The organism is Fuerstiella sp., assembly GCA_022447225.1.
Lineage (GTDB): Bacteria > Planctomycetota > Planctomycetia > Planctomycetales > Planctomycetaceae > S139-18.
Genome location: JAKVAZ010000001.1, coordinates 173,014 through 403,699 on the forward strand (window position 1 = coordinate 173,014; position 230,686 = coordinate 403,699).

General features: G+C 53.5%; 170 protein-coding genes and 3 pseudogenes (1 of these 173 cut by a window edge). 73 read left to right on the forward strand and 100 right to left on the reverse strand.

Annotation, left to right across the window (positions count from 1 at the left end; all coding sequences use genetic code 11):
• Positions 1-43 precede the first annotated feature (43 nt).
• The gene (locus tag MK110_00620) at positions 44-2,812 is read right to left on the reverse strand and encodes a VCBS repeat-containing protein (GenBank protein ID MCH2209776.1); all 2,769 of its coding nucleotides are present in this window, start codon (positions 2,810-2,812) and stop codon (positions 44-46) included.
• Between the two features lie 225 nt (positions 2,813-3,037).
• Between MK110_00620 and MK110_00625 the strand changes: the two genes are divergently transcribed.
• Positions 3,038-4,420: a DUF1501 domain-containing protein gene (locus MK110_00625; GenBank protein ID MCH2209777.1), complete on the forward strand. Its 1,383-nt coding sequence runs from the start codon at positions 3,038-3,040 to the stop codon at positions 4,418-4,420.
• A 148-nt stretch (positions 4,421-4,568) separates the two neighbouring features.
• Here MK110_00625 and MK110_00630 read toward each other — a convergent pair whose 3' ends face one another.
• Positions 4,569-6,233 carry an arylsulfatase gene (locus tag MK110_00630; protein MCH2209778.1) on the reverse strand — a complete coding sequence of 555 codons (1,665 nt, stop codon included), beginning with the start codon at positions 6,231-6,233 and terminating at the stop codon, positions 4,569-4,571.
• Between the two features lie 179 nt (positions 6,234-6,412).
• Positions 6,413-7,387 (reverse strand): nitronate monooxygenase family protein, encoded by a 975-nt coding sequence (locus tag MK110_00635; GenBank protein ID MCH2209779.1) that lies wholly within the window; start codon positions 7,385-7,387, stop codon positions 6,413-6,415.
• A gap of 172 nt (positions 7,388-7,559) precedes the next feature.
• On the opposite strand from MK110_00635, the gene MK110_00640 reads away from it, so the two are divergent.
• Positions 7,560-9,242 carry a PQQ-like beta-propeller repeat protein gene (locus tag MK110_00640; GenBank protein ID MCH2209780.1) on the forward strand — a complete coding sequence of 561 codons (1,683 nt, stop codon included), beginning with the start codon at positions 7,560-7,562 and terminating at the stop codon, positions 9,240-9,242.
• A gap of 688 nt (positions 9,243-9,930) precedes the next feature.
• Here MK110_00640 and MK110_00645 read toward each other — a convergent pair.
• The 5 genes from MK110_00645 to MK110_00665 all read right to left on the reverse strand — a co-directional run bounded on the left by MK110_00645 (position 9,931) and on the right by MK110_00665 (position 15,154).
• A complete protein-coding gene (locus MK110_00645) occupies positions 9,931-11,415 on the reverse strand; it encodes a rhamnulokinase (GenBank protein ID MCH2209781.1) in 1,485 nt (494 codons plus the stop codon).
• 547 nt (positions 11,416-11,962) lie between these two features.
• A complete protein-coding gene (locus MK110_00650) occupies positions 11,963-12,682 on the reverse strand; it encodes a PrsW family glutamic-type intramembrane protease (GenBank protein MCH2209782.1) in 720 nt (239 codons plus the stop codon).
• A 116-nt stretch (positions 12,683-12,798) separates the two neighbouring features.
• Positions 12,799-13,275 (reverse strand): YbjQ family protein, encoded by a 477-nt coding sequence (locus tag MK110_00655; protein ID MCH2209783.1) that lies wholly within the window; start codon positions 13,273-13,275, stop codon positions 12,799-12,801.
• 117 nt (positions 13,276-13,392) lie between these two features.
• The gene (locus tag MK110_00660) at positions 13,393-13,728 is read right to left on the reverse strand and encodes a heavy metal-binding domain-containing protein (protein MCH2209784.1); all 336 of its coding nucleotides are present in this window, start codon (positions 13,726-13,728) and stop codon (positions 13,393-13,395) included.
• A gap of 151 nt (positions 13,729-13,879) precedes the next feature.
• Positions 13,880-15,154, reverse strand: a complete 1,275-nt coding sequence (locus MK110_00665; protein MCH2209785.1) for a GDSL-type esterase/lipase family protein — start codon at positions 15,152-15,154, stop codon at positions 13,880-13,882.
• Between the two features lie 523 nt (positions 15,155-15,677).
• Between MK110_00665 and MK110_00670 the strand changes: the two genes are divergently transcribed.
• The gene (locus MK110_00670) at positions 15,678-15,965 is read left to right on the forward strand and encodes a (2Fe-2S)-binding protein (GenBank protein MCH2209786.1); all 288 of its coding nucleotides are present in this window, start codon (positions 15,678-15,680) and stop codon (positions 15,963-15,965) included.
• Between the two features lie 123 nt (positions 15,966-16,088).
• Here MK110_00670 and bfr read toward each other — a convergent pair whose 3' ends face one another.
• From bfr to thiC, 4 genes are all read right to left on the reverse strand, one after another.
• Entirely contained in the window at positions 16,089-16,574 is a 486-nt protein-coding gene (gene bfr / locus MK110_00675) for a bacterioferritin (protein MCH2209787.1), read from the reverse strand.
• A gap of 204 nt (positions 16,575-16,778) precedes the next feature.
• Entirely contained in the window at positions 16,779-18,986 is a 2,208-nt protein-coding gene (locus tag MK110_00680) for a sodium:solute symporter family protein (protein ID MCH2209788.1), read from the reverse strand.
• Positions 18,987-19,446: 460 nt separating this feature from the next.
• Positions 19,447-20,661 carry a beta-lactamase family protein gene (locus tag MK110_00685; protein ID MCH2209789.1) on the reverse strand — a complete coding sequence of 405 codons (1,215 nt, stop codon included), beginning with the start codon at positions 20,659-20,661 and terminating at the stop codon, positions 19,447-19,449.
• A 319-nt stretch (positions 20,662-20,980) separates the two neighbouring features.
• Positions 20,981-22,789, reverse strand: coding sequence for a phosphomethylpyrimidine synthase ThiC (gene thiC / locus MK110_00690; GenBank protein MCH2209790.1), 1,809 nt, complete (start codon positions 22,787-22,789; stop codon positions 20,981-20,983).
• 120 nt (positions 22,790-22,909) lie between these two features.
• Here thiC and MK110_00695 point away from each other — a divergent pair, with 120 nt between their 5' ends.
• Together MK110_00695 and MK110_00700 are read left to right on the forward strand one after the other, a co-directional pair.
• The gene (locus MK110_00695) at positions 22,910-24,007 is read left to right on the forward strand and encodes an adenosine kinase (protein ID MCH2209791.1); all 1,098 of its coding nucleotides are present in this window, start codon (positions 22,910-22,912) and stop codon (positions 24,005-24,007) included.
• 56 nt (positions 24,008-24,063) lie between these two features.
• The gene (locus MK110_00700) at positions 24,064-24,933 is read left to right on the forward strand and encodes a hypothetical protein (protein ID MCH2209792.1); all 870 of its coding nucleotides are present in this window, start codon (positions 24,064-24,066) and stop codon (positions 24,931-24,933) included.
• A 43-nt stretch (positions 24,934-24,976) separates the two neighbouring features.
• Here the strand turns inward: MK110_00700 and MK110_00705 are convergent, their stop codons facing one another.
• The 6 genes from MK110_00705 to MK110_00730 form a co-directional block, all read right to left on the reverse strand.
• Positions 24,977-26,467, reverse strand: coding sequence for a hypothetical protein (locus MK110_00705; GenBank protein ID MCH2209793.1), 1,491 nt, complete (start codon positions 26,465-26,467; stop codon positions 24,977-24,979).
• Between the two features lie 286 nt (positions 26,468-26,753).
• Positions 26,754-27,512 carry a UMP kinase gene (gene pyrH / locus MK110_00710; protein MCH2209794.1) on the reverse strand — a complete coding sequence of 253 codons (759 nt, stop codon included), beginning with the start codon at positions 27,510-27,512 and terminating at the stop codon, positions 26,754-26,756.
• A 132-nt stretch (positions 27,513-27,644) separates the two neighbouring features.
• A complete protein-coding gene (gene tsf, locus MK110_00715; protein MCH2209795.1) occupies positions 27,645-28,484 on the reverse strand; it encodes a translation elongation factor Ts in 840 nt (279 codons plus the stop codon).
• Between the two features lie 209 nt (positions 28,485-28,693).
• A complete protein-coding gene (rpsB, locus tag MK110_00720) occupies positions 28,694-29,440 on the reverse strand; it encodes a 30S ribosomal protein S2 (protein MCH2209796.1) in 747 nt (248 codons plus the stop codon).
• A gap of 576 nt (positions 29,441-30,016) precedes the next feature.
• The gene (gene tsaE, locus MK110_00725) at positions 30,017-30,562 is read right to left on the reverse strand and encodes a tRNA (adenosine(37)-N6)-threonylcarbamoyltransferase complex ATPase subunit type 1 TsaE (GenBank protein ID MCH2209797.1); all 546 of its coding nucleotides are present in this window, start codon (positions 30,560-30,562) and stop codon (positions 30,017-30,019) included.
• Between the two features lie 134 nt (positions 30,563-30,696).
• Positions 30,697-31,662, reverse strand: a complete 966-nt coding sequence (locus tag MK110_00730; GenBank protein MCH2209798.1) for a MoxR family ATPase — start codon at positions 31,660-31,662, stop codon at positions 30,697-30,699.
• Positions 31,663-31,982: 320 nt separating this feature from the next.
• Here MK110_00730 and MK110_00735 point away from each other — a divergent pair, with 320 nt between their 5' ends.
• A complete protein-coding gene (locus MK110_00735) occupies positions 31,983-32,978 on the forward strand; it encodes a sugar phosphate isomerase/epimerase (protein ID MCH2209799.1) in 996 nt (331 codons plus the stop codon).
• 81 nt (positions 32,979-33,059) lie between these two features.
• On the forward strand, positions 33,060-34,142 hold the full coding sequence (locus MK110_00740) for a hypothetical protein (protein MCH2209800.1): 1,083 nt from the start codon (positions 33,060-33,062) through the stop codon (positions 34,140-34,142).
• Here the strand turns inward: MK110_00740 and cmoA are convergent.
• The gene (gene cmoA / locus MK110_00745) at positions 34,135-34,860 is read right to left on the reverse strand and encodes a carboxy-S-adenosyl-L-methionine synthase CmoA (GenBank protein ID MCH2209801.1); all 726 of its coding nucleotides are present in this window, start codon (positions 34,858-34,860) and stop codon (positions 34,135-34,137) included. The two genes, MK110_00740 and cmoA, sit on opposite strands and share 8 nt — an antisense overlap.
• Before the next feature lie 840 nt (positions 34,861-35,700).
• On the opposite strand from cmoA, the gene MK110_00750 reads away from it, so the two are divergent.
• Entirely contained in the window at positions 35,701-37,176 is a 1,476-nt protein-coding gene (locus MK110_00750) for a GGDEF domain-containing protein (protein MCH2209802.1), read from the forward strand.
• A gap of 230 nt (positions 37,177-37,406) precedes the next feature.
• Here MK110_00750 and mazG read toward each other — a convergent pair whose 3' ends face one another.
• From mazG to MK110_00790, 8 genes are all read right to left on the reverse strand, one after another.
• Positions 37,407-38,309, reverse strand: coding sequence for a nucleoside triphosphate pyrophosphohydrolase (mazG, locus tag MK110_00755; GenBank protein MCH2209803.1), 903 nt, complete (start codon positions 38,307-38,309; stop codon positions 37,407-37,409).
• Positions 38,306-38,692, reverse strand: coding sequence for an NUDIX domain-containing protein (locus MK110_00760; protein ID MCH2209804.1), 387 nt, complete (start codon positions 38,690-38,692; stop codon positions 38,306-38,308). Before MK110_00760 ends, mazG begins: the two co-directional genes overlap by 4 nt.
• A gap of 174 nt (positions 38,693-38,866) precedes the next feature.
• Positions 38,867-39,454, reverse strand: a complete 588-nt coding sequence (locus MK110_00765) for an NUDIX hydrolase (GenBank protein ID MCH2209805.1) — start codon at positions 39,452-39,454, stop codon at positions 38,867-38,869.
• A gap of 120 nt (positions 39,455-39,574) precedes the next feature.
• Positions 39,575-40,375, reverse strand: a complete 801-nt coding sequence (locus MK110_00770; protein MCH2209806.1) for a polyphosphate kinase 2 family protein — start codon at positions 40,373-40,375, stop codon at positions 39,575-39,577.
• A gap of 29 nt (positions 40,376-40,404) precedes the next feature.
• Complete coding sequence (locus MK110_00775) at positions 40,405-41,337, reverse strand: hypothetical protein (protein ID MCH2209807.1); 933 nt, start codon at positions 41,335-41,337, stop codon at positions 40,405-40,407.
• 10 nt (positions 41,338-41,347) lie between these two features.
• Positions 41,348-43,273 (reverse strand): hypothetical protein, encoded by a 1,926-nt coding sequence (locus MK110_00780; GenBank protein MCH2209808.1) that lies wholly within the window; start codon positions 43,271-43,273, stop codon positions 41,348-41,350.
• A gap of 65 nt (positions 43,274-43,338) precedes the next feature.
• Positions 43,339-44,688: an excinuclease ABC subunit UvrC gene (locus tag MK110_00785; GenBank protein MCH2209809.1), complete on the reverse strand. Its 1,350-nt coding sequence runs from the start codon at positions 44,686-44,688 to the stop codon at positions 43,339-43,341.
• 551 nt (positions 44,689-45,239) lie between these two features.
• The gene (locus tag MK110_00790; protein MCH2209810.1) at positions 45,240-46,436 is read right to left on the reverse strand and encodes a DEAD/DEAH box helicase; all 1,197 of its coding nucleotides are present in this window, start codon (positions 46,434-46,436) and stop codon (positions 45,240-45,242) included.
• Between the two features lie 229 nt (positions 46,437-46,665).
• On the opposite strand from MK110_00790, the gene MK110_00795 reads away from it, so the two are divergent.
• Both MK110_00795 and MK110_00800 read left to right on the forward strand, forming a co-directional pair.
• Positions 46,666-46,899, forward strand: coding sequence for a hypothetical protein (locus MK110_00795; protein MCH2209811.1), 234 nt, complete (start codon positions 46,666-46,668; stop codon positions 46,897-46,899).
• A 248-nt stretch (positions 46,900-47,147) separates the two neighbouring features.
• Positions 47,148-48,503: a radical SAM protein gene (locus MK110_00800; GenBank protein MCH2209812.1), complete on the forward strand. Its 1,356-nt coding sequence runs from the start codon at positions 47,148-47,150 to the stop codon at positions 48,501-48,503.
• A 56-nt stretch (positions 48,504-48,559) separates the two neighbouring features.
• On the opposite strand, the gene MK110_00805 is transcribed toward MK110_00800, so the two are convergent.
• Together MK110_00805 and pdxA are read right to left on the reverse strand one after the other, a co-directional pair.
• Positions 48,560-50,011: a tetratricopeptide repeat protein gene (locus MK110_00805; protein MCH2209813.1), complete on the reverse strand. Its 1,452-nt coding sequence runs from the start codon at positions 50,009-50,011 to the stop codon at positions 48,560-48,562.
• Positions 50,012-50,203: 192 nt separating this feature from the next.
• Complete coding sequence (pdxA, locus tag MK110_00810; GenBank protein ID MCH2209814.1) at positions 50,204-51,355, reverse strand: 4-hydroxythreonine-4-phosphate dehydrogenase PdxA; 1,152 nt, start codon at positions 51,353-51,355, stop codon at positions 50,204-50,206.
• Positions 51,356-51,728: 373 nt separating this feature from the next.
• Between pdxA and dnaG the strand changes: the two genes are divergently transcribed.
• The 4 genes and pseudogenes from dnaG (at position 51,729) to MK110_00830 (ending at position 56,231) form a co-directional block, all read left to right on the forward strand.
• Positions 51,729-53,624: a DNA primase gene (gene dnaG, locus MK110_00815; protein MCH2209815.1), complete on the forward strand. Its 1,896-nt coding sequence runs from the start codon at positions 51,729-51,731 to the stop codon at positions 53,622-53,624.
• Positions 53,625-53,644: 20 nt separating this feature from the next.
• Positions 53,645-53,946: pseudogene (locus tag MK110_00820) on the forward strand (RNA polymerase subunit sigma-70).
• A gap of 541 nt (positions 53,947-54,487) precedes the next feature.
• A pseudogene (rpoD, locus tag MK110_00825) lies at positions 54,488-55,282 on the forward strand (RNA polymerase sigma factor RpoD).
• A 241-nt stretch (positions 55,283-55,523) separates the two neighbouring features.
• On the forward strand, positions 55,524-56,231 hold the full coding sequence (locus tag MK110_00830; GenBank protein ID MCH2209816.1) for a hypothetical protein: 708 nt from the start codon (positions 55,524-55,526) through the stop codon (positions 56,229-56,231).
• A gap of 193 nt (positions 56,232-56,424) precedes the next feature.
• On the opposite strand, the gene gcvP is transcribed toward MK110_00830, so the two are convergent.
• The 9 genes from gcvP to MK110_00875 form a co-directional block, all read right to left on the reverse strand.
• On the reverse strand, positions 56,425-59,280 hold the full coding sequence (gene gcvP, locus MK110_00835; GenBank protein ID MCH2209817.1) for an aminomethyl-transferring glycine dehydrogenase: 2,856 nt from the start codon (positions 59,278-59,280) through the stop codon (positions 56,425-56,427).
• Between the two features lie 76 nt (positions 59,281-59,356).
• Entirely contained in the window at positions 59,357-59,740 is a 384-nt protein-coding gene (gene gcvH, locus MK110_00840) for a glycine cleavage system protein GcvH (protein ID MCH2209818.1), read from the reverse strand.
• Between the two features lie 175 nt (positions 59,741-59,915).
• Positions 59,916-61,013, reverse strand: coding sequence for a glycine cleavage system aminomethyltransferase GcvT (gene gcvT / locus MK110_00845; protein MCH2209819.1), 1,098 nt, complete (start codon positions 61,011-61,013; stop codon positions 59,916-59,918).
• Positions 61,014-61,754: 741 nt separating this feature from the next.
• A complete protein-coding gene (locus MK110_00850; GenBank protein ID MCH2209820.1) occupies positions 61,755-62,399 on the reverse strand; it encodes a MerC domain-containing protein in 645 nt (214 codons plus the stop codon).
• 142 nt (positions 62,400-62,541) lie between these two features.
• Positions 62,542-62,859 carry a hypothetical protein gene (locus MK110_00855; protein ID MCH2209821.1) on the reverse strand — a complete coding sequence of 106 codons (318 nt, stop codon included), beginning with the start codon at positions 62,857-62,859 and terminating at the stop codon, positions 62,542-62,544.
• Between the two features lie 179 nt (positions 62,860-63,038).
• Complete coding sequence (locus MK110_00860) at positions 63,039-65,225, reverse strand: ABC transporter permease subunit (GenBank protein MCH2209822.1); 2,187 nt, start codon at positions 65,223-65,225, stop codon at positions 63,039-63,041.
• A complete protein-coding gene (locus MK110_00865; protein ID MCH2209823.1) occupies positions 65,218-65,982 on the reverse strand; it encodes an ATP-binding cassette domain-containing protein in 765 nt (254 codons plus the stop codon). The genes MK110_00860 and MK110_00865 overlap by 8 nt, the downstream gene beginning before the upstream one ends.
• 34 nt (positions 65,983-66,016) lie before the next feature.
• Positions 66,017-66,553: a hypothetical protein gene (locus MK110_00870; protein MCH2209824.1), complete on the reverse strand. Its 537-nt coding sequence runs from the start codon at positions 66,551-66,553 to the stop codon at positions 66,017-66,019.
• Between the two features lie 567 nt (positions 66,554-67,120).
• Positions 67,121-67,405 carry a hypothetical protein gene (locus MK110_00875; protein MCH2209825.1) on the reverse strand — a complete coding sequence of 95 codons (285 nt, stop codon included), beginning with the start codon at positions 67,403-67,405 and terminating at the stop codon, positions 67,121-67,123.
• A 471-nt stretch (positions 67,406-67,876) separates the two neighbouring features.
• Between MK110_00875 and MK110_00880 the strand changes: the two genes are divergently transcribed.
• The 5 genes from MK110_00880 to MK110_00900 all read left to right on the forward strand — a co-directional run bounded on the left by MK110_00880 (position 67,877) and on the right by MK110_00900 (position 75,192).
• Positions 67,877-68,821 carry a DUF1559 domain-containing protein gene (locus MK110_00880; GenBank protein MCH2209826.1) on the forward strand — a complete coding sequence of 315 codons (945 nt, stop codon included), beginning with the start codon at positions 67,877-67,879 and terminating at the stop codon, positions 68,819-68,821.
• Positions 68,822-69,166: 345 nt separating this feature from the next.
• Positions 69,167-69,865 carry a sulfite exporter TauE/SafE family protein gene (locus MK110_00885; GenBank protein MCH2209827.1) on the forward strand — a complete coding sequence of 233 codons (699 nt, stop codon included), beginning with the start codon at positions 69,167-69,169 and terminating at the stop codon, positions 69,863-69,865.
• Positions 69,866-70,164: 299 nt separating this feature from the next.
• The gene (locus tag MK110_00890) at positions 70,165-70,638 is read left to right on the forward strand and encodes a transcriptional repressor (GenBank protein MCH2209828.1); all 474 of its coding nucleotides are present in this window, start codon (positions 70,165-70,167) and stop codon (positions 70,636-70,638) included.
• Between the two features lie 369 nt (positions 70,639-71,007).
• Positions 71,008-72,783 (forward strand): aspartate--tRNA ligase, encoded by a 1,776-nt coding sequence (gene aspS, locus MK110_00895; protein ID MCH2209829.1) that lies wholly within the window; start codon positions 71,008-71,010, stop codon positions 72,781-72,783.
• A gap of 141 nt (positions 72,784-72,924) precedes the next feature.
• Entirely contained in the window at positions 72,925-75,192 is a 2,268-nt protein-coding gene (locus tag MK110_00900) for a UvrD-helicase domain-containing protein (GenBank protein MCH2209830.1), read from the forward strand.
• 79 nt (positions 75,193-75,271) lie between these two features.
• Here the strand turns inward: MK110_00900 and MK110_00905 are convergent, their stop codons facing one another.
• From MK110_00905 to nadD, 3 genes are all read right to left on the reverse strand, one after another.
• On the reverse strand, positions 75,272-76,399 hold the full coding sequence (locus MK110_00905; protein MCH2209831.1) for a metal ABC transporter substrate-binding protein: 1,128 nt from the start codon (positions 76,397-76,399) through the stop codon (positions 75,272-75,274).
• Positions 76,392-77,399 carry an aspartate-semialdehyde dehydrogenase gene (locus MK110_00910; protein ID MCH2209832.1) on the reverse strand — a complete coding sequence of 336 codons (1,008 nt, stop codon included), beginning with the start codon at positions 77,397-77,399 and terminating at the stop codon, positions 76,392-76,394. Before MK110_00910 ends, MK110_00905 begins: the two co-directional genes overlap by 8 nt.
• A 156-nt stretch (positions 77,400-77,555) precedes the next feature.
• The gene (gene nadD / locus MK110_00915) at positions 77,556-78,161 is read right to left on the reverse strand and encodes a nicotinate-nucleotide adenylyltransferase (GenBank protein MCH2209833.1); all 606 of its coding nucleotides are present in this window, start codon (positions 78,159-78,161) and stop codon (positions 77,556-77,558) included.
• 191 nt (positions 78,162-78,352) lie between these two features.
• On the opposite strand from nadD, the gene uvrB reads away from it, so the two are divergent.
• From uvrB to MK110_00935, 4 genes are all read left to right on the forward strand, one after another.
• Positions 78,353-80,419: an excinuclease ABC subunit UvrB gene (gene uvrB, locus MK110_00920; protein ID MCH2209834.1), complete on the forward strand. Its 2,067-nt coding sequence runs from the start codon at positions 78,353-78,355 to the stop codon at positions 80,417-80,419.
• A 683-nt stretch (positions 80,420-81,102) separates the two neighbouring features.
• Complete coding sequence (locus MK110_00925) at positions 81,103-83,130, forward strand: hypothetical protein (protein MCH2209835.1); 2,028 nt, start codon at positions 81,103-81,105, stop codon at positions 83,128-83,130.
• A gap of 147 nt (positions 83,131-83,277) precedes the next feature.
• Positions 83,278-84,093, forward strand: coding sequence for an aldolase/citrate lyase family protein (locus tag MK110_00930; GenBank protein MCH2209836.1), 816 nt, complete (start codon positions 83,278-83,280; stop codon positions 84,091-84,093).
• A gap of 278 nt (positions 84,094-84,371) precedes the next feature.
• Positions 84,372-84,584 carry a hypothetical protein gene (locus MK110_00935; GenBank protein ID MCH2209837.1) on the forward strand — a complete coding sequence of 71 codons (213 nt, stop codon included), beginning with the start codon at positions 84,372-84,374 and terminating at the stop codon, positions 84,582-84,584.
• 48 nt (positions 84,585-84,632) lie between these two features.
• On the opposite strand, the gene MK110_00940 is transcribed toward MK110_00935, so the two are convergent.
• The 3 genes from MK110_00940 to MK110_00950 form a co-directional block, all read right to left on the reverse strand.
• Entirely contained in the window at positions 84,633-84,986 is a 354-nt protein-coding gene (locus MK110_00940) for a hypothetical protein (GenBank protein MCH2209838.1), read from the reverse strand.
• Between the two features lie 469 nt (positions 84,987-85,455).
• A complete protein-coding gene (locus MK110_00945) occupies positions 85,456-86,895 on the reverse strand; it encodes a DUF1501 domain-containing protein (GenBank protein MCH2209839.1) in 1,440 nt (479 codons plus the stop codon).
• 176 nt (positions 86,896-87,071) lie between these two features.
• Complete coding sequence (locus MK110_00950; protein ID MCH2209840.1) at positions 87,072-89,567, reverse strand: PSD1 and planctomycete cytochrome C domain-containing protein; 2,496 nt, start codon at positions 89,565-89,567, stop codon at positions 87,072-87,074.
• Between the two features lie 328 nt (positions 89,568-89,895).
• On the opposite strand from MK110_00950, the gene MK110_00955 reads away from it, so the two are divergent.
• The 4 genes from MK110_00955 to MK110_00970 all read left to right on the forward strand — a co-directional run bounded on the left by MK110_00955 (position 89,896) and on the right by MK110_00970 (position 92,867).
• Positions 89,896-90,279: a VOC family protein gene (locus MK110_00955; GenBank protein MCH2209841.1), complete on the forward strand. Its 384-nt coding sequence runs from the start codon at positions 89,896-89,898 to the stop codon at positions 90,277-90,279.
• 127 nt (positions 90,280-90,406) lie between these two features.
• Entirely contained in the window at positions 90,407-91,360 is a 954-nt protein-coding gene (locus tag MK110_00960) for a dihydroorotate dehydrogenase electron transfer subunit (protein MCH2209842.1), read from the forward strand.
• A gap of 290 nt (positions 91,361-91,650) precedes the next feature.
• A complete protein-coding gene (locus MK110_00965; protein MCH2209843.1) occupies positions 91,651-91,842 on the forward strand; it encodes a hypothetical protein in 192 nt (63 codons plus the stop codon).
• Between the two features lie 233 nt (positions 91,843-92,075).
• Positions 92,076-92,867 (forward strand): fumarylacetoacetate hydrolase family protein, encoded by a 792-nt coding sequence (locus MK110_00970; protein ID MCH2209844.1) that lies wholly within the window; start codon positions 92,076-92,078, stop codon positions 92,865-92,867.
• A gap of 331 nt (positions 92,868-93,198) precedes the next feature.
• On the opposite strand, the gene MK110_00975 is transcribed toward MK110_00970, so the two are convergent.
• The 10 genes from MK110_00975 to MK110_01020 form a co-directional block, all read right to left on the reverse strand.
• Positions 93,199-94,158: a GDP-L-fucose synthase gene (locus tag MK110_00975; protein ID MCH2209845.1), complete on the reverse strand. Its 960-nt coding sequence runs from the start codon at positions 94,156-94,158 to the stop codon at positions 93,199-93,201.
• A 490-nt stretch (positions 94,159-94,648) separates the two neighbouring features.
• The gene (locus tag MK110_00980; protein MCH2209846.1) at positions 94,649-95,605 is read right to left on the reverse strand and encodes a class I SAM-dependent methyltransferase; all 957 of its coding nucleotides are present in this window, start codon (positions 95,603-95,605) and stop codon (positions 94,649-94,651) included.
• Between the two features lie 35 nt (positions 95,606-95,640).
• Positions 95,641-97,635 carry an ABC transporter ATP-binding protein/permease gene (locus tag MK110_00985; protein MCH2209847.1) on the reverse strand — a complete coding sequence of 665 codons (1,995 nt, stop codon included), beginning with the start codon at positions 97,633-97,635 and terminating at the stop codon, positions 95,641-95,643.
• 266 nt (positions 97,636-97,901) lie between these two features.
• Positions 97,902-99,116: a LegC family aminotransferase gene (locus tag MK110_00990; protein ID MCH2209848.1), complete on the reverse strand. Its 1,215-nt coding sequence runs from the start codon at positions 99,114-99,116 to the stop codon at positions 97,902-97,904.
• Positions 99,100-100,089, reverse strand: coding sequence for an SDR family NAD(P)-dependent oxidoreductase (locus MK110_00995; GenBank protein ID MCH2209849.1), 990 nt, complete (start codon positions 100,087-100,089; stop codon positions 99,100-99,102). Before MK110_00995 ends, MK110_00990 begins: the two co-directional genes overlap by 17 nt.
• Entirely contained in the window at positions 100,086-101,144 is a 1,059-nt protein-coding gene (locus MK110_01000) for a nucleotidyltransferase family protein (protein ID MCH2209850.1), read from the reverse strand. The genes MK110_00995 and MK110_01000 overlap by 4 nt, the downstream gene beginning before the upstream one ends.
• Positions 101,137-101,796: an acetyltransferase gene (locus MK110_01005; GenBank protein MCH2209851.1), complete on the reverse strand. Its 660-nt coding sequence runs from the start codon at positions 101,794-101,796 to the stop codon at positions 101,137-101,139. Before MK110_01005 ends, MK110_01000 begins: the two co-directional genes overlap by 8 nt.
• A 3-nt stretch (positions 101,797-101,799) precedes the next feature.
• Positions 101,800-102,981, reverse strand: coding sequence for a UDP-N-acetylglucosamine 2-epimerase (gene neuC / locus MK110_01010; GenBank protein ID MCH2209852.1), 1,182 nt, complete (start codon positions 102,979-102,981; stop codon positions 101,800-101,802).
• Positions 102,978-104,039, reverse strand: a complete 1,062-nt coding sequence (gene neuB, locus MK110_01015) for an N-acetylneuraminate synthase (protein MCH2209853.1) — start codon at positions 104,037-104,039, stop codon at positions 102,978-102,980. The genes neuC and neuB overlap by 4 nt, the downstream gene beginning before the upstream one ends.
• A gap of 43 nt (positions 104,040-104,082) precedes the next feature.
• On the reverse strand, positions 104,083-104,805 hold the full coding sequence (locus tag MK110_01020; GenBank protein MCH2209854.1) for an acylneuraminate cytidylyltransferase family protein: 723 nt from the start codon (positions 104,803-104,805) through the stop codon (positions 104,083-104,085).
• Between the two features lie 638 nt (positions 104,806-105,443).
• Here MK110_01020 and MK110_01025 point away from each other — a divergent pair.
• Positions 105,444-106,106: a sulfotransferase family protein gene (locus MK110_01025; protein MCH2209855.1), complete on the forward strand. Its 663-nt coding sequence runs from the start codon at positions 105,444-105,446 to the stop codon at positions 106,104-106,106.
• 69 nt (positions 106,107-106,175) lie between these two features.
• On the opposite strand, the gene MK110_01030 is transcribed toward MK110_01025, so the two are convergent.
• Positions 106,176-107,594, reverse strand: a complete 1,419-nt coding sequence (locus MK110_01030; protein MCH2209856.1) for a hypothetical protein — start codon at positions 107,592-107,594, stop codon at positions 106,176-106,178.
• Positions 107,595-108,004: 410 nt separating this feature from the next.
• Here MK110_01030 and MK110_01035 point away from each other — a divergent pair, with 410 nt between their 5' ends.
• The 7 genes from MK110_01035 (at position 108,005) to MK110_01065 (ending at position 116,173) form a co-directional block, all read left to right on the forward strand.
• Positions 108,005-109,444, forward strand: a complete 1,440-nt coding sequence (locus MK110_01035; protein ID MCH2209857.1) for an MBOAT family protein — start codon at positions 108,005-108,007, stop codon at positions 109,442-109,444.
• A 464-nt stretch (positions 109,445-109,908) separates the two neighbouring features.
• A complete protein-coding gene (locus tag MK110_01040) occupies positions 109,909-110,757 on the forward strand; it encodes an imidazole glycerol phosphate synthase cyclase subunit (protein MCH2209858.1) in 849 nt (282 codons plus the stop codon).
• Between the two features lie 11 nt (positions 110,758-110,768).
• Positions 110,769-111,416: an imidazole glycerol phosphate synthase subunit HisH gene (gene hisH / locus MK110_01045; protein ID MCH2209859.1), complete on the forward strand. Its 648-nt coding sequence runs from the start codon at positions 110,769-110,771 to the stop codon at positions 111,414-111,416.
• A gap of 47 nt (positions 111,417-111,463) precedes the next feature.
• On the forward strand, positions 111,464-112,717 hold the full coding sequence (locus MK110_01050; protein ID MCH2209860.1) for an N-acetyl sugar amidotransferase: 1,254 nt from the start codon (positions 111,464-111,466) through the stop codon (positions 112,715-112,717).
• Positions 112,718-112,784: 67 nt separating this feature from the next.
• Positions 112,785-113,474, forward strand: coding sequence for a sulfotransferase family protein (locus MK110_01055; GenBank protein MCH2209861.1), 690 nt, complete (start codon positions 112,785-112,787; stop codon positions 113,472-113,474).
• A 188-nt stretch (positions 113,475-113,662) separates the two neighbouring features.
• Entirely contained in the window at positions 113,663-114,628 is a 966-nt protein-coding gene (locus tag MK110_01060) for a hypothetical protein (protein MCH2209862.1), read from the forward strand.
• Positions 114,629-114,691: 63 nt separating this feature from the next.
• A complete protein-coding gene (locus MK110_01065) occupies positions 114,692-116,173 on the forward strand; it encodes a hypothetical protein (protein ID MCH2209863.1) in 1,482 nt (493 codons plus the stop codon).
• 36 nt (positions 116,174-116,209) lie between these two features.
• On the opposite strand, the gene MK110_01070 is transcribed toward MK110_01065, so the two are convergent.
• The 3 genes from MK110_01070 to MK110_01080 all read right to left on the reverse strand — a co-directional run bounded on the left by MK110_01070 (position 116,210) and on the right by MK110_01080 (position 119,569).
• Positions 116,210-116,788 carry an alpha/beta hydrolase gene (locus MK110_01070; GenBank protein MCH2209864.1) on the reverse strand — a complete coding sequence of 193 codons (579 nt, stop codon included), beginning with the start codon at positions 116,786-116,788 and terminating at the stop codon, positions 116,210-116,212.
• A gap of 151 nt (positions 116,789-116,939) precedes the next feature.
• Positions 116,940-118,094, reverse strand: a complete 1,155-nt coding sequence (locus tag MK110_01075; GenBank protein MCH2209865.1) for an SGNH/GDSL hydrolase family protein — start codon at positions 118,092-118,094, stop codon at positions 116,940-116,942.
• 17 nt (positions 118,095-118,111) lie between these two features.
• Positions 118,112-119,569, reverse strand: coding sequence for an MBOAT family protein (locus tag MK110_01080; GenBank protein MCH2209866.1), 1,458 nt, complete (start codon positions 119,567-119,569; stop codon positions 118,112-118,114).
• Positions 119,570-119,687: 118 nt separating this feature from the next.
• Between MK110_01080 and MK110_01085 the strand changes: the two genes are divergently transcribed.
• The 3 genes from MK110_01085 (at position 119,688) to MK110_01095 (ending at position 121,699) form a co-directional block, all read left to right on the forward strand.
• Positions 119,688-119,888 (forward strand): hypothetical protein, encoded by a 201-nt coding sequence (locus MK110_01085; GenBank protein ID MCH2209867.1) that lies wholly within the window; start codon positions 119,688-119,690, stop codon positions 119,886-119,888.
• A gap of 221 nt (positions 119,889-120,109) precedes the next feature.
• The gene (locus MK110_01090) at positions 120,110-120,685 is read left to right on the forward strand and encodes a DUF4254 domain-containing protein (protein ID MCH2209868.1); all 576 of its coding nucleotides are present in this window, start codon (positions 120,110-120,112) and stop codon (positions 120,683-120,685) included.
• A 39-nt stretch (positions 120,686-120,724) separates the two neighbouring features.
• Positions 120,725-121,699, forward strand: a complete 975-nt coding sequence (locus MK110_01095; GenBank protein MCH2209869.1) for a glycosyltransferase family 9 protein — start codon at positions 120,725-120,727, stop codon at positions 121,697-121,699.
• 402 nt (positions 121,700-122,101) lie between these two features.
• Here MK110_01095 and MK110_01100 read toward each other — a convergent pair whose 3' ends face one another.
• The 6 genes from MK110_01100 to MK110_01125 form a co-directional block, all read right to left on the reverse strand.
• Positions 122,102-123,550 carry a DUF1501 domain-containing protein gene (locus MK110_01100; protein ID MCH2209870.1) on the reverse strand — a complete coding sequence of 483 codons (1,449 nt, stop codon included), beginning with the start codon at positions 123,548-123,550 and terminating at the stop codon, positions 122,102-122,104.
• A 35-nt stretch (positions 123,551-123,585) separates the two neighbouring features.
• A complete protein-coding gene (locus MK110_01105) occupies positions 123,586-126,216 on the reverse strand; it encodes a PSD1 and planctomycete cytochrome C domain-containing protein (protein MCH2209871.1) in 2,631 nt (876 codons plus the stop codon).
• Between the two features lie 627 nt (positions 126,217-126,843).
• The gene (locus tag MK110_01110; protein ID MCH2209872.1) at positions 126,844-129,516 is read right to left on the reverse strand and encodes a VWA domain-containing protein; all 2,673 of its coding nucleotides are present in this window, start codon (positions 129,514-129,516) and stop codon (positions 126,844-126,846) included.
• Positions 129,513-131,555, reverse strand: coding sequence for a VWA domain-containing protein (locus MK110_01115; GenBank protein MCH2209873.1), 2,043 nt, complete (start codon positions 131,553-131,555; stop codon positions 129,513-129,515). The genes MK110_01110 and MK110_01115 overlap by 4 nt, the downstream gene beginning before the upstream one ends.
• A 118-nt stretch (positions 131,556-131,673) precedes the next feature.
• Entirely contained in the window at positions 131,674-132,570 is an 897-nt protein-coding gene (locus MK110_01120) for a DUF58 domain-containing protein (protein MCH2209874.1), read from the reverse strand.
• Between the two features lie 46 nt (positions 132,571-132,616).
• Positions 132,617-133,639: a MoxR family ATPase gene (locus MK110_01125; GenBank protein ID MCH2209875.1), complete on the reverse strand. Its 1,023-nt coding sequence runs from the start codon at positions 133,637-133,639 to the stop codon at positions 132,617-132,619.
• A 384-nt stretch (positions 133,640-134,023) separates the two neighbouring features.
• Here MK110_01125 and MK110_01130 point away from each other — a divergent pair, with 384 nt between their 5' ends.
• Positions 134,024-134,422 (forward strand): hypothetical protein, encoded by a 399-nt coding sequence (locus MK110_01130; protein ID MCH2209876.1) that lies wholly within the window; start codon positions 134,024-134,026, stop codon positions 134,420-134,422.
• 233 nt (positions 134,423-134,655) lie between these two features.
• Here MK110_01130 and MK110_01135 read toward each other — a convergent pair whose 3' ends face one another.
• The gene (locus tag MK110_01135; GenBank protein MCH2209877.1) at positions 134,656-136,473 is read right to left on the reverse strand and encodes a hypothetical protein; all 1,818 of its coding nucleotides are present in this window, start codon (positions 136,471-136,473) and stop codon (positions 134,656-134,658) included.
• A gap of 603 nt (positions 136,474-137,076) precedes the next feature.
• Entirely contained in the window at positions 137,077-138,618 is a 1,542-nt protein-coding gene (locus tag MK110_01140; GenBank protein ID MCH2209878.1) for an altronate dehydratase family protein, read from the reverse strand.
• A 1,035-nt stretch (positions 138,619-139,653) separates the two neighbouring features.
• On the opposite strand from MK110_01140, the gene MK110_01145 reads away from it, so the two are divergent.
• Positions 139,654-140,139: a CBS domain-containing protein gene (locus MK110_01145; protein MCH2209879.1), complete on the forward strand. Its 486-nt coding sequence runs from the start codon at positions 139,654-139,656 to the stop codon at positions 140,137-140,139.
• Positions 140,140-140,185: 46 nt separating this feature from the next.
• Here MK110_01145 and MK110_01150 read toward each other — a convergent pair whose 3' ends face one another.
• Entirely contained in the window at positions 140,186-141,061 is an 876-nt protein-coding gene (locus MK110_01150; protein MCH2209880.1) for a uracil-DNA glycosylase, read from the reverse strand.
• 511 nt (positions 141,062-141,572) lie between these two features.
• On the opposite strand from MK110_01150, the gene MK110_01155 reads away from it, so the two are divergent.
• The 8 genes from MK110_01155 to rnpA all read left to right on the forward strand — a co-directional run bounded on the left by MK110_01155 (position 141,573) and on the right by rnpA (position 150,609).
• Positions 141,573-142,850 carry a porin gene (locus MK110_01155; GenBank protein ID MCH2209881.1) on the forward strand — a complete coding sequence of 426 codons (1,278 nt, stop codon included), beginning with the start codon at positions 141,573-141,575 and terminating at the stop codon, positions 142,848-142,850.
• 218 nt (positions 142,851-143,068) lie between these two features.
• Positions 143,069-143,827, forward strand: coding sequence for an ATP-binding cassette domain-containing protein (locus tag MK110_01160; GenBank protein MCH2209882.1), 759 nt, complete (start codon positions 143,069-143,071; stop codon positions 143,825-143,827).
• Positions 143,824-145,989, forward strand: a complete 2,166-nt coding sequence (locus MK110_01165; GenBank protein MCH2209883.1) for an ABC transporter permease subunit — start codon at positions 143,824-143,826, stop codon at positions 145,987-145,989. The genes MK110_01160 and MK110_01165 overlap by 4 nt, the downstream gene beginning before the upstream one ends.
• Positions 145,990-146,154: 165 nt before the next feature.
• A complete protein-coding gene (locus tag MK110_01170; protein ID MCH2209884.1) occupies positions 146,155-146,922 on the forward strand; it encodes a succinate dehydrogenase cytochrome b subunit in 768 nt (255 codons plus the stop codon).
• A 45-nt stretch (positions 146,923-146,967) separates the two neighbouring features.
• Positions 146,968-148,899, forward strand: a complete 1,932-nt coding sequence (locus tag MK110_01175; protein ID MCH2209885.1) for a fumarate reductase/succinate dehydrogenase flavoprotein subunit — start codon at positions 146,968-146,970, stop codon at positions 148,897-148,899.
• Positions 148,899-149,660 (forward strand): succinate dehydrogenase/fumarate reductase iron-sulfur subunit, encoded by a 762-nt coding sequence (locus MK110_01180; GenBank protein MCH2209886.1) that lies wholly within the window; start codon positions 148,899-148,901, stop codon positions 149,658-149,660. The genes MK110_01175 and MK110_01180 overlap by 1 nt, the downstream gene beginning before the upstream one ends.
• A 61-nt stretch (positions 149,661-149,721) precedes the next feature.
• Positions 149,722-150,024 (forward strand): hypothetical protein, encoded by a 303-nt coding sequence (locus tag MK110_01185; GenBank protein MCH2209887.1) that lies wholly within the window; start codon positions 149,722-149,724, stop codon positions 150,022-150,024.
• Between the two features lie 165 nt (positions 150,025-150,189).
• Positions 150,190-150,609, forward strand: coding sequence for a ribonuclease P protein component (gene rnpA, locus MK110_01190; protein MCH2209888.1), 420 nt, complete (start codon positions 150,190-150,192; stop codon positions 150,607-150,609).
• A 182-nt stretch (positions 150,610-150,791) separates the two neighbouring features.
• Here the strand turns inward: rnpA and MK110_01195 are convergent, their stop codons facing one another.
• A complete protein-coding gene (locus tag MK110_01195; protein MCH2209889.1) occupies positions 150,792-151,373 on the reverse strand; it encodes an FHA domain-containing protein in 582 nt (193 codons plus the stop codon).
• Positions 151,374-151,778: 405 nt separating this feature from the next.
• Here MK110_01195 and MK110_01200 point away from each other — a divergent pair, with 405 nt between their 5' ends.
• Both MK110_01200 and lipA read left to right on the forward strand, forming a co-directional pair.
• Positions 151,779-152,528 (forward strand): hypothetical protein, encoded by a 750-nt coding sequence (locus MK110_01200; protein MCH2209890.1) that lies wholly within the window; start codon positions 151,779-151,781, stop codon positions 152,526-152,528.
• Positions 152,506-153,426: a lipoyl synthase gene (lipA, locus tag MK110_01205; GenBank protein ID MCH2209891.1), complete on the forward strand. Its 921-nt coding sequence runs from the start codon at positions 152,506-152,508 to the stop codon at positions 153,424-153,426. The genes MK110_01200 and lipA overlap by 23 nt, the downstream gene beginning before the upstream one ends.
• 222 nt (positions 153,427-153,648) lie before the next feature.
• On the opposite strand, the gene MK110_01210 is transcribed toward lipA, so the two are convergent.
• Positions 153,649-154,266 carry a hypothetical protein gene (locus MK110_01210; protein ID MCH2209892.1) on the reverse strand — a complete coding sequence of 206 codons (618 nt, stop codon included), beginning with the start codon at positions 154,264-154,266 and terminating at the stop codon, positions 153,649-153,651.
• 398 nt (positions 154,267-154,664) lie between these two features.
• Between MK110_01210 and MK110_01215 the strand changes: the two genes are divergently transcribed.
• A complete protein-coding gene (locus MK110_01215; GenBank protein ID MCH2209893.1) occupies positions 154,665-154,985 on the forward strand; it encodes a hypothetical protein in 321 nt (106 codons plus the stop codon).
• Between the two features lie 284 nt (positions 154,986-155,269).
• Here the strand turns inward: MK110_01215 and MK110_01220 are convergent, their stop codons facing one another.
• Complete coding sequence (locus MK110_01220; GenBank protein ID MCH2209894.1) at positions 155,270-156,049, reverse strand: SDR family oxidoreductase; 780 nt, start codon at positions 156,047-156,049, stop codon at positions 155,270-155,272.
• A gap of 218 nt (positions 156,050-156,267) precedes the next feature.
• The gene (locus MK110_01225; GenBank protein MCH2209895.1) at positions 156,268-157,959 is read right to left on the reverse strand and encodes a PQQ-dependent sugar dehydrogenase; all 1,692 of its coding nucleotides are present in this window, start codon (positions 157,957-157,959) and stop codon (positions 156,268-156,270) included.
• Between the two features lie 188 nt (positions 157,960-158,147).
• On the opposite strand from MK110_01225, the gene MK110_01230 reads away from it, so the two are divergent.
• Positions 158,148-159,167 carry an amidohydrolase gene (locus tag MK110_01230; protein MCH2209896.1) on the forward strand — a complete coding sequence of 340 codons (1,020 nt, stop codon included), beginning with the start codon at positions 158,148-158,150 and terminating at the stop codon, positions 159,165-159,167.
• Between the two features lie 96 nt (positions 159,168-159,263).
• Here the strand turns inward: MK110_01230 and MK110_01235 are convergent, their stop codons facing one another.
• From MK110_01235 to ald, 4 genes are all read right to left on the reverse strand, one after another.
• Positions 159,264-159,905 (reverse strand): RNA polymerase sigma factor, encoded by a 642-nt coding sequence (locus tag MK110_01235; protein MCH2209897.1) that lies wholly within the window; start codon positions 159,903-159,905, stop codon positions 159,264-159,266.
• Between the two features lie 197 nt (positions 159,906-160,102).
• Positions 160,103-161,254, reverse strand: coding sequence for a 2-methylcitrate synthase (gene prpC / locus MK110_01240; protein ID MCH2209898.1), 1,152 nt, complete (start codon positions 161,252-161,254; stop codon positions 160,103-160,105).
• 66 nt (positions 161,255-161,320) lie between these two features.
• Positions 161,321-162,211, reverse strand: a complete 891-nt coding sequence (prpB, locus tag MK110_01245) for a methylisocitrate lyase (protein ID MCH2209899.1) — start codon at positions 162,209-162,211, stop codon at positions 161,321-161,323.
• Between the two features lie 399 nt (positions 162,212-162,610).
• Positions 162,611-163,714, reverse strand: coding sequence for an alanine dehydrogenase (gene ald, locus MK110_01250; protein MCH2209900.1), 1,104 nt, complete (start codon positions 163,712-163,714; stop codon positions 162,611-162,613).
• 414 nt (positions 163,715-164,128) lie between these two features.
• Between ald and MK110_01255 the strand changes: the two genes are divergently transcribed.
• The 4 genes from MK110_01255 (at position 164,129) to MK110_01270 (ending at position 167,637) form a co-directional block, all read left to right on the forward strand.
• Positions 164,129-164,380 carry a hypothetical protein gene (locus MK110_01255; GenBank protein MCH2209901.1) on the forward strand — a complete coding sequence of 84 codons (252 nt, stop codon included), beginning with the start codon at positions 164,129-164,131 and terminating at the stop codon, positions 164,378-164,380.
• Between the two features lie 45 nt (positions 164,381-164,425).
• Complete coding sequence (locus MK110_01260) at positions 164,426-165,355, forward strand: hypothetical protein (GenBank protein MCH2209902.1); 930 nt, start codon at positions 164,426-164,428, stop codon at positions 165,353-165,355.
• A gap of 188 nt (positions 165,356-165,543) precedes the next feature.
• A complete protein-coding gene (locus MK110_01265; protein MCH2209903.1) occupies positions 165,544-166,881 on the forward strand; it encodes a sulfatase-like hydrolase/transferase in 1,338 nt (445 codons plus the stop codon).
• Between the two features lie 204 nt (positions 166,882-167,085).
• Positions 167,086-167,637 carry a hypothetical protein gene (locus tag MK110_01270; protein MCH2209904.1) on the forward strand — a complete coding sequence of 184 codons (552 nt, stop codon included), beginning with the start codon at positions 167,086-167,088 and terminating at the stop codon, positions 167,635-167,637.
• A gap of 413 nt (positions 167,638-168,050) precedes the next feature.
• Here the strand turns inward: MK110_01270 and MK110_01275 are convergent, their stop codons facing one another.
• The 4 genes from MK110_01275 to MK110_01290 form a co-directional block, all read right to left on the reverse strand.
• Positions 168,051-169,262 carry a PDZ domain-containing protein gene (locus MK110_01275; GenBank protein MCH2209905.1) on the reverse strand — a complete coding sequence of 404 codons (1,212 nt, stop codon included), beginning with the start codon at positions 169,260-169,262 and terminating at the stop codon, positions 168,051-168,053.
• Positions 169,263-170,341: 1,079 nt separating this feature from the next.
• On the reverse strand, positions 170,342-171,061 hold the full coding sequence (locus MK110_01280; protein ID MCH2209906.1) for a zinc metallopeptidase: 720 nt from the start codon (positions 171,059-171,061) through the stop codon (positions 170,342-170,344).
• A 368-nt stretch (positions 171,062-171,429) separates the two neighbouring features.
• On the reverse strand, positions 171,430-172,878 hold the full coding sequence (locus MK110_01285) for a DUF1501 domain-containing protein (protein MCH2209907.1): 1,449 nt from the start codon (positions 172,876-172,878) through the stop codon (positions 171,430-171,432).
• Between the two features lie 265 nt (positions 172,879-173,143).
• Positions 173,144-173,836 carry a DUF1080 domain-containing protein gene (locus tag MK110_01290; GenBank protein MCH2209908.1) on the reverse strand — a complete coding sequence of 231 codons (693 nt, stop codon included), beginning with the start codon at positions 173,834-173,836 and terminating at the stop codon, positions 173,144-173,146.
• A 620-nt stretch (positions 173,837-174,456) separates the two neighbouring features.
• Between MK110_01290 and MK110_01295 the strand changes: the two genes are divergently transcribed.
• Together MK110_01295 and MK110_01300 are read left to right on the forward strand one after the other, a co-directional pair.
• On the forward strand, positions 174,457-175,881 hold the full coding sequence (locus tag MK110_01295; protein ID MCH2209909.1) for a PQQ-binding-like beta-propeller repeat protein: 1,425 nt from the start codon (positions 174,457-174,459) through the stop codon (positions 175,879-175,881).
• Positions 175,882-176,252: 371 nt separating this feature from the next.
• Positions 176,253-177,377 carry a DSD1 family PLP-dependent enzyme gene (locus MK110_01300; GenBank protein ID MCH2209910.1) on the forward strand — a complete coding sequence of 375 codons (1,125 nt, stop codon included), beginning with the start codon at positions 176,253-176,255 and terminating at the stop codon, positions 177,375-177,377.
• A 172-nt stretch (positions 177,378-177,549) separates the two neighbouring features.
• On the opposite strand, the pseudogene MK110_01305 reads toward MK110_01300, so the two are convergent.
• The 4 genes and pseudogenes from MK110_01305 to MK110_01320 all read right to left on the reverse strand — a co-directional run bounded on the left by MK110_01305 (position 177,550) and on the right by MK110_01320 (position 183,531).
• Positions 177,550-180,012: pseudogene (locus MK110_01305) on the reverse strand (DNA gyrase subunit B).
• A 46-nt stretch (positions 180,013-180,058) separates the two neighbouring features.
• Entirely contained in the window at positions 180,059-180,370 is a 312-nt protein-coding gene (locus MK110_01310) for a DUF721 domain-containing protein (GenBank protein ID MCH2209911.1), read from the reverse strand.
• A gap of 117 nt (positions 180,371-180,487) precedes the next feature.
• Positions 180,488-181,600 carry a DNA polymerase III subunit beta gene (gene dnaN, locus MK110_01315; protein ID MCH2209912.1) on the reverse strand — a complete coding sequence of 371 codons (1,113 nt, stop codon included), beginning with the start codon at positions 181,598-181,600 and terminating at the stop codon, positions 180,488-180,490.
• Between the two features lie 506 nt (positions 181,601-182,106).
• Complete coding sequence (locus MK110_01320; protein ID MCH2209913.1) at positions 182,107-183,531, reverse strand: class II fumarate hydratase; 1,425 nt, start codon at positions 183,529-183,531, stop codon at positions 182,107-182,109.
• Between the two features lie 125 nt (positions 183,532-183,656).
• Here MK110_01320 and selB point away from each other — a divergent pair, with 125 nt between their 5' ends.
• From selB to selD, 3 genes are all read left to right on the forward strand, one after another.
• The gene (selB, locus tag MK110_01325; protein ID MCH2209914.1) at positions 183,657-185,546 is read left to right on the forward strand and encodes a selenocysteine-specific translation elongation factor; all 1,890 of its coding nucleotides are present in this window, start codon (positions 183,657-183,659) and stop codon (positions 185,544-185,546) included.
• A gap of 25 nt (positions 185,547-185,571) precedes the next feature.
• Positions 185,572-186,960 carry an L-seryl-tRNA(Sec) selenium transferase gene (gene selA / locus MK110_01330; GenBank protein MCH2209915.1) on the forward strand — a complete coding sequence of 463 codons (1,389 nt, stop codon included), beginning with the start codon at positions 185,572-185,574 and terminating at the stop codon, positions 186,958-186,960.
• Between the two features lie 67 nt (positions 186,961-187,027).
• Positions 187,028-189,286 carry a selenide, water dikinase SelD gene (gene selD, locus MK110_01335; protein ID MCH2209916.1) on the forward strand — a complete coding sequence of 753 codons (2,259 nt, stop codon included), beginning with the start codon at positions 187,028-187,030 and terminating at the stop codon, positions 189,284-189,286.
• A gap of 184 nt (positions 189,287-189,470) precedes the next feature.
• On the opposite strand, the gene MK110_01340 is transcribed toward selD, so the two are convergent.
• Together MK110_01340 and MK110_01345 are read right to left on the reverse strand one after the other, a co-directional pair.
• Positions 189,471-190,304: a hypothetical protein gene (locus MK110_01340; GenBank protein MCH2209917.1), complete on the reverse strand. Its 834-nt coding sequence runs from the start codon at positions 190,302-190,304 to the stop codon at positions 189,471-189,473.
• A gap of 238 nt (positions 190,305-190,542) precedes the next feature.
• Entirely contained in the window at positions 190,543-190,971 is a 429-nt protein-coding gene (locus tag MK110_01345; GenBank protein MCH2209918.1) for a hypothetical protein, read from the reverse strand.
• 15 nt (positions 190,972-190,986) lie between these two features.
• Between MK110_01345 and MK110_01350 the strand changes: the two genes are divergently transcribed.
• A complete protein-coding gene (locus MK110_01350; GenBank protein ID MCH2209919.1) occupies positions 190,987-192,360 on the forward strand; it encodes an MFS transporter in 1,374 nt (457 codons plus the stop codon).
• On the opposite strand, the gene MK110_01355 is transcribed toward MK110_01350, so the two are convergent.
• The gene (locus MK110_01355; GenBank protein ID MCH2209920.1) at positions 192,355-193,605 is read right to left on the reverse strand and encodes a mandelate racemase/muconate lactonizing enzyme family protein; all 1,251 of its coding nucleotides are present in this window, start codon (positions 193,603-193,605) and stop codon (positions 192,355-192,357) included. The genes MK110_01350 and MK110_01355 overlap by 6 nt on opposite strands.
• Positions 193,606-193,745: 140 nt before the next feature.
• Here MK110_01355 and MK110_01360 point away from each other — a divergent pair, with 140 nt between their 5' ends.
• Entirely contained in the window at positions 193,746-194,975 is a 1,230-nt protein-coding gene (locus tag MK110_01360) for a bifunctional D-altronate/D-mannonate dehydratase (protein ID MCH2209921.1), read from the forward strand.
• A gap of 63 nt (positions 194,976-195,038) precedes the next feature.
• The gene (locus MK110_01365; protein MCH2209922.1) at positions 195,039-196,535 is read left to right on the forward strand and encodes a M81 family metallopeptidase; all 1,497 of its coding nucleotides are present in this window, start codon (positions 195,039-195,041) and stop codon (positions 196,533-196,535) included.
• 525 nt (positions 196,536-197,060) lie between these two features.
• Here the strand turns inward: MK110_01365 and MK110_01370 are convergent.
• Together MK110_01370 and MK110_01375 are read right to left on the reverse strand one after the other, a co-directional pair.
• A complete protein-coding gene (locus MK110_01370) occupies positions 197,061-197,207 on the reverse strand; it encodes a hypothetical protein (GenBank protein MCH2209923.1) in 147 nt (48 codons plus the stop codon).
• A gap of 22 nt (positions 197,208-197,229) precedes the next feature.
• On the reverse strand, positions 197,230-197,682 hold the full coding sequence (locus MK110_01375; GenBank protein ID MCH2209924.1) for a hypothetical protein: 453 nt from the start codon (positions 197,680-197,682) through the stop codon (positions 197,230-197,232).
• Between the two features lie 293 nt (positions 197,683-197,975).
• Here MK110_01375 and MK110_01380 point away from each other — a divergent pair, with 293 nt between their 5' ends.
• The 4 genes from MK110_01380 to MK110_01395 all read left to right on the forward strand — a co-directional run bounded on the left by MK110_01380 (position 197,976) and on the right by MK110_01395 (position 204,583).
• Positions 197,976-199,004, forward strand: a complete 1,029-nt coding sequence (locus MK110_01380; protein MCH2209925.1) for a YdjY domain-containing protein — start codon at positions 197,976-197,978, stop codon at positions 199,002-199,004.
• A gap of 671 nt (positions 199,005-199,675) precedes the next feature.
• Positions 199,676-202,174 carry a PSD1 and planctomycete cytochrome C domain-containing protein gene (locus tag MK110_01385; GenBank protein MCH2209926.1) on the forward strand — a complete coding sequence of 833 codons (2,499 nt, stop codon included), beginning with the start codon at positions 199,676-199,678 and terminating at the stop codon, positions 202,172-202,174.
• Between the two features lie 344 nt (positions 202,175-202,518).
• On the forward strand, positions 202,519-203,979 hold the full coding sequence (locus MK110_01390; protein MCH2209927.1) for a DUF1501 domain-containing protein: 1,461 nt from the start codon (positions 202,519-202,521) through the stop codon (positions 203,977-203,979).
• Positions 203,980-204,001: 22 nt separating this feature from the next.
• Positions 204,002-204,583, forward strand: coding sequence for an STAS domain-containing protein (locus tag MK110_01395; GenBank protein ID MCH2209928.1), 582 nt, complete (start codon positions 204,002-204,004; stop codon positions 204,581-204,583).
• Positions 204,584-204,838: 255 nt separating this feature from the next.
• Here MK110_01395 and MK110_01400 read toward each other — a convergent pair whose 3' ends face one another.
• The 3 genes from MK110_01400 to MK110_01410 are packed head-to-tail and all read right to left on the reverse strand — an operon-like array spanning position 204,839 to position 207,374.
• Positions 204,839-205,546, reverse strand: a complete 708-nt coding sequence (locus tag MK110_01400) for a hypothetical protein (protein ID MCH2209929.1) — start codon at positions 205,544-205,546, stop codon at positions 204,839-204,841.
• Positions 205,547-205,558: 12 nt separating this feature from the next.
• Positions 205,559-206,056 carry a phosphatidylglycerophosphatase A gene (locus MK110_01405; GenBank protein ID MCH2209930.1) on the reverse strand — a complete coding sequence of 166 codons (498 nt, stop codon included), beginning with the start codon at positions 206,054-206,056 and terminating at the stop codon, positions 205,559-205,561.
• A gap of 10 nt (positions 206,057-206,066) precedes the next feature.
• Entirely contained in the window at positions 206,067-207,374 is a 1,308-nt protein-coding gene (locus MK110_01410) for a S41 family peptidase (protein MCH2209931.1), read from the reverse strand.
• A 189-nt stretch (positions 207,375-207,563) separates the two neighbouring features.
• Here MK110_01410 and MK110_01415 point away from each other — a divergent pair, with 189 nt between their 5' ends.
• Complete coding sequence (locus MK110_01415) at positions 207,564-208,472, forward strand: aminotransferase class IV (protein MCH2209932.1); 909 nt, start codon at positions 207,564-207,566, stop codon at positions 208,470-208,472.
• Here the strand turns inward: MK110_01415 and MK110_01420 are convergent.
• The 3 genes from MK110_01420 to MK110_01430 all read right to left on the reverse strand — a co-directional run bounded on the left by MK110_01420 (position 208,464) and on the right by MK110_01430 (position 212,428).
• Positions 208,464-209,540, reverse strand: a complete 1,077-nt coding sequence (locus MK110_01420) for a beta-lactamase family protein (GenBank protein MCH2209933.1) — start codon at positions 209,538-209,540, stop codon at positions 208,464-208,466. The genes MK110_01415 and MK110_01420 overlap by 9 nt on opposite strands.
• The gene (locus tag MK110_01425; GenBank protein MCH2209934.1) at positions 209,531-210,292 is read right to left on the reverse strand and encodes a metal-dependent hydrolase; all 762 of its coding nucleotides are present in this window, start codon (positions 210,290-210,292) and stop codon (positions 209,531-209,533) included. Before MK110_01425 ends, MK110_01420 begins: the two co-directional genes overlap by 10 nt.
• A 483-nt stretch (positions 210,293-210,775) precedes the next feature.
• Positions 210,776-212,428, reverse strand: a complete 1,653-nt coding sequence (locus MK110_01430; protein MCH2209935.1) for a TolC family protein — start codon at positions 212,426-212,428, stop codon at positions 210,776-210,778.
• Positions 212,429-212,733: 305 nt separating this feature from the next.
• On the opposite strand from MK110_01430, the gene MK110_01435 reads away from it, so the two are divergent.
• From MK110_01435 to MK110_01445, 3 genes are all read left to right on the forward strand, one after another.
• Positions 212,734-214,266, forward strand: coding sequence for a UDP-N-acetylmuramoyl-L-alanyl-D-glutamate--2,6-diaminopimelate ligase (locus MK110_01435; protein ID MCH2209936.1), 1,533 nt, complete (start codon positions 212,734-212,736; stop codon positions 214,264-214,266).
• A gap of 46 nt (positions 214,267-214,312) precedes the next feature.
• The gene (gene murF / locus MK110_01440) at positions 214,313-215,668 is read left to right on the forward strand and encodes a UDP-N-acetylmuramoyl-tripeptide--D-alanyl-D-alanine ligase (protein ID MCH2209937.1); all 1,356 of its coding nucleotides are present in this window, start codon (positions 214,313-214,315) and stop codon (positions 215,666-215,668) included.
• 241 nt (positions 215,669-215,909) lie between these two features.
• A complete protein-coding gene (locus MK110_01445; protein MCH2209938.1) occupies positions 215,910-217,124 on the forward strand; it encodes a cofactor-independent phosphoglycerate mutase in 1,215 nt (404 codons plus the stop codon).
• A 278-nt stretch (positions 217,125-217,402) separates the two neighbouring features.
• On the opposite strand, the gene MK110_01450 is transcribed toward MK110_01445, so the two are convergent.
• The 6 genes from MK110_01450 to MK110_01475 form a co-directional block, all read right to left on the reverse strand.
• Positions 217,403-218,362, reverse strand: a complete 960-nt coding sequence (locus tag MK110_01450; protein ID MCH2209939.1) for an HAD family hydrolase — start codon at positions 218,360-218,362, stop codon at positions 217,403-217,405.
• 122 nt (positions 218,363-218,484) lie between these two features.
• A complete protein-coding gene (locus tag MK110_01455) occupies positions 218,485-219,645 on the reverse strand; it encodes a methyltransferase domain-containing protein (GenBank protein ID MCH2209940.1) in 1,161 nt (386 codons plus the stop codon).
• Positions 219,646-219,861: 216 nt separating this feature from the next.
• The gene (locus MK110_01460) at positions 219,862-221,226 is read right to left on the reverse strand and encodes a metal ABC transporter permease (protein ID MCH2209941.1); all 1,365 of its coding nucleotides are present in this window, start codon (positions 221,224-221,226) and stop codon (positions 219,862-219,864) included.
• A complete protein-coding gene (locus tag MK110_01465; protein MCH2209942.1) occupies positions 221,223-222,146 on the reverse strand; it encodes a metal ABC transporter permease in 924 nt (307 codons plus the stop codon). The genes MK110_01460 and MK110_01465 overlap by 4 nt, the downstream gene beginning before the upstream one ends.
• Positions 222,147-222,210: 64 nt before the next feature.
• On the reverse strand, positions 222,211-222,948 hold the full coding sequence (locus MK110_01470) for a metal ABC transporter ATP-binding protein (protein MCH2209943.1): 738 nt from the start codon (positions 222,946-222,948) through the stop codon (positions 222,211-222,213).
• Between the two features lie 41 nt (positions 222,949-222,989).
• The gene (locus tag MK110_01475; protein MCH2209944.1) at positions 222,990-223,814 is read right to left on the reverse strand and encodes a zinc ABC transporter substrate-binding protein; all 825 of its coding nucleotides are present in this window, start codon (positions 223,812-223,814) and stop codon (positions 222,990-222,992) included.
• 1,734 nt (positions 223,815-225,548) lie between these two features.
• Here MK110_01475 and MK110_01480 point away from each other — a divergent pair.
• Positions 225,549-230,686: the 5' portion of a polyketide synthase dehydratase domain-containing protein gene (locus MK110_01480; protein MCH2209945.1), read on the forward strand. 4,195 nt of this gene lie beyond the right edge of the window; 5,138 of the gene's 9,333 nt are visible here — the first part of the coding sequence; its start codon is at positions 225,549-225,551; the stop codon falls past the right edge of the window.

Here is a 230,686-nt window from a genome sequence, read left to right on the forward strand (position 1 = left end):
GTCATGTTGGGCACAATTTATCTGTTTCCGGCCTGCATCTTTATCACTGTAAATCAATCTGCACCTGGTCAAGTACCGGGTACCGGTCACCGTTGTCGGATTGAAACGTGGCCTGGTACTGCATGACTCGATGTTGTGGATCTACCCGGAATCGGCTTTGATCGATCGTTTGCCAGGGCTGTTCCGTGAGTTGCGATTTCCCGGAAGCTGATCGCACCGAAAATAAAAGCTGAGTACCGTCAGGGATGTCGGCCTGGAACGAGAAGCGACCGTTGTTCCGCGGCCTGTTCCATGTGAAGACTGAGGAACTGTAGGCATGTGTCCAGCCACGATGGTAAATGTGTCCCATGTCTTCCTGCCACATCCAGTGCGGTCCGTTTGTGGGTAATGTTTCCACAGTTGCCTTCCGCAGGCGGTGCCCGTTGTTGTAGAAGATCCTGGAGACGGTGTTGTGTCCTCCGTCGCGTCCGTGGCAGACGACGGCCAGATCAAGTCGCCCGTCGTGGTTGTAGTCTGCTGCCTGTGCGTCATGCGCCGAATCGCAAATCAACGGTGTTCGCCGATTCCGTGTGAATCCGTCAGGACTTCCCCAAAACAAATACGCCGGAATCGACTCGCGCGTCGCGTTGGCGTGATAATTGGGAGAAAACAGATCCAGATGGCCGTCGCTGTCGAAGTCGGCAACGCAGTGTCCAATTGGAGTAAACCCTGGAAGCCATTGAGCATTACCGGGGCGAAAGCCGGATTTGTTTCCCCAAAAAATTGTTGTTCCCGTATCGTGAAAATCTGACAGTCGGTCTCTGTAGCTGCCGGCAATCAGATCAAGGTAACCGTCAGCATTCAGGTCTGCTGTCTCCAGATCAATCGCGCTGTGGACTGTCAGACGTAATTGGCGGGTGGCGTCAAATCCGTGTTGGCTTCCGTGAAAGATACGGACCACGTCCTGCTCATACGAATTCACGGCGATGTCCAGCCACTGGTCGTGATTGAAATCGGCAATGACCGTGCTGATCGAACGTCCGGGAGACGGAATGGCGACACGTCGTTTTCGGTCGAAACCGGAAGCGTCGCCATAATAAATAATCAATTCCGGAGTCCCGTCAGGTTCGGACGGATAAAACTGACCGAGTGCCAGGTCCAGATAACCGTCACGGTTCAGGTCGGCAACGTTACTGGTTCCCAGAAAAATCTCACGGAGTACGGTGCGTCGCCGTTCGATGTCAAATCCGTCAGCACTGCCCCAGAAGATGTTGAGTCCGAGATGAGGATCCGTCAGCGCCGACTCGCCTGCATGTCCCGAATTCACTGAAATCAGGTCAACATAGCCGTCATTGTTAAGATCACAGGCCGTCGATTCGTAGCCACTGGCAAAAGGAATGCTCCAAACGTTGTTTCGATCGAATCCTGTAGCACCGCCCCAGTAAACGGTCAGAGGTACTTCTTCGTGAAGCGTTCCGCCCAGACTGTTACAAAACACAATGCCTGCCCGCCGGTCACTTGCGGCAGGTACAATCGCTACGTCCGAAGCCCCTGTGGTTGTTAACCTGGAATCGATTTGCCGGAAGCGGCGATGTCCCGTGCCCAGATAAATCACTGAGTCGGTGGTCAGAGTTTTCCCGCCCTGATGAACGGCAACCGCCAGGTCCGGGTATCCGTCGTTATTGACGTCGCCTGCTGCAGTTGCCACCGCGTTTGCGATCGGCAGTTTGAGGGTATGCCGGTTCGAGAAACCGTCGTCATGTCCCCAGAGTATGTTAACGAAGTCCGCTGTGGATTCGGCAGCCCCCGCTGCTTCTCCTCCACCTGCTCTTGCTGTGGAAAAATGAGTGAGCACAAGGTCGGCACGTCGGTCGGCATCGAGGTCGGCGACCGTCACCTGCGAAGTGCTGTCGGCACGGATGACTTGCGCCTCTTTCCACAAACCGTCGGCTGCACCAGGATAAATGAAGACCTGATTTTGACTGGTTCCGACGACCAGATCGAGGTGAGCGTCGTTGGTGACTTCTGAAATAGTCAGACAGGTGGATTGCTCTGTATCAAGATGCAAATCTTCTGCTGTGTGTTCAGAATCAGGAAAGACAACGCGTTGCGCTGTCAGTACGGCCAGTCGCTGTACTCCATCGCCGCGGAAATCTCCTGAGGCCAGATCGATAGCGCCGGGAATTCCCAATTCATGTCGACGGGACAACAGAAAACCGTCTTCGCCGCCAAAAAACACACGAATGATTTCTCCCTCCGGTTGACCTGGCAGCCACGCGTGACCGCATAGCACGGCGATGTCCGGTCGGTTATCCCGGTTGAAATCGCAAATCACCAGCCTGCGGGCATCGTGCGCGGGCAGCATTCCGTGGCTGCGATGTGCGGGCCAGCCATCCTCGCCGCCGGTAATGATTGTGATAAACCGTCGACCGTGCTGGACGCCGCTGCGATTTGGGCAAAATACGAGATCCGGAAATCCGTCCTGATCGAGGTCGTCGACAGCGACCTGCTGACTTCCAGGAACCGCCAGTTCGAACTGTGAAACCCGTTCTTCGTCTGATACGTGTGCCAGAGTTGCACTGATATCGGTGAAGGTATCGTGTGTGCTGTTGAATACCAGATCCAGATGGCCGTCCTGGTTCAGGTCAAAGCGGTGAATCGTGCGCAGCTTCCCGTCCCGGGTTACAAATAGATTCTGCCCGGCGTCATCAGACTGACCGTCCGCAAAGTGCTCATAGGAATCTTCGACCCAGGTCTGAGCCGTCAGCAGACCGGGGAACAGAAAGATCAACACGATACCGATCACCGATGAGAGACGGTTCGTTACAGACATGTCGTGTAATCTCCGGACTGATTTTGTGTATCTGGGTTTTTAGCCACCAAGTACTGCACCTAAGGATATCCATCACTCCTTGGACAACACCAGTCATGCCCGTATGACCTGACGGTGTGTGGGCTAAACCCGGCATTTGGCTGCCTTCCACGTTTCCCCGGTACAGGAAAGCCTGCATAATGGATGGTTCGAACACCGGCACAGGTGAATCCCAAGGTTAGGTCCATGCTGACGATTCCTGGAAATCGAACAAGCCGTTTCTGTGACGGGGTTTCCCGTCGCAGCTTTCTGCGCATCGGTTCTTTGGGACTGGGCAGTGTCGCTCTTCCTGGTTTACTCAGCCAACAGGCGACAGCAGCCTCAGGCAGCCAAACCCGGTCTGTGGTGATGATCTATCTGCCGGGCGGTCCCACACAGCACGAGACATTTGATCCCAAACCGGATGCGCCGTCTGAGATTCGCGGGTCGTTTGGTCCTGTCAGCACGAATGTGCCGGGAGTGCAGTTCTGTGAACTGTTGCCCCGACTGTCCCGGATGGCAGACAGGTTTTCTGTCGTGCGAACGCTGGTCGGCCTGGAGAACCGCCACGAGTCCTTCCAGTGTTATACGGGACGACCCGGTGGCCGTAATGAAGACAGCGAACCGGCCGGGGGGTGGCCGACATTCGGATCGGTCGCTTCGTCGGTGCTGGGTCCGGGTAGAAACGGAATGGTTCCGTTTGTCGACGCCTCACCGCACATGAACTACGCACCGTATCGCAATCAGGGTCTGCATGACGCCTCAACAAAAATTTCATGGCCCGGGTTTACGGGACCCACGCATGTCCCGTTTGCGCTTGAGGGTGACGTGCGGCCGGACCTGGTTTTGAACGGTATTGATTCTGCACGGCTTAACCGGCGGCGAGAGTTACTTTCATCGTTGACTGACATTCAGCGGCAGATTGAAGGTGCCGGTTCTGACAGTTTCCTGAAGCAGGCGTTCGGGCTGCTGACAGCCGGTCAACTTGCGGAGGCGTTGAATCTGGATGCAGAACCCGCGCAGGTGCGCGAACGTTATGGTGTGTCGCAGCCAACCGCTTCCGGTTTTGGTGGTGCTCCGCAAAGTCCGCGGCATCTGTTACTGACACGGCGTTTAGTCGAAGCCGGAGTGCGATGTGTTACGGTTGCGTTCGGAGCATGGGACTGGCACGGGAATCGTGGAGGTACGGTCGAATACCTGTCCAGGAAATATCTGCCCGTATTTGATCAGGCTGTCTCGGTTTTTCTGCAGGATCTGGACGAACGTGGTCTGCTGGCCACGACCACTGTCATTGTCTGGGGTGAATTTGGACGTACACCACGCATTAATCCGAAGGGAGGACGTGACCACTGGCCTGGGACGCAGTCCGTGCTGCTTGCCGGTGGTTCGGTTCATGGTGGCCGCATTGTCGGCAAAACCGACCGGGTTGGCGGGTTTCCCGTCGAGCGTCCGGTGCATGTTCAGGAGGTATTTGCCACGCTCTACGGACACCTGGGCATTGATACCAACAACGTCAAAATTACCGATCTGAACGGTCGTCCGCGGTATCTGGTAGATGGCAATCGGCAGCCGATCAGCGAGCTGATGTAGCTGGACATCGTTACAACACGCGGCGAACGGCAGTTGGGTTTCTTTCCAGCCGTCTTATCGGGGAGGCGGGTATGCGGACTGGTGCTCAGGATCGCCCGTTTGAACCGCCGGTCGAAGGACGGAGATCCTGGCGAGCGAACGTTCGGTTTCACTCATGCAGTAAGCCGTCACGTTTCAGCAGTCCGAGAATCGTTGCTGTTACGTCAGTATGGACTGCCGAAATGTCACGTTGTTCAGCAGTGTCATTTACCAGATTATAAAGTTTCCAGTCCTGCGGACTTCCTGGCTCGGTGTTGTTTCCGCCGTACTTCACCAGCTTCCAGTTGCCGTATCGCACTCCAACGGAGGTTTCGCCTTCCTCGCTGGCGAAATACAGGTATTCATGCTTTTCCTGTTCGGCGGGCCGGCCAAGAAGAGTGGGCAGATACGAAATTCCGTCAATTTTGGCCGGTGGTCGGACACCTGCCAGTTCACAGGCCGTGGGCAGGAAGTCGTAAAAGGCGGAGGGATGGTCAGAAATTGTGTCGGGCACAATGTGGTGTGGCCAGCGGGCGATTGTCGGTACCCGAATACCGCCTTCGTGCATGGATCGCTTAATTCCGGTGAGTTGTCCGTTTGAGTCGAAGTATTCGTGACTGTGTCCTCCTTCATTGTGAGGACCATTGTCCGATGTGAAGATGACCAGAGTTTCGTTCTCGATTTCCAGTTGTTTCAGCAGTTGCATGAGTCGTCCCACGTCCCTGTCCATATACGTGATCATGGCCGCAAATCCTTTCTCCGGATTCGGCCAGTCCCTGTCGGCATAGATCCCGTGACTCGGTATTTCCATCCCGTCGCCTGTGAGACGACCTCCTTCGTTATTTGCGTGCGGAATGGTCCAGTGGATGTGTAACAGAAACGGAACATCATGATGATTTCGAACAAAATTCAGGGCGGCTTCTGTCATGAAGTCGTGGGAGTAACTCACCCGCCGGGATGACACCCGGCCGCGAGCTGCCGGCGACGGATCAAGGACGTTTCCTGGCAACGTCACCTGTCTGTCGTTTTCCCACAGAAACGTCGGGTAGAAATTGTGTGCGTTCCCCTGGTTCATATATCCGAACCAGTAGTCAAACCCGTTGAGATTGGGATGCCCGGAATTTTTAATTTCTTCAGGACGTTCCACGTGTCCCAGGGCCCATTTGCCCACTCCGCCTGTGGTATATCCGGACTCCTGGAGCAGCCTGGCAACGGTTGGTTCGGTCGAAGTCAGACTCCGTGGCCGGTTGCCGGTCAATCCTGTATGTCCGACATGTTGCCCTGTCCACAGAACCAGGCGAGACGGGCGACAGACCGTGTGACCGGCATAATGGTTGGTGAGCTTCATTCCTTCGGATGCCAGACGATCGATATTGGGTGTCTGAATTATTTTTTGTCCAAAGCAGCCGAGATCTCCGTAGCCGAGGTCATCAACCATAATGTAGATGATGTTAGGACGGGCATCATCTTCGATTGATTGTGTATGACTTCGCGTTGACTGCGGAAAAATCAGACAGATCAGCAGCGCACACACAGGAGCACGAAAGACAGACATGTTTTGGGCTTCGATCAGGTTGGTGTTGTATTGTTGAACGGGTTGATGACCCCGCGTGATCTCACTGGTCACACACGGCGACCAGGTCTGATGAGCATTCAGGAATCGCTGCAAAGAAAGTAACCCATAATATGTAATGCGCGGCCGAATCGCATCAATCCTCAGCGTATCGCCGGTAAGTCCGTACCGCTGCCTTTGGTTACAGCCGTTTTGTTGACATGCCGGGACCGTGCAACGCATGTTTCGCACATTCCGTAACACCCTGATTACCGAGGAAGAATGTTGAGTTATACGGAGGCTTCTTTCGGCTCATTCAGTTATTGAGTCAGACTTGGCACGGTTGCCTCAAAACCAGGGTGTCTCAAACGGCAACCGCCAACAGAGTGTCGTTCACAGATGTGAACGACAGCACGGTTCAGCTATTCAATGACGCCGTTGAGTCGCTGCAGAATCAACGCTTCGGCTTCCCCCATGATTCGGCGGATCAGTTCGTCGCAGGTAGGAATGTCGTTGATGAGACCGGCCACCATGCCGCAGGACCAGGCGCCGGCGTCCATGTTTCCATCCTGCATAATCCTGGGATAAACCCCTGCAACCTCATCCATGATATGTTCAATTTTCAGGTCGGTTCCGAGCTCCCTTTCTTTGTCCAGAAGTCGCTCGACAGCGGCGTTGTTCAATACCCGTTCTGTGTTACGCAGCGGTCGCATCACCAGCCGCGTGTCCAGCTCCGTGGCAGCCAGAATTGCCTGTTTCACATTCTCATGGACCGGGGCTTCCTGCGTGGCAATGAAGCGGGTTCCCATATTCATACCATCAGCACCCATTGCCAGCGATGCCACCAGTGAACGGGCATCTGCCATACCGCCTGATGCGACAAACGGAATGTCCAGCTCGTCTGCTGCCCGGGGCAGTAGAATCATATTCGGGATGTCGTCTTCGCCGGGATGGCCTCCGCATTCGAATCCGTCCACGGAGACCACATCGCAGCCAATGGCCTGAGCTTTCAGCGAATGCCGTACGGAAGTGCATTTGTGAATGATCTTACACCCGGCAGCCTTTAACTTTGGAAGATGTTCCTGTGGGTTCCGGCCCGCCGTTTCGACGATTCGGACTCCTCCGTCGATGATCGCATCGATGTAGCCCGGGTAATCCGGGGCGGTTACGGTTGGCAGGAATGTGAGGTTCACTCCGAACGGTTTGTCGGTCAATTCATGACAACGAGCAATTTCCGCGGTCAGTTCCCGGGGCGTTTTCTGAGTCAGTCCTGTAATGATTCCCAGGCCACCGGCGTTTGAGACAGCAGCAGCCAGTTCTGCGAACCCGACATAATGCATGCCCCCCTGAATGATCGGATGTTGAATACCAAACAGTTCCGTGATGGCAGTTTTCATGGTGGGCTCTTTTCGGTCTACAATTCTACAATACCGTTCCTCGTCGACATCAGAGGTTCAGATCCGTGAGCTTAGATGAGGGCGGTATGCGATGAAATGGCCTTGACGGGTGCTGTGTCGACAGTTGGGTGAGTAGACTGTATTTTTCTCACGTTCGATATTCGGTGGACTTATGACAGACGATCACCCCGTCCCGAATGGCAGCGAGCAGGAACTGCCAGGCGAACCGTATTTCGGTTCGTCTGGCCAAACAGCAACCGGTTCCCGGCGGAACACAGGAATCCGTCACCGGGGAATTGCATTCATCATCGTGGTCGCCACAGCAAGCGGACATCTTGCAGGTCTGCAGTGGGCAGGTGATCATCTTTCACGTCGCTCACTGGGGACAGTGATTCCGTGGACGTTTGGTTGTCTGCTGATGCTGTTATGGTGGACGTTCCTTTCCGGTGTTTGCTGGAAGACCCGATTCAGGGGGCTGGGGATCGTTGCATTCGGTGCGTTGTTGTTTGTGGGCGTGTTCCGCTGGGAAGGACAGTCGGGCAATTTTGTTCCGCACTTTGGACTTCGATTTTTTCCGACCGCCGAAGAACATGCCGTGCAATATTTCAAGTCGGAATCCGGGGAGTCTGCATCGTTCACCGTTTCAGAAAGACTTGAAATCACGTCGGATGACTGGCCAGGATTTGGAGGAATCCGTCAGGATCAGATCGTGAGAAATGTCACGATTCGCCGCGACTGGGATGAGAAGCCTCCGGCAGTGTTGTGGCGTCATCCCGTTGGTCCCGGGTGGTCGTCGTTTGCCATTGTGGGTCAACGGGCATTTACACAGGAACAGCGAGGCGAGGACGAAGCGGTTGTTTGCTATGACGCTGCAACCGGAAAACAAATCTGGCTGCACACAGACCGCGCTCGATTTTCGGATGCAGCCAGTGGAGCGGGACCGCGGGCAACACCAACGATTCATTCTTCGCGTCTGTATGCACTGGGTGCGACCGGAATTCTGAATTGTCTGGATCCGGTTACCGGCGATTGTCACTGGACCCGGAATATCATCGAAGATGCGGGTACTCGGCTTATCGAATGGGGAATGGCCGGATCACCCCTGATTTATGAAGACGTTGTGATTGTGAATCCTGGCGGAAAGACGGCGGCAGTGATTGCCTACGACTGTTTAACCGGAGAACAACGCTGGTCCGGTGCCGGCGACCGGGCAACGTATGCGTCGCCGCAGATTGCGGAGCTGGACGGTGTCCCGCAGGTTCTTATCTACTGTTCCACAGGTTTGTGGGCTCACGCCGCAGACTCAGGGAAAAAACTGTGGTCATTTCCCTGGACAAATATGACCAGGCTGAATATCGCCCAGCCGATCGTGCTGCCGGACAAAAGTGTGTTTATCAGCAGCGGGTACGGAGGCGGCAGCGCCCTGCTCAGTGTGACTCGCAGTGGCGACAACTGGCAGGTCGAACCGCAGTGGACCAGACCTGACCGGTTTCAGTTGAAATTCAACGGGGGTATTTATCGGGACGGCTATGTGTACGGGCTTGATGACGGAATTCTGTCGTGTTTCGACCTGTCGATCGGTCAAAAAACATGGAAGCGCGGGCGCTACCGTTTTGGTCAGATCGTAATGGTAGGTGACGACCTGCTGGTATTGACTGAATCCGGCAGAGTCGTGCTGGTGGAAGTCACACCCGAAACAATGACAGAGGTGTCTGCCTTTCAGGCGATTGAAGGCAAAACATGGAACCACCCGGTCGTCAACCGCGGACGATTGTACGTCCGCAATGGCCAGGAAGCGGCCTGTTATGATCTGAGCCTGCAGGTGAAACCGGCACAGGAGACAGGACTTCATTGATCAGCGTATCAACAGAGCGCCATGCCTGCTTAAAAATGGGGTCTTTGGAGCGGTTGTCAACCAGGAACGAAACCGGATTAAACTGTCCCGTCGGTACGCGATCGTCGAATGCCCCTATTTTGTTTTCAACAGTAACCAGTGACTCGTCCGCCGCCCTGGCGGCTGACGAAAGCCAGGCCAGCAGCAGGGAACGTAGCCAAAGAGCCTGAGGCTGACAGGTGAACAGGCTGTTCGGTTTATGGATAGCGGAATCAGCCACAGGAGTGCCTTCTTGAGAAGCCTGCAACCGGAGAATCACGGCTGTCTCTGCGCTGTAGCAGTTGCGGTGTTGTCCGTAAAACAAACCAACGTGCGGTCAACAGGTATAAGAGTGTGAAACACGATCGCCGGGTCAATGATCCTGACAGTCCGTACGAATGAGTTTTTATTGCCGGGGTTTATTAGGTGGAACCGGCTCCTTTCCGGTGGAGAGGGAAACGTCCTTTCCACCGCTGCAATCGAGTCCGGAGGCTCCATATCCGACAGTTGAAGCTGAAGACCACCCGTGTGCATTCCGGTCGTCGCACCGGAATGTCCCAGAATTGCCGTAACTCCCGTGTGAATCGAATACGTTACGCCATTCAGGCGGTTACGACTGCCTCCGCTCAAAACAACAGATTCCATCTGTTCACAGGGCTGTTGACATCGGCTACCTGCAAACATTTTGGAAACGGTCCCAGGCATCATCCCAGACCGTTGTATTACCGGGTGTGACCTCTTCTATTTTTTCAGAGCGTTGAACCACCGCCCGAATGTCTGCCAATGTTGCTAAATCTCCTGCTGCACGCGCCTGGATCAGCACATTTCCGAGTGCGGTTGCTTCCACCGGACCGGTGACCACAGGTCGACCACAGGAATCGGCCGTGAATTGATTCAGCAATCGGTTTTGAGTTCCGCCACCGACAATATGAATCACAGTCACCGGAACGTCGGTCAGTTCTTCGAGCCAGCCGAGGACCATCCGGTACTTAAACGCCAGACTCTCCAGTGAACATCGTATGAACTGCCCTTCCGTTTCCGGTACTGGTTGTTCCGTTCGGCGACACTCATCTGCAATAGCGGTTGTCATATCCGAGGGATCCAGAAATTCGGGTCGATCAGGATCAACAAGTGATCGGAATGGCGGTGCGTCGGCCGCCAGTTGCGCCAGTTCACCATAGTCGTAATCACGACCACGTTGTGCAAATGCCAGACGACATCGTTGCACCAGCCACAGGCCCATGATGTTCTTAAGCAGTCGCCAGGTTCCGTCGACTCCGCCCTCATTCGTAACATTGCGTTCCAGCGCCTTTGAGCTGAGAATCGCATTCTGCGTCTCGACTCCCATCAGTGACCAGGTGCCACTGCTGATATAGGCCCAGTTGGCATGGCCTGTCTGTGTCGTTGGAATCGCAGCCACCGCGGCGCCCGTGTCGTGTGTGGCAGGAGCGATTACATTGACTTTTCCAAGTCCGGTGGTGTCAGCAACTTCACCGCGAAGTGTTCCGAGATTCGTGCCGGGCAGTACTACTTCAGGAAACATTTCTGTAGGTATCTCAAATCGACGCAACATGTCGATCGCCCAGCTGCGAGATTCCGCGTTCAGCATCTGGCTGGTTGTGGCATTGGTGAATTCAACCACTCGGCTCCCGCTCAGACACCAATGAAAGTAGTCCGGCACCATCAAAAATTTTCGGGCTTGTGCGACGAACTCCGGATCTCGTTCACACATTGCCAGGAGCTGATACAGTGAATTGAGATTCATGAACTGTAGTCCGGTGGCGGCGAAGATTTCAGCCCGGGAAACCCGGCTGAACGCCTTTTCCATCATGCCGTCCGTGCGAGCATCGCGGTAATGCCACGGCTGACCCAACAGCTCATCGTTCCGATTCAGCAAGACGAAGTCCACACCCCACGTATCGACACCAACCGAGACGGCGGTTCCATTCAGTTGAGACGCCGCTTTGCTGAGGCCCTGCTGAATTTCTGACCACAGTCCCGTGAGATTCCACCGCAGTGTCCCGCCGAGATTCACGGGGCCGTTCGGGAATCGATGATGTTCCCGCAGCGAGATGGTCGATCCGTCGAAGCTGCCGGACATGACCCGACCACTTTCAGCACCCAGATCGGCCGCCAGATATACTTTGTCGACCATATTTCGCTCCACCGGTTAATGATCACTGCACAGGCGATTTTAACCGTCCGACAGGGCATCGCCACGCAATTCGGATTCCGAGTCTGTTTGGTGGAAGAACCGTGTTTGTGGTGATGTTTACGGAATGAACACCATTTGATGCAGAATCATACCGTTCTAGTTGTGTGTTCAGAGTAACGAACGGAGTTCTGACACACCGAACGCCCGTAACTTGCAGGCAGGTCAGCTCCACCGGCTTTTTCCGGCAGCCGGTGCAAAACGACCTGACGGAGACCAGATGAAGCAAAACACAGACGCGTCAAAGCGTCCGGAAGGGTCGGGTTTATACACTTGCGTCTGGATTGATCGGTTTCGGACGGGATTTAATCGGATATTGAAGCCTGACTGGTTTTGTGATGATTTCCCCCGTCCGAATCTATCGTTGCACACAGGGTTCGCGTGGCCCCAGTATGATTCGTGTCGCGAATGACTCCAGGTAAAATGGAAGAAGTCAAACGAGAACTAGTTTTGTCGCAGCCAGTGAAGTCCCGGGCATTCCGAAACAGGATCAGAAACCGAATCCACTGAGCTCCATCAGTGTCACAGTTCCATTGTATGTGCCATGAACAATGATGGCAGCAAAGATCCAGCTGGCGCCATCGGCCAGCATCGGGGCTCGTTGCTGTTGTTGAAGTCGTCTCCAGATCTTCCAGACTCCAATTCCGGAAATTGTCGAACAACCTGAATGCAGCAGGACACAAACGGTCCATCGCCATTCTGCCAGTCCAGGAGGCGGATCAGGGACATAGACTTTCAGATAGATAATATTTTCTACTGCAGCAAAGGCCGCTCCGGACGCCAGCGCGCACAGCAGAATCTGTATACCGTTGCGATACAACCATGGACGCTTTTCGACTATCCAGAGGGTTAGAGCAATCTTCATAATTTCTTCGGTCGTTGGACCGATCACCGTGACGGCAATCAGGGCACTGCCGGAAACGGACTGAGCTGCAAATGTGCCGATCACGGCAAAGAAGCCGCTGGTCAGAACAACCACAAGTGTTACCAGCCAGCTGGACAGCCCTGATGATTCGTCAACATTTTTTCTGTACCAGCGATACCAGGTCACAGCATCCGGGGGTATTTCTCCGGCCAGAGCAGACGAAAGTCCGGGTTCATCCCACACGGACTGATCTTCGGGAACATGATCCGACAATGGCAGAACCGGACCGGGATCATTCTTGTCCTGTGGATGCAGAATGTCTTCCATCCACGGTTCAGCGAACACAGAAGTATCTTTACCTGACTTCTCATGATGTGGCTCCGCATGTGGCTGGCGGAACGGTGACCCGGTCAGATCGGCCCTGTTGTCCGACCCGCTGTTTAATTTTTTCTCCGGCGGTGTCATTCGGTGTCGCTCGTGTGGTAAGCAGTCGCCGTGGCAATCACTGCGGCCATGGGGACCCGTCGCTGCACGGTGGAGCCTCCAACATCGGCCGATTCGATTCGGACGTTGCAGATCGCGTTAAATCCCTGATCGATGGCGGTTTGTCTGAGACGTGCAACAGCCTCGCGTCTGGCACGCGTCTGCAGGGATTGAAATGACCGAACCTCACCACCAAACAGCTTACGCCAGTTTGCAAACCAGCTCTTGAGATAATCACTGGCGATGACGACTTCGGCCACAACGAGTGACGGTGCAGGTTCCACGTGCTTTGCCATGGGGAACGATTTGATCTGAGTAATCAGAAATCCATCGTTCGCCGCATCAAATGCGTCCAGCCGCCGAAAATGTCGTTTCTCTACGGTCCGTCCGATGACGAGTCCAAAGACGACGAACGGCACTACAAAAATGAGAAGATTAATAACCAAGGGGATCATGACATTTCCTCCTCAGGAATCCGGTCCGAACTTTCTTTTTGCGTCGTCTTATCCGGGACGCCTGGCCGTGATGACGGCATCAGCATGACGGATACATGGAACAGAGTGACATTGAGCTTAGACAGACTGCTCAAGACTGACGGCTGTGCCGTAGGCATACAGTTCTGCAGCACCGGCAGTGACGGCACTCGTGGTGAAACGTACGTTGACCACTGCATTCGCGCCCAGCTGCTGTGCCTGAGCCAGCATGCGCTGCATGGCTTCACGGCGTGATTCTGTCAGTAGTTCTGTATATCCCTTCAATTCACCACCAACCAGGTTCTTAAAGCTGGCGGCAATGTCACGGCCGGCATGTTTGGCTCGCACCGTATTTCCCTGTACCAGCCCGCAGATTGCAACGATGTCATACCCGGCTACGGTTTCAGTATTAGTGACAATCATGGCGAACGGCATTCTCCTCAGATTCAGTGCACAGAAGACAAGTTCCCAACGATATCGCGCACAGGCAATCTTGTGAATCGTTTGGGAGGAGTCGGCGCTCCCGTCGGAACGATTCAGCCCGTCGGTCAGTCTCAGCAGCCGGAGTGAATCTGTTCGAAAGGATTTAGTCCTTCCGAATTCGGATTCGGCGATATTCCATTTGTCCGCGGTCACCTTCCAGACCGATCGGACCGGATTCCGGAAGCCTGAATTCGGCTTCCAGAATTTCTCCATTGCAGGTGCAGTGAGCCACGTTGTCGTTGACCACAACCACCAGCTCATTCCAGTCCTGCTGGCGATACTTTTTTAGTTCCGTGTACGGACCGGCCAGTACGTAGTCTCGACACTGCAGCTGCGGTTTGCGGATGAAGACCCCGCTGTCTGCATTAGGTGTTGCACGGAATTCCAGTTTCAGTGTGAAGTCACCCGTGAATTCTTCTTTCGTCCACAATTGCTGGAAACGCCGACCTTCAGCGGGTGTGGTGACGATCAGCCGGTCGTTCAATGCCACATAACGACCATCCGGAGTTGACGACGAGCTAAAATACTGAGGTTCATGTTCCTTTGGACGAAAGCCCCAGCCCGTCAGGTCTCTACCATTGAACAAACTGCGGAATCCGGACTCGATTTGAAAGTCGTCGGGTTTCGTTTCCAGGTAGCCCAGTGTGGCGAAGATTGGAACCAACGCTTTGGCCCACATGGCATAACCAGCCTGGTTGGGATGCAACAGGTCTGGAAATTCGGTTTGGTTCGCATCACCATGTTCATTGGCAAACAGTGTCCACGTATCCAGAACCGTGATCTGAGCATCACCTCTGACAGCTGTTTCATTCAGCTCGTTCAGCTTTTGAATAGCGGTGGCCGGACGTTTCAGGTTTGCTGACGACGGGAAAACACGGCAAAGCACAATCGGCATTGTTGCACTGTGTTTCTTCAATGCCGCAATGATCAATTCGACGTTACCTGAAATTGTCTCGGGAGACGCACCTTCTTCCAGGTCATTGGTGCCCATCAGGATCACGACGGCAGAGGGATTCAATGAAAGGACATCCTGGTTCAGACGTATCAGCATACCGCGCGTTGTATCGCCACTGATTCCTCGATTGGCAGCATTGAGGCCCGGGAAATGATCTTTGAATGTGGGCCCCCATCCCTGGGTGATCGAGTCACCCAGAAAGACCACGGCCCCCTGTTTTTTTGAAATTTCTCCGGCAAACGCGGTGCGGCGACTCTTCCACAATTTCCGAAACCAGTCGTAGCGCCGAATCGGCCCCGTGCCTGGAAGGCCGTCATCCGATTGAGGAAGGGCAAAGGACTGAGGAACGTCATCCGCGTGAACAAATGTATGCGTGGACGGAATAAAGCACACAGTAACTATTAAACCAATGCGAACAGACATCCCCCAGGCTTTCTTTATGTCTTGCGAAACCACGTTGCACGAGGCATAGGACACGAGATTGCATTGTCTACTTCTGTGAATTCTGTGCAAACCCTGCGACAATCCCTGTTAACGGCCGACTTCATTCCTCCATGGTAAATGCCGGAATAACCGAACGAAATCGGCAGACAGAAGCCCGGCATCTCAACCTCCGTTGTCGGACCCATGGGGCAAATTCAGGTATTGAACCTGCTTTGTGACTGAATAATCGCGGGAATTCAGATTCTAACCAGGCAGTGTATGTGACTGATTTCTGCTTTGCCGCGACTGTACGGGCTGCTTTCTCACAGCCGTTCAGCGCACACATGTCAAGCCAAAGCTAAATGGGTGTCCACGACCTCTTCAATTTCAATAACCGTGGTGAACTGCGCGCAAACCGCAGTTCACCGACCTCACAAACCCGGAATCGAAAAAATCCTCACAATATTTGTTGACATGTATCACGTATCCCCGAAACTAATGAGACTGAGTCTCAGCATGGGTGTTGAGACTAGGAATTGGAGATGCAGGCAAGTTTGAGATGTTGCTCGAAGAGAAGTCCTCAAACCAGGTTGTTTGTCACTGTCTTGGCATTACCGAACGCGAAATTGGCGTGGCGGGTGTCTCGGGCGGATGTCGTACACTTGCCGATGTGAAAGCCATGACGGCAGCCGGCAGCGGCTGCACAGCGTGTCACCGCCGTATCATTGCTGTTCTCCGGAAAACCACCGTTCAGACGGTGACTATTTCTCAGGAGATGAATTCCAGCTTTGCATCCCGGAGTTCCTGTTGAGTACTGCCGCAGGATTATGGCGTTACCACCGATCTGTTTACGTGGGTTCGTAATGATCGGAGCTGATCAGTGGAGTGACTGTCTCACAAACCTTAACAGTTACCTGACAGTATCAAAAAAGCGTTATTCACTCGCAGGCTCTTCGCCAGTCTGGCCCGCCAGATAAAGTTCTGAACCGATGGTTGCGATCTGGTGAAGTTGAGTCTCCAGCCAGTCGACACTCTCTTCGGATTCCACCACGATCCGCTCCATAATCTCCTTGCTGCCGGCGTCACCAACCTCGGCCGCCAGCTGCACGCCTCCATTGTAAGTCTTGACGGCGTTGACTTCGAGCAGCAGATCATTTTCCAGTTGTTCTTTGACGTTCGAACCAACACGGATCACGTCGTATCGTGCAATCTCCGGAACCCCTTCCAAAAACAGAATACGGTCAATCAGATACTCCGCATGTTTCATCTCTTCGATGGATTCTGCATAGTGGTGGGTAGCCAGTTTATGGAAGCCCCAGTCCTTGCACATTTTGGACTGCACGAAATACTGATTGATGGCAGTCAGCTCAATGGTCAGTCCAGCGTTGAGTGCTTCGAGGACTTTGTCGTTGCCCTTCATGGTCTTCCTTTTAATCCTGGGATGATTTCCATCGCGAACGACTTAATTGTAACCAGCTTTCCCGATTCCGATGACTGATCTGAGCTGGTCATCTCACCAAACCATACGATTGATATCCGGTCTCTCGCCGTTGCTGCGACAGAATCCCAGTCTCTTCGGCGGCGGGGCAGTCCGAATGTCCGATGCTCACGCAGGTTTGAATACTCAGCCCTGAGTACCCATTTGCGCTACGAACAGCACAAGACCGATAATTCCAAAACATATGATGAAAGAGAGGATGAACCCACCTGCGTCAACAATTCCTGGGCGTTGAAATTCCAGATCGGTTCCTGGAAACAGCTTTCTGTGATCAAACCGTGAAGGTTCCGCGTAACTTTTCTCGACTTCTGCTTTATCGAGCTCAGGGTTCGAATTCGCCGGGGTTTTCATTTTCACATAATAACGATCCAGTGCTTCCCGGCTGTTTCGTGGTGTGATCATACTAAACACGATCATGACCAAAAACGGCATAACGATCTTGGGAACCAGCTCCAGTGCACTCAAGGTTGACGAAGACTGGCTGCCCAGATCAAGTCCGAATGGCCGGTACAACAGCAGGTTCAGTTTCAGGCTGCCCTGTCCGCGGAAATCTGTATCAGCGGGATATTCCAAAGTTTCGCAACGGGTGAATTCATCAATCTGCTCGGTTTTGACAACCTGCGGCCGGACACTGGAATCCGACGGAACAATTTTGTCCCAATAGATACTGACACTCGTAGTAACCTTCTCGCTGGTCGTGCGGGTCACTTCGGCCTGGATTTCCTGCATACCGTCTTCACCGGGAACCAAAATTCTGTCCGCCGATATTTGCTGAGGCTTCAATTGTTCGTGGGCGATCAGTGCATCACCCTCGAGTCCTTCTTTGTCTTCATTCCAGCTGATTTCGGCGGCAGTCAGCTTTTGTCGCAGTATGGACTTTGAGACAAGTTCCTGTGAGATCGTTCGTATGTGTGGCGTACGGGTCATCAGGTCCTGGTTATCACGCAGACCGTTGAAAATCATCGGTCCGAAGTAGGGCACGATGAAGAAGAACAGCAAGCAGTAGGTAACGGTAATCCATGCGGCGGCGCTGGTGGCTCGCCGCCAGTACATACCCACCCAAAACGGAGCGGCGAAGACTAGCGGAAACCAGAATGTCAGTTTCAACTGGCCGAGCATGTCGTAGAACTTCAGGGAAAAAATGACTGAGCCCGCGACGACGATCACACCGATGAGTCGACCTGCCCACAGACACTGACGTTCATCAGCGTGCGGATTAACAAACGGCACGTACAGATTGCGCACGATCAGGCCGGCGCCGACAATCATATATGCGTCAACGCTGCTCATCAGTGCCGCCAGCAGACATGCCAGCATCAGACCGCGGAAGCCCGGTCCCAGTAACTGCATTGAGGCGTAGCCCCACGTCCGGTCCGGGTCGTTGATTAATTCGGGCACGTCGGCATACAGTGTTGCTGCAATCAGTGCCGTCAGTACCCAGCCCACCGTACAGAATCGCTTCAGAAAATTACCGATGACCAGTCCAACCCGTGCATCAAATTCGGATTTGGCGGAACCGCCTCCCGTGGCGATGAAGTGCGGCTGCACTACGATGCCTGTGAGGTTCGCCAGCACGATGGCGACCAGGTAGTACACTGAGAACTCTGCGGCGCTGGAGCTGATAACGTCGAAAAATGATTCGGGCAGTTGATCGTGCATGACCTGGAAGCCGTCCTTGCCTTCAGGATTCAGGTCGGCGTTTTCCGCCAGTCGGTTCAGGCCAATGGGAATCAGCATCACCGACAGACCGATGATGCACAGACCCTGGACCAAATCGGTAAAATACGCGGCGGCCAGTCCCCCCGCCATTCCGTAAACCACGACCACAATGGCCACCACGGGAATCAGCACATACTGCAACTCATACTGATTGTCGAACAGGGCGACGGTATCACCGATCATAGGCGCGGCTGTCTTGGCGAGAGCCGAGAAGAACATCGATCCGTAGATCATGAAGAACATGACACCAAAAACACTGTAAGCTGCCCCGAGTCCGCGTGACTCATATCGTTCAACATACCAGTCACCCAGCGTCAGGTGCCGCATTCGTCGATACCAAACGCCTGTGATCCAGTAAAACGGTGTGACGAACAGCCAGAACATCACGCTCCACATACCGCTCATTCCGCCGACGAACGTTGCACGTCCGGTGTTGATCGGATCGCTCGATCCGGTGCCTGCACCAAACGCCGCAAACGTTTGCAGCAGTTTGCCGAATGAGCGACCGCCCATGAAGAAATCCTCCTGACCCTTCACGCGACTCATAGCCCAGATGCCAATTCCTGCCATCCCGATGAAATAAACAGCAATTACCAGATAATCGATTGAGTCCATATTTTCGCAGCCCGTCTGAGTGCATTGACAATGTTAGTCAGGAAACCGGCGAAATCTTCGTTGGTGATTGAGATAAGACCGCCGCAGCCTGATCACACAACACCAGAAGTCCTGAATCGCATTCGGTATCTTTCAGGATCTGCCTGTGCAGGCACAGTCTGAAGACGATTGTTCCTCAACTGCACATCACGATATCAGATGCGACCTTTTTGTTTTACCTGTCGGGTGTTCGTCTTTCCGTCAATCACACCAGGTGTTTCATTAAGACTTTCGCATGATAAGAAGTGGTGAACCATTCGATAGACCGGACAGAGTCCGATTTGCGCGGGCCGGCAGCAGGTCTGGTCCTGACCTGTCTGAAATCAAGGACTCACCCCGGACTTCGATGTTGGATGTTCTGCCGGTGGAACGGAGGTCAGGAACACTCTGACGCTCACTCTGGCGGAACGTGTCATCAATTTCAGCCGCATGCTGAGGGTCCCTGACACAGTTGCTGCCGAACAATTTTCACGGCATTCATTGTCAGTGAGATGAGTTTAGGATTCAGTGGCAGTGGCTGTGACGACAGACTCGCGATCACAAGTGCATTTGTACGATCGACAAACACATTTTGTCCGTGAATTCCGAGTCCAAACAGCAACGGGGCCTCGTCGTCCAGCACGTACCACTGGGATCGATAACAGATCGGCAGACCGGGATAATACGCCGTGAATGAACCCTGGGCCCATGCCTGGGAACTCCCGCCGCTGTAAAGATCGTTGATCCATCCGACAGGCAGTATCTGCCGGCCGTCTCGCCGACCATCCTGGCTCAGTAACTGTCCCAGCCGAGCCAGATCCCGGACGGTTGCACACATGCCACCCGCTGCCCGAGGTGCCCCCAGCCGATCCACGGTGATGTAGGCACTTTGTTCAGCACCCATCGGTTTCCAGAGGAGCTCGCTGACCAGATCGCAGTATCGCCGACCGGAAGCACGTTCGATGATCCATGCCAAAAGGTCTGTATTCGGGGAGACATATTGAAACCTCTGCCCATGTTGCCCGTCATTTTCTTTCAGCAGCTGATAAAATGAACGCAGGTCTGTTGGCTTCGTTTCCTGTTCAGGCGGGTTCCAGTTTGTTGCTCTGCGGTATTCGATCAGAGGTCCCGAATCCGCCAGATAGTCTTCATCGAACAGAATTCCTGCTCTCATATCCAGAAGATTCCGCAGTGTTGCTCCCTGGTAGGCAGTGCATGACAACTCAGGTACATAATCGGTTACCTGATCTTCGACATCAATCGTGCCCATCGTCTCCAGGATACCGGCCAGCAGTCCCAGCACAGACTTGGACACTGACATAAGGATGTGCGGAGTATGGCATGTGAGGCCATTGGCATAGCTTTCATAGACCAGTCTGCCCTGGTGCAGAATCACCAACCCGTCACAATGAGTTTGCTGGAGGAAATCCGGCCAGGAAAGTTCCTCGCCGCGGGTGCCGGGGACTCGGCATTCCGTTAGTTCACATTGACGGGATTCCAGTTCCCAGACATTTTGCGGGTCGTTGGAAATTTCTGCTGACGGAACAATTTCCCGAACATGATGAAAGGCCCACACGTTGAATGGCGGTGTGCGCCAGTTGGCAAGCGTGACCTGCGCGTTTTGTTTGGGAGGAAATCCGTCCATCATTTCGATCATGGCATTTGTCCACGCCCAACTGCGTATGTACTGCAGAAAAATCTATACGGACAGTGGCGGCACTGTCCGGAATCCATCAGGTGATCGCACGCGGTTCCAACGGCCTCTGGTGCACGAGTGACCAGACACCCATTCCAGCCGGCTGCACGCGGCAATCATTCTGTACCTGACGCATTCCCGGAACAAAGTTGACAGCCACCCGGATTGCGCAGAGGTGTTGACGATTGTAGAAATACCGATTTGTCTCGGAGTGTGATGTTACGTCGGTCGAAGATGTTAGCATCAGGAATCATCTCAGAGCGTATTCTGGTCAACGGCTCTAAGGTGCAGAAATGTCCAGCTCCACGGTCTGGATTTCCTGGGCAGATTGTGCATTGGCTACGTCACTGTGGCAGACAGCCTTACCTTCATTGGCGCCGACGTTTTTGCGGGTCTTGCTGGCAAGGCGATGGATCTCTTCCGGTGACAGGATTCCTCTTTTCTCGAGAATCTCCTGCTGTTCAGGGGTGAGCGCTTCGGACACCTTCGCCTTGTCCCACTGATACTGTTTGTCCTTGCCACTGGTAAATTCCACGATCTCGCGGCTGATGCGCACACTGCACCAGTCGTGCCCGCACATCGCGCAGAAGTCCGTGTCGACATCGAGATCCTCGTCGTGGTAGGCCCGTGCCGTATCCGGATCAAAGCTCAGTTCAAAGTGCTTTTCCCAGTTCAGGGCGGCCCGGGCACGTGTCAGCTCATCGTCCTGATCACGTGTGCCAGGAATTCCGAGCGCCACGTCAGCCGAATGCGCGGCAATCTTGTATGCAACACAGCCCTGCTTAACATCGTCTTTCTTGGGAAGTCCAAGGTGTTCCTTGGGTGTGACGTAGCACAACATACTGGCACCATGCCACGCCGCCGACGTGGCTCCGATACAACTGGTGATGTGGTCATATCCAGGGAAGATGTCAGTTACCAGCGGGCCAAGTACGTAGAAGGGTGCTCCATGGCACAGACGACGCTGAAGTTTCATATTGAATTCGATCTGATCCAGCGGCACATGTCCTGGACCTTCGATCATCACCTGAATCCCCTTTTTCCAAGCGCGTTCGGTCAGCTCTCCGAGTGTTGACAATTCAGCAAGTTGAGCTTCATCCGTTGCATCGGCCAGGCCTCCCGGTCGCAGGCCGTCACCGATACTGAATGTGACGTCGTATTGACGCATCACATCGCAAATGTCTTCCCAAATGGTAAACATGGGATTTTGCCTGCCATGATGGATCATCCACTTGGCCAGCAGCGAACCACCGCGGCTCACGATTCCGATCAGGCGATCTTTAATCAATGGCAGGTGTTCCTGCAGGACTCCGGCGTGAATCGTAAAGTAGTCGACGCCCTGCCGAGCCTGATGCTCGAGTGCTTCAAGTATGATTTCACGATCCAGATCTTCAATTTTTCGATCGAGGATCATTGAATAGATGGGTACGGTACCAATGGGCACGGTGCTATTCTGAATGATGGCTTCACGGCAGGCGTCCAGGTCTCCTCCCGTGGACAGGTCCATCACAGTGTCCGCACCCCACTGCTCCGACCATCGGAGTTTTTCAATTTCTGCATCCATGCCGGATGACACGGGCGAGGCGCCCAGATTGGCATTGACTTTGGTGCGTGACGCTCGCCCAATCGCCATAGGATCCAGTTCGTATTTCAGGTGCTGTCGATTGGCCGGAATGACCATGCGTCCGGCCGCGACTTCATCTCGGACCTGTTCAGCGGTGAGATGAGCTTCGCGTTCGGCCACGCGTCTCATTTCCGGAGTAATCAATCCTCGTCGAGCTGACTCCAGTTGTGTGATCGGGATAAATCCGGCAGGCGGCAGCCAGGCCTGCGCATGTTCGTAGTCGTCCTCAAATCCAGGGCAAAGCGTCCAGTCATCCGGCATATAGTCCCATGCTGTCTGATGCGACGGGGAAGGCATACCGGGGGTGTCGGGTGAAGAATATGTGTACGCCCCGTCGCGCCCGGATTTGATGCCGGCAGCCCGGGAAAAACTGCCGGGTGTTGTTCCCGCGTGACTGCTGCTGGGATCATCGGCTTCGATCGCCGGCAGATACTCGGCTGCACGAGCCGCGTGATCGATGGTCATCAGTCGGATTCCTGAAATTCAATCGACTCGAAGTGAGGCCGATCATTCGGTCTGTAAAGCATTCACATCGTATCGTAGCGGACCTGGAATTCAACGCGATGATTGTGGCGCAAATCTTGGATGTCGACTGGGGAGTTTCTGAATGATTCGTTATCCTCTCGCGCCGGTCGGCTGCAAATGGGCGGCAACGAAGAATCGTCACCGGATTTTTGGCACTTGAGGCAGGGGCTCATGACATTTGATGTCTTTGGAATCGGAAATGCGCTGGTCGATATACAGGTACAGGTCAGCGATGAACAGTTGTGTGCTGCCGGCTTTGATAAGGGTATTATGACGCTTGTCGACGACGAACAGCAGCGACAGGTGCTTAAGTCGCTGGACGGGCTGCCGCTGAACCGGTGTGCGGGCGGGTCGGCGGCGAACACGATCATGGGGATTGCCGGTCTTGGGGGAAAGGCTGCTTACGCCGGGAAAGTTGCAGCAGACGAAACGGGAACGTTCTTTCTCAACGACATGCGCAGGCAGGGCGTGACGATTGAAGTGGCACCTTCGACAGATGGTCAGACGGGTACCTGTGCCGTGATGATCACGGAAGATGCTCAACGCACTATGCTGACGAACCTGGCGGTTTCGAGCACATTGACAGAGTCGGATATTGATGAATCCGCGATCGCGGATTCGAAATACGTGTATATCGAAGGGTATCTGCTGACAGGCGACGCGACGAAAGCGGCTGCCTACAAAGCGATCGAATTGGCAAAAAAGCACAGGGTGAAGCTGGCGTTTACAGCATCGGACCCGTTTCTGGTGAACATGCTGCGAGATGAAATGATGCAGCTCATTGAAGGCCCCGTTGATTTGTTTTTCTGCAATGAAGATGAAGCGAAAAGTCTGACTCAGAATGACGATCCGGTGCAATGTGCCCGTCAAATTCACCGCCACGCGGAGAATGTTGCGCTGACGCTGGGGCCGAACGGCTCACTGCTCATGCACGAGGGAGAATTGATTCCGATTGAAGGAGTTGAAGTGAATGCGATCGATACCACCGGTGCGGGTGATCTGTTCGCGGGGGCACTGCTGTACGGTGTCACCAACGGGTTGACATGGAAGCAGTCCGGACAACTGGCCTCATATGCGTCAGCCCGGGTTGTCAGTCAGCTGGGAGCGAGGATGGAAGTCGGTTTCACAAAAGATGAGATCAGGGCTGTTACTTCGTAAAGCGGTCACACCTGGTTGTCGCGGAAAGTGTGCAGGAGTCGCGAGAAAGGCATCTGATGACAGAATCGAACCAGCTGCCGCAGGAAGAATACATTGAGCAGGAATATTTTTTTCGGACGTATCGGGAAAGACTGCAGGACAACATTCCTTCGCAGGAGTTTCTGAAGACGGTCCAGCAGGAATTGCTCAGTACGTGCCGGCTTTCTGTGGCAGTCGACATTCTTCGGACGGAAATCGTGCACAGCGGGCGGATTGGCCCGGCGATGAAGCGGATGCCGCACTATTTTTCTGCGTTTCAATCATTTGTGATTCATCAGTCTGAAGAGGACCGATCGCGGTTTGACCATTCCGACGCACTGCAGATTTTAGAACGAGAGGCTCGATACCGTGCTGCCAATGTTTCACCGGCAGGTTTGTTCATGTTCCAGCTGGAATGCATTTCCCGGAATCGGCTGGGTTACCATTCCGGACTGGAAGCCATGTCGGCCGACGTGATCTACAGCCCGGACTGGAAGAAATGGTTTCAGCATTTGAGGCTGCAGCTGGGGGCCCGAGACCTGGCTGATCTGGTCTATCGGGTGTCAGAATATTATCACTCACGTCGTTTGTCCCAGACGACAGAAAATGATGTTCCCCCGGATGCGGTGGTGCTGTTCGAGAAACAGACGGGGCGAATTGCCCGGGCGAACATAGGGCGTGACCCGGTCTACTTTTTTTCTGCCCTGCAGCGACACCTGAACTATCCGCGTGTTCCGGTTCCGGAAAAATCTCAGATCGAACGAATTCACCCGGTCGTGGAAAGTCGTCTCACCCGGGTTGAGCAGCGTCTTAAGCTGCTGGAATCGGAGCAGAAGGGCGGGATCGATCTGTCTCAGTTCTACGGGAAGCACAGATTCATCTCTGAAAGCGACGATCCACTGACATGACTGGTCTGGCCGTTCAACCAGCAGCGCTTCTGTGGCAGATCACTCATTCGGAGACCGGCTTGGCTGTCCCGCCTTCCTTCAGTGAGTTCCCGCGGAGATCCGTTTTTGAACTGCCGTCTGCGGTTTTTTTCTGAGGAACTGTCAGCGGGCGCGTTGTCGTACCGGGTTCACGGTCCGGACTTTTGGATTCCGTTTCTTTGTCTGCTGCCCTGCCAGAAAGTACTGATCGTTGATCTGATTTTACAAAAGCGGGACCAGTGGTGACCGTCAATTTTGTCGGTTTGGAATCAGAGATACGGTTGACAGGAATGTTGCTGAGACGAGTTGCTTCTGGTTTATCCACTGCGCTGAAGGGTCGCTCTGTTTCGACAGCATCGGCGACTTCTGCCGAGGGCTGGACCTGCACGCGGTCGAGGTAGATATTCAGGCCATTAACTGCGTGGTACAGGGGCGAGCAGCGGACTTCGGCTTTTCGATTGTTGATAAGATCCCGGGCTGTCGCGTCAATTGCCCGACGAACCCAGGTTTCTGAAAGCTCATCCTGTGGAAGAGAGATCATCAGGAATTCCAGAATATGCCCTGCACTGGCCATGCGTTTATTGAAGTTGTGTTTATATTCGCGGCCGCGAAAATAATTGCTTGAAAGCATTCCGTTGCTGTTTTGCTGGACGCGCGCCGTATTGATCTGACGGCGAATTTTGTATTCTGCATCAAGCCAGACACCGCGCAGTGGTTTGCCGGACCTCAGATAGACGTTGCGTGCGTGGGCCAGAGCGAACATTCCGTGCGTGCCCCCGCATGCCGCTCCCTGTAATGGTTTCTCTTTCTGTATGGATACCAGCCGCTCAATGCTCCAGGTTTCTTCGGAAGCATTGAGCCACACGGCCTCCGGCGGTAAATAACGACTGAGTGCCCACAGAGTCCATGTTGGTTCATCTTTTGTACTGATGGATTTCTGTGCATGTTCCACCATGTCGGCAATCGTGATCGGGCCGTCAGGTGTCATAAATTTGTGATCCAGTGGCAACGCCGACATTGACAGGATTGCCAGAAACTGATTGGCGTGACCTTCGAACGCCCAGGGCCGACTGTAGGGATGAGCTCTGCCGCCATGCTGTGTCTTTTCGAACCAGGGTTCGTCATTAAATGTTGGCCCCTCAGACACCCAGTCCAGTCCGGAAACAATCTGCCCGTCCATTCGGATTTCAAAGTTACGGCGCAATGCCAACAGTCCGTGCATGATTTGCCAGGGTGTATTGATGTCCGTCGACAGCAGTCGGCGACGTGTTGAATCGACGGCATCCCGGACCAGCTGAATCAGTTGGCTCTGGTCTTTAAACGAGGGCAAACTGCGTGACTGCGAAATCGAACGAAAGGGTGAACCCACATTGATTTCCGGAAGACGGACCAGTGGTTCTTCGACCGGCGAATTCAGTTCGTTAGGTACGGGAAGATCATCAGCCCGACAGATTGGGGCAGAGACCAGGCAAATCAGCAGAAACTGCCGGGTGACGCGGTCCAAATGTGGACGCATTAGGTGGCTCCGACGACTGGACGATAAAACGGATCACAACAGTGCGACAGGAACATTTTCGACCAGCTGAAGACGGGTCTTGATTCCTCCATTGCGGGGAATCACCGTACAGTGGAGATTTGATACTGATTCCGGTGACAATGGCGATATCGAGGGTGTTTGCCCTGTTGGCTCAGCAGATTTGACCGAAACGGCACAGGCCTGATGGCTCGCTTTCTGTGGCCTGGCAGCGACGTGGAACCAGTTCGTTGCGCAGTCTATTGAACGAATTACGCCTGGAAATTCCTCAGGAGCACGGTCCACCTGAGGAACCGTGTGCACTGACTCGCGTGCCGATCGTATCGCCGCTGATCACGCGGCCGATATTTCCGATTCGTTTGTAGTTGAAGACCACAATTGGAAGCCTGTGTTCCATGCAGTGATGGAATGCCTGGGCATCCATGACCTGCAGATTCTGATCCAGGACCTCCCGGTAGCTGATTTCCGTGTAACGAATCGCATGAGGGTTCTTGACAGGATCATCAGAATAGATTCCATCGACTTTTGTGGCTTTCATTACCACGCTCGCATCGATTTCACGCGCTCTTAATGCTGCCGCCGTATCCGTTGTCACGAACGGACTGCCGGTGCCGGCAGCAAGAATAACGACGCGACCTTTTTCCAGATGCCGAATACATCGTCGTCGAATAAAGGGTTCTGCCACACCTTCCATACGAATCGCACTCTGGACACGTGTGGCGACTCCTGCGGTTTCCAGAGCGTCCTGCAGCGCCAGTGCGTTGATGACCGTTGCCAGCATGCCCATATAATGAGCAGTTGACGGGATGATTGTGTGACTGACTTCAGCAAAATCCTTGCCACGCAGAATATTTCCACCCCCACAGACAATGGCAAGTTCCACACCCGAAGTCATTACTTCGCGAATCTGTTCCGCAATACAGGTGACCTCCGGCATACTGATGCCCGACTCACCATTGTGGCAAAAACTTTCACCGCTGATTTTCAGCAGGACGCGTTTGTATGCAGGGGAACCGTCAGCAGTCATGGTTTTGCTGTGGCGAAGGAGTGTGAGTCATTGAGGAGGATCCTGTTGCCGTCGACAGTCGATGAAGTTTCTGGTCGGGGTCAGTAAAGATCGGTACAGCAGGGCAGAAACAAGCGATATGAATCGGGTTGCCTAAGCGTCTGCTGCGCCGCCCACCTGCCACCGATGAAATCCAACCGCTTCGAGCCCGCACTCTGTCAGCGCCTTTTCCACGGTTTTACTGTCGTCTTTGGCAAACGGTTGTGCGAGCAGCACCCCCTGCTCGACAAAGAAATTTTTCATTCTGCCGTCCACGATCTTATCGATAATGTTGTCAGGCTTGCCGGTCGCGCGTGCTTCTTCAGACAAACGGTCACGTTCCTGCTGCACGAGTGATGCGTCGACATCTTCCGGACGCGTCACCGAAGGTCGCAGAGCCGCAATATGCATCGCCACGTCGCGCAGAATACCGCCACTGTTTTCTCCGGTCGCCTGGAACAAGACGCCCGTTTTTCCGTCGTGATGCACATAGCCCCCAACCGGACCTGAAACCCGTTCCACACGATTAACAACGATCTTTTCACGGATCTTGTTGACCAGTTCCTCGAACTGGGACTGCAGTGTTGTGCCGTTATCCGTGCATTGGCTCATCAGCTCTTCCGGGGATTCTGCCCCAGGGCCGTTCAGTAGCTGACTCACCATGGCACTGCCGAATTCTGAGAGTGACTGGCCTGTGGCAACCGGCGCCGATTCGCATTGGATTTCAACCATGGCTGCCTGCTTGCCGTCATCAGAGAGCTGGAAGAAGATGCGCCCCTCTTCGGTTGCGTTGTCGGCACGTTTGTCCTGAATCTTTCGGAACTGAGCTTTCAGGATCTCCACGGCCTTTTCCATATCCCCCTCCGCTTCAACCAGCGCCTTCTTGCATTCCATCATCGGAAGGTCGGTGCGCTCACGGAGTGCTTTGACGGATGCAGCAGTGATTTCTGACATCAGACTATCTCCTTGATATTCGTAACTGAGTTATTGCAGTGATCCGGCAAGTCAGGCCTCTACCACGGTGCTGTTGACGTGACCGGTTGAATTCACAGGTCCGCTCCCGCTCTGCCGACAGATACACACGCAGAAAAGAGACGAGGGCTATGATCCGACGGACTTAACGCCACTCTTGTTGTCCCGTTAAATTCGCAACAAAGCGACCGTCAGGAAATCGTCGGTACTGCTTTTGGTTCTTCGCCGGGATCTGCTTTTTTTGGTTCTTCCGGCCGCATGGACTTACCCTGTTTGATTGCATCGATCAGATGCTGAATGATCAGCCGAATCGATCGGAGGCTGTCATCGTTCCCTGGAATGACCAAGTCAACCAGATCCGGGTCCGAGTCGGTGTCGATCAGTGAAACGACTTTGATTCCGAGCAGGCGAGCCTCGTGGACAGCGTTCTTTTCTTTACCTGGATCCACGACGACCAGACACTCCGGAAGTCGGTTCATATCCCGGATACCGTTCAGATTGCGGTAGATCTTGCGATACTCCCGCAAAAGTGTGGACTGCATTTTCTTACTGTAGGTTCGGATTTCACCGGATTCCCGCAGTGCCTCCAGTTCTTCCAGTCGTTTGAGTCGGCTTCGAACTGTCCGAAAGTTGGTCAGTGTTCCTCCCAGCCAGCGTTCTGTACAGAAGGGCATATCGACTTCGCTTGCCAGTTCCTGTACTGATGCAGATGCTTGGCGTTTGGTGCCCACAAACAGAATCAGACTGCCTTGGGCGGCGACTCGCATCAGATATTTTTTGGCACGGATTAACCCGCGAATCGTTTCTTTTAAATCAATAATGTGAATCTGATTTCGCCGACCGTAGATGTACGGACGCATCTTCGGATTCCAGCGACTTGACCGGTGACCGTAATGGACGCCGGCATCCAAAATCTCTTTCACAACAATCTCAGCCATTGCCGATCTCCTGTGTTCCACAATGTGATGTGGACAGAACAATTGTGTGAAGGTCGAACAGACGTTCGACATTCAACTGCGGCCAATACTCTGGTGACCGTCAGACCCAGCCCCTTCCGCACCGGAACGGGTAGAAAAACAAGTCGAGAAGCATACCGTGGTCCCGACAGGTGGTCAAACCGCGTTTCCTCTTCTCTCACAAGGATTTAAGCGATTCCTGGCCAGTGGAAGCCCACGTCGTTTCGTGCCCCTTGATGATCTTTGCTGCATTCGAATTAATTTTTGTCGGTTTCTGTAACGGCTGTCATCGACCCACCCTCCTGAAGGCATGCCGACACATCGTCGGACAGGTGATCGAATGCTTGTGCAAATTCAAAAAAATTCGTCAAAAGGAGCGACTGAGATAAAAATTTACGAAACCTCACATCAATAGCGGTTGTTGTATGCGGATCCTGTCTTGCGACCGCGGAAACAGATCGTGGTGGTCACCGGGACCACCATCATCACGGCCACTTCCGTGGTTTCCGCCGAAGCATTCACCGTTAGGACGATATGAAGACACCGTTTTCGAAACGATCAGTCCCCTGACAATTGTCCGCCAGGGGGCTTCGTGTGTCCGTGAACACTCCGCAACGCCTGTTCACCAGTCAGTTTTCCTCGGACTTTGTTTACTATGTTGTCACTAACCGGACCCCGGGATATCAAATCAAACCGGCGTGCCGTGGGTCCCGACTGTCTGATTTCCACCAACAGATGATCCTTCGGAAGAATTTCAGTAATACGTTCAGCCCATTCCACGAAACAAATCCGTTGGGGGTCAAACAGGTCGTCTTCTGCTCCCAGTGCAAGAAACTCATCGTGGTCGGCAAGACGGTAAGTATCAAAATGGCTCACTGTCCATTCAGGACACTCATACACCTGCTGTAATACGAAGGTGGGACTTGTGATGATCGACGGATCGATGCCTAGATGCCGGCAGAACGATCTCACGAAATAGGTTTTCCCCGACCCGAGCTGCCCGTTGAGTGCAATCGTCAGGCCCACGCTGACTGAAGTTGCGCACACAGCGGCAAAATTGTGAGTCTGTGCTTCTGACTCACTGTGAAACGTAATGTGTGACATCAATTTAAGTCGTTCTGCATGACGATACTCGATTTGTGTCTGTGTCCTGTTCTGACTTTGCGGGGAATCGTTTTTTGTGCTGTGCACACAGATGTAGCGCGGACGGGCAGGCTTTCTGTTCGCACCGACCTGTTTTATTCGTCGTCGATGTCTAATGTGTCGTCGTGATCCTCATCGTCCGGGTGCAGAGGATCACCGGGGTTAAAAAAGAAATCCCCCAGTCCCATTGGAACGATGTTGCCTCCAAGTGACTGACTGCGACGTTCGGCGAGATTTTCAAGATCGACCGCGTCTTCTCCCAAACACTTTTCCAGCGCTTCGCGCCAGGCATCATCGCGGGCGACGGGGTGTTCCGCAGTCTGCGCCAGTCTCTTGATGGCGAATCTCAGCAGATTGATTCCGTCTCGAGTACTAAAGTCCAGATTGAGCGTATGAGCCTGCTGCAGAAAGTCCACGGTGAGGCTCAGCATTTGGTCGTCAGCAAACGGAAGATGGTACCGGAGGATGGCCATTTCGTCGTCTCGGTCGGGATGTCCCAGACTGAGAGTTGGCTGCAGGCGGCTCATGATGTAATCCGGTATCTCGAAAGTTGAGGCATCCTCATTCATTGTGACGGCGCAGCGAAAATCGGGATGAGCGTGAATGGTGATTCCGGCAACGATTGATTCCACGTAGCGCCGATGGTCCAGCAAAGGCGCCAGGCTGGCCCACGATTTTTCATTCATGCGGTTTCCTTCATCCAGCACACAGATTCCGCCTTGAATCATGGCGGTTACCATGGGGGATGCGTGGTAAGCGATTTTCCCGCTTTCGGCGAGTACCGGTGTTACGAGCAGATCTTCCGGGCGCGTGTCCGAAGTGCATTGATAGATATACAGATCCTGCTCACGAACCCTGGTTGCCGATATGGCGAGAGTTGTCTTACCGATTCCCGGAGTTCCCACAATTCGCGGTGTCAGTGGCAGATCCCGATTGTCCACAACGAGCCAGCAGGCCAGCAGTTGCTGAAGTACTTCCGTCTGTCCGATCCAGTTGCCGGAGGTCGTGTCGGGCGTTGACAGGTGCAGTGAAACGCCGTCCACGTTATGAATTTCAGCCATGATGAACCTAATCTGAACCGTTGATGGGGGAAACACGGGAGCAGGCCGCACAACGGGGAAAGAGCTGTATAACTCGCAGTTGACAAGTGTTTTTCTGCCAGCGGCAGGAACACAGATTGCTGTCACCAGGAATGTCTTGCGGGCTGTCTGTGGTTTCAGGACAGGGGATTGAGTCCAGCGTTTGACATCGCAGATTTCGATCCCTACCGTCACTAAGGTATATACTTTACCAACCGCTGACGGGGTTTCCTCCATTCGCGGGATCTCAACTCTCTTCGGCCAGTATTTTCCGTCATTCCGCATTCCGGGAGACTATGTCGATGGCTCGTACCGTAACCCTGTTCACCGGCCAGTGGGCCGATTTGCCTCTCGAAGAGCTTTGTAAGAAGTCCAAAGAATTCGGTTATGATGGACTTGAACTGGCATGTTGGGGCGATCATTTCGAAGTTGATAAGGCCCTTTCTGACGACAGCTATTGTCAGAAGAAGCGTGATTTACTGGACAAATACGAACTCAAACTGTTTTCCATTTCCAATCACCTTGTTGGCCAGGCAGTACTGGACAATATCGATCAGCGACACCAAGCTATTCTTCCGGAGTATGTCTGGGGCGACGGTGACCCGGATGGTGTGAACGCGCGAGCGGTCGAGGAAATGAAGAATACGGCCCGTGCTGCCCAAAAACTCGGCGTGAGTATTGTGAACGGGTTTACCGGTTCCAGCATCTGGCATCTTCTCTACGATTTTCCGCCGACACCGCCGGAGATGATTGATGCCGGATTCGATTTGCTGGCAGAGCGATGGAATCCGATCCTGGACGTCTTCCAGGAATGTGGCATTAAGTTCGGACTGGAAGTCCACCCTTCAGAAATTGCATTCGACATTTATTCTGCAGAGCGTGCTCTCAAATCACTTAATCACCGTGAAGAATTCGGCTTCAACTTTGATCCAAGCCATCTTATCTGGCAGGGAGTGGACCCCGTTGAGTTTCTTAGATACTTTCCGGAGCGGATTTATCATGTGCATATGAAAGATGCCTCGGTGACGCTGAACGGCCGAACGGGAATTCTAACGAGTCATCTTCCCTGGGGTGACAACCGACGAGGCTGGGACTTCCGCAGTGTCGGACGTGGTGGAGTACGATTCGAAGAGATCATCCGCGAGCTCAACGCCATCAACTACAGCGGACCGCTGTCAGTCGAATGGGAAGATATCGGGATGGATCGGGAACAGGGTGCAGCCGAAGCGGCGCAGTTCTGCAAGAACGTGGACTTCGAACCGTCCGGCCGCCGATTTGACGACGCTTTTGCCGATTAAAGCTGCGGGGGGAAATCCAGTATCGATCGCTCCAACTGTGTTCAACAGTCGGGGTGCTGTTGTATTGGAGCACAGTCACGGATGAATCAGGATCCTGTTCGTGTCAATCAGGTGCACTGGACTCGGGTTTTCCCGTTTTTGCGCCTGTTCAAAGCGGCTACGCTTGGGTGCCGTTTATCAGCGATACTAATTGCAGGCGTTGCTGTCCAGGTCAGCTGGAACGGCTCGAATGTCATCTGTTACGCAATGACCGGCTCTGTCGTCGATTTTCCGACAATCACCGGACCGTCAGTAACTCCAGCCACGATCAGCATACTGCAGAACGTTCCGGCCCAGCTGCTTCCGCGACTGACTGACAATGTTCTCGCGTTTGCATCGGACTGCTTCCTGATGCCTCCGTCACGGGATGCTTTTCTTTCGTGCCGGTTGATTACGGGAAGCCAGGGCTACTGGCCGGCCTTTGTCCTGATGGTGTGGAATGCGCTGAATCTGGGATTTTTTGGGACAGCTCTGGCACGTTTGGTCTCGACACAATTTTGTTGTCAGTCACGAACCGGAATTTTCGCATCGGTGTGCTATGCCGCCCGGCACTGGAAAGAAACGCTGCTGGCGGCCGGACTCATCATTACGATTCTGTTGATCCTCAGATCTCTGCTTGTGCTGGCGGGATATGTTTCGGGATTCGGATTCGCCGGTCAGACAACGGTGAGCGTCTTGTGGATACTGATCGAGCTGACTGGCGTCGGCCTGGTGCTTGGATTCCTGGTGGGAGGGGCTGCCTGGCTGTTGTCGCCGGCTGCGACGGGTGTCGATGGATGTTCGGGCGCAGAATCAGTCAGTCGCTGCATCAGCTACTGTTTGTCGCATCCTCTGTTGCTGTTGATCGGCCTTGCGACAATTACTGCCCTTGCGTTTACCGTGCGCAAGCTGTGTGAAGCATTACTCATCGCCGGCAGTACGGCCCTGCCCCCTGCTCTGAAAGCTCAGGATCCCGACGATGTTCGTCAAATAGGGATGTATGTGATGGCGCAGATTCCTGAAGCCGTTCATCTCGCCGTGTTCCTTGCGGGTACTACGATTCTGTACATATTGTTACGACAGAGAGAAGACGGTATCAGTACAGATGAGATTGACGGGGCCGTTTCGCCTCGACGTACTACCTGATCGCAATCATCGATGCAAAATTGAAATGCCGTAACCAGACTCCTGCCTGACAGAAACCGCAGGCTTTTATTCGGTCAACGTGAACAGCCAGTGTTTCAGTGATCAGTGATTCTTCCAAAGCAGCTCGTTTTTGAGCAATCTCAAGTTCGCTGTATCCGTGGGCCCTCTTGAAATCCAGGTGGAGCTCTGTCATCAGCTGTTGTTCCTGCAGGTCATCGAAACACACCTTTTCAGAGACCAGCAGAGCTCCGCCGGGCCGCATCCCTGCGTAGATTGACCGGAGCAGGGGCAAACGTTCACGGCAAGGCACGAACTGCAGGGTTAGATTGAGTACGACGACAGAAGCGTTTTCCACAGAGACAGACCGAATATCATTTTCATGCGTGATGATTTCGCAGGTCGTTCCACTGGTTTCTTTCAGCCGATTCCTGAGACGGGTGATCATCGCATGTGAATTGTCAACAGCGTGAAGAGTACATGAGGTTGGGGCACGAAGCCGCATGCGTTCGGTTGCAGCTCCCAGTGAACAGCCTAAATCATAAAGCTGACTGTTCGGAGCAGCGTGTGTCAGTGTGATTTGCTCAACCATTGCCAGCATCGACGCGTAGCCAGGCACCGACCGGGCAATCATATCAGGGAAGACACGGGCTACACTGTCGTCAAACTCAAACTGTTCAATCCGGGCAAGAGGCTTGGAATAGATCCGGTCCTGATTCATGGTGACGTGCCGGGAGAAGCAAGAGAAGTACAGCAGGCCGGATGTCCGGTACAACACGGGCATATGTCATCGCACCGGGCGAGTCGAAAAAAAACCTTCATGAGCGGTCCCCGGGATGACTCAAACAGTTTTCGGTTCCGGTGCCGTCTGCAGAAAGCAGACCAATTCTGCTGTTCCTGTTACGGATTTGCAAGATTTGAGGATGTCGTTTCGTGAGTGAATCCATACGCCCGTGTTCTTTCCAAGAAAATTCCTGCGGTCAGGTGCATCAACGAACATCGCTCACTGCAACGCAATACCGTCCGCTTCCCCATCAGTATACAGGGGGTGGGGATCCGATCATTTTTCTGGAAGGTTGATTGGCGGCTGGTCCGGTCATTTCATTATTTCGGCAGGATGAGTCTGACTTCACGCTTTAGCCTTTTTCAGCACCCGTTGCCGGTATGGCTGTGGCCGAGTGGGCGTCCAGGCTGGCTGCCAGTGTCTCGGCCCCGAAGTCTGCGGGCAACCTGGTGCGAATTTGTGTACCTGTGGGTGCCCCGTGATCGGTTGAATGGCGGGAAATCTCTTCTTCGGAAGAGACTCTTCTATCCGGCCATCGAGAAGAAAACTGTGTCCGGCCTGCGGCACACGAACATCATGATTTGAGTGATGTCATTCGGAAACATGCCGGACATCGTTGTTTCAGAAACAGCGTTTACCATCGGCAACGCTTGAGTTTTCCCCTGATTGATCCACGGCGCAGCTGTCTGTGCGACATAGAGTTCAGAAGTTCTCCAGTTCCTTTCACCGATGCTTATTCCGGATCTTATTCCGGATCTTATTGCGGTACCGGGGTTTATGCTCTGTTCCAAAAAGCTCATTCGAGTCCACTGGTTTGCCGGTGCTCCCTATTCTTCGTCGTCAAGGCTGGAGATCAAGCCGTGTGATTTGTCTACGGATGACTGTTCCGGTGAATGTGATGTGCGAGTTCTGGAATTTTTTGACAAAAAGAATGCGTTGAAAATTCGGAACATTGTCACGTCTCACAAGACTCCGGTTCTGTTGCTTGTTGGCAACGATTGTTTTGATGAAGCGTTCGATCTGATCCGGGAAGAAGACGATCTTTGTTTGATTGACAGTCCCTGGATGCTGATAGAACACCGTCTTTGCCGGCTTCAGAAAAATGCTGCAAACCGACTGGATTCGCTCACTGCTTTGCGAAGTCGCAAAGAGTTGATTCGTCATCTGGGAGAGTGTTGTGCCGAGGCAGATTCAAGCCGACCCGTGTCCGTTATTTTTCTGGACCTGGACCACTTCAAGGCACTCAACGATCAGCACGGGCATGCTGTCGGGGACAATCTGCTGGTTGAGTGCGGTGAGCTGCTGAATGAATACACCAGCCAGGATTTCTTTGTCGCTCGATTCGGTGGCGAAGAATTTGTACTCGTCAGTCGTCTGGACGAAGAATCGACGCGACGGACAGCCGAGCACATTCGAATTACGATTGCTTCGCATGAGTTTCCTGGCCAGATCAGGATGTCCACCAGCATCGGCATCAGCACTACTGAAACGTCGATGGAAGTTTCTGATTTGCTGAGTCAGGCTGACGAAGCTTTGTATGCTGCCAAGGCGGGAGGTCGAGATCTGGTCTACACCTGGAATCAGCTGAAAGCAGAGTCTTCAAGTGCCGGCGAAGATGTGGATGTGACAGGCCTGGAGAATCATGCACGCGTTTTTTCAGAACGTGTGACGAGTTTCATTACCCGGCGCAGTAAAAAGCTGATTTCCGGACTGAAACACGAGGCATCGACTGACGGGCTGACACAAATATACAACCGACGTTATCTGGACAGCCAGCTTTCCGTGGAACTGGCAGCAGCGGAACAGCACGCGTATCCGCTGTGTATCGCTCTGATCGACGTTGATCATTTTGGCCAGGTGAACAAAACTCATGGCTGGCCAACCGGTGACCTTGTTCTGAAGCAGGTTAGCTCCCTCATTCAATCCAACCTTCGAAAGACCGACTGGGTGGGGCGTTATGGCGGAGAGGAGTTCTGCGTCGTGCTGATCGACGCCACTTTATCCCAGGCGAGATTTGTGCTGGAGCGTCTCAGATCAGCGGTAGAGAAGTCCCTGTTTGAATCCACAGCCGGCGTACCGCTGGCAGTCACGATTAGTATCGGGCTTGTTGAGCAGGACGTTGCAGACACCACACCAGTGCAGTTGCTCGAACGAGCCAGTCGCGAGACACTTGCTGCGAAGAATGCGGGACGCAACTGCCTGCGTCCGCAGCCGGAACAACGGGTTCATCAGATTTGCCAGCCGCAACATTGATCAGAAGTACAGCCACAGGTGTGCAGAACAGACCGTCGCGCCGGGAGTGTCTGTATGTGGTCTAACGGCCGTTGTCGCAACAGCGAACTTCTTTTGTCTGTCTGCAGTTTCAGGTTTAATGTTTTTCATCCTGGATGCCCACGGCGATGAGCACATGACCCCTGGTGTGCGTACTTCGGATACAGCTGGTGAGTTTTGATCCGGCGGCGAATGATCGGATCATCACGTCGTCACGGCGAATTTCGTTCTGCCTGCTTCGCCGCCTGGTAGGCTTCTTCCATTTGTGGCAGTGAGGCTTCTTCGATGGACTGACCATCCGTCTTCATCGCTGCCTCTATGGCTCGAAACCGGCGGTTGAACTTTGCATTGCTCTGACGAAGTGCTTCTTCGGGATCGATCCCCCAGCGACGGGCAATATTTGCCAGTACGAACAAAACGTCGCCGAGTTCGTTCCGCACTCGTGCTTTGCGTTCTGAACACTCAATCGGCCGATCGGGGACAGGTTCACCCTCAACACCGGCCGGCACGTGCGGAATTCGGCCATCATCAAACAGTTCGGCTGCCAGTTCGTTCAGCTCCTCATTGAGCTTGTCAAACAACATATCACGATCCGGGAAGTCATAGCCGGCAGATGCGGCTCGCGACGTAATGCGCGACGCTCGAGCCAGCTGGGGCATCGTTACCGGAATTCCGTCCAGCCTGGAATCACGTGATTGTTTTTCGGCAGCCTTGGCGGCTCGCCAGTGACGCTTAACCTCGTCGGCTGAATCTGCTGAGACATTGCCAAAAACATGGGGATGTCGTCGCACCATTTTGTCTGCAATCTGTCTGACGACATCGATCAGTTGAAATCGATTTTCATCGGCAGCAATCTGCGCATGCAGCACCACCTGCAAAAGCACATCTCCTAACTCTTCCTGGATGGCTGCATTGTCGCCTGAATCGATCGCTTCCAGGAGTTCGCAGGTCTCTTCCAGTGTGTACGGTTTGATACTTTGCAGTGTCTGCTGACGATCCCACGGGCATCCGTCGGGGGCTCGCAGACGAGCAATCACTTCGCACAGTCGGCGGAATTCGGGTAACAGCTGATCAAAGCCTGGAGGTTGACCGAACATGTCTGGATCGTGCTTCACTGTCCGGCTCCGGAACTGGTTTTGAGGTAAACTTCCAGCTGAGCGAGCAGCGGATCAATCGTTCGTTCCTGAATCCGATGCGGAGGATCCCATGAAAACCACTTGAATCCTATATGTTCTGTGAGTTCGGGTTCGAGTGGTTCAGCGATTGATGCCAGAAATAACCGCAGTGTCTTTTCAATTTTTTCGGAGTGCTGATTTTTTTTTCCGTAACGTCGGCCGGGGACACGATATCGCTGTTCGTAACAAAATCCAGGATCAATCTGCAGTACCTGTTCTCCAAATCCGGTTTCTTCTTCCAGTTCCCGCAATGCGCACTCGAGATCGGATTCACCGGGATCGACATGACCCTTTGGAAGATCCCAGCGATCCTCATGTTCCATCAGCAGAAAAGACTCGACCGGATTGCCTGTTACGATTAAGAATCCGCAGCTGCGTGGTTGTTTCAAGAGAGAGTACTCCGAAACCTGATGAGTTGTGTGAGAGCGTCCGGAAACATGTCTTCAAAAGGTGTGCCCGTTTTGGAATTCCGCTGTAGCTAACGGTTAACGGATATCTCAGCTTTTTGGCAGAGTATAGTCGGGATGGCAGTCGACGGGAGGCAGGCGGTCCTCGAGTCGATCGGGAGTCACTGAAAATGGCTGTGCAGGTGGCCGTCCTTCCAGGCTGAGATAGTCCTGAAGTGTCCAGTGATTCACTGGAAAAGCCAGTTCATCCCACGGGATTTCTTTGAGGGAGACCATGGCGACTTCCAGCGATTCCGTACCGGCGACGATTTCGGGGCTGTTCAGATGCGTGAGATACACCAGGTGCACCTGTCCGATTCGTGGAATGGAATAGACTCCCAGCAATGACGATGCAGCGACGCGTGCACCGGCCTCTTCGAATGACTCACGAACAGCTGCATTCTCTGCTGTTTCACCCATTTCCATGAACCCTCCTGGCAATGTCCAGAAACCGTAACGGGGCAGGATCGCCCGACGGCACAGCAGGACTTGATCTCCTTCAATGCACAGCGCGGCAGCAATGACGCGGGGATTTTCGTAGTGAATCCAGCCGCAGCGGTCACAGACAGAACGCTCGTGGTCATCACCCTCAGGAATGCGCCGTCGGAAATTCTCAAATTTGCTGATCGGAATATTCATTCCGCCACGATAACGGAATTGAACCGTCGGTGCAGCTGTCAACACAAACCCTGACAGAATACCGCAGTGCCGGAAGCCGAACATGGCAGCATCTGCCGGCACCGGTCCGGCGGGAACCGGTCAATCGATCACAATTCTGCTGAGGTCATCGGATTTCGGATAGTGCGGATTCATCCCGTGCAGTGCACTGGTGATGATGCGCATCACGGCCAGATTGCGATACCACTTCTGATCTGCCGGGATCACGTACCATGGAACCGATTCTGTTGTGCAGTGATTCAGCATGTCTTCAAAAGCCTGCTGATAATCATCCCACAAGGCCCGTTTGTTCAGATCATCAATATCGAATTTCCAGTGCTTGTCCGGTCTGTCCAGTCGGTCCTGAAGGCGTTCCTTCTGCTCGTCTCGGGAAATATGCAGAAAGATCTTCAGAATCGTGGTTCCGGTAGACGTGAGGTGCTGCTCGAATCCGTTGATCAGTTCGTATCTTGGACGCCAGACAGCTTCGGGCACGATGTGGTGAACTCGCACGACCAAAACATCTTCGTAGTGTGAGCGATTGAAAATCCCGATCATTCCGTTTGCCGGCGCGGCGTTATGGACTCGCCACAGAAAATCGTGGTTCAGTTCTTCCACTGACGGTTTTTTGAACGAAGTAACGCGCACTCCCTGGGGGTTAACTCCTTCACATACTTTGCGAATGGTTCCGTCTTTGCCTCCGGCATCCATGGCCTGAAGTACGATCAGTAATTTCTGTTTACCTTCGGCATACAGCTTTGCCTGCATTCGAATGAATTGCTCCCGCAAATCCCGGAATTCTGTTTCAGCTGCCGCACGATCGTCGCAGTAGTCTCGCCCCTTTGTACTGATCTGAGCCAGTTGAACGGGTGTTCCTGGAGTCAGTCGGTGTGTCTGTGGCATGGTGTTTTCTGATTGGCAGGTGCGAATTTTTATTCGCCGGGGGACAGGAGTGACGGAGACGATGAGTCGAAAGTTTTGATGTGGTTAGCGGCGGACGTACGAGGAAATCGATTTAGTAGTTCGCGTCTCAGCCGACCTGCTGATGCCGACCGGCCGGTTGCCTCCAGACACACGATTGCCTCAGCCAGTCCGGAGGCGGCCAGGTTTGGGTCGTGGTTCTGCATCAGCGGCAGCCAAAGCAGCTCCAGTGCCGCCTGATCCGGTTTATGACGCAGCTGGAATGCACGGCCAACAATGAATTGTGGGCCGGAACGCAGAGATTCAGGCAATCCCGCAGCTCGTTTCTGCCAGCGTCGCACGGTTGGGAGGTGAACAGAGTCTGTCATCGTCAGCTGAATTCGCCACAACTGAGTCTCAGCTATAATGCCCACCGGCAAATGCCGGTTCGACCTAAGTTCTTTCAGAATCTCCACACACCGTTCGGTGTACCGGGAATCCTGCAGAAGTGCAGACGCAGAGGACAGCTGTCGGAGGATTGACTCACTGCGAAGGTCGCCCGGCGATGCAACGTAACGTTCGTGACTCGGGAGACGATCATCCCAGACCAAAGGAAGCAGGCTCAGGTACGGAGATGCCGGATCACGTTCATAGATGGTTTCGACTCGCCGGACCGCATCTTCAGGACGGTTGAGCATCAGACAACAGCGAATTGCAGTGGCCTGAATTCGGTTGTAAACCCGCGACGGGATTCCTTTGTCCAGCAACCGGTCACAGTTCCCAAGTGCCTGGACATATTTTTCCTGTTCAAAGAGTCGCTCATTTTCGGTGTACAGCGTTCGATTGTCGCCACGGTCAGATTGCAGGATTGAATCAACCTGCTGTGCGCCACATACGTGGCACCAGATGGGTATCAGCAATATGCTGACAATCGCACTAAACCGGATTCCGAAGCCGTTTTGCATTTGAACTTCGCTAGTGGGAAGGCAGGACGTTCCAGACCTGCACTTTCACGACGCTACCTGAGCTTTCCTGCGTAATTGTCTGTTTCCATCGGAGTACGCCGAACGGGACATCATCACAATACCAGACATCGCATCGATGCCAGCATCTGCCCAGGTGTTGATCTGTGATACTGACGCGCGACGCGGCCCGTTCACATCGATATCCTGTGGAATCCGGGGTTTGCTGATACCAGCGGACACCGGCCGCAACGTAGGGACGAGGGAGCGGCAGGCCCTGGATTAGCTGAGTTAGTCGGTTCTGCGGTTTTTCCAGTTCTCGTCTGTCATTCAATACGCGCAGCCAGTTGCCGACCGGCTGACCGGTTTCGAATTCATCAAGCAGAACGCAAATTCGTACGAAGTGGTCTGTCTCACGAGAATCGTCGGAAATCCTGACTTCAATCACGCAAACGCGATGACCATTCAGAGACCGATGTCCCTGACTGACCAGTTTCACCGAATGCTCTGATCCTTCGAGTTTCCACACACCGGTCGTTCCGGCGATCTGTGGCCAGGACCTGAAAATGCTGTGGCGCTCTGTTTTAAACGGAGCAACGGGCGTCCGATAGTCGATCCAGCCCGCCTGACGCATGGCTTTGTATATCCAGGACGGACGCCAGGGATCCGGCAGCGAAATCGTTGCTGTAGTGACGGAAGCCAACAGGAGCGCGCCAGCTATCCTGCGTCCACGAACTGACGTCATCAGTCGTTCAGTCGGTTCCAGCATGGCGAACCACCAAAAAGGTGTCAGCCACAGCATCCAGCGAAGCGCGACGGAATTTCCACCATAGTTGTAGTTCTGTGTCCGTGTCAGATAAAAGACAAGCACTATCCCGGATGTCATCGCCCCGGCAAGCATGATTCCCTCAAGACCATTGCGGTATTTGGCCTGACGCATACGACACCATCCCCACACGGAAAGCAGAAATACGGGTGTGTGCGAGAGCAGGCCATGATGGCCGATGACACAGTGAAACAGGTAGATCATCGCATTTTCAGCACTGGCATCGAGTCCCTGGGGGTTACTCCAGTAGCTTGGAATTCCCTGGTGGATGTAGACATATTTGTCGGTGCCATAAAATGCATAAAATGGAAGAATTCCGCCGGTTACCAGCCAGTTCGTAATGAAATGTGCTGACAGCGGCAGCAGTGCGGCCGGCACGAACCACCGCAGAGTCAAACGTGCATTGTTCTTCAGCATCCAAAAAAATGCTGTAACGCCGAAGAGTGCCGCCGGCAATTCGAAGCAACATGTCAAAGCCGCAGTCAGTCCCGTGAGCGCGAACTCATGAGGTTGGGACCGCTGCGGGGCCTGTTGAATTTTCACGATCGTCACAAGACAGATCAGCAAAGAGACAACCGCGGGAGTGTGATTGTTCAGCGTCGACAGGTAAGGATTGATCATCGACCCGAACCCTGCCACCAGCAGCACGAAACACTGTGTGATCAGTGACAGGTTTAGTTGCAGTAACAGTCGCTGAAACATCCACAGAGCCAGCAGCATCGGCAGGCCGTTGATCAGGAGCAATGTGAATCTTGTTACCGGCAGCGTATCGCGTTTGAGATCCGCACCAAGAATTCGACGCTGAACACCGTACACACCGGCAGCAATTGACGACAGCAGCGGAGGTTTTGACGAATAAAAATGAAATGGTGCATTATCATCCGTTCGATGTCTCACCTTGTCGATTGTGGACCAGCGGGGGTCTCGGTCGATTTCGTCGATTTGCCATGTGTGACGGTGGATCAGCGACCACACAGTGGACCATCGCGAACGGTCATTTGCACTTTGCAGAGGCGTTCCACATAAAATCCCACCGATGATTACGCCGGCGGACGCCAGCAGAATCAATCGTGGAATCGTCTGATTTACAGTTGATGCGGAATCGGCAGTCACGATGACTCACATTTAAACAGAACGATTCTAACCGGCAGACAGGCCGAACGGCCGGAATCAGGAACTCAGTGATTGAATGTTGACTTGCCACGGAGTAGATGATGATAGTGCTGAGCAAATCGGTGAGATTCGTCCCGGACATACTGCAGTAAACGCAGAGCATACGAGTGTCGACTTAATCGATGCGGTTCACTTTGGCCGGGTACGTAGATCTCTTCTTCTCGCTTGGCCAGTGAAATCGTCAGAGGCGGAGTGATTCCCAGCTGCTGCATTGCGCCCGTCACAGCGTTGAGTTGTCCTTTACCGCCGTCGACAAGTAACAGGTCAGGAAAAGATTCTCCTTCCTGGTCTAGCCGACGAAATCGTCGCGTGATGACTTCACGCATTGATGCAAAGTCATCGACGCCGTCTACTGTTCGGATTTTGTACCTCTTGTAACCATGCTTAAACGGCAGCCCATCGATAAACTGAACCACGCCGGCAACAGTTTCACCTCCCTGAAGGTGGGCGATGTCCACTCCCTCGATCCGCCGCGGAAGTTCGGGCAGCTGCAGTACTTTTTTCAGACCAGCCAGGCCTTTTTGGGGATCCTGATAGAACACCTCAGGCTGGGCATGTTCTTCGAGGTCCCCTTTAAGGTTGAGCCCTTTGAGAGCTTCGATGTCGTCACGAATCCGGGCTGCTTTTTCGTAGTTCCGATCTACTGACGCTTCAAGCATCTCTTTATTCATCTGCTTCAGCAGACGATCCCGACCGCCATCGAGGAACAGGCGCAGACGTCGGATGTCATCCCGATAATCGGCTTTACTGATCCGTTGGTTGCACGGTGCTGTACACTGGTTGATACTGGCCAGCAGGCAGGGCCGAAACCATCGCCAGCGTTCATCTGACTCTTCAATGTCCAGCGTGCACGTTCGGAATCGAAAAATTTTTTGCAGGACGGCAATCATTCCGCGAAGTTTGCCGGCACTCGTGAACGGACCGTAGAGCTTCACGTTTTTTGCGGCTGGTGTTCGAGTGAACTCGATCCGGGGAAAATCTTCACGGGTGGAGATTTGCAGGTAAGGAAACGTTTTGTCGTCCTTAAGCTGCGAATTGAATCGCGGGCGAATGTCTTTGATCAGCCGCGCTTCCATAAGTAATGCATCGACTTCGCTGTCTGTTTCGACACAGTCGATGTCATGGATCTCCTGAACAAGCTCTGCGGTTCGCCGTTCGACCTGTGCTGCTCTGGTAAAGTAACTGCCGGCACGACTGCGGAGATTGACCGCCTTGCCTACATAAATCACACGGTCCAGTCGATCCTTCATCAGGTAGACGCCTGGTGTTGTGGGAAAACTGCGCACACGTTCAGCAGCCGGAGATCCCGAAGAATCACCCGGTTCCGGCAGAGGTGTATCGGTCGTTGACTCCATAACAAACTTCAGTGTGAATCATGAAATGAGAACAGTGACATCATAGAACGCGCAAACGTGTGCTGACAATTCCCGATTGAGGGACCGCAGTGCGGAGAATCAGTCCGACTTCAGGGGAATCCTGCTTGAATTCTGTGACAGATATGCAAAATGCTCCCAAAACAGTGTACGGCGAGTCCACATAGCTTCGCCGCAGGAAATCCTCATTCGGTCGGACAGGATTCCGACTTAAACTTTCCAAAGAGAAAAAAATCATGTCACGATTGATCAGCATGTTGTGTCTGTGTGCCGGAATCCTGCTTTGCGCGGGCTGCGAGCCGGCGACGATGGAGTCAGGTTCCGGAACAGGGGGAGGAAATGACGCTGCAGCTCCGGACGATTCTAATTAGATCTGTTTCCGCGGACGGCTAATCGAACTCACATACGTGCTGTGATCACGGCGATATTTTCGCACGGTTGCCGTCGGAGTCCGGTGTGCGGTCATAAATTCTCACCGGTCTGTTGCGGTACAAAACCGTCATCAGACCGGCTGAGTTGAATTGTCCGTCTGTCTATGTAATTCCGAAACGGCGCACCTGCCGTCGCGGGCGATCCTGTGGACGGAACGACTGGAAGTTTGGCACCGTGTACTGCGGGAGAACGGTGTTGATCCGCATTTCGATATTCGTCAGTTCGTTACCCTGAGCGAGTGTGACAAAGGTGATTGCCCGCCCGTTTGCCGAGGACGATAATCGACCGGTGCGTCCCACGCGGTGAATATAATCATCACAGTACTCAGGAATGTCGTAGTTGATGATGTGTGAAACTCCGCTGATGTCGATCCCGCGGCCAACCACGTCTGTGGCGATCAGCAGTCGCAGTTTTCCGGCTCTCAGATCCCGAATCACACGGTCACGCCTGCGCTGTGGCATGTCTCCGTGAATGGCTGCAATTCGGTTTGATTTCAAACGCCTGGAAAATCTTTCGAAAAGGCGGTCAGCACCGCGTTTGGTTCGAGTGAACACAATAGCCTGTGCAGGTTTTTCTTTGGCCAGCACACGCAAAAGCAGAGAAGCTTTGCGGTCCTCGTCCACGGTGACATAGAACTGTTCAATCGTGTCAACCACCACGTGGTCTTCTGACAAGTCCACCATTTTCGGTCTGGACATGAAGCGGCGTGCCAGTCGTTCAACAGATTCCGGCATCGTGGCGGACAGCAGTAACGTTTGTCGCTCTTTTGGACAACTGCCAAGGATACGTTCGATATCCGGCCGGAAGCCAATATCCAGCATGCGATCCGCTTCGTCGAGAACGACAATCCGCAGATTGCGCAGGTCGAGTGCTTTGCGTCGCAACAGATCAATCACGCGACCCGGTGTTCCGATGACTACCTGAGCACCGCCTTCCAGTGATTTGATCTGGCTGTGGATTGGACGTCCACCAACTGCGATTGCGATCTTGATTCTGCCACCGCACAATTTCCTGGATTCAATCATGACCTGCTCGCTGAGTTCACGAGTCGGCGCCATAACGAGCAACTGGACTCCGGGACGGCGATGATCGATTCGCTCCATTGACGGCAGCATAAATGCTGCCGTTTTTCCGGTCCCGGTGCGAGCCTGACCCATACAGTCGTTTCCCGACAGTGCGACCGGGATGAATTCTGCCTGAACAGGGCTTGGAGTTTCGTAACCGGCTCTGCTGACGGCTTTCAGGGTTTCTGCTTTCAAACCCAGTTCTTCAAACGTTGATTCTGAAATTACCTGCAAGTCAATCGTTTCAATAAATCTGATAAAAGGAATTTTGTTTGTCGCGAACGACCCGGCGACAAACCGGAGGAGAAATCGCACCAGACACTCGACCCAACAATAACGGTCGTCGACCCAGTCTCATGCAGTAGGTCACCGCAACGACGATGATCGGGCTTGAACGAACCAGAGAGACAGAGGTCTGCTGCAAGGGGCCCGAACGGTTGCCGCATCAAAAAAGGTGCAACCGGTGGAATCCAGCTTTGCTGACGCTTTCAACAGTCGCCTGTTGAAAAACAGCTTCTTTTTCAAGGAAAGAGGAAGTCTAGAACGTTTTACCATTCCCGTCAATTTTTTCCTCTGCTCCGGCCATGAAACGTCCGGTATTGGCTCCGAATGTCGTAAATTCGGGCTGAATTTCCTGCTTTTCAACACATTGAACCGGTCAGTGGGCCCGAAAGGCTTCGAAACCGGTGACAATTGACACCGATGTCGAATTCCTCCACAGGAAGTGATACGAACACTGGTCCGGTCTGCTTTGCGGGATACGGCTTGCCGTTCACTGCTGCCTTTTTGAGGTCTCGCAGTGGGAATCAGCCTCGTCTGCCGAGATAATCCGGACTGTTCTGCGGCAATGTTAGTCTGTCCGACCGGCCGCCGACAAAAAGATAATCCGGAGTCAATATCCAAATCGCCCTCAGCAACTGTTGAACCTGTCCGGAGCCAGATCTGATGTACACGCTGCAAATGGCAAAACGCGTTCTGTTTGAAACCAATAAACGACTGCTCTGGAAACTGTGCTGGAATCTTGGGATCAAAGGAGCCCGTTCTGTCCTGCTTCACAAACGTCGGATGCGCCGAGGACAGTTCTTTCCACCGTTCCTGTATGTTTCCATCATCAATAGCTGCAATCTGCGATGCCAGGGGTGCTGGGTGGACATTGGTCACAAACAGGAAATCATTGACCTGCAGGCGATGAATCGATTGATCAGTGAAGCGAAGGAGGCCGGAAACAGCTTTTTTGGAATTGTCGGCGGTGAACCTTTCATGCATCCTGAATTGTTCGACATCCTGGCCGCACATCCGGATTGTTATTTTCAGATATTTACCAATGGCCAGTTCATTACAGAGGACAAAGCCAGACAGCTGTTCGACCTGGGAAATGTGACTCCGCTGATCAGCGTTGAGGGCAATGAATTCATCAGTGACGAACGCCGCGGTCGTTCAGGTGTTTACAGCAAAACACTGGCCGGAGTAGAAAATTGTCTCAGTCACAACGTGATGACAGGCGTTTGCACGAGTCTTTGTCGGACTAACATAGACGACCTGCTGACAGAAGCCTGGGTTGATCGACTGATTGACATGGGGGTGCTGTATACCTGGTTTCATGTCTATCGTCCGATGGGTCCGGACGCGACTCCTGATCTGTGTCTGACACCCGAACAGCAGCGACGGGCGCGCGAGTTTGTGGTCGAAATGAGAGCTCGCAAGCCCATTATTATTATTGATGCATATTACGACGGTGAAGGACAGGCTCTTTGTCCGGCAGCCAACGGCATCAGCCACCACATCAATCCCTGGGGCGATATTGAACCCTGCCCGATTGTACAGTTTTCGCGGGAATCTATTCATTCTGATGAGGATGACCGCTCACTGTTTGACAAGTTCACTCAGTCCCGGTTTCTTTCGGATTTTCGACAGCTGTCCAGCGAAACCACCCGCGGCTGCATCGTGCTTGAACGACCCGATTTGCTGAATCAACTGGTTACCAAACACGGAGCCAAAGATTCCACGGCGCGCCAGACGGCTCATCAGGAACTTGAGGCGATGATTTCGCGTACATCCCAGTATCATCCAGGAAACGAAATTGCGGAGCGAAACTGGTATTACCGGGTTGCAAAGAAGCTTCTCTTTAATGACTTCGGGGTCTATTCCGGGCATGACCACACGAATTCTGCGGCACCCTATCTGATTCCCTCATCAGCCGATGGCTCGCCGGACGGCATCACAGACACATCCGAAAGCCGTTGTTGCTCGGCTGACACAGAGGTTGCTCTGGGTATACCGGATTCACCGCCTGCACTGTAACCTGTTGTGCGCTGTGATCGGTGTCCGCCATTTCTTTTCACCTCGACACCTGATTTTCAGGGTGCGGCTGGCTGGTTGCCCGACGGCTCATCCTGGGCGGCTGTCTCAGGTGTCTCCGTGTTGTCCGATGAAGTGGCACCGGCATCAACGTCATCCGAACTCGGCTCCTCTGTATCGGAATCTTCTGTGGTTTCCGACGACGATTCGGATTTGACGCTCGTTGTTTTTCTGAAAGCCGCATCAATAGGTACCAGCAGCTGATTGGTAAGCTTGAGGTCTTGTTTTCGCCTTGCCAATGCGACCTGAAGTCCCTGACTCTGAGCGACATTGGCTGCGCGATCAATCCAGAAACCGGCTTCTTCTAAACGGCCAAGGGCCACGGCCGCGTCAGCAACACTCAAACGCAGTTCCGGATCCTTCATGTCATCTCCGATGGCAAGGATCTTTTCCTGCAACTGATTTTCAAGTTCGTGAATAGCTTCCAGATTATCGATACAGGCCTGTGACAGATCAGTCTGATTGTTCTTGTCTGCAGCCTCTTTCAGCTGTTCAAAGACCTGAGAGGATCGGGGCATCCCGATTACAGCCTGGGCCAGCATTGCAACGGCTTTGTCCCAGCTGCCCGCGTCGAGCGCACGAATACCTTCCAGTTGTGCGAACAACGGATTGTGCGGATGAGCTTCCATTTTCTGGAGCAGATTAGCAGCTTCAGTCAGCATCTTGTTTCCCATCAACAATTCAAGCTGGGTCCCTTCATCACTCAGCAGCTGATAATTTTCCTCAGCGAAATTGAAAGCGACTTCAGCCCCGTTCGTTTTCAGCAACAAATGGACGTAGTTCTTAATCATATCGGGACTGGCGGTCAGTCGGTCCTGTTCCGTTTCCAGTAAAGTGTTGTACAGATCTTTTGCAGCCTCGAAGTCCCCTGTGGACATTTTGATTTCCGCAATCATTTGCATGGCCTTGCGGTTATCCGGATCCAGTTCAAGCACAGATTCTGCTGTTTTTAAGGCAGACTGGAGTGCGCCCACCGAGTTGTACAAATTCATCAGGAACAGGCGAGGATTGACGTTTGTTGGATCAATCGATTGATACTGTTCATAAAGTTGTCGTGCCCGATCGGAGTTGCCTAATGTTTGATGTGCAATCGCAGAATATCTCAGAGCCACTTTCTGATACCTGAGATTGGGATCATTCAGAAAGGGTTCCATTATCTTTACAGACCGCGGGAACCGGTTTGTGGCACAGGCTTCAATTCCTTTAAGAAGAGTGATCTGTCCTTCATCGGCACCTTTTGTGCGCTGAATAGCAACAACGCACTCCTTGATAGCATCCCCATCCCTGTCGTCGGCTGCCATCAGGCCGCGAGAAAAGACCTGCTCAGCGGACTCTTTATCTTGGCCGGAAAAAATGACAAAAATGACGAGTAACGTGGAAAACCCCACAAACAGCCACAACCACCATGGCACACCAACAGATACCCGCGGAACTGAATTGCCCTGACTCATGACTCTGCAATACCTCAACTGAATTTAGGAAACCGATTCTGCCGACCGCCCGTAAACTCTTTATAAAGAATAAGTTGTGACAGGTGTGTCGGTCGATCGAGACCGCAGACCCGTTCCTACGCTGACAGGTTTTCGAACATTGGAGAATCTCGCAATTCGGGCAGGCCTCTTTGTTAGTTCACGTTTATTCCATCAACGGTGCCGTGCAACGTGGCGACTACCGGAATCTGACCTGTTAGGTGAAAGTTGGCACAATTCAGCAGCCGTGATCACAGACTGGATCATACCAGCCGGGTCGGCCGGTGTTTCCGGATTCCATGCCCGATCGAACGCCGTTCCGTGGGTCGGACTTGTTCGTATGATTGGTAGCCCAAGCGTTATATTGACGGCCGCGTCGAAACCAATCAGCTTGATGGGGATATGGCCCTGGTCATGATACATTGCGATGACAGCGTCGAATTCACCACAAATGGCACGTCGGATCAGGGTATCTGCCGGCAGGGGGCCGCAGACGCGGCTGCCCCGGGATTTGGCTGCATTCACGGCGGGTGCAATCAGTCCTGCTTCTTCATCGCCAAACAGGCCGTTTTCACCTGCGTGAGGGTTCAGGGCTGCAACACCGATTGACTGTCGGTCACAGCCGATATCTTTCAGAAAATTGCTCATTAAGAGTATCGTTGCTGCAATGGAATCTCTGGTCAGCAGACTGGGTACGCTGGCGATGGAAGTGTGGAGCGTAACGTGAGCGATACTGAGTCCGTGTCCTTTGGTCCGGAGGGCATCTGCATCCCTGGAACCGACGTTTTCCCTCAGGGGTTTTAATTGGGATTCCGGAAGATACAGTGTCATGGCAAATTCATCGACGCCACACTGTTCGGCGAGGATTTCTGTATGGCCTGGGTAGTGGTATCCGGCGGCATGCAGCGACATCTTGTTGAGTGGCGCCGTTGCAATACCGTCAACGGATCCTTCGAGTGCCATTCGGCCGGCAGTCGTCAGACATCGATACGCGACATCTCCGGCGACTGCTGAAACCTCATTTGGCCGGACCTCGAGGGCTTTGTCGCTGCAGGGATTGATCACCGCCACGCAGTCCGATGCCGACTGTGTGACAGCGGACCGGATTTCGTCTCTTTCGGTCAAACTGTCAGGCAGAGCAAAAAACTTTAGTTCTCCGGCAGCAGTCCTGCTTTTTTCTACCCGACTCAGTATCCTGGGATCTCCGATGATCAGAGGGTGGCAGGCCGCACGCACCGTAGAGTTCCGAATTGCGTGGAACACGACTTCCGGGCCGATTCCGGCAACGTCTCCTGGCGTGATTGCTATGATGGGGAGGTGGGTCATCGTCTTATGGCCGGGTTCATCAGGATGCAGCCGGTTGTCTGTTTTCGAAATGCCTGTCCGGTAAACTATAGCGTCTAAGATCGGGCTGACGATCGCACAGACATCGACGACTGAGTTCCGTTCCCGGGTCAGCCGGGCTGCGAATGTTGTTCCTGCTCTGCCGACGACAGACCGGGTTTGTGCCGTATGCCTGTCTGGATTTTCTTGACCTCAGCCGTCAGCCGGATAGAATTGTTCGGCACCAGACCAGGGCTTAACGTCCACTCCATCTAGTGTCTGTACTCTCGGTTGAGACACCCCGGTTCCTGATGAAGAAGTCTCCTGAGTTCACTATACCCATAATCGGGCCAGTTCCCCGCGCCGGAGTTCATTTGTGTCCACAGGTTTCGGGGAGGACTTTAAAGAGCAGGTTCGGGCCAGTACCAATCTGGTCGAACTGATTTCTTCAACGGTGGCTCTGATTCCCAATGGACGTGATTATAAGGGGTTGTGTCCATTTCACGATGATCGTAACCCATCGTTCAACGTATACCCTGATCGACAGACTTATCGCTGCTGGGTCTGTGATATGGGTGGAGACTGCTTTACCTGGATTCAGGAAATTGAAAAGGTCAGTTTTCCCGAGGCCGTGAGGATTCTTGCTGAACGGGCTCGAATGGATCTTCCGGCAGCCTGGAGTAACAAAGGAAAACGTGGACCTTCGAACAGTCAGAAATCGGATTTGATAGCCGTCGTCGAATGGGCTGCCAATCTGATGGAGCAGTCTCTGTGGACCGGAACCCAGGGTCAATCGGCACGACGCTATCTGCTGGAACGTAACATTAACGAGGAAACAATCCGGAAGTTTCGTCTGGGATATCATCCGGAAGACTGGAACTGGCTGCTGAACACATCACAGGGGCGCTTTACAGGAAAACAGCTGGTCGACGTGAGTCTGGCCGGAGAACGGGAGGACGGCACTCGATATGACAATCTTGTTGGTCGTTTGATCTTTCCGATTCTTGACGAACAGGGAAGAGCCGTTTCGTTTGGTGGACGTTTGTTGCCAGGAAGCAACATTACCAGCGACGCCAAATACTGGAACGGAACCGAAACCAGCATTTTTCACAAACGCAGAGTTTTGTACGCCTTCGATAAGGCCCGGGAGTCGATTCGTAGGCGGAAACAGGCGATTGTGGTTGAGGGATATATGGACTGCATTGCCTGTCATCAGGCAGGAATCACCAATACTGTGGCCACGCTCGGCACAGCAATGACTGACGATCATGTGCGTTTTCTCAGCCGATTCGCCGAGACAATTGTACTCAACTATGATGGAGACCAGCCAGGACGAAATGCGGCCGAACGATCTGTGGCGCGATTTATAGCTCAGGATGTGGATCTGCGAGTACTCATTCTGGCCGACGAACAGGACCCGGCAGACTATCTGGAACGAAATTCGCCTGACGAGTTTCAGGCTCTGATTGATTCAGCACCTGAAGCATGGGAATACAAGTTGCAGACAGTGTTGTCACGATATGGAACAACATCGGTTCATGGTAAGCAGCAGGTACTCAATGAAATGCTGGAATTTCTTGCTGTGGGCCCAGGACTGCAGGGAACGGTTCGTGAAGACTTGATCCTGCGTCGAGTTTGCGGACTCATTCGGACAGATGAACTCAGAGCCCGGCAGCAATTAAAGGACCTGCGTCGGCATCAGTCAACACGTCGAACTTTTCGCAAGGATGAAGAACATTCCGCACCTTCTGTTCCGGTCGCCAAGACGGGGTTGGAGCGGGCGGAGCGGGAATTGCTGGAGATTATTGTCAGCTGCCCGCAACACACTACATACATCCGTCATCACATTGGACCTGATGATTTTGAACAACCACAGCACCGGCGGCTGCTGGAACTGTGTTTTGATTTGGAGGAAGCCGGAGAACTTCCTGAAATTCAGCGAATTGTAACGGCCGCGAATTCCAGTGCAGAGATTCTCTCACTGGCAAACTCGGTCGCCGATTCTGCTCAGGAGAAAGGAATGTCCGAACTCATGGCTGAGCAGTCAGTTGATGAGAATGGCAGCGGCACTTCCGTGCCGCTGCATCTGGAACGGGTTCTTCACCCGCTTCTGGAACGGCGCGCTAGGTACCACACTTTGCAGTCGACGCACAAAATGACTCAGACGGAAACGTCATTGAGTTCACTCAACAGCGACGCAAAAGAAGCACTCCGCCGAATATACAATTTTCGACAGGGTCAGATGGGGAACGAACCCCCTTCTTTTAAGTAATCGTTGAGGAGCACTGTCTCATGCACCGCCTAGATGAAACACTGAGTCAATTGATCTCCACCGGACTCAGGCAGGGGCATTTGTATTTTTCACAGGTTCACCAGTATCTGCCGGACGAAGCGGAAACTCCGGAGAAGCTGGATCACCTGCTGATGTCGCTCGAAGAACTTGGGTTGCAGATTGCCACGGACCCTGTTTCCGAGGAACCGCTCGGCGCAAACAGTCGTCGTCGTCGTCCGGAAATCCGTCTTGAGGAAGATTCGCGGGGGACGGAAGATCCGATCCGTATGTATCTGACTCAAATGGGAGAGATTCCGCTGCTGACCCGAGAAGAGGAAATCTTTCTCGCCAAGCAGATTGAAGTCACAAGACGTCGATTTCGTCGTGCTCTGCTGTGCTGTGATTTTGCGATGAATTTTGCGTTCGGAACCCTCTCGCAGGTCCATCGCGGTGAGCTGCCGTTCGACCGCACGATCAAAGTTTCCATGACGGAGAGCCTGGAAAAGGAACAGATCCAGGGCCGTCTGCCCCACAATCTGGCCACGGTGGCTTCCATACGCGAACGAGATCTCACTGATTTTGCTGCGGCGCAGTCAGTTGGCCTGGACAGTGAAACAGGCCAGGCCGTTTTGGGAAAAATTGCTCGACGTCGTCGTCGCAGCGTAACATTGCTGGAAGAACTCAGCCTGCGTACGCAGCGCCTGCTGCCCTGTATGAAACGTCTGCTGCAGATTTCCGCGCGGATGGTCGATTTGCAGGATCAAATCTGCAATCTTCAGGACCTGGCTTCTGCCCGGGATGAATGCGCAGCCATGCAGAAGGAGCTTGATGACCTCATCTGTCTGACGATGGAGTCTCCAAACTCGCTTGCTGAGAAGATGCGGTTTCTGGAACAGCGGTACCAGGAATACGAAAAGGCAATGCGAGACCTGTCCGGCGGTAATCTCAGGCTGGTTGTGTCGATTGCAAAAAAATACCGAAACCGTGGCCTGACGTTCCTCGATCTGATCCAGGAGGGCAACACGGGTCTGATGCGCGCGGTTGACAAGTACGAATATCGGCGAGGCTACAAGTTTTCGACCTATGCAACCTGGTGGATCCGGCAGGCGATCACACGGGCGATTGCAGATCAGGCGCGCACCATTCGTATCCCTGTCCATATGATTGAAACCATGTCACGACTTCGGGCAGCCGGTCGAGATCTTCTGCAGGAAATGGGTCGGGAGCCGACTGTCGAAGAAATGGCTGAAGTCGCAGATGTTCCAATCGATGAAGCTCGCCGAGTGTTGCGAATTTCCCGTCAGCCGATCAGTCTGGATAAACCAATTGGAGAAAGTGAAGACAACAGCTTCGGCGAATTTGTGGAAGACAAGAATAATGACAGTCCGGTCAGCAACGCGGCTTCGGAAATGCTGAAGGACAAAATTGACTCGGTTCTCAAGACGCTGACCTATCGCGAGCGTGAAATTATCAAGCTTCGATACGGATTGGGTGACGGGTACACCTATACGCTTGAAGAGGTGGGAAGGATCTTCAAAGTCACACGAGAGCGTGTTCGGCAGATCGAAGCGAAGGCTGTACGCAAGCTGCAACACCCGGTTCGCAGCCGTCAGCTTCAGGGTTTTCTTGAAGGGATCACTGCGATTGCCGGCCACTAGGCGGTTGAGTCGAGTGATGTCAGTGGAGTTCGGAACCCCGACTGGTAACAGTCGGGGTTTTTTGTGATGCAGCGACCGCCCGGTCGTCAACGCGGCTGGCAGACCTGAGTCTGCCAGGTGACCCATTTGCCCCGATCCGGTTAATCGAGGCTGATCCCCCTACCCTATGTAGAGAAACTCCTTACCGCTGGCTAGAATCGCAGTGCAGCTGGACACATCACGCTTTTTATGGAATTTTTACATGGCTGTTGATACCTCTCAGGCCCTGCATCACCTGCATTATCTGCTTCAGCAGCTGGAAGAAGCAGAAACGATGCTCGTCCACGGCCCACGGAGGATTGCCGCAGCAAAGAACAAGATTGCTGCTGCCGAGTTGGTTTGTGAAGAACACAAGAACCAAATCCAAACGCTTCGTAAGACGTCAGACCAGAAGTCTATGAATCTGAAGTCGAATGAAGACAGGATTCTGAAGCTGAACGGGCGTCTGAATGAAGCCAGTTCCAATAGAGAATTTGATATTATTCAGGGTGAGTTGGAATCAGAACGGTCGGTCGGTAACAGCCTCGAAGATGAAGTGCTCAGCCTGTTGTCGGAGGTTGACGACGCCGGGGTTACGTTGGAGGCCGCTGAGCAGGATGTCGGGCAGCTCGTTGAACGCTGTCAGGAAATCGAAGCTGATGTCCTCGCAAAAGAACCTGGGATCCGTGAGGAAATAGAACGTCTCAATGGTGAGGTCACAGAAGCAGAGTCAGCGATTCCCACAGGAGAATCTCGCGGAAACTATGAACGTTTGCGGGCGTCGATGAAGTCCGGGGCATTGTCCGAATTACGAAATGCGTTTTGTGTGGCATGCAATACCAAGGTGATTGCTCAGGACTGCGTGCGGGTCAAAATCGGCGAGTTTGTCACCTGTCGTGAGTGTGGCCGGATCCTCTATTCTGCTGAGTAGCACACATCACTTTAGTGCCTTCCCTGACGGCAGGTACCACATTAAGCGCTTTGTTGGCGTTCACAGAATCCCAACCGGATGCAGCCGGTTTTTTGCAGATTCTGTTGTGTTCTGTCTGCAGTTGCAGTTTCTCTCTGGTCCGATTGAAACAGAGAGATCAATTCCGGTAGTAATCGATGAATGCCCCGGGACATCAGATTGATTCGTCATGAACGTAGGTAGCCATATCGGGACAGGTGCACACAAGATTCCGGTCTCCAAATGCCTGATCCAGTCGCCCGACAGGTGGCCAGTATTTGAAGTCCTTTAGCCAGGGGGCGGGATAGGCTGCCTGTGACCTCGCATAACTCCGGTTCCAGTCGTCTGTAGTGACGCATTCCGCCGTGTGGGGCGCATGCCGCAGAACGCTGTTTTCGGCATCAATTTTTCCGGATTCCACCTCTTTCATCTCAGCGTGAATCGCAATCAATGCATCACAGAATCGATCCAGTTCGGTCTGTGATTCACTCTCTGTGGGTTCAATCATAAGCGTTCCCACCACCGGCCAGGACATTGTTGGAGCATGAAATCCGAAGTCCATCAGCCGCTTGGCGACGTCATCGATCAGCAATCCGGTTGCTTCGCACAATGGTCGCAGATCAAGAATACACTCGTGAGCAACGAGCCCGTTGGCACCTCGGTAGAGCACAGGAAAATATGGCTCGAGCCGCTGAGCAACATAGTTGGCATTCAAAATCGCCATCCGCGTTGCCTGCGTCAGACCGTCAGCCCCCATCATGGCGATGTACATCCATGAGATTGTTAAGATACTGGCGCTGCCGTATGGAGCTCCTGCAATGGCACCTTCGCAACGTTCCAGATGCCAGGGATGTCCTGGCAAAAACTCTGCCAGATGTTCCGCAACACCGATTGGTCCAACGCCGGGCCCCCCGCCTCCGTGGGGAATGCAAAATGTCTTGTGGAGGTTGAGATGGCAGACATCTGCTCCCAGTTCGGCCGGGGAACAGAGACCCAGCTGCGCATTGAGATTGGCGCCATCCATGTAAACCTGTCCACCGTGTTCGTGAACGATATTGCACATATCGCGAATGCCGGTTTCAAAGACGCCGTGTGTCGATGGGTAGGTAATCATTAACGCAGCAAGCCGGCCAGCATGTTTTTCAGCCTGAAGCTGCAGATCACCCAGGTCGATATTACCTTCGTCATCACAGTTGACTGAAACAACTTTCATTCCCGCCATGACAGCGCTGGCCGGATTTGTTCCGTGAGCTGAAATCGGAATAAGACAGACGTCTCGCTGCTGATCCTGTGATCGATGGAACTCGCGGATCGCGAGCAATCCGGCAAGTTCTCCCTGAGAACCCGCATTGGGCTGGACACTGACCGCGTCAAACCCGGTGCACGCAGCCAGCCAGTTTTCCAGTCGGGAAATCATCGATTGATATCCCCGCGACTGTTCGGCAGGAACGAACGGGTGCAACTGACTGACCGCAGGCCAGCTCAGCGGTATCATTTCAGCGGCAGCATTCAGCTTCATGGTGCAGGATCCCAGAGGAATCATGCTGGTGTTGAGTGCAAGGTCACGGGATTCCAGCTGATGCAAATATCGCATCATTTCAGTTTCAGTGTGATAGCACTGGAAAACCGGCTGGTTCAACACACTTCCCTGCCGTCGGGCTGATACGGGAATTTGCTGTTGGCTCGATTCAGCTGCGACAGGGTCTGTCCCGGTCAGGGCTTTCAGCAATGAACAGATCTCTTCTGCTGAGCTTTGTTCGTCCAGAGAAATTCCCAGATCGCCGTTGTCAAACCGACGCAGGTTGAAGCCGGCGGCCAGGGCTCTGTCAAATGACTGCTGTTTCGATACCACGCGCAGGGTGTCGAAAAACGACGAATGTCTTAGTTCAAAACCAGCTGAAATTAGGCCGACTGCCAGCTGGCAGGTTAAGTCGTGGATTCGTTGAGCGATCGCTTTCAGGCCATCCGGACCGTGCCATGCCGCATACATTCCGGCAACCACAGCAAGTAGTACCTGGGCAGTACAAATATTGCTCGTGGCTTTTTCACGGCGAATATGCTGTTCACGTGTTTGTAGCGACAGTCGAAAAGCCGGCTTGCCGGACGCGTCCCGGGACACTCCCACGATTCGCCCAGGTAACTTACGTTTGAGACGGTCTGTACAGGCAATCCAGCCGGCATGCGGTCCTCCAAATCCCATTGGAACACCGAAACGCTGTGCACTGCCCACCGCAATATCGGCCCCAATCGTTCCTGGTGATTCCAGCAGCATCAGTGACAGTAAATCACAGGCCATAACTGTCATAACGCCGGCATTCTGTGCCTCCGCAACAATTTTTTCCGGGCTGCCGATCCCGCCGCTGGTTCCTGGATACTGAAGAAGAATTCCGCCCACTGTCCTGTCGAAACTCCAGTCATGTTCCTCGCCAACTTCAATCTGTATACCGAGCGGTTCTGCTCGCGTTCGCAGAACTGCGATCGTTTGAGGATGACATTCTGCCGATACGAGAAACCGTGACGCGTCCCGACGCGACGCCAGACACATTGCCATTGCTTCTGCCGCGGCGGTGGACTCATCGAGTAGCGAAGCGTTGGAGACCGGAAGCCCGCTGAGTTCTGTAATCAGTGTCTGAAAAACCAGGCAGGCTTCCAGCCGGCCCTGAGAGATTTCCGGCTGGTAAGGTGTGTAGGCCGTATACCAACCCGGGTTTTCCAGTATGTTGCGAAGAAGGACGGGAGGAGTGATGCATGCATAGTATCCCGTCCCGATGAGTGATCGAATCAGCTGATTCTGATTCATCAAATCGGCCAGTTCATCCAGCGCCTGTTGCTCTGATTTCGCTTTCGGCAGTCCGGAGAACTTTTCCTGCCGCCGAATTTCCGCGGGAACCGCAGAATCGATCAGATCATCTACGCTTAGATATCCAATTTGCCGGGCCATCATCTCAGCATCGGCACCCGACGTCCCAAGATGTCGGCGATCGAACTGAGAATTGATCTGTGATGCTTTTGCGATGACATCCGTCATCATCGATAGACTCCCGAAAAAAAAACGGACTCCGCCATGCCTGTTGTTGAGTGGATGAGTTATGCAGGACTGGTCGACATCATTCGCTGATCAACCGCTGATAGGCCGCGGCATCCATCAGGCCATTGACTGAATTCAAGTCACGAATACGAATACGAAACAGCCATCCGTCACTGTACGGAGCATTATTGGCAAGGGTTGGGTCATCCTCGAGAGCCGCATTGGACTCGGTCACTACGCCGCTTACCGGAGTATAAATGTCGCTGGCAGACTTGACAGATTCGACTACGGCCAGCTCGTCGCCGGCCTCCACCTCACGCCCGGTACTCGGTAGTTCGATGTAGACCAGTTCGGTCATTTTTTCCTGAGCAAAGTCCGTAATTCCGATGGTAACCACACCGTCGCCCTCTTCACGTAACCACTCGTGCGACTCCGAGTATTTCAGGTTCTCGGGAACGTTCATCTTATTCTCCTGGTGCCTTCCCCGCTGCGGGGTGCAAGATCAGATCGGTGATCCGCCTACTATTCGGATCATTGATCTGCGACGAGTCTGATCTGTCTTGACACACTCTTCTGTCGGGAGCTGTGTAAAAACAGCAGGTTCCTGCATCGATTACGAATAACCCGTAAAGAGAATCCTAAACAAACGGCTTCTTTACCACCTGGCAGGGGAACTGTTTTCCTCGAATTTCCATCATCAATTCAGTTCCCAGGCTGTGATGTCCGGTCTGAATCCATACCAAAGCAATTCCGCACCCCAGAGACGGTGACACGCCACCACTGGTGACGTGTCCTACTGAGTGACCGCCGGAAAGGATTGAATAGCCTGTTCGCGGGGGTGGTGCCTTGCCGGTCTGGCGTGCGGCCACCAGACGGTACTGAACCCCAGTGACCTGCTGTTCTGTAAGAACTGATTTTCCGATGAACTCTGACTTCGACAAGTCGACTGCGAATCGAAGGCCGCACTCAATCGGTGTGCGTTCGGTCGTCAGATCGTTTCCGTTCAGCGGATAACATTTCTCCAGACGCAGAATGTCACGAGCACCCAGTCCGGCAGGTGTTGCCCCGGCATCAATCACTGCGTCCCACCAGAGACCCAGAAATTCGGATGTACAAAACAACTCGAAACCGTCCTCACCCGTGTAGCCAGTGCGACAAACAAGAAAGGTTCCGGCACTCCGCGGCAGGTCAAGTATTCCGAAGCGTTCCGGCAAAGGAACGGGGTTGGGTTCACCGGCTGCTCGCTGAATCGACGCGAACCATTCTGCCGAATCCGGGCCCTGCACCGCAATCCCGCCAAAATTGCGACTCGCATTCTCCAGCGAAACGTTCTTCGGCAGATGCTGAGCCAGCCAGTTGTAGTCTTCCTCGGTTTTGGACGCGTTAACAACCAGGAAGCACGTCGTAGCATCCAGACAATATACGATGAGATCGTCGATGATGCCGCCGGCATCGTTCAGGATCAGACTGTATTGTCCCTCCCCAGGATTCAGTGATGTGACCGAAGACGTAAGAATACTATCCAGCGCAGCGGCAGCGGCACCTTTCTCACCTGAACGCACGAAGATCTGGCCCATATGAGAGATATCAAAGACTCCCCCGGTGGACCGCACCGCGATCGCTTCCTGTTGAATTCCGACATATTGCACTGGTAAGTGCCAGCCGGCGAAGTCGACCATTCGTCCCTTCAGTTCAAGATGACGGTTGTTAAGCGGTGAAAGTGCAGGTTCAGACATTAATCTATCGTGTCCAGGTTAAAAGCTTTTGAATCGTCAACCCACAAGATCAGCAAGGGGCGACGGCCATCATGAGAGTATCAGCTTATTGCCCGTATGTTTCAAAATTTGTGTAGAATCGTTTCGTCCATCTGTTTCCATGCGGCCGGATCTCGTCAGGAGAGTTTTGGCTACTGCATTTGCTTCGGCACGTGGTCATACCGGAACAGGCGATGATGGACTTGAAGCCGCTTTCGAACGCCCGGCTTGACCATCCGCTATATCGGGGGGGCGATCGCAGAGCGAAGCTCACGCTGGCGAAGTGGGTTTTGCTTTTCCTCCTCATTCCTCGCTCGACACTTCTTGGCCATTTTTTGAATGGTCGAGTACCTTCGGTGTTATGTCCGGTTCACGCACATTTGGCTCAACGTTGCCCCGGACCGATGTCACTGAGATCTGCACGGTCAATCCAGAATCGGCGCGTCGCTCAGCTCTTGTTACCTCATACAGGATTTGCTTGGGGTCTGCACAGGTTCGCTTGACTTTATCCAATGTCATTTGCGCCGCTTCGTGTAAGGAACCCGAGCATCCAGCGCACGATGCGATCAGAAAAATGGCGGCATGAACAACAGGGCACTGAGTCGTTTATGCTGCCGCATCCTGTTTTTTCACCTTGAGTTTACCTTGGTTCTCGATGGACCTGACCTTTTCCTGTGTTCGGTCCTTCGGCAGCCATGCGGGCAGTTGAAGGGACGTCAGGTGTCATGACGATTGATTCCCGGATGCTGCCAACAGCTCATCACCAGCGTACATTGCTGGTGAACAGCAGGAGCAGCATGTGTAACGTCGATTGAGGAGATGTGCTGAAACCAGCAGCAGACCGCCCAAAGGTGTCCACCAGGTTGCCATGGCACTCAGGTTCCGGAAAGAACCATCGGTATTTGTCTCGAACGCTGCCGGAGTCGCTACGCCGGTCTCTGCCGGGGATTGACAGCAATCAAACGGACAGGCTTCGTCCTGCGGCGCACCTTGTGTAACCGATGATTCGTTCGCTTCCGTTTCCGCCGCTGCGGTGGCTGCAGCACAGCATTCGTCTGTGTGACCATATGCGGCCGAGGCAATGATTATCAGGCCGACTCCCGCTGTCATTCCTGGAAGCCATCGCCGGTGTGTCCGCCATCCGGGAACGAAAGCGATCAGAGCCAACAGCAGACAGGTGACGGTCATCCATTGATGAAACGATTCGTCAGCGAGGAAACTCAAGCCCAACGCTGGCAGATAGGCAATCAGAAACGGCATTGCCGCACAATGGACAGCGCATACTAAAGAGGCAGCGATTCCCAGAAAATCCCGCCAGGCAGAAGTGGGCTGTTCAGGCAATATTTCGGCGGAAGCAGCCTGCGACATTTCAGATTTCCTTTTTGCGCTCTCGTTGTTTCTCAGGGAAAATGCAGAGAACGTTCGTCCGTTTTCGAACGCCGTCAACACATTAATGCTCATGGCTCTGAGCTGGTACTTTCCACCGAGGGACTGGATCCTCGAATATCTTTCACTTGTTCCGATCGACTTTGAATTTTCCATCCGTCAGCAGGCGCTGATCGAACCTGTCCCGAAAAATGGCTTGGTTCAGGTCATTGACAATCAGAGTCACACGCAGTCCCTGGCGGTTGTTCAGGACATGATTCCGAAGAGTTGTTGTACCGGCCCCCGGAAACTCAGACAGCACAGCCACCGGGACCGGTTCAGAAATTTCCTCCCGGACCGGCAGCGACATCAGCACCGGTGAGACATCATAGTTCGATGCTGCCTGTTCCGAGGAACCCCGGTCAGGTAATTCGGCATGGCTGCTGTTCTTTGAATCAGTCATCTTGTTGCCCTGAGACGCTCAGCGCAGATTATTGTGTGCGGTCTGTGGTTGCACTCAGACACGGTTCTTTCAGAGATTAAATTGACCGGCTGAATATTTGGTCCATGCGGAGATTTTGGTTTGTTCAGTAGTAGTTGTCACGTCAATTCCAATGTTGAGGCTGGTCACCACAGAGTGGTTTATTTTCCGGTCGGCGATGAGCCGAATGATGCACCAGAGGTTACACGTCGGCTTGGGAACCAGGCCAGTGCTGTGCCCAGCGTCAGCACGACAGCCGAGACTGCCAGCCAGCACCACGGGAGGTGCTCTGCTTCAACCTGTCCGATATTCCACTTCGCCAGCAGTTCACGCGACTGGACAACGATCAGTAGTGTACTGTTGTGAATCACGTGAACAATGATTGACGGAATGGTGCTTCCGCTCTGCCAGGTAACCCAACCGAGCAATATTCCCATAAGCGTACTTGGAAGAACTCGCTCCGGGGCAGCCCCTCCCGCCAGAATGACATGGAACATGCCGAATGCAAAGGCAGAGCAAAAAATTGTCCCTACGCCACGGAGATGTTGTTTCAGCCCATTGAATAGAAAACCGCGAAAAAAACACTCTTCACAGATGCCCGGTACGACACCAAGACACACAACCACCACCCACAACGGGACGTTCTTCCAGCCTGCCAGCAGGCTGTCAATGTTCTCAATCTGTTCCGGATCGAATCCTCGAATTCCAATGCTTTGAGCAAAGACAACCAATTCAAAGATCCAGGGCCACACCGCCACTCCAAGAATCGGTGCTGCCAGCCACCAGGACCATGCCGGTTTCGTCAGACCGAGCCCATGTGAGCGCGAGACGCGTTGCCAGCCCAGCAGCAGACAGGGGACCACAACGAACAGTACGGTCGTGGTTATTGCAGACCATGTCAGACGAACCGTCGGTTGTGCTTCACCGCGGCCCAGAATACCGGAGACGATGAAGTGTCCGGGGAACAGCAAAGCCAGGGTCAACAGGGTCGAAGTCAGTGAAGGTAGCAGTGTTCGAAGTTTCGGTCGCCGCAGGAAGTCTCCCCAGCGACCTTGGCTTCCAACTGCGACCGCATCATTGCCAAACACCTGTGATGCCAGTGCCAGAGCTGATACTCCGTACAGAAGCGTTGAGATGACTGCGACGATGGCAGGAAGTCGCTGTGCTGTTCCTTCTAAAAAATCCCGGGACAGGAGCAGAATGTTTACCAGCGGTAAAGCAGCCGTTCCGCCGGCTAACTTCCAGCCAGGTATCAGGATGACCAGTCCCGGTGCAATTGACAGCAGCAGCAGGGGAATCAGGTAGGCCTGTGCTTCCTTAAAACTTCGGGCTGAACTGGTGAGCAACAGCAGTACTGCCGCATAAAACACAGCAAAAGCACCCAGTCCAAGAAACAGCTTTGCTGCCAGCGCAGCCGTGAAGCCACTTTCCCCCAACAAGGTTTTATCTAACTGCAGTGCGTAAAGCGTGACGCTCATGGCCACCAGATTTATGATCCCTGTTAGCAACGTCACGGTCACTACCGCAACATACTTCGCCGCCAGCAGGCGAAATCGCAGGACCGGCAACGCCATCAGTGTTTCCATCGTGTTTCGTTCACGCTCGCCGGCGGTCAGGTCGATTGCAGGATAGACACCTCCGGTCACAGTCATCAGCAGCAGGATCAGGGGCAGTAAACCCAAAACTGTCGAGGGTTCCTGTGCGGGCTCGAGCAATACACGGGATTGTTCGATCGGCACCGGCAATTTTTGGCCTTTCTCCTGGGCCCAGCCTTCGATCAACTCGATATTTGCTGCTGTCAGTCTTCTTGCGATATAGTCATACAGATCACGACTTCGTGAAGAGGATTTGTTTTGGAGTAGTTGTACCCGAGCCTGTTGTCTGCCGTTCGTGAAAGACTCTCCGAACTCAATGCGGACACCAAGATCGGCTGCAGAATCCGTGACGATGGAACCCAGATCAAAACCAGCAGGGTCTTCAGGTACCAACAACTGAACCTCGGGCCTCGGTTCGGAAGTCACTGAGGCCGCCGTCAGTACTCGATCTCCGGTGCTCAGCGTCTCCCGCAGCCACTGAGCCTCCGTCCTGGTGTTGACTGCCAGGTGGTACTCCAGTCGGGAATCAGTCGACTGCTGAAATGCGAGGAATCGCAGGCCCAAACCGAGCAGAGGATAAAGCAGCAGCGGCATCACCAGCAGCGTGACGATCGTGCGACGGTCGCGAAGCGTCTCCCGCAGTTCTTTTCGAGTGAACTCGATCTGTTGAACAACTGAGAAGAGAAATCGGTTTTCGGAATCCGAGTGAGGCATGCCGAGTTGTTCAGAGAGATTGTTTGTGCGATCACTCATGGCCTGCGCGCTTCCCTAAAGTTTTGGTTTTCGGAGGGGCTTCACGCATCAGGCGCAGAAATATCTCCACCAGAGATGGTTGTCCGGTTTTTGTTTTCAATTCATCGAGTGTTCCCTGGTACTTAAGTTTTGCTCGATACAGAAGGCCAAATCGATCGCAAAATCGTTCCGCTTCCTCGAGTTGATGAGTGCAGACAATAATTGCTTTGCCGGCTTCTCGAAGGACCTGAACAAAGTCGATAACCACCTTGGCACCAACAACATCCAGTCCGCGAGTGGGCTCGTCCAGCAGAACAACGGGCGGATCATGAACCAGGGCTCGGGCCAGATTGACCCGCTGTGCCTGCCCGGTACTCAAAGTTGCGCAGCGACGATCCAGGAAGTGACTGAGTTCCATGCGGTGCGACAGTTCATCGATACGCTGATGCGCCTTTTCTCTGTTCAAGCCGAAACCAAATGCGAAATACTGAAGCAATTCACGAGGCGTCAGCCACTGATACAGGCCGGCACTGGCTGATACGAGCCCGATCAGACGCTTCATCCTGAGCGGACCGGCAGAGACTTCGCAGTCTAGAATGGAAGCGTTTCCGCTGGTGGGTTCCAGCAGGCCGAGAATCATTCGCAGCGTGGTTGTCTTGCCCGCGCCGTTTGGACCCAGCAGTCCGTAAACTTCCCCCGGACCGACGGTGAGAGACAACCGATCGACTGCGACGACATCGTCACCAAAGACCTTTGTGAGTTGATTCAGTTCAATCATAGAGATGGGCCATTTAGGCTGTCCGTGGGCAGTTTCAGATTTCTATGCGAGCACATATGTCCTTTACGATCTGAAGATTGTCCTCAATTTGCAGGGATGCCTCACCGTATGAGATACCTTCCTTTCCGTGCATCGTCGCATCAACCGCCGCGAAGGCTTCAAACAGCTTGGCCACTGCCATCTGCACGGCATTTCGCTGCTCTTGTGTCGTCTTCGCATTTTTGATGAGTTCATGCATGTTCTTAAGAATGTGACCCATTTCGTGCAGAAGACCGTCAGCTGAAGTGGCATTGTTCGTGTGAAATGCCCGGCTGATCGCCTCATTCAACCCCACAATCACCTCGACGGCTTCCTGGAGTGTGTCCGGAGGCGATTCATCCGGAGCGTCGGGTTCAGATTCTTCGTGTCCGCGGTGTCCATGCCGGTGGTGATCACCGTCATCGGAGGGCGACTGAGCCAGTGAGACGGTGGTTGCAGAAGAGCAGCCATTCATGGTTGTCACAGCGACGGTGAGGCACAAAAGGATCAGGAAATGAGTTTCGGAGATTCCGTGCCTTTGTTTGATCAACATGATTCCGTTCCAGCAGGCGAAAGCGGGTATTTCGGGGTGTTTCCGGCGAGTCAACGGACAGGTGTTCTACGAACCTCGCTGTTAATGCGTTTGAAATGCATTTGCAAATAAGTTGCATATAAGGAATCTGGCGAGGTTTGGCAACACGCCACATGAGGCCTCCGTTTCCGCAGACCTTCCCGGGGGGTCGAACATTCGTTCCCCAACGACTGCGATATCGCCACTTTGGAGTTTTTTTTCCGAAACAGACAGTTCGGATCGACTTCACGACAGGCTGCTCCCGCAAACGGCTTCACTTTGATCAGAATGGTTTCGGCATCACTGTCCGGATAAATGGAGTTCTTCTCCGAGTTCGATACCTGCCCTGCGCACTCCATAGAGAAGCTGCTGTCCCGGATACGGTGTGAAGCTCCGGCCTTTAATTGTTAAGAACAAAAGAAAAACAGCTCACGGCAGTTACATGCAATTCGATTGCATGTACAGTTCGGGGGACGGGGGCATTCAAGACTGAATTGTGTGCCGTGGTTGAATCCACCATGCGATGCCAGTGTCCCTGTCTTGAGATCTTCATTTCTTTTGCTGAACGCTGAATTCCACGCCATCTGGTGTCCATATCATCCACAAAAATACGGGTTCCCGTAGCCACGTGCGTTGCACTGCTGCAGCTTGTTCTGCTGCCTGCGACGTCCGTCCTTCACAGGTGCGAGGTTCCATCCGGTTTTCACGCTGGGGCTTCCGGCGGATGTGGCGACGCATGCTGCTATCGAGGTCTTCGTAAAGACCGCCGGAATAGTGAGCAGCGGGAACGTCCCGGATGGCCTGATTCAGGGCAGTGCCAAATCTGCCATACACTTTTCGCTCCTGTTACTCCTCCTCCGGATGCTGACGAACTGAATTGTTCCGGAACGGTCACGGTTCTGCGCCAACGGCGCGTGATTTTACCCTGTGTGGCAGTGTCATACCGCTTTCCGAGTCGCGGACCGCCCCTTGGCTGATCAGCGCCGACGTCATTCCGTGCGTCCACTCAAACTGAAACTCGTCAGTTCGACGCTTACATGAGGCAAGTAACGCGCGCCTCCGCAGCGCAGGCCTTGTCCGCGTCTTTTTCGCCGTGTTTTTTGCATCGCGATGTGGACAGCAATCTGTTTCCGGCGGGGAACGTACGCCTGTCACATCATCCGGCTCGGACCGTTTCGGCCCTTTGCCGGCCGGCATCTCTTCGTCCAGTAACTTCATTAACGCTGTCAGGTAGGTAACCACCTGCGCTGGCGCGTCACCTCTTTGGCATAAACCAAAAATCTGTAAACAGGAAATAAATACGAAATGAAAGTTTCACCACAGAAACAAAGTGGGTTTACTCTGATTGAGCTTCTCGTCGTCATCGCTATCATCGCCGTCCTGATTTCGCTGTTATTGCCTGCAGTGCAGCAGGCCCGAGAAGCGGCACGCAGGGCCCGGTGTCGCAGCAATCTGAAGCAAATCGGGCTGGCTCTGCACAATTATCACGACGTTCACATGATGTTTCCCCCCGGTTGGGTGGGGGCCACTTTGTCTCCTTATCAGCAACACACGGGAATGGAAGATCCGGCGGTACCAACCAGCTTTCGCAATGGTTTCAGCTGGGCCACATTTATTCTTCCTATGCTGGATCAGGACACTCTCTATGCCTCACTGGATTTTTCCCGTCAGGTCAACGGCGGTTCGGGAAATCAGGCAGTAATCAAAACGTTTTTGGATGTTTACACGTGTCCTTCTGATTCCATACCCAATACTTTTCTGTTGAACGATGGAGTCAGCGACGTTGAGTTGGCGACCACAAATTACGCAGCTGTCTTTGGGACACGCGAACTGGAAGAGTGTGAAATCAACGGCGCCCCCGGTCACGTGACTGCGGGTCAGCAATGTACATCAGACGGCATGTTCTTTCACAATAGTGCAATCAAAATTGGTGGTGTCACCGATGGCACAAGCAACACGATCATGGTGGGAGAGCGCACAACATTCGTGGAACCGGGTGAGGACGATTTTTACGGTGCCTGGGCAGGGATTATTACCGGCACCGAAGAGGCGGCGGCCCGATTTATGGGAATTGCTGATCACGTGCCCAACGAGCTGGTACATCCGGAAGACTTTGCAAGTAACCACCCTGGCGGTGCACACTTTGTTCTCGGCGACGGTTCGGTTCACTTCATGAGCGAAAACATGGATGAAGGTGTGTTTCAATCGCTGGCGACTCGGACAGGTGGTGAAATCGTTGGTGAATTCTGACACCGGCCAGGTCTGCTTGCGGGGACAATTCCGGATCAGAACCGATGGCAACTTCTGCAATCTTTGAGCTGCGTCATTGTTACTAACGTTTCCGGTGTTTCTGGAAAAAATTTCGCCTGACTTGTTTTTTCCTCATGTGCCCTGCCCTCGATCGCAGATTCTGCTGTGGTCGAGGGCGTTCTGTTTTTCTGGTTCCGAAATCTTCACAGCCTGTCTGGGCACCGGCTGTCGGAAAGTCCATGCCATTGTAAATACCAGAGGCCCGGAGTATTCTCAGGGCAGAATGGAGTCTGGGTTCAGTCCTGCAGTGGATGGTGCTGTTTTATCAAAACCGGTCTTTTGAATATGCATGAGCATACTCATCAGCTGACTCTTGGCCTCGGCGCACTGCATGCACTTGAACCAGGACATGGCAAGACCGCGATGCTGGTCTATCTGTCTGGTGAAAGACGAAGTTTGCTGCATCCGCTGGTGATGGGATTATCCAGCGCAGTTGCTCACAGTGTTTCATTAATTGGAATCGCTGCTTCCGTTCATTTGACGCATCATCTCATCACCGGTGACCATGGCCATCATGACCAGTTGGTGACTCGCAGCATGCAGTGGATCAGTGCCGCATTGGTCACGACTGTTGGTCTGTGGATGGCGGCGGCAGCATGGAGGACCCGGCCCGCTCGATGCGGGTGCAGATCCGCCCCACACGAATGTGGTGGCGATACTTTCGCCGTCAAAGCCACCGCGAAAACGAGTTATTCGATGAGTGCGCTACTGGGGGTTGCGTTTGGTCTTTTACCATGCCCCTCTGCCATGGCCGCTTACTTCACGAGCATTTCGTCCGGTTCTCCTGTTGCTGCGTACGGTGTGATAGGTCTGTTTGCAGCTGGGATTGCTTCTTCTTTGACACTCGTCGGTATACTGATTCAGGTCTTTGGGGGTCGTCTGTTGGAATCGGAGTCTTGGCTCTCCCGATTACCATGGCAGCCGATTCGCGCCGGATTGATTCTCTCTGTCGGAATATTTTACACGTGGCAGCTGGTTAGCTAGAGGCTGTGTGGCAGCTTCCGAGTGAGAGATTTCCCTGAAGTTCAAAGGAATGTGTCAGGAGGGTCGCCGTTACGGAGGGGGCAAACTGCTCAGCGGGAAAAAAAACTCACAAGTACGGTGTTTCCCCGCCACTCGTTACGTTTCTGAAGTCGGTCAGGCCGACAGGACGGTATCATTTGTGTCCATGGAACGATCCGGAGTTTCCGCTCCACTGCACTTGAAGCGACCATGCGTTTACGATAGACAAAGATTAGCCACGTGGACAGGAGGCCCGGAGGCCAGAATAATGGAGTGTCGCTGTGTCCATCAATGTCTCAACTTTCACTCTGTCGGAGCTGATGAAGCCGAAATCTGATACAGCTGAAGTCAAAGAAACGATCCGGTCAGTCGGCCTTCGCGCCACACCGGCTCGAGTGGCAACGCTCATCCTGATTCGGGACATGAGTGCTCCCATGACACATGCGGAAGTTGCTTCTCGACTTAGTGAGAGCGGTGTTGACAAGGCCACTGCGTTTCGAAACCTCAACGACCTGGCGGATGCCGGTTTGCTGCGTCGTGCTGAATTAGGTGATCACGTTTATCGGTTCGAGGAAGTGAGAAGTGACGAGCACGGTCATGATCCTCATCCACATTTTTTGTGTGTGACATGTGGTGTGGTGACATGCCTCGACAGCGTGCGACTGACGGTGGGAAGTCAGCGAGCCAGCGAGGAAGTTGGTGAAGTCAACGAGATACTTCTTCGCGGTTGTTGTAACGACTGCAAACAGGACTGATACGGTAGAAAAGTGGGCGATCAGGGACCCGGCGTCAGCACGGGTGGTCTCCGGTTCGTATCGAATGGCATTTTGTTGACACCAGGAGGATTCAGGCTGCGACCGATTTCGGTGACAGTGACATTGCTGGAAGCAGGCTCAAACGGTTGATTCATGGCGGTGTCTTTCCTGGATTCCGTCATATGTTCCCAATGGGCGACTTATTCGCAATTCCGCCGGAAGTGTCAACTCACTTGATCGCGCCGGTGACTATTGTGAGCACCTGCACGGCTCTATAATTGCGAACTGCCCTATTGTCGGGGCTCGCTAAACAGCCCTGATTCACTGAATCTGATCTGCTCGAATCGGACATATTTTCGGACGTCAACCGTGTACAGAACTCACACCTGCGGCGAGCTTCGTCGTGATCATGTCGACCAGTCCACCACTCTCTGTGGGTGGGTCCATAGTTATCGGGATCACGGTGAAAACCTTGTTTTTGTCGACCTTCGTGACCGCTACGGAAAGACTCAGGTCGTTTTTAATACTGAAGAAGACAGTCAGATCGATTCCATCGCCCGGAAGCTGCGCCGTGAGGACGTCATCCGGATTCGCGGTGAAGTTCGCTATCGCGGAGACGATTTGATTAATCCGAAACTCTCTACCGGAGAAATCGAAGTTCGCGCGCACGAACTCACCGTGTTCAGCAGCAGCAAAACTCCACCCTTTGAGCTCGACGGAATTGAACTCCCCAATGAAGAAATGCGACTGAAGCATCGATTTGTCGATCTGCGTCGGGAATCACTTCAAAAGAACATCATTGTTCGACACAAAATGAGTCAGGCGGTACGTGAGTACTTCAACAACCTTGACTTTCTTGAAGTTGAAACTCCGATGCTGGGTCGCAGTACTCCGGAAGGTGCTCGAGACTATCTTGTTCCCAGCCGTGTCCATCAAGGGAGCTTCTATGCACTGCCGCAGTCACCACAAATCTATAAGCAGATTCTGATGGTTTCCGGTTTTGACCGTTACTATCAGATTGCCCGCTGTTTTCGAGACGAAGACCTGCGAGCCGATCGTCAGCCTGAGTTTACCCAAATCGATGTCGAAATGTCCTTTGTCGATCGTGACGACATTCTGTCGCTCATCGACGGTCTCGTTTCCACTGTCGTTAAACAGGTCAAAGACATCGACCTGCCAACTCCGCTGCCGCGTTTTACGTATGCCGATGTCATGGAACGATACGGCTCTGATAAACCGGATCTGCGTTTTGGTATGGAACTGATCGATGTGGGCGAGGCAGCTGCCGCGAGCAGTTTCGGTGTGTTCAAGTCCGTCATTGAAGGTGGTGGCCGCGTTCGTGGTATCAACGCAAAGGGTGCCGCCGATAAATACAGCCGCCGACTGCTGGACAAAGAGCTCAAAGATTTTGTGGGTGAGCATGGCGCCAGGGGACTGGCTTATATGAAGGTGGCTGACGGCAAACTGGAATCAACGATTGCCAAGTTCTTCGAACCGGAGCAGCAGCAGGAAATCATTCGGCTTATGAATGGTGAAGATGGTGACCTGTTGCTGTTCGTGGCAGACCAACCGGCTGTAACTTCAGCGGCGCTGTCCGCGTTACGAAACCGCCTGGGTCGTGAACTGGAACTTTACGATCCGGACGAGTTCAACGCACTGTGGGTCGTCGACTTTCCTATGGTAACGTGGAACGAAGAGGCAAATCGATACGACGCTGAACACCATCCGTTCTGTCAGCCCAACAGCGAGGATCTTGAGTATTTCAGTTCAGACCCCGGCAAAGTTCGGGCTGACTCCTACGACCTTGTCGTCAACGGCAACGAAGCTGCCAGCGGCAGTGTTCGTATCCATGACGCGAAGGTACAGCAACAGATCTTTGACCTGCTGAACATCTCTCCGGACGAAGCGGAATCGAGATTCGGATTCCTTCTGGAGGCATTGCGGTATGGAGCACCGCCTCATGCAGGAATTGCTCTGGGACTGGACCGCTGGGTGATGATTCTGACAGGGGACGACAATATCCGCGATGTCATTGCTTTCCCGAAAACCCAGCGAGCATCGGACCTGCTGTCGGGAGCCCCGGCAACAGTAGACGATCACCAGTTGCGTGATCTAAAAATTACTGTTGAAGAAATCGAAGATTAGCAGTTTGTGAAGCCGACAATCGAGTTTGCACTTTTAACACCGAACTGGAAGACACTCACGGGATTCACCGTCCGGCAATGGCCGTGTCTTCCAGTTCGGTGTTAAAGGATTAGTCGGCTGTTCATCGGCAGGACGCAATCAATGTCCGAACCCCTGACGACGGCTCAGCAGGCGGCCGTAAACCATTTTGAGGGACCACTGCTGGTTCTTGCCGGCCCAGGTTCCGGCAAGACACGTGTTATCACACATCGTATCGCCCGATTGATCGAACGCGGTGTGCCGGCCGACTCAATTCTTGCTTTGACCTTCACCAACAAAGCGGCTCGGGAAATGGCTTCACGGGTTGACGCTTTGGTGCACGGCCACCGGGTTCTGGTCAGCACCTTTCATCGGTTCTGTTCCCGCATGTTGCGTACATGGCCCGAAGAAGCTGGACTCAGGGCCAATTTCAGTATTCTCGACAGTAAGGACCAGGTTCAACTCGTCCGACGCCTTATGAAAGACGCTGGCTATGACACTGTTCATTTTGAACCGAGAAAAATTCTGAATCGCATCAGTCGTGCCCGCAACGATCTTGTAACGGCAGAAACCTTCCGACGTCGTTTCGAAGAGCGTGTCGGTGACCCGCTGGATGCCGTTGTCAGCGACGTGTTTCCGCAATACGAACAGCAGCTGCTGAGTCAGAACGCGGTCGACTTCGACACGCTGTTGCTGCATGTCGTCGACATCCTGGCAAGTACGCCGGAGCGTCGCGAGTATCTCGACAGCCGGTTTCGCTTTGTCCTTGTTGATGAGTACCAGGACACCAACCAGGCTCAGTACCGGATTCTTACAGGTCTGTCCCAACTCTTTCCCAATCTCTGTGCAACGGGTGATCCCGACCAGTCGATCTACGGCTGGCGAGGTGCCCGGCCGGACAATATAGCTCACTTTGAACGTGATTTTGATGGTGTCAAGATCGTACAACTGGACGAGAACTTCAGAAGCACGGCGTCCATTGTCGACTGCGCCGATCAATTGATTTCGTACAACAACCGCCGACATCCACGAAAACTAACCACTCCCAACGCACAGGGACAACCGGTCAAATTGCGTCAGTTTGCCAATAGCGAAGCCGAATCTGACGCGATTGCGACAGAAATCGCGGAAGCTGTTCGAGAACATGGTCATACCTATGCAGACTTCGCTGTCTTCTATCGTGTCAACGCATTGTCTCGACCCGTTGAAACGGCGTTTTCCCGACATGGGATTCCGTTTCAGGTCGCCGCTGGATTCTCATTTTATGAGCGGGCGGAAATTCGGGACCTGATCGGTTACCTGAGAGTCATCGAAAATCCAGCCGACGAAACAGCCTTGATACGCGTTATCAATCGCCCGGCCCGGGGAATTGGAGACAGAACACTGCTGAAGTTGCGCAATTTCGCCGCAAAACATTCGATCAGCATGTTTGAAGCCGCCTGTCGCTGCGACGAAGTTCCAATGCTCACTGGTCGTACTCAAAAACCTCTCAGGGCTTTTTCAGATCTGATCGAGCGACTGCACGAACAGTCCGCTCAGAAATCCGTATCCTCGCTCATCGAGCAGTTGCTGGCAGAAACTGACTATCAGTCGCTCTGGCGAGATCACGACAACGAGATTGATCAGGACCGCGCTGCCAACATTCATGAACTCATCAGTGCCGCCCGACAATATGAGCAACTGACGGAAGAGGAGGATGCGGGTGGCCCGTCGCTGCAGGGTTTCCTGGAACTGGCTAGTCTTACCAGCGAGGTCGACAATGTGGATCAGTCTCGCGGCGCCGTCACACTCATGACGATGCACGCCGCCAAAGGACTGGAATTTCCGGTGGTGTACCTTATGGGGCTTGAGAGTGGTCTGATTCCTCATGAACGGGCGATCAACGACGGTGATCCTGCCAGCTACGAAGAAGAACGTCGGCTGTTATTTGTGGCGGTGACCCGGGCTCAAAAGGAACTCCACCTGACTCAAACGCTCGAACGGACCTTTCGAGGACAGCGGCGAGCAACAATCTCGAGCCTGTTCACTCAGGAAATGCCGCTGGAATTTGACCAGGAGATTCCGGAAGCACGTCCATTGACCGCAACAGAATTGGATGAACGATTGCAGCAGGCCCGGCAGCGCTACGAAAATTCGTACAATTCTTCCGGGATTTCCGCAATCATGTCCGGGTCTGAACTGCTCAAACAACGCGAGAGTTCAGGGGGGGCAACCGACGCAACATCACTGTTTCGTGTTGGTGCCAAAGTACGGCACCCGCAATACGGACGCGGTACAATTGTCAGTGCCACCGGCGGGACCAGTCGATCGACTGTGACAGTCCATTTTGAATCCAGTGATCTCCAGCAAACATTTGTCACCGGCAGATGCCCGCTGCAGCCGATTGGCTGAGACTGAACCATTGGATGCCGTGTTGTAATGTCGAATGACGGTCAGGCTGGACGCCCCGGAAGGAAACCGACGCCCCACATCAGGCACCTTCGGGGCGGGACCCCCATTCGACACAATTCCGAACAGAATTTTGTCCGTCCTGCAGGGAAACAGCCCTGATGATTGCAGTCAGATTCTGATTCATTCGCTGAATCAGTGTCTGCTGACCATCTGCATGTTCGCACAGATCGACAAGCACAACCGGCACCAGGCTTTGTCCGTTCAGGTCATCGCGCAGTGTCGCAAGTGTGGATCGCAAAAATACGACTGTTGGCTCGTACTCAGCAATCGCTGTTTGAATTGACGCATGATCTTCGTCTGACAAAAGCCCTGTCGACGGAAGATGAATGTATTTCAAATTCCAGCCCAGTCGTTTCGTCAAATACTGATAAACCGGCGCATCACCAACAACGGTGACAGCAGTATCCGAAGTCACAGTTGCCAATTCCTCCAGTCGATCATCCAGTCGTCGAAAATCTTCAGCGAGTCTGTCGGCGACCTTACGAATGTTTGCTTGGGAGTCCGGAAGGACGCTCAGCAGTACGTCGCTGGTCTGGTACAACTGTGATGTTGCCAGTTGTGGGTCGAGCCAGGTGGCCCACACCACACCCGGGTGAGAATGATCTCCGTCCGGACCGTGTTGATGAATCACGGCATCGGGAATCCGCACAAATTGATCGTAAAAACCCTGAGATGTATCGATCAGCCGAGATCGAGGAACAGTCACTCGCTGCAGCCACGGTTCATAGTCGGCTCCGCTGATGAGAATTCTGGTTGCCTGCTGCATCCTGCGTACAGCATCGGAATCCGGTTTCCAGTCCGGTGACGTGGTGCTGCGACTGACCACAAGTTCAACATCCGCCGCGTCACCCGCCATTTCCTCTGCCATGGCCAGCAGAGGATAACTGGTCACGGCAATCTTAACCCTCCGGGAAACAGTGTCTTCCTGATGTTCGACTGTCTGATCACATCCGAGAAACAACCAAGTTATGACGAACAGGAGGGTGACCGGATTCGCGAAAGGTTGCCAGCCGGAGAGTGTGGTCGCGATGGGGTTTCGAAAGTCTTTCCGTACGAAACCACAGGGATTCCGGGATAATCCGGATTCCTCCGCCCGCCGTACGGCCGATGTGGTGAAATCCGCGTACAGTTGCACCTGCCTACGCACGATGTTGCGCCAAAAGTTCTGCGATCTGTACGGCATTCGTTGCGGCTCCCTTTCTGAGATTGTCCGACACACACCAGAACGCCAAACCATTTGGATGGGACAAGTCCCGCCGGATTCGACCTACAAACACATCGTCACTGCCGCTGCAGGCTGAAGGGAGAGGATACTGACCGCTGGAGACGTCATCGATGACCGTCACTCCAGGAGTTGCGGCAAACAGTTTCCTTGCTTCATCAACACTCACCGGGCGTTTGGTTTCGACAAGGATGCTTTCACTGTGACAGTTCATGACAGGAACCCGCACACAGGTGGGGCAGACCTGCAGTGACTCATCCCCAAAAATCTTACGGGTTTCATATACCATTTTTAGTTCTTCACTGGTGTAGCCTGCTTCCTTTTCGCTCCCAATCTGGGGAATCGCGTTGAAGGCAATCGGGTGTGAAAACACCTGGTACTCATAGTCTTTGCCGTCCAGTGCCGCCTGGGTTCCTTCGGTCAGATCTGTTGTTCCCTGGAGTCCTGCACCACTGGTGGCCTGGTAGGTACTGACGATTACCCGATCAATTCCGGTTGCGTCATACAGCGGTTTCATTGCCAGGACCATTTGAGTCGTGGAACAGTTAGGACTGGCGATGATTCCCCGGGCGTCAAGTGCTGCCTGTGGATTGATTTCCGGCACGACCAGTGCGACTTCCGGATCCATTCGCCAGTATCCGGATTCATCAATGACTTTCGCGCCGGCCTCAACAGCGGACGGCAGGAATTCCGCAGCTGTCTCATCGGGCGTACTCGCAATGACCAGATCAACATCGGCAAAACTGTCGTGAGTCAGTTGTTCGATAATGATCTCCTGCCCGGCAATACGGATCTTACGGCCTGCACTTCGAGCGGATGCCAGCAATCGATATTTCTTTGCCGGAAATGATCGTTGTTCCAGCAACTCCAGGATGATGCTGCCGACTGCTCCGGTGGCTCCAATAACTGCAACAGTGTCGAACACGTTGATTCCTCATTCATTTGTTGGGGTGAGCCGCGTTCCGTGGCGGTGTCAGCAGTGAATTGTGCGGCCACACAGCTGACATAATTTTTCCTGTACACGTCCAAAATAGCGGCTGTTGGCAAACTGCAGAATCCGCAATTTGCGATTCCGCAGCATTCACTGCGATTCGTCATACAGTTTATGCTCTGTGAGAAAGACCTCGACAGACCGAGGCGTAAGAAATCGCAGTCCTCGTCCGTCTCGTACACGATTTCGCAGATCTGTTCCTGAGATGTCCGTTCCCGGCATCGAAAGCAGGCGGATTCGTGACGTATCCAGCTCTCCGGTCAGTCTCTGGATCCCGTCGGGTTCCGGCAGCGTGTGCCCAGGGCGATTGACGGCCAATACCATGGACAACTGCAGAATTCTGTCGGGTTTATGCCATGTTGGAAAATCTTTGAGTGAATCTGCACCCATCAGAAAGAACAGTTTCGAGTTTTGCACTTCCTGCCCGATTTCTTCAAGCGTATCAAACGTGAATGACGGCCCTGACCGTCGAATTTCTCGTCGATCCACTGTGAACTCGGGGTAACCGGAAACGGCCAGTTTCACCATGTCAGCTCTTGCGTGACCGTCGGAGATCCCGGTAGTTTTGTGAGGCGGATTTCCTGCCGGTACGAAGCGGACTTCGTCGAGCGCCAGTTCCTGTCGGCAGGTTTCTGCCAGCATCAGGTGACCGTAATGAATCGGATCAAATGTTCCGCCGAAGATCCCAATTTTCATAAAATTGTCCGATATGCTGTCAGGCTCAGGGTGAACTGTGACCATCCCGGCGGCCTTCAGCCGGAACACAACCCAATGTAGGATAAGCCCGCGGCATCCATGACGTTGACTGATGCGGGCATTGTTCGCTTTTGCTGGAGCTACGTTAGTCGCAATGAGGTACTTTCACCATTCCTGGAATTTTATCCCAAATGCCTGAGGCCGACGACCAACGTTTCGAACTGTCCAGTGAATTTGCTCCGGCCGGCGACCAGCCAAAAGCCATCGAAAGCCTGGTGCGCGGAATTCGGAACGGCCGAAAAACCCAGGTGCTGCTGGGTGTAACCGGTTCCGGTAAAACGTTCACAATGGCGAATGTCATCCAGCAGTTGCAGAAGCCTACGCTGGTCCTGTCTCACAACAAGACTCTGGCCGCGCAACTGTACTCGGAATTTCGTGAATTCTTTCCGAACAATGCGGTTACTTATTTCGTCAGCTACTACGACTATTATCAGCCGGAAGCCTACATCCCGCAGCGCGACATCTACATCGAAAAAGACGCTTCAATCAACGAAGAAATTGACCGTTTAAGGTTGCTGGCCACGAGTGCACTGGTCAGCCGCAAAGACGTGATTGTGGTGTCAACCGTAAGCTGCATTTACGGGCTGGGCTCACCTAAAGATTATCTGAATATGATGATTCCACTGCATGTGGGCCAGCAGGTTGACCGTGACGCTTTGCTGTTGAAACTCATCGATATCCAGTACGACCGCAACGACTATGATCCCGGACGGGCAAAATTTCGAGTCCGCGGTGACGTGATTGAAGTGTGGCCGGCGTATGAAGAGTTTGCCTGCCGGATTGAGTTATGGGGTGATGAAGTTGAGAAACTGAGCATGATCGACCCGGTCAGCGGACGGGAATCGCAGTCACTCAGGGACCTGTACATCTACCCGGCCAAACACTTTGTCCTGCCTCGCGAACGCATCGACTCCGCCCTGGAGGAGATTGAGAAGGAACTCAACGAGTCGCTGGAACAGTTCCGCCGGGAAGGCCGGCTGCTGGAGGCTCAGCGTCTGGCGGCTCGCACGCGTTATGATATGGAACTCATGAAAGAAACAGGTTTTTGTCCTGGGATCGAAAATTACAGCCGGGCCCTGGCAGGTCGCAAACCCGGCGAACCACCGTATACGCTGTATGACTTCTTCCCCGATGACTTTCTGATGTTTGTGGACGAATCACATTCAACGATTCCTCAGATTCGGGCGATGCATGCCGGTGACAATGCCCGCAAAACGACTCTGGTGGAACATGGGTTCCGGATCCCCATGGCCAAAGACAACCGACCGCTGCAGTTTGATGAATGGGACGCCCGTCGAAATGACCTTGTCCTGGTATCAGCCACCCCGGCCGACTGGGAACTTGAACAAACAGACGGTGAAGTTGTTGAACAGGTCATTCGCCCCACCGGGTTGGTCGATCCTGTCATTCGAGTCGAACCGGCGCGTGGACAGGTGCCTCATTTGCTGGACGCTATTCGCACGCGATCGGAATCCGGTGAACGCGTGCTGGTAACGACACTCACGAAACGGCTTGCCGAGGATCTGGCTGGTTACATGACGGAACAACGGATTCGTTGTGCCTGGCTGCACTCTGAATTGGGTGCCCTGGAACGTGTGGAAGTCCTGAGAGGACTGCGGGAAGGCAGGTACGAAGCAGTCGTGGGTGTCAATCTTCTGCGCGAAGGGCTCGATTTGCCGGAGGTTTCACTGGTCGCGATTCTCGACGCCGATAAGGAAGGATTTCTCCGAAGCGAAACCAGCCTGATTCAAACGATTGGCCGGTCAGCCAGAAACGTGAATGCGGAAGTGATTCTGTACGCAGACAGAGTTACGGACAGCATGCAGCGCGCAATCGACGAAACAAATCGACGTCGCGTCATCCAGGAGGCATACAACGAAGCACACGGCATCACACCGGAGACAATTCAAAAAGCCATCCGCCGGGGCATTGAAGACGAAATCGCAGCAAGGAAAGTGGAACGAGAATCAGCCGGCATATCAACGGAAGAGCAGTTTGTCACAGAGGAATTCATTCGCGAGCTGGAAACTGAAATGTTGACCGCTGCGGAACAGCTGGATTTTGAACGAGCGGCCAGGCTGCGAGATCGAATTCACGAATTGAAAGGAAAAACGGGTCAGCCGCTGCCGGAAGAATCGTCCTCACCGGGCTTTGCCAGAAAAGGAAACCGCCGAGGCAAAAAGCGTCGCTCACGGTAAACATCGATTGATTCCGGGTACCGATCGGACTCTTCAACCGGTCAGTGCCGGACGAGCTCTCAGTGTTTTCCAAACTGGCAGTGAGTGTACCACCAGAGTGTGATGTGAGACGACGGATCTGCGGGAATCGTGCAAATGGCTCTTCCCAACTTCACCAATCCACGTCACTGGAACATGGGTGCTGGTGAAATTGAATCTGACGCTTCGCATCCCGTCACGATGCAGTGCCCTCGTGGAAACGTCACATGACGGGTCACCGAATGCAACAGGATTGCTGTGCAGAGTCTTTCCCGGAAATCCGCCGATGATGAAACCAAATTCGCAACGAAAACAGAAAAGAACAGCTGATGGCTGCTGTCGATATCAATCTGCCAAATACTCTGAGGAGTATTCGCGTAATCTTTTTATAGACCCTGTTCCACCGTTTTCGTCAGTACCAGTTCTGTTCTCAGTAAATCGGCGGACCGTACAGAGAAACTCCGACAACCGGAATTCGTCAGTATCGCGACAAATGCATGTCCGATTCCTGTGAATCCAGTGATCGCGCGAACAATTTGATTGCTGAACCGCTCCCCGAATTTTATTTTGTCTGTGCCGACATGACCACTTCCCTTTTCCGTATTCGGTGAAACGACCATAGTAACTGGCTCAGAATTGGTTCTTTCCACATGCCGGACAGACATATGACCGATGGTAATCACCAGAGGACGCAGGATAATCAATTTGAATTACCTCAGCGTCATGGCCGGTGGTCGCCGATTATTGGCCTGATCCTGGTGACCGGACTCGCTGTTTTGGTGATCGTTGGTCTGTTCGATACGGGGCCGCCGGAACGTACCAGCAGCATGCCCAAACGCAAACCCGGCAGGCCCGAACACACGAGCAGTGCCGGGTCGAGAAAACTGGTATTTCACAATCAATCCCAACCGTCCGCTGCGCCGCACACTATACCACATATCAATGTCTGGTGGGACGACATTCCAGCTCGTCTGAGGGAGGCCACGGACCAGCCGGGGAACATGTCCAGCAATATCCACCCCGGGGACTATATCGGTCCGGAAGCGTGCCGCGAGTGTCACCAGAAGAACTACGACAGCTGGTCGCATCACCCACATCGCTGGATGAACGCGATGGCCGATAAGTCGACCGTTGTTGGTGACTTCTCCGGCAGCAGCATTTCTTATCTGGGCGGGGAGGTCACGTTTTTTGAGGAGAATGACGAGTATCGAATGCGGCTCGAACGAGAAGAAACACGTACCTATGCCATTCATGAAACAATTGGCTCACGTTTCTTCCAGTACTATATCGGTACGCAGATCGACGGGCCTGAACCTGAAGATCAGCCGCACGATCCCGGACAGCTCGACCACGTTTTGCCGTTAGGCTTCTGGATCGAGCCCCAGGAATGGGTGCCGGTGGTTCACATCCTTGACGAATTGCCGGACGGCCAACGGATCGACCCTTTCGATGAGACAAGCTACCAGAGCAACTTCTCGCACTACGCTGCTGCCTGTGATCGATGTCACACCACCAGCCCCCTGGGTGATGTGCTGTCGAGTAATGCAAACCAGCTGGCCCGCGCGGTACCTGGCAACATTCAGTGGGAGGTCGCGAATTATTTGGCGGAAGAACGATCTCACTGGTTGCCGCCCCGACACAAATCACTGTCTGACATTCAGGCGATTGGGCTACTCAATTCCCTTGATGCTATCCCGGCATCTGAGCATGCGGTCACACTGGGAATCAGTTGTGAATCGTGCCATTTGGGCTGCCGCGAGCATGCTGAGGACCCGAAAATTCTACCCGCGTTCTTCCCGCACAGTCCACACCTGCGTTCCGGATCCGTGCACGAACCGACCGACCTCGGGCGTACGCACGACAACCTCAACTGGGCCTGCGGCCGATGCCATTCCGGCAGCCGTCCCCAGTTTGCCGGTGGCATGTCTACCTGGAACTCGACGGAATACTCCGACGCCATGCGGGGCAGTTGCTACAGTCAGCTGAAGTGCATCGACTGCCATAATCCGCATCAGGCGATTGGTCAGAAGTGGTCGTCGACACCCACAAAAGACGATGGGAGCTGCGTCCGTTGCCATCAGCAATATGCGTCGGAAGAAGCACAAACTGCGCACTCCCACCATCAGCCGGGCAGCGAGGGGAGTCGTTGCATGAACTGCCACATGCCCCGAATCAACGAGGGCATGCAGGACGTTGTTCGCACACACACGATTTTCTCGCCGACGAACGCTGACATGATCCACAGCAATAATTCAAATGCGTGCAATCAGTGTCACACAGACAAGTCGATCAGCTGGACAGTTGACTATTTAGAGAAATGGTTTGGCTCAAAATTTGACGACAGCAGACTGCAGAATCAGTATGCCAATCCTGAACAGGCGGCGGCATTAGGCTGGTTACAGAGCGAGAACGAAGCGGTTCGTTTGGTAGCTGCGGATGCTCTGTTCCGCACGAAATCCGAATGGCACCAGGACACCACCATTCAGGAAGCGTTGATTAACGCCCTGGACGATCCGTATTTGCTGAACCGTCAATTCGCGCGTCGTGGATTCGAAGACACACTGGGCGTTAAGCTGCTGGACTATGGTTACCGTTTCTATATGACGCCGAAGGAACGCGAAAAGCCAATGGTCGCACTGCGTAAGGCGCTCCGGGCCGCGTTTGCAGAACCGACGCTCAAAAATGATGAATGAATGAAAACCTGAACGGCATGTCATTGCCGGCCAAGGGGCAATGACCCGTGACGGTGTTTGTTCTGTCCGAATCAGCGAGTCGCACTCACTGCAGTCGTCGGCAATAACAGCCTCGCTGCAATCACAATTTAAACGCCAGGTGAAACCATGAAGACACAGGCACTCAAACGTTTTCGAGCTAAACTCGCCGGTGATGATCCGGTATACGGGCTTTGGGTGACGCTGGAATCAGCCACGTTGACAGAGATTGCTGTTGCGATTGGCCTGGACTGGGTTGTGATTGACGCTGAGCACGGTCATCTTGACTGGAGAGACATCAACGAACACATTCGTGCAGGACTTCGAAGCGACACGGTCGTGCTGGTGCGTCTGGCCGAACGAAATACGGCCCTTGCCAAACGAGCCCTGGATATCGGAGCCGATGGAGTCGTCATTCCCTGGATCGAAACGGTTGATCAGCTTGAGCAGGCCATCAGTGACTGCCGGTACCCGCTGCAGGGTCGGCGGGGGATTGGTGGCGAACGAGCGACTGCCTGGGGTCAGTGCCTTTCAGAACACACAGCTGAAGCGAATGAGCACGTGCTGGTCGTGCCGTTGATTGAGAGCGTTTCTGCGATTCCACATGTTGAAAACATGTGCAGACTGGATGGAATTGACGTGTTCTTTTTCGGTCCGGCAGATTTCTCTGCGACCGCCGGATTTCGTGGACAGTGGGAAGGCCCGGGAGTGGCTGAACAGATTCTGGATCTCAAGGATACCATCACCGCATCCGGCAAACATTGTGGACTGATGACGACGAGCACTGCAGATCAGATGTCTCGAGTGGAACACGGGTTTCGCATGCTGGGCCTTGGTTCTGATACCGGACTGGTCCTGCGCAGCCTGCATCAGGCGCTTGAAGTTGCCGGTCGGGATCGCCTGCTGGCACCCAGCATCGATCCGTCTGATGGACGACCATTGTAACCGGTGCTCAATGGCTCCAGCGAATCCAGTGCCGCTTTGATTCACACAGATCCATGTGAACGGGAATGTGATTGTCTTTGACACGATCGGTATCTTGATACCGTCCGAATGATGTTCTGCCACGGAATCATTTCAGGCAGAACACACCAACAATGTCCGGCGACCTTCAGTTAGAATACTTCTCCGCATCACGATCGTGTTTGGCAAATCAACGTTTGCCCACAGACTATCAGTTTATACGGTTTCCGGGTTTCTTAGTTCAGGCGAAAGGAAATGGTGTGGTGGAAGCATTCGTGATGATTGATGACAAGCACGTTCCAGTCAGCAGAATCGTGTGGATCTCTGATGTCCCTCACTTCTGCGGCAGCGAAGATTGCACGGCTGAGGGACGATACGAAGTCAGTATTGAAGCAGACGATTCGTTGTTCGGCAGCCGGGAAGAACGTGATGCAGCGCTTGAAGCTTTGGAACAATGGCAATTCCGCAGCTAACGCCGTGTTTAACATCTCGCAGCGACTCGATCGTGCTTTCGTGGTCCACTACGCAGCTTTGTTCGGTCGTCTTTTGCGGTTTGCTGTCCCGTCGGAACGGCCTCCACGGAGCCGTTCAGCAATCAGTGTGTGTGTCGCGTCGATAAACACTTGCATCTCCTGTTGATCGTATCTGTTTAGACAGATGCAGACTTTGTGGCCACTGCGATGGCTCTGAACCTGCCATACGTCATCGACTGCAGATAAATCAGGCTGTTTCGAGTCTGCACCCAGAGAGGTTCGGAGAAAATTTTCGACATCTTTCCAGTAAGTCGGGCGAACCTCAAAGAACAATCGATGCCCGTCTTTCCCGTATGACGGGTACACGAGCAAACGGGAATCTTTTCCGGCTTTCTTCAGCACCGTGCTGATCCCGCGACTGATGCGGACATGATCTGCCTGCCTCGTGTCGTTCTCTGCGACAAGGATGAGAGTTCGGGCGGTAACCCTGTCCGCTTCAGAAAGAAAACGGCGGAGAGTTCCCCGGCCATGTGCAGAGGCCGAATCTTTTTCTCGAAATGCAGTAGACTGTCATCTGCATGATCGGCCCGCACCAGCGACAGTGAAACACGTACGGTCAGCAGAAATACGAAGCAACATCGAATCAACAAGCTTCAGTTCCCCTCACGTCTGTCAGCACTTCGAACGTCGGTCGATATGCAGTCACAGCGTACCCCGCTGTCCGGGCCTGTCCAGAGAGGAAACGGCATCCCGTATTCCTGACAATTGATCAGCCGGAAGTCGCGGACATAATCAGATCATTCGGGCTGATCAATGGCACGAGACGACCGCATCAGAACCGGGATGGCTGACGCATCACAAACACAACAATTCAATGCAAAACGTTGTGGATGACTTCGCCACTGAGGTTAGTCAGACGGACGTCGAGGCCGCGATGGTTGACCGTGAGTCGTTCGTGATTCAGACCGAACATGTGCAGCAGTGTCGCCTGGAAGTCGTTGACGTGAACAGGGTTCTCAACGGGAGCCCAGCCGATTTCGTCAGTGATGCCGTGCACGGTTCCACCCTTTGCACCTCCTCCTGCCATCCACATACTGAACGTATGCGGATGATGGTCTCGACCATCATTACCCTGGCCTAACGGTGTACGACCAAATTCGCTGCCCCATACCACGAGCGTATCGTCCAGCATGCCTCGTGTTTTGAGGTCTCTCAATAACGCGGCAATGGGTTGATCCGCCATCGTGCAGTTCCATGCCAGATCGTGCTTGAGATTTCTGTGTTGGTCCCAGGATGCGTGAACAAGATTTACAAAACGGACTCCTCGTTCGACCATGCGTCGAGCCAGCAGACAGTTCCGTGAAAAGCGATCGTATGTATTGCCACTTTGCATATCGGCAGTGGGGCGCGGAGTCGAACGACCAACGCCATACGCATCCAGTGTAGGCTGCGTTTCACCTGACAGGTCCGTCAGTTCAGGTGCAGCAGCCTGCATTCGAAACGCGAGTTCGTATTGCGCGATGCGACTGGCGATCTCCGGGTCCGGATTCGATTCCAGACGAAAACCATTGAGTTGCCGGAGTGTATCCAGAGTTCTTCGCTGGCTGGTTTCGCTGACACCGGCAGGATTTGACAGATACAGGACCGGATCACCTGTGTCTCGAAACTGAACACCCTGATATGCGGACGGCAGAAAACCGCTGGACCAGTTTGAAGACCCGCCGCTGGCACCTCGACCTGCGGTCAGAACGACGTAGCCCGGAAGATTTTCAGATGCATTGCCCAGACCGTACATCAGCCAGGAACCAATTGTCGGACGCCCCAGTTCGGCCTTTCCGCAACTCAACAGCAGCTGTCCCGGATGATGGTTGAACTGCTCGCCGTGCATGGTACGAATCAGGGCAATCTCGTCAGCACACGCCCCGATACCGGGGATCATGTCAGAGTACTCAATACCGCATTCTCCTCGCGGTCGGAATCGAGCCGGGGATCCCCTCAGGACAGCCTTGTCTTTCTTGATGAATGCAAATTCCACGTCATTCAACAGCGAGTCCGGCATGCGTTTTCCGTTACGACTGTTAAGGAGTGGTTTGGGATCGAACAGATCCACATGGCTTGGACCGCCTGCCATATAAATGAAGATGCAGGCTTTGGCTCTGGCCGGAAAATGTGTTTTGAGAGGCGCGGTGGTACTACGACTGCCTCGGGCGTCTGTACTCAGCAACGAAGACAAAGCAACTCCGCCAAGACCGCTGGCAGAAGTCGTAAGGAAGTCCCGTCGAACGCGATGGATGCCAGTTTCGTTAAACATGGTGTTTGAGGAAGACACGGGTGCAGGGTGATTTGGTAGTGTGTGTTGGGGGCCGATGCCACGCAGTGCGGGACTCGGGTTCATCGAATTTGATTGTGGTGACCATACCGGCCGCTGTACCTGCGTCAGATGAGATCTGTCCACTCATCAGATCCTGCAGGTTGGCCGCCGGTTTTTCATTCCCGAGTGACAAATTCATCCAGGTTCAGCACAGTTCGAGCTGCAACCGTCCATGCTGCCGTTTCATAATCTTCAATCGGATCAGCAGAGTATTCTGCGACAAGTTGTTTTGCATCATCCGGGTTGTTGCGGAACCAGATGCGTTCCGAATGCAGCAATTGCAGCAGTGCGTCGATCTCGCGAGTTTCAGGAGTCCGGGTCAGGCAGCATTTTGCGAGAAAATTCAGCCGGCTTTCATCACCAGCCTGCATTTGTGCCAAAGTTCGCCCAAAGGCCTGTGCACATTCCACGAAGACAGGGTCGTTCAGTGTTGCGAGCGCCTGCAGGGGGGTATTTGAACGAGTTCTCATTGCCTGACAAACGTTGCTTTCAGGACCATCGAACATCAACAGAGTGGGATACGGATTTGTACGTTTGAAGTGAATATAGATCCCGCGGCGATACCGTTGTGGCTTCTCAGAAAGCTTCCATCGCGTTTTATACTTGTAGGCCAGATCACTGACGGCGGCGGGCATCCTCGGGTGGACAGTGGGACCTCCGATTTCACGATGAAGCAGGCCACAGGCATCCAGAAACAGGTCACGTACAATCTCTGATTCAACTCGAAATCGCGACTGACGTGCGAACAGCGGATTGTCTGTTCCTAATGCCTGCTGCTGATTCGGATTCCTGGATGCGACCACACGAGACGACTGCCGGTAAGTGGCTGAGTGAACAATCGTGCGAATGATGTGCTTTCGATTCCAGCCGGATTCCATGAATTCAACGGCCAGCCAGTCCAGCAGTTTTGGATGGGTAGGCGGTTCACCCTGAGTGCCGAAATCGTCCATCGAGGACACAATCCCGCGACCGAACAGATGCGCCCAGATATGGTTCACTGCAACACGGGCCGTCAGTGGATTCTGTCTGTCGGTGATCCATTGTGCCAGGTCCAGCCGATCCGGCGATTGACCACGCGGTCTGAATGGCGACAAAAATTCCGGAGGTCGGGCGGGGACTTCCTCACCCTTTTGCCTGAAGTCACCTCGAACCAGAACATGAGTGGGCCGTCGATTTTCGGTCGCCTCCGTGAGCGTCATGATACCAGGCTTCGGCAAATGTCGTCGCTGAACCCCCAACTGTTTGAGTTCTTTCTTGGTATCGTCCGCTCGTTCCCGCAGCGACATCCAGAACGCTGCCACCACTTCCGCATTGTTCTCCGGTTGACGCAGTGCATCGGAGACTGCCTGGCTGACGTTTAGCAGACTGAAATCCGGACCTGTTTCGCTTGAGTTAGCCTCTTGCCATGTGAGGAAAGACTCGTATGCCAGCATTTCCCTAAGCAGCTGTTTACGAGCATCGAGTTGTTTTTTTTGTGCATCCAGATCGGCCTTTGCTCGTTCATATCGCTCCTGTTCAGCCGGAGTCCCCTCAATTTCGGCGTCATTGGCCTGGATGTTGTTAAAGAAGGCATACAGTGAATAATAGTCTGACTGGGAAAACGGATCGTATTTGTGTGAATGGCACTGACTGCAGCCAAATGTAATTCCGAGCATTGACGTGCTGGTCGTATTGACGCGATCGACCATTTCGCGATTGCGATAGTCTTCTTTGTTGATGCCGGATTCGTTGTTCTTGATATTCATACGATGCAACCCGGTGGCCACGTACTGCTCAGGAGTAGGATCTTCAAACAGGTCTCCTGCGAGTTGATCAGTCAAAAATTGATCGACAGGCTGGTTACGATTAAAAGACCGGACAACCCAGTCGCGAAAACGCCATGCGTTCGGGCGGACGTCATCTCGTTCGTAGCCAAATGTGTCAGCGTAGCGGGCGAGGTCCAGCCAGTGTCGTCCCCATCGTTCTCCGAAATGCTCAGACTCCAGTAACTCGTCGACGATTTCGGAGTATCCGGTGTCATTGTTTTCAAATGCGAGGACGGATTCCATCGGCGGCAGCAGTCCCGTGAGATCCAGATACAGACGACGAATCAGTTTCGCTCTGCCGGCTGATGGAGCGGGCATCAGGCCAATCGCATTCAAACGCGCCTGCACGAACTGATCGACGGGATTGTGTACCAAATCCGGATAATCAACTTCCGGAGGAGATGCGCGTTGCGGCTTGGTAAAAGCCCAATGAGGAGCAAATTCTGCACCGCCGGCGATCCATTCTGTCAGCATCCGGATTTCTCCGGACGACAATGCAGCGCCTTCGGGTGGCATCCGAATTGATTCGTCGTGTGACGACACGCGGTGAATGAGTGCACTGGACTCAGGTTTGCCGGGCACGATGGCGACATCTCCCGATTCAGTTTTAGCCGTCGCCAGAGTTCGGTCATGAAATGCCAGACCGGCTTCTTGATCAGCCGGCCCGTGACAGGCAAAACAGCGTTTGGCCAGGATTGGCTGGATATCATGCGAGAAACTGATATCGGCTGCGTGCGTGCAAACGACGTTGAGAATCAAAACAGACAGGATGCAGACACGAAACTGCAATGAGTGATGAATCGGCATCATTCTGCCTGGCGGGTGCTTTGAATCGATATGTGAGCGTTCGGGAGCCCTGTTTCTGAACTTCAGTGTATCGCGTTTGTGGATGCAATGCCAATTGTTAGTGCTTTGTTGTTATGGCGATCCACCGTAGCCTGGAGGCCGGAGAATTTGTAATTTCACCGTAATTACTCTGCGCCCGAATATATCGAATCACTATTTTTTCCCTCATGCCCAAATCTTGTCCCAGGCAGAATCTGCTTCGGCTTGGCTGGGGCTGTCTGACTGCTAAAGTGCGTGCCGGTCACTGAATGATGAAGAGATGTTTCCCCTTCGAAACAGAAGATCCCTCATGAAAATCGAGCACACTGCATTCAATGTTGAAGAACCGGTCCTGATGGCTCGCTGGTATGTTGACAACCTTGGAATGAAAGTGGTACGCCGTAGTGTGGACGCACCGTATGCACATTTTCTGACTGATGACAGCGGTACTGTTATGATAGAAATTTACGGAAATCGTGATTCGCCGCTGCCGGATTATCATCAAATGCCGCCTGCCCAGCTTCACCTGGCATTTGTATCAAACGACATTTCTGGCGACACCGCCCGGCTTCGAACCGCCGGCGCAACCGTCTTCGCGGATCTTCACAATATCGGCGAAGACACGGCCGCCATGCTGCGCGATCCGTGGGGACTCCCGATCCAGCTTGTGCAGCGTGTCACACCGATGATATGAATTCACGGCATACATCTGACACTGCAAAAATTTTCTGTATTCTTCTGATAAGACGATGGAATCAGGTCAGAACGGGTGCCGGTTTACTGATGTCGGCAACTCGATTCGGTTTCGTTTGGTGTTCCTCGTGGCACATTTTGTGTCAGGCTATTATGCTCAACGTTGTGTTGTCCTCCCGAGTTTTTCAGCCAGTTTTCCGATGTCTACAGACGCCAACTGCCTTCCCGGCATGATGCTTCACGCTCAGCAATATCTTGCACGTGTCGAAAACGTGCGCGAACTGGCACGTGATACCTGGGCCGTGCAGATACGTCAGCCGGAACTGGCTCAGCGAATCACCCCGGGGCAGTTCTTTATGATTCGTCCGGAATCCGGCAGTGATCCGCTGCTGGGTCGGCCGTTCGCACTGTACGACACTTATTCGGATGATGACGGTCGACCCGTCGGAGTTGAATTCGGGTATGTGGTCGTCGGCAAACTGACTTCAATAATGAGCAACTGGCAGCCTGGCACCAGGGTCGTCCTGTGGGGACCACTGGGAAACGGATTCCCCGTGCCGACTTCCAGACGTCTGCTGTGTGTCGCCGGAGGGATCGGGCAGACACCTTTTCTGGCTGTGGCCAGAGAAGCTCTGGGGCTGCAAACATACGGTCATCCGGTGCGGACAATGATGCGGAAGCCGGATAATGTGACGCTGTGCTACGGCGTGAGGTCTGCTGACTATGCCGCCGGCCTGGATGACTTCAGTCAACCTGGACTTACGGTTCAGGTGGCCACTGACGACGGAACATTCGGACACCACGGTCTCGTGACGGATCTGCTTAAGGAACAATTTACTTTGGGAACATCTGAAGTACATGTCTATTGCTGTGGTCCGGAACCTATGATGAAAGCTGTTGGCGACATTTGCCTGGCTGCGAATGTTCCCTGCTGGTTATCACTGGAAACTCCCATGGCCTGTGGTTTTGGAGCCTGCTTCAGCTGTGTGACCAAAGTCAAACTCGGCGAAGGAGAATGGGACTACCGTCGAACCTGTATCGAAGGTCCCGTATTTCCTGCTGAACAGATCATTCTCTCGTGATGTGATCGACCGGAGTTCCACACTCTCCTGGTGCACCTCGCTGGCGATCTCGTAAGTCTGCATTAGAATTCCGTCATGGTGCGGGTCAGGTGACACGTACTTTTACGACGGCCTCTGACAAAGGAAAAACCATGGTCAGTCAGGTTGACTGGAGCTACCACCGGAAGGGCTGAACTTCCTGTACTCGTGCGCAGGAGTTTCTTGCGACTCAGAATATTACTATCGCGACACAGATCGACGCGAAGAAGGAACGCTATGGTGCCGACGATGCAATTGTCCTGCTGAAAGGCATGACGAAAATGTTCGTCGCCAAAGGCAGGAAGGTTACCGAGGTTGACCTCACAAAAGATCGTCCCTCCGATGACACACTGGCCGGGATGATGCTTGGTCCAACCGGTAATTTGCGTGCACCCACACTAAGAGCCGGCAAAACGATATTAATCGGCTTCAATGCGGATGCGTATGAATCCGTATTGAGCTGAATTTGCTGTGTTGTACGGATGCCTTCAATGGTGGACGTCTCACCAGTCGGCAAGGGGTACTGTGTGGACCAGTTGTCGAACCATGATTGGGCGGACTTGTCTGGATTTTGCTGTTCTGGATTCTGAGACGGATGAGTGAGCGACGGTATTGTACATGAAGCGATAACGGCCTCCACTTTTATCAGTCAGTAACCGACGTAACTGCCATAACGCTCAATCGATCAGCCGACATCATGAAAATTGCACGTTTTGATACTGACGGACAGGTTCATCACGGAATTGTCGAAGAGGATGTGATTACTCAGATTGAAGGTGACGTATTCGGAGATTTTTTTCTGACCGAAATGACTCACTCTTTGCAGGCAGTGAAACTACTGGCACCGGTAGTGCCGTCGCAAATGTTTGGCCCCGGCGTCAATTTTGAGGCTCACCTCGAAATGGCTTCAGTGATCACCGGCAACACACAGATGCTGCCGACTCCTGAACCATGGCTTAAAGCGATCAATTCCCTTTCGAGTCCCGGCGCGGCCATTGTCATTCCGTACGACTCTAAAGCCGGTGTGGAATACGAGGGTGAGTGCGTTGCAATCATCGGTGCCACAACACGCCGGGTCGATCCGGATGAAGCGTGGAACAGAATCCTGGGCTATACCTGTGGAAACGATATTTCCGAACGCGACTGGCAGGTCAACGACTCTTCAACGTGGCGAGGTAAAGGCGCCGACAGTTTCGGTCCCATCGGTCCCTGGATTGAAACAGACTTCGACCCCCGCGGCGGCGGCGATATGATTGTTCGCATCGATGGCAATGAAGTGGATCGCGTGACCACAGCCGACATGTACTACGACTTTGGCGAAGTCATCAGCTTCATCAGTCAGCATGTCACACTGAAGCCGGGCGATGCCATCTGGTCCGGAACAGCAGGGCACCCGGAAACGTTGCAGGCCGGACAGGTTGTTGAGGTTGAGGTTACCGGCATTGGAGTACTTTCCAATCCGGTTGTGGCCGAACCGTATTCCGGTTAACCGCAGGATCAATGCCTGCTCGTCGGGTGTGATCTGAACGTCAACGCCTGTGACCGCGGGAATCTGTATGAACTGTCCCCCTTGGTTTCGGAATGAATATCAGGAGAGTTCAGGCAGACGGTGTCACTGTCAGCGGTGACCTGTTCCTCAAAGAGTTTAGTGATGGCGAAATCTGCCGTGCTCATCCGGGTGGCACCCCACGTATTGTCTTCCGATGGTATCGTCCGCTGAACGACTGGATGGAGGGTCCATTAAAAGATGCATTTGGGCGGGCAGCGAAATGGTCAGGTAATTCCCGACTTCGAACACCACCAGGTGATTTCACTGTTCGTCATGCTGATCGCAGCGACTGCTGGCTCAGTTCATTAAGGAATGCTGCATAGGCGCTGGTGATTCCATCGCGCAGACCGATTTTCGGGGACCAGCCAGTGCTTTGAATGAGTCGAACATCCGAAAGCTTGCGGGGAGTACCGTCAGGTTTCGTTGTGTCAGTTGTGATGCTGCCGCGATAGCCAACGATTTCTGCAACCAGCTCGGCAAGCTGTCGAATCGATATCTCCTGTCCGGTACCGATATTAACCAGATCGGGGGGATCGTTCAGTGACAAGAGGTGCAGAATCCCAGCTGCAATATCCGTGACGTGCAGGAATTCTCGCAAGGGTTTGCCGCTTCCCCAAATTGTGACCGAAGACGCACCGGTTTCCTTTGCCTGGTGAAATCTGCGAATCATTGCCGGCAGAACGTGACTGTTTTCAGGATGATAGTTGTCTCCGGGACCGTACAGATTCGTAGGCATCGCCGAGTGATACGTGACTCCGTACTGCTCACGATAAAATTGACACATTTTCAGGCCCGCGATTTTGGCAATGGCGTAGGCTTCGTTCGTTGGTTCCAGTGCAGATGTGAGTAATGCTGTTTCGGGAATTGGCTGCGGCGCAATTCGAGGATAAACACAAGTGCTGCCGAGGAACAAAAATCGCTGTGTTCCACATTTCCAGGCCGCATGGATCGCATTTGTGGCCATCGCGACGTTTTGATAAATGAACTCCGCCGGTGCCGTGCTGTTCGCATGGATGCCACCAACACGGGACGCAGCGAAAATCACGATTTGCGGCTTGTTCTGCCGGAAAAAATCGTTGGTGTCCGACTGACAAATCAGATCAAGTTCCGAATGTGTAGCAACAATCGGATTTGTAAATCCGTCGGCTTTCAGCTGTCTCACTACGGCTGAACCGACCATGCCCTGATGACCGGCAACGTAAATCCGCGATTGTTTTAATATCCGCGACATTGGAAAATGGCCTCATCGGTGAACAACTCCGTCTGTCCGGAAATCATGTCGATCCGATTGCCTGAACGACGTCGAATTCAGCAGCGTTTCCCGTTTATGCCTGTCCAGGAGACATTGCAGATCACGATCGATGACTGAAGTTCCGGATTTGGACGCAATTGCACAATGCTTGGCAAAGATTTTCCGGGAAATTGTCGTACCAAACTTACAGTCAGATCACTCAGTATTTTCTCATACAGACCTGGTAAGGTCTACTGAGAATCTGACCACGCAGGAATACGGTATATCCCGCATCATGGTGTTTCCGTTGAAAGGATCCACCGTTCGTTTTTATGTACGTATCCCGGTGACTTGCTGTATCCGGGATACGGCCGGCTGATCAGTTGTGGCAGGGGACAGTCAGCCGGTGTACTCAGTAACTGTTACAGACGTTGTCGACGCCTGCATTCGCAGCGGGCCTGGTCACGGGCGATCTTCCATGCAGAACGGTTCAGGCTGCACGCGATCTGATTTGTGATTCGCTGCAGTGATCAACCAGACGTTCGACAAATGCCCGGGCATGCAGATGTTCCTGGGCATAGGACGAAACTTTACGCACACGATCAATTATGTATCTGGACCGAAGGTGATATGGCAGGAAATCGGTTCTGCGAAGATCCTGCAGTGTCCGTTGAGCATTCATCGGATCCGTCTTCAAAATGACACCGGACGTTTTCCGGAACAGCATCTGAAGGTTTGGGTCCTGATCATCGCCGAACCGCCCGTGAAGTCCGAATCCGCTACCCGCCCCACACTGCTGCAGTGTCGCAGGTACGAAATTGTGAATATGAGCATAATGAAAAAGTCGACGTCGCGAAGCAAACGGAGCCTGCAGATTGGGGCATTCAATATACAACAGGCCGCTTGGCTTTAGCAGTCTGGCAATGTGTCGCAGTGATTTTAACGGAGAACGAAGATGCTCAATCACATGAACCAGAAGAACAGCATCGAATTGCGGAGTCGCAGGCAGGTCATCCAGACTGCAGGTGTTAACACGAGCCTGCAGGCGTTCACGTGAATACGTGAGGAATTCTCCACCCGGATCGATCCCTTCTGCTCTGAAGCCTGCCTGCTCAAAGACTTTGACAGTACAGCCGATTCCCGCACCGATTTCGAGGACCTTGCCACCTGCGGGTATCGCGGACGAAATTTGCCGGCAGATTCGTTCACCATTCAGCCAGGCACGCATCACGCGCCGGGGCCCCGGAGTTTTTTCTCCGTTGTATTCCTGCCGATACGAACCGGAGTAGAACCTCGCCAGGTCACTGTCAGACGGAACGGTGGCGTGTCTGACCAGACCACAATTTGTGCAGATCACGGTATCCAGTGGGCGATTGTTGCGGTCGCAATCCGCGATCCGATCGAACGTGTTTTGATTACACAGGTCGCATGGGGTTTCAGTCTTCATCGCGCGTCCATGTCTTCACAGCTGAATGGCCGGTTTTATGCCGCTTCGCGAACGGTGGAGTCCGGCCGGGCCAGTCGGGAATACTCAGGGCAACTCTGAAAGAGTTCTTCGTGTGTTCCGTTTGCAATGATCTGCCCGCGATTCATCACAATGACCCGATCGATCATATTCAGAAAAGACTGACTGATCACATGGGTGACGACGAACACCGTTCGGTTCTCGGAGTACTGTTTGAGGGCATTGTAGATCAGAACTTCACTTTCAGCGTCAATCGCTGATGTAGCCTCGTCAAGAATCAGAATCGACGGGGAACGCACGAACGCTCGTGCCAGCGCCAGACGCTGGCGCTGGCCACCTGAAAGTTTTTGTCCCCTGGCTCCTGCGAGGGTATGCATCCCCTCCGGAAGCAGAGAGATAAAATCCTCGGCGTGCGCTCTGCGAATTGCATCCTCAATCACAGACGGGTCCGCATCCGGGTTACCGTAACGAACATTGTCATAAATCGATTCATCGAACAGGATTGTATCCTGGGTCACAATGCCAATTTGTCGTCTTAGATCCCGCAGACTGATTTCGCGTATATCAAGTCCATCGATACAGACCCGACCTTCGGTGGGATCGACAAGTCTTGGCAGCAGGCTCAACAGGGTGGATTTACCACATCCATTGCTGCCGACCACTGCAACAACTTCTCCATACGGAATCTCCAGATTGACGTTTTGCAGTGAATGCGAATCATCCGTCCCTTCAGTACCGACACCGCGATAACGGAAATACACATGCTCAAAGGAAATGCTTTTCGAATGTGACGGCAGCTGGACAGGAGACGGAGTATCCGGAATGGCTGTTTGCTGACCGGCAACCTCAAAAATTCGGTCGGCGGCGGCCAGAGATCGTTTAATCTGCGGGAATATGGCGGACAGTTTACGAACAGGGTCGAGGACTCCGGCAAGGAGTACGTAAAGTGTAATCAGTTGTGGAGCATCAAGTGCGGTCGACGCCAGTTTGACACCAAGAATCTGGTCCGTGTTGTTGAGAACCATGTACGCCCCGGGCAGGAGTACAGCCGTGAAGGCCAGGATCGCCAGCAGTTCTGTCACGGGACGAATCAGTGCGCTGATTCTCACTACACGCATTGAGTTGTCAAAGTATTCGCGATTTGCCGTTCCCAGCTGACGTTCATGATGGGACTTGCCGTCGTATGCCACGACCACCCGTGTTGAGTCAAACGTTTCGGTAAGATGCTGATAGATGCCGGTCATTGTTTGCAAGGTGTCGCGCGCTGCACTGCGGAGAATCCGGCCGGAGCGATAGAAAAGCACACCAATCAGCGGCATCACAAGAAGAGAGACGATTGTCAGTCGCCAGTTGAGGATCATTGCTGCTGCTATGCATCCAACAATTTTGAGGGGTTCACGTACGAGATGGATACAGAATAATCGCAGCCCGTGACTGAGCTCGGTGATGTCGTTAGTCAGCCGGGAAGTCAGAGTGGCTGTTCCGAGCGCGTTAAGAGACTGGTAATCAAGATCCAGTGCATTTCCGAACGCCGCTGCCCGGATGTCATTGGCAGTGGAGTAAACCACCGAGCCGACCAGCAAATCCTGGACATAGGTGGCACAGCCCTTGAGTGTGATTGCGAGCACCAGGGCCACCATAATAGCCAGCATGGTCCTGTACCGATCCTGTGGAATCCATGGCAGTACAGAATCCTTTAACCGCTGCTGAAACCATTTATCGTGTGCGGCGTCATTAAGTTTTCGCTGTAGTCGCGCACGTTCCGCCAGCTGATCTTCATCAAGACTGGCCAGTGATTTGGTGTATTTATTGATTTCCCCGGTCAGCTGGACAATTCTATCATCCACTGATGAATGCAGGCTTTTGTCACCAAACAATATCTTGATGGCCGGAAGTGTCGCAGACAGATTGGTCGACCAAAGCAGCGAAACCATCATTGCGCAGACAATGGACAATCCCAGCCGCCTGCGATACGGCCATATGAACCTTCCGATCAGATGAAGCTGTTGCATAGATTTAAAAAACTGGGGCGAACAGCGGACAACTGCCTTCGTAACTGCACGTCCCGCAGACACCAAGGTTTTCAGCACCAGGGTTTTCAGCGTTGCGCAACCGGTTACACACGGACTCGACTATTGCAGAACCAGCCGTCTGCCACAAGATGAGATTCGTGCAGGGTCTTCAGGATGGCGTCTCAAGGACCTGTTGCGGTGAGACTTCTGTCGGGATCGAACGGTCGACTTGGGCTTTGTCGGAGGGCGCGGGGCCTGATCGGTTGTTAACTGACGCCCGCCTGACGTTCCAGAATTGACATGACGGTCGCGCACACACGATCCTGGTCACTGCTCGTCAGGGATGCTGATGACGGGAAGCTGAGTGCATTCTCAGCAATCCTGTCGGCAGCACCCGTCAGTACGTTTTGGCAGTCTGCGTATGGGCGGTTACGGTGCATCGGTCGCCACAGTCGTCTGGACTGGATTTGGTGATCGTGCAAATGTGTTCGGAGATCTTTCGCCGTGAATTCCGGGTTACCCGGATCAATGAAAGCGGTTGACAGCCAGCAGGTTGAAAGTGCCTGGACGGACTCAGTGTGCCATTGCCAGCCGGGGATGTTCAGTGCGGACCGATAGGTCGAAGCAATTGACCGCTTCTTCGCAATAACCGAATCGATACATTCCAGCTGGGCGGCACCGATTGCCGCCGCCACGTTGGACATGCGGTAATTATAGCCCGTTTCTTCGTGTTCATACTCAACGGGATCCGAGCGAGCCTGCGTGGTCAGGTACCTCGCTCGATCCGCAATCGCTGCCTGGTTTGTCACAATCATCCCCCCGGCACCGGCTGTGATTGTTTTGTTCCCGTTGAAGCTGAAGCATGTGACGTCACCGAAGCCACCAATTTTTCGGTTGTAATACTCCGCACCCAGTGATTCAGCGGCATCTTCAATGATGGCCAGGTCGAATTTTCGGGCGATTGCTGTTAAATCGTTTAATTCTGCGGGATGCCCCAGAATATGCACCGGCATGATGGCCCGAACTCGACGTCCGGTCACCCGGTTTCGCAGTGAGCCACTGGACACTGTACATTGTCTGGTCAGAAAATTGTGGACCAGTGCCGGGTCCATTTGCCAGTAAGTGGGTTCTGCATCGATCAGAACCGGACAGGCTCCTGTGTATTGAATGGCATTGACGGACGCAATAAATGTCAGCGTTGATACCAGGACCTCGTCCTCGGGTTCGATTCCCACAGCAAGTAGCGCTGTATGCAGCGCGGACGTTCCATTGATGGTTGCGACAGCATGGGATGTGTCTGTGTAGCGGGCGATGTCCGATTCAAACCTGTCGACGAACGGACCCGCTGATGAGACCCAGCCTGTATCCAGACATTCACGGACATATTCCCATTCTTTGCCGTGAAGGTATGGTTCGCTGAGCGGAATAAAGGGGCCGGTTGCGGAGACCACGTCTTTCGCAGTATTAGATTGAATAGGCATCGTGTCGGTATCTGGAAAGGTTTTCACGGAACCAGTCGATCGTTAGCTCCAGTCCTTCTTCCAGTGTGAATAGTGGTTGCCAGCCAATCAGTTCTTTTGCAAGTGTGTTGTCGGCAAGCAGGCGTTCGACTTCACTTTTTTCAGGCCGAATCCGCTGGGCATCGCATTCAATACTGATCCGGCGGCCAACAATCCGCACGATCGTTTCGGCAAGATCACCAATACTGATTTCTCTTCCGGACCCGATGTTTACCGTGCGTCCGACGGTTTCGGGCGATTCAGCTGCGCGGATGAAACCGTGGACCGTGTTGGCCACATAGTTGAGGTCTCGTGTGGGTGTCAGGCTGCCAAGTCGGATGGTTTTAGTGTCTGGCTGCAGACATTGTGTGATGATAGTGGGCAGGACGGCCCGAGTGGACTGTCGCGGTCCGAAGGTATTGAACGGTCGGACCGTGGTGACAGGCGTATCAAATGAGCGGTAGTAAGATTCGGCCAGTTTGTCAGCACCGATCTTACTGGCCGAATAAGGTGACTGTCCCTGCAGCGAATGCGTTTCCGAGATCGGTACTTCCAACGCGGTACCGTAAACTTCACTGGTGGAAGTGTGAATCACGCGTTGAGTGTTGAGCGTTCGGGCGGCTTCGAGAACGTTGAGTGTGCCGGCAACATTTGTCTGGATGTAGGACGCCGGCGCGACGTACGAGTAAGGAATGGCAATGAGTGCGGCCAGATGGAAGACGGTATCGCATCCTTTCATTGCGTCCAGGACGGCCCCGGCATCTCTGACATCACGCGCAACAACGTCCATCTGTGGTCGCAGAGAAGACTCATTTAGCCAGCCCGCACTTCCGCCGGAATTGTAGTGCACCATTGCACGAACCCGGGCACCGGATTCGGTGAGCCGTTCCGCCAGATGGCTGCCGATGAATCCACCGGCTCCGGTAACAAGGACCGTCTTTCCTGTCCAGTTCATGCGGCCCACCGTTGTTGTGTGGCATCCTCCTGCGCCTGTCGGAAGTCGTCATGCTGACCAATATCCAGCCAGTATTCCGTAATCGGAAATCCAACAACTGTCTCGTCAGCCTGCAACAGGGCGTCGATGAGGTCCGTCATATCGTAACGACCGCTCTTTGGTATGTAGCGACAAGCGAATGGCTCAAGTTTGTAGATTCCTGCATTGACCTGAAAATGGAACCTTGGTTTTTCCCGCAGGCTGTGAACGACGCCGTCTGTGGATTCGACGACACCGTATGGAACCTGAACGTCGTACTGTCTTACCGCAACTGTCAGTGCCGCCTTGTGTTCCTGATGAAACCTTGAAAGCGAACCAAAATCAACATGGGTGAGAATATCGCCATTAATAACCAGCAGTGGTTCGTCGATATGGTTCAGCAGTCGCAGAGCACCGGCGGTTCCCATCGGAATTTCCTCTGTGACGTAATTGATATCAACGCCAAACTGATGTCCGTCACCAAAATGACCGGTGATCTTTTCCGGCAGGTAGTGAGTCGTGACATGGATTCGACTGATGCCGGCCCGCTGGAGATTTTCGATCGTACGCTGCATCAGCGGTTTGCCTCCAATCTGCAGCATGGGTTTGGGAGTGCTGTCCGTCAGTGGTCTGAGCCTTGTGCCGAATCCTCCCGCCATAATTACGGCCTGCATGGGCAGTTGGTCTGTCACAAATCCGGTTGCCTGTGCCAGGTCGGCCACAGTACCGTCGTCGTTCAACAGCGGAAGGTGGCGAATTCCCCTGTTCCGCATGATCCACTGTTGTTTCTCGGCGGGGGTGTCTGCCGGTGCCGTGATTGAGGGTTGTTCATTGGGCGGCATTTCCTGCAGGGTCGTGCTGAGATCGAATCCTGCCAGTATCCCGCGTCGCAGATCCCCGTCGGTGATTGTGCGCAGGAAGACCCCGGCCGAATCAACCAGCAAAGCGATACCGATTCCACCGCGATCGATAAGGCTCATGATTTCCCGGAACGAGTAATCATCTGTAGCACACAGCGTTTTGATGTCGTTACTCATGAATCTGTTTTTTTATCCGACGAGCGGGAACACCGACAAAGACCGAATCGTCAGGGACATCTGTGACCACGACAGCTCCGGCTCCAATGACAGCACGACTGCCGATTGTCAGATTCTCCAATACAGTGGCTCCTATGCCAATATGGGTTTCGGGACCGACGTGGACACCGCCGCCAACGCAGGCCTGTGGTGCGATATGGGTATGTTCTCCTACGATGCAGTCGTGTTCGACGACTGCTGCAGTATTGATGATGACATTTCGGTGAATGACGGCGTCCGTATTGACGACACATCGTGCCAGCAACTGGCAGCCTGCGGCAACTTTTGCCGATGAAGAACATTCAGACGACGGATGATGAACAGTCCACGGCCGCAGACCGGTACCGGACGCCTGATTAAAAAGTGATTTTCTGAGTTGAAATTTTCGCACTCCGCCAATTGCGATAACAAACGAATCACATTTACCGGTATTGACAAGACCCTGAAGCAGGTCATCGCCACCCGGTACAGCAACTCCTCCGACTTTCCGGTTCCACAACGAACGATCATTATCCAGCACTCCACACAATTCGGGTGGATCAGCTGCTGCACTGATCGCTTCGATCAGCACTCTGGCCTGTGCGCCTCCTCCGATGATGATTACACGACTCATTGATTACGCCGCCGCATTTCCTGATGCTGCAGCGGGCAGATCATGGAAACGCTTCAGTTTTAATGCGTCGTCCATTTCGACACTGGCCAGACGTGCTGCGATGATTTCTCCTGCGTTGCCACTCCCGTAGATGTTTTGAGCCCGTTCCGAACGCAATTTAAAGTCCGGTGAACGCGCTTTGGCGATGCCGTCAAGGATCTCCTGACGCACACAATCAACATCAATGACATTTTCTGATCGTGGACGTCCGGACTGGCGTGGACCGATATTCACGACAGGAAGTCCGAACATTGCAGCCTCGATGATTCCGCTGGATGAATTTCCGACCATCACACACGCGTCACGCATCAGACTGAAATATTTCTGCGTGCCAAAGTTGCTGATCAGACGCACATTGGCATGTTCCTGTTCGAATCGTTCCAGTTGTTCTGAGATCACCGACTGTCCGGGGTCTGCATTCGGACGAGTGATCACGATCGGAAGGGTCAGTTCTGACAGGACAGAAACCAAAATTTCGACTTGATGTAACGTGTCCTGCTGCTGGAGAGTGACCGGATGGTAAGTCACAATCAGTGGATTCTGACACGGATCAATATCCAGCTCTGCAGCTAGTTTTTCGCGACTGATCAGTCTGATTAGTTTCAGATTGTCGATCGCGGGCGCTCCGGAGATCGTTACCCGCCACGGTTCTTCACCCAGCTGGATGATTCGATTCGCGTGCTCGTGCGTTGATGCAAAATGTAAATGGCTGTACTTGGTAATTGAATGTCGAAAAGCATCGTCGATCGCGCCGTGTGTTACCTCGCCACCGTGGATATGAGCGATCGGAATTCCCATAGGTACAGCTGCAAGTGCTGCCGCCAGCATTTCAAAGCGATCACCCAGAAGCAGTATGATGTCCGGATTGAGACGTTCCCAGGTATCAGCAAAACCAATGGTTCCAAGGCCAATTGATTTTGCTGTTCCTACCGGGTGATCACTTCCCAGCAGCATGTCCACTGTCTCGGTGACACTGAAACCATCACTGCGGATTTCGTCAATCGTACGTCCGTCCCGACGGCACAGATGCGCACCCGACACTACCAGACTCAGATTCAGTCGAGGATCCTGGAGTATCCGCGTCAACACCGGACGGTAGATGCCCCAGTCAGACCGTCCAACCGTCACTGCGGTCACCGACCTCATGCGACGTCTTCCATTCTGAGAACATGTCCGGCGGGCAGCGTGGATCTGGTGCTGCGGTCCAGAATGTAAGGTTTCATCGCCGGAGGCAGGCCGGTTCCAGGACGCTTAACGGCAATCAGGTCGGGGGTGAGTGTTGTGCCTGCCGGAATCTCTGCGATTGTGACAAGACTCTTTCTGGCGGCACGTGCCGTTTCCTGTTCTGCCGCAGTCGGCTGCTTGATGCCTGTTCCCAGAGCGGATTCGACCGTTCGAATACTTTTTATCAGCTGTGTGAGTTCGTTCGGTTCCAGAGATGCTTTGTGATCCGGTCCGGGTAGTGATCGGTCCAGTGTAAAATGTTTTTCCAGGACGCAGGCACCGAGTGCCACTGCAGCCGGACCGACATCGATCCCCATGGTGTGATCCGAATATCCGACCGGTCGTCCAAATGCCGCACGCATGGTTGCCATGGCTCGCAGGTTGACTTCCGAAGGATCGGCCGGATAGTTACTGACACAGTGCAGCAGTACGAATTGTGAATTGCCGGCAGATTCGATGGCTCCCACTGCTTCTTCAACTTCTCCAAGACTGCACATTCCCGTTGAAACAACCATCGGTCGTTCCATGTCGGCCACGTACCGCAGAAAGGGAAGGTTGGTCATTTCCCCCGATGGCAGCTTAAAAACTTTGACATCCAGTTCCATCAAAAGATCGGCACTGAGCTCATCAAAGGGAGTTGACATGAACAGAATTTCGCGCTCTCGACAACGGTTTACCAGGGTGACATGCGCAGCGTCCGAAAGTTCCAGCTGTGTCAGCATCTCCAGCTGAGACTGCTGCTTACCCAGATTCCGCTGTTGATAGGCAGCCTGCGCCGCATCTTTCACCGCAATTCGTGATGCACTGAATGTCTGAAATTTGACGGCATCTGCACCGGCATTTGCTGCTGCGTCGATTAATTTCAGTGCGCGGTCAACGCTTCCATTGTGGTTGACTCCTGCTTCGGCGATTACAAAACACGGATGTCCGGCGCCGACGGTTCTGTCATCTATTGTGATCGTGTCAGTGTGTGATGCCATGCTGAACTTCCCTGAACCAGGCAGTCGGGTTCTGTTTTTGCCGCTAAGCCGCGCGCCGGTTGTCCTGTGTCGCCTGATGTGACAGCAAAACTTCAGCCAGCTGCAGGTCCAGTTCGGAATCGATATCGATTGATCGTTCGTACGGTATTTCGATTGCGCTGGCTCTACTGTCAAAAATTGAGTCATACCGGAACAGAGGGTCCCGGCGTGCTGCATAGGCTACGGCAGTCAACTGGTAAACTGTTGGAGCATCCTGACGACGGACGACATGGCCGGCTGGCCGAATTGCCAGTTCCGCTGCGTCGTCATCAGCGATCGTGATCATGTTGAAATACGGATTACAGTCGGTTTTTGTTGCTGTGAGCACGATGTCGGCAGTTCCGCCAGTCAGCGCATCCACCGTTCGATCAATGTCAGACGGGATACGCAGCGGACAGGTGGGTGGCACACTGACGAACACTTCGATGCGCTGCTGTTCCAGCAACTCCATCTGTTCGATCGCATGTCGCCAGGCCTGCCGTTCGGGCACTGTGTCAGTAGCCAGGTGAGCCGGACGAAGAAACGGCACTTCCGCACCAAATTTTTCTGCAACCGCGGCAATCTCAGAATCGTCCGTCGACACGACGATCCTATCGAGGCTGCGGCTGGCCAGAGCTGCTTCGATGGAGTGCGCGATCAGGGGTTTACCACCCAGAAGTCGCAGGTTCTTATTAGGGAGACCTTTGGAACCACCGCGAGCAAACACAAATCCAAGTGTGTTTGGCATATATCAGAACACTTCGAAACCAGACAGGGGACTCCATTCCACAGTGCAGTGGCTAGGTAATGCATTTGAGACATTGAGTCAAGATTGAACGTCAACAGGTGTTTTAAATCTGTTTTTCTGATTCCGATTTGCTGCTGACTGGGCAGACCGGCCTGTACTCACACAATTGTAAAAATTGACTTCGTACAGTCCGGTGACGAAGTCAGCGAGAATATCAAACATCGGTCGGGTAGAGACTGCATTCTTCAAATTGTTATGTTGCTGAATGATCGGCAGGAATCGCTGCTGCGGAAGAAATGTGCTTCCGGACAGGTGGATTCTGTCTGCTATTCCCATTTCACTCTTGGTCATTTAGTGTTGTCCTTACCGATCAGTTCCGCTATCAGCCACGTTTGCTGTTTTCGCGAACGCGTGATTTGTGACGAAACTTTCTATATTTCAATACAAGTGAAGTGTGGCTGATTTCATCTGTTGAACTGTACTGATCTGACGTTTATCTGCGGCTGACAAGGTCGGAACGAGGCAGGATGCCGATGTGTGCACTCTTCAGACAGATACCGGATTCAGTTTACGCCCAGTCCACCGCCACACCCTTGAGTGATGGCGCAGGTCGCTGACCGCAGAGGAAGCTAACGGCAATGATCGTTTCGTTTGACAAAAAATTCCTGTTTTGCCACCTGCTGCGTACTGGCGGGACGAGCATCAAGAGAGCATTGAAACCGTATTCGTCCCAGCCGGAACGCTTCATGGAAAATCGGATTCTGAGAGCTCTTGGAATTCGGATCAATCACTGGACGGCCTACGAGCGGAAGTGGTTTCGTGGCCACACCTCAGCCGGGATTGCTAAATGCAACATGCCGTCAGACGTTTGGTCTGATCTGTTTCGGTTCACGATTGTCCGTAACCCGTTTGACCGGATGGTCTCTTTGTATCACCATCTGCCGCGTCACAAATCAGGCCGTGGCGTTCGCGATCTGACATTTCATGAGTTTGTCAATACGTGGAGCAGACGCCCGGAATTTCAGCAGAAACCGTTGATTACGGATGAGAACGGAAAGTTACTAGTGGATTTTGTGGGTCACTTCGAGTCGTTGCGGGAGGACTTCCGTTACATCTGCCAGAAGATTGGCCTTGAAGCGGATCTGGAGCACGCCAACGCGTCCCCTCGACAGCGGGATTATCGTGACTACTACACCCCGGAACTGATCAGTGTGGTTCAGGAAGTGTTTTCTGACGATTTGGAATCATTTGGATACCAGTTCTCGGTACCTGAATCAGACGGGCGACTGAACGCAGCGTAAACAAAACAGTGAATGCGTCGGAAAAGGATTCGGTCAGTTTGCGCAGACTCCGGCAGCGTATCACCTGACTCAGAATGAATGTTCCAGGGTAAATGCGGATTCCTTTTGCATTGACGACAGAATGAACAGGCCTCCATAGCTGCAAAACAGTGAGACGTAACCGAATGAATCCCCGAGAATTGCGTCGCTGTTTTCAAAAATCTCATTCAGTGGCAGGCAGCTTGGCAAATCTTCCACGTTTTCGTAATCCAGAACGCTTTCATGGAACTGGCTGTTGCTTTCGCAATAGAGTCGAAAAATCAGCGTGAGTGGTCCATCCGGCCGACCGTAGATTTCAGAGTATTCGGTAAGGTAAATTTTTGATCTGAGTCGAGCGGAAACAGTTGCCCAGTGGAACCGTTTCGGGGGTCGCTTCTCGTGAATGATTCCCAGTGAACATTCGAACGGCAGCAGATTGTTGTTCAGTTCGCCACTGATCGCTGTCACGATTCGAGCCGGCAGTTCTCCGTCCTGTCGCGCGAATGCAAGGCAGTCATTGTCCGTTTCAGTCATACTGATGAAGGTGCCGGTTTCAAAGTCTGTTTGCTGATCGCCGAGTGTCCATGTGTACTTTCCCTGAGTGAATTTTGGATAGACAACCACTTCACACTTTGTCCTGTCAATGATCTCAGCAGGGATCTTCATGTATGCGGGTTTTTCGGCCTTCAGAGTGTTGGTGGAATGCGCTGTGTAGTCGAAATTGCTGTGCGTGACCTGTACGTGTCCGGTCGGCGAATGGCGCCACACAATCAGCAGCCTGGTGAACGATGAATGGTTGTTGAAGTGGATCGTTGCCCAGCCATCCTCACCATCAAGAAATTTCTTGTATCCCGGGCAGCGTTCTTCCAGGTCAAAGCGCAGTGTTGCATAGGGCGGAATCACATCGATCGGACAGTGTCTTTCCAGGTTTTCTCCGCGCCGGCTGGTGATGATGATTCTGCCGGTCTGTTTTTCCACAGGCAAATGTCCGTTGTGGAATACAGCAAGATTCTCGATATCTGCGGCGCTCCGCAGTGTCCAGCAGCTTTCGCGTCCGGTGGTCAGACTGTTTCCGTCTTCCAGTTCCGTCAGAGAATGATTCCGGCCGTATGAGTGAACCATTGATACTGATGTCTGGGTTTCGTAGATCGCCATGACGGCCGCGTAGGGAATCCGCAGGTTTTTGTTCCCAAACGCCTCGATCTCAACAGATCCCTCTTCGATCTCATCAACACCAAAATTGAGCACGTTTTGGTCTTCAAAATACCTTACGTGTCTGTTGACCAGTTTTCCTTCCATGTCCCGGAGGGAAAACATCAGGCCGATCTCAAGTGAGTTCTTGAAGTCCCAGTAGTTTGAAACGGTGACTGTAGTTCTGATGCCCGGAGGTTTGTAAAAGATCGCCGACGACCTGAAGATATTTCCAAAGTCTGCTCGGTAGTTCCTGTCCTGATCGATGACAGATCCCATGGATACGTCCCTGTTCTGTCTGAGAATAAGAGTTCTGATCAGTTGACGGAAATTAATTTCTACCGCATGTGTTGAAGCGCTGTGTGAGGCCGTCTACCACAACGAATGAGTCCGATTCGCCGGCTTCTTAGCCAAATCGGACATCTGCTTCAAGATCTGACCTGTCAGACCCTGGTCCGTTGTCTGCATGGCGTACTAATCCGGTTTTGTCCCGTGAAACTTGATCTTGATCCAAAAAACGGACTGGATGTACGCTCACTCTGTGCCGTTGTTCTTTCATCGTGTCTGTCGGTGCACAGCGCAATTCCGGTTCCGTGCCGATGGCCGCAGGTCTGGTTGATTCGGGTCGCCCTGAGGTCAGTAACTGATTCTTCGGCAGTGTCTCGCTTTCGGGCAGCAGGACCCTGAACATGCTCTTCAACTCCCTTGAGTTTGCGGTTTTCCTGCCGATCGTTCTGACGTTGTTCTGGTGGCGGCCGATCCGCTGCGACCTGAAACGACAGAATGTGTTCGTGAGCGCAGCAAGTTATCTGTTCTACGGATGGTGGGACTATCGTTTTCTGACCCTCATTCTGTTCAGCACACTGGTTGACTATCTGGTCGGGAGGGAACTTGGGAAGACAAATGTTCCCGGACGCCGAAAGGCACTTCTATGGACCAGCATCGTGGTTAATCTGGGTTTCCTGGGTTTTTTCAAATACTGCAATTTTTTCGCCGATTCGTTCGTCAGTGCATTCACGTTTTTTGGGGCTCAAATCAGCAGCTCGTCACTGAGTATCGTTTTGCCGGTCGGAATCAGTTTCTATACACTGCAGACGCTGAGCTATACGATCGATGTCTATCGCCGTCGCCTGGGACCCACACATGACTTCTTTGCATTTGCGGCGTTTGTCAGCTTCTTTCCTCAGCTTGTAGCCGGTCCAGTTGAACGTGCCACGAACCTGTTACCCCAGTTCACACGCTCTCGCATCTTCGACTACACCACGGCAACCGACGGCCTGCGCCAGATTCTTTGGGGAATGTTCACCAAGGTCGTGATTGCTGACAACTGTGCTGCCTGCGCAAATGCGGTGTTCAACAATTCCGAATCGTACGGCGGAACAACACTGATCGCCGGCGTCATTTTTTTCAGTTTTCAGGTGTACGGTGACTTCTCGGGGTATTCCAATATTGCGATCGGAACGGCGAAACTGTTTGGTTTTGACCTGATGCGGAACTTTGCATACCCGTACTTCTCTCGTGACATTGCTGAATTTTGGCGTCGGTGGCACATCTCACTGTCTACCTGGTTCCGCGACTACCTTTACATACCGCTGGGCGGGAGTCGCAGAGGCTCCTGGGTGAGTGTCAGAAACGTATTTGTGGTCTTCCTGGTAAGCGGACTGTGGCATGGAGCCAACTGGACGTTTGTCGTCTGGGGAGCACTCAATGCCGTTTTCTTCCTCCCGCTGCTGTTGCTCAAACGAAACAGAAACTATACCGATACAGTGGCATCAGGCAGATCGGTCCCGTCGTGGCGCGAACTGAGTGCGATGGCTACCACGTTCAGCCTCACGACATTTGCGTGGATCTTTTTTCGCGCTGAGTCGGTTGGTCACGCGGCGGGTTATATTCGGAATATATTTTCAGCGTCACTGTTTGCATGGCCTGAAGTGTTTCCGGCAGACGTTGTGTGCCTGGTTGCCCTGTTTGTGGCGACTGAATGGCACGGTCGACACCAGTCATATGCAATTGCCGGTTTTGGTATTCGCTGGCCAAGGGTTGCTCGCTGGGCCCTGTACTACGGTATCTGCATCGCTATTGTGGCCATTGGTGGCGAGCAGCAGGACTTCATCTATTTTCAGTTCTGAACCGTTGGAACCGGCTACCGACGAAGAATGCATATTCGAGCTCGGAGCCACATTGGCCGGACTGAGCACAGAGTACTCAGACAATGTTGGAATTGACTGAATCTCAACATGTCGGGATAAGCATGCCCTTTCCACTCACCACGTACTCCGGTGGATCTCTTCGGTTTGGCGGGTTCTGGCGGACCCGGTTCGGCATCGTCAGGCGACCTGTCTCAAGTCATTGAACGTGAAACGACGGGACTGTTGCCGGCTGACTGTCATTCGAAGTCTCAGTGCCTGAAGCCTTCCTTCCGCCATCTGTGACTGTTTTGAAACGCCTCTTGATTGAATTGCTGTGCGCTTCATAAGCTTTATGGAGGGGAAAGCGACCGGCGGGAACTCTGTTCGGGGCCACCGGATGCAGCGATCACTTCTCAACAGTGTGTTTCACTCCCTATACGCATAAATTGAATCGAATTTTTGCAATGAGCACCGTACGCGTCATACCGCGTTTGGACATCAAGGGTCCGAATCTGGTCAAAGGGATTCACCTGGAGGGCCTGCGTGTTCTTGGACGGCCCGAAGAATTTGCACGATTTTACTACGATCACGGAGCAGATGAGCTGATTTACCAGGATGTGGTCGCCAGTCTCTATGAGAGAAACAGTCTGCACGAGGTCGTCTCACTCACGGTAAAAGATATCTTTATCCCGCTGACTGTGGGCGGGGGGATACGTTCGCTTGATGACATTTCCGCTGTCCTCGCGGCCGGTGCTGATAAGGTCGCCATTAACACTGCCGCGATCCAAAATCCGGATTTGATCAGCAAGGCCGCGATGCGATTCGGTTCTTCAACAATTGTTGTGGCCATTGAGAGTATTCGTCAGCCGGATGGAACCTACAAAGCCTATACGGATAATGGTCGCGAATACACTGGTGTGGATTCTGTTGAGTGGGCTCGACGGGTGGAAACTCTTGGCGCAGGAGAGATTCTGGCAACATCTGTGGACTGTGACGGAACAGGAGAAGGATACGACCACGAATTGACGAAGTTGATCGCAGATTCGGTTTCGATTCCGGTGATCGCTCACGGTGGCCCTGGTGAGTCAGGGCAGGTGTCGGAAGTCATTCAGTCGACAGGTGTTGATGCCGTTGCCGTTGCAAGTCTGCTGCATTATGACGTCCTCCGACACATGTCGAGGACCGGCGATCTATCCAGTGAAGGGAACACGGAATTCCTTCGCAGTGGTCGCAATGTGAGTCGAATCCAGGCCACCGGACTGCCGGATCTGAAACGAAATCTGGCTGACATCGGTATCAATGTACGTCAATAAGTGATCCCACCATGGCTTTGCCCCGAGTCCAGATCATCGATTACCGGCTGGGTAATCTCTTCAGTATTCAGCAGGCGTGTCGGTATGTGGGGCTGGACGCTTTCGTCTCAGCTTCTGCGGAACAGCTGGAAACCGTAGACGGTATCATTTTGCCGGGGGTTGGCGCTTTCGGGAACGCAATGCAAAGCCTCAACGATTTGCAGTTGACTGAGCCCCTCAGGCAGGTGGCAAAAGCCGGCAAACCCCTGTTGGGGATCTGTCTGGGAATGCAGTTGCTGTTCGAATCAAGCGAAGAATTCGGTGAACATCAGGGGCTGGGGCTTATATCCGGCAGAATCAGCCGGATTCCGGATCAGATCCTGAATCGCAAACAGTATCGAGTCCCGAATGTTGGCTGGAGCCGCATCATATTTGAGGGGCATGTACAGCAGGAAACATTCCTTAGCGGCATTTCTGACAAGGAATTTATGTATTTCGTGCACTCTTACTGTGCACAGTCGGTTCAGGAGTCTGACCGATTGACGATGACCGAATACGGTGAGTTTCGGTATTGCTCTGCTGTACTGCACGGCAGTATCCTTGGCTGTCAGTTTCATCCGGAAAAAAGCGCACGGGCGGGATTGCAGCTCTACGAAAACTGGGCCTGCTCGCTTCGTTGAGGTTTTCTTTGCGCTCAACAGACGGCCGCCAAAGAAAGGAATCTTTGATGCCGCAGACAAATGAGACCTTCTACGGCCTTCCGTCCGAGGTTAGGTTTTGCCGACGTTGTGTGATGTCCAATCAGCGTCCGGCTTCTGCTGTCGAGTTCCGACACACAATTGACTCAAAGAAAACCACTCTGGCATTCGACAGGGAAAGTGTCTGCGACGCCTGTCGTGTTACAGAACATAAAGAACAAATTGACTGGCGGCAGCGGGAAGAAGAACTACAGCAACTGCTGGACAAATACCGCAGCAAAGACGGTAGCTATGACTGCATCGTTCCCGGGAGCGGCGGAAAGGACAGTGCCTTCCAGGCCCATGTCCTCAAATACAAATACGGTATGAACCCACTCACGGTTACCTGGCCGCCAATTCTGTATACCGAGTACGGATACGAAAACTGGAAGAACTGGCTGGACGTCGGAGGGTTCGACAACATTTCATTCACCCGAAACGGGCGGGTGATGAAACTGCTGACGAAGTTGTCGATTGAAAACCTGTTTCACCCGTTCCAGACATTCATTCTTGGGCAAAAAAATCTCGGACCAAAACTGGCAGCGCGACTCGGTATTCCGCTGGTCTTTTACGGTGAGAATGAAGCCGAATACGGCAATCCGATCGCTGACACTGCGACCAGCCTTCGGAGTCGATCCTACCACACGTTTCAGAACCTGAACGACATCTATCTTGGTGGATTGTCAATCAGCCGGCTGATAGAGCAATACGATATTTCGCTGAGCGATCTGATGTGTTTTCTGCCGGCTCAGGCGGAAGAACTCAGTCGTACGGACGTGCAGGTGCACTACCTGGGTTACTATCTGAAATGGACACCTCAGGAAGTCTACTACTATGCCGTTGAGAATACCGGATTCAAGGCGCGACCGTTTCGTACGCAGGGTACCTACAGCAAGTACAACAGCATTGATGACAAAATTGATGACCTGCATTACTACACCACGTATATAAAATTTGGCATTGGTCGCACCACTTACGATGCTTCGCAGGAAATACGTAACGCGCATGTCACCCGCGACGAAGGAATTGCTCTGGTTAATCGCTTCGAAGGTGAATTTCCGGATCGCTACTTTGAGGAAGTCATGGATTACATTGGAATTCGTCCCGAAGAGTTCCATGCAATGACCGACCGATTTCGATCGCCACATCTGTGGGGGCAGAACTCATCAGGCGACTGGAAGCTAAGACATACGGTTGGAGGCACCGGACTGGATGACACGCAGCAGGGCGTGAAAGCTGCGTAACAGCAGACACCTGCCCAAATGTCGGCATTTGGTGCAATGCCGACACAACCGCCAGGACTGAATAGTCATGCTCATCTCTCACGACAGGCAGTTTTTATTTATCCATGTCCCAAAGACTGCTGGAACCAGCGTCACGAACTGTCTGAGTCAATATGCGAATCGGCCGGACACGATGTGGGAAAATCGGCTGCTGGCAGGGGTTGGCATCCATGTCAATCATATTGGACCGTGGCGTCGTAAGCGGTTCCGCGGACACTGCAGCGCAGCCGTCATTCAGCGAAACCTGCCAGCTGATGTTTTTCATAAACTGTTCAAATTCTCTTTTGTACGTAATCCGTGGGATTTGCTGGTTTCGCTGTACAATTTTATTCCTGCTCGTCCCAATCACAGATACCAAAAGAGGGTCGCGGATATGTCGTTTCCGCGATTTGTCGACGAATGGACGACTCGGCAGGAGATCCTTCAGGCACCGCGGATTTGCGATCGCTATGGCAATAACCTGATGGATTTCGTTGGATACTTTGAGAATTTATCACAGGACTTTGCCACCGTCTGCAACCGCATCGGTGTTGCTCCGTCACTTCCGAAGGACAATCGTTCAAAACATTCTGACTATCGGGGATTCTATACCGATGATCTGAAGGAACTGGTGGCTGAGCGTCTCGCACGCGATATCGAATTTTTTGGTTACGACTTTGACGGGTGTTCAGCAGAGCGACGTCAGCAACTGCAACTGTCCGGGAAACTTGCTGCATAGTACGTCACTGAAATTCGATGATCGATTCGAAGAATTGTATGAGCTGTTGATTACCTGAGTAAAAGCGTGTCTTCGTTGTATCAAGTACCGCAAATCCACTGGCGCATAATCATTCAGCGAATTCCTGACAGAACCCCGGCCAGTTTAGGCATTCCGTTGCGGTGGCGAATGCTGAAGGTGTCCAGGCGATGAATGACGAGATTCAACAGTTTCGAAAACGAGTTCTGCAGTTTGTGTTAGTGCCATTCCTGCCGTTTTTGCTTTGGCTGCCGTTTGGTTTGTATTTTGGACCTGGACTGCTGGAACGTGCAAAAGGCCCCAGTGCACAGACACAAACAGATCATTCGTTCAGCAACGCGGCGTCGCGCGAATACGATTTGTTATTTCTTGGAAACTCCAGGATCTATCGTGGCGTCAATCCTGATCGTTTCTCTATTCCAACTTACAACTTCGCCTGTGACAACGACACCTACAATCAGATGTACCACAAGCTGAAGTGGCTTCGTGACCGGAACAAAAAATTTCAGTATCTGGCGATTGGAGTGGATTACTTTCAGTTTGAGTTTATTTCTTACTATCGAAACCACCTCTACGGATCCTATCTGGGTGAAGCTTATCTGGCCGATTACGAGCCACGTCCCTTTGCCGAGACCAAGTTGCGATTTAAAAAATATATTCGATCGTTGAATCCCAAGTATCTGTTCATGCCGGATAATGGTCGAACGTTTCTCCGTGACAACGGACAGTACATCAAACCCGGAGTTGCCAGTCCGTCTGACAGAACAGACCGCACGACGGTGCGACTGCCGATTCAGGTCGAGTATTTCGAACGGATGCTGGCCGACTGTCGCGAACACGGGACTCCGGTGTTTTTGTGCATGCTCCCCATACGTGTGGAAGAAATGAACGCGTACAGGGATGGTGACATCGAAGAGTTCATGGAGTTCATTCACGAATACACCAGTGATGAAGTTATCCTCGTCGACTATTCATTTGACGACCAGTACGTGATGGCGGATTACACTGATATTACCCACCTGAATGAAGCAGCTGCAGACCGACTGTCAACTCAGTTGAATGACTCAATGACGGTCCTCTTAAACCAGCTTGAGTCCCGGTCACGAATCGCAGCTGAATCTCCTGTCGTCAGATAGCAAACTCTACTCCTGAATCCCGAATCGGGATCTATGCGTTTCCGTGTTCCACGGAGTGAAACCTTGAGAGACCCACTCACGACTCTGCAGCAAAGTTCGGCGAACAGGCCGCCACAACAGCAGGTCATTGTCCATGCGGCCTACCCACTGTGGCGTAAGCACCTGCTCCTCACCGTCGCACGCGCAAAGCAGCTTCAGGATGACGGAGACAACGTTGTAGTGACTTACTGCAACAGTCGTTCGGGTACCTGTGCTGTTAACTATGCCGGCAGTCCGCTTGCGTGTTTGGTGTGCAAAACGCGGGCACGGAAGACGGCAGAAGCAGCGGGACTGCAGACAGTTCCTCTGGACACCCCGGTCACTCGCGAAGACGCAAAACATCCACTGACTCTTCAGGATCGTCGAGAACTTGCTGAAGGAGTTCAAAGTGGGGTCACGACGACATTTCGTACCATGAATGGTGAGGTTTCGCGAAGATCTTTGATCGGATCGATTCGAAGACGTTACTACAAAACCGCACAGGGGCTGTTGCGATCCATGGATGCCCTGGTGCGAGATGTGACTCCGGACCGGATTGAAGTGTTCAACGGACGTCATGCCTGTTCGCGATTTTGTCTGATTGCTGCTCGACGGTTTGGCATTGCTTTCAATACCCTGGAAGTAACGACAGCGCAAAAACCAATTATTTTTCAGGGCCACACTGCGCATGACCGCAAGGCAATTCAGCAACGCGTCCGTCGACAGCCGGCCGATTATCGTGTCGCAGAAAAATTTTACGGGGGGCGACGGCGTCCACAAATTAACAAATATGCCAGAAAACACGCCGTGGAATTTAGGCCACCCGACGCTGCCGACTTCCAAAAGAAGATTGGAATATTCCTGAGCAGTCAGGATGAATTTGAATCACTTGGCAAAGAATGGGTTTCTCCGTTTCTTGATTACGCACCCATCGTGGAACGTGCGTGCCGTGAGAATCCTGATTATCTGTTTTGCATTCGATTCCATCCGAATCAGGCGGACATTGCTGCAGACGTTGTCGAACCATTTCGCAACGTTGCCGAGTTGCCAAATGTCCGAATCTATGAACCAACAGATACAGCAAACACATACACGTTGATGCAGTGGAGCGATCAGGTTGTCACGTTTGGATCTTCAGTCACCATCGAAGCCTGCTGGATGAACAAGCCTGCAATTATGCTTGGACCATCACTTTACGATGATCTTGAAATCTCCCACAACCCGGCAAGTGTTGATGAATTTCTGGAGTTGCTTCGGAAGGACCTGCCTGTTGGAAGCCGGGAAAATGCGGCACGATTCGCTTATTTCGAGCAGTATGACCAGGACGAACTGCGCTACATCCGATACACCGGAAAGACCATGGTGGCGCAGGGAATTAAGATTCGTTATCCGCTGCTGAGTCAAATCATGCGAACGAGTGATGATGTCCTGTGTCGTGCCGTTAAACTCTGGACGCGGGTGTTGCTCCGACTGGGACATTCGGCCGCAGAAGGAAAAACACAGGGAGTGAACTGCGATGCCGCTTAGTGGCAGGCCGCGCGCAGGCGGCAGCAGTAATCCTCGTTATAGAATCTGCTCGATCAGCGTATACAGTCGACCTTGGTCTTTTAGTTTTCGAGCCACTTTGTGACCGGCCTTTGGGATCACGGTCTTGCGAATGTTTTTTTGATTTGGAATCAAATCGAGATGTGCAACTTCCTGGCGACCGTCACCACTGATGAAGTGATATTCAGTCGTGTCATTGAACTGTAGCTGGCGATATTTCCATTCGCTGATGGCATTGGCAAATTTTCGATAACGGTTGTCGAACGGTACGACATCCGGATGAATTGAATATTGAACCGCGAATGCGATTACTTTCTCAACGGGATAATCCGCTGCAAACATCGCGGCATGAAATGCTCCCATACTGTTGCCGATGGTGATGACCGGTCGATCATTCAGATAACTTCGGATTTGGGGAATATCCAGACTGTTGTACCAGGACCGATTCGTATCTTTGACAAACAGGACATTGAATTCCTGTTCAGTCAGCCGAAAAAACTCTGTCTTCTGAATTGCTCCCATTCCATCGCCGATCCCAGCGAACGACACGATCGTTTGCGGCTTTTGTTTGTCGTGGAATTCGATTTCCGTTGCCACGAGATTCCCGTAAGCATATTGACATTGTTATGACCACGTGTCCGGCAGTTATTCGACTCCGGCGAGTGTCGTTCCGACGAAGATTAACGCGAGGAGGGGCGGACGGCCAGATCGTATGCATCGGCAGGCCCCGTTCGCTGCCATCACTGAATTAGAGACGCCGGTTTGGCGTTTTCACGGCAATCCGTGTTTCCGAGACCATGGACGCCAGTTCACTCGCGGCTACCAAACTGCCTCGGGCGTTGAAATGTGTCACGCCACCGATAAACAACTGTTCAGATTCCACCTGATGCGATCCGGACGGTGTCTTTTCAATGAAGGCCGGAGTGAGGGACCGAAAAGGAATACTCAAACGGCTGCAGATTTTTTCGAGACGGCAATCAGGGTGAGCCGGGTCGAGTTCCAGGTGTTCCGTATTTTCCGACACGAGGGTCCTAAAAAAATCAGGATAAACCTGATAGGCCGATGGCAGGCCCGCCAACATCAGATCGGCTCCCTGCTCGTGGCATTCGTCGCGAAATGCTTTTAGGATTTCAGCCGTCAGTTTCCAGGCGCGTTGGTACGTCTCCGGCTCCTGTCGGGCATAAACCAGATGACGTCCTCGTTCCACGCCCGACTGAGAATGAAACAACTGCTTGATGGTATTGGACTTCATTTTTTGCCAGGTATAGAAACGGCTCACGCGATTCAGGAAGTTTGACACTCGTACTCGCCCGCGGGATTGGGGAATCTGTACAAGCCGGCCGTCATCACTCAGTTCATACTGGATGATGGGATTGGTACTGAGCTCCTTGCTGTTGTCCCGTACATCAGTTGCGTTACCAAATGCGACAATGACAATATCGGGTTTCAGATCTCTGACCAGGTGTCGATACAAAGCCAGCTCCTGGCCGGTTCCTGAACCGTGCATTCCGAAGTTCAGCACTTCCCATTTCTGAAAGTCACCAGCTTTTTCGTTCAACAATTTCTGTAACCGGAAGCAGAACGTTTGTTCTTCGGGCAGCGCCATCGATGCGGTGTATGAGTCGCCGAGAACAGCCACTCGGCGAACATTCGGCATTTTATTAACGGTCAGATGCTGACCGCGAAATCCCACCTGGTTTGTCTGCAGCAGAACGGGAGCATCTGCCTCGTAATTGTAGATGTATTCATTGAGATTGGGTTCAAACCGGCGGCCAATCAGCGGGTCTCGCTGTGATACGTCATGTGCGATACGTGCTAATAAACGTGTTGCTACTTCACAGGTCAGCAGCATCAGGGCAACGGTGACCATCGTTACGGCGGTTTTGGATACCCATTTTGGCACTGGACCCGGTCCCCGTATTAGAACTGGAAGTAGATGAACGGACTTTGAGGCGTCTTGTCAGCATGCTCCACGATCAGCCATAAGACGAGCGTGTAGGCGGGCCAGCGAAGAGGTGTCGGCCAGTGTCCGATTTCCAGAGGAAAGGGATGATGACGATGGGCCCATTCGACGAGTACGAACACCAGCAACATATTGAGTGTGTAGAACAGCGGGCCTCTGGATGAGTATTCAATCCATAACGGATTCCAGTGAGTCAATGTTGTGATGCTGAACACCATCTTTTTCCAGATCATCAGAGCGTCACTGATGGTTTCTGCTCGAAACAACACCCAGCTCAGACAGACAACACAGAATGTCAGCAGCATCCGTACCAGACCTGACAATGAGGGCAACAGGTGTTCCTGAAGTCGTTTTCCGTGGAGAGTTCCGATGTTTGCCGAGTTTTCGGTAATGAGCGCGGTGCCGTGCAGGGCTCCCCAGCCCAGAAATCTCCAGGCTGCTCCGTGCCATAAGCCACTGATCAGGAACGTCAGGAGTAGATTGCGGTTTCGTATCAGACCGGATCCCTGGTTCCCTCCCAGTGGAATGTAAACGTAATCGCGGAACCACGTGGAAAGTGAAATGTGCCATCGTTGCCAGAATTCCCGCATACTTCGTGAGAAATAGGGATATGCAAAGTTCTGCATTAAATGAATTCCGAACAGTCGTGCGGTACCGATAGCGATGTCTGAATAGGCACTAAAGTCACAATAAATTTGAAACGCGAAAAGCAAAGTTGCCAGTACAAGTTCCGGCCCGGTTGCATCAGCCGGACTGACGTAGGCAGCCGTAACGAAGACAGCAACAGAATCTGCGATGACGATTTTTTTGAAAAAACCGCACAGAATCTGCCGAACTCCGCCGGCTGATTCTTCCCTGGACACACTGCGAGCCTTCCGGAGCTGCGGCAGCAGGTGACTGGCGCGTTCGATTGGTCCGGCAACAAGCTGAGGAAAAAATGAGACGAATGCCAGATAGTCAATCAGGTTGTCAGCCGGCTTCAGCCGGCGTCGATAGATATCCAGCGTGTAGCTCATTGTCTGAAAAGTATAAAAACTGATCCCAACCGGCAGGATGATTTCAATCGTTCCGCCGGACATGTTCATGCCGAACAGTTGTCCGAGTTCCCGAAAGCTCTCGGTGAAAAAATTCAGGTACTTGAAGACTCCCAGAAGGCCAAGGTTGCATGCGATACTGAACGCCAGCAGACACTTTCTGGAGCGCAAATTTTTCTGTCGGTGAAGCATTGCCCCGGTGGTGTAGTCAACCAGGCTAGAAACAAGCATCAGCAGACAGAATCGATAGTCCCACCAGCCGTAAAATACGTAGCTGGCTACAAGCAGCAGAACGTTCTGAAGCCCGTACGTCGGCATCAGCCGATACGCAAGCAGAACGAGCGGCAGGAATGCAAGATAGGTGAAGCTTGTGAAGTGCATCCTGGAAGTTCGGACATCCCCCCCGAACCCCGAATATATGAGACGACAAACGCCTTCGTTCTAGATCGGCTGGAATCAGCACACGGTTGATTTTGCTGTGATTTTTCGGGGGATTTGCATGCTTCGCTTGGCTTGCAGCTCTCAGCAGGCCGGTCAGGGTAATTTGGGAAAGTACGTGACGGCAGAATCTGCCAGTACGCTGTTTGCGAACAAATACAACAGGCAAGCATTGCTGTCACTGCTGACCATTGAAGTTCTGTCAAATGCATTCATTGAATCAGACGGTACGACATGTCTGAGTCTGCGGGAAGCAGTGTGATGACGAGTTCCAGATATGGCCTGTTGCTGCCGGCCATATGACTGCATTAATTTAAAATTGCCACCGGTACACCTTGTACTCGTGTTTTCAGCAGACGGGCACCCATTGGGGTGATATTGACACCTGACCGTGTACTGCGGTACGGTTGCTGCAGCACACGGAACACGGTTTCGGCGGTAACGTGATCACGGCAGATGACAAACTTATGAAGGAGTCCACGGATGGATGTCACGGCGATTCTGGAACTCCACAGTGAACTGACAGAATGCTGGCATGCTTCAGAACCGGTGACCAGCGGTGATGGGTTTCTGAACATCGTAAGTCGGAACCATCTGGAAAATTTCAATTTGTGGCACGAAGAAGACATTGCTCGCTGCGATCATCTGGGTGATGAGCGTATTCGGCTGGCGAAACGTGCGATTGATGCTCACAACCAGCGCAGAAATGACCTCATTGAGGAGATGGATCGTCGAATCGTGGTCATGCTGAAGCCTCCCGAATCCGGTTGTCCGTTTAATTCGGAAACACCCGGAATGATGATCGACCGTCTGTCGATTTTGGCGCTTAAAAGATACCACATGCAGGAAGAGGTCGACCGTTCGGATGCAGCCGAAGAGCATCGCGAAAAATGCCGGACCAGACTGGACGTCATTCTGCGTCAAATTACGGATCTGAGTACGGCTCTGACGGACCTGCTGTGCGAAATTCAGGATGGCAAACGCAGTTTTCGAGTCTATTTCCAATTCAAAATGTACAACGACACGGAAACGAATCCGGAGCTGCGTCGGGCGGGTTGATCGATTCGCCGGTCCGCTGATGGAAACGGAGCAGGGCGAATGCAGATTCTCATTATCAAGCCGAGTTCGCTTGGCGACATCATCTGCTCGCTGCCGGTTGCGCAGTCAATCCGGGATCAAATGCCCGAGGCTGTGATTTCATGGGTTGTTAAGACACAGTTCCGGGAGATTGTGCAGCGCTGTCCTACTGTCAACGGCGAAGTGATCGAATTCGATCGTCGCTCCGGAATTGGAGGCCTGCATGAATTTTGGAAGACGATTCGTACTCTGCGGGATCGTCGTTTCGATGCGGCGTTCGATTTTCAGGGGCTACTGCGAAGCGGTCTGATGCTACGGTCAGCCAACTGTCCACTCAAAGTGGGAAGTCCGGATGCACGGGAGCTGAGCCGGCTTGCCTGTGACAAAATTGTTTCGCTGCCGGATGGTGGTAGAAATACACATGCGATTGAGCGGTTACTGCAGTTTCTTCCGTCGATCGGACTTGATGCTTCGCTGCGGTCCCCCGTCGTGATTAACGGTGATTCAGTGGACACCATTGATCATCGCCTGAGTCGTACCGCACCGATCGTCATGATTCCCAACAGTCGAGGACCGCATAAAGAATGGCCCGGGTTTCCCGAACTCACAACCGCCCTTCTGGAAGCACGGCCCGATGTCACAGTTGCCTGGGACAGTCATCTCGCCTGGGAGGACCCGGTGACGAATAATCCGGATCGCTTCATCAATCTGACGACACGAACATCGCTGCTCCAAATGGTGGATCTGCTGCAAAGAGCACGTGTCGTGATCGCAAATGACAGTGGACCGCTTCATATTGCTGCAGCACTTGGCAGGCCCACTCTGGGACTGTTTGGACCAACGTCGCCGGACCGTTTCGGCCCGTATCCCCTGTCTGCGGACAGAAACAATGCGCTGGTTTCATCCAGTCACCGGATGACGGGTCTCTCGGTAGAAAGAGTTCTCCGCTGCGTTCAGGAGATACTCGACAGAGATTCTTTTGCCTCGGTGGCGTGAGGTTGCTTTATCCGGCAGAGCACGTCGTACCGGTGAATTTGAACGGCATCATCAATGCCGGCGGGTTTCGTCACGGCTTCGAATTGTATGCGGTTTCACTGTATGAGTGCCCGCGCCGGGTCGGATCTTGAAGTGATCGACGGGTTACACGCCGGTGAGGATGTGTATCTGAAAATCCGGATTCGTCTGCTGCGTGACGGATCAGCGCTGGATCAGTAGGCACAACTCAGTCAGCCGCAGTATGACATCGAGCACTTGATCGACAGGTACACGCCTGTCCCGAGCTTCGGGAATTCATCCGGCATGTGACGATCGCTGATATCCTCAAAATCGCACAGTGAGCGCGCCAATGTTTCCGGATGTGGTGTTCATATCGGCCGGTCCGGAGAGCCCCGGTTCCGGTCATGCAACAGCTTCGTGCACAACGCGGCGTGCCTGAACGCCTGAGAGTCGCTGGTCGAGTCCTTCGTGAAAATAGGTCAGATGCTCGTGATCCATTCCAAGCAAATGCAGGATCGTGGCGTGAAAATCTGAGACATGCACGCGGTTCTCAACCGCCGTAAAACCGACTTCGTCCGTGGCACCGATCGCCTGGCCACCCTTCACGCCGCCGCCTGCCAGCCACATTGTGAATCCGTAGTGATTGTGATCCCGTCCTGGTTTTCCGGTTCCTTCGCTGGTCGGTGTTCGCCCGAATTCACCACCCCAGATGAACAGCGTGTCGTCCCACATGCCGCGACGTTTGATATCCGACATCAGTGCGGCGATCGGCTGATCGATCTCTTCGCTGTGCCGACCGTGGTTGTCAATCACATCATCATGAGCATCCCACGAATCCGCTCCCCCGCCCGAGTAGAGCTGCACGAAACGAACACCGCGCTCCAGCAGGCGACGTGTCAACAGACACTGACGTCCGAAATATTCAGTTTCTTTGCGATCAAGCCCGTAAAGTTTCTGTGTCTCAGCCGTTTCCGACGTGACATCGATTGCCTCTGCCGCTCCCTGCTGCATTCGAAAGGCGAGTTCATAGGACGAGATTCGTGCCGCAAGTTCCGACTGAGCCCCGCGATTGTCCAGATGGCGCCGATTCAGTCGGTTCAGCAGATCGAGACCGCGTTTCTGCGATTCATCGGTGATTCCTTCAGGTGCATCCAGATTCAGTATCGGTGCACCCTGGCTTCGGAACAGGGTTCCCTGGAGTGCTGCCGGCATAAACCCGGATGTCCACGCCGCTGCTCCGCCGCGTGGACCGCCACGATGATCCGTCATGACCACGTAGCTGGGTAGATTTTCAGTCAGACGGCCGAGTCCATAGTTGACCCAGGACCCCAGGCTGGGTCGTCCCGTAAAGATGCTTCCACTGTTCATCTGCAGAATACCCGGGCTGTGTGTGGGTGTGTCAGCATGCATCGAGCGAATCACGCAAAGATCATCCACATGTCTGGCCACATTTTTGAACAGGTTGCTGATCTCCAGACCGCTGTCACCGTGTTTTCTGAATGAAAAATGAGAAGGAGTGAGCTTGCCAATGGGGCGGCCATTCGAACCAATCTGCACACTGCGGTGATATTCTTTCCCTTCGTACTTTTTTAACGCCGGCTTGTGATCAAAGGTATCGACCTGACTGGGTCCTCCGTTTAGGAAAAAGAAGACAACCTGTTTCGCCTTTGCCGTGAAGTGCGGCATAGCGATCCGGGATTTTAACGGGCTGGTATTATCTGCCAGCAATCCTTCGGAAGTGAGCATCTCGATCATTGGAATGGCGGCGAAGCCACCACCCCACTGCCAGAGACATTCACGTCGCGTTCGGTGACAGCGCGGCTGATTCGCCAGATATCGTGAAACTGTCATCAGATGCTCTTTTCGTTCTCGCGCTGTGCTGCTGTTCAGTCCGTATATACGAATTCATTCAGATTGAATATGACACGGCACATCTGTGCCAGCGACTGCGTCGCTGCTTCCTGTTTGGCCTGGCTGTCCTGAGACACATCACCGGCTGCCAGTCGGCTTTGAGTCTCCAGCTCAACAAACTCTGTGAACGCTGCAATTTCGTCGGGTGCTGGTGAACGGTTGAGAGCAAGACGGTAGGCAAGCTTGATCTGCTGCGGTAAGTCGCTGCCTGCTTCATCCTGGAGTCTCGTTGCAAAATGTGCAGACTGACGAACAGTGAATTCACCATTCAAAAGTTCCAGGGCCTGTGGAGCCACTGTGGTCACGCTGCGGCGAGCTGCACTTTGTGTCGTATCACAAAAATCCAGTGTTTCCAGAAACGGAATAACAAGGCTGCGTTTGAGGTACGCATAAACCGTTCGACGTGAGGCTTCGCGTTCATCAAACGGTTTCCAGACTCTTGTCGGATCATAGCCGCTGCGCAGAGCCGCGTCGGGGATTTTCGGATACATACACGGGCCGTACAGCTGTCGATTGAGCTGTCCGCTGACTGCCAGTATGGAGTCACGGATGGCTTCTGCTTCCAGACGCCTGCGGGGGAAATACGAAAGTAACAGATTGTCCGGGTCCCGGTCAGCAATCGTCGGTCCGGGTTGTTTGCTCATCCGGTATGTACTGCTGGTCATGATCAACATATGAAGATTCTTCAATGACCAGTTTGCTTCGTGAACAAACCAGTCCGCCAGCCAGTCAAGCAGTTGCGGGTGAGTTGGTTTTGTCCCGCGATTGCCAAAGTCGTTTGGCGAACGGACCAGCCCTGCTCCGAAGTGAGACTGCCAGATTCTGTTAACAATCACGCGCGACGTCAGTGGGTTATCGTCATTCGTAATCCAGCGGGCCAGTGCGATTCGTCTGCGAGTGGTGAATTCATCCGGCGGCTCAAATTCCGGCTGTTCCGTATTCATCTGTCCCACCACGGCCTGTGGAACTGCAGGGGAAACCACCTCTCCTGGCTGGTCAGGACTGCCACGTTTTAACAGATGGGTCTCCGGAGGAGATGTTGACGGTTCATGAAAGAAATATGCGGCCGGATACTCGAATCTTGCCTGCAATTCACTGATTTCCTCCAGTATGGATGCCACCTCATCCACGGCTTCCTCAGTCAAATATTTGCTGGTCAGCTCGCGATCGATGAACGCATCATCAACTTCCTGTTCGATCTGATCGGCGAGTCCTGTCAGTAATTTGCGGTGAGCATCGGTACGCTCCCCCTCGGGGACACTCAGCGCAGCAATCGCATCGGCCGGCAGCTTTGTTTTATCGGTCTGGATGATTCCGGTTAGCAACGGCAACCGCAGTTCACGAACGTGTTCCCGCAATTCTGCAACATGCTGATCAGCCGCGTTTTTTTCCTTCAGTCTGCTCCAGGGAACGGCTGGTCGAGTCAGTTCAGTCCGGCGATTCTTTTCACGTGCCAGTGGATCGAAAATCGCAACCATGCTGTAATAGTCACGGCTGGAAAGTGGATCAAATTTGTGGTCATGGCAGCGGGCACAGCCCAGTGTCAGGCCCAGAAAAGCCTGCGAAGTGGTTCTGACCAGGTCATCCAGTTCGTTGAACCGTTCGGCGACGACTTCGCTGGGCTGGACAGACGCCCCCCGCTCAGCATCCCACGGTCCGACTCGAAGGAATCCGGTGGCAATGATGGTTTCCGGGGACGCATCGGACAGTTCATCGCCAGCAAGCTGTTCCAGCACGAAGCGGTTATACGGCTTATCGTCATTGAATGCACGAATCACATAGTCTCGATACTTCCAGGCAAGCGGCTTATCGCCATCCACTTCATATCCGTTGCTGTCCGCATAGCGAGCCACGTCGAGCCAGTGTCGTCCCCACCGTTCACCGTAGTGTTCGCTGTCCAGCAACGAGTTCAACAGTGCCAGATAGGCTGCTTCGCTGTCGATTTCATTTTCCGTCTGAAACCGGGCAAGCTGTTCCAGTGTCAGGGGAAGACCGGTCAGATCGAATGCGACTCGACGGGCAAGTGAAGCAGCGTCCGCAGCCTGAGCCGGCTCAACATTCGCACTCTCCATTCGGGCCAGCACAAACGCGTCGACCGGGTTGCTCAGCCACGCCGAATTTTTGACAGTCGGAATTGCGGGACGGTTAACCGGCCGGAAAGACCAGATTTCCTGACTGATGCTTTCCACGGGATCGGCTTCTTCCGGCCAGACGGCACCTGCGTCAATCCAGTTGCGAATCAACTCCACTTCACTGTCGCTGAGTCGCGGTCCTTCATCCGGTGGTGGCATGACACGACCTTCAGAGTCCCCTGTCGACACCATCTGCAGCAGCAGGCTGTCCACAGCCTTTCCCGGCAGAATAGCACTGCTGCTTTCTCCATCGCTTAGTGCATGACGTTTTTGATCCAGCCGCAGTCCGCCTTCCTGCACATCCCGGCCATGGCACTGGTAACAGTACTTTCGAAACAAAGGCTGAATGTGCCGGACAAAACTGACCTCGATTGAATTCGATTGAGGTTCGGTCGTCTGACCAAACAACGGACCGGTCCACAGGCCAGTGATCACCAGGACAGCATATGTCAAGTTGAGTCGAACCGGGAGCATAATTTTACCTGTCAAGTGTATCGACCACCCATCATACCCAAATCAGGCAGCAAACTCACGTGTCGGGCCGCCGCAGAGCCGCTGAATCAACGACATCAGGCGTGGACTGTTGATGACACGAAATTTTGTTGCAGTCGATTAAGCATACTGCAGTGCGCACGGGCAGGCCAATGCCCTCTCACCCGCACTCACATGCGCTGTGAACGATTGTACGGGCGGTCCATCAGATCCCTCCAGACAATTCGCTAAGCGGCCACCGAAGCCATCCGGCCTGGTCCTGCAGCTGACTCCGGGTTTCGCGGCAACGATGTTGCGGTAACCAGCCAGCTCTCCTGATCAACGCGACGCTGGAGGTGCACGGCGATGCTGTATTACCCTGCTGTTGCGCTGTTGGCAACGTGGACATTACTCCGACGACAACGGCTGTGCCCTGTTATGTTCGCGGTCACAAAGGTCGGGGTTTTATGATGGCGGTCGATCGCGAATCCTGTCGGCAGCAGAGTCGTTTCGGCGTTCCGGGTGTACAGCAGTTTCGAAAGTTCCCGTGCCGGTGATTGATAAGAAATCGGTAAGGCGGGTATCAGCACAGCATAAGACAGAAGTCTCAGCAACTGCAGGCGGGAACATTTACACTCGTGAAAACGGCCAGTGCAAACTAAAGTCGATTCGCCGCAGTGCTACATCCAGTACCAACAGTCCCATGGCCGTTGTCAGCAGCCATGGCCACAAAGCCGTTGGTCGTGTAACACGGCGACTATCACCGACGAACGCAGCTTCAGTCGATGGATTGTATGTACCTCCGGAATGTCGGGCGATGTTCTTTAACAGTGATTCATTGGTGGGGCGAATGCGAAGTTCGTCACTGTATCCCACGGTAAGTCCTCTCGATTGCCGATATACGACCTGATCATGTTTCTTCACCGCCATTTCCATGTGATACGCACCTGACGGTCCGGTTGGGAATGTTGTGGCATACCGTCCCGGGGCGTCCTGTGGCAGCACCAAACGACTCCTGTGCAGCAGTGGATCGATGATCGTGAGTTCAACCTGGGCGTCATTCACGAAACGGCCGATGTCGTCCGTCGCGTCCAGTGTCAAACGGACATCCCGACCTCGGCGCTCAATTTCCACTGCGATCCCGCGATCATCACCTTTGCGCATTACCTGGCGAACGACCTGCGTCCAAAATTTGGAAAATCCAGGCCATGTGACCCATTCGGCGGCCCAGCGGTTCTTGGCGTCAGATGTAAACGCAGCCGACATGCCAAGACCATAACGCCACCACGACAGAAGCGGGTCACGGGTTTCTGTTGCCAAAATCACTTCACTTGTGGGTTTAGGGCGAGTGACTACATAGCCGAGCAAAAATGGAGCAGCGTCCATGTCGAGATCCTTCAATGCATGTGTCGCTCTAATCACCAGGGGCAGAAACGGCTGTTCGTCAATAGCCGATTTTCCGGCTGTAACCGTTTCTTTTGCGAAAATCTGAGGGACCTGTTCGGGATCTGCAGTGAAATAGTACCGCCCTTTTCCGATTCGGGCGATTGCTTCCAGCAGCTGCGTATCCGCACCGTCACCAACAGCGACCGTTGAAAGAGTGATCCTGGCAGAAACCATCGTCTGCGCAATTCCTTCAAAATCACCGGGAGATGAAACACCATCTGTCAGCAGAATGACGTGCTTAAGTTTGGCGGAAGTTGACTGGAGCATTTCATACGCCGTCTCCATGGCCGGATGCATGGAGGTTCCGCCACCCGCATTGATCCGTGCAATGTTGCGGTCAATGGTGCTTTTCGCGGACGCGGACTGCATTTTGCTGATGACAAACGTTTCGCCATCGAATGCCAGTACTGCCACCTGGTCGCGAAGACCCAGGAGTTCCACAGCACTGCGTGCCGCTGACTTTGCCATTTCGATTTTCTCACCGCTCATCGATCCTGATTTGTCGATCGACAGCACCATTGCCAGCGACGGTTTCTCTTTTTCTTTCTCGAAATCGCTGCGTACAGGAAGGATCTCTTCGATGGTACTCTTGTAGTATCCGCCCAGTCCAAACGACTGTTCGCCTCCGAGCATGATAAAACCACCGCCGAGTTCCTGAACAAATGTGCGGACGATCTGCATTTGTTTTTGAGTCAGTGATGTTGCCGGTACATTTGACAGGATTAGTAATTCGTAATTTTGAAGATCGGACAATGAATCCGGCATTCCCTGTGGCGGCCGGACATCGGTCCGAATGCCTTCATCTTCCAGTCCGTAAGCGAGCTCACGAATGAGATTTGGATCGCTTTCGATGATCAGTATGCGGGGGTTTCCGGCAGCGTATACGAGGCCGAAATCACTGTTGTTGTCCAGTAGTGTGTCCTGTCCAAGTTCCGAAATCCGCACTGTGAAGTCGGCCAGCCGCTCCCGGTCCACTGACTGCCGGAACCGGAAAGAATTTTCACCCGCTTTAATGGATCTTCGTTCACTCACAACTTTGTGGTCGGCCTGGTAGACCTCAATCAGGCCTTCATCGTCGTGATTGGAATGAATGATTACCTCCACAAAAAACGGTTCGCCCTGTCGAACTTCGGCCGGAACACGGACTTCAGACACCAGGACTTCCTGTTCACGGCGTGTCGGCAGCGGATAGACGTCAATTGGAATACCGCATTGAATTGACGCGGACACAGCATCGCCAAGAGTCTGGTTGCCTTCGCTGAGCAAGACGAGTTTGGGTACGTATCCAGGCGGTATGTGTGCGGCCGCGGCTTCTATCGCGGCAGCAATGTTGGTGCCGGCGTTCGGCGATACCTGCTTTGGGGGAACCGCCAAAGCCTTCACGGCAGGCCGAGCGGAATCGTCCTTCTGAATTCTGTGATCATGACTGTCTGCAACGGGTGCCCCGCTGTTTTTTGAACGGGTCAATGCCGTCGAAGGAACGGCTGATGTGACCTGCGGTCGAAACTCCCTGACGACGTCCGGGATTTCTGTGAACTCCAGAAATCCGACTCGATGACTTCCCTGATGCTGCAGCGCTTCGTCAAGTTTTGTCTCGACTGTGGACGCAGCTTCTTTACCTATGCTGAGACTGCGATCAATTATGAACAGAACATATTGGCGCTGAGTTTCGAGCAGCAATGTGAGTCCGGCGAGAGAAAGGACAATCAGCAGGACGATGAGGCTGCGAACCACCGTCGATACGATACGCTGTTTCTTCGGAAAGCTGCTGAGACCGTGGACAAAGATGGCCACCAGTATCGGCAGACAAACTACCAGAAGCGCGAGTGCCCAGGGTCGTATGAGTTCAAGGCTCAATCGGTGAACCTCCGATTATACAGGAACCATTCCGTCAGCGCCAGCGCACCAGCCAGTGCCGCCAGATAGAACCACACAGGTCGTGTCAGCCCGCCGACAGCGATTGTCCCGTTGTGATTGACAGCCTTCAAATGTTCAGCCGGTCGCAGGTCGGATTCGCGCGCATTCGACAGATTGACTGCAACGGTTTTCAGCAGTATATCTTTGGCCCGAGGACTGTTCCCTGCTGCACCGGCTGTGTTGGTCGGTGGCGCCACTATTCTGTACAGTCCGGCTTTATTCAGGGGGCCAATGACGGTTTCGAGATTCGAGGACTCTGTGTCGGCCCTGCGTGCCGGTGTCGCGGCGATCGCTGTTCGATCTCCGTCCGGATCAATCAGTTCCAGTTGACGTTTCGGATGTCCGGCCGGTTCACCAGTTGTGGCCTTCTGTATTGAGACGCGTGTCACGTCACCGGTGGCCGGTGTCTGAGTCAACTCACCGCTGGTTCCGGTGAACCAGCTCAAAGCATTACTAACCATGATCGGAAACGCTGTACGAAATGCCAGATCACTTTGTTCCAGATTTGTGGTCAGCAGCAGACAACGACCACTGTCTCGATGCAATTCCACATAGACCGGGTCACCCAAGTCAGTACCTGCCAGCAGATGGCTCGAGCCCACAGCCGTAACTTTGCGTGCCTGAGGCATCAGTACGTTGTCCAGACGCACATGTCTCATCAGTGCAGAGGCTGTGTCCTGTCTGGTAATAATTGGATCGGTCAGTGATTCTCCCAGTGTCCACAGATCTGTGCTTTGTACAGGGTCAATGACAAGCACATCACCCGAAGGGACATTCGACGGAGTCAGTTGATGCAGTACGAGGAGTGTGTTCTGAGGCCACTCGGCGGGGAGTTTCTTAGCGACTTCGATCTCCACCAGCGGGCTGGCTTCGAAGACTTTCTGCAGAAACAGGTTTCCCGGAGATACAATCAGCACCTTCTGTACCTTACGGTTAGGAAGAAGTGCCCGGGCTCTGTCATCGATTGATATACCGTTGAGCGATCGTGTCGGCATCGTCGGTTTACCTTGCATTGATCGGCCGGATTTTCTGATTTCTGTCAGTCGGCCGGACAACAGGCCGCCTTCCAGCGATGTTTTTTGGATTGACCGTGTCCAAAGTTCGTTCGGTTTCAGATTTAGGGGCAGAATGTCGACCGGTAATCCATCCAGTTCCAGTTCCAGTCGACACTCGATTGCGACATCTGATGAATTTCGGACCTGTGACAGAATTTCGTAACCAAGCGGATCACTGATACTCCGGCGAACCTGAAACTGTGTAATGCCGATGTTCGAAGCATCCGTTGCGAAAAGATGGAATTGAATCTCCGGTTTGCTGTGAACAGCAGTCCGTCGGAACCTGTGCGAATCTTCTTCGGTGTTCTTCGTGTCGAACACCTCTGTTTCAGGGGCTGCAGTACATCCGTCGGTCAGCACAATAATCCGGCCGCGCGGATGTTCACCAGTGAGCTGAATCGCCAAATCAACGGCAGGTTTCAGTTCTGTGGGGCCGGTCAGTGGAACCAGCCGGTCAAGCGCCCGGTGCAGCGTCGGCAGATGACGGCACATACCGACCAGAACTTCCGGTCTGACTCCTGCTGTTACGATGGCCATTTCATCGTACGCACGGAGTCCGTTCACTCTGTTGCGGGCATCGCTGAGAGCAGCTGCAAACCGGGTCGGTTTGACGTCAGCAGCGTGCATACTGGCCGATCGATCGATGACCAAAACCTGGCGTCGTGGTTCCGTCTGTTGCCAGGGCAGATCGGGGTCTGCCACTGCCAGGGCCAGCAGCAGCAGCAGCAGCAGCTGTAGCAGCAGTGACAGCAGATGTCGGAAAGACTGCCACAGGGACCGCGGCGGCTTTTCTTCGTAAATCTGTTTCCAGAACAGGTTGGTGGACACAGGGATACGGCGCAACCGTACCTTAAGGAAGTACAGTGCAATGATCGGCACCGCAAATACCAGCCAAAACAAAGCTGCTGAAACACCAGTTGACAAGGTGGTGAGACTTCTTTCTTCAGTAAATGTATTCAGATTGCATCAGATGTTAGGGAGCACCCGGCGAGGCGTTGCCTCACCGGGTGTATCAGTACGCGGTGTCTGAAAATCAGTTGCGTTAGATCCTCAATTCTCTGTTGACATGCGGCGTTCCTGATTCTCGCATCATGTGCATGACAAGATCGTCAAACTTCACCGTACTGGGTGACTGTGTGCAGCCAAGGTTGTAGTTGCGACAGTAGTTCCGTACGGAGCGCTGATGATCATCAAACAATTGCTTGTATGCCCGTGCATTGCGTTCTGTCACTGTAACTTTGCGCAACGATTCATTTTCCACGTCATACAGTTCGACATCTCCAAGTAGTTCCGGATTGGCTTCCATCGTACCGTGCAGCTGAAGAACATGACCATCGAACCTGCGGTATCGCAGCTGGTCCAGTCCGGATTGAAATCCGGATTCGTCAAACAGATCACTCACCACGACCGCGAGTCCTGCACGACGCGTGCGATGGAGCAGTCCCTGTACGGAACGACTCAGTGCCGTGTCGGAGTTACTGAACTGCTGTGCTTCCAGGAAACGCATCAGCGGAACAATTCCTGCTTTTCCACGGGTCAGCGGAAACTCACTGATAATGTCTTCACTGAATGTCAGTACTGTGATTCGATCCAGATCAGCCAGGGCGATATATGCAAGGGCTGCTACCAGTTGCCGTGCCAGGTTGAACTTGGATGGTTCACCAAAGCTCATACTGCGTGAACAGTCCAGCATAAAAAAGACCTGCAGGTCCTGTTCTTCCTGAAATCGTTTCAACAGGAGGTCGCCATGTCGGGCATAGACATTCCAGTCCAGATATCGAAAGTCATCGCCTGGTGTATATTCTCGGTGACCGGAAAATTCGATTCCGGAACCGGGCTGGGTGGTACGACGCTGAGCCAGCAGGGATCCACGGAATACCCGCTTCGAGACAATGGACAGATATTCCAGTCGAGTCAGAAAATCGGAAGGGAAAAGCATCGGCGGAACTCAATCTGAACTGCAACAAACAGTTTCCGACAGGAAATCAGGCTGTGAGTGACGCAGTGACCGGAGCGTCTTTCGGGGTATCTGCTATAATCTGACTCAGCACACTGTCGGTATCGATGCCTTCTGCCTGACCTTCAAAATTCAGGATCATTCGGTGGCGCAGGACGGGTACTGCGATTTCCTGCAGATCTTCCCTGGCAACATGATAGCGACCGTCCAGGATGGCTTTGATTTTTGCACCCAGAATCATTGCCTGCAGGCCTCGAGGACTGGCGCCGTAGCGCACGAACTGTTTAGTCGCGTCTGCTGCCATTTCGTGACCGGGATGTGTTGCAAGCACCAGCGCGATGCCATACCGGCGCACTTCGTTGGCAACCGGAATCTGCTGTGACAGTGCTGACATTTCGACAATGCGATCACCGGTTACGACTGGTGCCGCATGGAAGCTGTTGGCCTCCGTCGTGCGATCCAGAATTGTTTCCAGGTCCGCAGCAGTAGGAAATGGAACCTGCAGTTTGCAGAAGAAACGGTCCAGCTGAGCTTCCGGCAGCGGATAGGTGCCTTCCATTTCGAGAGGGTTTTGAGTGGCCATCACGAAGAACGGCTCCGTCAAAACGTGTGTCGTTCCGGCAATCGTGACGGAATGTTCCTGCATCGATTCCAGCAGAGCAGACTGCGTTCTGGGAGTCGCGCGATTGATTTCATCAGCCAGCAGGATGTTGGCAAACAACGGTCCTTTCTGAAACTCAAATACTCTTCCACCATCGGGCGTTTCCATTACCACATTGGTGCCAATCAAATCTGCCGGCATCAGATCCGGTGTGAACTGAATACGCTGGAACTGCAGATCGAGTGCATTTGCGAGGGTACGCACGGTCAGCGTTTTACCCAGACCTGGCACACCTTCCAGCAGAACGTGTCCACCGGCGATCAGAGCCGTCAGTGTGTCATCGAGGATTTGCTGCTGTCCAACAATGACTTTTGATATTTCTGACCGCAATCGGTCGAAGTCTGTGCGAAAATCATCGAGCTTTTGTTTGAGATCGTCACTCACACTCATCAGCAGCGACTCCTGCGGGATTCTGACACGATTCGTACAGCCGATGCCGCGGAATCTCAGCGATCCTGGCCACTGTTTGAGGCTGATGCAATGATTCTTGGACCCGCTGATCGCTTTGTCCAGTGATCACCCCTGTGACGAGAGACTGTTCGGAGACAACGGGATGCTCCTGAATGCCTGAACATCATTGCAGAGACTTTCGAAGTGATAACAAACTGACCTCACCGGGTGGCTCTGCAACACCGGAAATTCACAGGAATGAAATTGTTGACAGGCTTTCCTGCAGCACCGGTGGTTGCGGTCCGGGAGTGACACGAACCAATGGCGTTGCATCGATAGGCTGCACGCAGTCTCCGTTCCAGGTCTCAAACAGGATTTATCACGTTGTTGTGGGTTGCCATCAACAGGTTACCGACAAAGTGTGTCGGGATCTGTATTACTCTGATGACTACGTCCGAAGTCTCTGGTGCCGAACTGTTACCGAATCCTGATTACGGAATTGAATACTTACTGCGGAAGTTTGATCAGATTTCTGCTCGTGGGTTCGTGCTAACGCGACGCTTTGGTCACAACGGCGCCGGATATAAGCCCGAAGCACTGCCGGGACTCGTCGAAAACCACGGGCCGATGAAATTGCAGCGAGCGGGTGGTGCGAACACGCTGCTGTTACTGGATGAGGCTGATGCAATTGGTTACTGGCGGTACGCTGTTCTTACTCATCGATTGAGTGAAAAACATAGTCAGGTCGTCTTTGCGGGACGCGGACGTGCGCGGTCGCCCTGAATCCGAAGAATTCCGGTACCGATCATTGGTATGGTGTCGCCAGCCAGCAATTGACCGACTGCTTCGGCTGATGGATGAAGCAGATATTGTCGTTGAACTTCTTATGCACATCGACAGTATCGGTCGTGTCCGCAACCACGGCACAGCATGTCGGACGCGTAAGGATCCGTATCCGCAATCCTTACAATGTTTGCTGGGATTTGAGACCAAAATCCGTCCGGTGTTGATGCGTATCAGTACTCACAATTCAGGCCAAACCGGAATGTGTTCTGATAAAAATGGCCGCGTTTCACCCTAACGGTCGGAAACAGCCCTGCCCGCGGATTTGACGCCCAGTTAATTGAGCCCTGCGGCTCCGCGACTTCGCCGATCCACAGAAACGACCAGCCCAGTTGCAGGCTTGAGTGCTCAAGGCACTTGATATCCCGAAGAACAGGAACTCGGTTGAACAGCGGCAGTTGAGCGGTGATGTTCTGCTCGAACATGGGTGACAAGTGCATTCCGCCATCCCTGTCCTGGAACGCATTCTCAGTCAGGCTGCCATTCGTGACAGTTGTGTCGAACATGTCCTGCAGGATCGTTGGATCCAGCTCATCAACAGTTGATGTGTCCCCAATATTGTCGCCCTGCAGCCGAATGCGTTCTTCATTAAACAGGGCTCCGGCACGTGTTGAGCCCCAAATCCTGGCGCCACCGGTCTTTGCGATATCATAACTAAAGCCGAATTCGGGACCTCCAAGCTTAGTCTCGACCTGACTGTACGCAAAAGACCTTATCAGCATCTGGGGATACGGGTTGAGCCGAGTGAATGATATGTCTCCACCCGTTCCTGTTCCCGTTCCATCTCCTGTTCCCGTTCCATCTCCTGTTCCCGTTCCATCTCCTGTTCCCGTTCCAGCACCTGTTCCCGTTCCAGCACCTGTTCCGGTGCCGGATTGTTCCCCAAGTTCATCGATCAGAAAATCGCCATCGTTGTCTATCAGATCAATCTGGCCGATGCTCAGTGTCTGGTCATATTCGAGCCCTGAAGAGACTCCATTGAAGTGAAATCCTTCTTTGATTTGCATGAACCGTCCACCGAACAGTCCGCGGAACTGAATATTACCTTGCCGGAACATTGGAGCGGTTTCGAAGTGTACACCCGCACCAAAGGTTTCCACACTGTGACGCACGATGAAATCGAGGTCGAAAAACTGGTTCACTCCTTCAAGAAGCACGCCGTTCTGTAATGGAAGGTCGGGAAGAACCAGAAGAGTGCGTTCAAGGATATCGCTTGCACTGCCCCGAGGGTCAAATTCTTCCTCCGGATCAAACTCGCCGCCGGTCCGAAGGATTTCGTTATCAAGGATCCTTGTTTCGACAATTTCTCGGTCAGAAGTATTTCGCAGATTGGTCAGGGGGATCGGCCCCATGATTCCACCTGTTGCCTCTAAGAACAGCGCATCGATTTCATCGATCGACCTGCGGGCAGCTTCCACAACCTTACGACGATCAAATACGGCGACCTTGTTGGGAGTAAACATTCCGTTCACGCCGATTCGCCATCCTTCAGGACTTGAAACAATTGTGCTTAAACGTAAGCCGTCTGTTTGTACTCTGGGCACCTGGCCCATTTGTAGTGGATAGCCTATTGCAGCTACGACTGCTTCAACATCTGTGCTACCGAAATTATCCAGCTGGATCGTGGTGATTGCGTTGGGGTCTCCAACAAACCCACCGAAGTCCCGAACCGTACTCCGCAGCCATTCCACCTGCACGTCGAACTTATATTTGCCGCGCCGCTCAAAGTGGCTGATAGTGTCGCGAAACCACAGGCCATCGGAATTGACGTGTTGTTCCATCCTGTTTTCAAACGGTGACATGCGCGGGTATGACTGAAACGCCGGCGGCATTCCCTGATAGTCAATTGCCGAATATCCATTTGTTCCGGTATTGAACGCCGGATACCCGCTGTTGGGGACGCCGGAGATCACCTGCGCAACGCCGCTGGCTGACATAATGATTGCCAGCATTAACGGCAAAACGCTTTTCAGACGGTGCCAAATCCGCATTGATCTACCCTTCACAAGCCACAGTTTCTTCTGGCTCTTACCGTGATGCGCCGCCTCTGCCGACACGGAACGGAAGTCCGAGCGCATTGATACGGTCTGGTGGGTAGTATCGGTCAGGGAATTTGTGGAACTGTAGGGATTGTTTTGGTCGTGATGTTTTTTCCGTTAATGACGGTCTGCACTCTCTGTTGAATGCCACTCAGCTGCGGGTGTTTGTTTGCGGGGGACATCACGACTCCGATGTCCCACTACTCTGATTGTCATGCATTCCGGCAGTTTCTGCCGTGTCGACTGTTTTGATGATTTCTTGTGACACGAGTATATGAGGATCTGCACATTACGGTGAATTGTCCGCATGAATCAAATCGGTTGTCTATGTTCAGACGTGGCGCCGGTACAGCCCTTTATGCCTCACGGTATGAATCAACCGGGCAGGCGTGCTTTGTGGACACAGGACACCGACCTGGTTGATTGAAATACCGGAGCAGCGCAAACCGTGTCGTATTTGGCAACGGGCGGCCGTATTTTCTTCAGCAGAGAGGCAGAGAGTCAGTCGAAAGTTGTGACATGTAGGCTGTCCTGTATTGTGTTGCTGAATACAGGCTAGAAAACAGGCCCCGGCAGCCAGGGACAGAATTCGTCGTCGCCGATTCCCTGTGATTCACTCAATGTTCGTTTTCCACTGGCCGTAGCGATGATTCGTTCAAAGATCTGCTTACCCACATCCTGGACAGACATTCCGTGCAGAATCGTGCCCGCATCAAGATCCATGTCGTCTGACATGCGCTGATACATCGGTGTGTTTGTTGCAACCTTGATTGTGGGTGATGGTTTGCAGCCAAAACAACTGCCGCGTCCGGTAGTAAAAACCACCACCTGTGCACCGCCGGCGACTTTACCTGTCACGGAGGCCGGATCAAATCCGGGACTGTCCATAATCACAAAACCGCGTTCTGTTACCGGCTCTGCGTAGCGGTACACGGCACGCAGTGGTGATGTCCCGGCTTTAGCGATGGCTCCGAGCGATTTTTCATAAATCGTCGTCAGTCCCCCTTTCTTGTTACCGACAGAGGGATTGTTGTCGATCGTCACTCCATTGCGTTGCGCGTAGTCTTCCCACCAGTGAATTCGTGCCAGCAGCTGTTCGCCCACTTCCCGGCTGACAGCCCTCCGGGTCATCAGGTGTTCGGCTCCGTACATCTCCGGTGTTTCAGAAATAATCGCAGTTCCGCCGCAAGCCACCAGCATGTCTGCTGCGACCCCCACGGCCGGATTGGCGGTGATGCCGCTGTTTCCGTCACTGCCACCACATTCCAGGGCGACTTTCAGTTCAGAGACCGGAATTGGCTGCCGGGTCACATCGTTAGCCATCGGCAGTAGGTCACGTAAAACTCCGGTCGCCCGATCGACGGTTCTGCGGATGCCGCCAATCTCCTGGATATTCATCACCATCGGGCCAGGCTCGTCCGCCACAGGTCCCGAACCACCCAGCTGGACAAGTCCATGCTGTTGCTGCAGATAATCGGCCTGGGCAGTTTCACAGCCGAGTCCCAGTACCAGACTGGCAGCAACATTTGGATGTTTGGCAAATCCTGCCAGAGTTCGATTGAGCTGGTGATGATCGGAATCACCGAATGCCATCGCACAACCCGCTTTATGAACCAGTGGCACAATTCCATCGATGTTGGGATAATCGGCCAGATCTGTCTGAGCAAGCTCTTGGGCTACATACCGGGCTGTCGTCGCAGAGCAGTTCACCGTGCTGACGATTGCCAGATAGTTGCGAGTGCCGCATCGGCCATCATGACGTCGGTAGCCTTGAAATGTGCGTGGCTCAGCTGCCGGGAGTTCACGAACTTCGGTTCCAAACTCGAACTCCAAACCGGGTTTGGTTGCCTGTACGTTGTGGACGTGGATCCAGTCTCCGGCTGCGATGGGTTCAGACGCATAACCGATTTTTTGACCGAATTTGACAATCGGTTCTCCCTGGGGGATTTCGTCAATCGCGATTTTATGGCCGGCCGGAATATCGGCGACAGCCGAAACGCGACATTCTCCCGTGGAGACATTGGAACCGGCCTGCAGCGACACAGTTACCACGGCAGTGTTGTCAGCAGCATGCAGACGGAGAATGGAATCAGTCACGGCTTCAGCTTTCGTAAGGGAGCCACATTTAAAACAAGCCGGTTACAGCCGGTCCAAAAAAGGCTCAGTCCACAATGATCGTCTCCGATTTTGATTCATCACAAAAGGCTCCCGATGTGCAGAATGTTTGTTTCTTTCGGATGCGAGATGTCGTCAGTGTATTTTGTCTGTTTTTTCTGTTACCTGGCCACTTCGGGTCAGCGCAGGGAGCAATCGAGGCGTTCGGTGGCGAAAGGAGTTGACAGCGGGCTTCGTGAGGGACATTCGTTCGCAACGGTCTCTTATTGTGTGCAGTTTCCGGACGGGAGTCCGGTATCAGTAGTACTTTTTGGGCATTGATATGGCGTGTGTCTGCGGAGACACACTTCCGGCAGTGTCTGCCAGTTGCTGTAACAGCGTCCCGTTCCCACCGGTTCAAATCCTCTGATCATTTCACTGCCTGCTCCCGTCAGTCTCCGGGACGTCACAGTACCGTAGAATGCTTCGTGGGTTCCGGCGGACGACTGCAGTAACGATGAAGATGGTATCATCGTAGCGGCCCGGTTCGTATGTACTCTGACATCTTTAGCACAGACCGTTCTTACTCATAGAATTTCGGTCCTTATCTGCCGGGGTATTCATGGATCACGGCATTTGCCGGTGACAGGCAAGACCTATGCCGCAGCAAACATTTTAGTTTGGGGGTACCACGGACCGGCGTGGGGTGCCGTTGGCAGATGAGCAGCAGAGTGGGCCTCTCTCCCGACACAATTCGATCCGAATCTCCAGTCTGACGCACCTTTTGGCCACTATAAGTTTACCGTGACCGAGCGGAACACGCCAAAAAAAACGCTCACAGACTATGGTCTCCCGTCCGGGCGACCGATACAAACATTAAACTAGGAAACGGTTCACGTGTTTTCCTCGGAAAACTCTCAGTGAACCGGTATGTGACGATGGAACGAAACTCTGTGAGCCAGGTTTACGTGAATCGGGTATTGTGAATTCACCAGCCCCGCGATTCCTTCAGGCATTCCCTCGCCCACAGGATATGCTATGTCCCGGCTGTGTTTATCAGATCTGATGCACCCCTGCACATCTGTGGTCCTTCATTCGGATTCCACTTTGCGTGAGGCTGCGGAGCGGGTGTTGATGACCGGAATGGATGCATTGCCTGTGACCGATGAGTCAGGTCGATTTGTGGGGCTTATCGCTCAGGCGGCTCTGATTCGGGAATTGCTCAGTGGCGGCTCCGCTGAGTCGATGGTTGGCCCGATTGTCTCACACTCCGTAGATTCTGCCCGAACTACCACGGCTGTGGACAGTGTTCTGCCACTGTTTCGTTCTGCAGCGATTACCATGGTTCCCGTTGTTGATGAGAATGACTGTCCGGTTGGGATGATTCATCGTCGCGACGTGATTAACTATCTGCTGGAAGAATCACCCGAAGAACGCGGCGACACGACGTCATCAGTTGACGACACGGACCGGGTTTCCGGACCGCATTTCCTCCGCAAAGGGCGCAGGACCAGTAATCATTGATCCTGTTTTATTCGGACGCACGGGAACGATCCTGCCTGCCGTCCATTCAGTTGAGCTTGATGCCCAGGTCCCTCATCAGGATCTGCATGTCATTCCAGACATCTTTTCTGGCTGAGGGGTTTCGCAGCAGATACGACGGGTGATAGGTACACAGCACCTTTGCTTGATTATGCCGGTGAAACACGCCGCGGAGTTTGCCGATTGTTCGTTTTTCATTAAGCAAATTCTGAGCGGCCACAGTTCCCCAGCAGACAATGTATTCAGGATCCACGACTCGAAGTTGAGCATCCAGAAACTCACGGCAGTTGGCAGCTTCCTGTGGCCGGGGATTTCGATTTCCAGGCGGACGACAGCGCAGGATATTGCAGATATACAGATCTTCGCGTTTCAACTGACAGGCTTCTATGATCCTGTTCAGCAGTTTGCCGGCTCTTCCAACAAATGGTTCTCCCTGTTGATCTTCGTCGGCACCTGGCGCTTCTCCGACAAACATGATCCGGGCGTCCGCACGACCGACACCAAACACGGTCTGTGTACGTGTCTCAGCCAGAGCGGAACAACGTCTGCATTCAGCAACAACGTTGGCCAGTTGGCACAGGGCTTCCGATTTGTCCTTTATTGTCGATAACGGTGCATCAAAAATTTCCGAAGTCTCACTGAGCACGTCCGGAATACGCACACTGTCGGGCTGAAGTTCATCTGGCGATTTCAGATGAACTCGGGATCCTTGGGCTATACGCGACTTCGACTGAGCAGCGGATGACGATGATGTCTGTCGTTCTGAAAGCCCTGTCGAGACTGATGGCTTGGGAAGACACACGGTTGGGAGGTGTGTTACACCAAGCTGACTCAGGAACTGCAGATAGTGCTGCCACGTGCGACCGGTGCCCATAATGATTGTGTCAGCCAGGAAGAACTGCATCGAATAGTTGCGCCGGTGAGCGACTCAAATCACCGACAGTCTTGTTGCGAGTCATGTCTGTCAGCATAGCGGGTCGGCATTGAACTGCCAGTCTGTGCCATTCAATGACAGCCAGCGCTCATGCAGTCGCCGGTATAAGAGTGCCAGACGTCTATGACTGAAACGAGCAAACGGTACTTTGCCAGTTGGATAAATTAGGTGATTTGTCAGGCACTATGACGCTGAGAGAAACACTAAGCGTTCCCGCTGTTGTACGGGACGGTATTCGATTTCGTCGGCAGACTTCGGTGGAATCCGATTCAAGGCTCCCTGCGTGAACATACGGTAACCGATACCCGATACGGATGATGTTGATTTTGCGGATAACCTGATTCGGCAGTTTTTGCGGATGGTGTATCTGTTTCGATGTGTCGTCATCATCTGACGTTCGTTCAGAAACACACGAACGGTGAGTGTTGTCACAGGAAATATGAGCGTCCTGTGTTCTGTATTTTACGAAAGGAAGTAGAAAATGTTCCGTCGATCATGGAAGACGTTCCTGGCGGGTATGTTGGTCGTTGGAGGATTGCCCGGCTATACATTCGCGGGTGACGAATCTTGTGCTTCACAGGCCGGGCTTGACTGTCAGGGCTGTCAAAAGCTGTTTTCAGACGTGGGTCAGAAACTGACCGACCAGCTCGCGTCAATGAGTTGCTGCAGCGAATCCTCCTGCTGTGCACCTGAGTCCGTCGCCGAATGTGCAGATCCCGGCTGTGGAGAAGGCTGCGTTCTTGGTCTCGATGATGCACATGATGGCATCAATTTTGGTGGCTGGATTCAGATGGGCTACCACAGTGGAGTCACGCCCAACGCAAGCGATGTTTACGACGCAGGCTCGTTTAACAACCATCCTCACCGGATCAATCTTCATCAGGGCTGGTTGTTTGCCGAAAAGGTTGCCGATGGCAGTTGTGGGATGGACTGGGGTTTCCGCGCTGATTTGATGTACGGTGTGGATGCAGCCGATACTCAGGCTTTTGGAAATCCTGAGGGGAACTGGGACTACCTCAATGGTTGGGACCATGGTCAGTACGGCTTTGCGATGCCGCAGTTGTACGCCGAAGTCGCCAGTGGCGACTGGAGTGTCAAGGTGGGGCACTTTTTCACCCTGATCGGCTATGAAGTTGTTACCGCGCCGGATAACTTCTTCTACAGTCATGCGTTGACCATGTTCAACAGTGAACCGTTTACTCACACCGGAGCGATTGGTACGTATTCGGTCACGGACGATACGTCGGTATATGCCGGTTGGACCGCTGGATGGGATACTGGTTTTGACAGTCTCAACGGGGGAAGCAACTTTTTGGGTGGCTTCAGTACACCGTTGACAGATGACATTACTTTCACCTACATGACGACAGCTGGAGACTTTGGCTGGCGTAACAATGGGTACTCTCACAGCCTGGTCTTCGATGCTACGCTGACCGACGACCTGAACTATGTCCTGCAGAGTGACCTGGTGGACACTAATTCGCCTGCCCGGGCATCGCAAAGTGCCTTTGCTGGTCCTGGCGAAGAACTGGGAATCAACCAGTATCTGTTCTATACTGTGGATGACAACGTTAAGGTTGGTACCCGGGTGGAGTGGTGGAAACGCGATGGCAACTCACAGTATGCCGCCACCTTTGGTGTCAATGTTAAGCCAATGGACAACGTGATCATTCGACCGGAATATCGGCACGACTGGTCTGTCCCTGGTGGAATTGGGACTGCATCGACCTTCGGTGTGGATGCTATCCTGACTTACTAATTCGGCGATTTGATCCCGCAATCAAATCTCTGGTTAAACGGAACCTGACTGCTGTTTACAGCAGTCAGGTTTTTTTGTGCGCACATCTGCTGCGGACAAAAAAGACAGCACACGAATCGACTTCTGCTCGCTCGCCCAACGGTCAGCTCTGAATTTGCGTATGGATCAGGGAAGTCTTCAGCTCCGCCCTTCAGTCCGTCCTCCAAACCAGCCACATCGTGACCGTTATACAAACTACCGAACTCACCAAAAGGTTTTCTTCCGCGGAAGGCGAAGACGTTGTAGCCGTGGACCGTGTTTCATTTGACGTGAATTCCGGTGAGGTGTTTGGTCTTCTTGGGCCTAATGGAGCCGGGAAAACGACGACTCTGCGGATGATGCTGGGCCTGTTGCAGCCGACGAGTGGTGATGCGTCGATCGATGGATGTTCGGTTGCCCGGAACCCGAATCGTGTCAAACGGCTTGTGGGTTTCGTTTCCACGAGTGTTGGTGTTTATCAGTGGCTGACTCCACGAGAGATGCTGTCGTTTGTGGCGGATCTGTACGACGTGCCTGCAGTAGTCTCCCGGGAACGCACGGAACATCTGGCGCGTTTACTGGACTTTGAATCCTTTATCGACCGTCGCTGTGGAGTTCTCAGTACCGGGCAAAAACAGCGCATCAACCTCGCACGCGCGCTCATTCACGATCCTCCTGTCATGTTGCTGGACGAACCCACACGAGGTCTGGACATCGTTGGCAGTCAGGTGATCTTCGACTATCTTCAGCACCTGCGGAATCAAGGCAAAGCCGTTGTCATCTGCACACATCGGCTCGACGAGGCGGAGCGGTTTGGTGATCGCTTTGGATTGATGCATCATGGAGCAATGCAGCTTGTCGGTACGCTAAGTGAACTTCGCAGTTCTACCGGCCTGCGCGGACTGACCGACATCTTTATTCAGCTGATGATGTCTGTGTCTGCGGAGTCATCTGCATGACGGTCTCATCCGGACTATCGGCATCACGTACGATGCGGCTGGCTCTGAAAGAGTTGCGCGAGATATTACGTGATCGTCGTACGATTATGACGCTGATTCTAATGCCGCTGCTGATGTATCCGCTGCTGGGAGTGATCGTAAAACGCGGGTTGATCAGCAGCCTGGTATCCGTCGACGATACTCTGTTTCGGCTTGCAGTGGAAACTGATGACGAAGCCAAACAGGTGAGTCTTCACCTCGCCGCAGGAGCGTTACTGCTGCCGCAGGAGTCCGCAGCCGGGGCAAAAACCAGTCTGGTATCTGAGCTGCCGGCCGTCTCGGACAGGAACAAACCTGCGGTGAAATTTTTCGTATTGTCTGCTGCATCCTCACTGGAAGCAGAACTCCGCAGCGGACACGCCGATATAGGAATCCGGGTTGTCCGATCGGCGAATTCTGAACGATCGTTTTGCTGGACACTGCTCCATCGAACTGACTCTCAGCTCAGTGTTGACGCCCGCAGCTATATTCTCAAACGCCTCAGGGCCCTCAATGATTATTACATCAAAGACACTCTTAAGCAGCACCAAATCGATGTGCATCTGCCTGCTGACATCACAGAACAGACAGTGGAATCCCAGTCAGGACAGCAATCCCCGCTGATTACTTTCATTCCTTTAGTGCTGGTGCTGATGACCATGACCGGTGCTGTCTACCCTGCCATCGACCTGACGGCAGGTGAACGTGAACGCGGCACGATGGAGATTCTGATTTCGTCGCCTGTTTCCCGGATGACGCTGCTGGGTGGAAAGTTCGTGGCTGTGCTTGCTGTGGCCATGCTGACGGCGTCTGTCAACATGGTTTCCATGTTCGCCACGCTGTTCACGCTGGGCCTGGACGGCGCTGTGCTCGGTGAGAGTGCTCGGCGAACCATCCCGCTGGTCATGCTTATGATGCTGGTTTTTGCGGGTTTCTTTTCAGCCGTTCTGCTGAGCATTACCAGCATTGCCCGCAGTTTTAAGGAAGCACAGGCTTACCTGATCCCGTTGATGCTGATTTCTCTGACCCCAGGTATGTTCAGCCTGATGCCTGACCTACAGATGGGAATGTTTCTGGCAGTGACTCCGCTGGTCAATATCGTGTTAACCGGACGGGATCTGCTTCACGGCAACTTTAACCTGCTGTTGTTTACAATCGTTATTCTAAGTACGGCATGTTACGGAGTATTTGCGCTGGCTGTGGCAGCACGGATTTTCGGGTCCGATTCCGTACTGTATGGCGGCAGCGGATCGTGGACCGGGCTTATTTCCCGGAAGGACTCACCCCGGCCGGAAGTTGTTCCGTCAACAGCGGTATTAGCTCTGGCAATCGTGTTTCCTCTGTTCATCGTTGTGGGCAATATTCCTGGCCGCATCGGCCAGACGTTTTCTCTGGGGCTGCCATCTGTTCTGTTAATGAACATCTGCGTGTTTTTGACCGTGTTCGTTGCTGTCCCCGTTGTCGTTGCGCGACTGTCGAATGTGTCCCTGATCCGCGGGCTGTCCCTGCGTCCGCGATTCCCGCTGATTTCTTGCCTTGCTGCAATCCTGTTCGGTCTTTCCATGTGGGCCATTCTGTTCGAACTGAACCTTTTCGTCGGTATTGCTTCAAGGACCGAATCTCTGCGTCGAATGCTGGAAACATTAGTCGAGGACCTGGAGAAGACACCGCTGTCCGTCAAACTTGCGTCTCTGGCACTGGCTCCGGCAGTCTGCGAAGAATTATTCTTTCGGGGCTTTCTGCAAAATTCTTTGCGCAGCCGATACTCGGCAGCGACTGCCATAACCGCCAGTGCCCTGCTGTTTGGTCTGTTTCACATTATGGTGCGGGATTCTTTGTTTATTGAGCGGATGATTCCCAGTTCGATCATGGGAGTCATTCTGGGGGCTATGTTGGAACGATCCGGAAGTGTCTTTCCCGGAATGTTGCTGCATACCATTCACAATGGTTTGCTGTTGTGCGTGGCGCATTATAAGACGCAGCTTGAGCATCTTGGCATCGGACTCGAACAGCGAAGTCATCTGCCGCCAGAATGGCTTGCTGCAACCGTTTTTATGGCCGTCGTCGCTGCATACCTGCTGTGGCGTACCAAGCCCGTTGAGCAATGTTCTGCCCTGTCCGGAATCGGGGAGTCTGTCGAATGACCTTGCCAGGTTCGAATAATGAATGTCAGGAATCCCACCGGAAGCACGTTGGACAGCACGTTGCAGATCAAAGACTGGCACCTATAATCTGATTAACTCGCCGTGAGTTCACAGAAATTCCAGTGAAGTAACTGCATCGACTCCTCCTGGTTCAGGGAATGCCGATTGGACGCTGTCTGCCGAATTCTCAGCCTTCCGGCTGTCATTTTGTCGCAAATCCCCGGGATTGGCCCCGTTGTCAAGGCAGTCTCCACGTCTGTCGGGCAGAAGGTGCTGATGGCCGTCACGGGGTTGCTGCTGTGTGGGTTTCTTGTGACTCATCTGGCCGGAAATCTGCTGCTGTACGCTGGTGCAGAGAAATTTAATCATTACGCAGAGTCTCTGCACAGCTGGGGGCTTTTGCTCAATGCGGCAGAAGTTGGTCTGTTCTCCCTCTTTATGGCACACATTGGTCTGGCCTGTTCCACGACTGCGATGAATCGGCAGGCGCGGTGCAGAAAATACGCTCAAAAAGAAAGCAAGCAGGAACCGTTCGCTCTGCCGGGCGGAGGTGCCTCCGGCTGGATGTTTGTCACCGGCGTGATGATTGGCTTGTTTCTGATCGTTCACGTGACGGATATGCGGCTCAAGAAAAATCCGTTCATCGACTACAGTCCTGCATATCAAAACGGTCCGGATGCTCCTCCGGATGAATTTGTTGCCGTTCGGCTGGTTCTTACAAACTGGACAACATTAGTCTATGTCATGGGACTGTTGGCACTGGGGATTCACCTGAGCCACGGATTCCGTAGTGCACTGCAAACGCTGGGTATCAATCATCCACGATGGAATCCTCTGCTGGAAATCATCAGTCTGCTTTTCGCCTGGACCATTACTCTCGGATTTTTCAGCCTGGTGATCTGGGCGGCATTGACGTCCGGGACTTCGAATTGATGACTCAGGGATCTCACCCATTTCCTTCCGCCAAAGGTCGACCTGATGGCTCGCGTGGCAAGCGAAACACTCAAATCCGGAGTGCCCGACGGCCCCATTGAACAAAAGTGGGACAAACATCGCTTCAACATGAAGTTGGTGAATCCCGCAAATAAGCGCAAATTCAATGTGATCGTTGTCGGGACAGGACTTGCCGGCGGAGCTGCCGCTGCGTCTCTGGCAGAATTGGGTTATCACGTCAAATCATTTTGTTTTCAGGACAGTCCTCGCCGGGCCCACAGTATTGCTGCTCAGGGGGGGATCAACGCTGCCAAGAACTATCCCAATGACGGCGACAGTATCTGGCGTTTGTTCTACGACACTGTCAAGGGCGGCGACTATCGAGCGCGAGAGGCAAATGTTCATCGCCTCGCACAAGTCAGTAACAATATCATTGACCAGTGCGTTGCCCAGGGTGTTCCTTTTGCCCGTGAATACGGTGGAACCCTGGCCAACCGCTCGTTCGGCGGGGCGCAGGTTTCTCGAACCTTTTACTGCCGCGGCCAGACCGGTCAACAACTGCTGCTGGGGGCCTACCAGGCTCTCATGCGGCAGGCTCAGCTTGGTAAAGTCGAGATCTGTGCCCGACGTGAAATGCTGGAACTGATTGTTGTCGACGGGGTCGCTCGTGGAATTGTTGTTCGCAACCTGACCACTGGTCAGCTTGAATCTCACACGGCCGATGCCGTAGTTCTCTGTACCGGTGGCTATGGAAACGTTTTTTATCTGTCGACCAATGCCAGAGGCTGCAACGTCACCGCAGCCTGGCGATGTCACAGACAGGGTGCGTACTTTGCGAACCCCTGTTTCACCCAAATTCATCCCACCTGCATTCCGGTGAGCGGTGATTATCAGTCCAAGCTGACTTTGATGAGCGAGAGTCTGCGAAATGACGGGCGTGTGTGGGTCCCCAGTAAAGCGGAGGATCCCCGGCTTCCCTCTGACATCCCGGAAGAGGAACGAGACTATTTTCTGGAGCGTCGGTATCCGGCTTTCGGCAATCTTGTGCCTCGTGATGTGGCGTCACGAGCATCTAAGGAACGCTGTGATGCCGGTTTTGGTGTGGGGGAAACACGGCTTTCTGTGTATCTCGATTTCAAAGACGCCATTCAACGCGACGGTGAAGACGCTGTCCGCAAAAAGTACAGCAACCTGTTTCACATGTACCGTAAGATCACGGCCGAAAATCCATACGAAGTTCCGATGAGAATCTACCCTGCCGTTCACTACACCATGGGTGGTTTGTGGGTGGATTACAATCTGATGAGTAATCTGCCAGGTCTGTTCGTGCTGGGAGAGGCAAATTTTTCAGATCATGGTGCAAATCGGCTTGGTGCCAGTGCTCTCATGCAGGGGCTGTCAGATGGATACTTTGTCATTCCGTATACCATTGGTGACCACCTGGCAACCGGTGAGCTGCCCGAAATTCCGGAGGATCATCCTGCCTGCAGGAAAGCTTTGGCGTCGGCTAAAAATCGGATTGACCGGTTGATGTCTATCGGCGGGAAGCGTTCAGTCGACAGTTTCCATCGGGAACTTGGTCAAATCATGTGGGACAGGTGCGGAATGGCTCGCAACAAAGCCGGACTGCAAACCGCCATCAGCGAGATTCGTGATTTGCGCCGTGAGTTCTGGGACAACGTCAGAGTCCTCGGCCAAGGCAGTACACTTAATCAGTCCATTGAAAAGGCCGGTCGAGTTGCTGATTTTCTGGAGTTTGGTGAATTGCTGGCGACTGATGCTCTGGAACGGGAGGAATCCTGTGGAGGCCATTTCCGTGAGGAGTATCAGACCGACGAAGGTGAAGCCCGTCGAAATGATGACGAATTTATGCACGTTGCTGCATGGGAGTTTCATGGTGTTGGAGAAGACCCGACGATGCACAAAGAGGTACTGAACTTCGACCATGTTCCTCCGTCGACCAGGAGTTACAAATAATGAGTGACGAGCAACTCAGTCTGACTCTTCGCGTCTGGCGGCAGGACGGACCGGATGACCCAGGCGCGTTTCACGATTACCAGCTGGACGGTGTCAGTCCCCATATGTCCTTTCTTGAAATGCTGGACGTACTCAATGAACAGCTGGTTGCCTCAGGCAAAGAACCGGTTGAATTTGACCACGACTGCCGTGAAGGAATTTGTGGTATGTGCAGCCTGATGATCAACGGTCAGGCGCACGGACCGGATCAGGCTACTACAACCTGTCAACTGCACATGCGACGGTTCAACAGTGGTGACACCATCACGATTGAGCCCTGGAGAGCAACTGCATTTCCGGTGGTACGCGACCTGGTGGTAGACCGATCGGCTTTTGACCGTGTCATTGGTTCCGGTGGGTATGTTTCTGTCAACACGGGTAACGCGCCGGACGGGAATGCCATCCCGGTCCCCGGAAAGACGCAGGAAGTCGCCATGGACGCAGCCGCCTGCATTGGCTGCGGTGCCTGTGTGGCGGCCTGCAAGAACGCCTCTGCAATGCTGTTTGTGTCTGCAAAAGTCTCACAGATGGCCGTGTTGCCGCAGGGCAGGACAGAACGGACCGAGCGGGTTCTGGGTATGGTCGCTCAAATGGATAAAGAAGGATTCGGATCGTGTACCAACACCTCTGAATGCGAAGCCGCCTGTCCGGCTGAGATCTCCGTCGGACATATTGCCAGACTGAATCGCGAATACACTCGGGCTGTTCTGACGGCCAGGTAACACCCTTTTTCGTTCCGTGTTTGACGGCCTTTTACTGAAAATACAGCCTGAAGGCAGCACAATGGCAGCACGTGACTATTCCAAATATCAGCAAAAGGTGATTAAACGGTTCTACGAGAACCGAGATCAAATCGATGATCAAAAGCTGAGTGAGCTGGTGACCAGTCTGTATCTGGCCACTGAAAAACAAAAGCCGAAGCTCTGGCAGCGTGCTAAAGACATTATGGATCGTATGCAGTTGCCTCCGAAACGGGTTCAGCATGTGATGGAATCAGAAGATCCGATTGTGCTGGCAAAAATCGTCGAAGAATTGCAGAGCGGGAAACTCAAACGAGGCTCACAGAAGAAAAAAAAACCGGAGTGAACCCATTCAGCCGGCCCGTGTCCATTCGGTCTTTGTGACCGATCACTCCGGGTGATAGTTTTGTCCGACCGGTCGATTCCGTTTTGACTCTGTAAAGTCACGAAAAATGATTCGTTATGTCGGTACCTTTCTCGTCCGGCTCACTGAGTGACCCGGATCGGGTCTATGGAATGCGTTCGGATGGTCAACGACGACATATCAGCCGGTACCCGTCAGCCGGTCCGATTCATTCAGACGACGAGCGTTCGTCTGCGCACCACCCGGGAATTTCGGCGCTGCTATGAGGCAGGTCGTCCGGTGGGAGACAGATATCTCTTACTGTTTGCTGCGGTAAACGATCAGCCCTACCCGCGGTTTGGCGTTAGTGTGTCGAAGAAACATGGAAACGCAGCCCGGCGAAACCGAAAAAAACGAATGCTGAGAGAAGCATTTCGACTTGCTCAGCACGACTTGCCGGGACTTGACTTCGTTTTGGTTCCCCGGCAGACAGACGATGCGACTCTGCGGGACTACATCACGTCACTTGTGCGTCTGGCAACTCAGCTGTGGACCCGAATCGAACCAAATCAGCAGACCAATGCCTGAAGAGGATTGTCACAAACAGGTCCTGCCGTAACCTTTGGCGAGTCACCAAAAAAAAACCGGGCAGCTGAACAATCGTCCGGCTGTCACAGTTCATCCGTCCAAAAAGAAAGGCCGGCTTCAGTCATTGTCATACAGAGCACCGACGTTGCTTTCAGCGGTGTCATGTTGTTACAGCAGACAATTCAGTCGTCATCGATCAATTCAAGGTCACCTTCTCCAAAGACCATTTCGATCGCTTCAACGGAAACACCACCGTCGACGGCCAGTGTGGCATCATCCAGCACAACCACTTCTTCACTTTCACTGCCATGGCCGACAGCTTTAATTTCTGAAGATTTGTTTGAAGTCTGTTCATGCGAAGAACGATCGGCTTCCGGTTGATCTTCAGAACTGGATGACTGTCTGTAATTTGGTTTTCGAGGCAACCGGGTGGACGCATCATCAGACTGCCGGACGTCATGTTCCTGTGCAGAAATTCGGGCGACAAAGCAGACCGGACCGATGGCCAGCTGCATTCCATCTTCAACAAAGTAACGTTTGCCGGGAACCGTTTTTTGGCCGTTCAGCCAGGTGCCATTGAAGCTTTCCAGGTCTGTGACCGCAACACGGTTATCGTCAACTCGCAGGAAGCAGTGCCGCCGACTGACCTGTGGTGATGAAATTCGCAGATTGCAGTCGCCTGACCGGCCGATGACGACGTCATGTCGAATTGTGACCCGTCGAACGTTGGAGTTCAGTTGCAGCAACTCTAACACGACCTTCATTGGTTGTGATCTTCTTCTGATCGTCAGTTGCTGTTGAGATCCCCGGTCAGGCGGAACTCAAAACAAACGAAACGGACCTGTTAAATCACCTATAACTGCCGACCGTTATCATATCGCATAGACCACTCTAACAGCAGACTGGAAAAAAATTCAGAAAATTTGTCTCAATCCTCACGCCAATCCTGGTAATCGTTTGCTGCCGGAGGTTGGGTTTTAAAGCTGATATCAGCGAAGATTCGGATGTCGAAGCTGCAGAATGGCCGGTTTTTCAAATGTCTGCACCGGACTTCAGTGACCCTCACCAGTAATGCGAATTTCATTGTTGTGACACTGTGATAGACTGTAACGTTCGTCGGATTCCATTCTGTTTCAACGGTACCATTAGATTTTCCATAGCTAACCGACATGTCCGTCGACTGGGAAGAATTCAGGAACTATACACCGACCACCGCCGAAGTTCGGTTGTTGGGGCGAGTCGATGTGCCTTCTGTACTCGCTCTGCAGAAGCTGACGGCTCATGAAGTGCGTCAACAGGGGCGGGTTAATGCTGCTGTTCTTATCTGCGAACATCCTCCGGCCGTTACCACCGGGACCGATAGTTCGCTGCTGGAACTCCCGACTGATCGTCGGGAACTGGAGGCACGTCTGCTGAACGTGCATCGTGTAAAACGGGACGGACACGCTGTTTTGCATCAGCCTGGACAGTTGGCCGCCTATGTGGTGGTGTCACTCAGCGAATGCGGACTTTGTGAGTCCGAGTACCGCTGGGGGCTGCAGGAGGCTGTGATCCGCACCTGTTCAGATTCGAATGTCAAGGCACATCGGACCGACGACCGATGTGGCGTGTATGCCCGCCATGGGCTGGTGTGTGAAATTGGTATCTGCGTGAATCAGGGGGTTACGTCTTTTGGAGCCTTTCTGAATGTGTGTTGTCGACTGGACGAGGCGCGGACACTGGGACGGGGTCTGCTTGACCAGAAAATTTCTTCACTCGACGCTGAGCGCGTACGACCGTCGATGATGAGTCAGGTTCGGGGCTCTCTGATTCAGAACCTTTGTGAACAGATCGGGTATCCGGAATATCACATCCACACCGGTCATCCGTTTCTTAAGAGAACTCGAAAGCGCGTTCATGACAGCTTTGCCGATCATTGATTCAACGTTCGATCGCCCGAAACGCCGACTGCCCAAATGGCTCAAACGTCCGTTGCCGCAGGCTGGAATGGCATACACCAGTGATGTCATTTCAGATCTGAGTCTGGAAACGGTCTGTGAGAGTGCCGGGTGTCCGAATCGCACGGAATGCTGGTCGCAGCATACAGCCACGTTCATGATCGGCGGCAGTGTCTGTACACGTCCGTGTGGCTTTTGTTCTGTCTCAAAAGGGAAAACCACGGAGCTGGAAATCGATGAGCCGGAACGTGTGGCTGAAGCAGCCGAACGTCTGGAACTGAATTATGTGGTCATTACGTCCGTGACACGTGATGACCTCCCGGACGGTGGTGCCGAACACTGGTATGAAACAGTTCTTGCCGTGCGCGAACGGACCGGAGCCGAGGTGGAAGTGTTGACACCTGACTTTAGGGGCAACAGATCTGCAATCAGCCGAGTGATCCAGTCACAGCCGGATGTCTTCAACCACAATACCGAGACAGTACCGCGACTCTATCACAAGGTACGTCGGAATGCTGAATATCAGCGAACCTTGAATCTGTTGCGCCAGGTAAAGCATGAGGCCCCGGATATCCCTACAAAGAGTGGACTCATGCTGGGACTGGGTGAAACTCGTGAAGAATTGCTGGACGTTTGTTCCGATCTTCGTCGAGTAGGCTGCGACATGATCACGCTGGGACAATACCTTCAGCCGACCGCTGATCATCTGCCTGTGGACCGTTATGTACCACCGGAAGAATTTGATGAAATCGGTGATGAGTGTCGCAAGCTTGGTTTCCGGATGGTTGCCAGCGGTCCGTTTGTGCGTTCCAGTTATCATGCCGGTGAGATGACAGATCATCTGGACCGTGGGACCCAGCCTGCCCTGATGAATCGCTGAGACCGACACTGCGACGTTCTGCAGAAAATGACAAGACACGCCCTTCCATAGATTCAGAGACCAAAATCGGTGTTCAGGCGAACCGATTCACGCGGAACTGCGGGCGAAGCCCGGTACCAGTAACCGATGCAGATCGACTGGAAAATTGCGGCCCAAATTCAAACGGCCAGATCGATGACCTGGCCGTTTTGCGAACGGTATGAATCGGAAGGCGGTTTTCAATTAATCGTCGTATTCGACTTCGATCACTCCGTTGCATGATCGGATTTTGATCTCCCAGTCGTCATAGTCCAGTTCAATACGAGTGCGGCATGACGAAACACTGATCTCTCGCAGAGGAATAGGCGGGACAAATACCTGCACATACGTCAGTTGTTCGACGCACCCCGGAGTATCCCAGGCGGGGAGGTGAGGGTCCCGTACAGCAACGATGACGGGCAGAGCTCCAGGGGCAATCTCGTCAGCGTTTCGTATACGGACGTGAGACTCCAGAGCGACTCTACAGGTTACGATTTCACCCACTTCGTGTGGTAACGTACCAATGAACGGTGCAGAGGGGTCCGGCGAAAGCAGCTCTGCGCCAAACGGCCGTGATCTGTAGATCGGCGCTGAACGGTTGATATGAATCGATACTGAACGGCGATATGGCCGAAATCCACGTCGGTGAAATCGATGCAATCGGGGACGCCGCAAACCGTACGGCGAGTGATAGTTATAGTGGTGATGATGAGTCCCGTTGACTGCTCTCAGGAAATCTACCAGATCATTGCCGAAGCTGGCAGGAGTCATTACGGTCAATGTTACGCCCAGACACAGAGTTGAGAGTCGGTGGGAGATCATTGGTTGTCTCCGTTTTTATTGAGAGAGAAAAGGAATTGATTGCCTTCACTGGCAGCCATTTTTCTAATAACAAACCCTGTGCCAAAAAACGGTCATTTCATATGTTGTTTTCTTGAAACGGTTTAGGAAAATATTTGTTATTCGGAAGAGTTATGAATCTGTGGTCAGCATGATCCTGACGACATCCTATTGACGGCGCCGAGACCTCAAACTGAAGATCTGCTGGTCATTAGTGACGCTGTTGCCGTCGGGCATCGTGCCACAGGAAATCCACCGGGTCAGCAACGGAAATCAACGGTTTATCAACAGACAATCAACACCGGATTCAGCAGCCTGTTGATAAAAAGTTCCTTGTTTGTTCAGATCCAGCGTTTGAAATAAAGACGGGAACGACGCAAATGACAGAGAGCCGGTTGAAAAAACTTGAGGCAATGCTTGCCAACGACCCGACTGATCAGCTGTTGAAATACATGGTTGCTCTGGAACTGGACAAAGCAGCTGAACACGACCGCAGTTTGCAGTTGCTTGGGGAGCTAATGGACACGAATCCGCCCTATGTACCTGCATTTCTGATGGCTGGTCAGCAACAGGCGGCAATTGGACAGCGGAATGCGGCACGACTTACGTGGCAGGCCGGTATACAGGCAGCGCGGCTTCAGAATGACGAACATGCAGCTGGTGAGATGACCCAGTTTTTAAGTGAGTTGACAGAAGACTGATCAAGTTTTCAGGCCACCCCATTCCACAAATTGATTAACTGTGACCTGTTTGGTGGCCGTCGCTGAGACAACAGCCAACACCCCGCGGTTGATGGCCCGGTTTTCCGGTTTCTCTGTACTCTGATAATCATGGGAAGAACTGCCACATGATCACCGGCAGGGGTTACAGGGTCGACGGAACACCGGTCTCAAAAGTCGGCGGACCCCTGTAATTCAGAGCTGCAGCCAGGATGCGTACTGGTCGGGGGCGTTATGACGCAGGGCACAATCAGGTCATCGCGATCTCAGGCCATGTCGAGGCCACCGCAAATATTCCAGGCCTGGCCTGTGACCATATGACTTTCATCACCTGCCAGGTAGACCGCCATCGGGGCGATATCTTCGGGTACAAGTCGACCACCAACAGGTGTGAGCCCCTGCTCATGTTCAGCAAGATCACGACCAAGCCGATCGGCGTCGTACTGGATACGCAGGTCATTCATCAGTGTCTTCACCGGGCCCGGACAGATGCAGTTGACCGTTACTCCCTGGGCAGCAACTTCCAGAGCCACTGCGCGCATCAGTCCAATGACTCCATGTTTACTTGCGGTGTAAGCGCTGCCGTGAAGTGCCGGTCGACGACCATTGACTGACGCGATCGTAATCACCCGCCCCCAGCCCTGCTCCAGCATGTGTGGCAGTGTCAATTTTGTCAGCAGGTATGGAACGGTCAGATTCACTTCCAGTGATAAATCCCAGTACTGGTCGCGAAAATCAACAAACGGTCTTGGATCTCCACTGCTTCCCACGCCGGCGTTGTTGACAAGAATGTCGACAGGGCCGGCCTGTTCCGCCGCACGTTCCGGAAGTGTTTTCGTCTGATCCCGATCGGACAAATCGACTTCCAGTGCGACAGCATTGCCGCCAGCCTGGGTGATATCCTCCACCACAGATCGTAACTCATCGACAGTTCTGGCAGCAGCCACAACTGTGCATCCTGCAGAAGCCAGGGCTTCCGCAATTGCTCGACCAATACCCCGACCGGCGCCAGTCACCAGAGCAATTCGTTCGTTCATTCCCGCCATTCTCAAACTCTCTGACTACCTGTTTTTTTGCCCCTGTCGGAGGCTTTCGTTTCAATGCGAACCGGCCGAACACACAACTGCCGCTTCAACCGCTCGTACTTCAATGGTGAACAGCCAATCATTTCAGTATCAAACCCGACCCACCCATTCGTCGAATACTCTGCTGACAGCAGTGACCGGTCAGTAGAGACGTTTGGTGCCAGCCGGATTTCCAACGCCTACTTAAATACGGAATCCTCAAGTCGCAGTCGATAGATTCGGCCGGAGTCGTATCCGACGATGTATAGCTCACCGGCTGCATCGACACCAAACGAGACGATCCGATCAGGAGATGTTCCGATCTCCCGTATTTTTTCCAGTGAACGTTGTTTCTGAGTCAGTCCCCAGACGCGTTTCGATTCGAAATCTCCAAAGATATACACACCGGAGAACGACGGACTGCTTTTTCCTCGATAAACGTGACCACCCGTGACTGAGACACCATGTTTGCGTCGCAGCGAAACCACGGGCGGCACATAGCGCAGGTCGGATTTGCGGTACTTGTCTGAGAACGGCAGGTGGCCCTCGTAAACATTCCAGCCATGGTTTTCGCCCGAACGAACGATTGTAACTTCTTCGTAATCCTTCTGACCAACGTCACCAACCCAAAGGTCATCCGTGACGGGGTCAAAACTCAGTCGCCAGGGTTGACGAAAACCCAATGCCCAAATCTCTTTCCTCACAGCCGGGTCCGGGTTGTTGAAGAACGGATTCGATTCCGGGATTGCGTACGGCAGTTGCGACGAGCGATTATCGACGTCGATGCGAAGAATCGAACCCAGCAGCAACCGGTGATTTTGGGCGTTCCCTTCCGGATCCTCCTGGGGCCCGCCATCACCAACGCCCGCGAAAAGCAGGCCATCCGGGCCGAACACCATCACTCCACCGGTGTGAGCGACGGTCCATCGCCTGACATGAATGAGTCGGCGTGAAGGCACACCGGCATCGCGTCGAAAGTCTTCGCTCGCTTTTCTTTCAATGATCACAGCGCCCTGTGAGCCGTTTTCGTGAACGTGGTGGTAAACAAAGTACCTGCGATTGGTCAGGAAATTCGGGTGAAATGCCATCCCCAGAATGCCGGTATCCCCTCCTGCGATTGCTTCGTCACTCAGGTCCAGAAACAGCGATTTTTCGTCACCGGAATCTTTCTTCTCAAGCAGCCAGATCTCAGGCGGATTGTGTTGTGCCACAACGAAACGATTCGTTGTACCAGGAACCACGTCGAACCAAATCGGTCGCTCAAAACGGATCTCGTCAGAGTGCAGTGACTCGAAGCTGACCGGTGTCTCAACACGGGAAATGTTTTCCGGAACAGCAGACTCAGACACCGCTGCCGGCGCAGGTTGTTTGAGTGTTGCAAGCCAGGAAATGAGATCCGCAAACTCCTGTTGTGTGAGCAGCCGTTCGATTCCGGTCGGCATCAGTGATATTTCGTTCCGTTTTTCTGCGATGATGGTGTCCACAGAAAGCTGAATTCGCCTGTTGTCAGCCAGCAGCAGCTCAACTTCGTCAGGATCACGTCGGGTGATAATACCGGAATGTACCTTGCCCGATTCGGTCACAAACGTCGTGGCAGCGTAACCCGTCAGAATAAAATCGCCGGGTTGGAGCACAGCGGTGATCAGCTTGTCACGGGAATATTTGTCGGCAATTCCCAGCAAATCCGGGCCGGCCCGCAGACTTCCCTCACCCACACTGTGGCATCCGGCACAGCCAGCTTTCTTTTGACCGAAGACAGCCTTCCCGCGGGCAGCATTCCCCTGCACTTCTGCGGCAAATTCCCGGTATGCCTCCACAGTGACAGCCGGCTGCAGCTGAAGCGTGGCAGAGATAGTGAACATCCAGACGACAAGACTCATTTGATTCAGCATAATGCGGTGGCCTTGCGAATACTATTCGTTCCGGTTAGCACTGCTGACTCATTAGAACATATATGGTTTGATTCGGGTTTTCAGAGTGAACGGCGGCAGCGTTTCGGAGTGGTCGTTCGCATGGCGTGACGCGCCGCCTCGTGAAAACACAATCTCAAATTTCGTGAAGCCCTGTGAGGATTCCAACGATGAGTAAAATTGAATTCGATTATCGCAGCTGTGACCGGGAGATCTGGGAAGAAGAACTGGACGATTTTGTTCCCGATCGTATCCTGGACGCCCACATCCACCTCTTCTGGAAATCCTGCCTCGACAATGTGAAGCCCCGCTTTCCGGGTGCGGACGCAAACATTCAGACCCTGAACAAATGGGCCGAGGTACTCTATCCCGGTCGGAAAATGCAGTATCTGATTCTCGGAACTCCACATCCGGGAACTGATGTTGCCAAGCACACTGATGCCGTGCGACAGGACATTGCAGGGATCCCGGGGGTCCGGCACAATCGTCTGGTGACTCCCTCATGCAACATCCAGGACATCGAACGTGACCTGAAAAACCCACAGTTCATCGGGCTCAAGCCTTATCGCACGTATTCGGTAACCGGAGACATCGCCGAATGCCGGATCCATGAATTTCTGCCACACGAACAGCTGGAACTGGCAAACCAGAACGGCTGGTGGGTCACCATGCACCTCTCCCGACTCCACGGCTGCGCCGATCAGTACAATCTGGATGATCTTGAGGAATACACAAACAGACGATATCCAAACGTCAAATGGCTGCTGGCCCACTGTGCACGAAGTTTCACCTACTGGCCGATTCGCCATGCCGTGGAACGCCTCCGTGACATGCCAAACATCTACTACGACACCTCTGCAGTGACCGATGTTCGGCCTTATGTCACGCTGTTGAAAAACGAGGATACCCGACGCATATTTTGGGGTTCCGACGGCGTGGACGCGGCATTTTTCCACGGCCATTACGCAGCACTGGGTCGCGCCTGGCAGCATTACGATGCCGATCAGGGGGATCTGAAGTTTCCGCACTGTGACGGACGACCGATTCTTGCCGTCTATGAACAACTCATGTCACTGAAGTTTGCCTCCGAGATTGCCGAACTGTCGCGCGACCAGATTGAAGGACTCTTTTGGCGCAACGCGGCCACTGCATTTGGTGTCAGCGACGACGAAGGAGCTGCAAACAGCTGACCCCGACGCCGGATGACCGGGAGAACATCTCAGAGGAACACTGAGGTGCCACTGAACTCTCACAACACCGACACTCCTTCGGCGGGACAACAGCCGTTAATCGATGTCCAGGTCGCTGAGGTTGAAATTGCGAATATGTGATTTCTTTGCCGCGTCTTTAAGTTTCGACACCACAAAAAATTTATGGTTGGCCACGGCCTGCTCTGTCAGATTCAATCTTCGAGCCACGTCCCTGTTGGCCCAGCCCAGCACAAAAATCAACTCCACGCACTGCAGTCGTTCCCAAGCTCCTGTACTCTTCAGGTCCGTGATCAGCGTCCGCAGGCATTCTTCGACAACACGGGATTCCTGATCCGACTGCTCGTGACTTCGCATCAGGCTGGAGGCCGCTCGATCCCGACCCGCAGGTTCCCGAACAGATCCTCCGGAGCTTTCCGGCAACATCAGCGGGATTGTCGGACGACGGCCCGTCCTTCGCATGGCATCGATCAGTTTGTGGGATGCAATCGAAAACAGCCAGGATTCCAGCGGAGTGTTATGATCGTAGTTAGGAAGAGCTTTCAGGAACCCCATAAAAGTTTCCTGAACGACGTCTTCAGCCTGAGACCGATCGCTGAGTCGACTGCGGGCAAAGGCAATCAAGCGACCTTCGTACAGGTCAATGCACTCCTGCCATGCGTCGGATTCACCCTGACGAATGCGTGCAACGAGTTGTTTGTCGGCTTCACTGGATGGCATAGAAACTGGAGAGTGAACGTGACGAAACGATGACGGACGATCGTCCTGTTCGTCGTCAAAAACACGGTCGTATTTCCTGTCGTCTGCGACGTGATCGATTTCACACGACGGTCAACAGTCCGAACCGGCCGGGATGTCTGATGACATCAGACATCCAAATTGTGCACGCGGGTACCACCTGAGTCAATTCTGCTGAGTCAGCGCTGGTCGAGTGGAGTCCATTCACGGTTCTCCGGTCCGGTGTAGTTTGCACCCGGCCGAATAATTTTACCTTCTTCCCTCTGCTCAATCACATGGGCACCCCATCCCGCCACGCGGGCAATCACAAACAGCGGGGTGAACATATCTGTGGGCACACCCATTTGGTTGTATGAGACTGCTGAAAACCAGTCCAGGTTGGGAAACATCTTCTTACTTTCCCACATCACGGTTTCCAGACGAGCCGCGATATCAAACATCTTTCGATCACCGGCCTCGTCTGAGAGCTGTTTGGCAATCGATCGAATCACTTCATTGCGGGGATCTCCTGTGGTGTACACCGGATGTCCAAAGCCGATGACGATTTCCTTACGCGCCACGCGTTCTCTGATATCAGCTTCGGCCTGATCCGGATTGTCGTAACGACTCTGTGTATAGAAGGCGACTTCGTTTGCTCCGCCGTGCTTTGGACCTCGCAGAGCTCCAATGGCTCCCGTGATCGATGAGTACAAATCGGATTCCGTACCGGCGATCACACGTGCGGTAAACGTAGAAGCATTCAGCTCGTGTTCCGCATACAGGTTCAGAGAAGTGTGCATTGCACGAATCCAGGATTCGTTCGGTTTTCGCTGATGCAGCAGTTCCAGAAAGTGTTCTCCGATGGAATCCGCGTCGGACGTGACTTCGATCCGCCTGCCGTCGCGTGCAAAATGATACCAGTAAAGAAGCATCGACGGGAAAGCAGCCATCAGGCGGTCAAAGTGTGTTCGCGCCGCTTCCGACGGATGTTCTTCCGATTCGGGGAAGCAATGGCCCATCATGGAGCAACCGGTGCGGAGCACATCCATCGGATGCGCTGTTTCCGGAATCAGTTCCAGCGCGCTTATAACGGTAGCCGGCAGCTCACGAAACGACTTCAGCCGGGATTTGTACTCAGCCAGTTCAGCCGGATTTGGAAGTTCGCCGTGAATCAGCAGCCAGGCAATCTCTTCAAATTCCGCCGTGTCGGCGAAATCGAGGATGTCATAACCACGATAGTGCAGATCATTTCCGGTATTCCCGACAGTACAAATCGCTGTGTTGGCCGCGACCACACCCGAGAGTGCAACGGATTTTTTGGGTTTTCGGGTCGGTTGTTGAACGGTTGTCATGTCAGTTGGTCTCCGTAAGGAGTCAGAACGTTATTCCGGACCCGGATCAGGCGAGTGACATCCGCTTTAGACGGAACGCTGTGATCCATCGCGTGCGAACAAATCATCCAGTTTCTGTTCGTAGTCATGGTAACCCAGTAACTCATACAGTTCTTCTCGTGTCTGCATTGTATCGACCACTGCTTGTTGGGTCCCCTGCGTCCGAATGACCTGGTAAACATTCCTCGCGGCTGCGTTGGCAGCTCGAAATGCGGAAAGCGGATACAGTGCAATGCGAACACCCGCACCCGCCAGTTGTTCAACCGTGAACAGAGGTGTCCTGCCAAATTCAGTGATATTGGCAAGCACCGGCACATCGAATGCCGCTGAGAATTTCTGATATTCGTTTAACGAATTCATCGCTTCCGGAAAAATCATGTCAGCACCAGCAGCAACGCACGCGGCAGCGCGTGCGATGGCGGAATCAATTCCCTGTTCAGCATAGGCATCAATTCTCGCCATAATGACAAAATCGTCATTCAGCTTGGCATCGACTGCAGCCTTAATGCGGTCAACCATCTCATTTTGCGACACGACAACTTTATTGGGTCGGTGCCCGCAGCGTTTTTGCTGTTCCTGATCTTCGATGTGGACTCCGGCGGCACCGGAGCGATCCATCATACGAACCGTGCGAGCGATATTGAAGGCCCCGCCCCAGCCGGTGTCGATGTCCACCAGCACCGGCAGTGTGGTGACGTCGGTGATCCGGCGCAGATCAATCAGCACGTCTTCCATGGAGGTAATGCCCAAATCCGGAATGCCGCACGATCCGGCCGCAACACCTCCACCCGACAGATACAATGCCTGAAACCCGCTTGATTCGGCCAGTAAGGCGTGGCAGGCATTGATCACACCCACACACTGGAGTGGAGATTCTTCAGCAATGGCAGTGCGAAGATGAGCTCCTGGACCTGGCATGGCATTCGACCGTCAGAATTACGGGAAGGATCAGACGTTTGGTCATGCTCCGGGATTTTGCCGTGACTATCCACGGACGGAGCCTGAATTCCGGGAATCGAGCACACAATTATCGATCCTGTCCCGCGTGTGCCGGACAATATGGCCCGTTATCGTGTCCTCTCACCGCCAGTGACATGGCGGCACCTGCGACGAGCGTGAATGATTCATGCAGACCGCTTTCCCTTTTCTAAGTGGTTAGATAACGGACCCAGGAATCGCAAACTTGTCCAGCGATTGCCGCACGCTGTCGAGTATCGCGTTGACGAAAAGAAGACTGACCTGGAGGCATGATTTCGTAAGGCGACTAATAATGGCAAGGCCACCCCACAGACTTGTCAGCTCGTGATCATGCCGTCCCTATCGGTACTCCGACCAGGACAGGCCGAAAGTATCAGCAACGGTCTGGCTGGTCAGTTTGCCATCAATCATATTCACTGCCGCCGCCAGACCTGCGTCCTTTGACGTCGACTGGACCAGTCCGTCGTTCGCAATCCGCAGAACATAAGGGAACGTCACATTGCACAAAGCATAGGTGCTGGTTCGTCCGACGGCTCCCGGCATGTTGGTGACACAGTAGTGCACAATATTGTCCACAATGTACGTTGGTTGGGAATGTGTTGTCGGCCGCGAGGATTCTGTGCAGCCTCCCTGATCAATGGATACGTCGATGATGACTGCGCCGGGTTTCATTACTTTGAGATCCTCAGCTGTGACCAGTTGAGGAGCCTTGGCGCCGGGAATCAGGACGGCTCCGATGACCAGATCAGCCCGCTGTAGCTGGTCACGAACATTGTGTCGGTCGCTGAACACCGTGTTGACATTTGCCGGCATGATGTCTTCCAGATACCTCAACCGATCCACATTGATGTCCAGTATGACAACATCCGCCTGAAATCCGGCCGCAATCTGCGCCGCGTTTTTGCCAACGATTCCGCCGCCAAGGACGGCAATGTGAGCCGGAGCCACACCGGCAACGCCGCCCAGAAGAATTCCACGGCCATCCTGCGGACGTTCCAGGTATTTCGCCCCCTGCTGCACACTCATCCGTCCGGCCACTTCGCTCATTGGTGTCAGCAATGGAAGGTTTCCGTCTTTGCCTCGCAATGTTTCATAGGCGATCGCCGTCACTTTCGATTCCAGCACATTTCGCGTCAGCTCCTCATCAGCCGCAAAATGAAAGTAGGTAAAAAGCATCTGGCCTTGTCGCAACAGTGGCCATTCTGATGCCAGCGGTTCTTTGACCTTGACCACAAGGTCTGCAGCGGAAAAGACCTCACTGTGGTTTTCGACAATCGTTGCGCCGGCAGCGGCATACTCGGTGGCAGGAATTCCGCTGCCCGCGCCGGCTTCGCGTTCAACCACGACCTGGTGGCCTGCAGCCACAAGTTCCTCGGCGCCACTTGGCAGCATTGCCACTCGGTACTCGTCCGTTTTAATCTCACAGGGAACGCCAACAATCATAGTTTTTGCTTTCCGAAGCCGCTGATTCACAAAGTTTCCCTACCGGTAACCAGCAGTGAATTTCCGGACCGATCAGACGGTCCAATAGCGCCGACTTTCGGCAGTATGGACATTTCGAGCGACCTGGCCAGCGATGCGCCAGGTTCGGTCCGTTCACGGGAGCCGTTCGTCCGGATTATCTTTGGTTCACAGAGGAACAGGGAACCGGCACAGGCCGAAAGTTGTTCCGTCAATGTGGTTACTTAGGCAGAGCGATCTGCCATTATGGGGAATCTGCAGTGATCAGCAGGAGATAACGAAGGTGTTGCGAAATCGCAGATGATTTTACCTTGCTGCAGATTTCTCGGTACTTTTCTGAGCTGCCGGGGTTAGTTCCTGATGTGTAAGAAGAAAATCACGCTCAGGGATAATTCAATGCGACCGATATTCTGTGGATTTTTCACACTGGTGATCACGACCGCAACGTTGGCCGACGATTTCTCGATGGCCCGACTTGCCGCAAAATACCGGGCGATACGTCCCAATGACAATGAGCTTGCCATGTATCGGCTCGACTGGGCAGAGTCACTTTCGGTTGCCCGGGAGCGTGCACAATCAGAAAACCGACCGGTATGTCTTGCGGTGATCCACGCCCGCTACGGAGACCTCACTTCCGGACACTGCTGAGCAACAGCTACGCAGGTCCGTGGGACCTCACTTGTGGATGGGGCAGTGGTCCGCGCACTGCAGCCTTACATTGTAACTTCGTGGCACGGTCATCGAGACGATCCCGATATCCCCGAAGCGGTGCGCCGCGTGTGGCAGCAAAAATTTGCTGCAGGCCACAAGACTCGCCCTGGCAAACGTCTAAACGTGCCTTCAGGTGGGCCGCAGAGTCAAAGCAATGTCGACATTGTGATTCTGGATGCGGAAGGCAACCTGGTTCACTGGTTTGATGCGGCGAGGTCGGCCGGCCGGGACGAGCGGGGAGGCCCAGGAAAACGGAATCGACGTGGAAAGAAAACCCGGCGAGACCCGCAGTCACTCGCCAAATACACGGCTGCACAACTCAAGCTGGCTTCCGGCAAGCTGGGTCTTGACACCAGTCACCGGCACAAACTGCGACCGGTCACACTGCCGCAGCTGGACGGCATCCCGGGGATACGCATCCTGTGTACGCTGGAGGACGACCGTATGGTGGCCTACAGCGCGCCGACCGTTGAGGTGGTACCGATTAAGAGTGCTGAGCGTTCTTTGCTGACCTGGTCCGACCAAAAACGCACCGTCGACGCCGGCGAACTCCACAGCTGGTTCAGCCAGGTCTATCCGCCGGGCATCATGGAACGTACCAATCCTCAGACCAAAGAGGTTTATCGTATCCAGTCGGTTGAGGGCACGCTGACTCTTGCCCCGGCCGGTCACAGCAGCGGGTACCGATTGATGGTTCTCACGGGCACGATTGGCCTGACCGACGAAGGCGAAGACCATTTCCGCTACGATGGCCGGCTGGAGATTCTGCTGGCCTACCCGGAAGAGAGCACCGACTTTTCAGCGGTGAAGGGCGTGTTTGAGGGAATCTATCCCCGATGGGACCGAATGCACAGTCGCCGGCGCAACATTCCGCTGCGGGCCGTCTTCGAATCAATCGACACCGATTTATGAATACACCTGGTTGATTATAATCGTATGCAAGGGAAGGTTCGGTTCCCGGCCGCTGACTCTGTGACGAACATAAAATCTATGCTGAAGCAGGACGACAGTTTGCTGTAGTCCTGCGGGGCAAGCCCCCGTAACAAAGCAATGTTGCGAAATAGTTTGTTCATCGATTCGTATTCTTCGTGGTCGTTATCATGCGTTGGTTAAAGACATTCCTGCCTGCCCTGATGGCCATCGCCGTCGTTTGCCCTGTCTCCAGAGGCTCCGCAAAACCCAATATCGTTCTGATTTTAGTGGATGATCTTGGATATGGAGATTTAACAAGCTTTGGGGCGGACGACCTGCATACGCCACATATCGATGAATTGATGTCACGCGGGATGCGTTGTGACCAGTTCTACGCAAACTGTACGGTCTGCTCTCCAACCCGGGCCTCTTTGATGACAGGTCGCTATCCGGATTTGGTGGGCGTTCCTGGCGTTATTCGTCAGTGGAACGATGACAGTTGGGGGTACCTCGACCCGAATGTCGACACGCTTCCACAACTGCTGAAAACCGCAGGTTACAACACGGCGATGGTGGGCAAGTGGCATCTGGGGTTTGAGCCCCCGAACACACCGAATGTACGCGGGTTCGATTTTTTTCACGGATTTCTTGCCGACATGATGGACGATTACCGGTCACACCTTCGAGGTGGAAAAAACTGGATGCGACGCAACCAGGAAGTCGTTGATCCCGAAGGACACGCGACCGATCTGTTCTCACAATGGTCGATTGATTACATCAATGAACACAGCGGACAGGACACACCATTTTTCCTGTATTTGGCGTACAATGCACCACATTTTCCGATTCAGCCTCCAAAGGAGTGGCTGACGAAGGTGAAATCCCGTGAACCTCAGCTCGACGACACTCGGGTTGCCAACGTGGCGTTCATAGAGCATCTGGATAACGGCATCGGCAGCGTCGTGGCTGCAATCAAAGCTGCCGGTATCGAAGACAATACGATCGTGATCTTTTCTTCCGATAACGGTGGTTCGCTTTCACACGCCCAGAGCAACGGCGCACTGCGGGGCGGAAAACAGGATCACTGGGAAGGAGGGATTCGTGTTCCAACCTGTGTTGTGTGGCCAGGTAAAATCCCGCAGCAGCGATCGAACGCCATCGGAATGACGATGGATTTCTTACCGACACTGTGTGAGATCGCCGGGGCGGAAGTCAGGGGACCCGTCGATGGCAGAAGTCTCACCGATGTGTGGTTCCGGAGTGCTCGCGGAGATTCACAACGTACCTTGATCTGGGTCCGTCGTGAAGGAAACAGACGCTACCAGGGTCGTGCTTATTATGCGATTCGAAAAGGACCATGGAAATTGCAGCAAAGTTCACCCTTCGAACCCATGGTGCTGGTGAATCTGGATAAGGACCCAGGTGAGCGGAATCCACAAGCTGCCGATAATGAGATCGCCGGTCGTTTACGAAAGGAACTGATGCTGCATTTGCAGCGCGCCGGAGCTGTCCGCTGGCAGCCGTAAGCAACCATTTTTCTGAAATCATACTGGGAACAGTGGTACTGTCGGTCGTTGAATTAAAAACAATGAACCTGACATCTGATTCTTCTGCAGCGGCCAACAATTTTGCGCAACAGGGCGCCAGCCTCAGTTGGAATGTCGGGCCAAATTTGTAATTCCGAATCACTCTAGATAACCCGGTGACGGACAAGAGTATGAGCCAATCCTATGTTTGACTTCATTTTCCGACGTGGCAATCCGACGAATGACTGGCATCAACCGCCAGATTTGAAGCTGACTGCTGAGTTGGATATGCCGTCCCTGAACGGAATCCGACTTGGCGCTCGATTCGATCAGCTTTCGTTTCTCGGTCGAAACGATGCCTCTCATATGGGCACTCTGTATTACTTTAGTCTGGGAATCGGCATTGACCGTGCGGAAGACGAAACATTTGATGGATATGTCGTCGTTTTAGACGAACACGACCAGCCGTGTTCTCCTTATCGCGGAACGCTCCTGTGGAAACATGGTCAACTGGATCTGAATCAATTGACCCGAGACCGTTTGTCCGAAATGTTTGGAGAGTGGTACTGGATAGACACTGATGCCGATGAATCTATTGCGTTCTATGAGTATCCCGACTACGAAATGCAGATTGAAATGGCCCCCTGCGGAGTGGTCAGGCGATTGCTTCTGACAAGGTGTCCGCTGATGTCCGATCCTGCCCAAAGGGATTCGTATAATGTTGACAAACCGTGGCCACCAAAATTCGGCAGCTAACAATCGGTTGTCCCGCAAACTCAGGCCATGCGGCTTCCGAATGTAATGACGTGTACCGCAGCACAGTGACGCTGTATCGAACACATGATCAGCGATTTCGTTCGTGTATCGTCAGCTGCGGACAACATGCGAATTATCCTGCCATCCCGACGGTCGTGACTCGAATGACAATAGATTTCCTGCCGATGCCCTACGAATTCGTCTGTCGTTCACAAAAAGAACTGATGCTGGGTTTCCAAGGTGCCGGTGCCATCGTTCGCTTTGATCAACAGTGTTCTGTGAACTCACAACGGTAATGGCAGTAACGCTTACAGAAGAATCGAAGTCTATGAACCAGACGTTCGATCTCCTGCAGCATTTTTCTGGTATCAGCTGTAGCACATATTATTCGGTTGACCACACCGTCAGCAGTCTCAATAGGACTGGACTGTCAGGCGGGCCAGATCAACGTGAACCTCAACGGGTGCATCAGCTCCGTCTCGAATCACATCCAGATAAAGATGTCCATCGGAAACAGTAATGGCTTCGGACAGGTCGAACTCACTGGTAATCGAACCGCCATTAATTCCGACAATCATGTCACCAACCACGAGTCCTGCCAGATCAGCCGGGGAACCCGCATTAACTTTCTGAATCCCGTAAGCTGACAAGTCCGGAATCAGGATGCAGTCAATTCCGAAATACCAACTGGTGGCAACGATTCCAGGGCTCGGTGGACAATGGATCACTCGGAAATGGCATGGTGTCCAGCAGTCCCAGTAGCCTGGAGTCACGCAATAGTCCCACCAGTGACAGTGGTACGTGTCCCAGCAATGTCCGACAACGAAGTCCAGCCACCAATGACAGCGGGAACCCAGTGTTAAATTCCTGAGAGCCATTCTTCGCGATCTTCGGTACTGATTCGATAACCCAATTCCCACATGATAGGAACTACGGTTGCGTATCCTCGACAGCCCACCACGCAGATCTTTCCAATCGACCCTCTTCCTCAAATCCGGCTTGCGACCGACTCGGTTTCTCAAAACATCTTTGAAACGCTCCAATCCAATATTCGGTTTTCCGGAGCCAGTTCGACGCTTATTGCCCCGACGCTTATCATCGGGACGTTTTTCGATCTGCCGTTTGTCACCCCGACGCTTATCATCGGGACGTTTTTCGATCTGCCGTTTGTNNCCCCGACGCTTATCATCGGGACGTTTTTCGATCTGCTCGAAAAACGTCCCGATGATAAGCGTCGGGGGAACAAACGGCAGATCGAAAAACGTCCCGATGATAAGCGTCGGGGTGACAAACGGCAGATCGAAAAACGTCCCGATGATAAGCGTCGGGGGAACAAACGGCAGATCGAAAAACGTCCCGATGATAAGCGTCGGGGGAACAAACGGCAGATCGAAAAACGTCCCGATGATCTGCCGTTTGTCCCCCCGACGCTCATCATCGGGACGTTCTACGATCGGACGCCTGTCTGCGGGAGTCTTACCAAGGTCTCGTTTCGGAAGTTTAAGAACTGGAGGTTTAGCCGTCAGAGACTTCAGCTTTCCCTGTGCCTTGGTTTTTGGACTCACTTTCGGTCGGTTGGCTTTGCGGGTGACCCCGCGCTGAGAAGCTTTTTGTTTACTACGCACCGAACGATTTTTTAAACTCGACCGCGTTGTTTTTGGGCTCACTTTCGGTCGGTTAGCTTTGCGGGTGACCCCGCGCTGAGAAGCTTTTTGTTTACTACGCACCGAACGATTTTTTAAACTCGACCGCGTTGTTTTTGGACTCACTTTCGGTCGGTTAGCTTTGCGGGTGAGGGCTCGTCGAGACCGCCTTTCGTCGTTACGCGCCGAACGATTTTTCCGTCTTGCCGAATCTTTGGCGGCTACCAGGACTCCCGACTTAAAACTTTTCTTCCGACCTGAAGATTCAGCGAAACTGTGAGACTCGTTGATGACCGGCAACATCGTGCAAGCTGCGATCATGATAATTTTGACTGGTTGTAACATTGTGTCACCCCCGTAATGGATGGAATAACAGAAGGCCTGTCCTGGATGCTTTTCCATGAAGCGTTCTCTGTACCACTTCAGCAGCATTTTTTGCCCATGGGCGGGCAGGGGGTGTCCGAAATTCCAGTCAGTCGACACAACACATTGTTATAAAACATGTTACAGCTGACAAAAAAAATCGGCCTGAGTGGTGCCCGCAAACGTTGACCTTGATTTATTTTTCTATTCCTAAGCCTTTAGTGTCTCTTTTAAGCGGCGCGTTGTTTCTGTATGAGGTCATTTCGATTGCGCTTGTGGTTTGGCGGAAGCCGTGAGGATGAAGCTTCCGCCATCAGGTCATCCACATTTCTCCACATTACGGAACTCGTGCTGTCTTCATAGATTCGGGCTATGGTGCGCAGTTCGTACCCGAATGACGTGTCCCGCCTTGTAGTCTGGGCTCGGAGTGAGAGTGAGTTGGTCTAACACAGAGGCCGTGGCAAAACATCACGATCGTGTAAGCCTCACCGGGCGAACGCGCGTATTTTGATCCGCCATACGATTCTGAACGAATCGAAAATCTATGGAAAAACCAGAACGGTTTTGAACTGGCTGATCAACAGGACTGCAAAATCATCCTTCAAACAGTTTTACTGTCCCGGAAAGAAACGAGCTCACAGCGATGAAACCGTAAGCTCGTTACTTGTTAGCCGGACCAGTCCCTGTTCAGGGCAGGATCAGTCGTCTCGTCCACCCAGCAGTCCCGCACGCATCAAATAGTACAGCAGCGTCAGTAGCGTTGAGATGACGGCGGCAACATAGGTCAAAGCCGCCGCATTGAGTGTGCGGTCGATGCCGACTCGTTCATCGGTGTCGACGATACCGGCTTCCAGAACCAGCCGTTTGGCTCGTGCAGTTGCGTCAAATTCAACCGGCAAAGTTACCAGCTGAAACAGCAGTACGGCCGAAAAAAGGATCGCTCCAAATCCCACAATACCGGCACTGGACATGAACAAACCGACAACCATTACCAGATATCCGATATTGGAACCAACGCTGGCCATGGGTACTAACGCGGAACGCAGACCCAGTGGAGCGTATCCCTCGGCATGCTGGATGGCGTGACCGGCCTCATGACAGGCAATGCCGACGGCGGCAACCGACGTGCTTCCATAGACATCACCGGAAAGAGCCAGCTGTCGTGACTGAGGATTGTAGTGATCGCTGAGATGTCCCTGCGTTGCCACTATGTCAACATCATGAATACCAGCGTTGTCCAGCAGAACTTTGGCCGCCTGCGCTCCGGTAAAACCTCGCCGGGTTCTTACTTTCGAATAGCGATTGAACGCCGTTCGAACCATCAGGCTGGCAGCCCCGGAGATGATCATGCCGGGAATCAATACGTACAGGATGTAGCCCATATCGAAAAACACGTTGAATGCCTCAAATCGGTGCAAAAGGAAATTTGGTCACTGGAACTGGGCTGCTGATGAGTCAGTTGGCGCGGTGCCATCCGGTAAGTGTTGCATCCGCACCTAAGAGATCAATCCAAAACTTTCGGTGAAGCCATATTTTGAAGTTGACGATTGATCATTTAATCGGGCTATTCATTCTCCCTCATAGCCTTTCACTGCGTCATCGGTGATGACGCAGTGATTTTTGACATCGATCACGATGAAGCTCACCGGCGATGCGATCAGCAGCCGCGAAGCCAAACACGGATCTGAACAAAGCCGGATTCCTGAGCACGGTGGAGAACAGTCAGAAATCAAGCTGACCTCATTTCAACGTGGGCTGATGTCCGGTTCCGGATGGCCGTGCCCGATCAGCAGAGAATATCCTGAAGAATTCGACCGTGGACATCGGTCAAACGCTGATCTCGCCCGCTGTGGCGGTACGTCAGTCGTTCGTGGTCGACTCCCAGCTGATGCAGCACGGTGGCGTGAATGTCGTGGATGGTGACCAGATTCTCTACCACGGAATTACCAAATTCGTCAGTTTCACCATACGTGATTCCCGGACGAAATCCTCCACCTGCCAGAAAAATGGAATAGCCGTTCACGTGATGGTCCCGACCACAGCCATCTTTGACGGCAGGAGTGTGTGGTGTTCGGCCCATTTCCCCGGCCCACACAACGATGGTCTCATCCAGCAGGCCGCGCTGTCTGAGATCAATGATCAATGCCGCAACAGACTGTTCAGTGATTCGTGCATTCTTTTCGTGGTTCTGTTTCAGCAGACCGTGTTGATCCCAGGGAGAATTGTTGCCGTCAAAACTCGGGCAGGTGATTTCCACAAAGCGAACTCCGGCTTCGACCAGTCGTCGTGCCCGAAGCGTCTGCATAGCGTAGAGATGCTGATGTTCGTCTGACGAATTAACACCATACATTTTTCGGATGTGTTCCGGTTCTTCACCGATATCCGCCACCCGAGGAATAGTACTCTGCATTCGAAAGGCAGTTTCGTAGTTGGCAATGGCGCCTTCGATGGACTGAGGAGACGCGGTTTGCTTAACAAACTCCTGATCCTGCTGCAGCAACAACGCCAGTTTTCGCTGCTGGACGTCACGTGTGTCGGAGGGAACGATGTTGTCCACAGGTGTACCGCTCGGACGCAGCATGGTGGCCTGATGGGACGCGGGTAAATAGGAGCAACTGAAATTCTCAAGGCCGCCGTTTGGTACCCAGTCATTGTTGAGTACGACATAGCCAGGCAGATTTTTGTTTTCACTGCCAAGGCCGTAAGAAATCCAGGAGCCGATGCTTGGTGCGTGTCCGTTGATACGTCCGGTATGCATCAGCAGGTTCTGCTGTCCGTGCAGAGGCAGTTCGCCGCGCATTGACCGCACGACACAGATTTCGTCAGCGACCTCAGCAATATGGGGAAACAGGTCACTGACCCACATTCCGCTTTGGCCGCGTTGTCTGAATCGCCAGGGACTTCCCAGCCAGACTCGATTGGCGGCCGATTGTGCTCGTTTGGAAACGGCATCTGGTCCGATCGCCTGACCCTGATACTTTGTCAGGTCGGGTTTCGGATCAAATGTGTCCACGTGACTGGGACCACCATCCATGAAGCAGAAAATCACATTTTTTGCACGTGCTGTCTGAACAGACAACGGTGCCGTTACTCCGGCAAACGATTGATCCGCCAGCAGTCCGCTCAACGCCAGCCATCCGAAACCGCTGGATGCGTTTCTAAGGAATCCCCGGCGAGACGGATCGCCAGAAATTCTGCCAGGACATTGTGGATAAAACGGCGTGGGGAACATCATTTAAACTCTGACCAACGGTACTCACAGTCTACCATCGAATCAGCCACGGGAACATGCCGAAGTACGGATGCCGCAGTATGGACAATGGATTCGGTCCGTGCTGATGGGTTATCAGTGATTCCGTCCGGTGATGACAGGTTTTGTAGGGATAATTCGGAGTACAGTCGTTATGTCAGCTGCAGTGCACACGGCGCCGATGGCGGGGCCATGTGCACTGCAGATGCCGGGTGGTGGCGTGCAGCAGACATAACGGAGCCATTTTCATCTAATGTTCCCTGATGCGAATATTGCGCCACGCCACGTCGAAGGGACCGGTTCCTTTTTTGATGCTGTGCACCTGCAGTCCAATGCGACCTTTTGGGTGAGTTTTGTAAATCCCTTCATCCGTGAGGTCTGCAATCTGTTCGCCATTGATCCACGTCTGGATTCGAGCACCCCTGGCAACGATGCGAAACCTGTTCCATTCGCCGTTTTTCATGTGGTTGTGAGCAGCATTGTTTTTTGGCTCGGGTGACAGCCATCCGCGCCCGGTAGCTTCTCCGTAGATGTAGCCGGATTGACCCGGACTGGCCTCAATCTCCACCTGTGGACCGTGAAACCGACCCAGACCGCTGTTTTTGTTCTTTCTCTGTTCTTCTGTCAGGTCTGCTTTCGTTTTCCCTCTTGAGCGAATCTGGCATCCTGAATTCAGCAGGTCGTGAACCTTGACTTCGAACTCCAGCTCGAAGTCTCCGTATTCCTGTTCGGATGCCAGAAATGTATTTGGACTGCCTTCAACCGTTTTGCCGTGAATTGTTCCGTTGACGACTGTGTATTGCGCTTTGCCGAGGTCATCTCGCTTCCAGCCATCGAGAGTCTTGCCGTCAAACAAAGATTTCCAGCCATCTTCAGCAAAAGTCGAACCGGTCCCGTGGAAAATTAAAAATGCTGCCAGTGCAACACGGATGAGTAATTTCATGACGAAAGTTCCTGAATGAAAAGACATGGTATGCAGGTCATTGAGATTCACATCGGACAGTCAGCAGGATTCTGGTTCCTTCGTGGAACAGTTTGCCACTTGCGATCAACTCCGACATCATCACTTCACGAGTACCTGAATTCCGGATACTCCGGCAGCGGACCTATCAAGCTGACCCGGTCATCGTGAACGTTGATCCGGTGAATTCGCTGTCGATAATCAACGGAGTAGAATGTGACCGGTGGTGACAGACACCAGACTATCACCCGACGATTATTGCAAACAAGCCGCTAGGGCCGTTTTTTGAATACAGCGACCTGCTCTTCCACCGGCTGGTCGGGCAGTGGTTGAAGCGGTTATCCCCGTCCCGAGTCCTTCAGTTACCTGGCAGTTGAATCCGGAGGGCTGTCGGTGGTATTGCAGATTGCCGACCTGTCGTAACGCGGTGTAACGGAATCGACCCACTTGGGGCGTTGTCGGTAACGTTGTTCAGTATATTTATTGCCACAGCAATAGCCGATTTCGCTGAGATCTCGGTATCGTGTGCATTCCCTTCAGCAACGGTTAAGATCGTGATGGTTGCAGAACTCTCCATTATTCTGAACACGGGATGTCATTGAATGTTGCGACTTAGTTTTGTTTTTACCGGTATGTTGACGTCCCTTGTCTGTTTCGATGAGTTTGCTCAGGCCGCTGATGTCAGCTACTTTCGACATGATTACGGGATTGCTCAGGGGGACGCCGCTCTGCCGGAAGATTTTGGTGAGGAATCCGGTCGTGTCTGGCGTGTGCCGACGAGTTCCGGTATTTCTTCACCCTGTGTGCATGGGAATTTCGTTTTTCTCACTACATATGATGAAGCCTCATCCGAACTGGCAACTGTTGCGCTCAATCGGGAGACCGGAGTGACACTGTGGAAACAGGTGGCACCGGCGCAGCGGATTGAAGACGTCCATCCGACAGGTAATCCGGCAGCCTGCACTCCCGCGTGTGACGGCGAACATGTGTATTCGTTCTTCGGCAGTTACGGGCTCCAGTGTTTCGATGTCAGTGGTGAACTGATCTGGCAGCGTGCGATGGGACCGTTTCAGGATGAATTCGGTGCGGCCAGTTCTCCGATTCTGGTTGATGACCTTGTGATTCTGAATGAAGACCACGATGTCGACAGTGTGTTGACGGCCATAGATAAACGGACGGGTGATATTCGCTGGACCACGCCCCGCGACGGATTCACTCGCAGTTATTCCTCTCCGATTCTCCTTGAAACAGCGGGTGAACGGTCTGTTGTGGTTGCCGGGGCGCTCCGACTGGTGGCCTATGAAATTGCTACCGGAAAGCCAAGGTGGTGGGTCAACGGGCTGTCGCGGATTGTGGACCCGACTCCGGTTCTTGCAGACGGTCACCTTTTTATGGCGACATGGACACCAGGTGGTGATTCTTCCAGTCGCATCTCGATGGGACCGTATGCTGAAGCTCTGAATACGTTCGACAGTGATCAGGATGGATTGATCGCCAGATCAGAGTTGAGTGAAGGACCCGTTCTGTCTCGATTCTTTCGCATTGATCTGGATCAGGATGAACATCTGAACAATTCCGAGTGGGACGCCCATGCTCGCGTTTTTGAACTGGCTCAAAACACGGCCATGTCGATTCGGCCAGGTGGAACAGGGGATGTGACGGCATCGGCCATCGAATGGACCTATCGGAGAGGACTGCCAACCGTTCCCAGTTCGATTGTGTACGACGGGGTGCTGTATATGGTGAAGGACAGCGGGATCATCACTACGCTTGATGCCACGACCGGTGATTTACTGAAACAGGGTCGATCGCGTGGTCCGGGGAATTACTATGCCTCCCTGGTCGCCGGGGACGGCAAGGTCTACATGTGCAGTGAGAAAGGGGTTATTACCGTTTTGAGTGCAGGACGTGAATGGTCGATCCTGTCATCGCATGATTTCGGTGAGCGGATCATGGGGACACCCGCGATCAGAGACGGACGGATCTACATTCGCACCGATGATGCCATGTATTGTTTTGGTGGGTGAATGCGGGAGTGTGACAATCGAAATGCCGAAAGTACTGCAACGGAGAATCGGGATGTTCACCCGCAGTCATCACCGCGGGTGATATGTGGGACCAGGTTGAGTAACAGCATCCTGCATTGACGTTTTTGTCTGCAACCGCAGGTGGTATCCGTTTCCTGCGGATGTCACCTGAAGCGGATCCATACTCTACGATTTTTTCCGATGAAACGGGGACGAGGGGCATCACACTGCCGGCGATTTATTTCGGGACAACAACCGGACGGTTGTGACCGGAACGTAAGGGTTGTGAACAGTGAACCTTTCTGTTCGACCGGTTGCCGCCAGTCAATAGTGTGAAGGTTACTGTCATCTGAAACAGGCATGAGGTTACTATGTTCGTTCATCCGCCCGCTCGTATTGGCGATCGCCTGCAGGATGTCGATACTCCTGCCCTGCTGGTTGACCTTGACGCGCTGGAACACAACATCAGGCGAATGCAGAGCGCAGTGGTTCGGCGCGGTGTGCGCCTGCGGCCGCACTCAAAGACTCATAAATGTGCCGTGATCGCCAAAATTCAGATGGACCACGGTGCCGTCGGGGTCTGTGCTCAAAAAGTGGCGGAAGCCGAGGCATTGGTGTATGCGGGTATCGACAACGTATTGGTGAGTAACCAGGTCGTTGGTCAGCGTAAACTTGAGCGTCTTGCGGCACTTGCCAGGCAGGCGGTGGTTGGTGTCTGCGTGGACGACGCGAACAATATTGCTGAGATGAGCGAACAGGCGGTTCGATTTGGATCGCAGCTGAATGTGCTTGTGGAGATAGAAGTCGGTTCCGAGCGCTGCGGTGTGTTCCCCGGGGAGGCGGCGGTGACTCTGGCCCGTCAGATAGATACTGCTCCCGGGCTTCGTTTTGGGGGGATCCAGGCGTATCACGGGGGAGCACAACACCTTCGTCGGATTGAAGAACGGCAAAAGGCCGTTGCGGATGCAGTGGCCCGGACCGCGGACACGGTCAGTCGGCTGCAGGCGGCCGGACTGGACTGTGAAACCGTTGCCGGTGCGGGCACTGGCACCTATGAATTTGAGCGTGATAGTCAGGTCTTCAATGAGCTGCAGGCGGGGTCTTACATCTTTATGGACGTGGACTATGCGAAGAATTTTGATACGGCAGGCAACCCTGTGAGTGAGTTCAAACACAGTCTTTTTGTGTATACCAGCGTCATCAGCCGTACCGCGGATGTGCGAGCTGTTGTCGATGCCGGTTTGAAAGCCTTGAGTTTTGATTCCGGTATGCCTCTGTTTGCTGATCGTGAAGGACTGACCTACTTTCGACCTTCTGACGAACACGGCCGTGTTCTGTCATCGAATGGAAGCCCCTTACCGGATCCGGGTGAAAAATTTCGACTGATCCCGGGTCACTGCGATCCGACCGTTAACCTGTATGACTGGTTCGTCGGTATTCGACAGGAATACGTCGTGGCCCTGTGGCCGGTTGTGGCACGCGGCGCACTGACTTAGCACGCAAGTCTGATTTCGCACAGATCGCAAATGACACAGATGAGCAGGAGTGTTTGTGGTTACTCAGTGACTCGCAGGCGGCTCGGATTTGTGTTTGCGCAAAAACGGAACCGTCCGGGCACACGTCTGTTTGCGAATCCCTGCAATGAAGATTATCGACCGATCTGCCACGTTAAACGTCCAGATCCTTGACATCGAGGGCATGTTTCTCAATGAACTCGCGGCGAGGTTCAACCTGGTCGCCCATGAGCACTCGAAAGATTTCGTCGGCTGCTGCTGCGTCTTTCATGCTGACCTGCAGCAATGTTCGTTTTTCCGGATCCATACTGGTTTCCCAGAGTTCGTCCGAATTCATTTCTCCCAGTCCTTTGAATCGGGTGAGCGTCAGACCTTTTTCTCCCAGTCGGCGCAGCGTGGGCAGCAGGTCCCGGAGACTTGCTACGTTCACAGTCTGCTCATCGCGATCAATACGAAACAAAAACACCTGTTCCGCATTACGAACTCCGGCGGCCACAAAATCGTCAACGCTCAGACCGTAATCTTTGAGCCGGGCAAGATTCTCATTGATCGTTTTTACTTCATGCAGATCGACCACCTGACAAATGGGTCCAGTCGCTGCCATTTCATCATCTGGGTTGTCAGGATCTTTTTCCGTCGCGTCTGCTCCGCTGAGCTCATGAGCTGATTCCAGTTCGCGAACAAAGGCATCAGAAGCATCACGGTCGAAGAACCAGCGTACCGTGTCCCCGTGATCAACCCGAAAACGCGGCAGACGACTTTCCTCGGTCAGCCCTTGGTTCTTCAGGTGGCCGATGTCAATTCCGCGGCGATCCAGCAGTTCGAGTGGGTGTTCCATTTCTCCGAGGATTTCCACAACCCGCCGCAGATTGTCTCCCTCGAAAACAGTTTCATCGGCTGTGACAACCAGTTTTGCTCCGTCGACTCCCAGGCCGATCAACTCATTCATCATCTGTTCGTGAGTCTGCACGTAGCGGGTCTTTTTCTTCTGCACAACACGGTACAGCGGAGGTTGCGCGATATAAACGAAACCGCCTTCCATCAGTTCCCGCATGTGACGAAACAGAAATGTCAGCAGCAGCGTCCGGATGTGACTGCCGTCAACATCCGCATCTGTCATCACGATGATTTTTCCGTAACGTCGTTTGCTGACGTCCAGTCCTTCACCACCGGCGGCTGGTGAAAGTCCGATTGCGCGGAACAGGTTTGAAATTTCATTACTGTCCAGAATCTTGACGAGCTGTGCCTTTTCGACGTTCAGAATCTTTCCGCGGAGCGGCAGGATCGCCTGAATACTGGAATCACGACCCGTATCTGCAGAGCCTCCGGCAGAGTCTCCTTCCACCAGATAAACTTCGGTGGATTCAAGATCACGGCTGCGACAGTCTCGAAGTTTTTCCGGGAGGCCGCCGGTGGTAATCGCCCCCTTGCGGCGCACCATCTCGCGGGACTTGCGTGCTGCTTCACGGGCTTCCGCTGCGTTGATCGCTTTGTTGACCAGTTTTTTTGCGTTTCCGGGATTCTCTTCGAGGTATTTGGTGAGACCTTCAGAAAAAACGGACTGTACGACACCGTCCACTTCCGGGTTGACCAGTTTAACTTTAGTCTGGGCTTCGAATTTCGGGTCCGGCACACGCACGGATACAACGGCCGTGAGTCCTTCACGAAAGTCTTCTCCCGACGGATTCACATCCTTAAACAGTCCGGATTTTTTGCCGTAATTGTTGAGGCTGCGTGTCAGGGCCGTTCGAAATCCGCTGATGTGTGTGCCACCGTCACTATTGAAGATATTGTTGGCGAACGGACGTACGTTCTCGGTGTAACCATCGTTTTGCTGCAGAGCGATCTCGACGCGAATTCCTTCCGATTCGCCCTGAACGTGGATGATGTCCTGAATAATCGGAGTTTGAGTCCGATTGAGATATCGCACGAATTCAACCAGCCCGTCGTCGTATTGGAATGACTCATTCTGATCAACGCGATCATCCTGCAGGGTAATTCGGATACCTGGTGTCAGGAACGCAAGTTCCTGCAAACGTCGTCGGAGCGTGTCGAATGAAAAAGTGGTATCCGGGAAGATTTCCGGATCCGGCTGAAACGACAGTTTGGTCCCGGTTCGGTCCGAATGGCCCAACTGACGTAGTTCCGACGATCGAACACCTTTTTCAAAATCCATGATCCACACATGACCGTCCCGCTGAACTTCGGCCGTAAGCCAGGCACTCACGGCGTTGACGGCCGTAATTCCGACACCGTGCAGCCCGCCCGTACCGGTCTTGTACCCACTGTCACGGTCGAACTTGCCACCTGCATGGATTTCGGTCAGCACAACCTCCAGGGCCGAACGAGCATCGTCCTTGAGATCACTCACAGGGATTCCACGTCCGTCATCAGAAATCGAAATACTGTCATCAACGTTGATATGAACCGATACCTCGGACGCGTGTCCGTTGACGGCTTCGTCAATACTGTTATCGACAACTTCAAATACGAGGTGATGCAGACCTCCGGCGCCGGTATCGCCGATGTACATCGCGGGACGTTTGCGAATTCCTTCGACCCCTTTCAGGTGCCGAATGTCATCGCCCGTGTAATCGTTGGGTGTGGTTGCTTCTGACACGTTTGTTCCTCTTATTGCACATCCAACAGGCCTGATGAGCCTGCTACCTGACTCGCACAAATTTTAAAGACTGTATTTTCAGGTCCACATAGTTCGACTGTATCGTGCTGAGCAAATCATGTTTGAGATAACTGCTGAGTTCTTCCAGAACAGCACTGTTGCGAACTCCGATTTCCAGTACGCCGTCCCGCAATCGTCGGACATAAGACCGCTGACTGATTCGGTCACCGGCGACTTCGGCCCACACGGCATTCAGACGCTGCTGTCCGGAGACTTCGGCAATTCCCCGGTGGCGAACCACAAGGTCCAAAAGACGCCCCAGAGATGTCGGGCGGTCGTAGGATGACCCGTTCAATGTCAGCTCCCTGCTGATTCTTTCCTGTCATTTGCAGCCAACCACCGGTCTGGAAGCGAAATCGGACAAAACCTGCGTCATTGATCTGTTTTGCCGACATCGACCATGCTCTCGAAATTAACGGTCCTGAGCCAGAGGCATGATGACATAGGTGTACGAATCTTCCACTTTGAACACGGCGGCCATGTCTCCGCTGGTGAGCAGTAATTCCACCAGCGATTCAGGCGGCAGGACCTTCAGGAAATCAGACACATATCTTGGATCGAACGTAATACAAATGTCATCACTGGTGAATTCAATCGGAAGTTCCACGCGGGATTCACCGACATCCTGAGCACGGCTGTTGAGCTTGAGGGTGTTGTCACTAAACAGAAAATCCACACCTCGACTTTCTTCATCGGTCACAATCTGTGCCTGGCGAACAGCAGAATGAAACGGTCCGACTGACAACGGCACTGTCACAGTCGACTCCTTGGGAATCACATCGCGGTACCGCGGAAACCTGCCTTCCACAAGTCGACTGTAGACGACGCACCGTCCGGACCGCATCAGCACATCATTATCCCGCACAGCAACATCAACATATTCAGCATTGTCATCAATGGAACGTTCGAGAAGAGACATTGCACGTGCCGGAACGACAGTCGTGCGTTCCGGAGCTTCAGGGTTACCTTGGGTTTCGCAGGCGGCAGAGGCAACTGCCAGACGCCGACTGTCTGTCGCGGCCAGTGTCACCTGGTCTTCACCGAACTCAACCAGAATACCTCCAAGAGCATACCGAGTGCTCTCCACGTCAGTAGCGAACGATGTTCGACGAATCATTTGCCGGAAGACTGATGATGGAATACGGAAATAATCTGATTCACTGAATTCCGAAACAGGAGGAAATTCACGGGGATCTTCTGAGCTCAGTTTAAACTGAGACGACGATGTCGTGACCAGCAGTGTCTGCTCTTCGGCGTTGATCTCGAACTGCTCATCATGGAGTTCGCGCAGGATGGAGGCGACTTTTTGTGTCGGTAGCAGAGCTTCACCTGTGGAACTGGATGTGATGCCTTCGACGCTGAATCGGATGGCGACTTCCTGGTCGGTACCGATAAGCTCCACTCCGCTGGAATTCAGCTGCATATAAACGTTGCGAAGGATGTCCCTGGGAGTACGACTGGGAACCGCGGCAGCAGCCGACTGAAAGGCGTGTGTGAATTGATTTCGATCACAGGTGAGTTGCATTTTTTTCCCAGGATTTCCGAAGAACAGGGATCAATTGACAAATTGTTGGCTCAATCGCACATCATAGCAGAATCGGGTCTGTCGGGCAGCGGACTGCACCGTCGGTTCGCAACGATTACGACAAATTGGAGTCGTCGTAATGTCTTTTAAAACAATGGGTTACATACAGTCGTTGCAAACTGTTGGCATCACGCGTTCGAATCCACGCGTTCTCAGACATTCACCCTTGCCTGCCTGCCACATCACACCGGGGTGAGTCCTTCAGGACCTGCTGCGCCCAGGTCATGTCGATCGAGGGAGCTGCAGGGCGAACTGTCTGTGATCACACACTCTTGAACGGACCGCGTTCATTTGCTGAGGCGGGTTGCGACGGACCGTATTACTGCCTGCCGGGGCTGTGGTGAAGTTCCCGGACAGTCGGAAACGAATCGGTTTGTCGGACCTTCGCCAGCACCGAACTGATTCCGATCCGCACGTCCTGGTACGCGGCTGAAAATGGTCCGGCTTTACGCCTGGGGTTCGGTCATCGTCATTGGATCCAGAGCGTCCTTCAGTACGTCTTCGGGAAGAATGTCCTGCTCCAGACACAGTTCGCGGATTGTCTTACCTGTGCTGAATGCTTCCTTGGCCAGGGCGGCCGCCTTTTCGTATCCGATATGCGGATTCAGACTGGTACACATGGACAGACTCTTTTCAACGGCTGCCTCGCATCCTTCGACATTTGGTTCCATGTTTACCAGACAGAAGTTGACAAACGTTGTTACGCTGTTGGACAGCAGTCGAATGCTTTCCTGTGTGGTGTGTCCCATTACCGGCATCATGATATTAAGCTGAAACTGTCCTCCGGCTGCTCCACTGAAAGCAATCGTCTGATCGTTTCCTATGACGCGTGCGCAGACCTGCATCAGCGACTCACAGATTACGGGATTAACCTTACCCGGCATAATAGACGATCCTGGCTGCAGGTCGGGAATCTTCACTTCGTAGAAGCCGCAGCGCGGACCGGAACCCAGCCAGCGAATGTTGTTGGCGACGTTGAACAGCGTTGACGCAACTGCACGCAGCTGTCCGTGGCATTCGACAAGACCGTCACGCTGAGCATTCGCTTCGAAATGATTACCGGCTTCAACGAACGGCACATTTGTTTCTTCGGCCAGCACTGCAGCAACCCGTCGGCCGAATTCAGGATGAGTATTGATGCCTGAACCCACCGCTGTGCCACCAACCGGCAGTTCTGCAACGGCGGACATCGCTCGTCCGGCTCGCTCGACAGACAACTCAATCTGTCTGGCAAATCCGCCAAATTCCTGTCCGAGTCGTAATGGAGTCGCATCCGCCAGGTGAGTACGGCCAATTTTGATGATTGTATCCCAGGCAGACGCTTTGGACGCAAGTTCATCGTGGAGTCGCTGCAGTGCGGGAATCAGATCATCATGGATGGCCGTACCCACGGCCACATGAATGGCCGTGGGAAATGTGTCATTGGTGCTTTGCCCCATATTGACATGGTCATTGGGGTGGATTGGCTTTTCCTTCCCAAAACGTCCGTCGCCCGTTAGTTCGAGAGCCCGGCTGGCGATCACTTCATTCACGTTCATGTTGCTGGAGGTGCCGGACCCGGTCTGAAACACGTCAATCGGAAACTGATCATCCAGCGTGCCTTCGGCCACATCACGGCATGCCTTCAGCAAGGCCTCCACCTGTTCCCTGGTGAGCGGATTTCGGCCCGTTCCGGTCAGTTTTCCGAGATCTTTGTTCGCCTGGGCACAGGCGAATTTGACTCGGCCCATTGCATGAATCAATTCAGGCGGCAGTTCCCAGCCGGAAATCGGAAAATTCTCAACGGCACGCTGTGTCTGAGCACCGTAGTAGGCTTCGGCCGGGACCTGAACCTCCCCCATAGAGTCACGTTCAATGCGAAATTCTGACATGTGAGTTTTACTCAGGTTGAATTGGAGTGCGATTGTTCGATTCAACCGGATAATATCCGCATCCGGTCAATTGGCAATCCGCCGTTGACGTCATCACTGTTTCACCTCGTTGAATCCTGTTCTTCATGGCCTACGCAATCATCGGCACTGCCGGACACATTGACCACGGCAAGACCAGTCTGGTCCGGTCGCTGACCGGGACCAATACCGATCGTCTGGCAGAAGAGCAGCGCCGCGGTATGACGCTGGATCTGGGGTTTACCTGGTTTGATGTGAATGAACACCGGCTCGCGGTCATCGATGTGCCAGGACACGAAAAATACATTGCGAACATGTTATCCGGAGTGGCAGCCCTTGATATCGGTATGCTGGTCGTTGCCGCCGATGAAGGTGTGGCACTGCAGACCCGGGAACACCTGGCTATTCTCACATCATTGGCAGTGCCGCGGCTGGTTGTGGTGATGACCAAAGCTGACCTGTCCGACGAAATCACGATGGAAATCATCGAAGAAGATCTTCGTGACCTGACCGAACAGGCGGGATATTCAGAAGTCAAGATTCACCGCGTGTCTTCCAGGACGGGCGACGGAATTGAGCAGCTTCGTGAAAATCTGCGGTCTCTTGTGTCCGACATCGATCGACCCGAGCCCGGCGGGCCTTTTCGAATGCCGATTGACCGAAGCTTCAGTGTACCAGGTCGGGGCTGTGTAGTGGCCGGGACGGTCTGGCAGGGGTATGTCAGAAACGGTGATCAACTGCAGGTACTGCCTGCCGGTACGGTCGCGCGTGTTCGTGACGTGGAAGTCCACGGTGATTCCGTAGAGACCGCACAGACCGGATACAGGACGGCACTGAATCTGGCGGGTGTGTCACACACTGATGTAACGCGAGGCTGTGAACTGGTGGCAATCGATTCGTATCAGGCATCAAATCGGTGCGTTGCAGAGATTCGCATGTACGACGACGCTCCGGAAGTCGTTAACGGTCGGATTGTCCGGATGCACACTGCAGCAGGGAGCAGAGAAGTTAAAGTCCTGACAGGTGGTGGTTCGCTGCTTCCGGGAGAGAAGACGGCGGCCATCCTGAAGTGTGAGCAGTCGGTTTTGCTGATACCAGGCCAGCCGCTTCTGTTGCGCCGTCCCGGCGCCAGCGGGACATTTGCCGGCGGACGCGTGCTGGCCGCTTCCCGCATTCCTGATCTGCGAACAGGAGTTCTGGTTGAGTTTGGCAGGAGACTGGCGAATCATCCTGCATCTGTACTGGAAACCTGGCTGGACCTGTGCGGGCACATCGACCTGTCAGATCCGGCCGTTGCCATGGATATGGGAATCACATCCGAGACACTCGACGAACATTATCGGGCGGGCCAACAAAACGGTACGATTTACGGGGTTCCGAAATCGTCGGTTGTTGTGTCAGGCAAAGGCCGGGAATCACTCAGCCGTGCCATTATTCAGCGACTGGAAGGACGGTCTCGGGACGGTAGAGCGGTCTGGACAGATGAAGCGTCACTGACTGACGAACTGCGTGCACTGGCTCCGGAGGTGGTGATTCGATGGCTGCTTGACGAGCAAATAAACAGCGGGCAGGTCATCCGGCTCAATCGCCAGATTACTGCGGCCTCTGCCCTGAACCTGTCGACGTCACAGCAGCAGGTTCTGACCAGGCTGCTGAATCGTTACCAAGAGGAACGTCGGCCGCCAAATGCCTCCGGTTTGCCCGAGCTTGAAAATAAGCCACGGAAAGAACTCGATTCACTGATCAAACTGGCCGTGTCTCAGGGTATGCTGCTGAATCTCGGTGGTGGCTGGTTTCTGACGCCTGCTGTTGTTGAGGAGTTGAAACAGCAACTGCGGGAACTGTTTTCCGTGCGTTCGGAACTCACAGTGGCTGAGATTCGAGATCACTGGGGATTGACCCGAAAGCACGCAGTCCCGTTCCTGGAGTACTTCGACAGCTCGGGATTTACCTGTCGAAATGACAATCACAGAACCGCCGGCCCCGGTCTGGGGTAGGCCCTTGCAGTATTCCGCACCAACGATGTCCAGTCCACTTCGCAATCTTCCGGCTGTTAATACGGTGCTGAGCCACCCGGACGTTGACGAACTGCACGAGGAGATGTCGCGCGCCCAGCTGACTCATTGTGTGCGTGTTGTTCTTGATGACCTTCGCAGTCAGGTGAGGGCAAGGCCGGATTCGATTCCGGAAATGACACTTGCTGCTGTTGCCCGTCGAACGGTTGAAGCCGCTCAGCAGTTGAAACTTCGGCGGATGAATTCCGTCATCAACGCCACGGGTGTCGTGCTCCATACCAATCTGGGTCGAGCAGCCCTGTCAGATTCAGCGACCACCCGGATTCTTCAGGCGGCTAAAGCGACAAATGTCGAACTTGATCTGGACTCGGGTCGTCGCGGGCGTCGGGGGATCTATGCCGAAGACCTGATCCGGCAGTTGACGGGAGCAGCGGATGCGCTGATCGTCAACAACTGCGCGGCAGCCACGATGCTGGCGCTGCAGGGAGTGGCCGTCGGAAAAGAAGTCATTATCTCCCGGGGCCAGCTTGTGGAAATTGGTGGTGGATTTCGGCTGCCGGATGTGTTTGAAGCGGCCGGGGTGATTCTGAAAGAAGTCGGGACATCCAATCGAACCCGGGTCGACGACTATGAGAAAGCGATCCACCACAAAACCGGAGCAATTCTTCGGGTGCATCGCAGCAACTTCCGGGTGTCCGGGTTCGTGGCGGAACCGTCAGCCGCTGAACTGGTCGGTCTCGCCCGCAGGCATAATCTGCCCATGATTGATGATCTTGGCAGTGGCTGTCTGACAAGCCTCGTTTCGCTTGGCCTGGATGAGCCGGATGTCGCTTCCAGTCTTGCCTCCGGTGCAGACCTCGTTCTCTTCAGCGGAGACAAACTGCTGGGAGGACCGCAGGCCGGAATTCTGCTGGGCAAATCAGACTGGATTGGGCGACTTCGCAGGCATCCGATGGCTCGGGCCACCCGGGTCTGCAAACTGACACTCGCGGCGCTCGAAGCGACGCTGGAAGATCACCTGGCGGGCAATGCATTCGATTCAGTTCCTGTCCTGTCGATGCTGTCCATGTCTGCAGAACAAATCAGGGAACGCTGCGAACGCACTGTAGATGAATTATCCGATACTGGACTGAATCTTTCGGTGGTCCCGTGTCAGTCAGAAGTAGGCGGCGGCAGTATGGCCGATCAGCCGATCGCCAGTTTTGCTGTACGGATCGACGGAGCTCATGCAAACGAGCTGGTAAAGTTACTGCGCACCGGTAACGCACGGATTCTGGGACGGATTGAAGCCGGAGCCGTACTGCTGGATTTTCGCACGGTTCGGCCGAAAGACGATTCAATCCTGATCGACGAACTGAGACGGATCACACGAGAACTGTGGAGAACGGATCGATGAGAATCATCCGATCGGTGATGGATTGTGCTCACCCCGCCGGCAAAGCAGGCCCACCGGGGAATAACCAGTGAAAGCGGAATACGCCTGTCGCCGTCATGTGGTGCTCGTGGGAGTCGGCCACACTAACGCTCACATCGTTCGCATGTGGGCCATGGATCCGCTGCCGGACACAGACCTTACGTGTATTTCCGACAGCGGGACAGCAACTTACTCTGGATTTCTGCCGGCAGTACTGGCAGGTCAGCTTCCTGCGAGGGCGATGGAAATTGATCTGGTACGACTGTGCGCAGCAGCGGGTGCTCGCTTAATAACAGACCGGGTGACGGGACTGGATCGCGTCCGGAAACAGCTGCTGTTTGCTGAACGGCCGTCAGTGCCGTACGACGTCGTTTCTGTTGGAATTGGCTCCGTGCCGCAGATGCCGGATATCGGTGCCGACTCTCCGTCGCTGGTAACGATCAAGCCGATGAGCTCGTTTCTCGATCGTCTGCAGGCTGCTGTCAGTCGTTGCACACCCCGATCACGACAACTGCAGGTGGTTGTCGTCGGAGGCGGCGTGGCGGGTGTGGAAGTCACACAATGCCTGTCGGCACGTTTGAAACTGCTGACGCAGTCGGAATTTCATATCACACTGGTCGATCGAGGGAACAAGTTACTGCCTGGTTGTACGCCGAAAACAACTCGTCGTGTGCTGAACACGATTCAGGAATATGGCCACACTGTGCTGCACAGCAGTTCAGTTGAGCAGGTTGATGAATCCGGTGTCAGACTGCAAACCGGTAACTTTCTGCCGGCTGACATCGTGATCTGGGCGACAGCCGCTGCGGCCCCTGCCCTGTTGTCAGAATTCGATTTACCAAAAGACGATCACGGTTTTTTGCTGACCGATGCTACGTTGCGCTGCAGCGGTACGGATTCGATCTTTGCCGTTGGTGATACCGGGACCATGGAGCATGCAGCGGTCCCCAAGGCGGGTGTCTATGCGGTACGCCAGGGCCCCATACTTTGGGAGAACATTCAACGACAGCTGGACGGTCGCGGGCTGGTTCCCTTTGTTCCGCAAAAATCATTTCTCAAGCTCCTGAACATGGGGGACGGAACAGCGGTGGGTGAATGGCGGGGCATCAGCTTTTTCGGTCGCCCGGTCATGAGACTGAAACAGTGGATTGATCAGCGATTCATGGACAGATATCAGCAGTTGCCGGACCGGATGAAAATGCCGGACGACATGCAGTGTCGGGGCTGTGGCTGCAAACTGGGTGGAGATGCCCTCAACGCGGCGCTCGGTGCTGCTGTTGACGGTTCCCGGGACGATGCAACTGTGATCCGTATTGGTCCAAACGTTTCAACCGGTGAGTCCGTGCTGGTCACTACGGACTTCTTTTCTGCTCCGTTTCCGGATGCGTGGCTCACAGGTCGCATTGCTGCCATCCATGCGGCCAGTGACATTTATGCCACGGGGGCAAAGCCGTTTGCTGCAGAAGCGATCGTGGTCTTACCGGATGGTGACGGAGTGACCCAGCAAAACATGTTGAGTGACTTCCAGCAGGGGGCGGAACGTGAATTCCGTCTTATGGGTGCCACAATAACGGGTGGTCATACGATCACCGGGCCACGATGGGAGGTGGGGTTCACTGTGTTTGGACGCCCCACTGGAAACCATCTGATCCGCAAACAGGGAATGAATCCGGGAGATCAGCTTGTGCTGACCAAGCCTCTGGGAAGCGGAGTCCTGATGGCAGCTCACATGCGTGCGAAGTGTCAGTATTCCGACTTCGAATCCATGATCGGAATCATGCTGTCCGGAAATCATGAAGCTGCCAGGATAGCGGTGGATCTTGGCGTAGTTGCCGGGACGGACATCACCGGATTTGGGCTCTTGGGACACCTGCACGAGATGCTGACAGATGACGTACGAGTAACCCTGAATGGAAGCCGTATTCCGGTGATGCCGGGCGCGATTGAGGCTGCGCAGCATGGTGTTACCAGTTCTCTGCTGCCATCGAATCGATGTTATCTGCGAGACGTTGATGTTCGCGGGAATTCGGGTCTTCCGTTGCTCCCCTGTTCGAAGACTGTCAGGCAGATGTCCGGCGAACGACCTGTTACCGCCGAACAGATCCCGGACGACCGTGCCGGGCGAAGCGAGTCAGTCGATTTACTCCTGGATCCACAAACCTGCGGCGGGCTTCTACTGGCTGTGCCCGGTGAGTGTGTCACTGAATTCCAATATCGTTTTGCCGAGTGCGGGCTGTCGGAGCCTGCACTTATCGGGACCGTTTCTCACGCGGAATCTTCGGCTCCACGAATCATTGTGAAATTCTGATTCTGTCTGAGCAGAACGAGTCATTCGTGGCGACGGTGTGATCGGTATAGCGACACAATCAGGGTGACTTTGTGAGGAGTGTTGTGGAGTCAGGTTGCGGCTGTCAGCTGTAAATCGATGAAAAAAGCCACGACGTGCTGCACGTCGTGGCCTGGCCCCTGGCAGGTTCTGTCCGTCGCTTTGTCTATACGTCAGCATTATTCGGTGCAGGCTTTTTGCCTTTCCTGTGCCGGCCGCCGTGTTCGTCTTGATTCTGACCTCTGTTACCATGACGTCTGCGACCACCGCGTCTTTCGGTGATTCGTTTTGCCATCTGTTCGATTTCTAATTTGTCGATAGAACCATTTCCATCAGAGTCGATGCGATCGAATCCACGAAGAAGTCGGTCCGAAGCTTCATCTCTCGAAATCAGACCATCTCCGTCCGTGTCTGATTCCATCAATTTCTCGACGAGTTTTTCCGGTGACGGTCCTTCGCCGCGACTGCGGTTTCGGCGTTGTCCCGGTCCGCCTTCGGGAGGCCCAGACTGACCGAAGTCATCACCTTCCGGACCGCGGTTTCGGCGTTGTCCCGGCCCACCTTCGGGAGGACCAGGTCGACCAAATTCATCACCTTCCGGACCGCCACGTCGGCGTTGTCCCGGCCCACCTTCGGGAGCACCACCGTGTCCAGCACGTTCGGGACGAAGTTCTTCCACCGTAATATTTCCGTCACCGTTTTTGTCAAGTGTTTTGAGCGCGATGACCGCTCTGTCGATTTCTGACGACGAGATCACTCCATCAGCATCGGTATCCAAAGCCGCAATAATCGGGGGAGGACTATGATGGCCAGGTCCGCGCCGTCCGCGATTTCCCCGTCCGCGGCGTCTTCCTCCGTTAGCCGGAGTTTCTCCGTTATTTGGGTTTTGCAGCTGTCTGCCGGCTGGTGGATTCCTGTCGTCACCGGCCCGGGACAAACTGGTTTCCATTATCAGACCGGTTGTCGCCGCCAACATCAAAAAGGGTGTAATTTGTCGCATCACGAGGTCCTTTCCTTTTATGTTCGTTACACCAGCTGTCAGTCGGTTTTGCTGGTTGTTTGTGTCTGTCTGCTGTTACAAACCTGGATCGTTGCGCTGAGTGTCGGCAAATCCGGGAGAAATTCAGATGTGTCGATCTTTTATACGGCTTCAACCTGATCAGACGTCGTTCTGAACTGTCGACACCCCGTGCAGCAGGGCGTTTCCCGAGGCCGTCAACCGGTTATGATCGTGGTTCTCACCCTTCCGGCAGTGATTGCCACCACGCCCGACGAACGCATCGCACCTGACAGAACCAAGCGTTGACATTTTCAGAAGACCCGACGGAGATGTTGCTCGCCGGGGTGGACCGATTCCTGCTGAAGCAAATTGCCGAAACCTGCGTCCCTTGATGTTCCACAACAATGCGCACGTCCTCAGCCCGCTGACAAAGCTCGATGGTTCGTCTGTGTGGTACCATGGTCTCACTCCCAATCACAATCACGAAACATTGAGTCCCGGCAAAGTGCCTGCACCATGTGGTATCGAATCCCTGCACTCCGTCGTCGGTTTTCGTCACGATGAACAGGAACGGCTGTACTTTGCAAACGATGTGAGAGTGCATGGATGCAATCAGCACGGCGATGTCGTAACGTGATGTTCCTGATTTCGGCAAGTTCACCCGCATTGGAGGTTCCCGGTCGTGGCAGCAGACATCCGCATGGACGGTGATCGGCCCACCAATCGACGCTGGGTTATCTTTTTTCTTGCCGCCGGGACTTCATTTATTTTGTACCTGCACCGATTCACTTGGCAGTTTGTACGACCGGAACTCATGAAAGAGTACGGTTTCTCAAACCTGCAGGTTGATTCGCTCTACACACTGTTCAGCGTAACCTATGGCCTGGGGCAGATTCCCTGTGGAATCATCTGCGACTTTTTCGGTCCCCACATGTTTCTTGGAATCATCATCGCCGCCTGGTCTCTGATGATGCCGTGCGTGGGCCTGGGCGGCGGACTGTACGGCGTAGGGGTGTCGCGTCTCCTGTTTGGAGTCACTCAGGCCGGTTGCTATCCGTCGCTGGCCAAAGTTACAAGGGTCTGGTTTGCTGAAGAGAACCGTACAAGTCTGCAGGGACTGATTGCCAGCTTCTTTGGACGTAGTGGTGGCGCCGTTTCTTCTATGGTCATTGGCATAGTCCTTATGGGCTGGCTGGAGCTGACATGGCGGTGGTCGCTGATTGTACTTGCTGCCACAGGTGTCGGATTTTCCTTCGTCTTTCTGAAATTCTGCCGAAACAGCCCGGTGCAGGACCCGCTGGTGAATCAGGCCGAACGGGATCTCATCCGCGGGGATGACACTGTCGACGTTGCTGAACCAGCTGTGTTGTCGGTCCGGCGGGCTATCCGAAATCGAAGCATGCTGGTTTTCGTTATTCAGCAATACATGAATGCCGGAGCTGATTATGTTTATTCGGCGATCATGGTCAGCTATTTCATAACTGCGCGCGGTGTTTCGGATATGGCAGTTGTGGGACTGTTGACCAGTGCTCCGTTGTGGGGCGGTGCGGTGGGTGGAGTTGCTGGTGGATTCATCAATGACGGCCTGATTCGCCTCACCGGCCGTCGTCGATTTGCACGCAGCAGTGTTGGATTTTTGGGTAAGACGATTGCGTGTGGATTTCTGTTCCTTTCCATCAACCACCCCGATCCCGCGTGGGGGGCGGGGCTGCTGTTTGTCACCAAGTTCTTCAGCGACTGGAGTCAACCCACAGTTTGGGGTGCCTGCACGGATATCGGCGGGCGATGTTCAGCCACTGTTTTCAGCATCATCAACTCGGCCGGCAGCGTGGGAGGAACGGTGACACCAATCGTCGGCGGACTTCTGCTGGACCGTTACACCACGACGTCAATCGTTGACGGTGTCGAGCAGGTAGTGACGAATTTTAATCCGGTTTTTCTGATGGTTGGATTGATGTATCTGGCCAGCGCCGTCGGGTGGCTGTTCATCAATACGGAGAACTCACTCGATGTTGATGAACGTACTGATCAGCAGGAAAAGAGATCGCCATCATGAGGGATCGTGGATTGGTGACACGCAGGCCTGTTCGTACCTTTTTCTCCATTCGGCAGAACCATCGTCCTTGACTCGAGTGAGGTTCACCCCTGACACAAATGCGGGAAGATCACCGCTGGTAAATGCATCCCACAACTGCTGAGCGTGAGTAAACCAGCTCTTCGTACCGGACGGCCAGTCCAGACGCAGCAGTAAATCCGGATGTGGATACGGCTTATCCTTTGCTTCGATGCGGTATTTTTCCACGATATCCCAGTTTACCGTCACTCCAATTCCTGGTGTGTCGGGAATCGGACTCAACCCGTTCGATACGACCCAAGGTTCGTTAATGAACTGATCTGAGTACATGTGATTACAATGGATTGCCGGCCATCGCGCATGAGACAGTGCGGCCTGAATATGCAGGCAGTACGCTGCTGCAAGATTTGAGCCCACCCACTGCAGCCAGAACGGTTTGTTGAATTCGGCGCATGTCCGACCGCGGCTCAGGGCATTGCTGATTCCTCCTTCCATCACGAATCCGTCACAGATATCCCGTCGAATCTGAGTTTCGAAAGCCGGGCGATCGACGTGATGCGCAATGGGTACGCTTAAATGTTTGCGCAGGGCACGGTTGCCTTCGACGTCTTCCTGTGCGATGGGACTCTCCCAGATGGCGACTTTTTCGAAACGTTCCAATCGTTTACAAAGCGGTCGTGCGACGGCAGGATCCAGTCCGAAGTCGTTGAAATCCATGTCGAGCTTGAAGTAATCCGGCACAGCATCTGACAGGCGGGCCACCTGATCCTCCAGATCGAACCACGGTCGGGCTTTAGTTTTGAATGTGGTGTATCCGTGTTCGACGGCTTCGGTACATTCGCAAATCCAGTCTTCGACAGGCATGTCAATCGCCCACCATCCGACGTGAGCGAACGAACGGATCTTTTGCCCGAGAAGGCCCCAGACCGGGGTGTCGAGCGACTGGCCGACGGCGTCGAACAGTGCCATCTGCAGTCCGGCTCCCAGCGAGTCATCCCACATTACGGCTGCCGGATGCTGACTGTGGACCCGTTCGACGGCTTCGTCAGTCACCTCGCCCCAGGTGTAATAAGGCATGGTCTCGCCGACTCCGACAACGCCGTTGCTCAGCGTGACCTTGCACAGTTCGAACAGCGACCAGTGCGGAATCTCACGAACCATATTGCGCCAGGGCACTTCCCTGAGAGGCAGGTCGACCCAAATACGCTCGATCGATTCTATTTTCATTACTTGTTCACTTTCCGTTACCGTGACTGGACACCGGACGACAGCCGCTTTCACAATGAATATCAGGAAGCATATCCTGCCGACAGTTGTCGACCAAACGGGGAATCCGGCATTCGGCTTTAGGCGCTGCGAAACACGACATGACAGTTCAAATCAGAAATATCCGCTGTATTCCCACGGCTCCGGCCGGCATCCGTCTGCTCATTGTGAAAGTTGAAACGACTGAGGATGGGTTGCATGGCCTGGGTTGTGCCACGTTCACACAGCGACCGCTGGCCGTGATTGCAGCGGTTGAGCAGTACCTCACTCCGTTTTTGAAAGGACGAAACGTTGACGAAATCGAGGACATTTGGCAGTCTGCTTATGTCAGTTCCTACTGGCGCCAGGGACCGGTGCTGAATAATGCGTTGTCCGGTGTGGACATGGCCCTGTGGGACATCAAGGGCAAGAGAGCCGGCATGCCGGTTTACGAATTGCTGGGTGGTAAGTGCCGTATGGCAGCGCCTGTCTATGTTCATGCCTCCGGCCGAGAGTTCCGTGACGTGACTGAAAACGCCGGCCAACTGATGTCTCAGGGATTTCGACACATTCGAATGCAGGTTGAGGTTCCAGGTCAGGCTACCTATGGAACGGAATCCGATCTGCAGACCCACGATACGGTTGATGGTCCTACCGCCCCGCGAAACATTTTTGAACCGGCAGACTACGCACGGCTGGCACCAAAACTTTTCGAACATGCCCGCAGTGAACTTGGTGACGAAGTCGAACTGCTGCATGACATTCACGAACGTCTGCCGGCACCGCTTGCCATCCGGCTGGCTAAAGATCTGGAGCCGTTTCGGCTGTTCTTTCTGGAAGATGCATTGCCACCTGAAGACATCAGCAGCTTCCGTCGTCTGCGGGCAGCCAGCGGTATCCCGATTGCCATGGGTGAATTGTTTACGAACGTCAGTGAGTATCTGCCGCTGATTCAGAATCAGCTGATTGATTTTATTCGTGTCCATCTTTCAGACATCGGTGGACTGACGCCGGCCCGCAAATTGGCCGCACTTTGCGAATTCTTTGGTGTGCGTACCGCCTGGCACGGTCCCGGTGACACATCGCCGATTGGCCATGCAGCGAACCTGACCCTGGACCTTTGCGTACCGAATTTCGGTATTCAGGAATTTACCCGTTTCAACCAGGCAACTCATGACGTTTTTCCTGGTTGTCCGGAACTCCGGGACGGGATGTTGTGGCCAAACGATCAGCCGGGATGGGGGCTGGAGATCAACGAGAGGCTTGCGGCAGCATTCCCGTATCCTGAGCACCCGTTCAACGGGGCATGGCCGGCCATTCGAAAACGTGATGGTAGTGTGATTCGCCCCTGATTGTATCGTTGCCTGACTGTTCACAGTTACACACCTACACACCAGAATTTTGTGGAGATCAATGTGTCTCGAATTGTTATTGCTGAATGTAAACAGGAAGTCTCGACTTTCAATCCGGTTCCCAGCACCTATGAAGACTTCCGTCTGCGGCAGGGACAGGCTGCTCTGGACTATCACCGCAACGTCCGCGAAGAAGTGGGTGGAGCGCTGGGTGTTTTTGAAGAATCCGGTTCTGTGGAAGTTGTCCCCACGTTTGCGGCGAGCGCCAATACTTCGGGAGGTCTTCTGACAACGGAGAGTTTTGATCGTCTGAGTAACGATCTGCTGAGTCGTCTGGCGGAGGCAGGCCGAGTTGATGCGGCGTACTTTGCACTGCACGGGGCCATGCAGGCGGAGAGTGAGAATGATCCGGAGGGTTATCTGCTTCAGGAGGCCAGACGGATTCTTGGCGAAGACATTCCGTTTGTGGTTTCGCTCGACTTACACGGAATTCTCACGGATCGAATGCTTGAACACTCCAATGCAATCGTTGCGTTCCACACGTATCCTCACGTTGACTTTTTCGAGACCGGAGTCCGGGCCGCGAAATTACTGTTGCAGATTTTGGCAGGAGAAGTCCGTCCCGTAACAGCCCGGGTAAAAATCCCTGTGCTGGCTCGCGGTGATGAAATGATCACAGAGACCGGATCTGTCTCTGAATGCATTCAACTGGCCCGGTCAGTTGAATCGAGTGAAACCGGACTTTCCGCGGGTGTGATGTGGGGCAACCCTTTTACCGACGTTCCCGAACTTCGAACCAATAGTTTCGTGGTCATGAACGGAGATGAATCGGCCGCAAAAGAACGTGCTGTCGAACTTGCCGAACGATTTTGGAGCCATCACGAAAAAATGCGGGTTCCGCTGACCAGCCTGGAGGACGCAGTGCGTCAGGCATCTGCGGTTACATCCGGTACCGTGGTGATGATGGATGCGGCAGATGCGACCAGTTCGGGGGCGTCCGGTGACAGTAATGCGATCCTGAGTGAGGCCATTCGTCAGGGATACCGTGGTCGATTATTGGCGCCTGTAGTGGATCCGGCTGCAGTCCAAAAAGCGATTGCTGTCGGTGTGGGTGGAACGATTGTTACGCCTGTTGGCGGAGCACTTGATCCCGATCGATATCAACCCGTCGAAGTTGAGGCACGTGTGTGTTCCCTGTCTGACGGCAAATTCCAGAGTGAGTCATTTGGATGGTACTGGGATGCAGGACCCACGTCCGTGTTGCAGGTCGACAACATCACGCTTGTAGTCGGTACGCGTCCGGTCAGTCTTTTCGATCGTTCCTGGTTTTTGGCGAACGGTCAAAATCCGCGACGATTTGACATGGTTGTCGTTAAGTCTCCCCACTGCGAGTCGCACATGTTTGCCGACTGGTGCACGAAGTTAATTAACGTGGACGCTCCCGGGGCGACCAGTGCCAACCTGAGCAGCCTGGGACACACGATTTGTGCCCGCCCGATATTTCCACTTGATTCCGGCGTTGAATTTGAACCTGTGGCAGACATCTTCTGCAGGACATAATCCGTACTCCTGTACTGCACTGCCGGACAATTTTCGATTCGCCTGTCGCACGGACAAAAAAGTTTGGCAATGCATTCAGGACCCGGGACAGGCAGTTCCTGCCGGCAGCGGTCGCCATCAATCAATTCACTGAACACACCACCTGTGAACGATGTCTCGTGGTGCATGGACTGCCCTACTCAAAAATAATCTGAGGCTGGGTATGATGGGCGAAAAGAGGCCGGGAACTGCAGCACACGGTTTGACAAATACGACACCTGCACAGGCAATGAAATCCCTGATCATCAGATGATACCTGCCCGGCCGCAGTTGTTGCGGGGTATGATCACTGATACTCGAATTTGGCATTGTTTTAAGTCCGGGTTTCGGATTCCACCTTCATGCGCCGAATCAGAGCCTGGAGTTTGCGTCGATGCGGTGACGTTGTTGACTCTATCTGCTGCAGATAGCGGAATGCCGCCGGTTGGCTGTTTCCAGGTAACCGATCCGCCTTTTCAAACCGCAGCTTTTAGATTTCCGCTTCCATCAGACGTTCGGCAGATCGATGTTTTTTGGGGTCGCTGCAACATTCAGCTGTTCCCTCAGTTTGTCCAGGAGCTCTGTCTTGTCCGTAGCGTCAAGCGACGAGGCATCGATTTCCTTCAACGTATGTTCATGCTGATCGATGACCATTTCAATCTGGCTGAAAGCAATTTCACAACAGTGAGTCAGCTCGGACGGAACCCGTTATGGACTCCAGTAGTTGACGATATTCTGCCAATTCATGGTCGGTGCCCTGCCAAAGAACCAGCAGTGTAAATTCCGTCGTGCGGACGCTTTGCAATGAAGCAGTGTTCATCAGTTCAAAACAGGAAAAATGCACTTCTTTCGCATATGCCGGCATTTCGGCAAGCTGCTGTTCCGCAGGACTTTCCTCTGCATCATCGTATTCTTCAGTGAATGCTGCGACACAGGACTCAATGACCTGTGGCGGCGGTGGGCAGCCGCCGAGAATATGCATTGACCAGAAACACGTTCCCTCGTTCGATATGGTGATGACGATGTCGTCATCGTTTCCGGATTCTTCCAGTTCCCAGATATCCGGATACAGGAACCGGATGCCGTACTTCTGAAACGGAACCAGGCTGGCTTCGACGGGAATGTCCATACAGTTGTCTCTGCAAGTAGAGTGAACCGGGAGTCACAGGACATTCAACCGTACCTCCCGACGTCCGAAGGTCAAGACTGTGTGGCGTCCGCACACCTGAAATTCGATGATCGATTTCGTCTGACGTGGGTTCACCACTGCCGGTGGAAAAATCAAGGTTACCAGGTGATAGGCCGAACAACCCGGCCTGTATTCGGGGACAACGTCCATCACCACGACAGTTTACTCCCTGTTGATCCGTGCGTATCATGGAAGGTGTCGCCATTCAGCCCTTCATTCCGGGAAAATCTCGCATGCGTGGTCAACGACTGTTGCGCCCGGTTGCTGTGTGTGGAGTTCTGCTGGTGTGCCCGATCTCGTCTGCGGCTCCGCCTGAACCGGTGCCGGACAAGGAGTTGAACCAGTCGGCAGATAACCGGAATCAGCGACCTCCGCTGATGCCGCTTCCGGATGCACTTAGCGGACTGCTTGATAATGCAATCCCTCTGAATCCTCAGAGAACCGTGTTTCTGAACCGAGACGAAAAACGAATTTACCTGCACACCGAAGTTTCCTGCAGAAATTGCGTTCTCGAAATGTTGTGCGTTCCCATAGGGCAGCGCGAACACGAAACCATTCTGAATGTCAGGGCCCGTGCTTTTGTGATTCACGCAGGTCTGGTTGCACTGGGCCTGAAACCGGGAAAACCGGCTGCTTTCTATCCTGATTACCGTCCGCCGGAAGGGCCGGCACTGGACATGCGTGTGCACTGGGTTGACAGAACTGAGAAACTACAAAGTGAAGACCCGCGTTCGTGGATTCGACACTCAATTCATCGTTATTTTTCCCGGTCACTGGCGGCCGCGCCCCCAGGAATCGAACTTCCGCACGAAGAACTGCGGTACGATCCGTATAACAGACAGATCCTGTGGTACGGACCGATGACAAAAAAACAGCGTCAACATTTGCTGACGCTTTGGGAGGATATAAATTACCAGGACGCGATCAGGCAGTTTTATGAAGAAAGCCAGTCGCGACCGATGGAGGCCGGTTTTGTATTCACCGGCAGTCGCTGGCACACGAATGAAGCAACCGGCCGGCGGCGTTATACCGCAGAGGATGGTCACTTCATTACGGTCGCCAATTTTCCGTCGTCAACAATCGATATAGCGGAGGCCAGTTCTTCATCCGATGGAGGTCAGTTGTACGAAGCCTGGGAACAGCGGATTCCGGCGGAAGGAACGCCGGTGATCCTGGAAATCGGTCCGACGATCCACAGCACAAAGCCAGGTACGTCAGACAGCTTCCCGAAGCCTTCTGTCTCTTTGGAACCGAACGAGTGACCGGTGCCAGCCGGCGGTCAGCTGAATGTCAGCTGAATATTGAGGTCGACAGTCGGGCTTACGCTGTTCCATCATCTTTGCGGCGGGAAGGGACTGTCATCCGCCCCCTCCTGTGTAACTGCCGTGAGATCACCTAAACGTCATGCTTCGTCGTCCGGTACGTTCAGGATTGCTGTTTTCGCAACGACTGGTCGGGTGGGCAGTCAGTACCGGTGTCCTTAACTGTATGTTCTGAAGGTTGCCAAATTCAGTAGACGGCAATTACTCGCAGGCCAATGCACCGCGTCGGCAGTGATGATTGCTGTAGTCGCTGCCGCGATTCCCGGTGCTGTTTTTTTAAGAATGTACAGTGCCTGACGAAGAAATAATTTAGCTGCGGAAAGACGCACGGGTTTCCCGGGGAGGCAGATCATCGAGGAGTTTCGTAGAAAGGTATGCCTCAGTCTATCGGTGTTAACCCGACAGAAGCGGCCCTGTGCTTGAAATCGACATGGTTAACTCGTTCCGGGGCCATCGATAGCAGGATTTGTTGTGCAGTTCGTTTTGCGACTTGGACCAACAGCATATCATGCATAGAACATTTGTTTTTCTCCAGGTGGTGACAGGGTTGGTTGCTACAATGACCAGACCGTATCTGCCACTTGCTTCCATGTCGTCAGTCGGACGGTCAAATGTTTCTGCGAAGTAGTCTGATCACTTTCCTGTGTGCTGTAACTGCGTCGGTCGGTAATGCCCGGCTCACTGACGAGCAACAGGAACTATGGAAGCATGCGACAGAGATCCTCACCCGGTCGTGTCTGAAATGTCACGCCGGCGAGTCTCCCAAAAGTCAACTGGATCTCAGCACACGTGCCGGAATTCTTGCAGGCGGAGAACTGGACGGACCTGCGTACGATGCTGATGACCCGAACAACAGCAATCTGATACGGGTGATTCGCTATGATGGTCTGGAAATGCCGCCGAACCGGCAATTATCTGCTGCTGACATTCGGTTTCTGGAACTTTGGGTGCAGCAGGGAATGCCGTGGCCCCGGGAGCAACTGCAGCTCGAATTCGATCAAGTAACGGGTCCTCCGGAAGTTAACGAGGACACGAAAAATTTCTGGTCGTTCAGGCCGCTGACGGAACCAGCTGTACCGGACTCCGACTGGGGGCTCAATGCGATCGACAGTTTTATTTTCCGTCGGCTGATAGAGAACGGGCTTGAGCCGTCGCCTCCGGCCGATGCGCAAAGCCTGGTGCGTCGGATGTATTACAACATGACCGGGCTTCCTCCCGAACCGGAAGCTGCTGAACGCTGGGCCGCCAGACTCCGCCGAAATGACGGAACCATGGATCAGGCAGCAGTGGAAGAACTAATCGAGACGTTGCTGGCCTCCCCTCATTATGGAGAACAGTGGGGTCGGCACTGGCTGGATCTGGTGCGTTATGCGGAAACAAACAGTTATGAACGCGATGGAGCCAAGCCATATGTCTGGCGTTATCGGGACTATGTCATACAGGCATTCAATTCCGACATGCCGTATGACCGGTTTATTACAGAACAGCTGGCCGGTGACGAACTCGAAAACCGCACGAGTCAGTCGGTCATTGCAACCGGATACTACCGCCTGGGGCGCTGGGACGATGAACCGGTCGACCATACCCTGGCATTTTACGATGATGTAGATGACATCATTGGAACCACGTTCCAGACGATGCTTGGACTCACGGTGAACTGCGCGCGCTGTCACGATCACAAGATCGATCCGATTCCCCAGCGCGACTATTACCGATTGCTGGGATTCTTTCGAAACATACGGCGGTATGGTATTCGCGGTGACAAAACGGTTAGAGATGCTTCTGTGCGGGAAGTGGATCTTCCGGAAGAACCGGGGCTGCTGGAACAGGAATCTATCGCTCACAATGAGAAGATTTCCGACGTGCAGCGACTGATCAGCGAATTCGAGCAGACCGTGATTCCGCTGCTGACGGAACCTCAAAAGCAGGATTTTGAGTTTTTTGAAAACCGCCTGTCCCTGGTGAAAAATCTGCAGAGCAGCGGACTCAGCAAAGAGCAGGTTGACGAATACCAAAGACTGCACCGGCGACTGAAGACGTTGCAGGAAAACGGCCCCAGCGGACGGGCAAAGGTCCTGTGTGTTACCGAGGACATGGAAACAATCCATGCGACTCATGTACTGACACGCGGGAATCCGCATGCGCCGGCTGACGAAGTCACGCCCGGTTTTCTGTCGGTGTTGTCACCACCGGATGTCAACATGCCGGAGATACCCGAAGGCGCTAGAACTACCGGACGACGTAAGCTGCTGGCTGCCTGGATTGCCAGTCCAAAGAATCCGTTGACTGCCAGGGTGATGGTCAACCGGATCTGGCAGTTTCACTTTGGGCGTGGAATTGTCCGGTCCTCCAGTGACTTTGGATTTCAGGGAACTCAGCCGACTCACCCTCGGCTGCTTGACTGGCTGGCCTCGCAATTCATCACAAACGGCTGGTCAGTCAAACACATGCACCGCCTGATCATGAGTTCCGCGACATTCCAGATGTCGTCGTCGGCACGTCAACATGCACTGAATCAGGATCCTGTCAACGATCTGTTTTGGAGGTTCGATATGAGACGAATGTCAGCAGAAGAGATTCGTGATTCCGTGCTGTGGGCTGCCGGAAACCTGAATACGAAAAAGATGTTCGGCCCCAGTATCTACACCGATATTCCGGACGAAGTGAAGGCGGGACAGTCGCAGCCAGGGCGGGGTTGGGAAACATCACCCCCGGAAGATCAAAATCGTCGCAGTATATATATTCATGTTAAACGGTCTCTGGTTGATCCGCTGCTGGCGAGCTTCGACTTTGCAGACACCGATCAGACGTGTCCGGTTCGGTTTGTGACAACTCAGCCAACACAGGCGCTCGGTCTGCTTAACAGTAAATTTATGCAGCAGCAGGCATCCGCGTTTGCAGACAGTCTGCGGAAACAGAAATCTTCCTTTGATCGGGTTCGGCGGGGTCTGACCGTGGTGACTCAGCGGCCGCCTTCAGAAGATGAGATCCGCAAGGGTCTGGCACTGATAGAACAGCTGCAGTCAAAAGAAGGATTCACGTCCGATCAGGCGCTGCAGTACTTTTGCCTGCTGGCGTTGAATCTGAATGAATTCATTTATCTTGATTAGTGTTTTCGCGTATGGATTCCTGCGATTTGGGTGTGGATGTTCCGAGCTGTCATCGGAAATGTTTCCGGGCATCAGTCCGAATGGGGCTGTAGCCGTTCTCCATGAGGCGTTGAACAGAAGTAAACTGTCAGATTAGCGGAACCGCGGGACCTGTTCGGTGTGCCAAAAGACAGGATGATTTGTGTTTTGGAAATCAGTCTCCCGGGAGAGTCACAGGGAATTTATACAGAGAGTGTGAAGGTCGTGACAGAGGGTGTTGTGCCCTGTCGATCGCAATTGATTCGGTAAATTCTTCCGCTGACGGACGAGATGCTGAGTCTTCAAAAAGACTGGTGGAATTCGATATGAAACAATCCAATTTCTGCGGCCGAACGCGGCGTGAATTCCTGTGGCAGACCGGAGCTGGTTTTACGGGGCTGGGACTGACGGGCCTGATGAGTCAGGATGGTTTTCTGTCACGGCAGACGGTGGCAGCGGATGGTCAGACAGCTTGGCGGAATCCCCAGGCTGCTCGTCCTTCACATTTTACTCCGAAGGCGAAACATGTCATTTTTCTGTACATGTACGGTGGCCCCAGTCATATCGACACATTTGACTATAAGCCGTCCATGAAGGGGATGGATGGACGGACAATCGACGTCAAAACTTTCGGGCGCAGTGGTCATCGCAACCAGGGTCGCATCGTTGAACCACGCTGGAATTTTAAACAGTACGGAGAGTGCGAAAAATGGGTTAGTGATCTGTTCCCGCATCTTGGCGGGTGTGTAGACGACATCGCATTTATTCATTCCATGACAGCCGATTCTCCGATTCACGGATCAGCCATGCTGATGATGAATTCCGGTCGGATTCTAAGCGGACATCCTGCACTGGGTTCCTGGGTCAATTACGGGCTGGGGTCCGTCAATGAAAACCTGCCGGGCTTCGTAGTGATGCTTGATCCTCGCGGCGGACCGATCAGTGGTGCCAAGAACTGGAGCAGCGGATACATGCCGGCCAGTTTCCAGGGAACCGTCATGCGGTCAGCGGGAACACCGATTCTGGACCTGAATCGACCGGCGGCGCTGACAGATTCTGCTCAGCGACGAATTCTGGATACGCTGAGAAGTTTCAACGAACAACATCTTGCGAGTCGGGCAGACAACAGTCACCTGGAGGCGCGGATTGCGTCTTACGAACTGGCCTATCGAATGCAGTCAGAAGCACCGGAGGCCGTTGACATCAGTCAGGAAACCAGACAAACCCAGGATCTCTACGGCCTGAACGCCCCTGCGACATCAGCATTCGGACGGCAGTGTCTGCTGGCTCGGCGACTGGTCGAACGTGGTGTGCGGTTTGTTCAGATCTACTCCGGCGGTGCCCACAATGATGACAACTGGGATGCTCACAGGAACATGGAACACAACCATAATCTTCACGCGGCGGAAACGGATTTGCCGATTGCCGGACTTATCAATGATCTCAAACAACGGTCATTGCTTGACGAAACGCTGATCGTCTGGGGTGGTGAGTTTGGTCGGCAACCAACAGCTGAATATGCAAAAGGCAGTGGGCGTGACCACAACAGTTATGGCTTTACCACGTGGATGGCCGGTGGGGGTGTCAGAGGAGGAACCAGTATCGGAACGACCGATGAGCTGGGGAGTACTGCTGTGGATGACGTTTTTCATGTCAAACACATGCATGCGACAGTGCTGCATCAGATGGGGATCAATCCTGACAATTTGACGTATTTTTTCGGAGGTCTTGAGAACCGGCTGGTTGGAGTCGAAGGGGCGAAGCCGATCAGCCAGATTATCACCTAACCGATCTGAACGAAGGTCTCTGATGTCCGCGGGTCGATCGTCTGCCGGCGGCCGGTTCTGTACTCGTCGAATGACTGCGGCTGCAGCCAGCACAAAGCTCCGCTGCCTTGACACCCGGACTGGTTGGGCTAAGGTTGAAACTACACGTGTCGTGCTGTTTTTGGTTCCTGGCGAATCTTCCAGTCAAAGTCGAATTGGCAGCCTGCGGGTTCACTTTTTTTCCTGTCCTCCATGGATGAGGCTTTATATGCCCAGTTCTGACCAGCGATTAGACATCGAAGAGATTGGAAGCGTTACGGTTGCGCGATTTCTCGACAAAAAGATCCTCGACGAAGGCAATATCGAACTCGTTGGCCTCGAACTCTTTGCCCTCGTTGATTCCGATCAGCGGACAGACATCATTCTGGACTTCGATCTGGTTGAATATCTGTCCAGCGCAGCTCTGGGTAAGCTGATTACGATGCACAAAAAGGTGTGTACTGCGGGTGGCAAGCTGGTGTTGTGTAACATTCACAAAGACATTCTTGAAGTTTTCCAGCTGACGCGGCTTGACCAGGTATTGACACTGTGTACGAACCTCGATGACGCTCTGGCCAGGATGTGATTCTCTGCGGCAGGTACGGAGTGTTGTTACGGCGTTGAGAAATGCACTTCTCTCGGTCGCCGGTGTGTGTTGAGACTGTTCCCATTTGTTGGTGGACGTATCGCAGGCGGGATGTTTGTTTCGGAATTCGATAAACCGATTTTGTGACAAAAGCCCGTTCCCTGCCGGGAAAGATCTCGATTCTGTGTTTCTGACAGTCGGGTGATGACTCTGCAAGACACACCGTCGAGTGATCTGCTGTTCCGGTATCAGAGATCATTCCGAGTTCAGAATCAAATCTACGATCCGTTTGATTTCGTCTGACGGGTCGACTTCCTTCACGGTTTCCGCCACGTTCGCAGTATCCGCACGTTCCCTGGCTTCGGCGAGGCATTCACGCAGTTCTTCGTCGGTGACGTCGTCGCGAAAAACCCAGTTTCCGTCCGGGTCCTTTGTGCCGATGTGACCCAAAACAGCGTCAACATCCTCTTCCGTCAGGGTCCCGTCGGAGTAACCTCGTACACAGCGCCGAAGTGTCGTTCGGCCGTCGTTTTTTTCTTTGTCGCTGAGGTCGGAACGATCGAAGTATTTTTTTTCGATCGTGAAAGCAATCACCGCCCCGGACAGTGGGGACTGCACCAGTTCATCGACCAGCATTTCAACCTGAGTACCGGTCAGGGCGCCTTCTTCAAACGCTGTCACGACTCGGTCTACCTGCTCCTGAATCTGCTCTTTCTCTTCTGCAGGCAGGTCCGTTTCGTTCAACGTTTCTTCAAGTCCTGCTCTGACGAAAGCAGCCGTCCAGTTACGCCAGTTGGCTGAAACTATCCACCCGGCGATCAGGCCCAGTATCAGTAGCACCGCTGTGGCAATCAGGCATCCTTTCAGGCAGCCTCTGCTTTCGCTGTTCGGCAAATCCGGCTCTACCTGCCAGTTGCCAAAATTTTCTTCACCTTTCGGTCTTGGTTCAAAACCCTGCGACATTTCGCTTCCAGCTCAAATGAAGTTCAGACTATCAACGAGTACTAACAGTACGAATACCGTATAGAAAGCAGCAATCGTATCATCGACCATGATTCCCAGACCGCCGCCCAGGCGTTCTGCTGCACGAATCGGTGGCGGTTTGGAAATGTCAAAAACACGAAACAAGACAAATCCGGCGATCAGCGTTTGCCAGTTAATCGGAACAAACGCGTACACCAGCGGGAACACCGCGATTTCATCCCAGACTACACTGCCGGGATCCCTGCTGCCTCGCAGGCGAGCCGCCCGACCACAAAGAGGAATTCCCGCGAGGAACATGACTAATCCGATTCCCAGTCGTCCCCACACCGGGACCCCCTGTCCCAGCAGCCAGCCCAGCGGAAGTCCCCACAGACTTCCAAACGTTCCAGGCATGACAGGAATTCGGCCCAGACCGCATCCTTCCGCGATCAGCAGTATGCTGCGATCGGTCAGATTCAACTGTTGCTTTGATGAAGGCTGTTCAGACACAGATCATTGTTCACTGTTCGGCAGAAATGTTTTCCCGAAGGTAGTCAATTGCTGCGTTCAGCTGACTGTCGGTAAATGCATCCGAATTGTCGTCCTGAGTCGATTCATCCTGGCGCAGAAACTCGCGGCGGTGAAGTGATTCACTCCAGTCACGAAACTGGGCAATATCGAATTTGTATTCAAAGCCCTCATTCGGCTTAACACCCCAGTCGTCTTCCGGTTTGGCATCCCGCATTCGATGAATGTTGACTCCGCTGGGACGATGGTAGGACGCCATGGTCAGTTTTAGCTGACTGTTACCGTCTTCCAGGCCAATCACATTCTGCACACTGCCTTTCCCCCAAGTGCGTTCACCGATAATGACGGCTCGTTCGTTATCCTGCAGCGCAGCACTCACGACTTCGCTGGCCGAAGCGCTATATCGGTTCACCAGAACTGCCATCGGAAAATCCGGAAAGGTGTTGGCCGCTTTGGCGTCCCAAGAGCGATCAGCAACGTTGCGTCCCCGGACACTGACAATCCTGCCGCCGGCCAAAAACATGTCACAGATTTCGATTGCGACGTCCAGCAGGCCTCCGGGATTGGACCGCAAATCGAGAACCAGTCCTTTCATTCCCTGGTCGATCAGCTGGCTGACCACGTCGTGAACTTCGTTTGCGGTGTGACGACCGAAGTGAGTTAGATGCACAAATCCAACTTTATCCTGGTCTGAATACATAAAATTCCACTGTTTATCTTCTTTCAGGTGAAAACCGTAAACAGTCGGAATCTGAATCGCCTCACGTACGATTGTGATCTCGACGGGCTCCTCTCCTTCACCCACATGCAGAACGCTTAGTCGCACAGGGCGGCCTGCTGGTCCCCGAATCTTTGCAATCGCTTCACGACGTGTCACTCCGTCCAGTGACGTTCCGTCGACTTCCAGAATAATGTCGCCGGACCGCATTCCCGCCCTGGATGCCGGACCTCCGAGAAGCGGACTCATGACCACAATCCGGTGTCCACCCGGTTCGATGTGCACTCCGATGCCGCCGATTTCCTGTTCGATCGCCCGATTGAACTGATCTGTATTTGCAGGCGGAATGTAGGTGGAATACTGATCAAGGTGTTGAATCATGCCTTGAATTGCAGCTTCCATCAGCTCGCGACGATCGACATCGGTCACGTAGTTCGATTCAATCTGTTGAAACGATTCCACAAACAGTTTCATGAGCTCATACTGCTCACGGCGGTCGTCGTCCGCGTCATCTGCGCGGATCGAAACAACGGACGACACTAATATCAGACAGCTAAGGCCTGCTAACAGACTTCGATGCATCATTCTTTTCCAAACAGCGGGATGACAGGACGACCGTCTCTCTGCAGCCCCTGCAACCGGCCAGCCGCTGACTACAGGATCTCACGCAAAAGCAACCACCAGTGCAAACAACGCGCCGCACGATGAAACTCAGGATAGTCCATGATGCGGGGGCGGGTCGAGTGTCCTTTGGCAGAGAAGGCTTTCGTAATGACTGATCGGTCACCGCTTGCATGGCAGAATGGTCGGCAGATTTTGTATTCTGAGGCGGCCGTGCCGGTCTGGGACCTGGGTGTGGTTGCCGGAGCCACCATCTCTGAAATGGGGCGAACCTATCGCCACCAGCCGTTTGGTGTGCACCGCCATCTGGCACGACTGACAGCGTCCTGTCGTGAACTTGGGTTTCTTCTGCCATATTCTGAATCAGAACTGGCCGACGCAGCTTCTGCAATCGTTCAGGCAAATACTCGATGTCTGGACGAAAAAGAGGATTTGGGAATTGTTTGGTTTGTGACAGCGGGAGCAAACCCGACTTACGTGTCAGACGACATGCTCATGGAGCCAGTTGTGTGCGTACACACATTCAGGCTTCCGTTCCACCTCTGGCAGGACGCCGTTCTGACCGGTGCCAGGCTGACAATTCCTGCACAACTACAGTTGCCGGACTCGTCATTTCCCGTGCAGCACAAGACACGTAATCGGCTCCACTGGTGGCTTGCCGACCGGGCAGCAGCCGAAAGCCGACCGGGTTCACGTGCCCTGCTGATTGACGGGAACGGCCACCTGACTGAGACCAGTACAGCGTGTTTCTTTGCAGTTGTTGACGAAACGGTGTTGACACCCCGGACTGGGGTCCTTCGCAGTACGACTCGCGATGTCCTGCAGGGTCTCTGCGGTCGCATGGGTATTCGCTTTCGCATGACCGAACTTCCGGCTGACCAAATCGGCAACTTTCACGAAGCATTTCTGTCATCGACGCCGTGCGGACTGCTGCCGGTGGTTTCGATTGACGAACACTGTTTACCCGGCCCTGACGGTCCGATGATCCGTCGGCTGCAGTCTGAGTGGACCCGACTGACGAGCGTGGACACATTCCTGCAGATCCTGCATTCACAGTAGAGTTGCGGCAACTGCGTTCGACAGACGCTGCAGGGTAAATCGACTTTGCTCGAAGGGTGTCGATGTCAGAATGACGACGTAGGTTTGTGATCGTGGATCCAGCCAGAAAATCGTACCTGTGGCTCCCCAGTGGCCAACGGCCGATTGAGGCACGAGGTCACCGAAGCTGGCGGAATGTTCCGGCCAGGCATAACGCCAGCCGTATCCCCACGGTCGCTTTTGCCATGTCTGTTCCGGCAGGTCGAACAGGTGTCGTGTCTGTTCGGAAGCCAAAGCATTGATTGCAGCGGGTGTCAGGACGGACTGTCCGTTCTCGCCGGTACCGCCACGGAGCATCATACGACAGAATTTTCCCAGGTCGGAAGCCGTCGTTAACAGTCCGCCCCACGGAGCGCCAAGACGTCTCCAATAAGGACTGTTCCAGTCCCAGTTTGGTGCGTCCTGCTGCCAAGGAGGGAGAATACACGGAACAGCTGTTTGCAGAAGATCATCACGGTCCGCGGGAATTCCCAGCCAGCTGTCATTCATCTTAGATGGAAGAAATATTTGAGTCCGCAATACCTCCGGCAGCGGCAGGCCGGTCGCCCGACTGATGATTTCTCCGAGAAGCAAAAAACCCATACTGCTGTAGCGACAGTCTGACCCGGGAGTGAAGTCAGTTCCGTGCTGACCGACTTGATTCAAAAAAATCGGCAGACCGGCCTGTGATTTCCGCAGTCTCTCGTTTTCCGGCAACTGATCCGGCAGGCCGCATGTATGCGTTAACAGATGACGGATGGTGATTCGCCGGAAGGAAGTGGACGGCAGTTCGCCCAGACGGTCGGTGACACGTTCGGAAAGTGAGAAGCGTCCTTCGCCAACCAGCTTCAGCGCCATAGTGGCCACGATTGATTTGGTAATACTGGCTACCAGAAACAGCTGGCTGCCTGGAGGTCTGTTGTGGTGAGAAAAACCATGCGAAAACTGCAGAGGACTTCCGGAAACACCACCGGCTTGCACCTCAACATACGGCAGCTGTGCTTCGTCAATGATCGGCTGCAGCTTCGAGCTGAGGTCGGTTACTGCCAACGGGTTTCTCCAGGTTCATCGACCATCCGGTATTCCGGCGCATCTTTCAGTTCGTTTGTAATCGTCAGGACTTCCGGTACCGGTTCTTCAGTCAGTTGTTTCAGAACATCTGCGCTGTTGAGAGACGCCCAGGTCAGGAAGATCAGCAGGCCGAGTGTGAATCCATTCGGCAATGGTTCCCTGCCCATCATTTTTAACGCGCTTCCTGCGGATTTTTTCAGTTTGATCCGCACGCCGTTCCACTGCACGCTGTAAACCTCATCAAGGACCAGATGTGACAGGAAACCGATCCCCACACCTACGGCCATGAGCAGCCGCACTCGTAGTTCTTCGCTGTAGTAGCACAGGAACGTGAGTTCCGACGCGATCAAAAGTGCCGGAATACTGTGGAACATTCCGCGATGAACGGTCAGTTTTCCAAGGACATACGGTGCACCATAGCGCACTGCTCCGTACATCAGCAGTGATACCAGCATGGCCCGATCTCCGGCGATACCAAACGAGGTGGAGTGCTGAAACACCAGCATTGGTGCAACAGCTGCCGTTACTCCCGATAATTCCCGAACAGGGCGACCGGTTTCTGAATCAAGGTCGGGCAGCATTCCGGCGATCCAGGTAAGAATCGAGGCAATCGCAGCCTGGACAGCGGAATACTTGAACAGGAAGATCGCGGCGAGTGCGTATCCCAGGCCCATCATGCCGCTGACGCTGATATGTTCACGATAGCCGGCCAACTCTGGTGATCCTGACACAGAAGACGATGTGGTCTGTTCCAAAAACAGTGCGGTGTTCGACAGGTGATGCAAGAAAATGATCACATCGGGTTAGCGACCGCGCTGGAGGTGTCAGCTCTCTGTGACACTTTTCCGGACCCGGCAACCACTATGGATTTTCGAAGGGCGTTGAGTAATTCAACGTCCGACATCCGTAACTGGAGACCGGTGACTGAAAAGAGTTGACGGTGTCCGGGGATGGTTCCGGCCGGAACAGCCAAAACAGCTGGCACAGATACAAATAGTACCTGCTGACCAACTCATTGTGACCGAAGAAATCGGCTCTCACACAGTCTTATGCCGACCGCTGGGCGGGGCAGCATTGCCGGATCGGCAGATTCTGCCGCTCAGGCGGCAAACATCCGATAAACGTTTCATAGTGCAGGGACAGGCAGGCTGCGTTTCGTGATCCGCCTCGTCAAACTCGTGAGACCTGACACACACGCGCTGTCTTTCCGGCGTCTATTGCTGACTCAATGCCTGACCACGAAGCCCGGTGCTCAGCGATGTGCTGACCGGATGATTTAGCCCGTTTACCAGCAACAGCCCGTCAATTGTTGCATCGGCCACCGCTGCTTTGGAACGAGCATCAACGTACTCGATGCTGGCGTCATACAATGCCCGTCGTGCTGTCAGCACACGCAAAAAATTGTATTCGCCGCCGGCCTGTGCCTGCTTCATCAGGTTAAGAGTCTCTTTGGCCTTGGGAAGGATGACGTCCCGGTATTGTTCAACAGCAGATTTGGCGGACTGATAATCAAGCATTTGCACAGTAAGGTCGCGGCGAATCTGCATTTTCAGGCGGCGAATATTCTGTGTTGCTTCGCAATATTCGGCCCAGGCTGCATGAACATTTCCCTGATTCCTGTTGTGGACCGGAATTGGAATACTCAACTGGACATTGGCGTAAGCACTATCTGTTTCGGCGTCGTGTCCAGTTCCCAGTCGAGCCGTAATATTGGGTATTTTTTGAACCTGCTGGCGTCTGAGATTGGCCTGCGCACGGCTAACCCGATGACGAGCGGCAGTGAATTGCGGACTGTGTGCCAGCAGTTCTGCCAGCGTATTATCGAGATCCATCGTCCGGCTGCTTAATTCAAGGTTTCCCTGCAGCGTTTGGCGTGCAAGATTCGGCAAACCGACCACGACTGCGAGTTGTTGCCAGGCAGCTTCCCGCTGTAATTCTGTTTGTTTAATTGCAAGGTCAACCTGACTCAGCTGAATTTCGGATTGCAGAATATCAGGCCGACCGGCAAATTTGGCAGCGACTCGTTGCCGGGAAATTCGGACACCCTGCCGCGCAACTTGGCGAAATGCATGCATGAGATCCAGTCGCTGCTCTGCCACCAGAACTGTTATGTAATGCAGCCGGACATCTGTCAGAACACGCTGACGCTGAATGTTTTTGCTCCAGCGAAGCATTTGAACTTCGTGACCAACCACCTGTCGATTCCATGCCAGCTTCTCACCGCGCACAAACATTTGAGACACAAACAGGCCGTGAAGTCCTGCCGACCCCCCATTGCCGATTTCTTCTGCAGAATATCCCAACGTTGGGTTTGGCCTCAGTCCGGTCTGATTGTGAATACCATCAGCTCTGCCGGCGGCAGCGGATGCCTGCTGAATTGCCGGATTATTTTGGAGAGCCAGATCCTGCAAAGTACTGAGCGTCCATGAGCCGGACGGTTCGGTGACGGGATCCGCCCGGTAGGTGTCGACGACCGGTGAAGTAGCCGCCGCAGTTATTTCGGCAGAATCGCATACGATGGAATTAGAGACCGGGACGACTGCCGCGGGATCCGGACCACCGTCGAACGCAGCTGCTGACGGGGCTTCGATCACAGGATTGGAGAGAGTGGTTACGGTTGTCAGTATTTGATGAATCGGAACCTGATCAACATCAAGGCCGACCTCAACATCACTGACGGTGTCAGTCACCGGAGACCGGCCGCGATCATGATATCGATCAACGGAAACAGACGGTTCGGTGGCCGGAATCAGACCAGATACACACCCTGTCAGCAGGCATACCACAGGAATCAGTCCGCAGCGAAAACAGATTCGGCGAATCAATTTGAGAATGACTTTTGCCGGACTATTTGGAGCAGCATCCATGCTTAAGAACTCATTTCTCAGGCCGAGACAGTGTTGACATCCTGTCCATCGCACCCGAGATTGGCTGTTATCGCTGTTATCGCTGTTATCGCTGTTATCGGTTTAATCCTCCTGTCAGGGTGCATCAGTAAAGATGTGCACCGATGACTACTACAACCGTCACAGATTCACTCAAAGTGTCCCGAATACAGGCAGGACTCGCTGTTGACCCCGTCTCAACGGGTCGCCAGAATCCCCGCATGCCTCTGCTCTGTTCACAATAATGCTGACACGATGTCGCTTTCATCTTATGCCGGATGGTCGGAATGATTCCGCACTTCATTCACGTTCAGGCCTGTCTCCCCAACGCCAGATTTCTTCCAGACCGTCCGATCCTGGTTGCACAAATCAGCTGTGACAGCCGTCAGGTCCCTCCTGGCTGTGCATTTGTGGCGATTCCGGGTACCAGGTCAGACGGTCATCAGTTTATCGGTGATGCGATTGCCGCCGGAGCGACAGCGGTTGTCGTGGAGCATCCTCAGGCTGACCTTGCGGTGCCGCAGATCGTGGTGGAGTCTACTCGACGAGCGTGGAATCAACTCTGCATGGCGGTGCATGGCAACCCACACCGTCACCTCAGTATTGCCGGAATCACCGGGACCAACGGTAAGACAACATCCGCCTGGCTGCTGAGAAACATCCTCACCGCAGCCGGGCATTCTGCCGGGATGATCGGCACGGTCGAATACAATGATGGGCGGCAGCGACTTCCGGCCTGTTTGACCACACCGGATGCTGAGATACAGGCGCCATTGATGGCATCGATGCTGACTCACGGGCTGCGACATTGTGTGATGGAAGTCAGCAGCCACGCCATTCAACAGGATCGGTGCAGTGCCGTTCAGCTGGCCGCAGCTGCGATTACCAATATCACTGATGATCACATGGATTATCATCGGACACCGGCCGCCTACCGTGCGGCTAAAGCTCGTATCGCCGGACTCCTGCACTGCGACGCTCCGCTGCTGGTGAACGGTGACGACATGAATAGTCGAAAAATGCTCGATGACACACATTTTACGTGTCCCGTCATTATTTTTGGCCGGCAGGCTCCGTCGGAGCTGCGGTATACGGTACTGACCCGGACGCACCGTTCGCAGCGGCTGCACCTGGAACTGGCTCAGGGCGATGTCACTGTCCGAGTACGAATGATTGGCGACCACAACGCAGCCAACTGTATGGTGGCTGCCGGACTTGCCGAGCAAATGGGAATCAGCCTGCCGGCGATTGCATCAGGTCTTGAAGCGACACAGGAGGTGCCAGGACGCCTTGAGCGAATCGATGAAGGGCAGCCGTTTCAGGTGTTTGTTGACTATGCTCATACGCCGGACGCTCTGCGAAACTGCCTCACGACGGTCCGGGAATTCACGCATGGTAATCTGATTTGCGTGTTTGGGGCGGGCGGAGATCGTGATCAGGTCAAGCGACCGGCGATGGCAAAGGCGGCGGCAGCAGCCGACCATGTGTTCCTGACATCAGATAATCCTCGTCATGAATCGCCAGCGCGGATCATTAGCGACATTCTGAAAGGGTTTTCGACTCGGCGACATGTCGAAGTTGAAACCGACAGAAAAGAGGCGATTCGCCGTGCTTTGTACATTGCTCAACCTGGCGATGCCGTGGTCCTGACCGGTAAAGGACACGAAAAATCGCAGGTGATTGGTGCCCGGTCCGTTGACTTTGACGATTGTCAGGTCGCCGGCCGGATCCTGAGAGAACTCATCGGTTTACCTCAGGTTGTCAATGCTGATCAGCACGGCGTACCAGTGTCACCAGGAGTGCTTACCTCTCCAGTGTGAGTCCTGAAGTTCAATGTTTGCACAGACGATTCAGCAATTTTGTGAAATGACAGGATCCCGTTACATCGGTGACCTGTCATTAGACACCACGATCGACAGTGTCGTGATTGACAGCCGGCAGGCCGGACCACGCAGCTTGTTCTTTGCACTTCCAGGATCGCGAACCCACGGTATTCATTTTGCGAGTTCGGCGCGGACGAGGGGAGCGATTGTTGTTGCTGATGAGGAGTCCGCCGGGGAACACGGCGGGTCGATGATCGTCACAGCAAACCCGCTCCGTGCTCTGCAGCAACTGGCGAGTTTTAATCGTCGGCAGTCGGATGCTCTGACGATCGGTATCACCGGCAGTGTCGGTAAAACGACCACTCGGCGATTACTCACCTCCGTACTCTCACCAGTGTACCGCGGGGTTCAGAGTCCGGCCAACTACAATAATGAACTGGGAGTACCGCTCAGTGTTTTGCAAATAGAAGACGAGACAGAATTTGCGGTGATTGAAATGGGCGCGCGCAAAGCGGGCGATATCACCGAACTGTGTGAGATAGCTCTGCCGGAATTCGCTGTTGTCACCTGTGTTGCACCGTCTCATCTGAGTAGTTTTGATTCGATCAGGACAATTGCACGCACCAAACAGGAACTGATCGAATCACTGGACACAGACGGCATCGCGTTTCTCAACGCTGATGATCGTCACGTACTGGCTATGCGCGATTCGGCCGTCTGCCGGGTCATCACCTATGGTCGGTCGTCTGAGGCGGACCGGCGTTATGAAATTGTGGATGTCTCGAATACACAACTGGTGCTGCAGACGGGTGGCCATGAATTTTGCGCTCAGATCTGTGGACAACATCAAAGCAGCGGTCTTGCTGTGAGCATTGCTGTTGCTCAGGAACTTGGACTGTCCGCCCGTGACATCCAGGCCGGCCTTGATGAGTTTGAACCGGCATCGGGTCGCACCGTGCTGCATAAAGTCAACGGTATCGACGTCATCGATGATACTTATAACGCGAATCCGACAAGCGTGCGGGCCGCGATTCTGCTGCTGGACCAATGGACAACGCCCGGTTGTAAAACCTTTGTCCTTGGTGACATGCTGGATCTTGGTGAACAGACGGCAGAACTGCACTTTGCAATTGGTGTTGTGCTGTCACAGACGCAGATCAATCATGCTGTTGCCTACGGAAAATATGCACGTGATGTCGCCGACGGTTTTTTGTCTGCCGGAGGCAGTCTGAGTCGCATTTCCGTGTTTGACAGCGAAGCGGTGCTGCTGAGTATCCTTGACTGCCTGGTTGATCACGGCGATGTGCTTCTGGTGAAAGGTTCACGAGGCATGGCGATGGAACGTATTGTGGAAGGAATTCGTGAGTTGTCAGCGGATTCACTGCAGCACGCCGCTTAGCCGGTTTTTCATGTCGGGATTCCGGAAACGTCTGCGCAGCGACTCGTCCGGCTGTACCTCGCTTGCCACGGTCTGCCCGGAATCGGTACGTTGTGTTGAATCGAAGTGTGGTCAAAACCACGCCGGACGTCGATGACGGTTTATTCAGCGGCGCCACTGTTCATCCCCTGCTGCACAACGCGTCTCTCCATGAGAGCGTCAGGCATCAGCGGTTTTCTCAGCCACGATCCCCGGACTCATCATGAAAACTGTTCTCGTTATTCCTGATGGTGTCGCCGATGAACCACAACCGTCTCTGGATCATCAAACACCACTTCAGGCGGCGGTGCTGCCTCATATGGATGAAGTTGCGAGGCTTGGTGTCGTTGGTCGAACGGACAACGTACCTGCCAGTATGCCTTCCGGAAGTGACGTGGGTACAATGTCACTGTTCGGATATGACACGCTTCGATTTCACACCGGTCGCGCTCCGATCGAAGCCGCTGCACAGGGCATTGAACTGGAACCGGGCGACTGGGCCATTCGCTGTAATCTGGTTACGATTAACTCCGGGCGAATGCAAAGCTTTACAGCCGGTCAGTTTCCGAGTGTGGCCGCAGAACAGCTGATTGAATCCCTGCAGCGTGAGACTTGTGGCAGCGAACACTGGAAATACCATGCTGGAGTGAGCTATCGAAATTTGCTCATTTATCGGGCACGAGGCGCGGCCGCCCCGTTCGACAATCAGACGCAAACCACTCCTCCGCACGACATTACTGATCTGAATATCGACGACTACCTGCCGTCCGGTCCGGGCAGCAGTGAACTGTTGTCTCTGATGGAAGACAGTCGGCGACTGTTTGCAAAATCTAATGCCAATGTCCGTCGACTCGACGCAGACGAACTGCCGGCTACTCAAACGTGGCTGTGGGGACAGGGAAGCCGTCCGGAGCTGGAACCATTTTTTGAACGTTACGGGGCGCGCGGTGCGGTGATCACGGCAGTCGATTTACTTCGAGGCATGGGGCGACTTATTGGCTGGGACGTTATCGAAGTCGATGGTGCCACCGGTTATCTGGATACCGACTACAAAGCCAAGGGACTGGCCGCAATAAAAGCTCTGGAGCGTGATGACCTTGATTTTCTGGTGGTTCACGTTGAAGCGACCGACGAAGCTTCTCATGAAGGCGACACTGACGCGAAATTGCAGGCGGTGCAGCAGATTGATAAACATATCGTCGGTCCGGTTCATGCGTGGCTGAAGCAGCAACAACAGTACCGTCTGTTGATCTGCCCCGACCATCCGACATATCTGAGAACGAAAACGCACAGCCATGGATACTGCCCGTTTGCAGCGTGTGGAAGCGGATTCGAACAGGATTCACATACGGAGTACCACGAAGTCACAGCGGCAGCGTCGGATCTGTCGTTTCCTGCGGGACATGAATTGATGGGCTGGTTTCAGCCGCGGGCATGACAGATTCTGTTCACCGTGTACTTAAGGCATGTTGGCTGTCAGTTGTGACTTGAGTGGTTCATTGGCCGGTTTCCCCGGCGTGTTGGTTACCGACAGCCGGACCAGGGGAACGGGTCACCGGATCCACGACTCGAATTTTACCGTTTCATGAACAGGTCCGAAAAAAGTGTCCGATGGCGGAACCAATCCGGTTGCCGTTATTTCAGGAGACGGCTCAGGCGGCCTTGATGTGGGGCGTCCCGGCACTGTCCTATTCCTCGTCCACCACCGACAATGTACTAAATGATTCCGAACACTGTTGCGACCTGACTCAAATCGGTGAGAAGGCGATCGGGACGAGTTGCCGAATCCTTCAGCAGTTTTGACCGTGCTTCGAGTCCTGTTTTCTCAGCGGCCAGCAAAGCTGTTCGCATTCCTATCGCCTTTGCCGGTTTCAAATCGGCTTCCATTCGACAACTGATGTGCAGAATTTGTTCCGGCAGAAATCCGGCGGCTTTGAGTCGCTCCACCGTCAGTTCGAACAAAGACCGTGACGGTTTGCGGATTCCAAGTTCGTAGGAAAACAGGACGGCATCGGGATGAAACATGGCAGCAAGTGGCGGGAGTTTGCCTTGTCGGGTCAGTGCACGCAACATCTGGGTAAATGAGAACACCTGACCATCTGCCAGCACGCCCTGCCGGATTTCGATTGCATGAAGATCCTGCATGGCCTGTACGGCACCCGGGCGAGCTTCGACGCCCTGCAGATTCGAGTGGAAGAAATAGGCCACTTTTTCACTGTACTGTCTGATATCTCCGTAAAAATTTTTATCGTAGCTGTAGTTTTTGTCGAACAGTCGTGTGATGATGGCTTCCCAGATGTCGACCAGGTCCGGGTCTGTCAGGTCGCCGTGGCGTTTGGTGGCCGCCATCGACAGACGCTTGTGATACCGCACGAAGATGTTGATCATCGACTTCCAGGGAGGACCCGGTTTGCGATACATGCTGTTCCACATGTTGAATTCATAGATCGTTTTCTCCAAAGCAACCTCAAGAGAAGTCTGCGGATCCGGCACCAGGCAAAACGTACCGCCTGTTGTTCGCAGCAATGTTCCGTAAACATCCCACAGAACAATCCGAATGCCGTCAAGCGGCTTGATGAACGGCGTCGCCTGAACGGCGACCGGCGGTGGCACACGGGGCCACATCAGATCGCGATCATCCAGAAATTTCGCATATTCAGCGAGCGAGACAGCCATAGACAAAAAAACACGTGCAACGGGGCGGGAGACTGAGACTCAAGGTTAGCTGCGTTTGCTGGAAAACCCGAACTCCGAATCCCGAATTTCGAAACAAATTTAAAACGTATAGCTTACGGCGCTCAACAACAGCCGGTGTCACTGCAGCAGTCTTCGCCCGGCAGCACGTCAGCCAGCCCCTTGGCGGTTTTTGTTTCCTGCGGACTTCGCAGTGCTTCCCGATGGCAGTCGAACTGTGGTGCCTCGTCCGGTGGAACCATCTCCGCCGGCTGAACTGGTGTGATCTGCGGCGCGTATGGTGCCCTGGTGTAGATGTTGAACGTTTTGTCACAGACGGCCATTCTCTTCCCGCGATGCAGGCGATGCCCGTCGTCGTCGACGACAGTCTTCCAGGGACCATTGTAGATCACGGCCTGACGGCGATCGAGGCACGGACCGTCTTTACCCTTCCATGCCTGAACCGTAAGGCTTCGAAACTCGATTCCATCGATCACAGCCCACGCTTTGTCCTGTCGTGTGAGAATCTCAGCACCATAGAATCCGGCGGCTGTGAACGCTTCAAGGAACGCATCTTCACGGAAGGCACCGCTGATACAACCACTCCACAATCGCGGGTCATCCTGCAGCGACCGAGGAACCTGTTCGTCGCTGACAATATCGCTGATGATTGCTCTTCCGCCCCGTCGCAGAACACGGAAGACTTCGCCAAACAGCTGTTCACGGTCGTCGTTTTTCACCAGATTCAGTACACAGTTGGAAACGACGGCATCCATTGAATCCGAAGCGACAAGCGGTGACTCGCGACGCATACGTTCGGCTTCTTCTTCGGCCGCGAGCCAGTCAGATGCTGTATTAACAGGGTGAGTCTGCAGCCAGCGTTCAAAGAGTTCCAGGTTCAACTGCAGGTCCTGAATGCGGCCTTTGCGAAAATCGACGTTACGGTGGCCGACTCTTTCAGCGACTTCTGTCTGGTATTGTCGGGCCAGTGCGAGCATGTCGTCATTCACGTCGACTCCCACCACGTATCCGGTCTGACCAACGACCTGAGACGCGATGTAGCAAATCTTTCCTCCACCCGACCCAAGATCCAGGACGTGATCTCCCGGATTCAAATGTCTGGACGGGTCACCGCAGCCGTAGTCTCGATCGATGATTTCCTGAGGAATTGCTTTGAGATACTGAACATCGTAGTCGACAGGGCAACACAGAGAACTTTCAGCGGCCTGCGCCGCTTTGCTGTAACGATTTCGAACAGCCGAATCGACGTTTAACGATGCAGACATGAGTCGTTTGATTCCTAAGAATCATCCTGAAGCTGAGACGTGTCCGTGAACCGCTATCCTATCAAATTTCATAAAACACGCGACGCTCTGGTCACCTGCGATCCTGCAATTGTGGTACAGAATGTTTATTTCCCGGTCGCCAGTCGACCACCGGGAATAAATGAACGCACTCGCTTCGCCTGATTCCCGTTAGAACTTCGGAATGTGAGTGTGTGTTCACGGTGCTTTCGGAATCTCACGTCCATGCGGGTCGGCACTCGGTTGATCCAGATCTTCTTCCAGCTGTCGCAGAATTTGGGGGCCGATAAAATGCTCCATCGTTTCAGCCGGATCGTGCAGATGATCTGAGGGCAGGTCAAAATTCTGATCCAGCCAGGATTCCCACAATCGATGTGCCCTCACCAGATCCTGCGCATAACGTTGCCCTTTTTCGCTCAGTTGAGCAGTGCCGTCAGCCATGACCAGTAGGCCACGATGTCCGAGCCAGTAGACCGCAATATGTGCGGCAAAACCGTTGCCGGCCAGTGTTCGGCACTCTGAAATCGATTCGGGGTGGATTGTTCCTGCTCTTTCCCGGCGACGGAACAGCGCCGCCAGTATGTCTTCGGCAGCGATACGTACTTTGAGTTGAACACTGCGTATCAGTCGGCCAAGGATTCCATATCTGGGAGCGACCAGAATCGCTGCCAGTAATTCGGCCCCCGCTGTCACGGCGGTGAGTCCGGCAGCTGAGGAATTCCATCTGAGGGCCAGAAAATATCCCAGTGTCGTGCAGCTGATACCACTCAGAACGGCAATCAGCAGCATGCGTTCCAGTCGGTCCGTGAGCATTCTGGCGATACACGCCGGCACGGTCAGCAGTGCCACAACCAGTAAACCCACAACTTCCATTGCCGAAACAGTAACCAGAGCCACGATCGTCGTCATCAAATAGTGCATGACGGGAACACTAAAACCGAGAGTTGCAGCGAGAGTGACATCGAATGAAGTTAGCCGCAATTCCTTCCAGAACAGCACGAAAACGAGCACGGTGATCAGCAGTGCCGGTACGACCGTGTGTGTGGCTTCCGGCAACAGCCAGCCCATTGTTGGTACGAAATTCATTCCGGCAAATGCAAGATTACCAAACAACACGCAGTCGAGGTCCAGGTGAACTCCCTTTGCCTGTGACACCACTACCACGCCAAATGCAAACAGGGATGTGAACACGATACCAATGCTGGAATCTTCCGGCACCGAACCGGTGCGGTGAATCACCTGAGTCGCGACCGCCGTGACTACACCAGCCGCCAGTGCTCCCAGAAACATCGGAAGCGGTTCGATTCTGCCGGTCAACAGGTAAACGCAGGCCACACCGGCCAGAACCGAGTGACTGAGCGCATCACCAAGCAGACTCATACGCCGCAACAGGAGAAGACAACCCACCAGTGCGCAGCCTGTTGCACACATGGCGCCGACGAACAACGTACCGGCAGCATTCTCGACTGCCGGTTTTGGCTGACCGAGCCAGATGGCGATCCACGTCCATGCAGACTCGAACGGGACAGAAATCTGTTCGGCAGCCAGTACACAGGTGTTCATGGAGACACCTCAGTACGATTTCCGGACTCTGCTGTCAGTAGCTCTTCAGCAGCGGCGGCGACTTCTTCCTCTGAAATTCTTCGATTCCACAGCCAGCCGCGTCGGGGTGCAAACATCCACGAGATAATGAACAGAGTTGCGGATGTGAGCACCACCAGCGGTCCTGTCGGCATTTCGGCCATGTTGGCACTGAGCAGCGTTCCTGTCGCTCCGGACACGCCACCAATGCCGGCGGAGACAGTCATCATGTAAGAAAGTCGGTCTGTCCAGTATCGAGCCGCAGCTGCCGGGATGATCAACAGGGCGGCCGTCAGGACCACGCCCACTGCAGGAAGTCCGACAATCACGGTCACCGCCGTAAGAAACATCAACAGCAGGTCCAGACCGGTGGCCGGCCATCCCTGTACGCGACAGAAAGATTCGTCGAAACTGAGCAGCTTAAGCTCTTTAAAGACCACCAGCACTACGATTGAACATCCGGCGGCCACCACGGCAATCTGCAAAACATCGCCGGTGAGCATGGTTGCTGCCCGGCCAATGATGAAGGACTCCAGGTCAGCACCCCGTTCGTTACGGTAGTTGTTTTGAATTGTCCGTGTGAGTGCGATTCCCAGTCCGTACGAGACACTGAGCACCGTTCCCAGAATTGCATCTTCCCGCAGACGGGATACGCGACGAAGGAAAGACATCAGGAAGGCTCCCGCCACTCCGGTTATCAGGGCACCGATCAGCAGGACAGTAATCGACCGACTCTGTGTGAGCAGGAATGCCATACACAATCCGGGCAGTGCTGCGTGAGCAATCACATCACCGGCAAGAGCGCGTCGTCGGAGGTATGCGAACGTTCCAACCAGGCCGGCGGTCACCCCCAGCAGAACCGTTCCGATGAGAACCAGTGATGTTTGAGTGAATACAGTCAATTGTTGAGGGACAGCTTTAGTGTGAATCGAGTCATCTTGGGGGCCTTCACGTCAGGCAGGAAATTTATTCACTTTCCCGTTGCATGCGCACAGCTTCTGACATCGTATCCAGAATTGACAGTCGACCGCGATAAGTTGCCTGAAGCGCTTCGGGACTGAACGTTGTTGCCACCGGTCCACTGGCAACAACCCGGACATTCAGCAGTACAACCTCATCGAAGTGTTCGGCTACTGTTCTCAGATCATGATGTACAACGACGATTGTGCGTCCGGAGTCACGGAGTGTTTTCAACAAATCAAAAATGATCCGCTCCGTAGCGGCATCAACGCCTGCCATCGGTTCATCCATGAAATACAAATCAGAATTCTGGGCCAGCGCCCGAGCGAGAAATACCCGCTGCTGCTGACCTCCGGACAACTGCCCGATCTGCCGTTTCTCATAGTCCTGCATTCCAACACGTGCCAGGCACTCGCGTGCACGCTGACGGTGTTTTGATTTCGGTCGACGGAACCAGCCCAGTTCGCCGTAGGTTCCCATCAACACTGTTTCCATTACATTAATTGGAAAGTCCCAGTCGACTGTTTCTCTCTGAGGCACATAACCGATTCGCCGGCGCTGTCGGTGCACCGGCTTTCCCCATGCTGCAACCCGACCGCTTGTCACCGGAACCAGACCCATCACGGCTTTGATCAGGGTGCTTTTTCCGGCTCCGTTTGGCCCTACAATGGCAATCAGCCCGGGTTTGCAGAGTGTCAGGTCGACATTCCACAACACAGGCCGGCGGTCATAGGCCACGGTCATGTCGTGGATATCAAGAATCGCGTGCGAATCGGCCGTCGCGTTCACGGTGTTTCCTGATTCAACTGTTGAACGTTCAGGGCACTGGCGATTTGCTGAATATTGTGCACGACTGCACCTGCCAACGTTTCCTCGGGCGTTCCGGCCGGTCCGGCGGTATCCGAATAAAGCGTGCCGCCTACCTCAAGATGATGCTCGCGCGATTCACACGCAGAAATCAGGGCCAGAATATTGCGGTCCGAGACACTCTGCTCCGTGAAGATGGCCGAAATCTTGGAGTCGACTAACAACGTCGCCAGATCGTTAATCCGTTTGAGCCCGGGTTCACTTTCTGTGGACAATCCCTGGACCGCTTCAACTCGAAAATTAAAGGTACGCGCGAAGTACTGAAACGCGTCGTGTGCAGTCACCAGAACGCGATGTTTCGCAGGAATGTCTGCAAACGTTATTCTGCCGCTCTCCCGTGTGGATTCCATCAATTGCTGAAACTCTGCAGCGGCCGCACCGTATTTGTCCGCATGTGTCTTGTCGATTCTTGCGAATTCTTCAGCAAGCCAGTCTCCGCATTTGCCCCACAGCTCCAAATCAAACCAGACATGAGGATCGACTGCGCCGTCAGCGTGAAGCAGATGATCTGAAAATTCCTTTTCCAGAATTTCAGTGACTTTGATTACGGGAATACCCCGATTCACCAGGCTATCAAGGGCGCCTTCAAACTGAGCTTCCAAGTGCAGGCCCGAATAGACAACAACGTCTGAATTTGTCAGCACATTGATGTCCTGAGGCGATGGGGTGTAGAGGTGCGGGTCGACGGCCGGACCGTCCATGATGGCTGTCACCTCAACATATTCGCCGCCGATTTGCCGCACTAGATCCTTGACAATATTCGAAGTGCAACCGACTTGCAGTTTATTTGAATCAGCTGCGGATTCTGTCGTAGTGGCACCGGGTGGTTCAGCAGGTGTACAACCGGAAACAGCTGCTACACAACCGAACGCCAGTGCGGCGATTGGCATGATCTGTTTTGTATGCATAGCAGTTTTGAATACCCAAATTCATTTTTTTGTTCAATCAAAATTCAGAAAACAAAGCTGTTTTCGTTTACATATGCAGCATATTTCATTTTCAGTCGTTTGGGACAACGGCCACTGATGACAGTTTCAGGGTAGATTGAAAATCTGAAAAGGTGTGAACCGGAATGAAAAACAGGCCTTCGACCGACCGGACTCTGTCGAGGACAACTCCGTACTGTTGACAGGGGACGACCTCAGTGTGAGAGCAGATGGTCGTACGACGGACTGTCTCTATGATTTGATGCAATAGCCAGCAGTTACATAGAGGCAGATATTCCCCCGTATGCGGACTAATTTCCCGGGATTCCCCGCGGAGTTGTGACCTGAGAACTTCTGTTTTTTCCAGTCACACAATACGAAGACGTGACCGTGGTGATTCTCTGCCCTGCCGTGTTGGGATGAGCGAGGTGGCTTCTTCTTGTGTTGCTGACTTGTATACGACTGGGGTTTGGACCTTCCGTATCTGTTCCGACAAATACGTATTCATGCCGGCAGGTCTGTCATCGTGGCCCTCGAAGTTAAACGTGATTTGTTTGTGACCGATTTCCAGGCAGTGCAAAATGTTCACCTGCAGGTCACCTATCTGAGGCTAGGGCTTCCCCGACGTTCATACATAGTCATGGATGGTGTCTTAGTTCAGGACGGTGAGGATTCGGATCTGCATTGTGGACTGCACGTCGGGGCGTGACAGAGAAGAATGTAGAACTCTCGGCAGTCAACTGAATGCAGTGCTGATATTTGGGAAAGATAATTGAGTCGCCCAGTTTGGGGGTGTTGGGAAAACGGATTCAGGTCCCCAGATCGTGGAAAGGACTTAACGGCGTAAATCCGTTCCTTACCAGTGGACTGAAATTTGTTGCCCCGAGTAACCGATTTTCCTAAGACGCGAAACCATGATGCAACCGTTCGTCTAGTCCCGACTATGCTGACCGGCAACTGGCCTGTAGCAGAGAACGCGATCGGATGGGGCGAAATCTTTCTAGAAAAATTGCTGGAAGCAATTCCGGCACCAGGCTGACGCGTGCCAGTCATTCTTCACTGTGATTCTGCGGTATAAAAGTGGAACACTAATGCACTTACACTGCGTCATCCGGTTTTCAAGACGGTTGTCAGCTACGAGATTCGATCGTGGCAGCGGTCATGAATTCAACTTAGGACCGTAGATTCTGAAGAGGAACTCATCAGGAAACACATCCAGCAGAGCGTCTCACTTTTGAGAAGATCTTCGCTTGTAAATCGGTCGATCTTCCCGGAACGTTTCCCGTGCACCTGATTTGTGTGGGTCGAACGGACGGAGATGTTTCGTCTCTGCATCACTGGTGACAAGAGATCCGGCTAATCCACGATCTCCCGTACAATCCCGCATTTCACCCAGGTCTTCCTTGCTTAGACACGGTAAGGATTGGAATACTGAGAAATACTGGGCTGTCTAGGCGCGATAGTTTCGTTTTGTCGTGTCCGGAAATTTATGTTTTACGTCTTATTTTAGAACGGAATCAGGTCGGACGTCTCTGCACTGGGTGAGCAAAAGTGTCATCACGAACACTGGAGCCGGTAGCGGTGATCGGTATTGGGTGCCGATTTCCAGGGGCTGGCAATGCCGACGAATACTGGGGAATGATCAAGCGGGCAGGAACGGCGATTTCGCCATTGCCTGAGTCACGTTTGGACCGTGACCTTTACTACCATCCGGAGAAAGGAAGAATCGGCAGCACCTATACTGCGCTGTCGGGTCTCGTCCCTGAAACTCCGTTTGATCATAATCGCTTTCCGATTCCAGGTGACCTGTTGTCGTCATACGACAGTGTCCATTTGCGGATGCTTGAAGTCTGTTGTGAGGCGGTGACGAGCGCGGGCATGGACCCTCTGTCCGGACTTGGCGGTTCGCGAACCGGCGTCTATATCGGTAATACCAGCGGCAGTACACTGGCTGGTGATCTGACGTTCGGCACATTATCGACGGAAGTCGTTTCAAGACTGCGTGATTCCGAATTCGCAGATCTGCCAGCCGATATGCGCGAGCGAGCAATTCAGCGCACGATTGCTCAAATTCAAGCGAACTCGCCCGTACGTAATGCGAATGGCGGACCGAATGTCGAAGCGCACGACGTATCGGTACTGGTTAGTCGCGCTATGCAACTCGACGGTCCGGCAGTGGCCGTGGACGCGGCATGTGCTTCTGCCCTGATTGCGACCGCACAGGCTGTTTACGCCCTGCAGCGCGGCTATCTCGATATGGCAATTGCCGGTGGGTGTTCATTCAGTAAATGGTTCGCCCTGATTCTGTTTTCGCAGGCTCAGTCAATCAGCGGTACCGGTACACGTCCTTTCGACCAGGATGCTGACGGACTGATCAGTTCGGACGGCTATGCGGCGATTGTTTTGAAGCCACTGTCGCGGGCCCTGGCTGATGGCGATTCGATTCTGAGCGTCATTCGGAATCTGGCGGTTGGGTCTGACGGCAAGGGGAAGAGTCTTTGGGCGCCTCGGCGAGAAGGTCAGATTCACGCCGTCCGCAGAGCCTACAATGCCGAAGTCAGTCCGGGCAGCCTGCAATACATTGAGTGTCATGCCACGTCGACGCAGGTTGGTGACGCAACGGAAATCTCAGCGCTCAGCGAAGCCATGCACGGAGCATTTCCGCCAGGACATAAAATTCCGATCGGCAGTGTAAAAGGCAACATTGGTCACACCCTGGAATGTGCGGGTCTGGCCGGCGTTTGCAAGACCATCCAGGCGCTACGACACGGTGTGATTCCTCCGCAGCCATCGATTAAGGAACTTAATCCGGACATCGCGTGGGACGACATTCCTTTCTATGTTCCTACATCAGCACAGCCCTGGCCCGGAGTGAATCAGCAGGGAGTCCGTCGGGCGGCTGTGAATGCCTTTGGAATTGGAGGTTTGAATGCACATGTCGTTCTTGATGACCGTCCTGAGCCTCAGCGCATGGTTCATGCGGCCGTCCCTGCAGATATTCAGTCTGCAGATGTTTCAGCGGACGACGACCTGATCGCGGTGATCGGCGTCGGAGTGATCGCTCCCGACGCTAACAACCAGGAAGAATTCTGGTCACTGATTTCCAGCGGGAAATCGGCGGTCAGCGAAGTGACCGATGATCGCTGGGTGTCTGCACATTATCACACATCGGAACCGGGCCCGCGTTGTTCTTCTTCTAAACTTGGCGGCTTCGTCCGCAACTTTGAGTTCAACTGGAAAAAACACCGGATTCCGCCCAAGCAAATTCAAAACAGTAATCCTTTGCAGTACATGCTGCTGGATGCTGCTGATCAGGCTTTCATCGATGCAGGTCTCGGCGACATGGAGTTTCCGAGAGAACGGGCGAGCGTTGTTGTTGGTACGATGTTTGGAGGCGACTTTTCCAGTCACATGCAGGTGGGCCTTCGACTTCCTGTGGTCCAGCGTGAGTTGAAAAAAGCTCTGATGGCCGATGGACTCGATGAAACCCAGGCTGACTCCATTGTTGCCCGTTACCGGGAACACGCGTTAAATATTTATCCGGCCGTTCGTGATGAAACGGGAAGCTTTACCAGTAGCACGCTTGCATCACGGCTGACCAAATCATTTGATCTCATGGGAGGTGCCTGGGCGATTGATGCCGCGGACGTGTCATCATTTGTTTGCCTGCGGGCTGCTGCTGATTTGCTGCTGACCGGTTCGTCTGACATGGTGATGTGCGCGGCGGGCCAGCGAAGTATGGATGTTTCCTCTTTCGAACTGATGGATCTGCAGGGCCGTTTGTCGGGTGATCGTGTTGCTCCGGCCTTCGATGCAAATCAGAACGGAGGCGTGCCGGGTGAAGCTGTCGGTATCGTCCTGCTGAAGCGACTCGCGGATGCTGAACGGGACGGAGATCGAATTCGCGGTGTGATTCGTGGCATTGAAGTTTCGTTTACTGATCAGAACCGTGCCGACGGAATTGCGAAGAACCTTAAACGACTGATGCCAGCCGATGGTCAGGCGGCAAGGATAGATGCCCTCGAAACCGCACGTGTCTGCAGTCCTGCACTGGATGCCGCTGAAATCGAAGGCATGCAGCGCGCCCTGCCTGATCAGCCTGCGCCACTGGCACTGGGTTCAACCTCAAAGCAGATTGGTTACTCCCTGAGTGCCAGTGGAATGATTTCAGTCATCAAAGCAATGCTGGAACTCGAACACCAGTCGATTGCTCCTGTTGCTGCTGATGCTGAACCGTCGGAACTTGTGCGCAGGAGCGGCAGTCAGTTCACACTACCCCATCAGTTGTCACCGCTTGGCAGTCAACTGCCTCCGGGGGCCGGACGGATCATGGTCAGCAACATGGATCCGTCAGGAGCCATCGGACATCTCATCGTGGAAGGTGTGAAGGAGCGTATGAATGTGTCGGCTCCGCTTTCTGCGGCGACACCACCGACAATGACTCAAACGCCTGCTGAGGAACCGGACCGGTTTGAGATTCTGCGGGTTGCTGCTCCCTCAACATCTGAACTTGAGGCAGTTGTTGCTGCCGGTGTTGCCAGCCGAAATTCCGGATTTGGGTCTGACGACGGGGTTCGTCTGGGAATTGTGGCAACAGGTCCAGACGACCTCACTCGAAAACTTCCTGCCACCAGAATGGCCCTGGCCGACTGTCAGCGGCGTCACATTTTGGGTGACAACGGAATTCTGATTGCTGAGCCTGGCCGGCAGGGAAAACATTTGGCGGTCGTTTTCTCGGGACAGGGAGCGCAGTATACAGGAATGCTGGCTGACTGGATCCGGACGTCTGTCGCTGTCCAGCAGTTCATTGAACAGGCCAACACGGTTTTGGCTTCACTGAATCTGCCGTCATTCGAATTTCTGACACAGGACACAGCTGCTGATCTTGGCAACCACGTACTCAACACACAGCTGGCGGTCCTGCTGGCGGATCTGGCTGCCTGGGCTGCGTTGACGGAAGCTGGTGTTCGGCCTGATTTTATTGCAGGACACAGCTATGGCGAATTCCCCGCACTGGTTGCGGCCGGTGCCTGGGACCTGAATGCTGCTCTGCAGGCGACGATTCACCGAACAAATGCGGTCGAAGGAGCAGGAGTGTCGAATGCTGCGATGCTGTCCACGACAGCGGAACCGGCAACTGTCACGTCGTTGATTCAAAAGCTGCAGCTGCCGTGTGACATCGCATGTTATAACGCTCCCGATCAAACAATCATTGCCGGACGTATTTCGGATTTGGATCAGCTGAGTGAAGAGCTGAAGACGGGTGGATATGCCAGCCGAACGATTCGCGTGCCAATGCCTTACCACAGCCGAATGATGCAGGCGGCTCAGGCGCCTCTGGAGGCTGCTCTTCAGCAAATTCCGATCAGCACTCCTGCGGTTCGGTTCATCAGCTGTTGTTCCAGTCAGCCACTTGAGACTCCGGACGAGATTCGGGCCAGCCTGGTGGCTGAACTGACACATCCTGTACGCTGGGAAACGCTTGTCGAAACACTGATCGCCAGCGACACGGGTGTGGTCTTTGAAAGCGGTCCGCGGCAAATTCTGACACGTCTGAACAGACGAATTATCGGAGCACGTCCCGTACTTCATCTCGCTCTGGACGCGCGTCCAGGGCATGCCAGAGAGCAACAGGCTCGAATCAGGCTTTTGCTGGAAATGTTTCAGGAGACTCCGTCAGCAGCCACGCAGCACTCTGCGGAGTCGGTTCTTTCCGGGCCACCTTCGGTGCCAGTACCTGTTGATTCAGTTTCTGCGCCTGTAAATGCACCGGAAGTAACCGCATCAACTCAACGCGTCAATCACACTCCGTCGGAGAAAACCTCCATGACTGATGACCGGAAGAAAGGTCGAATTATCTGGGTCGATGCGACGGAGCGACGCCGATCGAAGATGCGCGAAGCAGCTCAGGCAAAGGCTGCCGGCCGACCTGTCGCCAACAGGACGAGCGACAATGGTTTCGGGGCCAGGAGTAACGGAGCTCCTGCTTCCGTCAGCGGCAACGGAGTTCCTGTATCGGGCAGCGGCAACGGAGTTCATCCGGCGAGTCGGACCGTGCAGACGGGACCTGCTGATCCCCATACAGGCAATGGTGTTTCTTCTGCTGTGTCCATTGCTGCTGTACCGTCCATCGAACCGCAGGTGGCTGGTACCGCACCGCAGGCTGAGAAGTCAACTCTGTCTCAGCCTGTTGCGGCAGCGCAGGTTTCGTCGGAGATGGAACTTAGTCGCGACAAGCTGGAATCCTTTGTACTGGATTACGTGGTGGAACAAACGGGCTATCCTCCGGAACTGGTTGAGCTGGATGCGAACCTGGAGGCGGACCTGGGTGTTGACAGCATCCGGAAAGCTCAGCTAATGGGTGAAATTTCCGAAACATTTCAAATCCAGCAGGCCAGGGAGCACATTAACGATCTGTCACTGGATGACTTTCCGGATCTGAGTTCCATCATCGATTTTTTCCTTAGAATCTGTGAATCACCGGATGCGGTCCAGACTGCTGCTTCAGTTGTTCCCCAGGTGTCTTCGGTGCCTCAGGTACCCGACGTCCCTTCGGTGTCTTCACCTGCGTTTGTTTCGCCGACAGTCCAGGATGTTCTACCGAATCAGGACGACGTAACGGCTGCAGGCAGGTCGATTGATCGGGAAGACCTGGCCAATTTTGCCGTCAGGTTTGTGGTCGAACAAAC

Coding starts and splice junctions, on each gene's coding strand:
- MK110_00620 (MCH2209776.1), bottom strand. CDS start 2,812: ATGTCTGTAACGAACCGTCTCTCATCGGTGATCGGTATCGTGTTGATC.
- MK110_00625 (MCH2209777.1), top strand. CDS start 3,038: ATGCTGACGATTCCTGGAAATCGAACAAGCCGTTTCTGTGACGGGGTT.
- MK110_00630 (MCH2209778.1), bottom strand. CDS start 6,233: ATGCGTTGCACGGTCCCGGCATGTCAACAAAACGGCTGTAACCAAAGG.
- MK110_00635 (MCH2209779.1), bottom strand. CDS start 7,387: ATGAAAACTGCCATCACGGAACTGTTTGGTATTCAACATCCGATCATT.
- MK110_00640 (MCH2209780.1), top strand. CDS start 7,560: ATGACAGACGATCACCCCGTCCCGAATGGCAGCGAGCAGGAACTGCCA.
- MK110_00645 (MCH2209781.1), bottom strand. CDS start 11,415: ATGGTCGACAAAGTATATCTGGCGGCCGATCTGGGTGCTGAAAGTGGT.
- MK110_00655 (MCH2209783.1), bottom strand. CDS start 13,275: ATGATCCCCTTGGTTATTAATCTTCTCATTTTTGTAGTGCCGTTCGTC.
- MK110_00660 (MCH2209784.1), bottom strand. CDS start 13,728: ATGCCGTTCGCCATGATTGTCACTAATACTGAAACCGTAGCCGGGTAT.
- MK110_00665 (MCH2209785.1), bottom strand. CDS start 15,154: ATGTCTGTTCGCATTGGTTTAATAGTTACTGTGTGCTTTATTCCGTCC.
- bfr (MCH2209787.1), bottom strand. CDS start 16,574: ATGAAGGGCAACGACAAAGTCCTCGAAGCACTCAACGCTGGACTGACC.
- MK110_00680 (MCH2209788.1), bottom strand. CDS start 18,986: ATGGACTCAATCGATTATCTGGTAATTGCTGTTTATTTCATCGGGATG.
- MK110_00685 (MCH2209789.1), bottom strand. CDS start 20,661: ATGATCGAAATGATGGACGGATTTCCTCCCAAACAAAACGCGCAGGTC.
- thiC (MCH2209790.1), bottom strand. CDS start 22,789: ATGACCATCGATCACGCGGCTCGTGCAGCCGAGTATCTGCCGGCGATC.
- MK110_00695 (MCH2209791.1), top strand. CDS start 22,910: ATGTCGACTGGGGAGTTTCTGAATGATTCGTTATCCTCTCGCGCCGGT.
- MK110_00700 (MCH2209792.1), top strand. CDS start 24,064: ATGACAGAATCGAACCAGCTGCCGCAGGAAGAATACATTGAGCAGGAA.
- MK110_00705 (MCH2209793.1), bottom strand. CDS start 26,467: ATGCGTCCACATTTGGACCGCGTCACCCGGCAGTTTCTGCTGATTTGC.
- pyrH (MCH2209794.1), bottom strand. CDS start 27,512: ATGACTGCTGACGGTTCCCCTGCATACAAACGCGTCCTGCTGAAAATC.
- tsf (MCH2209795.1), bottom strand. CDS start 28,484: ATGTCAGAAATCACTGCTGCATCCGTCAAAGCACTCCGTGAGCGCACC.
- rpsB (MCH2209796.1), bottom strand. CDS start 29,440: ATGGCTGAGATTGTTGTGAAAGAGATTTTGGATGCCGGCGTCCATTAC.
- tsaE (MCH2209797.1), bottom strand. CDS start 30,562: ATGTCACACATTACGTTTCACAGTGAGTCAGAAGCACAGACTCACAAT.
- MK110_00730 (MCH2209798.1), bottom strand. CDS start 31,662: ATGGCTGAAATTCATAACGTGGACGGCGTTTCACTGCACCTGTCAACG.
- MK110_00735 (MCH2209799.1), top strand. CDS start 31,983: ATGGCTCGTACCGTAACCCTGTTCACCGGCCAGTGGGCCGATTTGCCT.
- MK110_00740 (MCH2209800.1), top strand. CDS start 33,060: ATGAATCAGGATCCTGTTCGTGTCAATCAGGTGCACTGGACTCGGGTT.
- cmoA (MCH2209801.1), bottom strand. CDS start 34,860: ATGAATCAGGACCGGATCTATTCCAAGCCTCTTGCCCGGATTGAACAG.
- MK110_00750 (MCH2209802.1), top strand. CDS start 35,701: ATGCTCTGTTCCAAAAAGCTCATTCGAGTCCACTGGTTTGCCGGTGCT.
- MK110_00760 (MCH2209804.1), bottom strand. CDS start 38,692: ATGGAACATGAGGATCGCTGGGATCTTCCAAAGGGTCATGTCGATCCC.
- MK110_00765 (MCH2209805.1), bottom strand. CDS start 39,454: ATGAATATTCCGATCAGCAAATTTGAGAATTTCCGACGGCGCATTCCT.
- MK110_00770 (MCH2209806.1), bottom strand. CDS start 40,375: ATGCCACAGACACACCGACTGACTCCAGGAACACCCGTTCAACTGGCT.
- MK110_00775 (MCH2209807.1), bottom strand. CDS start 41,337: ATGCAAAACGGCTTCGGAATCCGGTTTAGTGCGATTGTCAGCATATTG.
- MK110_00785 (MCH2209809.1), bottom strand. CDS start 44,688: ATGGAGTCAACGACCGATACACCTCTGCCGGAACCGGGTGATTCTTCG.
- MK110_00800 (MCH2209812.1), top strand. CDS start 47,148: ATGTACACGCTGCAAATGGCAAAACGCGTTCTGTTTGAAACCAATAAA.
- MK110_00805 (MCH2209813.1), bottom strand. CDS start 50,011: ATGAGTCAGGGCAATTCAGTTCCGCGGGTATCTGTTGGTGTGCCATGG.
- pdxA (MCH2209814.1), bottom strand. CDS start 51,355: ATGACCCACCTCCCCATCATAGCAATCACGCCAGGAGACGTTGCCGGA.
- MK110_00830 (MCH2209816.1), top strand. CDS start 55,524: ATGGCTGTTGATACCTCTCAGGCCCTGCATCACCTGCATTATCTGCTT.
- gcvP (MCH2209817.1), bottom strand. CDS start 59,280: ATGATGACGGATGTCATCGCAAAAGCATCACAGATCAATTCTCAGTTC.
- gcvH (MCH2209818.1), bottom strand. CDS start 59,740: ATGAACGTTCCCGAGAACCTGAAATACTCGGAGTCGCACGAGTGGTTA.
- gcvT (MCH2209819.1), bottom strand. CDS start 61,013: ATGTCTGAACCTGCACTTTCACCGCTTAACAACCGTCATCTTGAACTG.
- MK110_00850 (MCH2209820.1), bottom strand. CDS start 62,399: ATGTCGCAGGCTGCTTCCGCCGAAATATTGCCTGAACAGCCCACTTCT.
- MK110_00855 (MCH2209821.1), bottom strand. CDS start 62,859: ATGACTGATTCAAAGAACAGCAGCCATGCCGAATTACCTGACCGGGGT.
- MK110_00860 (MCH2209822.1), bottom strand. CDS start 65,225: ATGAGTGATCGCACAAACAATCTCTCTGAACAACTCGGCATGCCTCAC.
- MK110_00865 (MCH2209823.1), bottom strand. CDS start 65,982: ATGATTGAACTGAATCAACTCACAAAGGTCTTTGGTGACGATGTCGTC.
- MK110_00870 (MCH2209824.1), bottom strand. CDS start 66,553: ATGTTGATCAAACAAAGGCACGGAATCTCCGAAACTCATTTCCTGATC.
- MK110_00880 (MCH2209826.1), top strand. CDS start 67,877: ATGAAAGTTTCACCACAGAAACAAAGTGGGTTTACTCTGATTGAGCTT.
- MK110_00885 (MCH2209827.1), top strand. CDS start 69,167: ATGCATGAGCATACTCATCAGCTGACTCTTGGCCTCGGCGCACTGCAT.
- MK110_00900 (MCH2209830.1), top strand. CDS start 72,925: ATGTCCGAACCCCTGACGACGGCTCAGCAGGCGGCCGTAAACCATTTT.
- nadD (MCH2209833.1), bottom strand. CDS start 78,161: ATGAAAATTGGGATCTTCGGCGGAACATTTGATCCGATTCATTACGGT.
- uvrB (MCH2209834.1), top strand. CDS start 78,353: ATGCCTGAGGCCGACGACCAACGTTTCGAACTGTCCAGTGAATTTGCT.
- MK110_00925 (MCH2209835.1), top strand. CDS start 81,103: ATGACCGATGGTAATCACCAGAGGACGCAGGATAATCAATTTGAATTA.
- MK110_00930 (MCH2209836.1), top strand. CDS start 83,278: ATGAAGACACAGGCACTCAAACGTTTTCGAGCTAAACTCGCCGGTGAT.
- MK110_00945 (MCH2209839.1), bottom strand. CDS start 86,895: ATGTTTAACGAAACTGGCATCCATCGCGTTCGACGGGACTTCCTTACG.
- MK110_00950 (MCH2209840.1), bottom strand. CDS start 89,567: ATGCCGATTCATCACTCATTGCAGTTTCGTGTCTGCATCCTGTCTGTT.
- MK110_00955 (MCH2209841.1), top strand. CDS start 89,896: ATGAAAATCGAGCACACTGCATTCAATGTTGAAGAACCGGTCCTGATG.
- MK110_00965 (MCH2209843.1), top strand. CDS start 91,651: ATGACGAAAATGTTCGTCGCCAAAGGCAGGAAGGTTACCGAGGTTGAC.
- MK110_00970 (MCH2209844.1), top strand. CDS start 92,076: ATGAAAATTGCACGTTTTGATACTGACGGACAGGTTCATCACGGAATT.
- MK110_00975 (MCH2209845.1), bottom strand. CDS start 94,158: ATGTCGCGGATATTAAAACAATCGCGGATTTACGTTGCCGGTCATCAG.
- MK110_00980 (MCH2209846.1), bottom strand. CDS start 95,605: ATGAAGACTGAAACCCCATGCGACCTGTGTAATCAAAACACGTTCGAT.
- MK110_00985 (MCH2209847.1), bottom strand. CDS start 97,635: ATGCAACAGCTTCATCTGATCGGAAGGTTCATATGGCCGTATCGCAGG.
- MK110_00990 (MCH2209848.1), bottom strand. CDS start 99,116: ATGCCTATTCAATCTAATACTGCGAAAGACGTGGTCTCCGCAACCGGC.
- MK110_00995 (MCH2209849.1), bottom strand. CDS start 100,089: ATGAACTGGACAGGAAAGACGGTCCTTGTTACCGGAGCCGGTGGATTC.
- MK110_01000 (MCH2209850.1), bottom strand. CDS start 101,144: ATGAGTAACGACATCAAAACGCTGTGTGCTACAGATGATTACTCGTTC.
- MK110_01005 (MCH2209851.1), bottom strand. CDS start 101,796: ATGAGTCGTGTAATCATCATCGGAGGAGGCGCACAGGCCAGAGTGCTG.
- neuC (MCH2209852.1), bottom strand. CDS start 102,981: ATGAGGTCGGTGACCGCAGTGACGGTTGGACGGTCTGACTGGGGCATC.
- neuB (MCH2209853.1), bottom strand. CDS start 104,039: ATGGCATCACACACTGACACGATCACAATAGATGACAGAACCGTCGGC.
- MK110_01020 (MCH2209854.1), bottom strand. CDS start 104,805: ATGCCAAACACACTTGGATTTGTGTTTGCTCGCGGTGGTTCCAAAGGT.
- MK110_01025 (MCH2209855.1), top strand. CDS start 105,444: ATGATCGTTTCGTTTGACAAAAAATTCCTGTTTTGCCACCTGCTGCGT.
- MK110_01030 (MCH2209856.1), bottom strand. CDS start 107,594: ATGGGATCTGTCATCGATCAGGACAGGAACTACCGAGCAGACTTTGGA.
- MK110_01035 (MCH2209857.1), top strand. CDS start 108,005: ATGCTCTTCAACTCCCTTGAGTTTGCGGTTTTCCTGCCGATCGTTCTG.
- MK110_01040 (MCH2209858.1), top strand. CDS start 109,909: ATGAGCACCGTACGCGTCATACCGCGTTTGGACATCAAGGGTCCGAAT.
- hisH (MCH2209859.1), top strand. CDS start 110,769: ATGGCTTTGCCCCGAGTCCAGATCATCGATTACCGGCTGGGTAATCTC.
- MK110_01050 (MCH2209860.1), top strand. CDS start 111,464: ATGCCGCAGACAAATGAGACCTTCTACGGCCTTCCGTCCGAGGTTAGG.
- MK110_01055 (MCH2209861.1), top strand. CDS start 112,785: ATGCTCATCTCTCACGACAGGCAGTTTTTATTTATCCATGTCCCAAAG.
- MK110_01060 (MCH2209862.1), top strand. CDS start 113,663: ATGAATGACGAGATTCAACAGTTTCGAAAACGAGTTCTGCAGTTTGTG.
- MK110_01080 (MCH2209866.1), bottom strand. CDS start 119,569: ATGCACTTCACAAGCTTCACCTATCTTGCATTCCTGCCGCTCGTTCTG.
- MK110_01085 (MCH2209867.1), top strand. CDS start 119,688: ATGCTTCGCTTGGCTTGCAGCTCTCAGCAGGCCGGTCAGGGTAATTTG.
- MK110_01090 (MCH2209868.1), top strand. CDS start 120,110: ATGGATGTCACGGCGATTCTGGAACTCCACAGTGAACTGACAGAATGC.
- MK110_01095 (MCH2209869.1), top strand. CDS start 120,725: ATGCAGATTCTCATTATCAAGCCGAGTTCGCTTGGCGACATCATCTGC.
- MK110_01100 (MCH2209870.1), bottom strand. CDS start 123,550: ATGACAGTTTCACGATATCTGGCGAATCAGCCGCGCTGTCACCGAACG.
- MK110_01105 (MCH2209871.1), bottom strand. CDS start 126,216: ATGCTCCCGGTTCGACTCAACTTGACATATGCTGTCCTGGTGATCACT.
- MK110_01120 (MCH2209874.1), bottom strand. CDS start 132,570: ATGCTTTTCCCTTCCGATTTTCTGACTCGACTGGAATATCTGTCCATT.
- MK110_01125 (MCH2209875.1), bottom strand. CDS start 133,639: ATGAGTGTGAGTGACGATCTCAAACAAAAGCTCGATGATTTTCGCACA.
- MK110_01135 (MCH2209877.1), bottom strand. CDS start 136,473: ATGCGGATTTGGCACCGTCTGAAAAGCGTTTTGCCGTTAATGCTGGCA.
- MK110_01145 (MCH2209879.1), top strand. CDS start 139,654: ATGTCCCGGCTGTGTTTATCAGATCTGATGCACCCCTGCACATCTGTG.
- MK110_01150 (MCH2209880.1), bottom strand. CDS start 141,061: ATGCAGTTCTTCCTGGCTGACACAATCATTATGGGCACCGGTCGCACG.
- MK110_01155 (MCH2209881.1), top strand. CDS start 141,573: ATGTTCCGTCGATCATGGAAGACGTTCCTGGCGGGTATGTTGGTCGTT.
- MK110_01165 (MCH2209883.1), top strand. CDS start 143,824: ATGACGGTCTCATCCGGACTATCGGCATCACGTACGATGCGGCTGGCT.
- MK110_01175 (MCH2209885.1), top strand. CDS start 146,968: ATGGCTCGCGTGGCAAGCGAAACACTCAAATCCGGAGTGCCCGACGGC.
- MK110_01180 (MCH2209886.1), top strand. CDS start 148,899: ATGAGTGACGAGCAACTCAGTCTGACTCTTCGCGTCTGGCGGCAGGAC.
- MK110_01185 (MCH2209887.1), top strand. CDS start 149,722: ATGGCAGCACGTGACTATTCCAAATATCAGCAAAAGGTGATTAAACGG.
- rnpA (MCH2209888.1), top strand. CDS start 150,190: ATGGAATGCGTTCGGATGGTCAACGACGACATATCAGCCGGTACCCGT.
- MK110_01195 (MCH2209889.1), bottom strand. CDS start 151,373: ATGAAGGTCGTGTTAGAGTTGCTGCAACTGAACTCCAACGTTCGACGG.
- MK110_01200 (MCH2209890.1), top strand. CDS start 151,779: ATGTCCGTCGACTGGGAAGAATTCAGGAACTATACACCGACCACCGCC.
- lipA (MCH2209891.1), top strand. CDS start 152,506: ATGACAGCTTTGCCGATCATTGATTCAACGTTCGATCGCCCGAAACGC.
- MK110_01210 (MCH2209892.1), bottom strand. CDS start 154,266: ATGATCTCCCACCGACTCTCAACTCTGTGTCTGGGCGTAACATTGACC.
- MK110_01215 (MCH2209893.1), top strand. CDS start 154,665: ATGACAGAGAGCCGGTTGAAAAAACTTGAGGCAATGCTTGCCAACGAC.
- MK110_01220 (MCH2209894.1), bottom strand. CDS start 156,049: ATGGCGGGAATGAACGAACGAATTGCTCTGGTGACTGGCGCCGGTCGG.
- MK110_01225 (MCH2209895.1), bottom strand. CDS start 157,959: ATGCTGAATCAAATGAGTCTTGTCGTCTGGATGTTCACTATCTCTGCC.
- MK110_01230 (MCH2209896.1), top strand. CDS start 158,148: ATGAGTAAAATTGAATTCGATTATCGCAGCTGTGACCGGGAGATCTGG.
- MK110_01235 (MCH2209897.1), bottom strand. CDS start 159,905: ATGCCATCCAGTGAAGCCGACAAACAACTCGTTGCACGCATTCGTCAG.
- prpC (MCH2209898.1), bottom strand. CDS start 161,254: ATGACAACCGTTCAACAACCGACCCGAAAACCCAAAAAATCCGTTGCA.
- prpB (MCH2209899.1), bottom strand. CDS start 162,211: ATGCCAGGTCCAGGAGCTCATCTTCGCACTGCCATTGCTGAAGAATCT.
- ald (MCH2209900.1), bottom strand. CDS start 163,714: ATGATTGTTGGCGTTCCCTGTGAGATTAAAACGGACGAGTACCGAGTG.
- MK110_01255 (MCH2209901.1), top strand. CDS start 164,129: ATGCGACCGATATTCTGTGGATTTTTCACACTGGTGATCACGACCGCA.
- MK110_01265 (MCH2209903.1), top strand. CDS start 165,544: ATGCGTTGGTTAAAGACATTCCTGCCTGCCCTGATGGCCATCGCCGTC.
- MK110_01270 (MCH2209904.1), top strand. CDS start 167,086: ATGTTTGACTTCATTTTCCGACGTGGCAATCCGACGAATGACTGGCAT.
- MK110_01285 (MCH2209907.1), bottom strand. CDS start 172,878: ATGATGTTCCCCACGCCGTTTTATCCACAATGTCCTGGCAGAATTTCT.
- MK110_01290 (MCH2209908.1), bottom strand. CDS start 173,836: ATGAAATTACTCATCCGTGTTGCACTGGCAGCATTTTTAATTTTCCAC.
- MK110_01295 (MCH2209909.1), top strand. CDS start 174,457: ATGTTGCGACTTAGTTTTGTTTTTACCGGTATGTTGACGTCCCTTGTC.
- MK110_01300 (MCH2209910.1), top strand. CDS start 176,253: ATGTTCGTTCATCCGCCCGCTCGTATTGGCGATCGCCTGCAGGATGTC.
- dnaN (MCH2209912.1), bottom strand. CDS start 181,600: ATGCAACTCACCTGTGATCGAAATCAATTCACACACGCCTTTCAGTCG.
- MK110_01320 (MCH2209913.1), bottom strand. CDS start 183,531: ATGTCAGAATTTCGCATTGAACGTGACTCTATGGGGGAGGTTCAGGTC.
- selB (MCH2209914.1), top strand. CDS start 183,657: ATGGCCTACGCAATCATCGGCACTGCCGGACACATTGACCACGGCAAG.
- selA (MCH2209915.1), top strand. CDS start 185,572: ATGTCCAGTCCACTTCGCAATCTTCCGGCTGTTAATACGGTGCTGAGC.
- MK110_01340 (MCH2209917.1), bottom strand. CDS start 190,304: ATGCGACAAATTACACCCTTTTTGATGTTGGCGGCGACAACCGGTCTG.
- MK110_01345 (MCH2209918.1), bottom strand. CDS start 190,971: ATGCGGGTGAACTTGCCGAAATCAGGAACATCACGTTACGACATCGCC.
- MK110_01355 (MCH2209920.1), bottom strand. CDS start 193,605: ATGAAAATAGAATCGATCGAGCGTATTTGGGTCGACCTGCCTCTCAGG.
- MK110_01360 (MCH2209921.1), top strand. CDS start 193,746: ATGACAGTTCAAATCAGAAATATCCGCTGTATTCCCACGGCTCCGGCC.
- MK110_01370 (MCH2209923.1), bottom strand. CDS start 197,207: ATGGTCATCGATCAGCATGAACATACGTTGAAGGAAATCGATGCCTCG.
- MK110_01375 (MCH2209924.1), bottom strand. CDS start 197,682: ATGGACATTCCCGTCGAAGCCAGCCTGGTTCCGTTTCAGAAGTACGGC.
- MK110_01380 (MCH2209925.1), top strand. CDS start 197,976: ATGCGTGGTCAACGACTGTTGCGCCCGGTTGCTGTGTGTGGAGTTCTG.
- MK110_01385 (MCH2209926.1), top strand. CDS start 199,676: ATGTTTCTGCGAAGTAGTCTGATCACTTTCCTGTGTGCTGTAACTGCG.
- MK110_01390 (MCH2209927.1), top strand. CDS start 202,519: ATGAAACAATCCAATTTCTGCGGCCGAACGCGGCGTGAATTCCTGTGG.
- MK110_01395 (MCH2209928.1), top strand. CDS start 204,002: ATGTCCGCGGGTCGATCGTCTGCCGGCGGCCGGTTCTGTACTCGTCGA.
- MK110_01400 (MCH2209929.1), bottom strand. CDS start 205,546: ATGTCGCAGGGTTTTGAACCAAGACCGAAAGGTGAAGAAAATTTTGGC.
- MK110_01410 (MCH2209931.1), bottom strand. CDS start 207,374: ATGCATCGAAGTCTGTTAGCAGGCCTTAGCTGTCTGATATTAGTGTCG.
- MK110_01415 (MCH2209932.1), top strand. CDS start 207,564: ATGACTGATCGGTCACCGCTTGCATGGCAGAATGGTCGGCAGATTTTG.
- MK110_01430 (MCH2209935.1), bottom strand. CDS start 212,428: ATGGATGCTGCTCCAAATAGTCCGGCAAAAGTCATTCTCAAATTGATT.
- MK110_01435 (MCH2209936.1), top strand. CDS start 212,734: ATGATTCCGCACTTCATTCACGTTCAGGCCTGTCTCCCCAACGCCAGA.
- murF (MCH2209937.1), top strand. CDS start 214,313: ATGACAGGATCCCGTTACATCGGTGACCTGTCATTAGACACCACGATC.
- MK110_01445 (MCH2209938.1), top strand. CDS start 215,910: ATGAAAACTGTTCTCGTTATTCCTGATGGTGTCGCCGATGAACCACAA.
- MK110_01450 (MCH2209939.1), bottom strand. CDS start 218,362: ATGGCTGTCTCGCTCGCTGAATATGCGAAATTTCTGGATGATCGCGAT.
- MK110_01455 (MCH2209940.1), bottom strand. CDS start 219,645: ATGTCTGCATCGTTAAACGTCGATTCGGCTGTTCGAAATCGTTACAGC.
- MK110_01460 (MCH2209941.1), bottom strand. CDS start 221,226: ATGAACACCTGTGTACTGGCTGCCGAACAGATTTCTGTCCCGTTCGAG.
- MK110_01470 (MCH2209943.1), bottom strand. CDS start 222,948: ATGACCGTGGCCTATGACCGCCGGCCTGTGTTGTGGAATGTCGACCTG.